Genomic DNA, 187602 nt, shown 5'->3' with positions numbered 1-187602 from the left:
AGAAGCTTGACGCCAGCAGCTTCGAGCTGGAGGGGCACGAATTTCGTGTGATCGATACCGGCCACACGGACACCGACGACACCACGGCCGTCTACGTACCGTCGCTTGGGCTCGTCATTGCCGGGGACGCAATCTACAACCAGACGCATCCGTTTCTCGCTGAGGCTGGTCAAACTGGTCGGCAGGCATGGCTCGCGGGGATCGACAAGATCGCTGCGGTAAATCCGACCGCCGTCGTCGTGGGCCACGGTCCGCTTGATCCCGACAACAACCCGAGCCACATCGACGCAACGCGCCAGTACATTCGCGACTTCGATCAACTCAACAATGAGAGCGAGACGGCGCAGCAGCTTTATGACCGCATGCTTGCCGTCTACCCCGATCGGATCAACCCTGGATCTCTTTGGGCCAGCGCTCACGCTGCCAAAGGACTGGCGAAGTAGAACCGGCCGAACTAGAAACAACACAAGAGGTCGACGCCAAATCAAATGTCGCTCTTCGTCGCGTTCTTGTTCGGAATCTGGGGCGCCCGTAGGCGCTAGGAGAGCCGCAAGCCGGCACGTTTCATAGCCAGGAAGCTCAAGACATTTCAGACCTCGCTGGGCTTCTACGATCTTGCGATCGCGGCGCCGTCGATGAAGGCGGCGCTCGAAGCTTGGGGCGCAGGCAGCAATCTCTTCCATCAGGGCGTCGCGAAAGAAACGGACGATCCGGACGTGGTCGCCGCGACCATGTCCAGGCCCGGCGTAGTGCTCAAGCGGCCCGCGGAATCGAGCGGGCGCTTCGCCGAGCACTCGGATCTGCCGTCCGACCTGGGAAACGGCGAGGACAGGGCTCGGCGGGAAAATCGTCGCGCGAAGCCGGCAAAGCGCCCCCCCTTCCAAGATCAGCGAACGGGAGGCGCGAAAGGCCGGCGCCGATTTCGAGAAGCAGCAGAAGCGCCGTGAGGCCGAGCGCCGGCGCGAGGAGGCCGCAAGGCAAAGGGACCTCGAACGTCGCGAGAAGGCGATTGCGAAGGCGGAGGCTGCTCTTCAGAAGGCCGAACGAGAGCACGACGAGACGATCCCCCGACTGGAAGCCGAGCGCGACGCACTAGAGAACAGTTGCAGGTCGAAGCTACGCGATGGGAACGGGAGAGAGAAAGGCTGAAAACCTCCTTGCGCCACGCCCGGGAGTAGCGGGTCAATCCGGAAGATGTGTGCACGGCTCGCCTTGAGATTGGCCAAAATGGCCGGCCGCTCGCGATCACTGCCGCCGATCAACCTACGCCTTGGTGCGGACTCGGCCCCAAGGTTGCCGATTAACGCCAGTGCACCCACGGGCATTGAAAATCTCGGCCTGCCATGGCAGGTTAGAGCTACCCTCGGGGCTACACCCTGGGGCTACACCAGAGACCTCTGGCGTCCAGTAAGACCTGATTTTACGGGGCTTTCTCGAAGCCGTTTTATTATGGCGGAGAGGGAGGGATTCCCGCTAGGGTTGCAATATTATTGTCTGAAATCAAAGACATAGACCGACAGCCCTCTCACCCCCGAGCCCCCCTTATCACCGCGGCTTTCCGGTCACCTTGATTGTACCGTTTTCCCTCGCGAAACCGCCGGAAAACAGGGGTCCGTAGAAAGCTCGCCGAATTTTCGCGCTTGCGACCTCGCGGGGAGCGCCAACCGCCTTGAGATAGCGGGCGATGAGCGGCAGGGGAGCCAACCCCCAGTGGCACAAGGTTGCCGAGCGCCTCGGCGAATGGGTGCGCCGACTCGTTGAAGGTGATCAAAGCGCAACCGGTGCACCCGAGCAGAAATCAGGGCGGACAGGATCGCACGTCGTGCATAGCCACGGAGTGCAGCCTAAGGGCTTTGTCTAGGCATACGGCGGCCAAAGTAGACCATTGGACATCTTCTTTGCGTCATCGGCCGGCCTTCCGTCTTCGCGAATTCAACGACAGTTGCCAGAGCCGCGACGTTTTTTCCTACCAATGGGCCCACGCGGCGAATTGCGCCTGCCTCTTAAATATCGGCTGCGAGGGGCAGAGCGTAAACATCGCTCACCCTGCCTTCAGTCCGATCGACTTGATCACCGGCCCCAGGCTTGCAGACGTCGCTTCAACGACACGCTCGAACTTGTCGGGACTGGAGTCGCGGTCCGGCTCCAGGCCTTGCGAACGATAAGCTGCCTGCAAGGCCTGATCGGCCATTGCCGCGCGTGTCGATTGCGCAATCCGGTCGACGATCGCATCCGGGGTCAGGCTGGGTACAAACAAACCGAACCATCCTTCATATCGGAGATCCGGCATGCCGGATTCGACTGCGGTCGGTACTTCTGGCGTCCCACTGAGCCGCGCGTCGGTGGTAACAGCGAGAAGCCTGATCTTGCCGGCGCGGCCGAGTTGCTGGAGTTGCATCGACATGACAGCGATGAGCAGCGGGATCTGACCGCTGACGAGATCGTTCGTTGCCGGCGCCACGCCGCGATAGGGAATGTGGACGATATCGAGCCCACCCGACTGCCGCTTGAACATTTCGCCAACGAGGTGATTGCCGGTGCCGACACCCGGCGTGCCGTAGGACAGCTTGCCGGGATTAGCTCTGGCGTAGCTGATCAGTCCTTGCAGATCCTGCGCGGGGACTGATGGATGAATCGCGAAGACGAGTGCGCTCGAGACCAGCCGATAGACGGCTCGAAAGTCCCGGGCGCTATAGGCGGGACTTTCCGCCAAGGGAATGATGACCTGGGTGCTGCCATTGCCGAGCAGAAGCGAATAGCCGTCGGGCTTTTCGCGCGCGACCACGGCCGTGCCGATCGCTCCGCCAGCACCGCCGATGTTCTCGACAAAGACCGGACCGAGCTGTGACGTCATCTTTTCGACCCAGGGGCGACCGATCTGATCACCCGATCCGCCCGCGGCATATGGAATGACCAATCGAATGGGGCGCGTCGGATAGTCGGCAGCCCTTCCCTTGCTTGCGATGGCCGCAAGCGCGCCGGCTCCGGCAGCGCTGATGAATTGTCGGCGTGAAGGGAGCGACATTGTTCTATTCCGGGAGACGACAACGACAGGTCGGCGACGAGACCTTTCCAACAATTCCCAGCAAATTCGAAGCCATCGATCGCACCGCGTCAGCCGTATCAGTGAGAGCAAGCCTTTCTCACAATCAAATCCAATTGCCTGCGAATTGGGCCCACTCCTACGTCACCGGCCTAAGTCATTCGTTGGACACGACATTTACGTGACATCAGCCACAACCGAACAACCAGATGGGGCACCGGATCTCGCCTGCTGCTTCCGGCTAGTGTACTCCACGCATCGATCTGGTAAATCAATACCAGATAATTTCGACTCCCTGCCGAGGGGGCAATGGCGCGTGCCAGACAAGAACAATCAGGACTCGGCCGTTTCTTTTGGGCCATTTCGTCTATTCCCCAAGTCCAGGCTCTTGGAGAGGGACGGCGTGCCGCTTCATATCGGCGGCCGCGCGCTCGACATCCTCATTGTCCTGGCCGAACGGCCTGGCGAGGTGATCGACAAGCGAGAGCTCGTCAAGCGCATCTGGGCCGACGTGCATGTCGATGAAGGCAGTCTTCGCTTCCACATCGCCGCCTTGCGCAAGGCGCTCGGCGACACCGGCAAATCAACCCGCTATGTCGTGAACGTCGCCGGGCGTGGCTATTGCTTTGCTGCGCCCCTCGCGCAACCGGCGCCGCCCCTCGCGATCGAAACCGCATCGCCGCGCTCGCTATTGCCTCCTCCGATCGCAAAGATGATCGGGCGGGATGACGTCATTGAAAAGATATCGAGCGGGCTTTCACTTTACCGCTTCGTCACCGTGGTCGGACCGGGCGGCATCGGCAAAACGGCGGTTGCCATAACCGTCGCGCATCGCCGCTCGGCAGATTTTCGCGGACAAGTTTTCTACGTCGATTTTGGACCGGTGAGAGACCCGAACCTTGCCGCAACCACCATTGCCTCCGCACTCGGGCTGACCACCAACGCGGACGACCCGATACCGGCGCTGCTGACGCATCTGCAGGCGAGATCGACCCTCCTGATCTTCGACAGCTGCGAACATGTGCTCGAGACCCTCGCGTCCCTCGCCGAGCGCCTCGTTCGCGACGTGCCACAACTGCACGTTCTTGCAACCAGCCGCGAGTCCTTTCGCAGCGAAGGCGAACGCATCTTTCGTCTATATCCACTCGACTGCCCGCCGCAGCGCGACGACCTCAGCGTCGCCGAAGTTCTTGCCTTTCCTGCGGCGCAACTCTTCGTCGAACGCATCGCCCAGGGTTCCGGTTCTTTCGAGCTCAGCGCGGAAGAGGCGCCGTTCGTCGCCGACATTTGCCGGCGCCTTGACGGCATCGCGCTGGCGATCGAACTGGCGGCGGGCCGCGTCAATGCGTACGGCATCGCTGGGACGGCATCGCTTCTCGACAGTCGTTTTTCGTTGCAATGGCGCGGCAGGCGCACGGCGATACCGCGGCACCAGACACTAAGCGCCGCGCTCGATTGGAGCTACGACCTTCTGCCGGAATCCGAGAGCGCCATCCTGCGACGGCTGTCCGTGTTCGTGGGACCCTTTACGGCGGAGGCTGCGGTTGCCATCGCATCCGGTGACGGACTGAACCCCGCAGAGACAAGCGAGGCGATCGACAATCTGGTCACGAAATCGCTGATCTCAACGTCCAGCGGACGGACCCTGCGCTATCGCCTGCTCGATACGACACGCACCTACGCGTTCGGAAAACTCGCCGCGTCGGGAGACGCACGACGCGTTGCACAGCTTCATGCAGAGCATTTTCGTGACTTGCTTCACCGTGCAGAGACCGAGACATCGACGCCCCTGCACGCGTGGCTCAACCTTTACGGCGGTGAGCTCGACAATCTGCGTGCAGCTATGGACTGGGCCTTCTCGCCCGAAGGCGACGCCCCGCTCGGCATCGCGCTCACGGCGGCCACCGTTACATTATGGGTACGCCTATCGCTATTTGCCGAATGCCGCGAGCGCACACGCGCTGCGCTTGCGGCGCTCGAAGACAAGGCCAGCGGCACTGATCGGCTTCGCATGCAGCTCCTTGCGGCCCTGGGCTGGTCGTTGATGTATGGCGAAGGCCGCGCGCGCGAAGCCCGGCCAATCCTTGAAGCGACCCTCGAACTGGCGGAGCGGCTCGACGACAAGGACTTTCGGCTGAGGGCCCTGTGGGGGCTGTGCATCGACCAGTTCAACAATGGCGAGTTCGGCAGGGCGCGCGCACTCGCCGAGCGTTTTACGACGACGGCCACAAGCTCATCCGACAAGACCGATCTCATGCTGGCAGACCGACTCATGGCCGTCGCCCTGCACTATCTCGGAGACCAGACCGAAGCGCGAGTTCGTATCGACCGCGTGAACGTCGCGCTTCATATGCTGGCTGAGAAGCCAAAGATCTTCCCGCTCGACCTCAGGGTATCGACGCAATATTTCCGGGCACGGATCCTCTGGCTGCAGGGGCTGGCCGACCAAGCTCTCGAACTTGCCGCTGACAATATCGAGGAAGGACGGGCGAACGGCCACGCCCTGACCTTCTGCAGCGTGCTCGGGCAAAGCGCCTGCCTGCTCGCCTTCTTCGCCGGCGATTACGATGCCGCCCAACGCTACGGCACCGAGCTGCTTGTGCATGCCGAGCGCCATAGCATCAGACTCTGGGCTCTCTGGGCCCGCGCCTTCAACGCGATGATCATCGTCAAGCGTGGGGACGTCGAGACCGGCATGCCGCTGCTGCGCGACGAGCTCAATCGCGCGGGCGATGCCCGCTTCCTGCCTCGATTTCTTCCGCTGCTTGGCGAACTGTCAGCACGTTTTGGAGAGGCCGGTCAGGCCGATCGCGGCCTTGCCGGGATCGAGGATATCTTGAAGCGCTGCAATGACCGGCAGGAAAGATGGTATCTGCCGGAGCTGATCCGCATCAAGGGTGAGCTGCTGCTCAAGGACGCGCAAAACCCATCCACCGTGGAAGCCTGCTTTCGTGAAGCGATGGAGATCGCATCGCAACAAGGTGCACGCTTCTGGGAGCTTAGATGCGCGATCAGCATCGCGCGATTCGGAATGGCCCAGGGCCGCAATGCGGAGGCGGCAGAGGTTCTGGAAGACGTGTGCAGGCCGTTGACTGAAGGCGCCGGGATTGCTGATATACGTGTCGCGCGCGGTCTCATCGAACAACTTCGTCACTGACAGTCGATGCCAGCAAAGATCGTTGGCCAAAATACCCGCACATTTCCAACCCGAAGGGACTCCAATCACGGAGCACCACACTCTCTGCGCCCAGAGACCGCTCGGCTATCCGATTCATTGCGCGCGAGGGATGAATCCGGGCACGCCCGTCTCGACAACAGTGTTGAACCTGACATTTGTCGTGATCTCTTCCCGCATCTGACGCATCGCATCTTCCGGCAGCGTCGAGATATCGATGTTCTCGTGGATGCGCCGGGGATTGGTCGAGGTCGTCAGGAATGCGGTCCCTCGCTGAACAGCCCAGGCCAAGGTGATCTGGGCGGGCGTCTTTTGAAGACGTTCTGCTATGGCGGTGATCACAGGGTCATCGAGGAGGTTCGGCTTCATCGCATGTCCCAGCGCAGCAAACGCCTGGAGTACAATTCCATGCTCGCGGCAGAAGTCGAGCAGCTCCCATTCGGGAAGATACGGATGCGATTCCACCTGCACCATGGCCGGCCTGATCCGGGCGACCGCTACGATCTCGCGCAGCTTTTCTAGAGTAATGTCTGACAAACCGATCGATTTGCAGTGCCCTTCATCGACCAGGCGCTCCAGTGCACCCCATGTTTCCGCCAACGTCACGCCTGAATCATAGATGACCTGACCGCGCTCATCTCGTGGGTCCTGCTCGTCGCCGGGCTGAAAGGCAAAGGGGGTATGTATGATGTAGCAATCGATATCATCGACTTGCAGTCGCCGCCGACTGGCGTCGAAGGCAGGCCTCACTCGCTCCGGCCGGTGATTGGTGTTCCATAGCTTCGTCGTCAGGAACAGGTCCCGACGATGAAGTGCCCCTGCCTTGAACGCCTCTTGCAGAGCTTCGCCGACGGCGTCTTCGTTGCGGTAGCGCTCCGCACAATCGAGATGTCGAAATCCCGCCTCCAATGCGGCCTTGGTGGCCCGCCTGGTCACGAGCGGGTCTGGAATGAGCGTACCAAATCCCACAGCGGGAATCGTCCCGGACCCAAATGTCGGAATCCTCGTATTGCGAAGCGAATCTGACGTCGTCATGCTGTTATTCCTTTGTTTATCCCCGGCTCCTGGACGAGCGGAGGACGAAATGATCGAAATTGACGATGCGATGTCATTTCATCGCACCAGGGCGTCAACCGGCGAGACGCGGCTTGCGGAGAAAGAACACGAGCGGGATCACGACCAGCATGGCGAACATCAGGATCTCGAACTGGTCGATGACTGCGACCGTGGCCGCCTGGCGCGTCACCAATCCATTGAGAACTGCAAGGTCCGGCTTCCCGAGAGAGCCCGCTGAATTCGCTGCGACACGGTACGGCGTGAGGTTCTTGGCGAGTGCTATGTGCATCGCCTGAGTGTTGGCATAGAAAAAGAGCTGGACCACCGCGATGCCGATCGTGCTGCCATAGAGCCGCGACAGGTTGATCAGCGCGCTGCCTTCCGGGCGGAGCTTCGGATCAAGCGTGCCAAAGGCGGCCCTGGCAAGCGCAGGCAACAGCATGCCGATGCCCGCCCCCTGAAGCAGGCCGGCCTCGACCACCGGCCGCCAATCCATTGCCGGCGAATAGCCGAGCATCAGCCAATTCGCATAGACGACCAGCGTCATTCCCCCTATCAGGAACGGCCGATAGTCGACCTGCGTCGGGACCAGGCTGGTCAGCACCAGCGCACCAACGAGCGCCACACCGCGCGGAATCGTCATATAGCCCGTGGTATCGACCGGGTAGTTGAGCAATTCCTCGAGCATCGGAGACGTCAACGCCAGGGTCGGCAGCAGGACGAAGCCAAGTGCAAATGAGATGACCGTCGAGAGGACGAGATTACGATCCCTGAACAGCGCCGTGCGGAGAAAATGCTCCTTGGTCGTCATGACGTGGACGATGAACAGATAGAAGCCCAGGACCGAGGCGATCGCTTCGACCCAGATCTCCGTCGACGCAAACCATTCGAGGCGTTCGCCACGATCGAGCAACGCTTGCAGCCCGATCATGCCGATGGAGAACGTCGCCAAGCCGAAGAAGTCGAAAGGCTGGCTCCGCTCCGCCCGCTTCTCGCTCAACAGCCGGGCCATCGTCAGGAAGATGAAGCCTGCCATCGGCAGGCTGAAATGGAAAATCGATGGCCAGCCATAATATTCACTAAGCCAGCCGCCAATGGCGGGGCCGGTGCTGATGCCGAGCAAGGAGCACACGGTCCATGCCAGGCTCATGCGCGCATGTCGCGCCGGCGGCGTCACCTCGAGAAGGATCGCCAGCGAAAGCGGCGCAAGCGGACCGCTCGCCGCGCCCTGGAGGATCCTTGCCAACACGAACTGGATAGACGTTGTCGCCAGCGTGTCGAGAACAAGACCGAGCGCGAAGATGGTGACGGCGGCTTGATAGACAGCCTTCCGGCCATAGCGTCCCGCGAGCCACTGCGTGATCGACATGGTTACGGCGCTGGCGGCGATATACGACGAAAAGACCCAGCCGACCTCGTCATTGGCCATCGAGAGCGTCGCTTGAAGGTGCGGTAGCGCGGCGTTCGGTACAGAAATATTGACGGCCTGCATATAGGTCGCCATGAGGGTCGCCGCGGATATCGCGTGACGGCCGCCAGCCGATGGAACGGACGTGCTCATTTGCCCTCCGTCGCGAGCGCGGGCTGAAGCAGATGCGGCCAGCTGCGGCGATAGCCGGTATCGACCCGTGCCGTCACACTGATGCCCGAGAACAGCGGCCGGCTCGTATCGAGATCGTCGAGCTCAAGGCGCACAGGCAGACGCTGAACGACCTTGACCCAGTTTCCGGTCGCATTTTCCGGAGGCAGGACCGAGAAGTCCGACCCGGTCCCGGGACTCATGCTGACGATGTGCGCTTTGAACTTGCGATCCGGATAGGCGTCGACGTCGATCGTCGCCTCCTGGCCCGGACGCATGTGGGTCAGGCCGGTTTCTCTGAAATTCGCCTCGATCCAGACGTGTCGGCTCGACAACAGCGAGAAGGTAGATGCCCCGGCATTGACGAAAGCGCCGACCTGCAGATCGTCCACTCGGGTGACGATACCGTGGTCAGGCGCCGTCACCGTGGCATAGGAGAGATCGAGACGCGCACGCTCGAGCTGCGCTCCGGCCGCACGAACTGTCGGGTGGCGATTGACATCGATATCGGGGTCGCCGTTGAGCGCGATCACGGTGTTGGCGACCTGCTGTTCGATCGACGCCATGCGGTGGCGGGCGACCTTGAAATCCGTCTCGGCCCGTTCGTAGACCGCGCGCGGCGTGAAGTCGGAGGCGACCAGCGTCTTCTTGCGATCGAACTCGCGTTCGTCGAACGCAGCCGATTCCCTTGCCGATTGCAGCTCCGCCTGTTGCTGACGGTAGGTCGCCTTCAGAGCGTCAATCTGGAGCCTCGCGCTGCCAAGCCGCGCCTCCGCCTGATCGACGGCAATCTGATAGGGCTCCGGATCAATGCGGAACAGGACCTGACCTTGTCGAACGCGCTCGTTATCCCGCACGGCGATTTCAACCACCTGACCGGAAACGCGGGCATTGATGGTCACCTTTGCTGCGCGAACGAAAGCGTCATCGGTGGAGACGTACTGCTCCTGAGCCAGATACAGAGCAGCGCCAAATACCGCCACGACGGCCGGCACCACAAGCATCAACGGCCGGCGCAATCGCTTTGCGAGCTCCGAACCTAATGGCGCAGTACTCCCGGTTTCACGGAAGATTCCGCGATCGCCAAACCAGCCGGCGATTGGCGCAAAATTGAAACGCATCGAAAGCCCTCATCTTCAATTCGTTTTTTAACGTTCGTTACAAATATTGTAGCCTAGCGCGGCGATCAAGACGGAAGCCCATTGATTTTTGTAACGATATATACAAATATACGTGTGCAGTCAGGACCTGAGGTTTTCACGCTATGGCACGACAAAACCGCCAAACCGGCCCCGTGCGTCGCGGACGGCCACCGGCCTACGACGCAGACACAGCCCTCAAGCGGGCAACGGAAACGTTCTGGAAGACCGGTTACTCCGGAACCTCCCTGGACAAGGTGGCAGCGGCCACCGGGATGAGCCCGCCGAGCCTCTATGCGGTATTCGGGAACAAGCACGCGCTCTATCTCGAGGCGCTCGCGCGCTATTGGGAGAGGAGCCTGGCCGCGACGCGCGAGGCCCTCGCAGGGGATCATCCCCTGGAGGAAGCGCTGATGCTTGCCTATGACGCTGCTCTGTCGATCTATTTCTCGGGAAAAGGACCCGGGCGCGGCTGCTTTGTGATCGGAACCGCGGTAACCGAGGTCGCGGAAGATTCAGCGATCCGGGACAGTGTTGCGGCGGGACTACGCATGATCGACGCGGATTTCGAAGCGCGCTTCCGCCGTGCACAAGACAAGTGCGAGCTAAGCCGCGATGCAGACCCGGCGGCGCTCGCGGTTCTCGCGTCAGCCACGATGCATACCATCGCCATCCGCGCCCGCGCCGGCGCCCGCCGACCCGAACTGCGGGAACTTGCCCGGAAGGCGGTGAAAGTAATCTGCGGATGCCGGGCGGGGGCGGGCTGAGCGGCGCGGTCCGTTGCTTCGTCGTCATGGCTCCGTCTCCGCTTCCAGGTGGTCTTCAGCCAAGTCCTTCGACAATACGGACATCGCGTTCGCAGGCACTGCCCAACGCCTTGAGCGCCTCCTGATAGGCAGCACTCTCATGCGCCGCGATAGCCTGTTCGAGGCTGTCGAACTCCGTAACGGTTGCGCGCTGCGCGATGCCTTGCTCATAAGCCTTTGCAGCAGTGCCGCGAGCAAGGAAGCGACCACCATTCGCTGTGATCGCGGGCCCGGCGAGCTTGGCATAGGCAGCCAGCGCCCCCGGATCAGAGATCGAGCGATAGAAGGTGATCCAATAGCCCTTGGCCATGTCTAACCTCGCGCTGCTTCTGACCGCCGCGGCAATTTCCAGCCAGGCCGGATGAAGTGGCAGGTGTAGCCGTCCGGATAACGTTCGAGATAATCCTGATGCTCGGGCTCGGCCTCCCAGAAATCGCTGGCGGGCATCACCTCGGTCACCACCTTGCCGGGCCATAAATGTGATGCCTCGACATCGGCGATCGTGTCTTCGGCGACTCTCTTTTGTTCGTCCGACGTGTAGAAGATCGCGGACCGGTAGCTGGTGCCCCAGTCATTGCCCTGACGATTGAGCGTCGTCGGATCGTGGATCTGGAAGAAGAATTCCAGCATTGTGCGGTAGCTGGTCTTCGCGGGATCGAAGATGATCTCGATTGCCTCGGCATGCCCTTCGTGGTTGCGATAGGTCGCGTTCCTGACATGTCCACCCGTGTAGCCGACGCGGGTCGAGATCACACCGGGCTGCTTGCGGATGAGATCCTGCATGCCCCAGAAGCATCCTCCGGCAAGAACCGCGCGTTCCGTCGTCATGTCACGTCCTCCAACTTATCCGGATCATAGCCAGTCACTGCGATAGCCGATATTTCCGGATGACATCCGGATCAGGATCGATTCCGAGGCCCGGACCTTGCGGCACGGCAATCCGACCGCCCTTCGGCCTGAGGGCTTCACCATAGGTCGTCGCTTCCAGATCGAACCAACGCCACTCGATCATGGAATCGGCCGTACCAAGTGCCGCCGTGGCGTGGATCGCCGCGAGCAGGCCGGGCCCATCATAGAAGGAGTGCGGCATCACCGTGATGTTGTGGACAGCGGCCAGCGGGAAGACTTTGCGTAACTCCGTGACGCCGCCCATTTTGGCGGGACTGGGCTGCACGAAGTCGACGGCCTTGGCTGCCAGCAGGCGTTCAAAGTCCATCGACGTCGAGACGTTCTCGCCGGCGGCAATCGGGATACCCGTCGCCTGCCTCAATTTCGCAAGGCCGTCAAAATTCTCCGGTGGCCAAAGCGGCTCCTCGAGCCATTTGAGTTGGATCGCCCTGAGGTCGTCCGCAACGGCGCGCGCCTCGATGAGCGTCCAGGGGCAATTGACATCGAGCGTCAGCGCAACACCGGGTCCCGCCGCCTCGCGCGCGGCACGGATGGCAGGCAGTTCGATCTCATGGAGCTTGACCGTGCCGAAGCCAGCCTCAATCACTTGCCTTACGCTGCTCCGGACGAGATCAGGATCGGTGTAACGGACCAGGCTCGCATAGCAGGGAAGATCGGACGCGCCGCCGCCGAGCAACCGGCACAGCGGCATGTTCGCGGCCTTTCCCGCAATATCCCAAAGCGCGATGTCGACTGCCGAGATGGCGAAGAGAAGAGCCCCGCCGCGCCCGAAAACATGCAGCTTCTTCTGCACGTCCAGCATGATGTCCCCGATCCGGGTCGCATCCTTGCCGATGCACATCGGCGCAATCAACTTATCGATCGCAAGCTTGGCGGAGGCAACCGCGCGAAAGCCGAATGCCTCGCCCCATCCCGTCAATCCCTGGTCGGTGGTGACCTTAACGAGTAAGGAATCCGCTGCAGGAAGATTGCCGTCGCCCCAGGCCGACGCCTCGGACTTCGTTCCCGCTATAAACGGAATCCGCAGCGGGATCGCTTCGATACCCGTGATAAGCATGTGACACCTACCTCAAGCTATCCGCCCGACCACGCCGGTTCAGGCGCTCTGGTGACGGGGATCATCATGCAGATCATGATATTCGAGACCGAGCGGGCCGATCGCCGAAACCTGCGTGATATATTCGCCCGACTTCGCCCAATGAAAATGCCAGGTCTCGCCGGGCAGAACGATGACGCTGCCCGGCGGATAGGCCTTCATCGTGTCGGCATCGAAGACTTCGCCAAGCCCAATATAGAACACGCCCGACATCACCGTGTAGATGCGATCCTCAGGATGCTTGTGCGGCATCAGTTTGGTATCGTCAGGCACCTTCACCCGCACCACGTAAGGACCGGGCTCCGCGGGGTGGCCGACCATGACGGCCAGCCGCGCTCCGGCCGGAAACGCCGGAAACGGCTTCCATGCGATGTCCTCGGGGAGGATTGCCCGGAACCGGTCCTCGTCGGGCTGATGTTGGCGGGTCATGGCACCGCTCCTTCTGATATCTGGCTAGATCAGCTTGGCGTCGAGCGTGATCACAGCATTGAGCACTTTCGATACCGGACAATTCTTCTCGGCCTCGCCGGCGATACGGGCAAAGCCGACATCGTCGAGATTCGCCACCTTGGCGCGCAGGGTCAGCGCCGATTTGCTGATCTTGAAGCCCTTGCCATCCGGATCGAGCGTGACGGCGGCTTCAGTGGACAGTTCTGTCGGCGTGAAGCCCGCGAGTTGCAGGCCGAAGGCCAGTGCCATCGTGAAGCAGCCGGCATGCGCTGCTGCGATCAGTTCTTCCGGATTGGTGCCCTTCTCATTCTCGAAGCGGGTCTTGAAGGAATAGGGCGTCTCGGCGAGCACGCCTGACTCGCTCGACAGGTGCCCGCTGCCATCCCGGCCGGTGCCGCGCCAAAATGCCTTTGCCTTGCGGATCATGATGTCTCCTTGCTATCTTTGCTTCTGCTCATGCCTTGAGCGAGTTGGGGTCGATCGGCATCTTTCGCAACCGCTTGCCTGAGGCTGCGAATACGGCGTTGGCGATGGCGGGAACGATGCCCGATGTGCCGGCCTCGCCCATTCCGCCCGGCGGCTCCGCACTCTTTACGAGATGGACCTCGACCACGGGCGCCTCGTTGATGCGCAGCATCTGGTAGGTGTCGAAATTCCCTTGTTCGACGCGGCCGTTCTTGAGCGTGATCTCACCATAGAGCGCGGCGGTCACGCCGAACATCACGCCGCTCTGGATCTGCGCCTGCACCGTATTTGGATTGACTACGGTGCCGCAATCCATCGCGCACACGACGCGATGGACACGGACGGAGCCATCCTTCGCGATCTCGACCTCGGCAACCTGCGCCAGCAGGCTGCCGAAGACGTTTTGCAAGGCGACGCCGCGACCCCAGCCCTTCGGCAATGGCGCACCCCACCCGGCCTTTTCGGCAGCGAGATCGAGCACAGCCTTTGCCCGCGGATTGTGATCGAGCAAGGCACGGCGATAGGCCACTGGATCCTGCTTCGCTGCCGCCGCGAGCTCGTCGATAAAGCTTTCGGTGACGAAAACGTTGTGCGAGGGACCGACGCTGCGCCAGAACGCGGTCTGGATGCCCGGCGGCTCGACCCTGACGTATTCGATGTGAAAGTTCGGCAGCGCATAGACCAGGTCGATTGCGCCTTCCGTGGTATCCGGATCGAGCCCGTTGTTGAACGCGGGCGGCAACCAACGTGCGATGACAGAGGAGCCAGCGAAACGGTTGCTCCAGGCGACCGGCTTACCGTCCCTGTCGAGCCCCGCTTCGATGCGGTCGATCCAGTACGGCCGATACATGTCGTGCTGGATATCTTCCTCGCGCGTCCACACCACCTTCACGGGACCGTCGACCTGCTTTGCGATCTGCAGGGCCCGGACAGCGCCGTCGGCTTCGAGACGGCGGCCAAAACCACCGCCGATGAGGTGATTGTGGACGGTCACCTTGTCGACCGGCAGCCCGGCGGCCTTGGCCGCCATGGCCTGCACCCGCGCGATGGCCTGGGTGCCGACCCAGATCTCGCATTCGCTGCCGCGGAAGTGCACCGTGCAGTTCATCGGCTCCATTGTGGCGTGCGCCAGGAATGGCAGGTGGTAGCTCGCCCCGACACGAGTTGCCGCGCCCGCTATCGCCTTGTCGGCATCGCCGATGTTTTGCGCGACCGGGCCGGGCTTCAGGACGGCCTGCTCGAGTTCGCGGGCGACGTCATCGGTACTCACGGCCGCATTGGCGCCATCGTCCCATTCGATCTTGAGCGCTTCGAGGCCCTTCTTCGCGGCCCACATGTGATCGGCGACGACTGCGACGGCATCATCGAGCCGAACGATCTGCCGCACGCCTTTGACCTGTTTCGCTGCGCTGTCATCCAGGCGCTTCACCCGGCCCCCAAGAACGGGCGACTGGGCAAGCGTCGCGATCTTCAGCCCTGCTGGCCGGGCGTCGATGCCATAGACCACAGAGCCGTTGACCTTGCCCGACGCATCGAGCCGTTTGGCTGACGTTCCGATCAGCTTGAACTGGTCGGGACTCTTCAGCGCAACATTCGTCGGGACCGGTAACCGCGCCGCATCCGCTGCGAGATCGCCATACGACAGGCGCCTCCCGCTGGAATGAATGACTTCGCCCGCTTCCGCGCGACAGGACTTTGCATCGACGCCCCACCTCTTCGCGGCAGCTTCGGTCAGCATCAGACGCGCGGCCGCGCCGGCTTCGCGCAATGGCTTCCAGGCGCCCCGAATGGCATTCGAATTGCCGGTCGCCTGAACACCCAGCAATGGATTGGCGTAGAGCTTCTCGTTCGGCGGCGCATGTTCGAGCCGAACCTGCTTCAGGTCGACTTCGAGCTCCTCGGCGATCAACATCGGGATCGAGGTGTAGGTGCCCTGCCCCATCTCGACATAAGGCATGGTCAGCACGACCTGACCGTCACTGCCAATGCGAATGAACGCATTGGGCATGAACGCCTCGGCGCCCGCAGCCTTGTTTTCACCAAATGGAAGGCTCACGCTGAGAAGGAGGCCGCTCCCCGCGATGGCGCTATTGATGAGAAAGTTGCGACGGGAGAGCTTTGCGTGGGATGCGTTGCGATCGACAGACATGGTCAACCCTCCTTCGTCCGGCCTTGCGCGGCGCTCTTGATCGCCTCACGGATGCGGACATAGGTGCCGCAGCGGCAGATGTTGCCGCCCATGGCATCGTCGATGTCCGCATCGGTCGGACGCGGCTTGTCAGCAAGGAGCGCCGTGGCCGACATGATCTGGCCGGATTGGCAGTAGCCGCACTGGGCGACCTCATGGTCGAGCCAGGCTTTCTGGATCCGTGCGCCCGCCGGCGTCGCGCCGATCGCCTCGATCGTCGTCACCTTGGAGTCGCCGATGCTGTCGATGGTTGTGATGCAGGAACGAATGGCGGAACCGTCGACGTGGATCGTGCACGCACCGCACAGTGCCATGCCGCATCCGAACTTTGTCCCGGTCATGCCGAGCACGTCGCGCAGCACCCAAAGCAACGGCGTATCGCCGTCGACATCGACACTGCGTGGCGTGCCGTTGATATTGATCGTAAAGCCCATTTTCAGCTCCCATTGTTCCGAACTGGACCGGCACGATTTACGGTCGCGCCGGATCGGTCATTGCTGCAGCGATTCCGTCAGCCGCCGATCTGCCCGACGTGGAAGCCGAGCCGGTTTTCGACATCGCCCGCACGGTGAAAACCGCGCGCCATCAGCGCCTTGATCCTGCTCTGGCTCGCCGGACGGCCAAGGGAGGCCATGAACGCGTCCCACTCCGGCTTGATCTCCATATCGGGCGGCAGGCTCGCAACATCGACGAGGTGCTTGGTCTCGGCAATGGCATCCTTGTCGAACGACGCGATCCGCATGGCGAGCGCCTCGACAAAGCCGTTGAGCTCGGCGTCCGGCAGCGACCGATTGACGTAGCCGTAGCGTTCGGCGAGATCGCCTCGGATATCGTCGGCGCTAAGCAGCACCTCCAGCGCACGACCACGCCCCATCAGGCGCGGCAAGCGCGCCATCGGTCCACCGCCTGGCACCAGGCCCGCACCGACCTCCCATTGCGACAGGATCGCCTTTTCGCGGCTGGCGAAGCGCATGTCGCTTGCGAGTGCAAGCTCACTGCCGACCCCGGTCGCACGTCCGCGGATCGAGGCGATCGACACCACCGGTGCGCGGCTGAGACGGACCAGCATGTCCGGCAGCGCCTGGAGGCCGGTCGGTCCGGGCGGAATGCTCATGGAGTCCTCGAGCGGCGCCAGAAAATCGTAGTGAGTGATGAAGAAGCCTTCGACTGCGCTGTCGAACACGACCACCTTGAGCTGCGGATCGGCCTCGATGGCGGTGATGATGTCGTTGAGAAGCGGAAGATGCTGCGGACCAAAGATATTCACCGGCGGCATGTCGAAGGTGACACGCATATAGGACGGCAAGGGTCGCTCAACCCGGATCTGCTCAGCCGTGAAGGTTCGTTCGGGGCGGTTCATAATGTGCACTCCTGTGCGCGGTTTAAAGGGAGGGTCGCGCGCCTGCGCGCGTGCCCCGTTGTTTTCAAGTCGACTGGCGCAGCGGGCGGAACGCGGTGCGCATTTCCGCAGAGAACAGCGCGGGCTGTTCCCAGGCGGCGAAGTGTCCGCCCTTGTCGAGCCGGTTGTAGTGGATCAGCTTTGGATAGGCCTTTTCGGCCCAGCTCCGCGGCGCAGCGTAGATCTCGTCCGGGAAGACGCTGACGGCGACCGGGATCTTGATGTGCTTGGGCTCGAAGAAGACCAGCTTGTTCTCCCAGTACAGGCGCGCCGACGACACCGCGGTGTTGGTGAGCCAATAAAGCGTGATGTTGTCGACGATATCGTCGCGTGACAGGCCTTCCGTCTTTCCGTCGAAGACTCGGGCGATCATCGCAGCGCTGCGCGCATCGTGATCGAGCATCCAGGACGCAAGACCAGCCGGCGAGTCCACGAGTCCGTAGAGCGTCTGCGGACGGTTCGACATCTCGATCGCGTAACCGAGACCGTGCTTGTAGAAGTCGCCGAGCTGATCGTAGGCGTATTGCTCGTCGCCTGAGAGGCCGGACGGAGGCGAGCCGCCGGGCTGCAACGCCTTGGCGATGTCATCCGGCACGGTTGCAGGCATATTGGTGTGGATGCCCAGCAACTCCGGCGGCGCCAGCAGCGCCATCTGCTCCGTGACGGCGTTGCCCCAATCACCGCCCTGGGCCACATAACGGGTGTATCCGAGGCGCTTCATCAGCACGACCCAGGCACGCGCAATGCGCTGCGGGTCCCATCCAAGCGACGTTGGCTTGCCCGAGAAGCCATGACCCGGGAGCGACGGAATCACCAGATCAAAGGCATCGGACGCCATTGCGCCATGCGCCGTCGGATCGGTGAGCGGGCCGACGATCTTCATCTGCTCGATGATCGAGCCGGGCCAGCCGTGCGTGACGATCATCGGCAGCGCGTTTTCGTGCTTCGAGCGCACGTGAATGAAATGGATGTCGACGCCGTCGATCTCGGTCACGAACTGGGGCAGCGCATTCAGCCGTGCTTCCATCTTGCGCCAGTCATAATCGGTCTGCCAGTAGCGCACGAGCTGCTGCACCGTCGTCAACTGCACGCCTTGCGACTGATCGGCGACGATCTCGCGATCCGGCCACCGGGTCGCGGAGAGACGGTGGCGCAGATCAAGCAAATCCTGTTCAGGCACGTCGATGCGGAAGGGGCGGATGGCGCCGCTCGGCGCGGCCTCGGTGCGATCCAGCGGCAGCAGGCTCGCGACGCTGGCGGCAACTGCGGCCATCGCAGCTTGGCTGAGCAACTGGCGGCGATCAGGATTGAGGATGTCGGCGCGTGCTGGTGTCATTGTAAATCTCCCTTGCTTTGTTCGGCGACGTTGACCGACATCGAGATCGATCGGTTCGGGAACTACCTTGGCTCAGGCGCCGGCAATTTGCTCGTTATGGATTGTTAGACCGCGTTAGCCGTTGCGAGTCGCCGACATAGCAGCGCGGACATGCGCGATGCGGTCAGCGAGGGACAGTGACTGCGATGCAAATGAATACGGCGCACGATGAGCACCATCGCGCGCCGTATCACGTCGAGACACTGCTGACTGCAATGCGTCAGGACGGCGGAGGTTCACCGGACTGTTCGCGCACGATGTAATCGGCGTACCAGTCCGGCCAATTCTCGTCATGGCCGCCGGTGCGCTTCTCGTGCTCACCATGAGCGGCCGCCGCACGGCGCAATGCGCCGGCAAGATCATTCTGCGAATTGAACGCCGTCGCCGCTCCCTCGATGCGGCCGGGCAACCGAACCGTGATCTCCTGGAACAGCCATCCATTGCCATCGGGATCGCTGAACGACGCAAAGGAACGGTAGCTGCCGCGCTGCGGGTCAACACCGCTGACCCGCGTGCGGCCGAAGAGATATGGCACGTCCGATCCGGCGTGCACGTCTCCAGCACCATGGAAAGGCTTGCTGACCTCGATGCCACGATCGAGCAGGTCCTTCCGCGCCGCTTCCAGATCGGAAACGATCAGGTACAAGCCCTGCGCGGAACCGGGCGCAGCGGCCGTGACATTCTTGCCGAAGATCACCGAACAGGCCGAACCCGGCGGCGTGAACTGGATCACGCGCCAGCCATCGCCCGATGCGAAGTCCGCGTCCAGTCTCCAACCCAGCCGCATGTAGAAGGCCTTGGCGCGGGAATCACGACGACCTCGACCTTGGCGTCGACTCCACGCGTTGAAGGCTTGGCGGCGGCTTCGCGGATCATCTCGGTCGTGGTCATGGCGAGCTCCCTGGTTTAATGATCGGGCTTCAAACATCAGAAGCCTCAATCGACACGCTCACCTTCGCGCGGTCGGGGGAATATTGCTCGTTATGGGTTGTTAGAGCCCGTTAGCCGTTGCAAGCCGCTGAGACGCCCAATTGGGCCGCCGCCCGATTGGATCTGGCGCCGCCGCCGGTTCCGCCTTAAAATCCAAACCAATTCAAAGCGCTAAGAAAGACGACGCAACGATGCCGCCGCCAGCGCAAAACCACGAAACGATCTCGTTCGGTCCCTTTGAGCTGATCGTCAACGAGAGACAGGTGACAAGGAACACTGTCCACGTGGAGCTCGGAGCTCGAGCTTACGAGATTCTCGTGACGCTGCTGTCCCGTCCGAACGAAATCATCGACAAGAGCGAACTGATCGCAACAGTCTGGCCCGGCATTGCCGTCGAAGAGGGCAGCCTGCGCTTCCACGTCGCGGCCTTGCGCAAGGCGCTCGGCGATGGACGGGACGGAGCGCGATACATTTCGACGGCCCCCGGTCGCGGTTACAGTTTTGTCGCGCCGATTTCACGAAGGTCTCTCCCGGCCCGAAGACAGTCCCAACCCCTCGCTGACAGCTCCGCAGGCTTCCAGCACTACAATTTGCCGAGCCGGATGGGCGTCATGATCGACCGCGAGGACGACCTGGAAAGGCTGTCGAACCAACTCCACACGAGGCGGTTCGTCACTATCGTAGGCTCAGGAGGCGTCGGCAAGACCACTGTCGCAGTGGCAATGGCCCATCAGTTGCGCGCAGCTTTCAACGGCGCGGTCCTCTTCGTCGACCTGAGCATGCTGAGCGACCCCGGTCTCGTCGCCACCGGTGTCGCATCCACGCTCGGCCTGTCCGTGCAAAGCCAGGATGTTACGTCCAGCCTGATTGCCTATCTCAGGGACAAGTACCTTTTGCTCGTTCTCGATACCTGCGAACATCTGATTGCCGCCGTCGCGACCCTCGCGGCGGCAATCTTCGAGAGCGCGCCGCAGGTCCATATTCTCGCCACCAGTCGTGAGACGCTTCAGGTCGACGGGGAGTACGTCTACCGGCTGGACCCCCTCGCCTATCCCCGCGACGACGGCGAACTCTCGGCCGATCTCGTCCGAACATTTCCGGCGACCCAGCTGTTCGTCGAACGCGCGATGGCCAGCGGCGCGACTCTGGCCTTCGACGATTCCGACGCCGCGGCCGTCGCGCGGATTTGCCAAAAGCTCGACGGGGTCGCGCTTGCGATCGAGCTGGCGGCCCGCCGCGTCGATGTTTACGGCCTGCACCAGACCGAGGCGCTTCTCGACCAGCGGCTTGCGCAGCTATGGACGGGGCCGCGCACGGCGCCCGCCCGTCAGCGGACCCTGCAGGCGACGCTGGACTGGAGCTACGGGCTGCTGTCGGAAACCGAGCGCATGGTCCTGCTCAGGCTTGCGATCTTTGTCGGCAATTTCCCGCTGGATGCGGCGCTGGCCGTTGTCGCCGGCGACGGGCTCGATCAAGCCGATGTTTTTGCGGCCATCGACAGCCTCGTCGCCAAATCGATGGTCGCAACGCGTTCGCTCGGGACCGCCATGCGGTACCGCCTGCTCGACACGACGCGGGCCTATGCGCGCGATATGGAGGCGGACGCGCAGGAAACTACTGCTCTTGCCGTTCGCCATGCCCGCTACTACCGGGAATGGCTCGTGCAGGCCGGTTCCGAATGGTCAAACCTGATGTCGGGGGCAGAACGGGCACCCTATTTTGCCGCCGTCAGCAACGTTCGGGCCGCGCTGGAATGGTGCTTTGGCCCGAACGGCGATTTGCGAACCGGCGTCGAACTCGCGACGGCTGCAGCGCCGGTCTTTCTCGCCATGTCGCTGCTGCCCGAATGCCATCACTGGTCGGAACGGGCCTTGGCCGCCGGCGAATCCATGAGCAAGTCCGAGGAGATGCACCTGCGCGCCGGTCTCGGAATTGCGTCGATGCACCTTTACGGGGAGAACGAGCACGCGCGTGCCGCGCTGAACGGCAGCCTGACGATCGCACAGGAGGAGCGCGACACGTCGAATGAAGCCGGCCTTCTCGGCATGCTGCACATGTTCCACTTTCGGGGCGGCGACTTCAGCGCCGCGCTGTCCTTCGCGCGGCGCTGCCGCACCCTTGCCGACGACGTCGACGATCCCGCGGCGCTGGCGCTCGCACGCTCGATCCTGGGCCGCTCGCTGCTTATGATGGGAGATCTTAACGGCGCGCGCATCGAGCTCGAAGAGCTTTTCAAGACCTGGTCGCCAACCCAGCAAAGCAGCACGATCTATCTCGTCCATGACAGGCATTATCGGGCGGGCATTGCGCTCGCACGCACGCTCTGGCTCCAGGGCTACCCGGCACAGGCAGTCCAACGCGTCCAGGAATTCGTCGATGGCGCAAGGCAGATGGATCACCCGGCTTCGGTGACCGTGCTGCTCGCATGGTCCGCATCGATCTTCCTGTGGACCGGAGATCTGGACAATGCAGAGAGGCATATCGACGCCTCGATTGCGATGGCCGAAACCAATTCGCTAGGTCCGCTCGCCGCTGTCGGACGTGCGCGAAAAGCCCAACTCGCGATTCGTCGCGGCGATGCCGTCGACGGCGTTGCGAGCCTCCGTGCCTCCCTGACCGCGATCCACGCCGTCCGCTACGAACTCATCACCACCGAGTTCGACATTTCGCTGGCACAAGGTTTGGCCGCCACGGGCCGAACCGATCGAGCAAGCGCTTACCTGGATGACACGATCCGACGCGTCGGCAGCAATGGCGATACCTGCTACATGCCGGAACTGTTGCGGGTGAAGGCAGGATTTCTGCAATCAGAGGCGCAGCCCCGCGTCGCGGATGCTCAGGCCTGTCTCGAACAATCGCTCGCGTTGAGTCGTGACCAGGGCGCGCGAGGCTGGGAGCTGCGCGCAGCGCACGATCTTGCGCAGCTGCTGGCTGGTAGCGGCCAGCGCAAAGCCGCTCGCGAAATCCTCCGGCCTGCGTTCGACCGGTTCACCGAGGGTTTTGAGACAGCCGATCTCGTCGCTGCAGAGCGGCTGCTGGCAGATTTGTCCTGACCTCATGCCGCAAGAGCTCACATCGCAATGGTGACGCGCGTACCACCTTGCCCTGTCTCGCCATACATCTGGGCACGAATACTGCGCGCAAGGCCTTCCAGAATACGACTGCCGGTGCCTTGAAGGGGGGCAGTCGCACCGATCCCGTTGTCTGCTACCGTGCATAGCCAGCGGCCGTCGCGGCAGACCACATCGACCCGGATCAGCGCGTCCTTCTTATTTGGAAAGGCATGCTTTGCCGCGTTTGTGACCAATTCGGTCAACATCAGAGCAAGCCGATGGCATTGTGAGGCTGGCAAAGTTCCGCTTTCCACCGCAGCCTCGCAACGGATGCCCGCCGGCTCAAGCAGCGCCTCGGACAGCGCTCCGCAGAGGTTTTCGAGGAATTCCTCGACAATGATCGTCGAACCATCATCGTCATTAGACAAAAGTTGATAGAGCCTGCCGAAGGCGACAAGGCGTCGCTCGAACTGGTCCACGGCAGCGGAAATATCGCCGGAACGTGCCCGCGTGAAATCGCGACGAACCGACGCGCCCAGCAACGTCAGCGTATTCTTCATCCGATGATGGGATTCGCGCAGCACGAGGTCCCAATCCGCCTGATCCTCGAGCGTGGCAACCCGAGGCGATTGAATCATGTTGTCTTTTGCACGCGTTCCGATACCGGGCATCGTAGCCTCCCCGCTGAAAATCAGTCACGACGTGCAGTCATACTGGAGGAGACCTGCGATTTTCGCTCGTTAGACGTTGCAAGATTTTGTTATGTTCCTCTTGGCCGTGCGGCTACGCCATCAGCTCTAACCGACCACGCGCTGCCAGTTTTTCCCGTGCTCCGGAAGTCGTAGACGAATCTCGACGGATAATGGTGCGTGCCAGAAACTAAAATCCAGGACTCGGCCATATCTTTCGGGCCTTTTCGACTGCTGCCGAAGTCACGGCTGCTGGAGAAAGATGGCACGTCGCTCCATGTCGGCGGCCGCGCGCTCGACATCCTGATCGTTCTCGTCGAGCGTGCAGGCGAAGTCGTGGACAATCGCGAGCTGGTCAAGCGGGTCTGGGCTGATGTGAATGTGGACGAAGGCAGTCTGCGCTTCCACATCACGGCACTGCGCAAGGCTCTCGGTGAGAGCGGCGAGGGGTCCCGCTATGTCGTCAACGTGCCCGGCCGCGGCTATTGTTTCGCCGCTCCACTGTCACGGTCCGCGCCGACTGAAGCTCGGTCGGCCGAGATCACCTCTCCCACGCGCTCCCTTCCCGCGCCCCTCGCCAGGATGATCGGGCGAGACGACGCGGTGGAAAGGATTTCGTCCGAGCTCTCCCTGCACCGGTTCGTCACGATCGTCGGCCCCGGCGGTATCGGGAAGACGTCAGTGGCGATTACCGTGGCACATCGCGAGCTTCCGGCGTTTGAAGGTCGCGTGACCTTTGTCGATTTCGGCGCGCTGACGGATGCCAGGCTCGTCGCGGGCAGCGTTGCGAACGCGCTCGGCCTGACCGTCAACTCCGAGGACGCGATACCGGGGTTGCTGACGTTCCTGCGCAACCAGCAGATGCTGCTGATCTTCGATAGCTGCGAGCACATCGTCGACGAGCTCGCACCATTGGCCGAACGCCTCGTTCGGGAGGCGCCGCAATTGCACGTTCTGGCAACGAGCCGCGAGTCCCTTCGCACCGAGGGCGAACGCGTCTATCGGCTGTTCCCGCTGGACTGCCCGCCGCAACGCGAGGGGCTCGGGATCGCCGATGTTCTGGCCTATCCCGCAAGCCAGCTTTTTGTCGAACGAATCGCCGAGAGCCTGAGCGAATTCGAGCTGACCGAGGACGATGCCCCGCTCGTCGCCGACATTTGTCGACGGCTTGACGGCATCGCCTTGGCGATCGAGCTCGCCGCAGGCCGCGTCAATGCCTACGGAATTGCCGGCACCGCCTCGCTGCTCGATAGCCGTTTCTCGCTGCTGTGGCGCGGGCGGCGCACCGCGATCCCCCGGCACCAGACGCTGAGTGCTGCGCTCGCCTGGAGCTACGATCTGCTGCCGGCAACCGAGAGCACGACGTTGCGTGCCTTGTCGGTGTTCGTCGGGCCGTTCACGCTCGACGCCGCCCTGGCCGTCGCATCGTGCCAGAGCATCAGCGAGCCCGACGCGGTCGAGGCGATCTCGAATTTGCTCTCCAAATCCCTCATAGCGACCTCTGCCGCGGAGCGGCGGCTGAGATATCGCCTGCTCGATACGACTCGCGCTTTCGCGGTAGACAAGCTGGTCGAAAGTGGAGAAGCCGTTCGGGTCGCGCGCGCCCACGCAGAATATTTCCGCGACTTTCTCCAGGACATTTCGCTCACGTCGACAGGAATGCAGAGTGCGGGCGGTTTCCTTCCGCACGCCGATCACCTGCCCAACGTGCGGGCCGCGTTGACCTGGAGCTTCTCCGAGGGGGGTGACCGCGCCATCGCGGTAGACTTGGCAGCTTCGGCGGCGCAGTTCTTTCTCGAACTTACCCTGCTGACGGAATGCTACCGTTGGACACAGCAGGCGCTGGCCTTCCTCGAAACGGCCTCCGCGGACCCCCGGCAGGAGATGACCCTGCAGGCCGCGCTCGGCGTCTCCGTGATGTTCACGCAAGGAAATACCGACGCGGTCCGGTCGGCCTTCACACGGAGCCTGCAGCTCGCCCAGGAGCTCGACGATTTGCATTGGCAACTGTGGCTGCTGCGCGGACTGCACATCTACCTGACCCGCGTCGGGGATTTTCACGGCGCGCTCGGGACCGGCGAACAGGGCGAGATCGTTGCGAAAAGACTCAATGACCCGACCAGCACGCTAAACGTCGAATGGATGCTGGGCGTGGCGCACCACCTGATCGGCAATCAGGACAAGGCCGTTCAATTCTGCGAGAGCGCCATGGTGCACAACCCGAGCTCGCAGCGGTTGAACATCGGGCATCTCGGCTATGACGACCGCATCGTTGCGCTGGTTGCGCTGGTACGCGGGCTCTGGCTCACCGGCCGGCCTGATCGGGCCGTCGAAGCGGCCAGATACACCGTTCGCGAGGCCGAGCAGCTCGAACAACCCCTGACGCTCGGCATCGCCCTGATCTGGTCAATCTATGTGTTTTTGTGGATCGGCGACTGGGTCAGCGCCGAAAGCATGATCGAGCGCTTGATCGACCATGCGGCGCGGCACTTCCTCGGCCCTTACCACGCCGTCGGTATCGGCCAGAAGGGCGCGCTGCTCCTGCTTCGTGGCGAGACCGCCGACGGCATGGACCACCTCCGCCGCAGCCAGGCCACGCTCTACGCAACGCGGCATCGGATCATGACGACCGTCTTCGCGACGGCGCTCGCCGAAGGTCTGGCGTCGCAAGACCAGCCCGAAGAAGCCTTGCGCACCATCGACGAGGCGATCGCCCAGATCGGAGATCACGGAGAATCCTTCGACATGCCGGAGATGCTGCGTGTCAAAGGCGATATCCTCGCGCAATTGAAAAACGACGCGGAAGCCGAGACTTACCTGCAGAAATCGCTGGCCTTGTCACGCCGGCAGGGTGCACTCGGCTGGGAGTTGCGCGCAGCCCTCAGCCTCGCCCGCATCTGGCAACGGAACGGACGCAAGGACGAGGCGCGGGCCATGCTCGCGCGGCTCCTGGCGCAATACCAGGAAGGTCTCTCGAGCCAGGATCTGGTTCGCGCAAAGGGGCTTCTGAGCGAGTTAAATTGACAGTATCTTCAATAAGATACTGTCTCGCCAACCCCTTGCAACTCCTAACAACTTCTAACACGCCAATCCGCTCACGCCCCGCCATTGTGGCGTCAATTTATGGCGGATGCGGCGAGACATGGCTCTTCTTGATGATGTGATTGATGCGACCGGCGGCATGAGCCGCTGGAACAGCCTGAGCCGGTTCACACTGCATCTCTCCGTTGGCGGCACGCTGTTCTCGAGCGCCGGACACCCCCGCGAATTCAAGGACGTCATCGCGGAGGGGTCGACCCGTACGCAATCGGTGCGCTTTACCGGCATCACCGGCGGCGAGCAGTCGGGTTCGTTCCAGCCGGACGCGATTACGATCGAGAGCGTAGATGGTGAGGTCTTGCAGACCTGGAGCAACCCGAACCTCGCATTCTCCGACACAGACTCGCATGTTCTCGCCGACGAACTACACCTCATCTTTTTCTGCGGCGTCGCGATCTGGAACTATCTCACAACGCCATTTCTTCTCGCTCGTCCGGATGTTGCCGTCGAGGAACTGTCTCCCTTGCAGGAAGGTAGCGAAACCTGGCGGCGGCTGCGAGCACAGTTTCCGCCAAACCTCGTCACGTTTGCGGGCGAGCAGATCTTCTACTTCGACGATAAAGCCCTGCAGCGGCGGAGCGATCACGATCTTTTCGGCATGAAGGTCGCGCATTACTCGTGGGCTCATGAGATCTTCGGCGGCATTGTCGTGCCGACCCTTCGGCGATCGCAACTCCGTCAGCCTGACGGGACCGTGAACGCAAAACCGATCCTGATCGATGTCGAAATCTTCGACGCGTCCTTTGACTAGCGGCCGTAACAACCGCTTTCAAATCCTAACAATACATAACGAGCTAATAGCCGTCCCTGGGTGCAGATTGACCTGCGAGCCTCGAGCGACGTTGCGGGCTCGGAAGAGACTCAACACAGACGCACATCCGCCGAGACGGCGGGTCATTCAAGGCAAGCACGGGAGACAACAATGAAAGTACTGATGGTCATTACCTCGCACGACCAGTTGGGCAACACCGGCCGCAAGACGGGCTTCTGGCTCGAAGAGCTTGCCGCGCCCTATTTCGTCTTCAAGGATTCCGGCGCGGAGATCACGCTCGCCTCCCCGAAGGGCGGCCGCCCGCCGCTCGACCCGAAGAGCAACGAACCCGAGTTCCGTACGGACCTGACGGTGCGCTTCGAGAATGACGCTACCGCGGAAGCTCAGCTCGACAAGACGCTTCGACTCGACAGCGTCAAGCAGGAAGACTTCGACACCGTCTTCTATCCCGGCGGCCACGGTCCGATGTGGGATCTCGCCGACGACAAGAATTCGGTGAAGCTGATCGAATCCTTCATCGCTGCCGGCAAGCCGATCGGCATCGTCTGCCATTCGACCGGAGCACTCCGCCACGTCAAGGCGCCTAACGGCAAGCTGCTCGTCGAGGGCAAGGAAGTGACCGGCTTCACCAATGGCGAGGAAGAAGAGGTCGGCCTCACCAAGATCGTGCCGTTCCTTGTGGAAGACGAGATGCTCAAGCTCGGCGCGACGTTCTCGAAGACGGCGAACTGGACCCCCCATGTCGTCAAGGACGGCCTTCTGATCACCGGCCAGAACCCGCACTCCTCCGGCCCGGCCGCGAAGGCTCTGCTGGCTGCGCTGAGCCAGAAAGCGAAGTCAGCCGCGTAGGCAGATTCGTCCATCCAGGAGAGGCGCCGGTCCACCAGCGCCTCTACGCCACAAAGAATCGAAGATCGGTCCAACGCGATCGCCCGGCGGCGCTCGGAGAACGATGACGCGCGACAAAGAAATCGGCCACCGCGAAGGACCAGAGTTGGAGGCTCCTATGGACGCGATAACAAAGACGACAGCACAGATCCGAGTCACCCGTACCAGCGCTGCCTACTGGCGGATCACGTTCGACAATCCGCCGCTGAACGTGATGGGCCCCGAATTCGTCCGCGAGTTTCGCGACATCATTACGGTGATCGAGGCCGACAAAGACGTCAGGGTCGTCGTGTTCGATAGCGCCGTCGAAGGGTTCTTCCTAAACCACAGCGACTTCTTCGCCAACTTCAAGGATCTCACCGACATGCCTCAAGGACCTACCGGCCTGGAGGCATGGCCGGATGTCCTAGTCCGCATCACCCGTATGCCCGTCGTGTCGATCGCCAAGATCCGGGGACGTGCAACGGGTAACGGAAGCGAGCTCGCACTTGCCTGCGACATGAGCTTTGCAAGCCGGGAAACGACGCGTCTGTCACAATGGGAGGTCGGCGTTGGGCTCGTTGCCGGCGGCGGTCCGATGGCGCGCTTGCCCGGAGTGATGGGACGGCAGCGAGCGCTGGAAGTGCTCCTGAGTTCCGACGACATCGGGGGCGACCTCGCGGCGGCCTATGGTTACGTGAACAGAGCGCTGCCGGATGGCGAGTTGGATGCCTTTGTCGATGCGCTCGCGACGCGCATTTCTTCCTTCGACAAATGGGCAATCGCCAACACCAAGCGCCTCGTGAATGCCGCGAGCCTGCCGCCGGACGTCGAGATCGCGGCCGGCTGGGACGCCTGCATGGCTTCGATCAACAGGCCTGCAGCCCAGAACAGGCTCAAGGCATTTTTCGAACAGGGCTTCCACCGTCCGGGCGACGCGGAAGATCACCTAGGATCCTATCTGGAGCGGCTCGGTAAGTGAGACCAGGCTGCTCCTTGTACGCAACATCAATCAGAGAGGACACGACGATGGATTTGTTTGCTTACGCGAAAGAGATCGCCGAGCGCATTGAGGCGGCGTCAACTAAAGCAAAAGTGCCGATGGCAGTTTGTGTCATCGACATCCATGGTAACGTCATTCTCAAGCATCGTATGAGCGGAGCACCGACGTTCTCGCTCGAGCTGTCGGAGCGGAAAGCCTATACGTCCGCGCTTGTGGGGCTCCGAACGGCAGACCTCTCGCCGCTGGTTCAGCCGGGGCAGGCACTGTTTCCCCTGATGGGAGTCGCGGGCGGACGCTTTTGCTCGATGGGCGGCGGAGCACCGCTGCGCATCGATGGAGAGCTGGTCGCCGGTGTAGGCATCAGCGGCGGGACCGTCGAGCAGGACGTGGAGATCCTCGAAGCAGGCCTGCGCGAGCCGACGGTCAGGATCGACATGAAGCTCGAGGTCGTCGTGCTTCCCGTTTCGGATGCCGATCGCGCAAAGCGATTCTATGGTGATCTCGGCTGGCGCCTCGATATCGACTACGCGGCCGACGCTTATCGGGTGATCCAGTTCACGCCGCCCGGCTCCGATTGCTCGATCATCTTCGGCGAGAATGTGACCACAGCAACACCGGGTTCCGTTCAGGGACTTCACCTGATCGTTTCCAATATCGAAGCCACTCGCGAAGAGTTGCATCGCCGAGGGATTGCGGTCAGCGGCGCGTTCCATGACACCGGCGGCATTTTCCACCACGCCGACACGAAGGAGCTGGTCTCCGGGCCCAACCCGCAACGGAAGAGCTACGCGTCATACGCGTCCTTCAGCGATCCCGACGGCAATGGCTGGGTATTCCAGGAAATCACCGCGCGATTGACCGGGCACATCGAAGACGGTGACGAGAGCTTTACTCCGGAGCTGACGAGTATCGTCCGCGGGGCCGAGTTCGACCGGCGGCGCCGAATTGAAATCAACGCGGCCGCTGGCTGAAGCTAAGAGATTCTTTCGCAAAAGGCCTGACATCATGAATGTGCCAACGATGCTTGCCATTTCGATCGCCGCCTGCATGTCGCTCCCGGCATCCGCACAGGATCTACATTCCAGCCGGCGCTCGATCAGCTATCACACGGTCGAGATCCAGGGCCTCAACATTTTCTACCGTGAAGCAGGGCCGGCCGACGCTCCGACTCTGCTCCTGCTTCACGGCTTCCCGTCCTCCTCGCGGATGTGGGAACCGTTGCTGCCGTTGCTCGCCGACAAATACCACCTCATCGCCCCGGACTATCCCGGCTTTGGCAACAGCAGTGCTCCGCCGCCGTCCGGGTTCAATTACACATTCGACAATCTTGCCGGCGTGATCGAAGGCCTTACGACTAAGCTCGGCCTCACCGACTACGTCCTGGTCATGCAGGACTACGGCGGCCCCGTCGGATTCCGCATGGCGCTTTCGTATCCTGAACGCGTCCGCGCCATCGTCATCCAAAATGCCGTTTCGCATGAGCAAGGCTTGAGCGTGCTATGGAACGCGCGGAAGAAGTACTGGGCCGATCCGGCCGCCGAAATTGATGCGCTCAAGGCGAACTTCACGTCGCTCGATGCGACGCGGCTCCGCCACATCGGGACCAGTCCACATCCGGAGCGCTACGATCCCGATAGCTGGACTGATGAGTTCGCGTTCCTCTCGCGCCCGGACCAGGCGGATATTCAGACCACGCTATTCCTGGATTATCGAACGAACGTTGCATCCTATCCCAAATGGCAGAAATGGCTGCGCGAGACGCAGCCGCCGATGCTGGTTCTATGGGGTCAATACGACCCTTCTTTCACCGTCGCCGGCGCCAACGCCTACCGTAACGATGTTCCCGGCGCAGAAATTCACATTCTCGACGCCGGTCACTTTGCGCTTGATGAAGCGACCGACGAGATCGCTGCGCACATCCGGGAATTTCTTGGTCGACTGGACGGACACAAGGGGTGACGTCCGGGCCTCACGCATTACGTGAAACAACGATGACAGGAGAGAATCATGTCCGATGAAATCAACCGTGGTCGACGCCGCTTCTTCAGCAGTGCAGTCATGACGCTGGCGGCAGCGCAGCTCTCGCTCAGCGCCACGGCCGCTGCGGAGACCGGCAAGCCCATCAAGTCCGGCGCGGCCGTCAAGCCGGGAAGCAACACGTCCTTCGCATCGCTAAAGCAGATGGACGCCGGTCTCCTCAATGTCGGCTACGCCGAGGCTGGTCCCGCGGGCGGACCTCCGGTGATCCTCCTGCACGGCTGGCCCTACGACATCTACAGCTTTGTCGATGTCGCGCCGATGCTGGCCTCGGCCGGCTATCGCGTGATCGTCCCATATTTGCGTGGCTGCGGATCCACGCAATTCCTGTCGGACGCAACTATCCGGAACGGACAGCCATCGGCGATCGCAAGCGACATCATCGCCCTGATGGACGCGCTCAAGATCGAGAAAGCGACGATCGCCGGCTTCGACTGGGGCGCACGCACCGCCAACATCATGGCGGCGCTTTGGCCGGAGCGCTGCAAGGCAATGGTCTCGGTCAGTGGCTATCTCATCGGCAGCCAGCAAGCCGGTAAGATGCCGCTTCCTCCGAAAGCGGAACTCCAATGGTGGTATCAATTCTATTTCGCGACCGAGCGTGGCCGCGACGGTTACGACAAGTACCGGCAAGAGTTCTCAAAATTGATCTGGCACCTCGCTTCACCACAATGGCACTTCGACGACGCCACTTTCGAGCGCAGCGCAAAAGCGTTTGATAATCCGGATCACGTCGCGATCGTGATTCACAACTACCGCTGGCGCCTTGGCCTCGCCGAGGGCGAACCGAAATATGACGACCTTGAGAAGCGACTTGCGCAAGCCCCGGTCATCGGCGTGCCGACTATCACCATGGAGGGCGATGCCAACGGCGCCCCACATCCCGAGCCGTCCGCCTATGCAAAGAAGTTTTCCGGCAAGTATTCGCACCGGACGATCAAGGGCGGCATCGGCCACAATTTGCCGCAGGAGGCTCCCAAGGCGTTCGCCGAAGCGATTATCGACGTCGCCGCCGAGGTGTGACCGACAGGAAATGAGCACACCAGGAGAATAGGAAATGCGTAGAGCAGTCATCATTTCGGCACTCGTTGTTGTGATCCTCGTAGGATTGATCCAGTTCGTTCCACCCTTGTTGTTTGAATGACCAGGACGGTCGTCGCAGGAGCAAAGTCATGGGACGCTTGCTTTCGGTGAACGTCGGCTTGCCGTGTGACATCTCCTGGCAAGGCCAAACGGTGCATACCGGCATCTGGAAAGCGCCGGTGATTGGACGGCGCATGGTGCGCCGACTCAACATCGACGGCGATGGACAAGGAGACCTGGCGGGCCATGGCGGCGAAAACCGGGCCGTGCTGGTCTATCAGCTGGACTCCTATCAATACTGGCAGGACCAACTGGGGCGAACCGACCTGACCTACGGACAATTCGGAGAGAACTTCACCGTCGACGGATTGCCTGACGCAGAGGTGTGCATCGGCGATCGCTATCGGATCGGGAGCGCCTTGTTCGAGGTGACGCAGCCCCGCGTTACCTGTTACCGGGCTGGCATCCGCATGAACCAAGCGGACATGGCCGCGCTACTCGTGAAGCATCGCAGGCCCGGCTTCTATTTCCGAGTTCTCGAGGAGGGGCACGTGGAGGCCGGTGACGAGATCACTCTGGTCGCTGCCGGCCCCGAGCGCATGAGTGTGTCCGAGATCGATGCCTTGCTTTATCTGCCCGGCCACCCACGCGACAATCTCGAGCGCGCGCTACGCATCCCGGCGCTGAGCAGAGGCTGGCGTCGCTCCTTTGAGGCACTGCTGACTCAGGAGCGCGAAGGCGCTGGGGCGACGGGAAATGCGGGGCTCTCTGCGGCGTCTGGTCCCGCGCCGGCATGGTCCGGATTCCGGCCGTTCCGTGTCGCGCGCAAGGTGCGCGAAAGCAGCAACGTGACTTCGCTCATGCTCGAGCCGGCCGACGGGCAACCCGTCACCGGCGGCCTGCCGGGGCAGTTCGTGGTCTTGCGACTCGGGGCGTCATCTGAGCATGCATTAATGCGCAGTTATTCGCTGTCGGCACTGCCCAACAACGCGTCCTATCGCATCAGCGTGAAGCGCGAGCCGCACGGCGCAGCCGGCACCTATATCGAGGAGCAACTCAAGACTGGCGACATCGTGCAGGCCAGTGCGGCCCGTGGCAACTTCACACTGCGCCCGGGCAATACGCCCGTTATTCTCCTAAGCGCGGGTATCGGCGTGACGCCAGTCCTCGCGATGCTCCATGCATTAGCGGGCGAAACCTCCACGCGGAAAATCTGGTGGCTGCACGGAAGCCGGAACGGCCACGAGCACACCTTTGCCGCGGAGGCGCGCGAGCTTCTCGCATCCCTGCCCAATCGTCACAGCTACATCTGCTACAGCGCACCCGGGCCAGGTGATCGTCCCGGTGTGGATTTCGACGCCGCCGGACGCCTGGACATGCAGGCTCTCGCGAAGCTCGGCATTCCCCACGACGGCGATTTCTACATCTGCGGGCCGTCGACTTTCATGGGCGACCTGACGACAGGCCTCAAAAACCTCAGTATCGCTTCGGACCGCATTCACACCGAACTCTTCGGCACCGCCCCATCCATTGCGCCGGGCATCGCGGCCTCCCCACGCAAGCCGCCCCACCTGCCGACAGGCGATGCGGGCACTGGGCCGATGGTTTCGTTCGCGCGCAGTGGACTCAATGCGCCCTGGGATTCGTCTTACAAGACATTGCTGGAGTTCGCCGAAGCCTGTGACGTACCGGTGCGGTGGTCGTGCCGGGCCGGCGTCTGCCACACCTGCGAGACGGGACTTGTGGCGGGAGCGGTCGGCTATCAACCGGACCCGGTGGATGCGCCGGCGGAAGGCAACGTACTGATCTGCTGCGCCCGGCCCCAGGGCGACATCGTGATCGATTTGTGAGCCATGGAGGAATTCAAATGCGGTCCGATATGATCCAAGGAGCCGTCTTTCCGGACTACGAGCTCAGTGACCATACGGGGAAACGGCGAAAGCTCTCTGATCTGCAGGGAATGGATCCGATGATCGTCGTGCTCGGCCGTGGCGGCTTCTGTCCGAAGGACCGCCGGCAGGCCGAGGGGCTGGTGGAACTCCATCGCGAGATGGAGGTGGGCTATTGCCGGCTGGTGACGATCACGACCGATACGATCATCGAGACGAACGAATATCGTAGCGGAGTTGGCGCGCACTGGCCATTTCTCTCCGATCCGCGTCGGGTGGTGCAGAAGGATCTCGACATCGCCGAGTACACCGACCCCACGCACAATCCGATGATCCCACACGTGGTCGTGCTGGAGCCGGGCCTCATCATTCACAATATCTACAACGGCTACTGGTTCTTTGGACGCCCCACCGTCGAGGAACTTCGCCAGGACCTACGTGCCGTCAGCAAAAAATGCAGGCCGGACTGGGACATCACCACGCCGGAGCTGAGGGCTGCATGGCAGGAGGGACACAAGGACTTGTTCTATCCATACGGCAAGACTCGCGCCCAGACCGCCAGCGGAGAGGACTAAATGCTCCGAAAGACCGGCAGCTCATCCGGGTTTCTGCGGGATTTGCGAGCAATTTCAACGGTATTTAACAACGCTTAACGGGCGACCGTTGGCATTTGGAGCTACCTCCATGGGGCAACATCCCATGCGAAAGGTGGTGCCAGATGATCCCGCTGCTGGCGAATGCGATCGAGGCTCATGGCGGCCTGGACCGATGGAACGCTCATGAACGCCTGAGTGCAGTGATCGCGAAGGGCGGCGACCTTTGCGCGTTGAAGGGCGTCGAACAGGAACAGTCGCTGCGAAATTTGCGGATCGATCTGCATCGTCAGCGGGCGTCCCTCGATCCATTCGGCAAACCCGGCCAGCGTTGCGAATTCAGTCCTGAACGCGTCGCCATTGTTGCCGCGAGCCTGCGTATCCTGGCGGAACGCAAAAGCCCGCGCGCGTCATTCGAGCGGCACGACATGCGAACGCATTGGGATCCGCTGCACCGCGCCTATTTCAACGGCTACGCGCAGTGGACCGCAATGACCATGCCCTTCCTGCTGTCCATGGGCAGCTTCGAGTTCCGCGAGATCGCGCCCTGGCACGAAGGCGCCGAGGTCTGGCGCGGATTGCGCGCGACCTTCCCGCTCGAGATCGCGAGCCACAGCACCGAGCAGGATTTCTACTTCGGTCCCGACATGGTGATGCGCCGGCACGACTATCGCGTCGAGATCGCCGGCAATTTCGCAGTCGCCGAATATGTGTCCGATCCCGCCACTGTCGATGGCATCAAGGTCCCGACGAAGCGGCGCGCCTACCTTCGCGACGAGAGCCTGATGCCGATGCTCGACGCGCTCATGGTGTCGACAGATGTTTCGGACATCCGGTTCGAATGATCAGGCCGGCGTCTCATCCAGCATGAGCCTTGCCGCCTTCAGATCCACGGTCTCGAATCCTTCAGAGAACCTCGCATAGGTCGCGGCAAGATCGCCGAGGGGATGCCGGCTGCCTTGCCGACGCCGCAGCCGGACGAGCGACATCTCCGTCCGCAGCCTCCAGGAGAGCGCGCCTTGCTGTTCGGCAAGCGCAGCCGACGACACCAGGCTTGCTTCTGCGGCGTCGAGATCGCCGCCGCTCGCCTCGAGCTCGGCACGCACGCGCAACAATTCCGGCAGGTCGAAGGCCCCACCTTCGGACTCGATGCGGCCGATTGTTTCGCGCAAGGTCGCACGTCCCTCGGACAATTGCCCAAGCTCGGCCAACCCACGCGATAGGTCCGCAACAAACGCTGATGCATAGAGCTCGTAGCGATCTGCGCGCAGGCGCGGAAGCGCGGAGCGTAGCAGCTCGATGCCATTTTTTACGTCGCCACGGGCGATCATGGTCTGTGAGCGAAAGCCGGCCGCAACCGCTTCATAGGGCGACAATCCGTGCATGCCTGCATGTGTCGCGAGGCGGCCGGTCATGCTCTCAACTGCGCTCCAGTCGCCGACCCATCCATAGAGCGATGCCGACCAGCACAGTGCGATACAGTGCATCACGACGTCGCGCGGCGCGCCGGCGCCGGTCAGCGGGCGAACACATTCCACCGCCCTGTCGGGAAATCCGCGCAGCCACAGGACGCGCGCGAGCGGTATTTGCGGCGTTCTCGAATAGGCAAAGTGGCCCGGCTGGGTGCTACGCAGTGCCGCGTCGTTGCGTACACCCTCGTCGAGGTGGAGCTGCGCCTCAGTCTGGTTGCCGGCGAGATGATAGGACACGCCGACGAGCGCCTTTGCACCTGCAAGACCTGCCGTGTCACCGATCAGGCGAGCAACCCGTTCAGCTTCGAGGGCGACCGGCAGCAGATGCCGATAGTCGCCGGTCCGGCGATAAAACATGTTCAGCCGCGACAGCAGCCTGAACGTATTGGCGTTGTCGCCAAGCGCCTCCGATATCTCCAGTCCACGCCGCAGCGCTTCCTCGGCCTGCACGCTATTCCGTTCCGTAAACATGAAAGCGTGGCCGAGCGTTGCCTGAAGCTCCAGCTCCCAGCGGCTGCCGCGGCTCGTGTCGTCGAGCATTGCAAGCGCGCGCTGCGACCAGATACGCGCCTCGTTGAGCAGGTTGAGCTCGACGAATAGCCTTGCGCAACTGCCTGCGAGCGCCACGCGCAGGTGCGCGCCGGCGTCATTCGCGTAGCTCCATTCGAGCGCGGCGCGAGCATCTGCCAACAGGCTTGCGCGGCCTTGCGAGCGCGAGGCCTGATCAGCCCCGCTTTGCGCGCCCATGCCGGCTTCAAGAACGCGTTGAACGTATCCGGCATGTCGGCGCGCAACCGCCTGGGCCTGACCGCTCTCGGTGAGCTTGTGCAGCGCATAGGCGCGCGTCGCATCGAGCAGGCGATAGCGTCGCGACGCGCCATCGGGCTGCGTCGACAGCAGCGACTTGGCTACGAGCTGTTCCAGCGCATCGACGACCTCGTCAACCTGTCCGCCCTCCTTGGCCGCGACAGCCATCGCATCCTGAAGCGTGAAGGGGCCGGCGAAGACGGCAAGGCGCTGGAGGACGAGCCTTTCGGTCTCGCCGATCAGCCCAAAACTCCAGTCCAGCGTCGCACCGAGCGTCTGCTGGCGCGGCGGCGCCGTGCGCCGTCCACGCCACTCGAGTTTGAGGCGACTGTCGAGCAGCGCCGCCATCTCGCGCAATCCGTACACGCCGACACGCGCGGCCGCGAGCTCGATCGCCAATGCAATGCCGTCCAGCTTGCCGCAAATCTCGGCGAGAACCTCCGCATCCTCGTCCGTGATGTCGGCGCGATGGCCGGCAGCCGCAGCGCGGTCCACAAACAGGCGCGCGGCTGGAAAGTTCAGCACCTCGCCGGCGCTGAGGCGGGCGCCTTGCGGCGGACTCGGCAGCGGGACGAGTTCGAAGATGTGCTCGCCCTCCACCAGCAGCGACTCGCGACTGGTCGCTAGAATCGACACCTCTGACGCCTCGCGATGAATGCTCTCGGCCAGGCGGGCAACATCGTCGATCACGTGCTCGCAACTATCGAGAACGATAAGCAGGCGGCGATTACGCAGAAAACTGATTATGTTGTCGGTCGGATCCGCATGATGCACGACGAGACCCAAGGCTGCGGCGATCGTGCTGGCGACGAGCGTCGCGTCCTTCAACGGGGCGAGATCGAGAAAATGGACCTTGCTCTCGAACGTGTCCCACATCTCGTGTGCGACCGCGATCGCGACGGTTGTCTTGCCTATGCCGCCCGGGCCTCTGAGCGTGACGAAACGCTGGTCAAGAAGACGAGCCGACAAATCAGGCAGGATATCCTCGCGCCCGATCATCCGGTCCAGGCGATAAGGCAAGGCTGGGGGTGGCGCTACAGCCTCCGTCGGCGCCGCTGCCGGCATAGGCTCACCACGTTGCACGGGCGCGACGAAGCAATAGCCCCGGCTCGGAATGTTCGTGATGTAGCGTGCCCCGTCCTTCCCGTCGCCAAGAGCCTTCCGGAGTTCGGCAACATGGACCCGAAGGCTGATCTCTTCGACCGCGAGGCCGGACCAAGCATAAGCGAGAATTTCGTTCTTGGGCACCACCTCGCCGGCCCGGCTGACAAGCAGGCGCAGGATGTCCATCGCACGGCTGCCGAGCTTGACCGGCGCGCCGTCCCTTTCAAGTAGTCGCGATCGAAGGGAGAACGGCCCGAAGGAGATGGCGTCGAACTCGAGCCCCGCCCCGGCGCCGTTGCCGGCGGAGCCGCTGCCAGATGTCAGTGCGGTCACTTCAGTCTTGCCCGCGAGCCCTGAGTGAAACCCTCCGACAGACCACCTACGGCGGGCGCTCTATTGCGGGACGTGCAGCAAACTCGCAGCACCGGCGTCACCTCGACTGTCATTTCCAAAGCACCGGCAAATATAAGGAGCGTCGGCGCAAATGACAACGAATGCACCATGGCGGTCCCGTGCCAGATCGGCCCTCCATGGATTCAGGCTAGCGTCGTTCGGTCACATTTGAGCTACCTCAAGGCGAAATCCGCATGCCCTCCTAAGGTGCAAATAGGGCTGAGCGTCCTTCTCAGGCGTTGGCGGCCCCGGCTTCCATGGAGGCGGCAATGAAGGTCCTGGCGGATGCCGAAGCCGCGCTGAGGGAGGTCGAGCGCGATAGCGACAAGCTACGATCGAAAGAGCTTCGCGAGGCGATCCAACGGCACATCCACGAGCAAAGAGAAGCGATCAAGGCCCTGCGTCGGCTCTACAACTAGCGGCGCCCGAGGTGACCGTTCTCCCTCGTTCTTCCTGACCCAAGGTCACATCATCTCCTCGGCGCGACCTCCGCTACTGCGTGACCGAGCCGCAACTCGACCTCGGAGCGCCTCTGCAGTCCGCGCTCCAGGAGTGACGCCGACCGCGCACGTGTGCCCGGATGAGCGACTGAAGAGAAGAAAGCAGAAAGCGCCGGAGGAAACACTGAATTTGCGGGCAACGAGACCTCATTCATCAACGCCTTGGCGCCGACGAGCGCGTGCTTTTCGAACGACGCCATGCGACGAGCGAAAGTGTCGACGAAATCTTCAATCTCCGCATCGGGTATCGCGCGGTTGACGTAGCCGTAGCGTTCGGCGAGCTCGGCCGAAAAATCGTCAGGGCCCAGAATCACCCCCAACCTCCGTCCGCGGCCCATCCGGAATATTCAGCGATCTTCATTCGCGACTCGGCATTTTGCCGGCCGCGCGCGGAAAGCGAACGATAGAAACGGCAAAGGCAAGAGAGTGTTGTCGGGCACGTTAGTTTCCATTCTCAGTATCGAGTAGAGGTCTCTGCTTGCAGATACGAATCCAGTTCAGCTCGAGTTGGAACTATTACTTAAACTTGGTGAGCGCCATGCCGACGTCGATTACCAGTGCAAGCACCACGGCACCGCCGCCGAGTCCGAACAATACTAGATAGTCGTTGCCGGTCTGGGCGTAAATCCAGGAGAAGCCGTAAGCGGCCGCTGCCTGGAACAGCGCAAAGCTGGTGGTGGTGTGGCTCCATGTCGCGCGCTGCTGCTCCGCCGAATGCGGCACTAGCTCGTGGATGCGCCCGAGCACCAGCGGCACGATCCCCGGCGTGAAGCCGCCGACCACGGCACTCGATACGATCAGCGAGAGCGGCGCGGTGCTGACGGTCGGGAGCAGCACGGCCGCCGCCTCGATCAGGAACGCCGTGCGCAGGGCCGGGCCGAAGCCGGAGCGGTCGCCGAGATGGCCGGTGACCAGCGGGCCGACGATCGCGCCCAGGCCGTACAGCACCCAGTAGCGCGATCCCGCGGCGATGCCCTGGCCGAGGCCTCGGGCGACGAAGTCGACGATGAAGATCATGTGCGGCACCAGCGCCACCGCATTGAGGCCGTATTGGACCAGCAAGGCGCGGGCGGCCGGCGACCGCCGATGGTGCTTGGCTTGAAGCGAAGGCACAGCGTCCGCCTTGGCACCGGCAGGCCAGTTCCACCAACTCGCAAGCGTGAGCACGGCCGAGAGCACGCCGAGGCCGTACCAGCTCTGCTGCAAGCCCTGTTGCAGCAGCAGCGGCACCAGCGTGCCGGAAGCCGAGACGCCGAGGCCAACGCCTGCAAAGATCACGCCGCCGAAGATGCCGCGCCGCGCCGACGAGATATGCGGCAGGATGACCGACGCTGCCAGCACCATGATGATGCCGCCTGCGAGCCCCGACAGGAGGCGCCAGACGAAGAACCAGGCGAACGAGATCGGTGCCGAGCTGGCGAAGAAGGAGAGGGTCGCGAGCAGCATCATCGCGCGCAGGGCCCGGACCGCGCCGATGCGTGTGGCGAGAGCCCTTGCCGCCAGCGCGCCGGCGAGATAGCCGGCCAGGTTCGCAGCGCCGAGATAGACGACGTCGGATGTGTTGAACCACTTTGCTGCGATCAGGGCGGGGATCAGTGGTGTGTAGGAAAAGCGGGCGAGACCAAGTCCCACCAGCGATGCGGACAGGCCTGCCGCGGCGTATCGCCAAGTCGCCTGCAACGCCAATTCCCGCTGCGGATGCAGCCGGGTCTCCATGTGTTGCTTCATGTTCGCGTTGCTCATCTTATCCTGCTGCGCGTCAGCGCCGCCTCAATCATCCGGTTTGGCTCGCGCGGCGGCGCCGGAATTCCTGGACGGGCAGACCGCCCCAGCCCCAGTTGTCGGTGTCGACTTCCTCGATCACGACGAAGGTCGATTCTACCGGCTTGCCGAGGACGTCGAGCAGGAGCTGGCTAGAGCCCTTGATTAGCGCGGCCTTTTCCTCCGCCGTGAGCGACGCCGCTTCCGGCGTCGTTCCCTCACGGGTCACTTGAATGGTGACGATCGGCATCGTGGTTCTCCTCGCTTCAGTGACCGGCGCTCTGGCCGCCGTCGACATGCAGGATCTCGCCGGTGACGAAGGGGGCAGCTTCGAGGTAGAGCACGGCATCGACGATGTCGGACATCTCGCCCATGTGGCCCACAGGGTGCAGCGCGCCGAGCTGGGCGTGCGTCGCGACGGGATGCATCGGCGACTTGATGATGCCGGGCGAGACCGCGTTCACGCGAATGCCACGCCTCGCATATTCGATCGCGAGCGACCTGGTCGCGGCGTTCAGTCCGCCCTTGCTCAGCGAGGCCAGCACCGATGGCACGTTCGAGTTGGCATGATCGACCAGAGTGGTCGTGATCTGGACGACATGGCCGGCCCCCTGCTTCTCCATCTCGGCGATGGCGAGCTGTGTGATGTTGAAGAATCCTGCGACGTTGGTGCCGATCACCGCGGCAAAGTCTTCGGCGGTGTACTGCGTGAACGGCTTGGCGACGAAGATGCCGGCATTGTTGACCAGCGTGTCGACCCGGCCGAAGCGGGCCACGGCCTGCGCGACCACGCGCTCCGCGGTGGACCGGTCGGCGATGTCGCCGGCAACGGCCAGGACGTCGTCGTCGCTCGACGGCCTGATTGTCCGCGCCGTTGCGACGACCCGATAGTTGCGATCGCGAAAACCCTGGACCAGGGCGGCGCCGATGCCCTGCGATGCTCCGGTGATGATGGCGACCTTCTGCTCGATACCCATGACGGGCTCCTGTTGTTGGCTTGAAGACCAGCGCCAGCAGCGGCTGGCTTACCCGCTGAGGTACGCCGCGGCATGTTGCTTGCGAATATCCGTTGCGCGGCAGACACTCTTTCGCGGCGCGAACGAATGCCGGTCGGCGTCCGGCGGTGGTTGTCGCGACCGCGGCGGACGCCTAGTTTACGGCCGAAAACCTGGGGCGGCGGGACGCGAATGGATCGTCTGGATGCGATGAAGGTGTTCGTTCTCGCGGTGGACGAGGGCAGCTTGGCTGCCGCGGGTCGTAAGCTCGGCCGCTCGCCGGCGGCAGTGAGCCGAGCGATCAGCTTCCTTGAGCAGCGCGTCGGCGCAGAACTGCTGCACCGGACCACGCGGTCGATCAAGCTGAGCGAGGAGGGCGAGCGCTATGTCGCTATCTGCCGCCGCGTGCTCACCGAGTTGGAGGAGGCCGACGACATTTCGGCCGGACCGCGCACGGCTCCGCGGGGCCTGCTCACGATCACAGCTCCCGTCGTCTCGGGCGAAATGATGCTCCGGCCTATCCTCGATGCCTTTCTCGATGCCTATCCGGCCGTGTCGGCAAAGCTTCTGCTGTTCGACCAGGCGGTCAATCTGATCGAGGAGGGCGTCGACGTTGCACTTCGCATCGGCCCGCTCGCGGATTCGTCGATGATCGCAATGCGGGTCGGCGAGATCAGCCGCGTCGTGGTGGCCGCGCCGCGCTATCTGAGGCAGCATCCGCGCATCACCGAACCGGGCGATCTCGCCAAGCACCAGATCGTGGCGATGACGCATCTGCCCAATTCCTTGACCTTTGCACCGCAGGCTGACTCATCGGCGCCGCGTACTGTGCAGTTCACTCCGCGCCTCGCCGTCAACAGCACCTACGCGGCGGTGGCTTCCGCGGTCGCCGGGCGCGGCGTGGCGCGGATGTATTCTTACCAAGTGGCCGAGCAGGTCGCGCGCGGCGAACTCGAGATTGTGCTGGCCGGCGGTGAGGACCCTGAGATGCCCGCGCATCTGATCTGCCCGCAGGGTCGAATCTCGGTGCCCAAGGTTCGAGCCTTCATAGACTTTGCCGTGCCGCGGCTCAAAAAGCAGTTTGCAGGCCTTAGGAAGAGTGTCACCGCGCGCCACACATGATAACCTGGGAGGGTTGGGCCGGCCGACAAGCGACCAATCTGTAGGTCCGTCGTGCACCCCATGAGGCAACCAGGCTGCTTGTATATTTCGGCTGAGGACAGCAATCGCGGCCCTAATCGCGTGAAACGCTCCGCTCAAAATTAAAATGCCGACGATCGGCAGAACGCGCCTTTGAAGCTCGTGTTGCCAACGTTGAAAATTTCAGCGCGCCATGGCAGGTTGGATTAGCCTTGGGGCTACACCCCGGGGCTACACCAGAGACCTCTGGCGTGCAGTAAGGCCTGATTTTACGGGGCTTTCTTGAAGCCGTTTTATTATGGCGGAGAGGGAGGGATTCGAACCCCCGTTATCCCGGCGCGCTTCCGCAAACTGTCATCCCGCACGCCTTCTGACCGCACTGATGCTGACCCGTTGATCGCGATCGTTCATGCGCGAATTGATCCGCGACCATTCCAGATGTATCAATGAGACATCCCTCGTGTCGGAAACACCGATCGGCCAAATCTGAGGAAATCAATGGGTTACGCTGGATATGGTAGCGGAGGAGCGCTACCCACGTTCCCCCCGACAGTTTTCCGCTGAGTTTATGGTGTCTGTGGCCTAGCCCTGCGCGAGAGCCACCTTCTCCCCTTGTGGGATGCTTTATGACGGGAAAAATCCAATAATATCAATGTCTTGCCCCGTTAGTATCCGCACAGTGTCAGAAGTAACCCTTTCTAATGCGGAAAAGCGTTCGCGGGGCATTTCTATCAGCCCGATCCTGAATGGTCGGGTCTTTTTTCCTTTGAAATGACGCTGAAATACACCATTTGGCCGCTGGCGCATTTATGCAAAAGCCCAACGGATGTCCGTCTGCGTTAGCGTGCTGCGCGCGCGGCTCGGCTGCCGGATTGATCTAACGAAGCGTGATGTTGCCGAAATCGGGGCCGAGGCTACGGCAAAGCCGGGAACCCCGAATGTCCCTAGAAGATTTCATTGCGCGTAAACGTCGCGAGCAGCATCAAGAGCAGGAAAGGATGCGCGAGTTCATCGAAGCCTTTCGTGCGGGCGACATTGATCAGTTCTTTGATGCGATGATCGCGCTCGACGAGAACTGCCCTTGGCGTTGGGCTGACGCTATGCGTGCCGTGGGCGAAGTCCTCCATCCCGCTGGATCAGTTTCGCCGTTCCCTGTTACATATCTGGCGGCATCACGGTGAACACATCCGTCAAGAGGTGGGGAACGATCTGCTATTGGCCGATGCTCTGCGGGTGATGCTGCCGCCGTACACCGGGCAAACAATCAGGCTGTATCGGGGCGAAGGTTTTCGTAATCGCAAATACCATACTTATGGCCTGTCATGGTCGAGCGACGAAGAGACCGCCCGCGCATTTGCAGAAACCGGCCTGTGGCGGACCACTCTCGGCGGTAGTATGTTGCTCGAAGCGACGGCACCACCCGAAGCGATCATTTGTCAGGTGCTCGAAGCCGATGACAGCTACCTTGAGAGAAAGGTCATAGTTGATCGCCGGCGGCTGCGCGGAGTGAAGGTGGTGGAGCGGTTCAATCAGCTTGGTTTCGCCGAATTTGGGCAGTTTCAGGAGAGCGCAAAGAAATGACGGCCATGTCGCCGCAACGCACTGCGCCCACTGATCTCGCCGCCGCGCTTACCGCCTCGCACCGAGATCGGGGCGCCCGCTAAGTTTTCAACAGCCACGACCAACAGTAGGCTCACGCCGCTGCCACCCGCGAGGGCTTGATGATTTGCCAGCCGTCGAAACGCGACGCTTTTATGGTGCCATGCCACGGCGTCCATATATTTGTGTCCCAATCCGCTGCGGACCTGGCATCTGATAATTTTGCACTCGTTGGCCGCTTCCGCTCCCGTGGCCCCAGCATCCGACCTGATGCAAATCCCGGCGCCGAAATCGCACTGTCAGTACGATTGCCGCTTCTAATCCCGCCTGCGTATGAGGACCGCGGCAGCCCGGCCGCCCGGAGAAAAGGACCTTGCTGATTTACCGACCGTCCTCGCGCTTATACCGCCAGATGCTCTTGAATAATCGAGGCGACGTCGGTCGCCGGAGCCGGACGACCGAAGAAGAAGCCCTGCACCTGATCGGCGTTGGCGTCGTACAGGAAATCGACCTGCTTGGCAGTCTCGACGCCCTCGACGGTCACGCGCTTGTGCAGTTCGCGCCCGAGCGCGATGATCGCCCTCACCACCGTCTCGACATCGCCGGCTGAGCCTTCGTAGCCCTGCATGAAGCTGCGGTCGATCTTGATCTTGTCGAACGGGAACTGCCACAGGTAGCTCAAGCTCGAATAGCCGGTCCCGAAATCGTCCATGACGATGGCAACGCCCATCTCCTTCAACTTGCCAAGCTCTTCCGTGGTGTGGTCGTTGTTGCGGAGGAGTAGCGATTCAGTGATCTCGAGTTCGAGGCGATGTGGTTCGAGTCCGGTTTCGGTCAGCACAGTCTCAACCATGTGGCTGATACTTTTCATTTCGAACTGGGATGACGACAGATTGACCGCCACGGTCAAGCTTCGCGGCCAGGTCATCGCCGCGCGGCACGCCTCGCGCAACGCCCAGATGCCGACCTTGTCGATAAGCCGCATCTCTTCGATCATCGGGATGAACGTCGCTGGCGGCATCATGCTGCCGTCCGGCCGCGGAAGCCGCAGCAGTGCCTCGAAACCGACCAGGCGTCCGTCTCTTATCTCAAAGACCGGCTGATAGTACAGCACGAAGCGCTCGTTGGCGATCGCATCGCGAATGACGCTCTCGAGCTCCAGGCGTTGCTTGAATGCCTCGTCCATTTCCGGCGAAAAGAAACGAATACAATTGCGTCCCTCGGTTTTGCCGTTGTAGAGCGCGAGATCGGCGGATTTGAGCAGCTGGTCCCGCGTAACACCATCGCTCGGCGTGCGCGCGATACCGATGGTGAACCCGACCGTGATTTCCTGTTGCTTGTACCAGATCGGCGGTATCAGCGCGCTCATGAGACGCTCCGCAAACGCTTCCGCTTGCTGCTTGCTGCGGAGCTCCGTCTGCACAACAACGAATTCGTCGCCGCCCAGACGCGCGATCGTGTCTTCCGCGCGAACGACTTCTCGCAGGCGCTGAGCCACCGTGCGCAGCAGGAAATCACCGCCGTCATGACCGAACCAATCATTGACCTGCTTGAAGCGATCGAGGTCGATGAAATGCAAGGCAAGCTGCGCGCCGGTGGAAGGTAGGAGGGCCAGTGCATCGTCCAGGCGCTCGATGAGACGCGCGCGATTGGCGAGGCCGGTCAATTCATCATGATGCGCAAGATAGCGGATGCGGCGGTCGGCGTGCTGCTTTTCCTTCGTGCGGCGATACCAGGCGATTGTCGGCACGCCGAACGCAAATCCGACCAGGGCGCAAAGCACCGGCACGGAAGCGAGGACCCCGTATTGGAGGCGGTTGCGTACGTCGGTCTCGTCCACATAGGCCCCGACCACCGCGACGGTCTCGCCTCGGACGACTGCCGGGATGAACGCCTCTGCGAAATAGCCAGGCCGATCAGGTGAGCTCGTCGTGTTCATGGCCACCACGACTTGCCCCGTCGTCGCCGCGCGGCCCGCCTCGGCGCTTCGTTCCGAAAGGTCTACCAGCACGATCCTGTCGCGGCTCGAAACGAGCTGCGAGTAACCGTCGCGATTGAAAATGATATAGCGGTACACCGCCTCCGATTTGCGTGCGGTCTGAAGGAATCTCATGCTGGCTGCCGACGGCTGCTCTCCCGCAGCGATCTGCTCCAAGTCGGCCACATTGGCCCCAACGAACTGCGCCCAGTCACGCGCAGTTGCTAGGGCGTGCGCGTTCATCAGCCGGTCCGCCGCCACCTGGATCATTGCCCAGATGCCGCCGAACAGGACGACAAGGATCATGACAAGCAGAATGACGCCGAGGCGTAGCGAGAGGTTTGTCATCTGGGCACGAGGGATCTCATTGCGACGGGCGGACCTTGGCTCGATTGAGCCTGAGCGGCTCTGCCAAGGCCGCGGTTGACAGCAGCAGCTCCGCGATAGCGGCCAAATACACACGTGTACCTAACAAGTGCGTTCCCTATTGCCTGGCGCGAGACCCGTCGGGGTCTGAGCGCCCCTGCTCCTGCCGCAGCTTGACAAGCTCGGCCTTGACCGTTCGCAAGAGTTCGCGGTTGCGCTCGCTTGAGCTTGCCCAGTCATCGATAACCAGGTCGAAGATATGCTGCGCCTTCTCACGATCGGCGACCGATGGAAAGACCAGGGTCCGCTTGGGATCGGACTTGAGCTGCCGCATCACCGCCTCGTCGCCGGCGTCATAGGTCGCGATAAAGCGTTCGGCCGGCCATTCCTCGCTATAGGCGCGGATGATATCTTGCGTCTGGTTCGGCAGCGCCTCGAACCGCTTACGGTTCATGAGCGTGAGCAGAGGCGCTCCGCTCGTTCGGAGAAAGTAGTGATACGGCGTGACCCGCTTGATGCCGTAATCCGACAACGGTGTGGGATTGACCATGGCGGCATCGAGTTTGCCGCTGCTGATCGCCTCCGTAATTTTTGTGATCGGCATTAGTACCGGAATGGCCCCAAGCTTCTCGAGAACGGCCCCCTCGCGCGGATTGTTGATGCGGATTCGCTTGCCGGACAGGTCGGCAAGAGACTTGATCGGCACGTGACTATGGATGGTCTCCGGTTCGGTGACACAGGCGGCAATCACATAAAAATCATCGTAGCCGCGCAGCATATTTTGCGCGATCAACCGAGTGTAAACGAGCGTGGCTTCGCGGCTGTCACGGAACAGGCCAGGCAGTTCAAGCACGGCATTGTCAGGGAATAGATCGGGCGAGACACCGGGAACGGCAAAGGCGATGTCGGCGGCGCCGTCGCGAACGATTTGCGGCTGCATGGTAACGTCTTTGCCGAGCGCACCGCTGAAGAAGAACTCGAACTGGATCGCGCCATTGGCCGCGGAACCAACGGCGTCAGTAAACGGCTTGACCGCCCCCAGAAAGCTCATGGACTGGTCGGACGAGTAGAAAGCGACCTTCAGCTTGATCGGTTCGGCAATCAGCGATGACGGCAGCAGGCTCAGACTAATGATAGCCAGGAAGGCAAGCAGCTTTTGCATCGTACCTCCTCGGGGGCTAGATCTCGAACGTCCCTATTTCTTCGTGATAAGCATGCGGCGGATTCCCGACGGCCCCGGCTTCCTGCGACACGACGGTATGCGAACGTTGGCCTGGCTGTTCGTGTGCGATCCGGCTATCACAACGTCCGGCGATAAAATCATATAGCCTCAACCCCTACTCTAACCATAGCAGTCATAGCGATCAACTCGGCTGAACGATCTAGGACACCGCTTCAGCCAGCCGGCCAAGGCTAGATTCGATGGAACTCGTCGGATGCAGGCTTCGAACCCCGGCAAGATGTGCCAAATCGTCGGTCCGCGGTCGAGGTGGAATGACCAGGCTCTCCGCCGGCAGACGCTCAGCCGGCGCGGATTGCGCGCCCTTTGTGACCGCGTGCGGCAACTGTGCGTTCATGGACCAGATCTTCTTGAACATCGCCCTGTTCACCGAGCATGAGACAGCATTGTTCCCCCTCAGAAGGGCACCGGTAAACAGCTTGCGGATCAGCAGGTCCCGCTCCAGCGAGCGCGCCAAATTGAACTTCACCCCAACGAGCTGGCCTCTGTGCTGCACAACCGTCGCGTCGATCCAGCCGACCTGCATGATGTGCACGCGCAGCGGTGCTGCGCGCCCAAAGAGACCGCTGGCGCCGGAATCGGTGAGAAGGCCGGCGCCGGCGAGCGAGATATCCTTGATTCGGCCCGACAGCAGCTCGCCGCCTGCTGTACTGATCAAGATCGGCTCGTCGATCTCGAAACGTTCTTCGGTCCGCGGCATGCGTGCCTGGAGCGAAGTCATGCAGACGAAGAAAAGTACGACGATGTTGATCACCGACCAAAAGGCGACCATCGGAAAAGCGGCCGGGTGATCGATCATCCGCCATTCCGGGATCGTGTTCAGGACCAGGCCGATGATCGTCAGCGCCATGAGCGCCGCCGCCGGCCAGAATATCTCGCTGGCGTAACTTGCGCCGCGCGCGGCAGCCCCCTTTGGCGTCACCTTGAACGCATGTCCTTTTGGCTTGACCAGGGTCGCGAGCACCGTCGGCAGAAGCTTGAAGCTCTGGATGGTCGCCGACACCTGAGCGGCGAGCGGAAAATGCTCGTGCGGCGCAAACCAGGAAATACCGCCGTTGAGCGCCAGGATCGCGGGGAACAAGTAGTAGAAGACCGACTCAGGGGTGACGTCGACCACAGGCGCGAGGCCGGTCCACATGAACACGATCGGAACCACCACGACCATGAGCGCGCGCAAGCCCAGTGAGAGCCAATGCGTCGGAAAGAAGAGGAGCCGATGCATCAAGCTCAGTCCGGGGCCGAGCGGGCCGGCGGCAAGATACAGGGTCTGGATCGCGCCACGCGCCCAGCGTTGCCGTTGCACAAAAAAGGCAGCAAGGCTTTCTGGCGCCAATCCAATTGCCAGCGGTTCGCAAAGATAACGGGTGACGTATCCTTTGCGCAGCAGGACCAGCGTCAGCAGGATGTCTTCCGTAATGGACTGGGTCGGCAAGGAATCGCCTACCGCGCGGAGTGCTGCCCGACGCGTGACGGAGTTGGATCCACAACAAAACGCACCATCCCAGCCGTCGCGCGCGGGCATGATGGAATCGAAGAAGAACCGTTGTTCGTCCGGCAGTCCCCTGTGCAGGCCGAGATTCGCCTGCATCGGGTCGTCATTGTAGAAGGCGTGCGGGATCTGAACGATTCCGATCTTGGGATCGGCGAAGAAGCCCATTGTGCGCATCAGGAAATTGCGCTGCGGCACGAAGTCCGCGTCAAAGATCGCGAAGAACTCGCCATGCGTCATCGTCAGCGCATGATTGATATTGCCGGCTTTCGCATCCACATTGTCGGAACGGGTGAGATACCCGGCCCCCTTGCGCTCGCAGAGTTCCTTGAGCCAGGGCCTGCGACCATCATCCAGGACCCAGACCTGGGAGTTTGGATAGTCCAGACATAGTGCGCCCGTGATCGTCTTTTCCAGCACCTCGAACGGCTCGTCATAGGTTGGAATGAAGACGTCGACCGAGGCCAGCTCATCATCCGGCAGGCCGCGAAGCCGACGTTCATGCTGATCTGCCTCGCTGCGGCGATCGGTCCTGCGAAGGAAGGTCAGATAGAGAATGAACTGATCCGTGAAGGTCAGGAGCTCAACGAAGAGACAGAACCAGATCCAGCCGACCTGATACCAGGTCCTGCTTGCCGGCAGCACTGTGGTGAAGATACGCCATTCGAGATAGCGGGCAACGACAAGCCAAACCGCGACAAAAATCGCGACACGCACCCAGAGGCGCGCGACTGCAAAGGTCGGCGCCAACAGGTACATCGCCGCAAAGACGCCCAGCATCGGCGCGAACAGCTGAGCGAAAGACAGAGTCATGACCTGCACGGAATTTCTCGCTCACAGGGATGACTGGTCGAGGTCCAGCCGAGCGGTCAGCCATTTCAGCTTCGAGCTGACCAATCGAAGCAGGCCGTCGGAGCTGCGCTCGAAGCGCACTTCGGCCAGCCGCCCGATGTCGCAGGAGCCGTTGTGGTCGGCCGCCGTCTCGTTAGGCGGCAACGAGATCTCAACAGTAATATTGCCCGGATCGGGTCGCGGCACCCGAGCGGCGAGCAGTCGATCATCGGCGTACGCTGCCGAGCCGCGAACTTGCCGGATCTGGCCGGTCTTCCACTCTCGGCTCCCGATCAGGCGGACGGTCGCCGCATCTCCGGGCTTGATCTTCTCGAAATCGCGCTCGGGCAGTTCAACGACGATGAATCGGCGTTCGCAATCTGCAAAGTCGAAGACCGATTGCCCTTCCGTGACCATCGAGCCCGGGCTGGCCGCGACCGACCAGACCACATGGGCTGCAGGCAACGATAGATCGTAGTGTTGAAGGCGATCAAGCCGAGCGCGCTCCTCTGCGATTTCCGCGGCCAGCTGCGCGGCACGTGAGCTGTTCTGCAACAGGTCCGTCTCGAGCTCCTGGCGACGGAGAACAAGCCGCTCGCGCTGTTGCTGAGAATAGGGCACGTCATTGGCATCGCCACGAAGATAAATGCCCTTCTCGGCCGCCGCCAACTCGGTCTTGAAGCGCTGCAGTCGTTCATCGGCCATCTGGCACCGCGTTGCGGTTGCCTCCTGGGAGGCTTGGGCTTCGGAAGAACGGATCTGTGAACTGATGCCGAGCTTGACGAGCTTCTCCATCCGGCCCGCGACATCGTTCCGCTGCCGCGCCTCGGCGAGACAGCCACCTCTTTCGGCCTCCGTTTCTCCGATCTCGTGGCTCAGGCGTGCGACCGCTCCCAAACGATAGTCCTCGCTGCGCTCGCGGAGCTTGCGATCGAGCTCGGCGATTTCCTCAAGTTGCCGACCTGCGAGCTCTGCGCGCTTGCTGGACACGGCAAGCTGCTGATCGAGGTCCATGAGGTGCCGGCGATCCGCCGAACGCGCCTCGACCAGCGACACGACCCGAGCGCGCTGGAAATATTCACCTTTGCGCGGAAGATCAGGCGCGAGCTGACCCGCGATCGGCGCAGTCACGCGCATGAGCTCGGCGTTGACAAAGGCGGACGGAGCGATTCTGTAAGTCACATACGGCAACAGGGCCCATCCGCTCAGAGCGATGATGCCGAGCGCCAGGGATCGTCGGACAATCCGGCTGCGAATGAAACGTTCGATCTGCAAGCGAACCACGACTGGATCTCCGATGGGCTTTGATCGCTGAAGTCTGACCAAGCAAAACGCTCACAGGCGTTCGCCGCAGGCCCTCGCGTTGGTGCGTATCTGCGCTCTCGAGGCACGGGTAAACCCGATAGCCTTTCCAAATCAGGGGTCGCCGCAACGGCAAACTGGTTCGCAACCGAAAGACGCTTGAGCGTGCTTTCACCACATTGGATTGCGCCTTGTCAAAACCGGAAGACTACGGTCGGGGAATTGGGATCAAGATGCAAACTCGTTCCGGCTTGAAGTCGGTGCGCCGTTTGCGCTGATCTCCTCCGCCTCTACCAGAACCTCGAAAGTCGAGCCGCCCAAAGTACAAGGCACCACCCATGCGCGGCTTGAACTCGGCGTCTTCGCTTTGCGCCAGTGCTTCTCACTCGCCTACCGATCCCTTCAGCGTGAGCGCTTGGGCAGTTTCGGGAAGTTTGCTCGGATCGAACCTCGGTGCGGGCTCGTTCTTTGGCGCAGCGGACTGCTGTTCGCCGAGAATAAGCGTGCCTTCAAGGAGCACTCCCGGAAACTGCTCAGCCGTGTCGACATACCTGGCTATCTTGCCGGTGCAAGTTCCGACGAGCTTCAACTGTAGTTCATCGTCGCTGCCGAAAACCGTGGGCTGACCTTCGGTGTGCCTTTTGGTCGTGACGGTCGCGGTGAACGGATCGCCGTCGATTTCGCACGAGCCGCTATAAGTCATGACGCTATCACGACCCCAGATTTTTCCGTCTGCGACATGGGCGATGCCGGTGCCTTGGCCCAGCGGGGTCTTGAACCACGCCGCGTAAGTGTCATTCGGCCTGCAATATTGGGTCTGACTCAGATCTGATGATGTTTTCTGCCGAGCTTGCGATTCTCCAACGGGGGAATCAGGACCATGCGAGCCGGCATTCGAACTTCGTCGCTTGTGCCGAGTGGATTGGTTATCGAGAGCGTAAGTGATTCATCTGACTCGATTATTATAGCCGTCCGGGCGGAAAGCGGCGTCGCCGCGTGCCCATTGTGCGGGGCGAGATCAAGCCGAATCCATAGCCGATACGACAGACAGGCTGCGGATTTGCCCTGTGCAGGCAAGGAAATACGCCTCCGCGTAGTCACACGGAGGTTCGTTTGCGAGGTCCCTCATTGTCGGCGACGGATTTTCGCTGAACGGTTCGGGGACGATGTTCTCCCATCCCGATCGCGCCGAACCGCACGGCTGGATTGCATCGTCCACCATCTGGGGCTGGCACTCGGCGGCAGGCCGGCAGCGAGTTTCGCCAAACGGCTGATGCTGCCGGTCAGCAACGATACATTGCTCCGGGTTGTGCGACGGAGAGCGGCGTCACGAGCCGATCCTCTGACCGTTGTCGGCATCGACGATTGGGCCTTTCGACGCAATCGTCGATACGGAACGATTGTCTGCGATCTCGAGCGACGACGGATTGTGACGTTGTTGCCAGATCGCGAGGTCGCGACAGTTCGAGCTTGGCTCGCCGAACATCCTGGGATCAAGATCGTGTCGCGCGATCGCGGTGGCGGTTATGGTGAGGCGGTTGCCAAGGCGCTACCAGATACGGTTCAAGTCGCCGATCGTTGGCACCTGATGGAGAACGCCAGCGCGGCCTTCCTCAACGCGGTACGCAAGTCCATGCGCGCAATCCGCAACGCGATCGGTGCGCCGACAATCACCCCAGAGCTGCTCACCTCGGTAGAAAAGCTGCGGTACGAGAGCTATCTGCGGCGGGAGGATACAAATGCGGCAATCGCGAAGCTCGCCCGCGACGGCTTGTCGATCAAGCAGATTGTCCGCCGCTTGGGTCATAGTCGCAATCTCGTTCGACAGACGCTGCGTGGCGGACGAACCGATGTGTTCCACACGCGGCAACAGTCGCTCGATGCGTACTATCTGTTCCTTGAGGGCCAGTGGAGCGGCGGCTGCCGCAATGGCGCCGAACTCTGGCGTCGCTTGCAGTCGCAAGGGTTCGGGGGATCCTTGCGCGCTGTTGGTGAGTGGGCAACGCGCCGACGTCGATCGGAGGCGGTCAGCAAACAACAGCTGCAAAGGATTCCCTCGGCCAGAACTATTGCCCGTCTCATGACGATTAAACGACATTGCATGACTAAGGCTGATGCCGCCATCGAGGCCGGTGTGCCGCCCCTCGTTGAGGCCCGCGCGCTCGTCGACCAGTTCCAAGACATGATCCGAAAGAAGGACGAGGCCAAACTCGACGCCTGGATCGCAAACGCAAAGACAAGCCTGGTCTCATCCCTCGCCATGGGAGTCCTCAAGGACAGAGCCGCAGTGCGTGCTGCGATTACCCAGCCTTGGTCAAACGGCCAAGTTGAAGCACAGATTACGAAACTCAAACTAGTCAAACGACAAATGTATGGCCGAGCGAAAATCGACCTTCTCGAAGCACGATTGCTCGGGACTGCGTGATCCGCGACGCTGTCATCAAAAGTGCGTCAGAGCCCAATATTGACCCCCCGTATTGCCGCAGCTACGAATGTCACCCTGATGGCGCCATTGCCGATGACGATCCGATGTCGATTAATCGGTCGCGCCAGATGGCTTTCCCGGCTTGCTCGACGAGAGGGGCTGTGGGCGGGTCGGGCCCTACATAGCCCGAGCCGTCCACAACCCGGGGCAATGGGGCAGCGGTCGTGGCGTCGTCGAGCGGGCCTTGGGCGACCAACCGTTCGGCAGCCCTCCGTCTGAGCGCCCTCAGCAGACGTTGCACAATCGAATGCTGTCTCTTTCCGAACTCCTCGGGGTATTTCTCGCGCAGCCGACCGACAATTGCGCGCGCCGTCAGCTGCGGCTGCTCTGCGAGCCACGCTTCGATCGCGGCAATATGCGGGTCGAGCTTGGACGGCATGCGAACTCTGGTCTTATAGGGCCGACGAGTTCGCCGGTGCGTGGCACGCGGCTCGCCGACCGTCGCGGTCTTGCCGAGCGTCTTCGCGAACGTCGCCGCGGTCGCTGGCAGGATGCTAGTGTGAGCGGGTTGCAGGCCGCGCGCCTGTCCGGCACGACGATCGACGCGATTGCCTAGTTCCTCTTGGGTTGTGCGAATCTCCGCCAACAGCGCGACCGGATCGAGCGAGCGATACTGATCGCGTAGCCGTTTCTTCACGGCCGCGGTCACCTTGGGATGCGCCAAGGCACGCTCATAGGGCGTCGATGGGAGATGATATCGCTTGATCACTTTAGCCCCTTCGCGACGCTTCTCCTTCAGCTTGAACGACGGCTGGAAGAAGTTGACGTAGAGCCGTGCCGCCGCATAGAGGCGGCCCATCATACGCGCCGTCTCGACGCCATCGAAGCGGCCATAGCCCATGAGGCGGCGGACGACGGCACCATTCTTCTGCTCGACAAACGCCTGGTCGTTCTTCTTATAGGCACGCGAGCGAGTGACTTCGAGCTTCTGTTCGCGACACCATGGCACGACGACATCGTTCATGAAGGCGCTGTCGTTGTCGAAGTCCACGCCGCGCAACAGCCAGGGGAACAGGCTCTGTGCGCGGTTGATCGCCTCGACGACGAGCGAACCTTCCCGCGTCAGCAACGGCAGGCACTCCGTCCAGCCGGTGGCGACATCGACCATCGTCAGGGTTTGGATGAACGAGCCAGCCACCGACGTGTCGCCATGGGCGACCATGTCGACCTCGCAGAAGCCGGGCACCGGGCTGTTCCAGTCATTGAACGCGCGGATCGGGACCTCGCGCCGGATTGCCGAATAGAATCCGGCACGGCGCCGCCTGCCGCCGCTCGCCGCGATCCTCACATCGACGAGCAGGCGATCGATGGTGGCGGCGCTGATAACCAGAACACGATCACGGTCCGACTGGCCAAGCTGCAGTCGGCCATGTTGCTCAAGGGCAGGCAGCAAGGTCGGGATCATCACCTTGAGCCGCTTGCCGCACACACGATCCGACGCCTCCCACAGCGCCGTCAGCGCGTCCTTGATCGTCGCGCCATATCTGCGTCTTCGCTTTCTTGTTGCCTCGACCTCGCCCGGTCCAACCGTCTCGCGTCGCCGGAGCGCGCGCACCGCATGCTTGCGATGCCAGCCCGTCGTCGCGCACAGCTCGTCGAGGATCCGTCCCTTCTCCGCTCGTTTGGCCGACCGGTAACGCTCCGTTACCGCCGACACCACCTCGCGCCGCGCGCCCATGCTGATCTTTCCCGCCATAGACGCCACCGAACCAATTCGATGGCACCGACCCAATCATCGGCGAGAAGTTGTCCAGTAACATTCGGGGTGAGGCAATGCGCCCCCTAAGCCGGGGGATCGGCGTCCAAAATTGCAGGCCGAATGACAGACAGTGATGCCCAGCGCCTTCGCGGCCTTGAGATTGCAGTGGAGAAGGTGCGACGCTTGCGCGCGATGGGTTCGCTGTGCCGTCAACAGGCCGCGTACAACGGCATGAACAAATGGAAGCTCCTCGCGGAAGCGGAATACTGGGAGCACTTAGCTGAGATTGAGCTGTCGGCCTACTTCCAGGAATGCAACGTCGATAGCTCGACCAGTTCGCATGATCTGGCCGTGGTGAGAAAACTCCTGCAATCCGGGGATGAAGTCACTCTAAAGCCCAAAGTTGGGCCAACTCGTCAAACATCAGGGGCCCTGCAATGAGCAACCGTAATCGGGCGTACAACCGCGTTGTCCTGTGCCAGCGCGCTCAGGCGCTTCTTTCTCAGCTTGCCGAACTGGAGATCCTTCGAGGCCGAGTGCAAGAGGCCGAGGAGAATGCACGTCTCCGTCAATCGGCAGATCCGGTGAAGTCAACCATTCACTAGTCATCCTGCCGGGCTTACTCAACAGGCGACCTTGTGTGATCGTCCGGGACACGGAAGTCGTCGAGGTTCTTTCCCGAGGCCAATTGTGCACTGAGCCAACGGGGTTGCTTGCCTCGCCCTGCCCAAGTCTCGGTCGGTCGTTCAGGGTTTCTGTACTTTGGAAGTACCCGTGGATACCGTCGCCGGACACTAGTGGTGCTCGTAGTAGTAGCTGCCGTCCCAAGCTGCCGCAGTCGCGCGTCGAGCTGCGCCTGTTCGGCTGCTATTTTGCGAGCAAGTATTTCTGACACCTGCTCGTAAAGCGACCAAAGCTGGTCGATGGTCATCGATTTCAGATCAGACGGGTTCATCTTCGGCTTTAATGCTGACGGTCGCGCTTACAGCCGCCCGCAACACCGCCAAACACGATAAAATGGTGATGGAAGCGCACTACGCGGGGCCAATAAGGCACTCCGGTTACGTCGTCGCCCAAACTCGACTTAGTCATTTCTTCTTTGATTTCAAGAGGCAGTGCGCGGGCGGGCTGACACTGGCCTCGGCGACGCTGGTGGCGATGAGCGGCATATTAGCGATGTGTCTGCAGTTGGATAAGCATCGCGTTGCGTGCTTCTCGGCCTGCGTGAACGTACCGCCGATCTTGGTCGCGCCTCTGCTCACATAGAGCGGCCTGCCGTCGCGCTCCAGGCGGAGGCGATAGCCGTCGTACTTCACCTCGTGGACCCAGTCGGAAGCAGTTGGAAACGTTGGTTGAGTTGGTCGGCAGGCAGAACTCAAAGGCGCTACGCATGCGGCGCAGATAAGCATCCCGCCTGCGCAATTCCATCACCCAAGCTCAGTCGTCATCTCGGTCGTGGTGATGATGACGATGATGATGGTGGTCTTCGTGTCCGCCGGAGCTTTGCCCGCCGGACCTAGCAATTGCGGTTGATTCAGGGAGGTCGCGAGGAGCAGTGTCATGGCCGGAGGCGTCACCGCGGCGAACCTTCCGCAGGTCTTCAAGAATTCACGCCGGTCGCCGTCCTCATCCATCTAAACATGGCACATCCCTCACCAATCATTTAATCCATAATTAAATAAGCCGACGTTTCAAGCGGGCTTACGTAAACAGTCCAAACGGGTTCACACAAGCGCGGGAGCACTGGCGCCGAGCAAACACGGATGCAGCCACGAAGCCCTGGACTGGGGCCGCTTCATGGGCGTCCGCTAGATTAAATAAATTTAATGGCGGCAAGTATTTAATTTATGGCCTAGCATGGGCCGCTAGGCGCCTACCGCTGGCGCCAAGCCTCGAAACGGCTCCAGGATCTTATTCCAGCCCCCGACCCCAAGATGCCGGACCGTTTCGTGCCACCGGGCCATAAGTAATTGCAGCGCACCAGACGCGAGTGTCGCGCCACGCTTAATCATCCTGAGCAGGCGTAGAGGTTATCCGTTGGCAGGGACGGCGCCTGTAGATCTGCACGGCTCTGCGGTCCTCAATTGGAGGCAATTCTCTGAGGTGCGTCATCTCGCGCTCGCACGTCCCGCAGGCGGGAGGTCGCTGAGTATTGCTGTTGGCTCGCATGACAAGGAGCGCTAACCGATCCGCGACCGCTCGACACTTGGGGATTACGGGAGTGACCGAGACCAAAGTTGTAGCCTCACCGAACCAGCACCCTTTCGCCGCGCGCCCATACTTCCGCGCCTTTGACCCGGACCAGACATCACCAACCTTTCAATACCATCATTTCAGCGGCTATGATGGCAAGTCGCGCGCTGCCGAAATCGGAAATGACATGATCGGAGCGATCATGATTGGGCGCCGGTGTTTTATAAGTTTGATCGGAGCGGCCATCGTCGTCGCGCCGCTCTCGACACGCGCGCAGCAGCCGGCCACACCGGTCATTGGATTCCTCAACAACTTGTCGCCTGGTGCGATCGCCCGCCCCGTAGCCGCGTTCCGCGAGGGCCTGAAGGAAGCGGGCTTTATCGAAGGCCACAACCTCGTGATCGAATATCGCTGGGCCGAGAATCACAATGATCGCTTGCCCGCGCTGGCTGCCGATCTGGTCCGGCGCCAGGTTGCGGTGATTGTTGCGACCGGCGGTGGCGCCTCGGCGCTCGCCGCCAAGGCTGCGATCACCACGATTCCGACCGTGTTTTCCTCAGCCACTGATCCTGTCAAGCTGGGCCTCGTTGTCAGCCTAAACCGACCCGGCGGAAACGCCACCGGCGTTCATGTGATGACCAACTCTTTGGAAGCCAAGCGGCTGGACCTGCTGCACGAACTGGTGCCAAACGCCGCCACCATCGCCATGCTGGTCAATCCGGGCACCCCCGGCGCCGACAGCCAGTTGACGGAAGCGAAGACGGCTGCGCAAACCCTCGCGCGGAAGATTCACGTTCTAAGGGCACACAACGAGCCGGAACTTGACAGGGCCTTCGCGATCCTGGCCGAGCACCATGCCGACGCTCTCCTTGTCGCGGCTGATCCGTTCTTCAACGCTCACCGCCAGCAGATCGTCACACTGGCAACGCGCTACGCCGTTCCCGCAATCTACGAGTTCCGAGAGTTTGCCGTGGCCGGCGGCCTGATGAGCTACGGGATCAGCCTGGCCGACGCGTACCGGCAGGTTGGACTTGATGACCAACTCGAATTTGGTCGGCTGCACAACCGGCAAGTCGGCGGCCTTGACGCCCTGAAGAATCTTGCCGGCATAAATCAAGTGACCGCTTTGGGCCTGACTGCGAAGTCTCTGATCGCAGCGGTTTAGTCCGCTGCTCATTCGGCAGCCGACGTGCCCATTGTCACGGCTGCTTAGCTCAGGGCCAGAGTCGAAGTCGGATTCCTGGAAATCGTCTTGCGTTCGCTACTTGGGTCGGCGCCGGGTCGCGGTTGAGGATCGTTTCGCGCTACCGGAACGGCCGTTAACCCGCAGTTCCGGTTTCCCGGTGCCGTCAGCCGGCAGGAGACCAGCCGCTCGATAGCCATCGATTAGTGCATCGAAGAGAGAGATGTCCGAGCGACTCCGTGCCATGAGTTGGGCACCCGCAACGGCGGCGTAGATCGAGCGGGCTCGGGCTTCGCTCTCCTCGCGTCGGACCAAACCGGCCGCGACAAGAGTTCTGCTCAGCCACGCCACGTTGACATCGGCGAAGGCCTGGACCTCCTTCTTCACTGCTTCCGGCAGGTCGTCGTATTCGGCGGACATGAAGCTGCCGAGACAGAGGCGGTTATCGCTCTCGAGCGACTTGCGGAAAATATTCGGATATTCGTGCAGGGAGTGCACCGGATCCGAGGTCTCGGCCGAGATTGCTTCGAGATTGGCCGCCGTGTCCTCCCAATAGCGCCTTGCCACCGCTGCGCCGAGATCGGCTTTGCTCGGGAAGTGATGGTAGATGCTCGGAGCTCTTATCCCCACTTCGGTCGCGAGATCGCGAAAATTCAGGCCGTTGTAGCCGTGAGCCTGCGCCGCTCGCTTGGCCGCGGCCAGGATCACTTCCTTCGAATTCGTATTCATGTGCGGTCTCGAGTTCCCCGAAAAAGAAAACCTACCATGTGGTAGATAGCCATTGACAGTGAAAAAGGAAAGTCTTAAGTCCAGCCTACCAAGTGGACGGTAGGAGAATAGCTAATGAAACCTGAAATCATCTACTCCGACGCGACCAAGCTGGCCGAACTGATCCGCACCAAGGAGGTGTCGCCGGTCGAGGTCGTGCAGGCGCATCTCAATCGCATCGAAGCCGTGGACCCGAAGGTCAACGCGATCGTCACGGCCGCCGACGGCGCGCTCGAAGCCGCGAAGGCGGCGGAGGCGGCCGTGCTGGCGGGCGAAGAACTCGGCCCGTTGCACGGCGTCCCCTTCACGGTGAAGGACTCCATCGACACCGCAGGGGTGTTGACCCAGCGTGGTTCGCCGATCTTCAAGGGTCGCGTTCCCGACGCCGACGCGACGAGCGTGGCGCGCATGAAGAAGGCGGGCGGTATCCTGCTCGGCAAGACCAACCTTCCCGAATTCTCCTACTGGATCGAGAGCGACAACCTGCTCTCCGGCCGGTCGAACAACCCCTGGGACCTTGAGCGCACGCCGGGCGGGTCGAGCGGCGGTGAATCGGCCGCGATCGCGGCGGGCATGTCGCCGATCGGTCTCGGCACCGATCTCGCGATCTCTGTGCGTGGCCCGGCTGCGCAAACCGGCATCACATCGATGAAGGCAACTCATGGCCGCGTGCCCATGACCGGCATCTGGCCGCACGCGCCGCGTCGCTTCTGGCATGTCGGGCCGATGGCCCGCTCCGTTCGAGACGTCGCACTCGCCTTCTCGCAACTCGTCGGGCCTGACGGCCAGGACGCGTTCGCCACCAGCACGGTCCAGTTCGATGCGGGAATCGGCCGCCAGCCCTACCGCCAGCTCCGCGTGGGCTGGATGATCGGACCCGGCTTCGGACCGGTCGACCCCGAGGTTGCGGCGACCGTCAAGGCGGCGGCCGAGGCGCTGAAGGACATCGGCGTCTTTGTCGAGCAGGTGAGCATTCCGGCGCTGGAGCGCGACTTCGCTCTCGACGTGTTTAACCGCCTCCATGTCATGGAGATGAAGCCCGCATTTGCGGAGGCCACCGCCGGCCGCAGCCAGGATGAACTCTACAAGATGGCGAAGACCATGCTCTCGCTGCCCGACACGTCGATGAAGGACTATATCGACGCCGAGCAGGCGGCCGAGCGGCTGTGCGATGGCTATGCCGATTACTTCTCGCGCTACGACGCGCTGATCACCCATGTGCTGCCGATCCCGGCCCACAAGCATGGCGTCGAGGAGTTCACCATCGACGGCCAGACCGTGGACGCCACCTACCTTCAGGGCGCGACCGTCCCGCTCAACGTCACCGGGTTGCCCGGCGTGGCGATGCGGTTCGGCACGAGCGAGGAAGGGCTGCCGATCAACGTGCAGATCGTCGGCAAGTGGCAGGCGGAGTCAACCATCCTTCACGTCGCCTCGCTGCTCGAAGGCGTCAGCCCGGTTCGCGGCCTCCACCCGGCTCTCTGATGTCGGAGGACACCCGGAAGCGGTGCGCTTCCGGGTGCCGCCCATGGTGAACCGCAAAATTCCGAAAGAAGCGAGAAATACTTCCAAAGATCAGCGGAAGAAGATCGCTGATTCACTGGCCCAATCCCTTGCCGAGGGATTCGGTCTGCCAGTGGAAGACCCGTTCGTCGTCGTGAGCGAGCACGGCGACGGTTGGATGTTCATCCATCCAACGTACATGGACATCCAGCGATCACCCGACGCCATGATCATGCCGCCGTGGCTGCCGGAGTCGACAATCCTGCACCTGGCTTCGTTGCTGGAAAGGGTGAGTCCGGTCCGAGATCTCCATCCAGAGTTATCTCGGCCATGATTCCGACTCCTTATCTCTACGTCGCCGCCGGCGGCGCCATCGGTAGTGTCGGCCGCTACTGGGTCGGGCTGGTCGCAGCCCGCGCCGGGGGCGAGGCATTCCCTTGGGGCACGATCCTGATCAACATCGTCGGCAGCTTCATTATTGGCTTCTTCTCCACGCTCACTTTGCCCAGCGGCCCGTTACCTGCGAGCGCCGACCTACGCACCTTCGTCATCGTCGGCGTGTGCGGCGGCTTCACCACATTCTCCTCGTTCAGCCTGCAAACCCTGGCGCTGCTGCGCGCAGGGGACTGGGTTGGGGCCATGGGCAACGTGCTGATGTCGGTCGTGCTGTGCATCGCCGCGGTGACGCTGGGCCATGCACTCGCCACGCGCATCGGCGCAGGAGGATTGGTGAGTCCGTGAGCGCGCCGCGCATCCTGGCCAGGCTGGCGCAGTGAAAGCGTTCATCGACCGACCGCAAACTTGGGATCGAGAATTTGATATCGACAGGAGATTACGATGAGTATCGCGATACGTTTCACGCAAACCGGAGGCCCGGACGTTCTACAGGTCGGGCCGATCGTGGAGACACAACCCGGCGCAGGCGGGGTATGGATCGAACAGGAAGCGATCGGCGTCAATTATCTCGACGTAACCCAACGCAACGGGGCCGTCCCGATTCCGCTTCCAAGCGGCGTGGGTGTCGAAGCCGCCGGCCGTGTGGCGGCGATCGGGCGCGACGTCGCGAACGTCACGGTGGGCGAACGCGTCGCTTATATTCTCGGACCCATCGGCGGTTACGCCAGCGGTCGTCTCTACCCGGCCCCGAACGCCTCGTCCGACTGCCCGACGAACTGAGCGCCGAAGATGCCGCGGCAGTGCTGTTCAAGGGCATTACCACTCACTACCTGCTGCACAGCACTTACGCCGTCGGTCCCGGTACCGTGGTGCTGCTCTACGGGGCGGCGGGTGCCCTCGGCCAAATCATGGTCTCCTGGGCCAAGTCGCTGGGCGCCTTCGTCATCGGCGTTGTTTCGAAGGAGGCAAGCGTAGCGCGGGCGCAAGCGGCCGGCTGCGATGTCGCGCTCGTCTGGAACGCCTGCGATCTTCCGGCCGATTGGCTAAGGCATCAGGCGGCCAAAAAGCGAATGTGGTATACGATGGGATCGGCAAATCGACCTTCGCGACTTCGCTCGAATGCCTACGCTCGCGCGTCGGTGCGTCCAGCGGAGCGCCCGATCCCGTCGCGGTCGGCACGCTGAACGCCGAGGGCTCGCTATTCCTGACGCGGCCGGGCTTGGCTCATCATGCGACCGACGCAGACGAATATCGAGAGCGGGCGCTCTGCGTATTCGACGCCGCCAAAAAGGGAATCATCAAGCCCGCGATCTGGAAGACGTTCCCACTCGCCGAGGCGGCGGAGGCGCATGCGGCGCTCGAGGGCCGCAAGTCGGCCGGCGCGATCGTTCTGAAGCCGTAACATGGAAGCCACGATCGAAATCGTGCTCCACGCCGGCCGCAGCGCGGTCGATGTGGCGCTCTACACCTTGCTGCCAATCATCGTGCTCATGACGATAGCGATGCGCTTTCTCGAAGTCAGCGGCGTTCTGACTGGATCAGGGAGCTCGTCCGCCAACAAGGAGCGTGGGCAAACATTCCACCGAAACGAAATCGCAAAGACCCAATCTGCTTTAGCCCGTATCTGTATCGTGCACGTAACTTGATCGAGCGGTTCTTCAACAAGATCAAGCAATGTCGGCGCGTCGCGACCCGATATGGCAAACTCGCCACCAACTATCTATCTGGCTTTCGTCAAACTCGCATCAATCCGAATTTGGCTACCTGCTAATGAGACCACACCTAGTCGAAGGTCAGGTCATCAAGGCTCGTGACCGAGTCGTCCTGCTTGCATCTCAAGGCAGGACGGTACGCACCGGCGCCGCTCTGAACGGATCATCGTAACTGCCATCGGCATGGGCGTCCTCGACGGCAAGCGAGATGGCGCCGTCGTGCCTGAAGCGCGTCAAGCATTCGCGCTTGAATTCGCCGAGCTTCAAGCGGTCGGGTGCCCTGACTACCTCCGTACAGAAAAGCAGCCGGTCCAGGATCGGACCCGTTCGGCACAACTTCGGAATGCGCCCCCACGCTCCGACCGCTTCCTCGACCTCGGCGAGCGCGGTCCGTCGATCGTCCTTGAAATCGACGCGACCGACGACCCCCTCGGCCGTCAGGCCTTCTACGTCGACGAGAAGCCCGAGTCGGAATTCTTCACTGACGATCTCACGGATGAACTCGACATATTGGGTAACGATCTCGAAACGCATCCGGGCGATCGCGGTCTCGTCGGCGGCCGGCTTGTGCTTTATTAGGGCCTGCTGAAATTCGGCGCTCCAACCCCAGGCGTCGAAATTCTTAAACTTCAACAGCGTTTCCGTTTCGCCCTTCATTGCTCACCTTTCGCCTCAGGATCCGAAGCCGCCGTCAACTCTTCCGAGATTTCGCGCAATTGATAGTCGCAGCACGGCGAATTTGCTCATTGCGGGAGTGAGACCTACGTCCGAAGGCCCACATCTCCCAGAACAACGTTGCGCACGCCGACGGTTAAGGACGCGTAATGCTGCGGGTACTCGACCTCGAACACGGTGTAGATTTCGTGTTTGCGCCCATCGTGGGCCTCGAATCTCCAGCGGTATTCTTCTTCGCGACCGAAGAACCTGATGACGCAGGCAAGCGCTTCGACGACATTGTGCTCCCGCTCGATCCGGAGAAGCGCCTCGCTGTGCACGAAGTGCTGTCCCTGCCTGCGGCGGCGGCGCGTCGAATCCAATCATCCGCGCCGCGTCCCGGCCCTGCCCCGCGTAGCTGATGTAGCCGCCGCGGCCGATGGCCGCCGCCGAAATCGCGATCGAGGCCGCGCGCGGATGCCCCGTCGAAGTCATCACCGACACGATGATTGCGCCTCTTAGGGAAGCTAACTCGCCTTAGCTTCCCATCGCTTGCAGCGCACGAACTGGAGCTGGCGGATGTCTTCACGGAGGCGAGCAAAGGAGCCTGCGAGGGCGCCGGGTGCCGAAGCCGAAGGTGTGAAATCATGTTCACTGCGGTGGGAAATCGTTCACGGCCGAGGCGCCTGGTGGAAAATCACTTACGTCGGTGCAAAATTGCTTATCCAGACTGCGTCGGGTGCAAGATCGCTAACGCAGAAAATCCTGTACTTGCGCAGAAAAAGCCTGATTCCGGCGTTGGTGAATCCTAACGAATGGTGAAGGCGCACCAAGGACTGGTGGCAAGCTTATCACGGCGTGGCGTTTTCCTAGGCGCCAGTCGAAACTGCCTCGATCTGAGGAGTTGCGACTGCCAGGAATCGCAGATGGTTTGTACGGATTTTGTACGGGCCGATTTTTGGGTCGATTTTCCTGGGGTTTGAAATCGCGAAAACATCAACGATTTCAAATGGTAGCGGGGGAGGGACTCGAACCCCCGACCCCAGGATTATGATTCCCGTGCTCTAACCAGCTGAGCTACCCCGCCACAGAGCTCGCGGTGGCCGAAACGGCCGATCTCGCGAACGCGCGGCATATAAGGAGGGGGGCGGCGGGAAGTCAAGCAAAGCCCGGTCGATTAGCTGAGTGAATTCAGCGACGGACCGGCCCATTCCGACACCAGACCTGTGGAGAGTCCCCCTCACCCGTAATCCGCGCTTTTCCGCGGATTCCGGACTCTCCCCGCATCCGCCTTCGCCAAGGCTTCGGCGGGACAAGCGCGGGGAGAGGCGAAGGAAGGGGCGAAGAATCAGCCTATTTCGGCCGCACGTTCGGATCGCCGCCGGGGCTGCCCGGGGGTGGGATCACCGGGGTGTTGGCGCCGGTGTCGGGCGCGGGCGCGTGCATCTCGGGGTCGATGCCGGCGGGCGGGCAGAGCACGCCCTCGGATTTGGCCAGCTTGTCGCCTAGCGGTTCCCGGGCCTGGCCGGTGGTGGTGCCGTCAGGCTGGCGGTTCAGACGGTCCTGGGCTGTGCAATTGGTCGGATGTTGCGGAGATGGCGGCGCGGTCTGTTGCGGCGGCGTCGCCGGGGCGGGCGGGGCCTGCGCGATCGCGCTGCCGGAGGCGGCGATCAGGAGGCCCGCTAGGATGATGTTTGATGTCGTGCGCATGGGAAGGAAACGCGCTGGGCCAGCGGCTCGTTCCCGGGCCAAGCGCGATGTGATCGCGCGGTCCCCTGAGGTATTCCCCCGTCATTGCAATGACGGGGTGGTGAAAGCTTTATCCGCGCGAGAGATGTCGCTGGTGGAGAGAGCCCTCTCCCCTACCCTCTCCCGCAAGCGGGAGAGGGGGCGCACTGCTGGCTTGGCTCGGCTGCGCGCCAGTCCAATCACCATCACGATTTGCGGTAGCGGATCAGCGAAAAATGCCCCATCGGCGGCATCGGCCGGCGCTCGGCAAGCGTGACGCCGCCGTGCTTGGCGGCCCAATTGACGAGGCGCTCCCACGGGAATTCCGGGCGCCAGCCGAGGCGGCGGGCTACGGGTGCGAAGGCGAGCTCGAACAGTTTTCGCGGGCCCGTCTCGGCGCCGATATGATTGACGAGGATCAGTTCGCCGCCGTGCTTGAGCACGCGCACGAACTCGTCGAGCGTGCCTTCGGGATCGGGCACGGCGGTGATGACGTATTGCGCGACCACCGCATCGAAGAAGTTTTCGGGGAAGGCGAGGTTTTTCGCGTCCATCACCGAGAGCACTTCGACATTGGAAAGCCGCAGCGCGCGCACGCGCGCCTGTGCCTTGCGCAGCATCGGCTCGGAGATGTCGACGCCGCAGATTTTCGTGGTGCGCGCATAGTCCGACAGCGACAGGCCGGTGCCGACGCCGACGTCGAGGATGCGGCCGCCGATGCGATCAGCCTCCGCGATGGTCGACTGCCGTCCGGCGTCGAACACCTTGCCGAACACGAGATCATAGACCGGCGCCCAGCGGCCATAGGCCTTCTCGACCCCGGCCCGCGAGATGTCTGCTGCCATGCCCCCTGCCCTTGCGCGCTTCTAATGTGTGATGCGTGTTGGTGAGATCGGTGCCAGCGCCGATCTCGCTGCACCTCCCCCGCTCTTGTCCGCCGAAGCCTTGGCGAAGGCGGATGCGGGAGAGGTCGGCGCGTAGCGCCGGGTGAGGGTTCTATCCGCTCGCGAGATATCGCGTGTGGAGAGAGCCCTCTCCCCAACCCTCTCCCGCAAGCGGGAGAGGGGGCGCACTTCCGGTGCCGCGGCAGTGCGATCCAATTTCGTCATGATTAGCCGCGCACGGCTTCCGCGAGCGGCCTTGCCGTGCTCGTACCGACCTTCGCAGCGGCGCTCTGAATGAAGCCGCCGCCGAGCACGCGCGCCTGACCGCCAGGCGCATCGTAGAACACGCAAGCCTGGCCCGGTGAGACGCCCTCCTCGCCGGCGACGAGCTCGACCTCGTAATGACCATTGCCGCCGCGCAGCCACGCAGGCTGGGGGCTGCGGGTCGAGCGCACACGCACGAACATTTCGAGACCGCCGCCGATGGCGCGGTCGATGTCACCGTCGCCGATCCAGTTGACGTCGCGCAGCACGATGCGGTGCATCTTCAGGGCATCGCGCGGACCGACCACGACGCGGCGATTGGCGGCTTCAAGGCGCACCACGAACAGCGGCGCGGTCGCCGCAATGCCGAGGCCGCGGCGCTGGCCGACGGTGAAATTGGCGATGCCGTTGTGCTGGCCGAGCACGCGTCCGTCGAGATCGATGATGTCGCCGGGGTCCATCGCGTTCGGTCGCAGACGGGTGATGATGTCGGTATAGCGCCCGGTCGGCACGAAGCAGATGTCCTGGCTGTCGTGCTTGTCGGCGACCGCGAGCCCAAAGCGGCGCGCGAGCTCGCGCGTCTGCGGCTTGGTCATGTCGCCCAGGGGAAAGCGCAGAAAGTCGAGCTGCTCGCGCGTGGTCGCGAACAGGAAATAGCTCTGGTCGCGATCGGCGTCGGCGGCGCACACCAGCGCGCGCGAGCCGTCATTCAGGCGGCGCGAGGCGACGTAATGGCCGGTGGCAAGCGCGGTGGCGCCGAGCTCGCGTGCGGTCTTCAGGAGATCGCGGAACTTGACCGAACGGTTGCACTCGATGCACGGCACCGGCGTCTCGCCGAGCGCGTAAGAGTCGGCAAAGTTGTCGATGACGGACTCGCGAAAACGGTCCTCATAGTCGAGCACGTAATGGGGGATGCCGAGCTTGGCCGCGACGTCGCGCGCGTCGTGGATATCCTGGCCGGCGCAGCAGGCGCCCTTGCGATGGGTCGCCGCACCATGATCGTAGAGCTGGAGCGTGATGCCGACGACGTCGTAGCCCTCAGCCTTGAGCAGCGCAGCCGTCGTCGAAGAATCGACGCCGCCCGACATGGCAACGACGACCCTGGTGTCCTCAGGACGGCCTTCGAGATCCAGACTGTTGAGCATGGGCCTTAAAGCGTTGTGACGGCGGCGTGGCGTGATCCGCGTTTCCTGTGCTTCCGGCGGGATATCGGGCGATCCCCGGGAACCCTGGTTCCCCCGGGGGGCACGACTGCCCGGTCGAAAGCGGCTGAGAGTGACCCCTTTAATATAGGCGGCATTCCGGTGAAGCAATCACGCGGGCGGCCAGCTTAGGGCAATTCTTGCCGGGGCGGCAGAAATGACGGGGTCGCGGCAGGCCTCGCGCGGCCGCACCGATTTCGCAAGACTTTGATTTTGCTGTTGAAATAGACATGAAGGGGCGCTGGCCCGCTCCTTGCTCCCCTCCATGCCGAAGATGTTTCCAAGGGGTCGCCTGTGGTCGGTCGGACGTCAGATGTTGTGGCAAGCGTGCAAGTCCAAAGCGCGCAGCAAAAGCCTGCCCGGTCGCAGGCGACGAAGGATCCGGCCGCGACCGACTCCTTCGGCTCGCTGGTCGACAGCAACACCCAGGCGATCAGCAACGCAGCGTCACAGGCGCAGGACAGCGCGCCGCGCCGGAGCGATGCTTCGTCTTCGTCGTCCTCCTCGGACAGAGCTGCGCGCGACACGTCGTCCACGGATCAGGCCCCGCAGAGCAAGGCGAGCGACGACACCGACGCGTCCGCGCCCGCCAAGGACGATAGCAAGGTCGACGACACGACGACCGATCCGGCCAAGGACGCCGGCAAGACCAAGGACAAGGTCGAGACCTCCGACGCCAAATCGGCGGACAAATCCGACGAGACCAAGGGTGACAAGACCGACGGCACCGACCCCCTCGCGCCCGCCGTCGATGCGGCGGCTGCCGTGGCGACCGATGCGACGCAAGTCGCCGTGCCCGATCCGAACGCGATCGTCGTTGCCGCACCGGTCGTGCCGGTCGATCCGAATGCGGCTGCGAACCAGGCCACCGGCTCCGCCTCACCGCTGACGATCGCCGCCGCCGGCCTCGCCTCCAGCGCCTCCACCGCGGCGCAGATCCAGGGCGCCAAGACCGATACTGCCACCGCGGGCGACAAGAGCGCCAAGACCGCGACCGCCGAGGTCGATGCGGACACCACGACCACGCTCGGCGAGACCGCGACCGGCACGCCAGCGGCAAGCGCGACCGATGCGAAAGCCAATGGCGGCCTGATCGCCGCCGTGGACCAGGTCACGCCGAAGACCTCATTCAAGGCCGCGGCCACGGCGCAGGCCCAGACCGACATCTCCAATATTGGCCAGGACAGCGGCAAGGCGAACGCCGCCACGCCGCAAGCAGCGGGCGCAGCGCCCCTCAACGGCGCCGCGCATCCGCAGGCCGCCAAGCCGCAAGGCGATAGCGGAACGACTGACGCGAAGGCGGCTGGCACCGAGCGCACCGCCGATGCGGCCCCTGGCGCATCCGCCACACACGTTCATGCGGGACCGCAGGCGGCTGTCGCCGCGACGGATACCAGCGCACAAGCCGCCTCCGCCGTGCAGGCGCCGCTGACCAATACCACCTCGACCGCCACCGCATCGACCGCGACGCTCACCGCGACCGCGGCAAGCAACACGGCCGTGCCGATCAGCGGCGTCCCGATCGAGATCGCGGCCGCCGTGCGCGCCGGCAAGTCCCGCTTCGACATCAGCCTCGATCCGGTCGAGCTCGGCCGCATCGACGTCCGCATCAATGTCGACCGCAACGGCCAGGTCACCTCGCATCTCACCGTGGAGAAGCCGGAGACGCTGCAGATGCTGCGTCAGGACGCGCCGCAATTGCAGCGCGCGCTCGACGATGCCGGCTTCAAGACCGGCAGCAACGGGTTGTCCTTCAGCCTGCGCGACCAGAATTCATCGGGCCAGAACTCCGGCCAGAACCACGACAATGGCGGCAACGCCCGCCGGCTGATCATCAGCGAGGACGAAACCGTTGCAGCGACGCCCGTCGGGCGTGGCTACGGCCGCATGTATGGGCCGAGCAGCGGCGTCGACATCAGAGTGTAAGGAGTATTCGACATGGCCACCACGAATGCCGCCACCGCACCTTCCGTTGTCTCCGGCACGACCGACATCCCGAAATCCTCCTCGTCGAACTCGCTGAGCTCGACCACGGGATCGACGCTCGCCGGCAATTTCCAGACCTTCCTGACGCTGCTGACGACGCAGCTGCAGAACCAGAATCCGCTGGATCCGCTCGATACCAACCAGTTCACCCAGCAGCTGGTGCAGTTCGCCGGCGTCGAGCAGCAGCTCAAGACCAATGATTCGTTGTCCCAGCTCGTCACCCTGCAGCAGACCACGCAGGCGACCCAGGCGCTGGGCTTCGTCGGCAAGACCGCTCTGGTCGACGGCTCGACCGCGACGATGACGAAATCGTCGGCGACCTGGCATCTCAACGTGCCGACCGACTCGACCGTCGACATCACCGTCGCCAACGCCAGCGGCCAGACTGTGTTCACCGGCAAATATACCGCCGCCGCCGGCACCGACATCCCCTTCACCTGGAACGGAATGGGCAATGACGGCACACAATGGCCTGACGGCAAGTACACGATCTCGGCCACGGGCAAGGATGTGGCGAACAACACCGTCGGCATCGCCGCGCAGGTGCAGGGCACGGTGTCATCGGTCGACCTGACCCAGTCGCCGCCGCTGCTCACAATCGACGGCGCCAGCTACACCCTGAGCCAGGTCAAGAGCATCATCGCAACCGGCAGCAATTGAGATAGGTGCGGCTACACATTCAGTGTCGTCCTGGCGAAAGCCAGGACCCATAGCCACCGAAAGTCGCTTTTGAAGCGAGGACGTAACCCCGAGTCTTCGTGAGAACTACTCCCCGGGGTAATGGGTCCTGGCTTTCGCCAGGACGACAATTAGGGCCATGCAGCACCCCGCGCAGCCCTCGTTCGTTAGTAAAGTATTTACGAAGTCCCCCTCGACCGGCCTGGACGCACCCGTCCGGCCGGCCGAGACGAGCGCGTTCCAGCCAGTTTCAACGAGAATTGTATTGAAGCCTTAGGCTTAGCGGATTTTTAAGCCGCGGGGCGTAGGGTTACGGCGTGAGTTCAGTGGTTGAGAGTTTGTGAGTACGCCATGACAGAACCCCATCGCCCGAGGGTAAAATACGTCATCGGGCCGGACGGCAGTCCGTTGACGATCGCGGATCTGCCCGCACCCGGCACCAAACGCTGGGTCATCCGCCGCAAGGCCGAAGTCGTCGCCGCTGTGCGTGGCGGACTTCTCTCCCTTGAGGAGGCCTGCAGTCGTTATACCCTGACGGTCGACGAATTCCTCTCCTGGCAGTTTTCCATCGACCAGCACGGTCTGGCGGGTCTTCGCACCACCCGCATCCAGCAATATCGCCAGTAAGCGATCCGGAAATCTGCAGCTTTTGACGAAAATCGGCCTCGCCCTGCGAGGCCGATTTTTCATGATGTTAACTTTTGTCCGACCTCTTAACCGTCGTTAACCATATCGAAACCATCACCTAGGCAATAATTGCCCACTCGGCCTTTCCAGTGAAAGCGGCCGAAGCTGTTGGGGCGGTTGCTTGCAAGGTCTGGTCGACTTCCTGAAAGGTATCGGGGCCGCCCGATTCGGGGCGATGATCGCGGTCACCGCCGCGCTCATCGGCTTCTTCGCGTTCGTCATCATGCGCGTCACCACGCCGCAGATGACGACGCTGTTCACGGACCTCAGCGTCGAGGATTCCTCGGGCATCATCAAGGACCTGGAACGCCAGGGCATCCAGTTCGAGATCCGTAACGAGGGCTCCATCATCATGGTGCCCAAGGACAAGGTCACGCGCCTGCGGATGAAGCTTGCCGAGGGCGGCCTGCCCAAGGGCGGCGGCGTCGGCTACGAGGTGTTCGACAAGTCGGACGCGCTCGGCACCACCTCCTTCGTCCAGAACATCAATCACCTGCGCGCGCTCGAAGGCGAGCTCGCCCGCACCATCCGCGCCATCGACCGCATCCAGGCCGCCCGCGTCCACCTGGTGCTGCCCGAGCGCCCGCTGTTCGCGCGCGAGGCGCCGGAGCCGTCGGCCTCGATCGTGGTCCGCGTCCGCGGCTCGCTGGAAGCCCAGCAGATCCGCGCCATCCGCCACCTCGTCGCCTCCGCCGTCAACGGGCTGAAGCCGCAGCGGGTCTCGATCGTCGACGAAGCCGGCCAGCTGCTGGCCGACGGCGCCGCGACCGATCCGGAGCAGGCGGTCGGCGACGAGCGCCGCATCGCCTTCGAGAAGCGGATGCGCAAGCAGGTCGAGGACATCGTCTCCTCCGTGGTCGGCTCGGGCCGCGCCCGCGTGCAGCTCTCCGCCGATTTCGACTTCAACAAGGTCACCCAGACCTCGGACAAGTTCGATCCCGAAGGCCGCGTGCTGCGCTCGAGCCAGACCCGCGAAGAGCAGAGCATGACCGCCGACAGCAACGGCCAGGTCACAGTCAATAACGAGCTGCCCGGCAACCAGCAGAACAACGGCGTCGCGGCCAAGGACCAGAGCAAGAAGACCGAAGAGACCAACAATTACGAGATCTCCCGCACCACCAAGACCGAAGTGACCGAGGCCGGCCGGGTCAACCGCATCTCGGTCGCGGTGCTGGTCGACGGCATCTATTCCAAGAACGACAAGGGCGAGCTGGCCTATCAGGACCGCACCAAGGAGCAGCTCGACCGCATCGCCGCGCTGGTGCGCTCGGCGATCGGCTTCGACCAGAAGCGCGGCGACCAGGTCGAGGTCGTCAACCTCCGCTTTGCCGATGCGCCCTCCACCGCTCCGATCGGCGAACCCAGCGGCTTCCTCGGCATGCTCCAGTTCACCAAGGACGACGTCATGTACTTCGTCGAGCTCGGCGTGATGATGCTGCTCGGCCTGGTCGTGCTGTTCCTGGTGATCCGCCCGCTGGTCAAGCGCATCCTCGCCTCCGACGAAGTCGCCGCCGCCATCTCCGGCGTGCTGACGGGCCCCTCCGCTTCGGAAGAGGCCGCACCCGCCACCGGCCAGCCGCTGCTGCCGGGCGGCGCCGCCAGCGCCATCGACGTCGCCACCATCCAGGGCCAGGTCCACGCCCAGTCCGTTCATCGCGTCGGCGAGCTCGCCGAGCGCAACCCCAACGAAACCGTCGCCATTATCCGCCAGTGGCTGACCGAACCCGCGAAATAACGCAAGCCAAGTAACTTTGCCAAGTGAATCAAGAAGTGATCTGACATGGCCGCCAATCTGCAAAACGCCAACTCCAACGACATCACCAGCGTGATCTCCACGCTCGGTCAGCGCGCTGGCAACCGCGCGGGCGGTGCCAAGACCGCAGCGCTGGGCGGGCCGAAGCGTGCCGCGATCCTGATGCTGGCGCTGGGCGAGCAATATGGCGGCAAGATCTGGTCGCTGCTCGACGACGACGAGGTGCGCCAGCTCTCGCTGGAGATGTCGACGCTCGGTACCGTCGAGGTCGACACCGTCGAGGACATGCTGCTCGAATTCGTCTCGCGCATGTCGGCCTCGGGCGCGCTGATGGGCAATTTCGACGCCACCGAGCGGCTGCTCCAGCAATACCTGCCGCCGGAGCGCGTCAACGGCATCATGGACGAGATCCGCGGCCCCGCCGGCCGCAACATGTGGGAGAAGCTCTCCAACGTGCAGGAAGAGGTGCTCGCGAACTATCTCAAGAACGAGTATCCGCAAACCATCGCGGTGGTGCTGTCGAAGCTGAAGCCGGAGCACGCCGCGCGCGTGCTCGGCATCTTCCCGGAAGAGCTCGCGCTCGACGTCGTCAACCGCATGCTGAAGATGGAAGCCGTGCAGAAGGAGGTGATCGAGAGCGTGGAGAAGACGCTGCGCACCGAATTCATGTCCAACCTGTCGCAGACCCGCCGTCGCGACGCCCACGAGGTGATGGCGGAAATCTTCAACAATTTCGACCGCCAGACCGAGACCCGCTTCATCACCTCGCTGGAAGAGGAGAACCGGGAATCGGCCGAGCGCATCAAGGCGCTGATGTTCACCTTCGACGACCTCGTCAAGCTGGACTCCGGCTCGGCCCAGACCCTGATGCGCAACGTCGACAAGGACAAGCTCGGTGTCGCGCTCAAGAGCGCCAACGAGGACGTCCGCAACTTCTTCTTCGGCAACATGTCCTCGCGCGCGGCCAAGATGCTGCAGGACGACATGGCGGCGATGGGCCCGGTGCGCCTGCGCGACGTCGACGAGGCCCAGGCGCTGCTCGTCAACCTCGCCAAGGACCTCGCCGCCAAGGGCGAGATCATGCTGACCAAGAACCGCGCCGACGACGAGCTGGTGTACTGATGGGCGCTCCGGCAAAATTCCTGTTCGATACCGACTTCGCCACACCCGAGCGCTCGACGCGCGAGAGGGCCGCGACGGCGGCCGAGATCGCCCAGAAGGTCGCGGAAGCCGAGGCACGCGCCTATCAGGACGGCTTTGCCGCCGGCCAGCGCGAGGCCAAGGCCGAGAGCGACCGCCGCGTCGCGCTCGCCATGGAGGAGATCAACATCGCGATCCGGGGCATCGCCTCCGGCATCGGCAACATCGAGTCCAAGATGGAGACCGAGGCAGTCGACGTCGCGGTCGCGGTGGCGCGCAAGCTGTGCGCCGATCTGGTCGCCGCCGAGCCGCTCGGCGAGATCGTCGCGCTGGTCAAGGACTGCTTCTCGCATCTGGTGGCGACGCCGCATCTCGTCGTTCGCGTCAACGACGCGCTCTACGATGCTGCGCGCGACAAGATCGAGCGGCTCGCCAAGCAGAGCGGCTTCGAAGGCCGGCTGGTGATCCTGGCCGAGCCGGAGATTGCCACCGGCGACTGCCGGATCGAATGGGCCGATGGCGGCGTCGTGCTGGAGCGCGGCGCCATCGCAGCCAAGATCGACGACATGGTCGGACGCTACATCGCGTCCCGCAGGGGGAATTAAGCCATGAGCGACACCGACGGACAGGTCCCGCTGCCCGATCTCAACGGCCCGATGCCGCCTGCCGGCACCGACGTCGGCTACAACGAGGATGAATATGCGGCGCGCGTCGCTGCTGACCTCGAAGCCGTGTTCGATGTTCCGGTGCAGGTCTCGGCCGTGCTCGGCCGCTCCAAGATGGATGTCGGTGAGCTGTTGAAGCTCGGGCCCGGCACCGTGCTCGAGCTCGACCGTCGCGTCGGCGAGGCCATCGACATCTACGTCAACAACCGTCTCGTCGCCCGCGGCGAGGTGGTGCTGGTCGAGGACAAGCTTGGCGTGACCATGACCGAAATCATCAAGACCGAGCGCGGTTAGCACAAAAGGGAATGACGCGCGGCAGCGCGACCAGACGGACAGGAGACTGACATGCGGCTTCTCATCGTTGGCACATTGAAGGGCCAGCTCACCACCGCCACCAAGATCGCGATGGAGAACGGCGCCACCGTGACCCATGCCGAGGATCACGAGCAGGCGATGCGCGTCTTGCGCGGCGGCAAGGGTGCCGACCTCCTGCTGGTCGACGTCGCGCTCGACATCCGCGACCTCGTGATGCGGCTGGAGGCCGAGCACATTCACGCCCCGATCGTCGCCTGCGGCATCACCAACGATGCCCGCGCCGCGGTCGCCGCGATCCATGCCGGCGCCAAGGAATACATCCCGCTGCCGCCGGATCCGGAGCTGATCGCCGCGGTGCTGGCTGCCGTTGCCAATGATTCCCGCGAGCTGGTCTATCGCGACGAGGCGATGGCCAAGGTGATCAAGCTCGCCCAACAGATCGCGAGCTCCGACGCCTCGGTGATGATCACCGGCGAATCCGGCACCGGCAAGGAAGTGCTGGCCCGCTACGTCCACACCCGATCGGCACGCGCCAAGCGTCCGTTCATCTCGATCAACTGCGCCGCGATCCCCGAGCATCTGCTGGAATCCGAGCTGTTCGGCCACGAGAAGGGCGCCTTCACCGGTGCGATCGCCCGCCGCATCGGCAAGTTCGAAGAGGCGACCGGCGGCACGCTGCTGCTCGACGAAATCTCGGAGATGGACGTCCGCCTGCAATCGAAGCTGCTCCGCGCCATCCAGGAGCGCGTGATCGACCGCGTCGGCGGCACCAAGCCTGTCGCCGTCGACATCCGCATCATTGCGACCTCGAACCGCAACCTCGCTGAAGCTGTGCGCGAAGGCAGGTTCCGCGAGGATCTGCTGTTCCGCCTCAACGTCGTGAATTTGAAGATCCCGCCGCTGCGCGAGCGTCCCGCCGACATCCTCGAGCTCGCCCAGCACTTCGTGAAGAAATATGCCGAGGCCAACGGCGTGCCGCTGCGCCCGATCTCGGCGGAAGCGCGCCGCGTGCTCTCCAGCAACCGCTGGCAGGGCAACGTTCGCGAGCTCGAAAACACCATGCATCGCGCCGTGCTGATGGCGCAGGGCGACGAGATCGGCGCCGACGCGATCATCACGCCCGACGGCGACCGCCTCGACCTCGCCAAGACTGCACCGGCGGTGGCGCATGCCACCATGGCCGCCGAGCAGGTGACGCGCGCGCTTGTGGGGCGCACGGTCGCCGATGTCGAGCGCGACCTGATCCTGGAGACGCTGAAGCACTGCCTCGGCAACCGCACCCATGCCGCCAACATCTTAGGGATCTCGATCCGCACGCTGCGCAACAAGCTCAACGAATACGCCGACGGCGGCATCCCGATCCCGCCCGCGGGCACGCCAGGTGAATATCCGCGCGTGCCGATCGGGGCGTGAGGCGGCCACGCTGATTGAGAATGCAGATGCCCGGGCTTGGCCTGGGCATTTTGTTTGGTGGTGATTGCCACACCCTCAGTGTCGTCCCGGCGAAGGCCGGGACCCATAACCCCAGGGAGAGGTTTGGCGAAGATTAGTCGTCCGGTACGGCTACCCCACGCTCTCGATGGATTCCGCGGTATAGGTCCCGGCCTTCGCCGGGACGACATTGAGGGTTTGCGCTCTGAACATCGGCATGGCCGCACCGCATCCGGCGACTAGGTCGCGCCAGCGCGAGGCTCTATAACCCCCGTGAGAACCACACGGGGATAAACATGTCTGAAGCTCAAATCACGGACTGGCTGGCGGCGCAGCGGCAGGCGATGATCGATCTGCTCCGCGATGTCGTGAACATCGATTCCGGATCCTACGACAAGGAAGGCGTCGATGCGGTCGGGGCGCGGTTCGAGCGGCATTTTGCCGAGCACGGCATTCCGTTCCGGCGCGAAAGCCATGGCACGTTTGGCGACGCCATCCATGCCGAGGTCGCAAAGCCCGGCAGCAACGAGAAGCCGGTGCTGTTGATGGGACATCGCGACACCGTGTTCGGCAAGGGCGAGGCCGGACGGCGTCCACTCACGATTCGAGATGGCCGCGCCTATGGACCCGGCGTTGCCGACATGAAGTCCGGGCTCGTCATGAACGTGTTCGTGGCGACCGCCTTCCACAAATTCGGCGGCAATCCGCATCCAATCAAGCTGCTGATCACCTCGGACGAGGAGATCGGCTCGCCCTCCTCAAGGCCGGTGATCGAGCGCGAAGGAGGCGCCGCGCGCGCCGTGTTCAATTCGGAGCCGGGCCGCCCCACCGGGAACGTCGTCACTGGGCGCAAGGGCGGCATCTTCATGCATCTTGCCATCACAGGTAAAGCCGCGCATTCCGGCGCCAATTTCGCCGCCGGCGTCAGCGCGATCGGCGAGCTCGCGCACAAGATCGTGCAGATCCACGCGCTGACCAATCTCGACAAGGGCATCACGCTCAATGTCGGCCTGGTCTCGGGCGGGCAATCCGTCAACACCACGGCGCCTTACGCGGAAGGCCAGATCGACCTGCGCTATGTCGATCCCGCAGACCGCGCGACGGTGATGGCCGCGATCGAGCAGATCGTCGCGACGCCCTACGTGTCGGGCACCAGCGCGACGCTGACGATCAAGGGCGAGTTCGTACCGGTGGTGCAGAGCGCGGAGTCGAAGGCGCTGTTTGAAGGCTATCAGGCCGCCGCAAGAAAGGTCGGCCTTACCACGCTCCAGGGCGAGTTCTCGGGCGGCTGCGCCGATTCCGGCTTCACCGCCGCCGTGGGCACGCCCACTATCTGCGGCCTCGGACCAGTCGGCGGGCTCGCGCACACGCCGGAGGAATATCTCGAGCTCGACAGCATCGTGCCGCGCGCACAGGCGCTGGCGTTGGCGATTTTAAGGGGGTGAACGCAGGTGCCGTAGGATGGGCAAAGGCGCACTTGCACCGTGCCCACCATTTGTCTTCGCTGGATAGAAGTGGTGGGCACGCTTCGCTTTGCCCACCCTACGAGACCTAAGAGGTCCTACGAATAACTCGGCGCGTCGGGCTTGCGGAAGATGTGGATGGGGTCGCCGGGCACGATCGGCTGGCCGCTGAACATCGCATAGGCGTAGAGCGCGAGATAGGCGATCGCGAGCGCGCCGATAGCGTAGAAGGCCCAGGTCGCGACGCGCTTCATCCATCGGCTCCATTGCCGTTCCGGCGGGAAGGCTGAGGGCGCTTCTAGAGCGATGACGGGAAAAAGGCCAGCCTGCGTGCCGCCGGCCAGCGGCGATCAAATGCCGCGCCGAGCGCGCGCGGGAACGCTGACGTCGGCGAGCCTGGCCGCGTCTTCGTCCTGGTCGACTGCCACATATTGCCCATGCCAATAGGCCAGCGCGGCGGTGCGGGTCGAGCTCCTGATATCCCTGACACGGCCGATGACGATGCCGTGCGAGTGACGCTCGATGATCTCCTCGACCTCGCAGTCGAACGCCGAGAGCGCGCCCACCAGCAGCGGAACACCCGAGACGGATGTCACCCATTGGGCGCCTGCAAAGCGGTCGGCGCCCTTCAGTCCGCCCTTGCCGGCAAAACGTTCGGCGACATCGAGCTGGTCGGCATTGAGGATGTTCACGCCGAAGGCACTGTGGCGGCGAATCAATGGAAAGGACGAGGCGTCCCTGTTGACGCTGACCAGTAGCGTCGGCGGCTCGACTGACAGCGAGGTCACCGAGGTCACCGTCATGCCGGTGATGTCCCTGCCCCGCCCGGCGGTGATGACGCTGACGCCGCCGGTGAGGTGGCGCATGGCGCCGCGGAAATCGGCGGACGAGACGGGGATTTCGGTCATGAGATCGCGGGGCACTACATTCATGGCGTTGCTCCCCGAAATGGGGGTTCCCTGTATTTAGGTACGATCGTCCGCCGATAACAGGTGGCTCAGGATCGAGCCTTCGAGGCCCGCAAGCTCGGCCGAACCACGTTGCCGCGGCCGGGCCGCGTTAACCGTGACGTCATGGGCGATCCGGCCGTCCTCGATCACCAGCACGCGGTCTGCCAGCGCGACCGCTTCGGCGACATCGTGGGTCACCAGGATCGCGGTAAAGCCCTGGTCGCGCCAGACGCGCTCCAAGAGACGTTGCATCGAGATTCGGGTCAAAGCGTCCAGCGCGCCGAGCGGCTCGTCGAAGGCCAGCACGCGCGGGCGGGAGACCAGCGCGCGGCCAAGCGCGACGCGCTGCTTCTGGCCACCTGACAGCACCGAGGGCCACTGATCGCGCTTGTCGGCAAGGCCAACTTCGGTCAGCGCCTTCTCGGCGCGCGCATGCGCATCGCCGGAGGCGCGATCGCGACCAAGGCCGACCTCGACATTGGCGAGCACGCGCGCCCAGGGCAGCAGCCGCGGCTCCTGGAACATGACGCGGATGTCCTCGGGCTGGATATCCTGGCCGAAGCTGATGCTGCCGGCGTCGATTTTTTCCAGACCGGCGATGAGGCGCAGCAGCGTGCTCTTGCCGCAACCGCTCTTGCCGACGATGGCGACGAACTGGCCGGCGGGAATGTGCAAATCGATGCCGCGCAGCACCTCGTTGTCGCCGAAGGATTTGCGCAAGCCACGGATGCTGAGCGGCAGGCCGGCGGTAGTCGTCGGGCGCTCCTCGCGCACCACACGGGCATGCGGCGCGAAATTGGCGCGGCTGGCGAGCTCGGTTTCCGGAAGGGAGGTACGAAGCGCTGTCTGCATGTGATTCCCAGTATTTCTGCTCAACGTTTCTGGAAGGCGGGGTGCCAGGAGAGCGTCGCCCGCTCCAGCACGCGGGAGGCGCTGTCGGCGAGCTTGCCGAGTAGGGCATAGATCAGGATCGAGAGCACGACGACGTCGATCAGCATGAACTCGCGCGCCTGCATCGCCATGTAGCCGAGGCCCGACGAGGCCGCGATGGTCTCGGCGACGATCAGCGTCAGCCACATGATTCCGAGCGCGAAGCGGATGCCGACGAAGATCGAGGGCAGCGCGCCCGGGAAGATCACCCGGCGAAACAATTCGCCATCGGTCATGCCGTAGATGCGGCCCATCTCGATCAGCTGCGGATCGACGGTGCGGATGCCGTGCAGCGTGTTGAGATAGATCGGGAAGAACGCGCCCAGAGCCACCAGGAACAGCTTTGCACTCTCGTCGATGCCAAACCAGAGGATGACCAGCGGGATCAGCGCCAGATGCGGCACGTTGCGCGCCATCTGGAGCGTGGTGTCGGTGAGCTTTGCCGAGAGCTGCGACAGGCCGTTGGCGAGCCCGAACGCGAAACCGATGCTGCCACCGATCAGGAAGCCGATCGAGGCACGCCAGAATGAGACCCAGATGTTGCGAACGAGCTCGCCGGAGAGCAGCAGCTTCCAGCCTGCGAGCACGACGTCGCTCGGCGCCGGCAGCACCCGCGTCGGCACGAAGCCGGTGACGCTCGCGACCTGCCAGATCGCGATGATGGCGAGCGGCACGATCCACTGGATCAGGCCATCGACCCGCGGCAAACGTATGCTGCGCGGGAGCGGAATGCTGTCGATCAGGCTCATGACTGCGACACCCGGTGCTGCGGACGGAAATCGCTGCCGACCGTTTCGCCGAAGGGACCGCCGTTGAAGTGCAGCTTCGTCACGTTCGAGGGTTGCTCCAACGCGAGCAGCGGGAACACCAGCTCGGCGAAGCGATAGGCTTCTTCTAGATGCGGATAGCCCGACATGATGAAGGTATCGATGCCGAGATCCTGATACTCCCTGATGCGCGCCGCGACGGTCTGGGCGTCGCCGACGAGCGCGGTGCCAGCGCCGCCGCGCACGAGGCCGACACCAGCCCACAGGTTCGGCGCGATTTCGAGCTGGTCGCGTTTGCCACCATGAAGCTGCGCCATGCGCTGCTGGCCGACGGAGTCCATGCGGGCAAAATTCTTCTGCGCCAGCGCGATGGTGTCGTCGCTGACATGCTTGATCAGCTGGTTCGCGGCGCGCCAGGCGGCTTCATTGGTTTCGCGGACGATCACGTGAAGGCGGATGCCGAAGGAGAGTTTTCGCCCGCGCGCAGCGGCGACGTCCCTCACCTTCGCGATCTTCTCGGCCACCAGCGCCGGCGGCTCGCCCCAGGTCAGATATTTGTCGACCGCGTCGACGGCGACGTCGATGCCGGCATCGGAGGAGCCGCCGAAATAGAGCGGTGGGCGCGGCGACTGCACCGGAGGAAACAGCAGCTTGCCGCCCTCGATGTGGATATGCTTGCCCTCGACATTGACGGTCTTGCCGGCGAGCAGGTCGCTGTAGACGTTGAGGAACTCGCGGGTGACCTCGTAGCGCTCGTCATGGCCGAGGAAGATGCCGTCGCCCTTGTTCTCGACGGGATCACCGCCGGTGACGACATTGACGAGAAGCCGCCCGTTCGAGATGCGATCGAGCGTCGCCGTCATGCGCGCCGCCACACTCGGCGATTGCAGGCCGGGCCGGACGGCGACGAGATAGCGCAGCCGCTCGGTGAATGGCGCGACGCTGGAGGCGACGATCCAGGAATCTTCGCAAGACCGCCCGGTCGGCAGCAGCACGCCGAAATAGCCGAGCTGATCGGCAGCTTGCGCAATCTGGCGCAGATAGTTGAAGTTGACCTCGCGGCCGCCGATGCCGGTGCCGAGATAACGGCCGTCGCCGTGGGTCGGCAGGACCCAGAGGATGTTGGCGTTCGCTTGCTTACTCATCGTGCTGCTCATGTTCCTGGTTTGCGCGCCACGTCGGAAATCTTGATTGCCTTGGGGATCAGACCTAACGCGAAGAACGCGTCGGCGACCTGCTGCTGGTCGGCGATGACGGCGTCGGTGATCGGCTTGATGCCGTAGGCCTGCCGCTTCAACGCGACCTCGACCACGGGGACCGACAGACCGATCGATGGCGCCAGCTGCTCGGCCACCGCATGGATGTCGCCCTTGGCCCAATCGTCGACTGCGCTCAGTTCAGCGAGCACGGCGTCGACGATCTTCGGATTGGCTTCGAGAAATTTCTTGGAGGAGAAATAGAACTGGTAGTTGGCGACGATGCCGGTGCCGTCGGCGAGCGTGCGCGCGCCCGTGGCCGCCTCCGCCGCGGCCTGGAACGGATCCCAGATCACCCAGGCATCGACCGCGCCGCGCTCGAAGGCGGCCCGCGCGTCGGCCGGCGCCAGGAACACCGGCTCGATCTCGGAATACCTCACGCCCGCCTTCTCCAGCGCCTTGACCAGGAGGTAGTGGACGTTGGAGCCCTTGTTGAGCGCGACCTTCTTGCCCTTGAGGTCGGTGACCGATTTCAGCGCGCTGTCCTTCGGCACCAGGATCGCCTCGCCCTTCGGCGCCGGCGGCTCATAGGCGATATACTGGATCGGCGCGCCGGCGGCCTGCGCAAAGATCGGCGGGGCTTCGCCGGTGTTGCCGAAGTCGATCGCGCCGACATTGAGCGCTTCGAGCAGCGGCGGACCCGACGGGAATTCGATCCACACCACCTTGTAGCCGTCGGCGGCGAGCTTCGGCTCCAACGTGCCCTTGCTCTTGAGCAGCACCAGCTTGCCGTATTTCTGGTAGCCGATGCGGACCACTTTATCCTGTCCGTAGGAGGTGCCGACCGCGGCGGCGACGATGCCGATCGACAGCACGATGGCTGCGATCAGGCGCTGAATGATACGCCTCATGTTCAAACCCTTTTGGATGGGAAGGCTGGTCGGCACGATCAGGCTGCCGGGTTGCGCCAGACGATGTCGCGGATGACGATCGGCTTCGGGATCAGGCCGAGCTTGTAGAAGCGGTCGGCAACGCCCTGCTGGGTCGCAACGATGTCGTCGGTGACGGGGCCGACCACGAAATTCGCGCGATTGGCCGCGACGGTCTGAATGTCCAACGGGACGCCGGTGATCGCGGCGAGCGATTTGGCGACCTCGTCGCGGTGCTGTTCGGCCCATTTGCCCGCCGCGGTCGTCACATCGACGATCTGTTGCAGGAGCGCCCCGTGGTTCTTCGCGAATTCGCGATTGGCGATGTAGAAGGAATTGGTCCTGGTGACGTCACGCGAATTGATCAGGATGCGGCCACCCTGCTTGGTCTCGCCGATCGCAAAGTAAGGATCCCAGATCGCCCAGGCCTCGATGCTGCCATTGGCAAAGGCAGGCCCGGCATCCGGCGGCGTCAGATAGACCGGCGTGATGTCGGCATAGGTGAGGCCCGCCTTCTCCAGGGTCTGCACCACGATGTTGTGCGCGCTGGAGCCCTTGGTGAAGCCGATACGCTTGCCCTTGAGATCAGCGATGGAGCGGATCGGCGAATCCTTCGGCACCAGGATGCCTTGGCCGTTGGTGATGGGCTGGCCCGCAGCATAGACGATCGCGGCGCCCGCGGCCTGGGCGAACACCGGCGGGGAATCGCCGACCGCGCCGAAATCGACGCTGCCGACATTCATGGCTTCCATCATCGGCGGGCCCGAAGAGAACTCGATCCATTTCACGTCGATACCTTGCGGCGTGAAATGTTTTTCCAGCGCGGCCTGCTGGCGCGCGATCACCAGCACGCCGGTCTTCTGGTAGCCGATACGAATTTCCTTCACCGCGCCTTGCGCGTTGGACGCGAACGCCGCTGCGGCCGCAGTTCCAACGGAAAGCTTCAGAAAGTCCCGACGCTGCATTCAACACTCCCGGCCGCACGCGGCCGTCCTTCATTCGCGTTTCTCGAATGATGGTGCGACTTATCGGAGGTGTCGAGACGTGCGGAGAAATAGCGATACGAGCACTGCGCGCGAGGCGGCGCGCATGATCAATCTTTCAATCGGGGAAGCGAATGCAGCGCGAATTTTTTCTGCACGCGAATGTGACAATCGCACGCACCCGGTAAGAAAGTGCGAAAACAACCCCATGCACAGTAGCCAAGGTCTTGCTTCAACACGGATTTCTTATTTTACGAAATTCGTTTGACGCGTCGGGCAAAACAGTGGCATTATGTCATCGTCGCGGACTAGGAGCCGTGTGGCGCGAAGCTCCATGCACCACCTCCGCTGTCATTCCCCGCGAAGGCGGGGAATCCAGTATTCCAGAGGCGTCAATGCTTCACACAACCGCCGCGGCGTACTGGATCGCCCGCCTTCGCGGGCGATGACACCGAACGTACGAGGGACGCGTGTCACAATCCCGCTGACGCGTACGCAGGCACCAGCGGCTTAATGCCGCCATCTCAACGGCAGATTGAGCAGCCCGCGGAAGGCCCAGCCGCCGAACCGCGCCGGCTCGTCATCGGCGATCTCGAGCTGCTTGACGCGCGCGAACACGGTCGGCAGCGCGACGTCGGCGATCATGGCGCGGGAAGCCCAGGCGCCGGCGCAGAAATGCGGGCCGGCGCCGAAGGCAACGCTCTTGGACGTGTCTCGTCTCACGTCAAACTGGTCGGCACGCTCAAAATGCTTCTCGTCGCGATTGGCCGAGCCGAACATCAGGAACACGCGCTCATCGAGCTCGAATGACACGTCGCGGATGCTCCAAGGTCTTGCGATGCGGCGCGGCGACATGCCGATCGGCGAGATCCAGCGGGCGTATTCCTCGAAGGCTTGGAGCCAGGACACCTCGCCCCTGCGCACGAGATCGAACTGGTCGGGACGCCCAGACCGTGCCGGCGATGGCCTTGCGCGGCTCGTTCTGGCCGCCCGATATCGCAAGCTTGACGTTGGCGCGCACGCTTTCCATGGGCATGCCGGAGGCAAGGAGGACGCCGAGGATGCTCTGGTCGGGATTTTTGCGCATCACCGGCAGGATATCGTCGATCGCAGCATCAATGCCTGACGTCGCGGCGTGGCAGCGCGCCTCGACCGCGGGATCGCCGGCATAGTTGGCGATGCCCTCGATCATACCCTGGGACCACGCGTCCATATCCCAAAAGCCGATATTGGTGAGGCCGGTGATCGACTTCAGGCATTCGCCGGAGACGGCAAGGCGAAGTCGCGCATGAAATCGATGCGCCCGGGTTCGATCGCGTCGAGGATGCGGTCGGCATGGGCCTGGAACTGCGCGGTCCAATGCGCCTTCACCGTCTTCGGCGACACCGTTGGAAACATCGCGCGGCGCTCGACCTGATGCGCCTCGCCGTCCTTGCGCATCATGTTGTGGCCCATCAGCCGGTTCATCAGGCCCGCGGGCTGGTGCGAGGAGAACACGTCGATCTGCTTCTCGGAAATCGAGATGTCGTCGCGGCTCGCCAGCAGCGTCGAGCCGAGCTGCGGCACGAAGGCGATCGGCGCCTCCTTGCGCATTTTCGCGAGCATCGGATAGGGGTCGGCCCAGAATGTATCAGGGTCGATGTCGATGCGCGGCGCGGTGCTCAAGACGGCCCCCTGATCTCGTGTGCTTGAGGCCAGACTAGCGAACTCCGCGGCCGGCGTCTGTCCCTAGCGATAGGGACGGACTGAGTTACTGGCCTCGGCGATCCTCGGTCCAGATGACGGCATCTGCGCATTGGCTGCCAAGGGCCGGTTCGGCGGCGATGCCCGGTCCGGCGATCGGAAAGCGGCGTCTAGCGGCGCTCCCTGGGATGGTCGGCGGGCAGCGGTCGCCGGAAGCACGATCACTTTCGCCCCGACCTTCACCCGCTCATAGAGGTCCACGACGTCCTCATTGGTCAGCCGGATGCAGCCGGACGAAACCCGCTTCCCGATCGTATCGGGCTTGTTGGTGCCGTGAATTCGATATTCGGTCTCGCCCAGATACATCGCCCGAGCGCCGAGCGGGTTGCCGGGACCGCCTGCCATGAACCGTGGCAGATAAGGCTGACGCGAGACCATCTCCGCAGGCGGATGCCAATCCGGCCATTCTGCTTTACGGGCCACAGTCTGTTCACCGGACCATGTGAAACCTTCGCGGCCGACACCGATGCCGTAGCGCATCGCTTGCCTGTCGTTCAGAACGAAATAAAGGAAAGTGTTTCCGGTATCGATGATCACGGTGCCCGGCGTCTGATGGCTGGCGTAGTCAACCACCTGCCGAACAAGGGCTCCGGGACCGTCAGCAGCTTTTGGTGGTTCGACCAGAGGCGCCGGGGCCGGAATCGGAGCCGGAGCCGGCGCTGATGCACGAACTGGAGTTGACACGTAAACCGGAGTTGACGACGCCTGGGCTTGTTGCGCGGCCGGTTTTCGTATCGGTTGCACGCTCGTCGGGCGAGACAGCAAACTGTACCCCACTACGGCGACGGCCACGGCGCCAATCGCGACTCTCGCGACCATTGGTATCGCGAGCGTCTCTGCCTTTCCACGTTTCGCCCGCTTACCCATATCTTTCCCCAGGTCACTGTGCCTGGAAGAGGTACCCAGCAAAATTTAAGAAACTTCGAAGCGATGTCGCTCAGATCGGAACCGTCAGCGATGGTTAACGCCGAATCGTTGTTCGGCGTATCCGCTTTGGAAATGGATATCTCGGACTTAGAGTCCCCTCAGTTCAGGCCATGAGGCCCCGCGAGCAGGCGCAGCACAATTCCGAACAATTCATTCTGCGAGGAGATGCCGAGCCGCTCATAGGCGCGCTTGCGATAGGTCAGGGTCGAATGCAGGCTGATGCCGAGTCCTTTCGAGATCGCCTCGGAGCTGTAGCCTGCGAGGATGTGCCTGCAGACCTCCTGCTCGCGCGGGGTGAGAGCGGCGAGCGGAGCGCAGCTCGCGAATAACGCGGCCAGTGTCTGATCGGGCGTTGCGGTCTGCTGAAAATGGCGCGCGACGCTTGCGGCAATCGCCGGCGCAATCGCCTCAAGCCGTTGGTGCTGCTCGGCACTGAAGCGGCCCTGCGCGGCGATGCGGTAGAAATTGACGTAGAAGCAAGTGTCATCGACCCAGATCGCGATCGCGCATTTGTCGACGATGCCGGAATCCTGGAAGAAGATTTTCCGGTAGCGCGCCCCATACATGCGCGGCGCAAACGCGGGCAGCATGATCGGCGCGCTGCTCTCGCGTTCGAACAGCGCGTCGCGGTTGGGATCGGATTCGTGGAACTGTCCGGCATAGGCGGCACCGAGATCGCCGCCGATCGGGATGTTGCCGGCATCGAGCAGGCAGCGCGCAGCGCCGGCGCGGCTCAGCGCGAACACCATGCAATGGCCGACATCGGCCTGCCGCCGCAGAGTGTCGATCAGGACATTTGGAAAATCGGAGCGGCCGATGGCGAGCACCGCCGACGTGACATCGCCAGCCGCTGGATGTGCAGGCACCGCCTGAGACCGCATCGTTCTCTCCCTAGCGCTTTGTGCCGATTTTACCAGCAACCGCGACAGGTCGAAAGGCTGCAACGGGGTCAAAACCTGCCGTGGACCAAGGCCGATGTTGTGTCCGCGATGGGCGCAGAAGCGTAAGCGGTAACGGCCGGCAATCTAGGCGGTGGTTGCAGCGAGCTCACCAGTTCCGCCGCGAGGAACGATCGCATCAGCCCGGCTTTATTCGTCAGCATCATCAGAGTTTGAAGCGGTTTGCGGTATCTGGGCCGCCAACCGAAGGACCCGGTAATGCGCATCCTTCTCGTTGGGGGTACGGGGCTTATCGGATCGGCAATCCACGCCAGGCTGTCCGCCGAAGGGCATGAATGCGTGTTGGTGTCGCGTCATGCGGCGGCACCCGATACGCGCCACATCAGCCTCGATGTTGCTCGGACCACCGATGCTTCGACATGGAAGAGCCTGCTTGCGGGCGTCGATGCCGTCATCAACGCGGCGGGTGCCCTGCAGGGGCAGGACATGCAAGGCGTTCATGTCGCCGGCAGTGCGGCGCTTTATGCCGCCTGTGAAAGCGCGGGCGTCCGCCGTGTCATCCTGTTCTCGGCGATCGGCAGCGATCGCGATGCCCGGACCGATTTTTCTCGCACCAAGCGGGACGGCGAAGCCGCCTTGATGGCGCGGGACCTCGATTGGGTCGTACTGCGGCCTTCCGTCGTGGTGGGCCGGCCCGCCTATGGTGGCAGCGCGCTATTGCGAGGGCTGGCGTCACTACCGGTTCTACCGGTCATGCCGGACACGGCGGCGATCCAACCGGTGCATCTCGACGACGTCGTCGACACGGCTGTGTTCTTCCTGCAACCTGGCGCGCCTTCCCGCCTCGCGCTTGATCTGGCCGGTCCACGGCGGATGGCCTTTAGCGACGCTGTCGCGCTGTTTCGCTCTTGGCTGCGCTGGAGGCCGGCTTACCGCCTGCACCTGCCTTCCTGGGCGGCTTCGGCAGCCTACCGCGCCGGTGACGTTGCGCAGATGCTGGGCTGGGCAACGCCGGTCAACGCGACGGCACAGGGCGAGATGCGGCGCGGCGCGACCGGTGATCCCGAGCCCTGGCGTCAGGTCACCGGGGTGAGGCCGCGCGATCTCGAACTCGCGCTCGCACGCGAGCCCGCCTCGGTGCAGGAACGCTGGTTCGCACGGCTCTATGTGCTCAAGCCGCTGGTATTCTGCGTCTTCGGCCTGTTCTGGATCGCCACAGGCATCATCTCGCTCGGCCCGGGCTGGGAAATTGGAATGTCGTTGCTCCGGGAAGGCAGGCTGCAAGAACAGTTCGCGGCCCTCACCGTCATCGCCGGCGCACTCGCCGACATCGTCATTGGCCTTGCAATTCTTTACCGGCCTCTGAGCCGCTATGGGCTGTGGGCAGCACTGATCATCTCGCTCACCTATGTCGTGATCGGTACGACACTGGTGCCGCGGCTGTGGGCCGATCCACTCGGGCCGATGCTGAAGATCTGGCCGGTGCTGATGCTCAATCTGGTCGCCATGGCGATCCGAGAGGACCGCTGATGCTCTATTTCCTTGTGAAGATGCTGCACATCATCGGTGCTGCGGTCCTGCTCGGCACCGGTGCCGGCATCGCTTTCTTCATGCTGGTGGCGCATCTACGCGGTGACCCGCGCGAGATCGCGGGGGTCGGGCGGACGGTCGTGCTCGCCGATGTCCTGTTCACGGCGAGTGCCGTGATCCTGCAGCCGATCACCGGCACATGGCTCGCCTGGTCGAGCGGGTATTCCCTTGGCGATGGCTGGATTGCGGCATCCATCGCACTCTATGTGGTGACCGGCGCCTTCTGGCTGCCTGTCGTGTGGATGCAGATGCAAATGCGCGATCTTGCCGTCCGTGCGGTCGAGACCGACGCCAAGCTGCCCGCCGAGTATGACCGTCTCTTCCGGTGGTGGTTCGCCTTCGGATTTCCGGCGTTCGCAGCGGTGCTGGCTATCTTCTGGCTGATGATCGCCCGCCCAGCCATTCCATACTGGGACTAGATTGACGCGCCTCTTCAGAGCCTCGCTGTCCGGGACGTGCACTGCCGCTTCCACGTCGGATTTTCAGCCCACTGGTCCCAGTGTCCAATCGTCCCCCGAAAGCGGGCTGACCCTCACGTCCTTAATGACTCCGCGCTCCAGGCTCGGATCGAAATGGCGCATCGTGCGCTCGTTGAAGTCAATGATGCGGCCGGGCCTGAGTGGTCCGACGTCATTGATCTTGACGATGACCTTCTTGCCTGCGGCTTCGACGAGGGCATATTTCGGCCTCACACCAAATTGGACCCCACCAAATTTCCGGCGCAAGCTTGTCTTGATGGCAGCCGTCCAGGCAGAGGGATCATAACGCTCGCCGGATGCTGTGCGCGGACCGCCCTCCTCCTTGCCGGGCTTGAATGGATTGTACATGGATGCGGCGCCTACGACCGCATTCCCAGAGACGGCATCGACATCGACGATGGCATTTGAGTGACCTCCACGCGTTTCACTTCGAGCAACGGTAACAGAAACGGCAAGCGCAAGCAGGGCGCCGCAAATTGCGGCGCTCGAGCGGAACAGCATCATAACTCCTGTGATTTTTTCGTCGTCCGGTTCCCGACACCGCAAACAGGCGCAAGCGAACGCGGAAGCGTTCACGATACTTGCGCCGATGTTTTGCGGATTCGCGCCAACCCCTTGGCTATGGAACCGTTGTGTGAACCAGGGCGGTTCCCACGCAGTGTTTTAAGTTGTCACCGACTAAGACAGAGATTGCGTCAGCAACATGACTTAACGAACGGCCTATCCCGCGGCCGCCTTCACCGGGGCGACGTTGATCGCGAGCTTGCCGTAGCGATCCGTAAAAGCCTGGGTATCGATCTCTTCCAGCTTGATCTCGCCGCTCATCACACCCTGTTTCCACGCCGCCTGGGCCGGATCGTTCTGGAACTCGGGCATCACCTCGCGGCCGAACAGCTCCAGCGATTCGCAGATGTGCTCGTGGCTGTTCTTGCCGGCCTGGTTGAGCAGGATGACTTGGTCGATATGCGAAGACTGGAATCGCTTCAGCTTCCTGCGGATGGTCTCGGGCGAGCCGATCAGGCCGCCGCGCAAGGCCGCCTCCTGCGCTTGCGGATTGTCGCGCTTCCACTTGTTGTACTCGTCCCACATGTTGACGGTGCCGGGCGCGGGCCGCTGGCGGTTCTGCGAGGCACCGTAGAAGCGCAGCGCGAACTGGAAGAAGGTGGCTCCGTCGGCGCGGGCACGCGCCTCTTCGTCGGTCTTGGCGCACATGAAGAACGAGACCAGCGCCATGTTCGGATTGATCTCGTAATCGGCGAGCTTGGTGAGCCGCTTGGTCATCGCGTTGTAATATGCGTGCACCCAGGCATGCGCGGCATCGGCGCTGACGAACTGGAAGCCGAGCGCACCGAAGCCGTGGCGGCCGGCGCGCTCGATGGTCGGCAGTTGCGAGCACGCCATCCACAGCGGCGGATGCGGCTTCTGCACCGGCTTCGGCACGACGTTGCGCAAGGGGATGTCGAAATACTTGCCGTGATGCTCGCTGCCGCCGTCTTTGAACATCGGGAAGATCGCGCGCACGGCCTCCTCGAACACCTCCTTCTTGGTCTCCATGTCGCGGCTGAACGGGGTGAGCTCCGTGATGGACGCGCTCTCGCCCATGCCGAATTCGCAGCGGCCGTTACTGAGCAGATCGAGCACCGCGACGCGTTCGGCGACGCGCGCCGGATGGTTGGTCGTGAGCTGGAGGATGCCGTGGCCGAGCCTGATCTTCTGCGTGCGCTGGCTGGCCGCCGCCAGGAAGGATTCCGGGGAAGGCGAGTGCGAATATTCTTCGAGGAAATGATGCTCGACCACCCAGGCGTGGTCGTAGCCGAGCTTGTCGGCTAACTCCATCTGCGAGAGCGCGTTCTGGTAGAGCCTGAGTTCGTCGCCGGCCACCCAAGGCCGTGGCAGTTGCAGCTCGTAGAAGATGCCGAACTTCATGGCGTCGCTCTCCCGCATTGTTCTTGTTAAGCGCATCTTAATGCGCGAGGTGGCGCTGTCCATCGACTAGCAATTCCGTCATACGGACATCGCTCGGCATGACGCGGGATCAACGCAACGCTAACGCTTGCTGTGTGCGACGCGCCCTCGCCCTGAGCCGTTGATCCAAATCAAGGTAACTGGACCTCATCCTCCTAAGGTGCCGGCAGGTAACGGCCCGGATGCCGTCTCGCTTCCCATATCCCTATCAGAGAGTCCGAATATGTCGGCCCCTGACGACACGACAGACCGCGTGCGCCGTAAGCGCATGGAGATCTTCGCCTTCCTGTTTCTGACCGCAATCGTGATGCCCGTCCTCGCGGTTGGGACCGTCGGCTCTTACGGCCTCGGCGTCTGGATCTACCAGATGTTCGCCGGCCCTCCCGGCCCGCCACCCTCCCCGCATTGATCCCTAAGAAGCGAAAGGCAGGCATCATGGCCCAAGCCTCACTGAACAAAGCCTCACTCAACAAAGCCTCATTCAACAAGGCCACACTCAACCGCCGTGCCCTAGTCACCGGCCGGGTGCTCAGCAATGAACGCATCATCCCGCCGCCGGGATGCGAGATCGCCAGCATCCTGGTGCAGGCGCGGCCCGAGCGGCTCGCTGAGGTCGAAGCCGAAATCACTGGGTTGGCCGGCTGCGAGATCCATGGCCGCGACGCGCGCGGCAAACTCGTCGTCGTGACCGAAGCGCCTGATGCAGGCAGCCTCGGCACCCTGCTCAACACCATCCAGTCGCTGCCAAACGTTTATTCCGCGGCGCTGGTCTTTCACGCCATCGAAACCGCCTAAAGGCCGGGAGAGCCATCATGACATCGCCCAAGCTCGACCGCCGCCAGATGCTGAAGTTGGAGGCGGCCGCCATCGCGGCCGCTGCCGCCGGGCTGCCGGCTCCGGCGCTCGCCGCCAATCTCGTCACCGAGCGCAACAACAGCGAAATGAAGTGGGACAAGGCCGCCTGCCGCTTCTGCGGCACCGGCTGCTCGGTGATGGTCGCGACCAAGGACAATCGCATCGTCGCCACCCATGGCGACATCAAGGCCGAGGTCAATCGCGGCCTCAACTGCGTCAAGGGCTACTTCCTCTCCAAGATCATGTACGGCCATGACCGCCTGACGCAGCCGATGCTGCGCAAGACGGGTGGCAAATACGACAAGAACGGCGAGTTCACGCCTGTTACCTGGACCGAAGCCTTCGACATCATGGAGCTGAAGTGGAAGGAGGCGATTAAGAAGCGCGGGCCGAACGGCGTCGCCATGTTCGGCTCCGGCCAGTGGACGATCTGGGAAGGTTATGCCGCCTCAAAGCTGTTCAAGGCCGGCTTCCGCACCAACAACATCGATCCCAATGCGCGTCACTGCATGGCTTCCGCGGTGGCCGGCATGATGCGCACCTTCGGCATCGACGAGCCGCCCGGCTGCTATGACGACATCGAGGCGACCGACGCCTTCGTGCTGTGGGGCTCCAACATGGCGGAGATGCACCCGATCCTGTGGACGCGTCTGGCCGACCGCCGTCTCTCCGCGCCGCATGTCCGCGTCGCCGTGCTCTCGACCTTCGAGCATCGCTCGTTCGACCTCGCCGATATCGGCATGGTGTTCAAGCCGCAGACCGACCTCTACATCCTCAACGCCATCGCCAACCACATTATCAAGACCGGCCGCGTCAACAAGGATTTTGTTGCCGCACATACGGTATTCAAGCGCGGCCAGACCGACATCGGTTATGGATTGCGGCCTGAGCATCCGTTGCAGAAGAAGGCGACCGGCGCGGCGAAACCCAACGATGCCACCGACATGAGCTATGACGAGTTCGTCAAGTTCGTCTCGGAATATACGCTGGAGAAGGCGGCGCAGATGTCCGGCGTGCCGCTGAACCGCCTCGAGGCGCTCGCCGAGCTCTACGCCGATCCAAAAACAAAAGTGGTCTCGTTCTGGACCATGGGCTTCAACCAGCACACCCGCGGCGTCTGGTGCAACAACCTCGTCTACAACATCCATCTTTTGACCGGAAAGATCTCCGCGCCCGGCAACAGCCCGTTCTCGCTGACCGGCCAGCCGTCGGCCTGCGGCACCGCGCGCGAGGTCGGCACCTTCTCGCACCGCCTGCCGGCCGACATGGTCGTGACCAACAAGGCGCACCGCGATCACGCCGAGCACATCTGGCAGCTGCCCGAGGGCACGATTCCCGACAAGAACGGCGCGCACGCCGTGCTGCAAAGCCGGATGCTGAAGGACGGCCTGATCAACGCCTATTGGGTGCAGGTCAACAACAACCTGCAAGCCGGGCCCAACGCCAACGAGGAGACCTATCCCGGCTTCCGCAACCCCGACAATTTCATCGTGGTCTCGGACGCCTATCCGTCGGTGACCGCGCTTGCCGCCGATTTGATCCTGCCGACCGCGATGTGGGTGGAGAAAGAAGGCGCCTATGGCAATGCCGAGCGGCGCACGCAGTTCTGGCATCAGCTCGTCTCCGCGCCCGGCGAGGCGAAATCCGATCTCTGGCAGCTGATGGAATTTTCAAAACGCTTCAAGATCGAGGAGGTCTGGCCCGAGGAGCTGATCGCCAAGAAGCCGGAGGTTCGCGGCAAGACGCTGTTCGACGTGCTCTACCGGAACGGCCAGGTCGACAAATTTCCGGTCTCCGACATCGAGCCCGGCTATCTCAACGACGAGTCCAAGGCGTTCGGCTTCTACGTCCACAAGGGCCTGTTCGAGGAGTACGCCACCTTCGGCCGCGGCCATGGCCACGACCTCGCGCCGTTCGACGCCTATCACCGTGAGCGCGGGCTGCGCTGGCCCGTCGTTAACGGCCAGGAGACGAAATGGCGCTTCCGCGAGGGCAGCGACCCCTACGTCAAGCAGGGCACGGACGTGCAGTTCTACGGCTATCCCGACGGCAAGGCGCGCATCTTCGCGCTGCCCTACGAACCGCCGGCGGAATCGCCCGACAACGACTATCCGTTCTGGCTGTCCACCGGCCGCGTGCTGGAGCACTGGCATTCCGGCACCATGACGCGCCGCGTGCCCGAGCTCTACAAGGCGTTCCCCGAAGCCGTCTGCTTCATGCATCCTGACGACGCGCAGGAGGCGAAGCTCCGCCGCGGGGATGAAGTGAAGGTGGTCTCCCGCCGCGGCTTCATCCGCGCCCGCGTCGAGACGCGCGGCCGCGACCGGCCGCCGCGCGGCCTCGTGTTCGTGCCGTGGTTCGACGAATCCAAGCTGATCAACAAGGTGACGCTGGACGCCACCGATCCGATCTCGCTGCAAACCGACTTCAAGAAATGCGCCGTGCGCATCGAGCGGGTGAGCATGTCATGATGAAACGATCCGCAATCGTCCTGCTCGCCTTCGCGATCGCAGCTGGCGCGAGCTCCCTGACCGCGCAGACGGTGACATCGGGCCTGCGCGGCCCGACCCCGCTCAACGACGAGGGCCCGGCGCCGCCGATGCTGCCGAACCGCAATACTTCCGAGAGGGAGGTGCGCAATTATCCGGAGCAACCGCCGGTGATCCCCCACACGATCGATGGCTACCAGGTCGATCTCAACGGCAACAAGTGCCTGTCCTGCCACGCGCGGGCGCGCACCGCGGAATCGCAGGCGCCGATGGTCTCGATCACGCACTTCATGGACCGTGACGGCCAGTTGCTGGGCTCGGTCTCACCGCGGCGCTTCTTCTGCACGGAATGCCACGTGCCGCAGAATACCGCCAATCCGCCCGTCAGCAACGATTTCACCGACATCGACACGCTGCTGTCGCGCGCCAGCCCCGGTGGCCGGCGATGACGACGACCGCTGATGAATCCAAGCGCAAGACGACGCGCGGCCTTCTCGCGCGCAGCTGGGATTTTGCGCTCGAACTCTGGCAGGTGCTGATCCGGCCGAGCTCGGTGTTCGGGCTCGGCGTGCTGGTGCTGGCGGGCTTTGCGGCCGGCGTGATCTTCTGGGGCGGCTTCAACACCGCGCTGGAAATCACCAACACCGAGAAGTTCTGCACCGGCTGCCACGAGATGAAGGACAACGTTTTTGCCGAGCTGAAATCGACCATCCATTTCAGCAACCGCTCCGGTGTGCGTGCCACCTGCCCGGACTGCCACGTGCCGCACAACTGGACCGACAAGATCGCGCGCAAGATGCAGGCCTCCAAGGAGGTCTGGGGCAAGATCTTTGGCACGATCGACACAAGAGAGAAATTCCTCGACCACCGGCTCGAACTCGCGGCGCATGAATGGGAGCGTTTCAAGGCCAACGATTCCCTGGAATGCCGCAACTGCCACAGCGCCGATTCCATGGACATCACGAAACAGTCGCCGCGGGCCTCGGTGGCGCACCAGCGCTTCCTGTTCACCAAGGAAAAGACCTGCATCGACTGCCACAAGGGCATCGCCCATCAATTGCCCGACATGCGCGGCGTTCCCGGCTGGCAGTAGGGTGGTCGGCCCGGCTTGAACGGGCGCTGCGAATGGTTAGTTTTGGGGGATGGCGAATCGGTCGATTTCGCCCTTCTTCAAGACAGACATGGCGACATTCACCCCGCATCAGGACGCCGCGCTCAAGGCCGTTGGCGATTGGCTCAAAGCAAAGCCCGGCCGGGGTGGCACGCCGCCGGTGTTCCGCCTGTTCGGCTTTGCCGGCACGGGCAAGACCACGCTGGCGCGGCACATCGCTGAGGGCGTTGACGGCGAGGTGAAGTTCGCCGCCTTCACCGGCAAGGCGGCGCTGGTCATGCGCAACAAGGGTTGCGACGATGCCTCCACCATCCACTCCCTGATCTACCGCGCCCGCGAATCAGGTGAGGAGCAGCCGAGTTTTGAGCTGTGGGACGACGCGCCGGCCTCAAAAGCCAAGCTGATCGTGATCGACGAATGCTCCATGGTCGACGCCGAATTGGGCCGAGACCTGATGTCGTTCGACTGCCCGCTGCTGGTGTTAGGGGACCCCGCGCAGCTGCCACCGATCCAGGGCGGCGGCTTCTTCACCAATTCGGAGCCGGATGCGATGCTGACCGAGGTGCATCGCCAGGCCCAGGACGATCCGATCGTGCGGATGTCGATGGACGTTCGCGAGGGCCGCGAGCTCGACATCGGCCGTTACGGCGAGAGCGAGGTGGTCTCGCGCAAGGAGCTCGACCCTGACCGCGTCATGGGCGCCGACCAGGTCCTGGTCGGGCGCAACAATACCCGACGCGCCTACAACATGCGGGTGCGCCAGCGCCAGAACATCGAGGATCAATTCCCGGTCGCCGGCGACAAGCTGGTATGCCTGCGCAACAACCGCAAGAAGGGCCTGTTCAACGGCGGCTTGTGGCGCGTGAAGTCGCGCAACACCTCACGCTCGAAATCGCGCATCCTCAGCATGCGGCTGTCGCCCGACGAGGATTTCGGCCACAAGGTGACGAAGGTCTCGGTACGTGCCGACTGCTTCGAGGGCGGCATCGAGCAGATCGCCTGGGAGCAGCGCAAGCCCTATGACGAGTTCGACTATGGCTACGTGCTCACCGTGCACAAATCGCAAGGCTCGCAATGGGACGACGTCGTGCTGTTCGACGAAAGCTTTGCGTTTCAGGACTCGAGGGCGCGGTGGCTGTACACGGGCATCACGCGGGCGGCGAAGCGATTGAGCGTGGTGGTGTGACGCTGCCGTAGGGTGGGCAAAGGCGCGAAGGGCCGTGCCCACCACTTATCCAAGCACACGTTAAAAATGGTGGGCACGCTTCCGCCTTCGCTCTTCGAGCTATGGCGGACAAGTCGCTTTGCCCACCCTACGGCACATCGTGAATGTGGCGCCGGTGTCGTGTCACACGTCACTTCCCCGCAACAAAATAAAAATTTTCGCGCCCCGGCGCGCCTGGATGACGCCGCGGTTGTTGTAGGGAACGCCGTAGGCCGGCCGCTTCTGGAGCGCGAGATTGTAGTCGGCCATCGCGAGGTCGTCCTCGCCCCTGCGCTCATGGGCGAGACCGCGCAGATTGAGCGCCACGACATAATCGGGATCGAGGTCGAGGGCCGTGGACAGGACTTCGATGGCGTGGACGTAGTCGCGCTTGTTGATCAGCGTGTTGCCGCGCACGGACAGCGCGATCGCCTTGTCCTTGCCGGCGACACGGTCGGCGTTGAGCAGATTGTCGCAGGCCGTCGCGCGGGCCTGAAGCTCAGCCTGGCGGTCACGGCAAATGGCGAGATCGTCGCCGACTTGCGGATCGGCCAAGGCGAGCGAGGCGGAGGCGGCCAGGACGACGAGGATCAGGGAAATGACGCGCAGCATGTTGTCAGGTCCGCTCCAGCCACCATTTTCCAGATCGATCATCGATCGTGCGGGTTCATCTAGCGCGGAGTTCCGCATCCCGCCAAGTCGCGCGCTCCGAAGCCACTTCTCACGGACTCGTGTCCATCCCGGCGTAACGATCGCCCCCCGTGCCCGTATCTCGGATGATCGAAAACGCCGCCGCGCAGGCTGTTCGCCCGACGCCGGCCGCCCTAGACTGTCAGACCTTCGGAAAGAGGATCGCCATGCGCCGACCTGCCGTCCTGTCCCTGTTCGCCGCAACCGCCGCCCTGACGCTGGCCTTTGCCATGCCGTCCCGGGCCGCGGAGGATGCGGTCGTGATCCCGGCCCCCGCCATGGATGCAGCGCCCGCGAGCGGAATCCAGACCGCCGTCGTCGCCGGCGGCTGCTTCTGGGGCGTTCAGGGCGTCTTCCAGCACACCGCAGGCGTCATCAATGCCGTCTCCGGCTATGCCGGCGGCACCAAGGCGACCGCCGACTACCAGACTGTCTCGAGCGGCCGCACCGGTCACGCCGAGTCGGTCGAGATCAAGTACGACCCGAAGAAGATCTCCTATGGAAAGATCCTCCAGATCTACTTCTCGGTGGTGCACGACCCGACCCAGCTCAACCGCCAGGGCCCTGACGTGGGCTCGCAATACCGCTCGGCGATCTTCACCACCTCCGACGAGCAGAAGAAGGTGGCGGAGGCCTATATCGCCCAGCTCAATGGCGCCCGCGTCTTCAACAAGCCGATCGTGACCAAGGTCGGTGCGCTGGAGGCATTCTATCCGGCGGAGGCCTATCATCAGGACTATCTGACGCTGCACCCGAACCAGCCCTACATCGCCTATAACGACCTCCCCAAGGTCGAGAACCTGAAAAAGCTGTTCGCGGATAATTACATTCAGAAGCCGACGCTGGTGAATGCCAGCAAGGCAACCAACTGATCGCGAGATCACGAGAGAAACGGGAGACCCATGCCCGACGCCAAGACGAAAATAACGGACGACAAGGTCATCAAGAGCGAAGAGCAGTGGCGGCGCGAGCTGACGCCGATGCAGTACGCGGTGCTGCGCGAGAAGGCGACCGAGCGTCCCTTCTCCGGCGAATATGAGCACGACGAGCGCGCCGGCACTTACGTCTGCGCCGGCTGCGGCAACGTGTTGTTTGAGTCCGACGCCAAGTTCGATTCCGGCTGCGGCTGGCCGAGCTTCACCGAGCCCGCGGTCGAGAGCCATATCGACGAGGAGCGGGACACCAGCCACGGCATGATCCGCACCGAGGTGCTGTGCGCCAAGTGCAGCGGCCATCTCGGCCATGTCTTTCCCGACGGCCCCGGGCCGACCGGCCTGCGTTACTGCATCAACTCCGCAGCGCTGAAGCTCGAGCCGAAATAAGCTCGCGCGCGCCGGGTTCCAGCATGGAACCCGGCGGCTTGATGTGCTTTTCTCCTCTGGCGGTGCGGCCGATCAGCGCATTTTGGCGGCCGCCAGGGAGGGATGCCATGTCACTCGGGACCATCCTGATCATCCTGGTGATCATCTATCTCGTGGGCGGCCTGTCCGGCCGCTTCGGCGGTTATGGCTATGGCCTTGGCCATTCCGGCATGGGGATCGGCGGCGTCGTACTGGTAGTGCTGGTCGTGCTGTTGCTTCTTGGCAAATTGTAAACCATACAACACATTGAAATTGCTTGATTTATTTCGCGCGCGGGGCTGCCATGCGCGGATTCATGTTCTCCCATCGCAGGGGTCGCATTTCTGTCAAAACGGCCTATATTAGGGGGCGAAAATGACATGTGCGGCGGGCCCGCTCGATTGCGGCCTCTGCCCTCCCCAACCCCACGCGCTTAAAGCCCCAGAGAAGATCACGAGGTCTTTGACCATGCGTCCACTGCGTCCGTTCAACTTCAACACCTCCGCCGAACTTTTCCCCGCCGCGATCCGCAAGAAGAAGCGCGCGGGCTTTACCTATCGTCGGTTCGGCACCGCGGCCGAAGCCGTGCAGTTCGCGATGGAGCAGTTGCCGACGGATTCGCTGAACGGCGCCTATCTCCAGGTCGAGGAAGCGCGCTTCGACCAGAACGGCATCCGCTCGCTCTATGAGAGCGAAGCCTTCCCGCTGCCCCGTCGCCGCAAGGCTGATGCCAGCACCGACGCCGACGCGGCGTAAGCTTTTTCGCAAGCCTCCGATGTGCGCAGAAAGCGCGATGGCCGAAGGGCCGTCGCGCTTTTTGCATTGTTAGTTCTCCTCTCCCGCTTGCGGGAGAGGGCTGGGGTGAGGGTATCTCCGCGATCGAGAACCCCCAAGAGGCGAAAACCCTCACCCGGCGCTACGCGCCGACCTCTCCCGCAAGCGGGAGGGGTGTAGCGAGCCTGACACTCGAATGGCTCATCAAAATTCCTAGGACTTCAGATCCGCGGCTGCTTCTCCAGCCAGCGGCGGAGCAGGCGCACGTTGCGCATGTTGGCGCGGAACATGACGTCGAAGGCGTCGCCCGCGAACGGCACCATGCCGACCACGCCGTCGACCGCGACATTGCCGAGCATGCGCGCCGTGATGTACCAGGGCGCGCCCAGCGCCCTCGCCTCGCGCACCAGCCACAACGAGATCGCGGTGGTGATGATGTCACCGACGACCGGGATCAGTCCGATCAGCCCGTCGATGCCGTAGCGGATGTTGGTGCCGGGCAGGATGAAGGCGACGTCGAGCAACTTTGCGATCGCCTCGAGCCGCGCGATCCGCTGCTCGCGCGTCAGATTGCCGAACGGATTGCCTTGGCCGAACTCGAAGCGAAACTCGCGAAACCCCTGCTCCAGCGTCTCGGGACGGATCTCGTGCCCCTCCTGGTCGATGATCGGCCCGCGCGCCTCCTTGCCTGAAAAGGTCGCCCGCGAGCCGCTTCCCGAACGGGATCGGCGCGGAGCAAGGATATCGTCGTCGGACATGGTCATGGCCTCCAAAGAACGCGCTGCCGCGGCAGAGGTTGCGGCGCCGCGCCCGATGGTCGCGCGCTCAGGTCGGTGCCGCCACGGCTTGCGGCTCCTCGACATATCGATGCACGAGCCAGGACGAAATCACCGCGGGCACGAACCCGACGAGGCCGTACAGGATGAACTGCACCGCGCCCGAATCCGGCCCGCGCGAGCTGTAGATCAGCGAGGCCAGGACGAAGGCGAGCAGGCCGACCAGCAGCATCCGCAAGCCCGGGCCGATCCGCCTGATGTGGACCAGGATGTCGTCGACCGCGCCAAGCATCACCGAGGGCAGGATGCCGAACAGATAGCTGTATTGCAGGGACTTGAAGAACACAGCGAACAGCTTGCCAACCTCGCCGAGGCTGGTCTGGGCCCAATAGCCGGACTGATAGGTCGTCGTCAGCAGCAGTAGGAACCCGCCGACGAACGGGCCGACCAGCGCAAACACCAGATAGCGTTTCATCGAGCATCCCCTCAACTTCGCCAGCCTTATAGCAGCGCCACGGGAACCTTGAATAGCGGGGCGCAGGCCTCCTTGAGGGGAACAAGTGGCAGGGCGATGAGTTCATGCAGGACCTGAATTTAACCCTGGCAGATTGGAGCCGCCGATGGCCCGTCAACTCGTTCTGGCGACAATCGCGCTGGCAGCCCTGACCGGTCTGTCGAACGCACCTGCTCTTGCCCAAGGCCAAGGCCACATGGGCACGCCGCAGGAGCAGAAGGCCTGCTCGCGGGATGCATCGCGCCTGTGCCGCAAGGACCTCGGCAACGACAGCGCGGTTCAGAGCTGCCTGCAGGCCAACCGGGCCAAGCTGTCGAAGTCTTGCAGCAAGGTGTTTCAGAGCCACGGCATGTGAGGACCGGAACCCGCGAACGGAGTGTGAGGCCATGCTGCGCGACGAACAACTCTCGATCCTGCGGGACATCAGCCAGTCGGTTGCCTTCGCCGACGACCGCCACGGCAAGATCGGCGAACTGATCGCCGATGGCTATGTGATGAAGGACGGCGATCTGTTCGAGCTCACGCCCAAGGGTGTCACCGCCGTGGAGGAACACGCCGCCGCTCTCGGCGCGAGCGATGCAGAACAAGCGAGCGCATCCTCCGATCGGCTGATCTGATCGCGCGCGACGTGACTCGCGTGCAACAATTGCGAATTCCTTTGCGCTGACCATTGCAGCCGCGTGACAATGGCGCATACTTCGCTTCGGGCGGCGCAGCACTTTTCGATTCGAACATCAGGAAATCGAGCGACCACATGCGGGATTGAGTTCCCGACGTGAAGGCTGTGACATGCGGCAGATCAAGCCGCGTGCGGCGCCCCAAAAACCAAGTGGCTCAAGCCCACGGAACTCGGGGACCCATTCAGCATGACACGCTCTCAGACGATCGCAGCTCTCTTCGCCGTCGCCACCACCGCCGTCGCATTCCAGTCATCACCTGGTCTCGCCTTCTCGTCCGAAGCGCAGCAGATGTGCTCGGGCGATGCGATGCGGCTGTGCTCCAGTGAAATCCCTGATATCCCCAGAATCACCGCCTGCATGGTGCGGAACAAGGCGCGGGTCAGCCCTGCCTGCCGCGCTGTCATGGACCGCGAGCACGCAGCCGCCGCAGCATCGCGCAAGCGGGAAGCGGCGGCGCAGTAACAATCATTTCGTCCATCCAGGATGTCATTCCGGGGCGACGCGACGGGACCCGCAAAGCGCGGCCCGGAAACGTCGAACCCGGAATCCATTTGTCGACGTCACCCGCCGCGCGATGGATTCCGGGTTCGCGCCTTCGCTCTTCGAGCTTCGGCGGACAAGCTGCGCGTCCCGGAATGACGAAGGTCGTATCTGCTTGGCCCTAATCGCCCCATTGCGCGAACGCGTCGTTGAAGGCCCGCTCGCCGGGGGCGCCCTTCTCGATCGCGATGATGGCGCGGCGCTGGTTGGCGTAGACCAGCGGCACGTCGAACCATGAGCGCTCCTTCAGGAGCTGGACGTTGCGGGAGCGGTCGGCGTCGACATTGGACAGGCCGACCAGGAAGAAGCCGTCGGTGACCTTGACCGCGAGGCCGGCGAGCGGCGTACCGCGCGCCTGCTCGTTCGACTTCATCAGGATGCCCGGTACGTTGGAGACGCTGCCGCCCGGAAAATCCTGCGGCAGGATGAAGGTCAGTTCCGCGGTGTGGCTCGCCGGCAGCGAGGAGTCGGTATTGCGGCGGAACGACATCGTCATCTTGAACTTGCGGTCGGGAATCTCGATGTCGGCGCGCACGGCGAGGTCGGCCTTCTGGTTGCCGGACGCCTTGATCGGCTCCAGCCGCCACACCACCGAGCCGACATATTGCTTGCCCTTCGGATCGGACGGATCCTCGTCATAGAGCACGACCTTCTGCGCCACCGGCGCAACCGGCTGGTCGCTCGCCGAAGGCTGGCCGACGCGATCCGGGATCTTCGGCTTGCTCTGCGGCTGGGCCGGACTCGGCGCCTCCACCACCTGGGTCGCGGACGGCTTGAGAAAGCCGTTGACGACCTGGACCAGCTGCTTGCCCCAGAGGATGCCGGCACCGACTAGGATCAGCACGATGCCGACGGCGATCGCGCTCTTGAACGGGAAGGCGGAGCCGGTGCGGACGCGCTTCTTGGCGTCGCGCTCGGCGGCGATGCGCGGACGCGGCGACTGCGGCGTGTAGCGCTCGGCCTCCTCGATCGACTCGTCGTAGGAATAGGGCGCCTCTGCCTCGCCGCTACGGTTTTCCAGGCTCGGCTCAAGCCGGTCGAACTCCGGTGAGGGCGAGGGCACATTGGCGTAGGTGCGGCGCGCGGCACGGCTCGCCTGCGCGGCAGCACCGCCGAGATCGTTGGCATCGGCCGTGATGTCGCGGAAGCCGCGCACGCCCGGTGCGGGTGGCAGCGGTGGCGGCGGGCCCATGTCCGGCGGACGGCGCGCACCCGCGCGATCGCGTCCGGCCGGTGGAGGCGCCGGCGGCTCCGGCGGCGGCGCGGACGGGCCGGGCTGGCGCGGGGCGTCGAAACGCGGCGCGCGCGGCGGCCGCGGCGCCTCGTCCTGGTCATCGACGTTGAAGGACGGGCGGTCGGCACGCGGCGGGGTCGGGGCCGGACGCGTGCGCGGTGCGGCCGGCTGAGATGCGGGAGCGTTGCCTTCGGCGGCGCGGGCGCTGGCCCGGCGGAAGGCATCGCCGCTGCCGCTGCTGCGCGTGCCCCCACCGGGGCGCGAGGCCTCGCGGGCGCGCTGGGCGGCCTCCGATTCGACCTTGCGGACGGCCTCTTCCAGCGACAGCCGTTCGCGGGTGATCTCGGATTCGGAGAGCGGCGGCTGCACGCTGCGGAGCTGCGCGATCAGCGCCGTGCGCGCCCGCTCATAGAGCGCGCGACGGCTTTCGCCGGGAGCGTTGGGATCCAGGGCGGCAATTGCGCGGGCGATCAGCGGATAGTAATCAGCCATTTCAACTCAACTATACGCGCGTCCCGGTAAGATATCGTTAAGCCTCAAACGGATTTTGCACCAGGATAGTATCCTCGCGTTCGGGGCTGGTGGAAAGCAGTGCGACCGGGCAGCCGACCAATTCCTCGATCCGGCGGACATATTTGATGGCCTGAGCCGGCAGGTCGGCCCAGGACCGCGCGCTGGCGGTCGGCTCCTTCCAGCCCTCGATGGTCTCGTAGATCGGCTCGACTCGGCTTTGCGCGCCCTCGCCGGCCGGGAAATGGTCGATCTCCTTGCCGTCGAGCTTGTAGCCGGTGCAGACCTCGATCGTGTCGAAGCCGTCGAGAATGTCCAGCTTGGTCAGCGCCAGGCCGTTGATGCCGCAGGTCCGGACCGCCTGGCGGACCAGCACGGCGTCGAACCAGCCGCAACGGCGGGGCCGCCCGGTATTGGTGCCGAACTCGCGGCCGCGCTCGCCGATCTTGCGGCCGGTCTCGTTGTCCTGCTCAGTCGGGAACGGGCCCTGGCCGACGCGGGTCGTATAGGCCTTGCACAGGCCAAGCACGTAGCCGACCGCGCCCGGCCCGAGGCCGGCTCCGGTCGCGGCCTGCGCCGCCACCGTGTTGGACGAGGTGACGTAGGGATAAGTGCCGTGATCGACGTCGAGCAGCGCGCCTTGCGCGCCCTCGAATAGCATGCGTTTGCCGGCGCGCCGCTCGATGTCGAGCAGCCGCCACACCGTCTCGGCATAGGGCAGCAGCTGCGGCGCCATCGCCATCAGCTCTTTCAGGATCACCGCGCTGTCGAATTCCGGCAGGTTGAGGCCGCGGCGCAGCGCGTTGTGATGCGCCAGCAGGCGGTCGATCTTGTGCGGCAGCGTCTGATGATCGGCAAGATCCATCAGGCGGATGGCGCGGCGGCCGACCTTGTCCTCATAGGCAGGACCAATGCCGCGGCGCGTCGTGCCGATCGCGGTCGCCGCACTGGCGGATTCGCGGTGCGCATCGAGCTCACGGTGCAGCGGCAGGATCAGCGTGACGTTTTCCGCGATGCGCAGATTGTCTGGGCTGACTTCGACCCCCTGCGCCCTGAGCTTGGCGACCTCGTCGAGGAAGGCGGCCGGATCGAACACCACGCCATTGCCGATCACCGACAGCTTGCCCTCGCGCAGCACGCCGGAGGGCAGCAGCGCGAGCTTGTAGGTCTTGCCGTTGATCACCAGCGTGTGGCCGGCGTTATGGCCGCCCTGGAAGCGGACGACGATGTCCGCCTGCTCCGACAACCAGTCGACGATCTTGCCCTTCCCTTCGTCGCCCCACTGGGCGCCGACGACGACAACGTTGGCCATTCGCGGGTAATCCCTATTCAATCTGTCTCTAGGAGGCATGATCCTCGCGGAAAACCGGTGCCCACTCTTCCGGGATCATGCCTGCGCCCAGCCCAATCGGCGGCCGGAGCCGCCCGCACGCAAGGCAGCCAACCGGATAAAGGAAGCAGCCCCTCTAGGCAAGCAAGAACGGGGCTTTTTCGAGGTCCAAAGCCCGACCCAAGCCTTTGATATCCCCTGAAAATCCAGAAGCCTCTGGAACGGCGGAACGGGCTTCGACCAAAGCGTAAGGCGCCATGTCGGTCCCTGCATAGTCGCGATGCATCCGCCCCCCGTTGATGCGATCTCGATTTCCGTGTCTTTGAGCAGAGCCGGGCGATGAGCCGGCCCGGACCTTTCCGGACCGGGGCGCTCGGCGCTATCCGCGGGGCCATGACGATCACAATGTCCGCAACCGCCCAGACCACCGGCACCGATACATCCGGTCACAGCTGGATCGCCAACCAGCCCTACCTGCTGCTCAGCATCACCGCGCTGTGCTGGGCCGGCAACGCCATCGTCGGTCGGCTCGCCGCCGGCCACATCCCGCCGGTGACGCTGTCGTTCCTGCGCTGGTTCTTTGCGTTCCTTTTGGTGCTGCCATTCGCCTGGAAGCATCTTGCTCAGGACTGGGCCGCGATCCGCGGGCGGCTCGGCCTGATGGTCACGCTCTCGGTCACCGGCATCGGCGCCTTCAACACGCTGCAATATTGGGCGCTGGAGCATACCCAGGCGCTGAACACGCTGCTGCTCCAGTCGGCCGCGCCGCTGATCGTGGCATTGTGGTCGCTGGCCATTCTCGGCGTCCGACTCACCGCGGCGCAGGCTTTCGGCGTGCTGCTGTCGATGTGCGGCGTGCTCACGATCCTGCTGCATGGCGATTTCACCACGCTGTCGAACATCGAGTTCAACAAGGGCGACCTCATCTTCATCGTCGCGCTCGTCATTTTCGCGCTCTATTCGGTGCTGACCTTGAAGCGTCCACCGATGCACGGCCTCTCGTTCCTCGCCTTCACCTTCGGCTGCGGCGCCGCCTGCCTCATTCCGCTGGAGATCTGGGAATTGTTCGCGCGCCCCGTGATGAAGCTCGACGGGCCGAACCTGCTGACCCTGTTCTATGTCGCGGTGTTCCCCTCGACGCTCGCTTATCTCTGCTTCAACCGCGGCGTCCGGCTGATCGGCGCCAACCGCGCCGCGCCGTTCTTCCACGTCGTGCCGGTGTTCGGCTCGATCATGGCGATGGTCTTTTTGGGCGAGCGCCCGCAGGCGTTCCACTTCATCGGTTTTGCATTGGTGCTGTCGGGCGTGTTCGTGGCGTCGCGGAAGCAGGCGAGCTAGGCATCCTTCAGATGTAGCGCGGTGCGCCCATGCAGAGCGCGGCGATGCCGAGCAGGCCCGCCGCCACGCGTTGAGCCCCGGCGATACGTGAACGCAGATCCTCCGGATTGCCGACGCCACGACGCAAGGACGCGAGCGCACGGGGACCGATTGCCGCCTGAACACCGGCCGCGATCAGTGCGCAGACCGCACCGACCGCGAGCACCTGCTCTGTCGTGCCGAAGCTGCCGGCATGAATGAGATGTCCGAGATAGCCGCCGGTCAGGATCGCAATCGTTGCCGCGCCGAGTTGTGGAAAGACCAGTTGCTCGCCGCCCACTCCGCCGATGCGGGCCAACGCGAAGCTTGATCCCGCCCAGAACACGGATGACAACACGTGAAGCGACAGGGCGATCACAAGGGCGGTGTGCATGGCAAGCTCCGAACCAGCTTCTAAATTTGATATACATTATGTATAGTCAATACGTCAACAGAATGGCAAGGCCATGCCGAAGCGCAACTATGTGAGCTCCGCGCGGGCTTCCGCGGCGGCGGAGACGCGCGAACGTATCATCGCGGCCGGTGCGCGCCTGTTGCGCAAGGACGCGAGCATTGCGAACTTCTCACTCGATGTGGTGGCGAAGGCGGCCGGCGTCACGCGGCTGACCGTCTACAACCAGTTCGGATCGCGGCGCGGATTGCTGGAGGCCGTGTTCGACAACATCGCACGCCAGGGCGGGCTGTTCGAACTGGCCGAGGTGATGGCGATGGCGGATCCCCGCGCCGCGCTCGACCGCGTGGTCGAAATATTCTGTACGTTCTGGGGGCACGACGCCGCGGTCGGCGGACTCAACCAGGCCATCGCAACCGATCCCGAATTCGGCGAAGCGCTGCTTGAACGCAACGAGCGACGGCGCGAATTGCTAGCTGCGCTGCTGTCGCGCATCGTCGGCAAACACGCGGCAAAGCGCGCCGTGCGGGACTCGGTCGATCTGATCTTCGTGCTGACGAGCTATCCGACGTTTGCAGCGCTGCGCCCGCAGCGGTCGACGGAGGAGGTCTGCCGCCTGTTACAGACGGCATGCCACGCGGCCGTGGATGCGTTGACGCCGGACCAGCGTGGAAGCGCGGAACGGAAGAAGTAAATGTCGTCGCGATGACCCTTCTTCCTTCTCCCCTTGTGGGAGAAGGTGGCGCGAAGCGCCGGATGAGGGGTCTTTATCTGCGCACTCAAATGAGAGTTGGACGCGCGGAGAGAGACCCCTCACCCGTCTCGCCGCTATCGCGGCGAGCCACCCTCTCCCACAAGGGGGAGGGAAAGAGCAGCGCGCGCTACTTTGCCGTAAGCTTGCTGTACGCCTCGCTGGTGGCAATGATGACGTGCTCGGCGCAGCCGTTGACGCGATGCGGGTCGGCCTGTGTCTCGTAGGCCTCCGATGTCATCATGTCGAGGAAGGCTGTGACCGACGGATAGAAGACCAGCGCGACGAAATCCCAGTCGTTCCCCTCCTGCGGTCCGAGTGCGACAGCCCTGGCTTCGCCGGTCCAGAGCAAGGTGCCGCCGCGCGCCTTGATCATCGGCACGGTGATGGCGCTGTAGCGCAGATAAGCGTCCCAGCCGGAGCCGTTGCCGTCGCGCGAACGCGCGTGGAAGCGCATCAGGTTCAGCATAACCACCGGCGCGTTTGGATCGAGCCGTTCCAGGCCCTCGATGTTCAACATATTAACCGCCAAAGGCGCCTCCCCGGTTCATGCCTGCATTGTAGCATTGCGGCCGCGTGACTTGTGCCACGACGCCGATCCGGCGCAAGCTCCCATCAACGCCAATGACGATCGCTTCGCCCGCGCCAAAGGCCGCCAATCCGGCCAGTTGGCTCAACAACCAGCCTTATCTGCTGCTCAGCCTGAGCTCGCTGTTCTGGGCCGGCAACATCGTGCTCGCGCGCCATGTCGGCGCGCATGTGCCGCCGCTGACGGTGACCACGATCCGCTGGTTCGGCGTGTTCCTGATCCTGTTGCCATTCGCATGGCCGCATCTGAAGCGCGACTGGCCCGCCTTGCGCAACAGCCTTCCCCTGATGCTGTTCCTGTCGCTGGTGGGCTTTGCCTTCAACAACGCGATCTCGTACTGGGCGATGCAATACACGGAAGCGCTGAACGCGCTGCTGATCCAGTCGGCAGGTCCGCTGTTCGTGGCGCTGTGGTCGCTGGCGCTGTTCGGGGTGCGGCTGACCGGCGCGCAGTTCGCGGGCATCGCGATCTCGCTTGCCGGCGTGCTGATCATCATCCTGCGCGGCGATCTCGCCGCGCTCGCGAGCATCAGCTTCAACAGGGGCGACATCATGTTCGCCTCTTCGCTGGTGGCGTTCGGTCTCTACTCGGCCTTCATCCCGCGGCGGCCGAAGATCCATCAGCTCTCATTTCTCTCCTTCACCACCTGCTGCGGCGCGACCATGCTGCTGCCGACCGCGATCTGGGAGGCGGCAAGCGGCCGCGTGCTGCAATTCGACGGGACGACGCTGGCGACTCTCGGCTACATCCTGATTTTCCCCTCGACGCTGGCCTATCTCTTCTTCAACCGCGGCGTCGCGCTGATCGGTCCGAACCGCGCAGCGCCATTCTTCCATCTGGTGCCGGTGTTCGGCTCGGCGCTGGCGATCCTGCTGCTCGGCGAAAAGCTCCAGCCGTTCCATCTGATCGGCTACGCGCTGGTGCTCGCCGGCGTCGTGATCGCCTCGCGCCAGGGTTCTGCGGTGAAGTAATTCCGCGGCGCGGACGCGTTCACTACCTACGGCCATCTTTCGAATCCGGTTTTGACAAGCTACGTTCCCGGCCAACGAAAAAGAGGGAACGTCCAGACATGATTTCAGCGTTGATTCGAAACCTGCGTGCCATCGGCGCGGCCGCGCTGTGCCTCGCCGCCGCATCCACGGCCCAGGCCGACAATTATCCGAGCCGCAACATCACGCTGGTGCTGCCGTTCGCGGCCGGCAGCGGTACCGACACCACGACGCGGCTGATCTCGCAGCATCTGTCGCAGGCGCTCGGCGTCGGCATCGTGATCGAGAACAAGGCGGGTGCCAACGGCATGCTCGCCGCGACCTATGTCGCGCGCGCCGCGCCCGACGGCTACACGCTGCTGGTGACGACCAACACCACGCATTCGGCCAATCCCTTCCTGCTCAAGAGCCTCACTTACGATCCGGTCAAGGATTTCACGCCGATCGCGCGCACCGGCGATTTGCCCTTCATGCTGGTCATCAATCCGGAAGTGCCGGCCAAGACCGTCGGCGAGCTGGTCGCCTATGGCAAGGCGAATCCGGGCAAGCTGAGTTATGCCTCGGGCTCGTCCTCGGCGATCGTGTCGGGCGCGACCTTTGCGCACAATGCCGGGCTCGACCTGTTGCACGTGCCCTACAAGAGCTCGCCGCCGGCGCTCAACGACGTCATGGGCGGCCGCGTCTCGATGATGTTCGTCGACATCCTGACCGGCCTGCCGCATGTCAACGGCAACGCGCTGCGCGCGCTCGCGGTCACCACCAAGGAGCGCTCACCGCTGGTGCCGCATCTGCCCTCGATGCAGGAGGCCGGCGTGCCGGACTTCGACATCTCGTCATGGCAGGGCTATTTCGGCCCGGCCGGCATGCCGAAGGAGATCGTGACGCGGCTCAACGCCGAGATCAGGAAGATCGTCGAGAATCCGGAGATCAAGGCCAAGCTCGCCACCCTCGGCATGGACGCCTTCTCCGGCACGCCGGAGCAGCTTGGCAGCTTCGTGAACGAGCAGCTCGTGCTGTGGGAAAAGCTGATCACGAACGCGAAGATCGAGAAGCAGTAGGCAGTCTCGTAGGGTGGGCAAAGCGTAGCGTGTGCCCACCATTAGGTCGTCGCAAAAAAGAAGAAGGTGGGCACGACGCTTCGCGTCTTTGCCCACCCTACGCATTTCGCACCTATGACTACGCCGCGCGGACCTTGGCGAGGAACCCGTCGACGGCGCTGCGCAGCGCGCCGGACTGGTTGTCCAGCTCGCGGGCGTTGGTGAGCACGTCGGTGGCCGCACTGCCGGTCGCTTCCGCGGCCGAGGTGACGCTGCCGATATGGGCGTTGATCTCGCTCGAGCCGGCCGCGACCGACTGGATGTTGCGGGCGATCTCGCGGGTCGCTTCGCCCTGCTGCTCGATCGATGCGGAAATGCCGGCGGTGATCTCGCTCATCTCGGCGATGGTCTGGGTGATGCCGGAGATGGCCGTGACCGCGTCGCTGGTCGAGGTCTGCATCGCCGCGACCTGCGCGGAGATCTCCTCGGTCGCCTTCGCGGTCTGGTTGGCGAGCGCCTTGACCTCGGAGGCGACGACCGCGAAACCGCGGCCGGATTCACCGGCGCGTGCCGCCTCGATGGTGGCGTTGAGCGCGAGCAGGTTGGTCTGCGCGGCGATCGAATGGATCAGCTTGACGACCTCGCCGATCTTCTCGGCGCCGGTCGAGAGCACCTGCACGGTGGCGTTGGTCCGCTCGGCATCGCTGACGGCGCGGCTCGCGACTTCGGTCGAGCGGGTGACCTGGCGGGAGATTTCCGCAACCGAGCTCGACAGCTCTTCGGCGGCCGCGGCAACCGTGCCGACATTGCCGGAGGCCTTTTGCGAGGCAGCGCCGACCGTTGCGGCACGCGAGGAGGCGTCGCTCGCGGTCGCGGTCATCGACTGCGCCGTGCTCTGCATGCCGGCCGCGGCCGAGGAGACCGAGCGGACGATGCCATTGACGCTGCGTTCGAAGTCGTTGGCGATGTCTTCCATCGCGTTGCGACGTTCCGCCGCGGCACGCTCCTTGGCATCGGCCTCGGTCTTTTCGAGGTCGCGGATGCGAACCGCGTTGTCCTTGAAGATCTGCACGGTCGAAGCCATCGCGCCGACCTCGTCACCACGGCCGACACCCGGGATGTCGCCCTCGAGCTTGCCGTCGGCCAGCTCCTTCATGCGGGTCCCGAGCAGCGCCAGCGGGCGGCTGATGCTACGGCCGATCAGCCAGGCGACGCTGCCGGCGACGATGACGATGCCGAGCATGGCGAAGCCGAGCAGCCAATAGACCGGGCCCATCTTCTCGTCGATGTCCTCGAGATAGGCGCCGGTGCCGAGATACATCTCGAAGCCGGGCACTGCGACGGCGTAGCCGAGCTTGCGGATCGGCTTGGCCTGACCGGGCTTCACATATTCGTAGAACAGCAGGATCTCGCCGTTCGCCTTGACCCCATCCATGATCTCGCGGGACAGCTTCCGACCGTTGGTCTCCACATCCATGCGGTTGGCGCCGATCTGCTTCGGATCGGGCGCGAGCTGCGTGATGCCATCATAGGTGGTGCCGAACAGATAGCCGGAGCCCTTGTCGTAGGTCATCGCATTGCCGTAGCGGCGCAGCTCGGCGAGCGCGGCGTCCTTGGTCAGCTCGCCGGCATTGATCCGCTTCACCAGCGTGGCCGCGTAGTTGCGGGCCAGCTCGACGATCGCCTTGGTCTGGTCGATGCGCGCGTTCACCATCTCGCGCTTCATCAGGTAGCCGGCGAGGACACCGGAGATGCACAGGCCGAACAAGGTGACGCCGACGAGAATGCCGAGCTTGGGGGCGATCTTCAGATTGCTCAATTTCACGGGATAGCTCCGGCAATAATGGGATACGGGCACGCGACCAGATCGATCAAAATCGAATCAACTTTTATGTGTGAGGCCTTATCAAGTTACTTACGGGCCTCCGTAGAAGCCCGTACGCAGCCGCAAAGACCGGCAATTTATCTCCACACCGGCAACCGGGAATTGTACGCGACCGCATCGATTTCGCGTAAAAGACGCAAAGGCCAGCCACGAAGGCGGGTCACAACAAGAAACCACATCGGGAGCAGAAAATGCCGAAATACAGGGTGGTGACGCCGAAGGGCGCGAGCTTCACGGTCGCGGGCAGCGATTATTCCTATGAGCGCGAGGCGCTCGATCCGATCGATGCCGAGATCGTCGAAGCCCCGGCCGACGAGGCCGGCTTCATCGCCGCCGCGAAGAACGCCGACGCCATCTATGCCAAGGGCATTCCGATCACCAAGACCATCATCGACGCGTTGGAGAGCTGCAAGGTCATCACGCTCGGCTCGGTCGGCGTCGACAGCGTCGACGTCAAGGCCGCCACCGCCCGCGGCATTCCCGTCACCAACATCCCCGACACCTTCATCGAGGAGGTCGCCGACCACGCCATGATGCTGCTGCTCGCCGGCTTCCGCCGCCTGGTCGAGCAGGACCGCATGGTGCGCGACGGCCGCTGGGCCGAGGGCCGGCCGGCGCTGCTCAAGATCCCGAGGCTAATGGGCCAGACGCTCGGCTTCATCTCGTTCGGCCGCGTCGCGCGTGCGGTTGCGAAACGCGCAGCCCCGTTCGGCCTGCGCATGATGGCCTATGATCCCTTCATTCAGGAAACGCTGATGTACGACCACGGCGTGATCCCGGCAACGCTGAACGAGGTGCTGTCGCAATCCGACTTCGTCTCGATGCATGCCCCCGCCCGGCCTGAGGTGCATCATATGCTGACCGAGAAGCATTTCCGGCAGATGAAGAAGGGCTCGATCTTCATCAACACCGGCCGCGGTGCCACGGTAGACGAGGAGAGCCTGATCAAGGCGCTGCAAGAAGGCTGGATCGCGCATGCCGCCCTCGACGTGCTGGAGAAGGAACCGCCCTCGCACAACAATCCGCTGCTCGGCATGGAGAACGTAACCCTGACCGCCCACGTCGCGTCGGCCTCGGCACGGTTCGACGAGGCGCGCAAGCGCCGTGTGGGCTACGAATTGTCACTGGTGCTTCAGGGCATGTGGCCGGTAAGCTGCGTCAATCCGTCGGTGCTGCAAAGCACCGCGCTCCGCCGCTGGCAGCCTGTCAGCATGGATCGCGGACCGAACAGCTAGGCGGACGGCGCAAAAGGCGCCGGTAACCGGAACGACCCTTCACCGGCGATCAACGCCGGGAAGGGAGACATTTAGGGAGGAACTGATGAGGAACGACATCACGCGTCGTGATGCCTTGGCGCTGGGCCTGTCCGCTGCAACGCTCGCGGCCACTGGTGCTGCAGCGCAAACAACGCAATCCAACATCAAGGCTGCCGATGTGGCGGCGCCCAAGCGCGACATCGAGAAAGGCGCATCCTTGCGCATGCTGCGCCCGGTGCGTTTCGTCCAGGCCGACGAGGACGTGTTCCGCGCCAATGCGGCAAAATTCACCAAGGAGACCGGGGTCGAGGTCAAGGTCGACTTCGTCGGCTGGGAAGACATCAACCAGCAGACCGCGGTGACCTCGAATTCCGGCGCCGGCCCCGACATCATCATCGGCTTCTCCGATGCTCCGCACATCTATATCGACAAGCTGATCGAGCTGACTGATGTCGCCGATTATCTCGGCAAGCGTTATGGCGGCTGGCTGCCGCTGGCGCAGCGCTACGGCAAGAAGAACAAGAGCGACGCCTGGATCGGGCTGCCGTTCGGCGCCACCGCCGGTCCCCTGATCTACCGCAAGTCGATTCTGCAATCGGTCGGCTTCGACAAGGTGCCGGAAGACCATGCCGGAATCGTCGACCTGTGCCAGAAGCTGCACAAGGCCGGCAAGCCGGCCGGCTTCGCGCTCGGCAACGCCAAGGGCGACGGCAACGGTTTTGCGAACTGGGCGCTGTGGTCGCACAACGGCTCCCTGCTCGACGAGGACGGCAACGTCGTCATCAACAGCAAGGAGACGATTGCCGCGCTGAACTGGGTCAAGCAGCTCTACCCGACCTTCATCGCCGGCACGACATCGTGGAACGACGTCAGCAACAACCGCGCCTACTCCTCGCAGGAGATTTCCCTGACCGCCAACGGCGTCTCGCTGTACTTCTCGTTGAAGAACGACCCGGCGACCAAGGCGATCGCCGAGGACAGTGAACATCAGTTGCTGCCGAAGGGCCTCGCCAAGGTCTCGCCGATGGCGGGCCTGACGCTGAACGCCATGGTGTTCAAGCACAGCCAGTACCCCAACGCGGCAAAGGCATTCCTGCAATACATGCTTGAAAAAGACCAGTACGAGCCGTGGCTCAATGCCAACTCCGGCTATTGGTCACAGCCGCTGGCCGCCTATGCCGAGGCCGCCGTGTGGTCGCAGGATCCCAAGGTGAAGCTGTTCAAGGACACCATGAACAGCACCTACTATGACGGCTACAAGGGCCCGATCTCGACCGCGACGGGTGCCGTCAGCGCAGACTACGTGCTGATCCAGATGTTCTCGTCCGTAGCCACCGGCGCTGCCACGCCGGAGGCCGCTGCCGCAGAAGCCGAGCAACGCTGCAAGCGGTACTTCCGGCGGCAGAGCCGGTAACGGGCGACGACAAAGCGGCCGTCATTGCGAGGAGCACTTGCGACGAAGCAATCCAGACTATCTCCGCGGAGACAGACTGGATTGCTTCGCTTCGCTCGCAATGACGGTGGAGTGACTTTCACAGACGGGACAACAAACTGATGTCCGTGACCACCCTCTCCTCCCCCGCCCTGGCGCAGCGGCAGCCGAACTGGCTGGTACGCCTGTTCGACTATAAGCCGTTCCTGATCGCGATGTGTCTGGCGCCTGCGATCGGGCTGCTCGCGGTCTTCCTGACCTATCCGCTCGGCCTCGGCGTCTGGCTCGCCTTCACCGACACCACGATCGGCCGGCGTGGCATCTACGTCGGCTTCGAAAATTTCCAGTATCTGCTCACCGATTCGCTGTGGTGGAACGCGGTGTTCTACAGCGTGGTCTACACGGGCATCGCGACGTTCGGGAAATTCGCACTCGGCTTCTGGCTCGCGCTGCTGCTCAACAACCATTTTCCTTTCAAGAGCGTGCTGCGTGCGATCATCCTGCTGCCCTGGATCGTGCCGACCGTGCTGTCGGCGCTGGCGTTCTGGTGGATCTACGATCCCCAATTCTCGATCATCTCCTACCTGCTGGTCGACGTGCTGCATTGGCGCAGCGACAACATCGACTTCCTCGGCTCGCCCTGGCCGGCGCGCTTCTCGCTGATCGCCGCCAATATCTGGCGCGGCATTCCCTTCGTCGCGATCTCGCTGCTGGCGGGGCTTCAGACCATCTCGCCGTCGCTCTACGAGGCTGCGATGCTCGACGGCGCCAGCGCCTGGCAGCGCTTCCGCTACATCACCTTCCCGATGATGATGCCGATCCTCGCCATCGTCATGACCTTCTCGATCATCTTCACCTTCACCGACTTCCAGTTGGTCTACGCCATCACCCGTGGCGGGCCCGGCAACTCGACCCATCTGCTGGCGACGCTGGCCTTCCAGCGCGGCATCGCCGGCGGCGAGCTCGGCGAAGGTGCCGCGATCGCGGTGTCGATGATCCCGTTCCTGGTGTTCGCGACGCTGTTCTCCTATTTCGGCCTGGCGCGCCGCAAATGGCAGCAGGGAGAGAGCAATGACTGATACTGTCGCCCAACCGGCTGTCGCCGACGCGAAGGCAGCGCCCGACACGATGGCCTGGGATTCCGGGCTGCGGCGGCTGATGATGATCTATCTGCCGCTCGGCTGCTTCGTGCTCATCCTGCTGTTCCCGTTCTACTGGATGGCGATCACCTCGTTCAAGCCGAACGCGGAGCTGATGAATTACAAGGAGCACAATCCGTTCTGGATCTCCTCGCCGACGCTGGCGCATATCAAGCACCTCTTGTTCAACACCGCCTATCCGCATTGGCTGTGGACGACGATGTTGGTGGCAATCGGCTCGACCACGCTGTCGCTGATCGCGAGCACGCTGGCCGCCTACGCCATCGAACGCCTGCGCTTCCGCGGCAGCCCCTATGTCGGCCTCGGCATCTATCTGGCGTATCTGGTGCCGCCGTCGATCCTGTTCATTCCGCTCGCCACCGTCGTCGTGCAGTTCGGCCTGTTCGACTCACCGTTGGCACTGATCCTGGTCTATCCGACCTTCCTGGTGCCGTTCTGCACCTGGCTCCTGATCGGCTATTTCAAGTCGATCCCCTACGAGCTCGAGGAATGTGCGCTGGTCGACGGCGCCACGCGGCTCCAGATCCTGCGGCGGATCACGCTGCCGCTCGCCGTGCCCGGCCTGATCTCGGCCGGCATCTTCTCCTTCACGCTGTCCTGGAACGAGTTCATCTATGCGCTCGCCTTCATCCAGAGCGGCGCCAACAAGACCGTGCCGGTCGCGATCCTGACCGAGCTCGTCACCGGCGACGTCTATCAGTGGGGTGCGCTGATGGCGGGCTCGCTGCTCGGCTCGCTGCCGGTTGCGATCTTCTACTCGCTGTTCGTGGATTATTACGTGTCGTCGCTGACGGGCGCGGTCAAGGAGTAGACGGCCGCTGCGGCCTTTGGCCCGGCTTCACAAAACTGCAACGTGCTGTCCGCATAAGGCGTGCGTCCGCCAACAGGAGACGCACATGCGCGCGACTTTTCTCAGCACCGTCGCAACGATCATCCTCACCGCGAGCGCAGCGCTCGCGCAGAGCGAAGGTGAATTCCCGGCCAAGCTCGCCGGCCACGTGGTGATGCCGGCCGCCACGTTCATCGACGCGCCGGCCGATGCCCCCGCCGATCTCAAGACCTCGGGCAAATACACCACAGGCAAGCGCGTCGACGCGATCGGCACCGTGATGGGCAAGTCCTATGAGCGGGCGACCGGCGTGTCGCTGCCGTTCAAGGGCCAGCCGCTCCAGGGGCATTCCGGCATCAAGACCATGCCCGACGGCACGTTCTGGGTGATCACCGACAACGGCATGGGCGCGCGCGCGAACTCGCCGGATTCGATGCTGTATCTGAACCGCTACAAGATGGATTGGGCGGGCGGCAAGATCGAGCGGCTCGAGACCATCTTCCTGCACGATCCCGACAAGAAGGTGCCCTTCCGCATCGTGCACGAGGACACGCAGAAGCGTTACCTCACCGGCTCGGACTTCGACACCGAGGGTTTCCAGATCATCGGCGACATCTTCTGGATCGGCGACGAGTTCGGCCCCTACATCCTGAAGGCCGACAAGACCGGCAAGATCCTCGGCGTGTTCGAGACGGTCGCCGACGGCAAGCCGGTGCGCTCGCCCGACAACTGGGCGGTGGGAACGCCGGGCGCGCCGGGCGCGACCTACACCAACGTCAACCTCCGCCGCTCCAAGGGCTTTGAAGGCTTTGCGTCATCGAAGGACGGCAAATTCCTCTACGGGCTGCTCGAAGGACCGCTGTGGGACGCCGACAAGAAGGATTGGGAGAAGGTCGACGGCAAGGAAGCCTCCCGCATCCTCGAGTTCGACGTCGCCGCCGAGAAGTTCACCGGCCGCTACTGGCAGTATGTCTTCGAGCAGAACGGCAACGCCATCGGCGACTTCAACATGATCGATCAGGCCTCCGGCCTCGTCATCGAGCGCGACAACGGCGAAGGCACCGCCGACAAGGCCTGCCCGCAGGGCACCCGCGGCGAGAACTGCTTTCCGGACCTCGCCAAGTTCAAGCGCATCTACAAGATCGAGCTCACCGACGCCAATGTCGGCAAGCCCGTGCGCAAGATCGGCTATATCGATCTCATGAAGATCAGGGACCCCGACAAAAAGGCGAGGAAGCCGCTCAATGACGGCGTCTACACCTTCCCGTTCTTCACCATCGAGAACGTCGATCGCGTCGACGACACCCACATCATTGTCGGGAACGACAACAATCTGCCGTTCTCGTCCAGCCGCGATCCCAACAAGGCCGACGACGATGAGTTCATGCTGCTCGAGGTCGCGGATTTCCTGAAGGCGAAGTAAGGCCCTGCTCTCTCAACACGGTCATCGCCCGGCTTGACCGGGCGATCCAGTACGCCAGCGATTGGATCGTTAGGCCTCGGCGTACTGGATGCCCCGCCCCCGTGCGCAATTGCGCACTAGGCGGGGCATGACAACGGAGGATTTATCGCACCGTGAACTCCCTACCCCGCCGGCACGATCACCATGCCCTTGTCCTTCGGCCAGCGGATGCGCCAGGCGAAGCTGATGTCGCGGGCCTCGCCGGGCTTGGCGTCGAATGTCCATTCCAGCACGCCGCGCTTGTCGCGGATATTGCTCGCGGTGGGCGGCGTGGTCGCGGGCAGCATCTCGACCACGATGTCCTCGTTCTCGCTGACCGGCAATTGATCCTCGATCGCAACCTTGATCGGGAAATCGTGACCATTGCGGATCGTCGTCTTGAATGAACGCTCGTCGGTCTTCGACGTCGTGACCAGCAGACCCGCCGAACCTTCGTTGCGCTTGAGCACTGCGCGCTCGATCTTGATCTTGTCGTCGGCGCCGAAGCCGAGCCGCACGATGTCGTCCTTGGTCGACGCCGTGATCTTGCCGCGGCCGACGAAGACGCCGTCGCGGTAGATCGCGACCTTGCCAGGCAGCAATGTCGTATCGTCGGTCTGCTTGAAGCTGGCCTCGAGGAAGGCGGTCGGGTCCAGCACCGGCGCGGCGCGAACCGCGAGATCGGCAGGCACGGTCATCGCGGCGATGCGCAGGCTCTTGGCGCCCTCGGCAGCGCCGAGGCTGACACGTCCGGGAATCCTGAACGTGGCCTGGAAGTCGCCGATTTCGGCAACCGCCTGCTGTTCGTCGGCGCGTTCACGCGGCTCGGCCGTTTCGGCCATCTTCGAAAGATGGGGTTGCATCTGACGCGCGACCGGGGCGGGCCGCGCCAGATCGGAGGCCGTGCCAAGCGCCAGCGGCTTCGGCACCTGCGGATATTGCGCCACCAGCGAATTCAGCTCCGGGGCGCTGCCGCCGCGGCCGATGCGCACCGTGGAGACGCCGAGTGTGACGTTGGACCAGTCTTCGCCGGTCGATTGCGTGATCTCGGCACGGCGGACCAGCTCGAGCTGCGGCTTGCGGTCCTTGGCGCCGGTGTCGAGCCGGGCGTCGTAGAGCGGCAGCCAGCGGGCGTTGCGCACGGCATAGGTCACCCGCAGCGTCGCCTTGGTCGCGGCGGCCGAGGCGACGTCGATCCGCACCTCCAGCTTGCTCGGCGGCTTGGCCGAACGCTCGGCTTCCAATTGTGCGATCTGGCGATCGATCTCGCGCTGTTTTCGCGTGGCCTCGCGGATCGCATTGTCCGCCGTCGCGGTCTCTTCAGCCACCGCCGCAAAGGCCGCGCGCCATTCGGTGATCGGCCGCGCTTCGCCCTTGTCGCCGAGGCCGGCGGGCGAAGCTTCGGCGAAGTGCTGCGCGAACTGACGCCGTGCGGTGGCCGAGTCGATCGCACCTTGCAGGTCCGCCCGCTGATCCCTGAGCGCCTCGATGCGCTTGTCGAGCTCGGGCAGATTCACGGGCGGCGCCGCACGCGGCGGCCGCGCGTCGATCGTGCCGATGGTCAGCTTGGCGCCAGCCTCGCCTTCGACGCGGAGGGAGGACGGATCGAGCGAGAGCGGAAAATCCTTGGCGACCAGCGTCGAGTCACCCGAGGCGAGATCCAACGAAATGACGCGGGTCACGGTGGCGCCATCGGGATAGACGGTGACCGTGTCGATCGCGGATTTGGCGTCCACGTCGGCTGCCCATGACGGCACCGCGACGGCCGAGGTCACCAGGACCAGGCTCGTGGTTGCCAAATATTTCGCGATGATGCGCATAAATCCCTCCTGCCGGTATCGCCGCGCCGCCAGCCGGACGCGTGCGATCAGATGCCTCGCCATCGTGATGAGACGCGGCAGGGAAGGAACTGGTTCGATTGGGGTTTCCGTGGGGCGCTGCGACGGCGGCACCGTGGCCGCGGAACGCCTTATGGCCCGCCAGGCCTCAGATCTGGATTGGCGAGCCCTGGCCGAAGATGCGGCGGAGCAGATCGGTCACGTTGCGGGCGCCAGCCTTCTTCAGGATGCTGGCGCGGTAGCCCTCGACCGTCCGCGCGCTCAGATGCATGCGCCGGGCGATTTCCTTGTTGGTCAGGCCCGCAGTGAGATGCTCGAGCACGGCGCCTTCGCGCGCGGTCAGCGGTTCGCGGCCGGGCAGCCAGCGCTGCGAGCCGGGCTGCGCGAACTCGTCGATCGCAGCATCGATCCGATCGACGATGTCACGGCTGCGGAACGGCTTTTCGATGAAGTCGGCCGCGCCGCTCTTGATGGCGTCGACCGCCATGGAAATGCTGCCGTTTGCCGAGGTCACCAGCACCGGCGCCATGCAGTTTTCCTCGCGCAGCCGCTTGAGCACGTCGAGGCCGGAGCGGTCCGGCGGCATCTCCAGCAGCACGCAGGCCGGCATCCGCGCTCTCGCCTCCGACAGCAGCGAGGCGCCATCGGCGAAGCAGATCACGTCATAGGCGCTCTGTTGAAGCGCGGTCGAAAGCTGCTCGCGGGAGACCGCGTCAGTTTCAATGACGAACACCTCACCCTTGGAAACCATGTTTCCCGGCATCATCCCGATCCAGCAATGTCTTGGTCAAATGGCCCGAGACGGCAGCGGGCCCCGTCGCCACCGCGCCGTCGTGAGCACGGCATTCACGCCAGTGCTTCGGTTTCCCCCTTTGTATGTTCCAACCCGGTCTCGGATTTGACGGATGGGGACATAAACTTTACATTTCGGGACATCCCTCGGGAATGGCGGAACGGGTCGCATGACCGACCTCATTCGCAGCGCGGGCTTGAGCTATTATCCGGAGGTCGCCCGGTCGGTCGGACTCGACCCCAGGCAAATGATGCGCAAGGTCCGACTGCCGCTGGCCTGCCTCGACAAGCCCGACACGCCGATCGCCGTCGCCGGCCTGCGCCGCCTGCTCGAATTGTCGGCCGAGGCATCCGGCGCCGAAGATTTCGGCTTGCGCCTTGCCGAGCGGGGCGGCCTGACCAATTTCGGCGCGGTCGGTTTGATCGTGCGCGAACAGGCGACAGTCGGCGAGGCCATCGCAGCATTCTCACGCTTCATTCATGTCCATCACGAGGGCATGCGGCTCGATGTTGCGCGCGACAAGCACACCGTGACCGTCACGCTGCATCTGCGCGGCCGGCAGCCGAGCGCGCCGCGCCAGGCCATCGACATGGCGCTCGGCAGCGTCCACCGCATCATCCAGTCGCTGTTCAGCAGCGATTGGCGGCCACTGGAGGTGCAACTGCATTATCCGCCGCCGCACGACCGCAAGCGCTATCGCGAGTTCTTCGGCTGCCGCGTCACCTTCAATGCGGATGACGATGCGATCCTGTTGTCGGCGCACGACATGGAGCGCTGGATCCCGAGCGCGCATCCGCTGATCGCGAATTATCTGCGCAAGCGAATCGAGGGGATCGAGACGCGCCCCGCAAGCTGGGAGGCAAAGGTCGACGAGGTCGTGCGTAGCCTGCTCGCCAGCGGCGATTGCACCGTCGAGCGCGTGGCCGAGCATCTCGCCTGCACCCGGCGCACCATCCACCGGCGCCTTGCTGCATCAGGCACCAGCTTCTCGGCCATCCTCGATGCACAGCGCGCCTATCTCGTGATCCAACTGATCGACAACACGCGCCGGCCGCTGGCTGACGTCGCCGTGCAGCTCGGCTTCTCCGCGCAGAGCGCCATGGCGCGCTGGTTCCGCGGCCGTTTCGGCTGTACCGTCACCGAATGGCGCAAGGGCATGCGGGGCGAGGTGCCCTCGGAGACGGCGGCGTAAGCTCAGCGTGCCGGGACCGGCACGCCCATGATGGCAAGCGCGCGCCGGCGGCTGCCGGCGAGCAGCGGGCCGAACGCAATGGCAAATCCGAGGAATGCGACGACCCAGCCGCAGGCGGCAATGTGCAGTAGCGCGTCACTGTGCGCAGGCAGTACCACCGCGGCGACCCGCGCCAGCGCCGCGACGATGATCGCGACGTAGATCCCCTGTGTCGCGGGCGAAGCCGTCAGCGCCTGCCCGGTGTGACCGAGGCTCGCGCGCGTCATCACCGCGAGCGTCATGGTTCCGGCCGCCCCGGCCATCCAGGCGTGAATGCCCGCACTCGGCGGCAGCGCGCCGAAGGCAGCCAGCGCATGCAGGATGAAGCCGAGCGGCACGAAAAAATAGCCGACGTGGAGGATCAAGAGCAGCCGTTCGCGGAACGTGCGGTCGCCGGCCCAGCGCGCGAGCCGCACCAGGTGCAGCACGCCGACGAGCGCCATCGCGACGCCGGTGACGGCATTCAATGGCGCCACGATCCACGAGATGAGCGCGAGTGCGCTGCATCCGATCACCGCGCCGTCGAAGCGTCCGAACGGCACCGGCAGGCGGCCGGGATTGAACTTGACCAGCCAGTTGCGGGTGAAGCTCGGAATGATGCGGCCGCCAATCAGCGTGATCAGCAGCACGACCACGCCGATGCCGACGCGGACGCCGATATCGGCCGTGCCTTCGAAGTGCGTTTCGAGATGAAAGGCGATGTTGCCGGCAAGCAGCACCAGCACGAGCGCCACCACCGGCAGGTTGCGCCAGTTACCGCCTGCCATGATCTCGCGCGCCGCGGCTGCGACGACCAGCGCCAGGAAGGCGGCATCGATGAGCAGCGCGAACACCCAGCCCGTGTCGGCCGACAGCATCACCGCAATGCGACCGGCGAACCAGACCACCAGCAGTGCCCCCAGCGAGGTACCCTGGATCGGCAGCCGCCCGGTCCAGTTCGGGATCGCCGTGAACAGGAATCCGGTGATCACCGCAGGCAGGAAGCCGTAGAGCATCTCGTGGACATGCCAGTCACGCGGGGCGAAGGCTGATGTCACCGACAGCTCGCCATAGAACATCGGCAGCCAGACCAGGATCGACACGGCGGCCTGGATCGCGGCGAACAGGAAAAAGGGCCGAAAGCTGTTCGCAAACAGCGGCCAGCCCTCAAAGTTGCGGGATCGGGCGCCAGCCATGGGGTCAACTCCTGGAAATTCAAACCGGTGTCTGGAAAAATACTGCCGCCCGGCCGGCCCGTTTTGCGCTATCGCAAACTGTTGGACGATTGCAGGTGCCATCACACTCCCCAGCGCCAAGGAGACAGAATGGCCAAGGTCGACACATCGCTGGTTGCGCATTTGCCGCTGTTTGGGGGCGTCAAGCCGGAGGACCTCGAGGAAATCCTGCGCGAGGCCCGCTCGGCGCGTTACCCCAAGAACAGCACCATCTTCGAGCAGGGGGCGGACGCGCAGTCCTTCTTCCTGCTGCTGCACGGCCACGTCCGGGCCGCCAAGACCACGCCGACCGGCGAGCAGATCGTGGTGCGCTATGTCGCGCCCGGCGAAACGTTCGGCCTCGCGATGGCGATCGGAGCCGCGCACTATCCGGCGACGGCGATGGCGGTCGACGACAGCGTGGTGCTAATCTGGCCGACGTCGGCCTGGCCGCGGCTGATCGAGCGGTTTCCCTCGCTCGCCGCCAACACGCTCCAGACGGTCGGCACGCGCCTCCAGGAGAGCCACACCCGCATCCTGGAAATGTCGACCCAACAGGTCGAGCAGCGCGTCGCGCATGTGCTGCTGCGCCTCGCCAAGCAATCCGGCAAGAAGCTCGATCATGGCATCGAGATCGACTTCCCGATCAGCCGCCAGGACATCGCGCAAATGACCGGCACCACGCTGCACACCGTCAGCCGCATCTTGAGTGGCTGGGAGAGTCAGGGTCTCGTCGAGAGCGGCCGCCAGCGCATAATCCTGCGCGAACCGCACAGGATCGTCGTGCTGGCGGAGCGGAGCCCCGACAGCGGCGCGGCGTGAGAGCCGCGCCAGGGCGTTTTTCCTGGCTGCTCCTCTGCCTGAGATAGGAGCGAGGGGCGATTCCGCTTACGGCGAAAGCGCGCCCTCACCCGGGAATCCGCACGCGGCCCGCGCGAATTCCGGACCACCTCACGCCGGCACGCAGTCGCAGAGCGCGGCGAGGAATTTCTCGCGGTCGATGCCATGCTCGCGGCAGGCGTCATCCACCGTGTGGAAGGTCGCGATCGGGCAGCCGACGCAGGCCATCCTGAAGGCGAGAAACACACGGATCGTGTGCGGCGCCGTGCGCATGATGTCATCGACCAGATCGTCGGATCGGAAAGACATGGACAACTCCGTTCCGAAACGACGATAGCGGAGCGGGGCGGAGTTTCTTTGTTGAAGCGCAAGCTGTTGCCAGTTCACCAGCTTGTCATTCCGGGGCGCGCGCAGCACGAGCCCGGAATCCATTGTGCAGCGCGTGATGTGGAACAATGGATTCCGGGCTCGCGCCAAAGAGGAGCGCCCCGGAATGACGGAGAGAGCATCTAAACCGCCCGGCTGTGCAGCTGCTTTCCCGGATCCAGATGCGCGTCGAACGCCGCCGCGACGCTGCGGACCAGGAAGCGCGAATCCCTTGCGACCGCGAGCTTGTCGCCGTCCAGCCTCACGACACCGTCAGAGATCAGCGGCTTCAGACGCGACGCCGACTTCAGCATCGCCTCGGGCTCTGCGCCATGACGCGCGCAGATGTCGCCGAGATCGGCGCCGAATTCGCACATGATGCGCTCGATGATGTCGGCGCGCAGCCGGTCGTCATCGGTGAGCCCATAACCCTTCGCGGTGGCGAGACGGCCAGCGCCGATGCATTGCGCGTAGGCGCCGATCTGCACCTCGTTCTGGACGTAACCTTGCGGCAGGTGTCCGATCGCGCTCGCGCCGAAACCGAGCAGCACCTCGGCCTTGTCGGTGGTGTAGCCCTGGAAATTGCGCCGCAGCGTCCGCTCCTCGAAGGCCACGGCCATGGAATCGTCGGGTCGCGCGAAATGGTCGAGCCCGATCTGCACGTAGCCAGCCTCCTTCAGCGCATTCGCGATTGCGCAAGCCTGGTCGTGACGCGCAGGGCCATCGGGCAGGACGGCCTCGTTGATCATGCGCTGATGCTTCTTGAAATCAGGCACATGGGCATAGCCGAACACCGAGAAACGGTCGGGCGCGAGCGCGAGCGCGCGCCGGACCGTGTCCAGGCACGAGGCGACGGTCTGGTGCGGCAGCCCGTAGATCAGGTCGAAATTGACTCCCGCGATATCGGCGCGCCTGAGCATGTCGACGACGCAGGCCGTCTGCTCGAAACTCTGCACGCGGTTGATCGCGCGTTGCACGACGGGATCGAAACTCTGAACCCCGAGGCTCGCGCGGTTGACGCCGGAGAGCCGCATCGCCTCCACCATGTCGGCGGTCAGCGTCCGAGGATCGATCTCGACCGCGATCTCGGCCGTGGGCAGCACGAAGAATGCCTGGCGCATCGTTGCCATCAACTCGGCGAAAGCTTCCGGCGCCATGATCGTCGGCGTGCCGCCGCCGAAATGAATATGCTCGACCTTGATGCGGCGGCCGATGGTGTCGGCCACTTGCACGATCTCGCTGCGCAATGTCCGCTGATAGGCCGCGATCAACTCGTCGCGGCGGACGATCTGGGTATGGCAGCCGCAATACCAGCACATCTCGCGGCAAAACGGCACGTGCAGATAGAGCGACGCGCTGGCGCCCGCCGGGAGCTCGGCAAGCCACCCGGCGTAGGTGTCTCCGCCGATCGCAGGCGAGAAGTGCGGTGCGGTCGGGTAGCTCGTGTAGCGCGGCAACCGTTCGTCGCCGTAGCTCACCGCGAGATCAGCTCTCATATCTTACCCATTCGTAAATTCGGCCGCTTGCTGACGCCGCGGCGAGTCACGGAACGCATTCAGTTAGCCCGGATTGGCGACGGCGACCTTGCGCTCGCGCAAAGTCCGGACGGAGCGGCGAAGGCAAACATTGCGCTCGCGCAAAGCGCAATGACCGGTTCCGCGCCATGCTTATGGTCGATCGCACGGCCATCCGGAGCGTTTGCCATGAGGCTTCTCGCACTCGAATTGATCCTCTCCCTGCTCGATGTCCGCGGCCATATCCCGCGCTTCGACGACTTCCGCCCCGTCCCGGCAGCTCCAGCGACGGGCCCTGTCGGCATCGCGCGCGCTCTGGCCGCCGCAATCGCGGTCTTCATCGTGCTGTCGCTGGCGATCTGGGCAACGGTCTGGCTCGCCATACAGCTGCTCTAGTCGCATCTTCGCGAAGGCCTCGATCATGATCTCATCCAGACGCATCCTCGCCGGCGCGGTCGCCTTGTCGTGCCTTGCCGGGCCGCCCGCCTTCGCCGCCGACACGACCCGTGGCGATCTCGTCATCACCGCAGCATGGAGCCGGGCAACGCCTGGTGGCGCCAGAGTCGCCGGCGGCTATCTCACGATCGAGAACAGAGGCCTCGCACCGGAGCGGTTGAAGACCGCATCGACCGCGCATGCGCTGAGAACCGAAATCCACGAGGTGGCCGTCAACGACGGCGTCATGACCATGCGTCCCTTGGACAATGGACTCGTCATCGCGCCCGGCCAATCCCTCTCGCTCGCACCCGGCGGTGGACACCTGATGTTCATCGGGCTCGACGCACCGCTGCGCGTGGGCGACGAGGTGCCGGTGACGCTGTCGTTCGAACATGCCGGCGACGTGACGGTGATGCTCGACGTGCAGGCCATCGGCGCACAGGCGCCGGACAAAGCCGGCAGCAAGCAGGCCGCCGAGCCCGCGCCGCAGCCGAAACAAACGATGTCGGCGCCGCCCGCGGCAACGTCCGAGGCGGACGAGAGCTTCTTCGCCCATCTTCACGCAGAGAAGGCCATGGCGAACGTCACCGTCTCGCCCGGTCGCGCCGGGCCGGTCGAGATCGCGATCCAGCTCGAAGATGCGAACGAGTTGCCGCTGGGCGCCGACGCAGTGGCGGTCACGCTCGGCAATCCCGAGCATGGCGTGGCGCCGGTGACGGCAAACGCCGAACGTGTCGGCCACGATCAGTGGCGCGTCACAATGTCGGCGCCGTTGTCGGGCCGCTGGTCGCTCGGCCTCGACATCCGCATCACGTCCTCGGACGCGGTCAACGTCGTGTCGCCAATACTACTCCGGTAAGCGACCTAAGTACTGTCGCGGAGGCAAATCCGGCTGAAGGTTGTTGCAGCGCAAATCATCTTGCTGTGATCGGCGCACACTGCATCCGTCATCAAAACCATTTCAGATGAAGGATGCTTCCGATGTTCACCCGCAGAGCTGCACTGATCGGCGCCGCCGCGACTGCGCTGATGTTGGCGACCCCCGCTTTGGCCGCTGACGATCTCAAACTGCCCCGGCAGAAGGTCGAGCTGGTCGCTCCGCCTTTCGTGCATGCGCACGAGCAAGCGACCAAGCAGGGCCCCAAGATCATCGAGTTCAAGCTCACCATCGAGGAGAAGAAGGTCGTCATCGACGAGAAAGGCACCACCTTCCAGGCGATGACCTTCAACGGCTCGATGCCGGGACCGCTGATGGTCGTGCATGAGGGCGACTACGTCGAGACGACGCTGGTCAATCCCGCCACCAACACCATGCCGCACAACATCGACTTCCATTCCGCGACCGGTGCGCTCGGCGGCGGTGCGCTCACACTGGTCAATCCCGGCGAGCAGGTCGTGCTGCGCTGGAAGGCGACCAAGACCGGCGTATTCGTCTATCACTGCGCGCCGGGCGGCCCGATGATCCCCTGGCATGTCGTCTCCGGCATGAACGGCGCCGTGATGGTGCTGCCGCGCGACGGACTGAACGACGGCAAGGGCCACGCGCTGAAATACGACAAGGTCTACTATATCGGCGAGCAGGACATGTACGTGCCGCGCGACGAGAAGGGCAATTTCAAGTCCTACGATTCGCCCGGTGAAGCCTTCACCGAGACCGAAGAGGTGATGAAGAAGCTGACGCCGACCCATGTCGTGTTCAACGGCAAGGCCGGCGCGCTGACCGGCAAGAACGCGCTGACCGCCAATGTCGGCGAAAACGTGCTGATCGTGCATTCGCAGGCCAACCGCGACAGCCGTCCGCACCTGATCGGCGGCCATGGCGACTATGTCTGGGAGACCGGCAAATTCGGCAATGCCCCCGAAGTCGGGCTCGAGACCTGGTTCATCCGCGGCGGTTCTGCGGGCGCAGCGCTGTACAAATTCCAGCAGCCCGGCATCTACGCCTATGTCACGCATAACCTGATCGAGGCCGCAGATCTCGGCGCCACAGCGCACTTCAAGGTCGAAGGCAAATGGAACGATGATCTGATGACGCAGGTGAAAGCGCCGGCCGAAATTCCGGCGCAGACGCAGGGCGCGCTGGAGACCGGCCGCAAGACCAACTGACAAACAGAGGGGCCGGCAAGTCGCCGGCCCCTTTTTCTTTGCGGGGATCACCATGCTGATCGCATTCAAGCTGAAGTTGGCGCTGGCCTGCGCGGCCGGACTCGCGGGACCGCTGGCGGTCGCGCCTCTGGTCTCCGAGATGGCGACGCCGCGCGCGGGCGGCGAGCCGGCGATCGTCGAGATCGCCGCCGGCAGCTTGGTCTATCGCGAGGCCGGTGATTTCACGCGCGCCGGGCAGCAGGCCGAAGCGCCGCTGCGAAAGCTGCGGTTCAACAGACCGCTTCACATCATGCGCGAACAGGTCTCCTCCGCCGACTTTCAGCTCTGCGTGCAGGATGGCGCATGCCGCGCGCTGGGCCGCGACGTCGTCGTCGCGCCCGATCGCCCTGCGGTCCAGGTGAGCTGGTACGACGCCGAAGCCTATGCGGGCTGGCTGTCGCGCAAGACCGGCAGGCATTATCGCCTGCCGAGCGACGAAGAATGGGCATTTGCCGCCGGCAGCCGTTTTAAGGATGACGGCGTGCCGGTCGACGCAAGCGATCCTTCGAGGCGCTGGATCAGCCGCTACGAGCGTGAGTCCGAGCGCGACCTCGCCGACACCACCGCCTATCCGTTCGGCAAGTTCGGCCTCAACGAGCACGGTCTCGAAGACATCTCCGGCAACGTCTGGGAATGGACCTCGACCTGCTTCGTGCGCTCGCGGGTCGACGAGACCGGCAATGCCATCCGCCCGACCGTGAATTGCGGCGTGCGCGTCGCGGAGGGCGCGCACCGCGCCTATGTCACCGATTTCATCCGCGACGCCCGCGCCGGCGGCTGCGCGCAAGGCGTGCCGCCCGCCAATCTCGGCTTCCGCCTGGTGCGGGAGCAGACGTCGTGGGTCGCGAGCGTGTCGGCGCGCTGGGGCAAGGTGTGGTCGGCGAGGTCGTAGCGCCCCTCCTGCTGTCATTGCCCGCGAAGGCGGGCAATCCAGTATTCCAGAGACGACAGCGATAGAATCGAAAGGCGACGGCGTACTGGATGCCCCGCCTTCGCGGGGCATGACAGTTCAAAATGCCAACACAGGGCCGATCAAATCGCCCGAGCAAACATGCGAAAGCCCGGCGCGCCGATGATCGCCTCGAACGTGGGATCGCGCTTCTCTTCCGCAAAGGCAAAACCCGCCTTGGCATAGGCGCGTTCGGCAGGTTCGTTGCCGATCAAAAACGAAATTGTCGCCCGGCCAAATCCAGCCGCCCGCCCTTTATCCAGTGCGTGCCCGATCAGCGCCTGCACCAGGCCGCGACCGCGATAGCCGGGATCGGTTGCGATATACTCTATCATCCAGTCGCCCTCCCCGCCCTGAACCCAGCAGGCGCGCGTATAGGCGCCACGTTGACGGATAGCTTCCAGCTCCGGCGCGGCGAGCCCGGTCGCGACCGCGACTTCCTCGATCGCGCGCCAGGCCGCAGGTCCGGTGCCGGCCGCCGGCAGCGCGCACAACGCGGCGGCAGGCTTGCCATCGACCTCGGCGACCAGGAATTGCGAGACGTGCCACATCGACACGGCACGTGCGACCGCGATGCGCGCGATGAAATCGCGGCACTGCGCTTCGGGCCAGCCCAGCGCGACGTCGAACCAGCCGCGCGGCCGATAGCCGCGCTGCGCCGCAAGGATGGTTTGGACGATGAAATCGGCGTCTTCGGGACGCGCAGACCGCATCGTCATGCGCGCCCCATTGCGAAGCCTCAGCTATTCTTCAGCGCGACGCGGAATTCGGCTTCGGTCTTGGCCTTGACTTCGTCGAGCGAGACGCCGTCGGCGAGTTCGATCAGGGCCATGCCGCCGTCGCCGTGCTTGTCGATGGTGAAGACGGCAAGATCGGTGACCACCATGTCGACCACGCGCTCGCCGGTGAGCGGCAGATTGCACTGCTTCAGGAGCTTCGGACCGTCCTTGGCGGAATGCTCCATCACCACGACGACGCGCTTGACGCCGGCGACGAGGTCCATCGCGCCGCCCATGCCCTTGACCATCTTGCCGGGGATCATCCAGTTGGCGAGATCGCCGTTCTGGGCCACCTGCATCGCGCCGAGGATCGAAAGATCCATGTGGCCGCCGCGAATCATGCCGAAGGAATCGGCGCTCGAGAAATAGGACGTCGAGGGCAGCTCGCTCACGGTCTGCTTGCCGGCGTTGATCAGGTCCGCATCCACCTCGTCTTCATAGGGGAACGGGCCCATGCCGAGCATGCCGTTCTCGCTCTGGAGGCTGACGTCCATGCCGTGGGGGATGTAGTTCGAGACCAGCGTCGGAATGCCGATGCCGAGATTGACGTAATAGCCGTCGCGCAGTTCCTTCGCGGCGCGCGCGGCCATCTGTTCACGGGTCCAGGCCATCGTTGTGCTCCTGTCGATTCTTTAGTGGCGCATGATCTGATCGGAAAACCGGCTTCCACTTTTCCGGATCATGCGCTGGTGCGCGGGCGGGTGTTGCGGAATTCGATGCGCTTCTTGGCCGTGCCGACCTCGACGATGCGCTTCACGAAAATGCCGGGCGTGTGAATGTGGTCGGGATTGAGTTCACCGGCCGGAACCAGATGCTCGACCTCGGCCACCGTGATCTTGGCGGCGGTCGCCATCATCGGGTTAAAGTTGCGCGCGGTCTTGCGGTAGATGAGGTTGCCGGCGGTGTCGCCCTTCCAGGCATGCACGATGGCGAGGTCGGCGAACAGGCCGCGCTCCATCAGATACTTCTCGCCGTCGAACTCCTTCACTTCCTTGCCTTCGGCGATCAGCGTGCCGACGCCGGTCTTGGTGTAGAAGGCCGGGATGCCTGCGCCGCCGGCGCGAATGCGCTCGGCCAGCGTGCCCTGCGGATTGAATTCGAGTTCCAGCTCGCCGGCGAGGAATTGCTGGGCGAACAGCTTGTTCTCGCCGACATAGGACGAGATCATCTTCTTGATCTGCCGGGTTTCCAACAGGCGGCTGAGCCCGATGCCGTCGACGCCGGCATTGTTGGAGACCACCGTCAGGCCCTTGACGCCGGACTCCCGGATCGCGTCCGACAGCTCCTCGGCGATGCCGCAGAGGCCGAAGCCGCCCGACATGATCATCATGTTGTCTTTGAGAATGCCGTCGAGAGCCGACTTGGCGTCGGGATAGACCTTGTTCATGCAAATGACCTTCGACTGAACCTTCGGCTTGCGGGCGTCGCGCCTTATTAGCGGCGATTATTAGGCGAAATTCTCCGAGGCCGTCAATGATACGGGGTTCTCCGTTCCGCCCCTGGGTGGTAGAAGCTGCCCACGCCGTGGGCAGAATCGCCCGCGGCCTTGAAAGCGACAAGAAAACCCATCAAGTTGCGGGGGTTGGGCGTGGGCACGCAGGTTTCCCGACCCGCCCTTCTGGCTCCAACGACCAACCCGATCAGGACATGCCATTGACCATGGCCCAAGGAATGAAGCGCCTCGGGACGCCGATCGCGGCGCTGCTCGGCGTGGCGCTGATAGCCCTGATCGCGACCTCCTGGCTCATCAACCGCGACGCGCTGCGCAAGGCGGTGGAGGCGCAGATCCGCGACGTGACCGGGCTCGAGCTCAGTGTCGCGGGCAACATCGACATTTCGGTCCTGCCGGCGAGCTACATCTCCTTCCGCGACGTCGGTCTCAAGGGCGGCGGTGCCAACGATCCCGCGCTCCATGTCGACGTGCTCACCGCCAATTTGCGGCTGCTGCCGCTGCTGCTGCAACGATTCGAGATCGCCGACCTGGCGCTGCTGCGGCCGCGCATCCATGTCAGCCTGAAGCCCGACGGCGAGAGCAACTGGACCCCCTTCATCCAGACCATTGCACGCACCATGAAGCCAGGCGCCGACAACCAGGTGTCGTTCTCCGAGATCAGAATCCAGGACGGCGTACTCAATTACGAGGACGCCGCCACGCACGCCACCGAGAAGCTCGAGGACATCGACCTGTCGCTGGCCTGGCCCTCGATCTCGCGCTCCTTTGCCGCGACAGGACAGTTCGACTGGCGCGGCGAGCGCGTCGACGGCTCGATCAGCTTTTCCGATTTCGTCGCCGCCCTCTCCGGCGAGCGGTCGGGGTTGAAGGCGCGGATCGCGAGCGCGCCGCTCAAGCTCGCCTTCGACGGCAGCGTCGCCAACCGCACCAGCCCGATGATGGAAGGCACCCTCACCATCGACAGCCCGTCCTTGCGCAACGCCCTGCGCTGGACCGGACAGCCGCAGCCGGGCAGCGGCGGCTTCGGCCGTTTCGCGCTGAAGGCGCGTGCCAACGTCGTGGGTGCCTCGATCGCGCTCACCAACGTCAATGTCGAGCTCGACGGCAATACCGCCGAGGGCGTCATGACCTACGCCAATAACGGCCGGCAGACGCTGCAGGCGACGCTCGCCGCCGACGCGCTCGACTTCACGCCTTATATCTCGACCTTCCGCCTGCTCGCGAGCGGAGCGCGCGACTGGAACAGACAGTTGTTCGATCTCAACGGATTATCGACCACCGACCTCGACATGCGCCTGTCGGCGGCAAAGCTGACGGTCGGCCCGTCGAAGCTCGGCCGCACCGCAATCGGCGCCAATTTGCGCAACGGCACGCTGGCGCTCTCGGTGGGCGAGGCCCAGATCTTTGGCGGTATCGCCAGAGGCTCGTTCGGCATCGCGCGCGCCGACAGCGTCGCCGACATCAAGGCGCAATTCCAGTTCACCGATGTCGATCTGCAGGCCTGCGCCACCGAGCTGTTCGGCATCAGCAAGCTCTCGGGGCGCGGCAACATCAACGTCTCTCTGCTCGCCTCCGGCTCGAGTCCGTTCGGTCTCGTGCAGTCGCTCGACGGGACAGCTACCGTGACCGGGCATGACGGCGCGATCGCGGGCTTCAACGCCGAGCAACTGCTGAAGCGTCTGGAGCGGCGGCCGCTGTCCGGCGGCGGCAATTTCCGCAACGGCTCGACCCCATATAACAATCTCACCATCGCGGTGAAATTCGCCGACGGGATCGCGACCGCCGAGGACATCCGCATCGAAGGGCCCGCGGCGAAGATCACGATGACCGGCACCGCCTCGGTGCCGACGCGCGAATACGACATGAAGGGCGTGGCGAGCCTCAACACGACGTCCGGCTTTCAATTGCCCTTCATGGTGCAGGGGCCCTGGGACGATCCCCTGATTTTCCCCGACCCCGAAAGCTTGATCCGCCAGTCGCCAGCGGCGTCTCCCTTCCTCGATCTCCTGAAGCAGCGCATCACCGGGGGCGGAAAGCGCCCCGCGCAGGATGGATCGCCGACGGCGGAGAATGCGAAGGACAGCGCCAAATCCAACTAGAGTGATCAACGTCGCTCTCTTAGGGGTCGGCAGCCTGCGGGCCACGGGCTCGATTTGCCAAGCTGAATACTGCGACCGATTTCATGCAAACGCTGCGTCATGCGGCGGATTGCGTCGTCGAAATCCAGCTCTTGTCCTCCCGCACCAGTGCCGCCTCCCCGATCTTCGTCCCGGGCGCGGCCGTGACAGTGCCACTCTGCCCCAGTTCACGGGCCAGCACCTCGCGGTCACAGGCGTCCTCCCACAGCGAAACGGTGATGGACGCGACACAGTTGCTGATCATGCTGGTCAGCGCCCGCGCCTCCGACATGAAGCGGTCGATGCCGACAAGCAGCGCCACGCCGGTCACGGGCAAATCCGGCATGACCGAGAGGGTCGCGACAAGCGCGACGAAGCCGCTGCCGGTGACGCCGGCCGCCCCCTTGGACGTCAGCAGCATCAGTCCGAGCATCGCCGCGATCTGACCCCATGACAGGTGAATGTCACAGGCCTGCGCAATGAAGATGGAGGCCAAGGTGAGATAAATGGCGCTGCCGTCCAGATTGAAAGAGTAGCCCATCGGCAACACGAGCCCTGACACGCCTTTCCGGCATCCGAGCTGCTCCAGCTTGCGCAGCGCGCCGGGCAACGCGGGCTCCGACGACGACGTGCCGAGCACGATCAGCAATTCTTCCCTGAAGTAGCGGACGGTCTTCCACAGGCTGAAGCCGTTCAGCCGCGCCAGCGTACCAAGCACGACGACCACGAAGACGGAGCAGGCGATATAGAATGTCAGGATCAGCAGTCCGAGCGAACCAATCGAGCGGATGCCGTAGCGGCCCACTGTGAACGCCATGGCGCCAAAGGCGCCGAGCGGCGCGAGCTTCATGATGAAGCCGAAGGATACAAACAGCACGTGTGAGAACGAGGCGACTGCCTTTGTCACCACGACACCCCCATCGCCGGCACGGCTTAGACCGAAGGCGATCAGGATGGAGATCAGCAGGACCGGCAGCACTTCGCCATCGGCAAACGCTCCAAAGAACGAATGCGGGATGATGTGCAGCATGAAGTCCGCAAATCCGGTCGCACCTGCCTGCTTGGTGAATTTCGCAGCCACCGACGGGTCCAGCGTATTGACGGAAACATGCATGCCCGCGCCCGGCTGGATCAGCGATACGGCGATCAGCCCGGCCAGCAGCGCGAGCACGGTCAGCAGGTAGAACAGCGCCATGGATTTCACCAGCGTGCGGCCGACCTCGCGGGAATCGCTGATGCTGTTGATGCCGCTGACGATGGTGCAGAACACGATCGGCGCGATCATCATCTTGACCAGCTTGACGAAGCCATCTCCGAAGGGCTTCAGCGCCGCACCAAATTCAGGCCAGAAATGGCCCGTGAGGACGCCCAGCAGGAGACCGATCAGCACCTGGACGTAGAGAATCCGGTAGAATGGCTTCCGCGCCTCGGTGTTCGGGTGTCCAACCAGCGCTTGCTTGTGCATTCTCGTTTCTCCCATGGCTCTGATTTTCTTGATGGCTGCGGAGGCGGCGGGCTTCAGGCCGCCAAGACCGAATGAGGCACATGCGACCGGCGGGCGAAGACGTGGCCCTCGAAGATCCGCCGGGCTGTCCGCTGCACCCGGGCGACCGGACCGGGCTCCAGCCGAACCACGAGCTGGCCGGAGGGATGGGCGAGCGTGATCGGCACCGGCGGCGCCAGAGGTCCCACCATCTCTGCGGCGATCGTTCCGGGCGTGAGGCACGCAGTCGCGATCGCGACAGCGCCGGTCACGGCCAGCGCGCCATGGCAGTCATGCGGCATGAAGTATCGGGTGTTCAACGTCGCCTCGCCCGCAGACGCAATCAGAACCGGCTTCGGGATCACCATTGTCGCGGAATTTGGAAAACCCATCCGGCGGCCGGCCTCGATGCGCAAGTTCTCGAGACGCGCGCGGAAGCCGCTGTCGGCGAACTCCGAAGGTGTCTCACGGCCGGTCCATCCCAGATCCGACGCGCGGACCAGCATGACCGGCATCGCCGCGTCGATGCAGGTCACATCGATTCCTTCGATGCGGTCGATCGGACGTCCCGTCGGCAGCAGGCGACCGGTGCGTGCGCCGGCCGCGTTAGGGAATGACAGTTCGATGGGCGCGGCCGTTCCCGGTACGCCGTCGATCCGCGCCTCGCCCTCGTAAGTCACCCGCCCTCCGGGGGTGGCAACGGTCGCATCAATCAGCTTGCCGGTGTTGACATTGTGGATGCGGACATGGGTGCGATCTGCGGTCGCGGCGACCAGGCCGGCCTCGATTGCGAACGGTCCCACCGCCGCCAGCATGTTTCCGCAGTTCGGCGAGGTATCGACGATCCCTTCACGAACACGTACCTGGGCAAACAGGTAGTCAACGTCGGCGCCGGGCACCGTTGCCGGTCCGATGATCGCGACCTTGTTGATAACGGCATTACCGCCGCCGATTCCATCGATTCCAAGATCGTGCCCACCTCCCATCACAGACAACAGGACCGCGTCGCGCGACCTGGGGTCGGCCGGAAGATCGCGGGCCAGGAAAAACGGCCCGCGCGAGGTGCCGCCGCGCATGACCACACAGGGAATGGCAATCTGATCGTTCATGGAGTTCTTCCGTTCGGCGTCATCTTCGCCCGAACCGGAGCATCCTCCCTCTGAACTCTTTTGTGAAATGCAAATATCTGAGGTATTATTTCGTTTACAGAAATAATGGAGTCCTGCCATGAACGCAGAACTGCTCGACCTCAGGGCGTTCATCACCGTCGCGGAGACGGGAAGCTTTGTCCGGACCGCCAAGGCGCTGAACCTGTCTCAACCAGCGCTCAGCCGACGCATTCAGAAGCTGGAAGAAAGCCTCGGCGCGCCGTTGCTCGAGCGGTCGACACGTCACGTCAATCTCACCATGACCGGCCGCGACTTCCTGCCGAAGGTGCGCCGCCTCATCGACGAGTTTGAGACGTCGGTGCTCGCCATCCAGGATATCGGCGCGCGAAGTTCAGGCTTGGTCTCGGTGGCTGCGGTGCCGACAGCAGTGTTCTATTTCCTGCCGCGAGCGATCGGCCGGTTTGCCGAAGCGTATCCGCGCATTCGCATCCGGATTCTGGACATCGGTGCCAATGAGGGATTGGAAGCGGTGGCGCGCGGCGAAGCCGACTTCGGCATCAATTTCATTGGTGCATCACATGCCGAAATTGAATTTGAGAAACTGGTTGAGGATCCTTTCGTCCTGGCCTGCCGTCATGACCATCCGTTGGCATCGCGCAAACAGGTAAGCTGGTCGGAGATCGTGCCGCACCGGGTCATCACCGTCGGTCGCAACAGCGGCAATCGCGCGTTGATCGACAATGCGCTGGCGCGACACGGCCTGCAGCTGAACTGGTCCTATGAAGTCGCGCATCTCTCCGGTTCGCTTGGCCTGGTCGAAGCGGGACTCGGAATCGCCGTGCTACCGAAGCTCGCGACGCCAGCCGCCGGCCATCCGATCATTCACACCATTCGGTTGATCGAGCCGGAAGTGTCGCGGACGATCGGAATCGTGCGCAGGCGCGGGGCGACACTATCCCCTCATGCCAGCCAATTTCTCAAGATGCTGCTCGAGGCATGGCGCTCTCCTTTCCGGACAAGCGGGCAAGGCAAGCCGCGGTCCCGATCCGCCGAGGCAAGTTCGAACACAGCAGCGACGGGTCTGAAGCGGAAACGCTGATAGCTCGCCGGCAGAGAGGGGCAAGACGTTCCCTGTCGAACCGGAGTTCCTCGGATCAATCCGCCCGTTTCACAGAGACATTTTTGGCCCTGCAGCCAGAGCACCGCTGCCTTGCGAGCGGGTTGCGTTGCGTTCAGTCCTCATACTGCTTAAAACGCCTTTCGCTGGCGGCGAGCAGCTGCGCATTGTCAGGCCGAGCCAGAACGCACAAGGCGAATTGATTGCCGCGAATTGATGCGGCGATTGGATCGATGCGCGCATTAAGCATCTCCGCGAGGCTCCATCCCCACGACATTGGTCTGACAAGATGGCGCTAGATCAGACTTCCGCCATGCGCTAGTGTTTTATACGACCGGTTAAAAACACCGGCCGTTTGAGGGAGAAAAACGTGAGATCCAAGGTTATTGGCGCAGTATCATTGGCGGTCGCTGCGGTTGGGCTGTTTGCGGCCACTGCACCCGCCTTTGCGCAGCAGAAGACGATTACGGTCTGGTGGGGCAAGGGCTTCTATCGCTCCGAAGACGACGCGTTGATCGACACGATCAAGAAGTTCGAAGCCAAGACCGGCATCAAGGTCGAATTGTCGCAGTACGCGATCCAGGACATGATTCCGAAGACGGTCGCCGCGCTCGATGCCGGCACCGTGCCCGATGTCGCCTATTCCGACTCTTATGACGTGCAAGCACAGGGCAAGTGGGCTTACGAGGGCAAGCTCGAGGACCTCACGGATGTCATGGAGCCGATCAAGGGCCGGTTCGTGCAGAACACGCTGGACGCGTCGATCCTCTACAACGACGTGACCAAGAAGAAGGCTTATTACGGCTTCCCGCTGAAGCAGCAGAGCATGCACGTCCAGATCTGGAACGACATGCTGGAGAAGGCCGGCTTCAAGCAGAGCGACATTCCGACCGACTGGACGGGCTATTGGACGTTCTGGTGCGACAAGGTGCAGCCGGCGATCCGCAAGGCGACCGGCCAGCGCATCTATGCCGTCGGCCAGCCGATGGGCGTGGAATCCACTGACGCCTTCCAGTCGTTCTACACCTTCATGGACGCCTACCACGTCAAGCTGGTTGACGACGACGGCAAGCTGCTGGTCGATGATCCCAAGGTCCGCGAGAACCTGATCAAGGCGATGAAGGACTACACCGACACCTACATCAAGGGTTGCACGCCGCCCTCCTCGACGACCTGGAAGGATCCTGACAACAACGTCGCCTTCCACAACAAGACCATCGTGATGACCCACAACTTCACGATCTCGATCGCGGCGAAATGGTTCGAGGACTCGCAGAACCAGGCCCTTACCCAGGAGCAGCGCGACGCCGGCAAGAAGGCCTATGAACAGGACATCATCACGGCGTCCTTCCCCAAGGCGCCCGATGGTTCGACCATCCGCTACCGCTCCGACGTCAAGACCGGGCTGGTCTTCACCGCGGCCAAGAACAAGGCCGAGGCGAAGCAGTTCATCAGCTTCCTGCTCCAGGAAGAGAACGTCCGTCCCTATATCGAGGGCGCACTCGGCCGCTGGTTCCCGGTGACGAAGGAAAGCCAGGAAAGCCCGTTCTGGCAGGCTGACAAGCACCGCAAGGCGGTCTACACGCAGTTCAAGGGCGGCACCGCCGCGTTCGACTTCACCAAGAACTGGAAGTTCACGATCCTCAACAACGAGAACGTGTGGGCGAAGGCGATGAACCGGGTGGTGAGCGAGAAGGTTCCGGTCGACAAGGCCGTCGACGAACTGATCGCCCGCATCAAGCAGGTCGCAGGTTAAGTCATCCGCCCCTCTCCCCGCGTTGCGGGGAAAGGTATAAGAACAACACCGGCCGCGTTTCGCGGCCGGCTTCTCTTTGAAGAGACCGAAAAGAATGGCGATCACGCTCTCTGGCGATCAGGCAATCCCCGGCCCGCCCCTGTCGTCGCGGCTGACCCCGGCGCAGGTCTGGGGCATCGTACTGCTAGCGCCCTATTTGCTCGTTTTCCTCGCCTTCGTCGTCTATCCCGTCGGCTACGGGCTTTGGCTGGCGCGCGCCCCGACGAACTATGTCGCGCTGTACAACGACCCGATCTTCGCGCGCGCCGCGGTCAACACGCTGATCTTCCTGGTCATCGGCATCAACATCAAGATGCTGATCGCGCTGTTCCTGTCCGGCTTCTTCGCCCAGCAGCGCACCTGGATCAAATGGCTCTCGGTGATCTTCATCCTGCCCTGGGCGGTGCCGTCGATCCCGACCATTTTGTCGGTGCGCTTCATGCTCAATCCCGAATGGGGCATGATCAACCACTTCATCTTCACCCTCACCGGCGACGACGGCCCGAACTGGCTGAACGATCCGACCGTGGCGCTGACCATGGCGATCGCCGTGCACATCTGGAAGTCGCTGCCGTTCTGGACGCTGATCCTGATCACCGGCCGTCTTGCGATCTCCCACGATCTGTTCGAGGCCGCCGAGGTCGACGGCGCGAGCTGGTGGCAGAAATTCCGCTACATCACCTGGCCGTCGATGCAGACGCTCTACGTCACCTGCACGCTGCTCTCGATGATCTGGACGCTCGGCGACTTCAACAGCGTCTATCTGCTCACCGGCGGTGGTCCGGCCGACCTCACGCATGTGCTGTCGACGCTCGGCATCCGCTATCTCCGGCTCGACCAGCTCTCGCTGGCCATGGCGTCGATCGTCTGCGCGATGCCGTTCGTCCTGCCGCTCGTGTACTTCATGATGAAACGGTTGTCGCGATGAAGCTCCCCTCCTTGCGCGAAGTCGCGATCGAAGCGCGGCTGCTGCTGATCGGTATCCCCGTCTTCCTGTGGACGATGATCCCGATCTATCACATGTTCCTGTTCGCGATCTCCCCGAAGGAGGACGCGTTCTCGGGCAAGCTGTGGCCGGATCATCCAACGCTGCACAACTTCGAGATCGTGTTCAAGCAGCAGCATTATTTCCTGCGCGACTTCTACGTCCAGTTCTGGAATTCGACGCTGATCGCGGCGTCCGTCGGCGTGCTGACCCTGTTCATTGCGACCGCGGCGGCGTTCTCGATCTCGCGGCTGAAAGTGCCGGGCGGACGCATGGTGTTGAACCTCGCGCTCTTCACCTATTTCATCCCCGCGGCGTTCCTCGCCGTGCCGATGTATCGCACCATGGGCAATTACGGCCTGCTCAACAATCACTGGTCGCTGATCCTGGCCATGGTGACGATCGCCAGTCCCTACGCGATCTGGGTGCTCAAGCAGGCCTCCGACAAACTGCCGGTCGAGCTGGACGAAGCCGCCGTCATGGACGGCGCGACGACGCTCCAGATCTTCCGCCTGGTCTATCTGCCGTTGATGATGCCTTCGCTGGTCGCGATCGGCACCTATGCGGTGCTGCTGGCCTGGAACGAATATCTCTACGCGTTCCTGCTGCTCTCGAACGATCGCGAGATCACCCTCCCCGTCGCACTCGGCAACTTCCTTGCCGCCGACGATTCGCCCTGGGAGCTGCTGATGACCACCGGCTTCATCTATGCGCTGCCGCCGGCCGCGGTCTACTACGCCTTCCGTCGTTACATGGTGGGCGGGCTCACGGCAGGTGCGGTGAAGTCGTAACAGCCCTTCGTCGTTGCGAGGAGCGTAGCGACGAAGCAATCCAGAGTGCTTCCGCGGGGGCATTTCTGGATTGCTTCGCTTCGCTCGCAGTGACGATCGGCTCACAGCGGCGCCGCGCTCTCGCCCTGCGAGCTCGACAGCTTCGAGGCGAGCGAGGCGATGACGATCACCACCGCGATCAGGGCGATCACCAGCGTGCAGATCGCGTTGATCTCCGGCTTCACCCCCAACCGCACCTCCGAGTAGATCCGGATCGGCAGGGTGGCCGAGCCAGGGCCGGTGGTGAAGCTCGCGATCACGAGATCGTCCAGCGACAGCGTGAAAGCCAGCATCCAGCCGGCGACGATTGCCGGCGCAATCAGCGGCAGCGTGACGGCCACGAAGGCGCGGACAGGATCGCAGCCGAGATCCATCGCGGCCTCCTCCAGCGAACGATCGAGCGAGCCGAGACGGGACTGCACGACCACGGCGACGAAGCACATCGTCAGCGTTGTGTGGGCGATCGTCACCGTCCAGAAGCCGCGCTCGGCATTGAGCGCGACGAACAGCAGCAGCAGCGACAATCCGGTGATCACCTCCGGCATCACCAGCGGCGCATAGAGCATGCCGGAGAACAGCGTCCGGCCGCCGAAGCGTTCACCACGCGACAGTGCGACCGCGGCGAGCGTGCCGAGCAGCGTGGCAATGGTCGCGGATGAGACCGCAACCCGCAGGCTCATCCAGGCCGCCTCGATCATGGCGCGGTCGTTGAAGAACTCGTGATACCAGCGCAGCGACCAGCCACCCCACACCGTCACCAGGCGCGAGGCGTTGAAGGAGTAGATGACGAGGATGAGGATCGGCAGATAAAGGAACGCCAGCCCCAGCGCGAGCGAGGCGATGTTGAAGCGGGAGAGACGGGAGAGCTTGCGCATCGTCTCAGCGCCCCTGTTCCAGCTGCCGCTTCTGAAGCCGCTCGTACAGCAGCAGCGGCACCAGCAGGACCACCAGCAGCACGATGGCCGCCGCGGACGCGACCGGCCAGTCCTTGTTGGTGAAGAATTCGAGCCAGAGGGTCTGGCCGATCATCAGCGCGTTGGAGCCCGCGAGAAGGTCCGGAATGACGAACTCGCCGACGATGGGAATGAAGCACAAGAGCACGCCGGCGCCGACGCCGGGCAGCGACAGCGGGAAGGTGACGAGCCAGAACACCTGCCAGGGCGGCGCGCCGAGATCGCCGGCCGCCTCCTCCAGCGCCGGCTCCATCTTGGCGAGCGTGGCGTAGAGCGGCAGGATCATGAACGGCAGATAGGAATAGACGATGCCGATATACATTGCGCTGTCGGTGGAGAGCCACACGACGGGCTGGCTGACCAGATGCAGTGCCAGCAGGATCTGGTTGAGCAAGCCGTCGTGCTGGAGGATGTTGATCCAGGCATAGATGCGGATCAGGAAAGAGGTCCAGAACGGCACGATCACCAGCACCATCGCCACCGCCTGCCAGCGCTTGGGCAGCCGCGCCATGCCATAGGCGATGGGGTAGCCGATCAGGAGCAGGAGCACGGTCGCTGTGACGGCGACGGTGAGGCTGCGCACATAAGCGAATACATAAATGTCGTCGGAGATCAGCAGCCTGAAATTATCGATCGACAACGCAGCAAGGGCCGTCTTCAGTGCTTCCCATCCCGCCGTCAGGTCGAACACAGGCTCGTAAGGCGGCTGCGCAATCGCAGTCTGCGATAGGCTGATCTTCAGCACGAAGGCGAACGGCACCAGGAAGAACAGCACCATCCAGACGTAAGGCGCGATGGCAGCAAAACGCGCCGGCCGCGCGAAGATGCGGCGTCCGCTCATGACGGCAACACCACGCAGTCGTCGGGCGTGAACCAGGCGACGACGTTCTGGTTCACGCTGTAGGCGTCGACGTCGAGACGCGCGCTGTTGACGACTGAAGCTTGCACCATTCCGCCCTCGTCGAGCTTCACCTTATAGGTGGTGATGCCGCCGAGATAGCAGATGTCGGCGATCACACCGTCCAGACTGTTGATCGCCGTTTCACGACCGGCCTCAAACACCGGGCCGCGGCGCGAGAGCTTGACCTTCTCGGGCCGGATCGCGACCGACAATTTCGCCTCGCTCACCCGCTCGCGCGGCTCGGCCGCAACCAAAGTCCCGGCCTCGCGCGTGGCAATGACGAGGCGATGACCGTCGCGCAATTTGAACTCGCCCTCGAACAAATTGACGTCGCCGACGAATTCCGCGATCCAGCGCGAGCGCGGCGCCTCGTAAAGTTCGCGCGGGCTCGCGACCTGCGCCAGCTTGCCGGCATTCATCACGCCGATCCGGCTCGCCATCGTCATCGCCTCCTCCTGGTCGTGGGTGACGATGATGAAGGTCATGCCGAGCCGGCGCTGCAGCTCCATCAGCTCGGCTTGCGTGCTCTCGCGCAGCTTCTTGTCCAGCGCTGCGAGCGGCTCATCGAGCAGCAAGAGCTGCGGTCGGCGGGCCAGCGCACGGGCCAGCGCCACGCGCTGGCGCTGGCCGCCGGAGAGCTGGTCGGGCTTGCGCTTCTCAAGTCCCTCGAGCTTCACCAGTGCGACCATCTCCGCCACGCGCGAGGCGATGTCGGCGCGCGCCATGCCGGCACGCTTCAGGCCGAAGGCGATGTTGTCGCGCACCGACAGATGCGGAAACAGCGCGTAGCTCTGGAACATCATGTTGATCGGACGCTCGTGCGGCAAGGCCTGCGCGATATCCTGACCCCCGAGCAGGATGCGCCCCTCGTCCGGCGCCTCGAAGCCGGCGAGCATGCGCAAAAGCGTGGTCTTGCCGCAGCCGCTCGGACCAAGCAGCGCGAAAAACTCGCCGGCCCTGATGTCGAGCGACACGCCGTCCACGGCACGGAACGTCCCGAACGTCTTGGCGACGCCCTCGATGCGCAGCAACGGCTGCCCGGCCGCCGGATGTTGATCTCCGCTGGTCGCATTGGCCGCGGCGTTTGTTCTGGGCAACTCGTCCGTCATGTTCCCTGCCAACCCCAATTCCGCCGCACGCTAGCGGCCGATCGTCCCTAGCTCAACCGGTTCGGGACTGATCGTTCACATCCGACATGAACGAGGCCAGCGCGTCGCGATCCGCCGCGGGCATGGTCAGGCCGAGCTTGGAACGGCGCCACAGGATGTCGTCGGAGAAGCGCGCCCATTCATGGTTCATCAGGTAACGTACTTCGGCGCCGGTCAGTTCGGGACCGAAGGCGGGGCCAAGTTCTTCACGGGTCTTCGCCTCGCCGAGCACCGCCGGCAGGCGCGAGCCATAGGCCGCGACCAGGCGCTGGGCCTGCGGCTCCGAAAGAAAGCGCCAGCGGTCTCGCGCGAGGTCGACCTCGGTGTCGAAACGATCCCAGGCAAAGTCCCCGCCCGGTAGCGCCGCGCCGGCGGTCCAACGCGGCGACATCGGATAGAACGGCGTCAGCTTCGTTATCGCTCGCTCCGCGCGCAGGCGCGACGTCGTGACATCGCCGCCGAACATGGTGATCAGCGGCGCCTTGCGCCGGCGCGCGTGGAACAGGGTCGTGCCATCGCGTTGCCGCACGGACGCCAGCGTCAGATTGACACCGGAGACCGTCCGGACCACGTCGCTCGGGGTCACGCGCTCGCGGAAATAGCGGCTGGCCGCCTCGCAGAGATAGCTGATGTCGGCTCCCGGCATCGCCACGATCGCGGGATCGCCGGTGAAGTCGTGCGTCACCGTGCCGATCAGGGTGAAGTCGCGCTCGAAGGGCTGGGCAAAGATCAGTCGTCCATCGTTGTTCTGGAAAACGTAGACGTTATCGGAATAGAACAGCCGCGGCACGATGATCTGGCTCATCTGCGTGGCGGCCATGGCGGGCTGCGGCTGCCGCAGCACGGTCTCCGCCACCATAGGCGTCCAGGCGCCGGTGGCGTTGGCCAAGGCCCGTGCCGTGATCGTGCGGCGGTGGCCACGATCGACCACCGCAAGCCGCCAGGTGTCGGTTCGGTCGGCGCGGACACAGCGCGCCCCGGTCCGGATCACCGCACCACGTTCGGCGGCATCGAGCGCCGTGAGCACCACCAGGCGGGAATCATCGACGACGCAGTCCGAATATTCGAACGCCGTGCCGAACGGACGCTTCAGCGCGTTGCCGACCGGATGATGCGTGATGTCGAGGGTCGTCGCGACAGGCAGCCCACTCCCGCTGGAGAGGCTGTCATAAAGCAACAGGCCGGCACGCAGCAGCCATGGCGGGCGTTCCTCGGAATGGGCGGGGATGACGAAGTGCATCGGCCGGACCAGATGCGGCGCGATCCTGAGCCAAGTCCGGCGCTCCGCCAGCGCCCGCCGCACCCGCCAGAACCCGCGCCGTTCCAGAACCGACAGATCGCCATGAACGAGCCGCGGCGTCGCCGACGACGCGCCGGCGCCGAGATCGCCCTGCTCGAACAGAATGACCCGCAGGCCACGGCCAGCCGCATCGCGCGCGAGGCTGACACCGTTCAAGCCGCCGCCGATGATCGCAAGGTCGTAATCCGCCATGAGGCCGTCGAGAAGGAGCGAAGCGCCCCATCATTAGCCCGTCTTGAGCGCAAGCTCCATGACCTCAGCGCGGCCGACGAGGCCTGCATATTTCCCGATCGGCAGAGGCTTGCCGAGCAGGTAGCCCTGCACGCCGTCGCAGCCCTCCTTGGCAAGGAAGGCGAGCTGGTCGAGGGTCTCGACGCCCTCGGCGATGATCGACATTTCGAGGCCGTGGCCGAGATCGATCACCGCGCGCACGATCGCCGCCGATTGCGGGTTGCGGCCGAGATTGATGATGAAGGCACGGTCGATCTTGATCTTGTCGAACGGGAACGCCTGGAGATAGCTCAGCGAGGAATAGCCGCTGCCGAAATCGTCCATGGAGATCCGCACGCCGAGTGCCTTCAGCCGGCGCAGCAGCGCAAGGCCGCGGTCAAAGTCCTCGATCAGCACACCCTCGGTGATCTCGAGCTCGAGCCGGCCGGGCGCGAGGCCCGTCTCGATCAGGATCGAATGGACCAGCCCGACCACGTCACCATGCATGAACTGCGCCGGCGACAGATTGACCGCGACCTGGAGCGGTTTTGGCCAGGACGCCGCCTCGCGGCAGGCCTCACGCAGAATCCACTCGCCCATCTCGACGATCAGGCCGCTCTCTTCCGCGATCGGGATGAAATCGGCCGGCGAGACCTGGCCACGCACCGGATGCTGCCAGCGCGCCAATGCTTCGAAGCCGATGATCTCGCTCTCGGCGACGCTGTGGCCGGCGGCGCCCTGCGGCTGGAAGGCGAGCGAGAGCTCGCCATTCTTGATCGCCATCGAGAGGTCCTGGTGCAGCACGCGGCGGTCGCGGATCTGCTGGTCCATCTCCGGCTGGTAGAGGCTGATCGTGCCGCGCGACTTCTGCTTGGCGCGGAACAGCGCCGCGCCGGCATTGGCAAGCAGCGAGGCGCCATCAGCGCCATTGTGGGGGAAGATCGACATGCCGGTGGTGGCGCCAGCACGGACCGGTCGGCCGTCGATCTGGAATTCCCGGGCGACGGCCTCACCGAGCTGCTGCGCCAGCGCCAGACCCGCCTCCGGCTGCTTGCCATCGATGATGAGGCCGAACTCGTCGCCGGACAGGCGCGCCACCACGCCGCCGCGTGCCGAATCCTGGAGCCGCTGCGCCACCTCGATCAGGAGCTTGTCGCCGAGCGCATGACCGAAGACGTCGTTGACCTCCTTGAGGCCGTCGAGATCGACGCACAGGACGGCGAACTCCTCGCCGGTGCCTTCGCAGGCCTCGATCATCTGGGTCAGCGCCTGGAGGAAGGCGGCGCGGTTCGGCAGGTCGGTGAGGCCGTCGTGATAGGCCATATGCGCCATGCGCGACTCGGTCTGCCGGCGATCGGTGACGTCCTCGTGGGTCTTGATCAGATATTGCGGCTCGCCGGCATCGCTGAGCACGGTGGCACGGCGGGTCAGGAACAGCCGCAGGCCGTCCTTGGTGGAGATCGGATGCTCCTCGGTGATCATCCCGCGCTTCTTGATCGCGGCCTCGTCGCGCGCGATGATCAGCTTGGCTTCCTTGGGATTGAAGATATCGGCGGCGGTCAGGCCCGTGGCCTCCTCGCGCCTGCGGTTGAGAATCGTCTCGGCGCTGCGGTTGGCGAGCAGATAGCGGCCATCCTTGACCTGCTCGACGATCAGCGCCACCGGGATGTTGTCGACCACGAGCTCGAGGAACTTCTTGGTGCTCTCCAGCTCCTGCGACAGTGAGCGGCGGTCGGTGATGTCCTCGAACACCAGCAGCAGGAATCCGGGCCGATTGCTTTCATTGCGGACCGCGATCCGGATCGAGGCGACCATGCGCCGCTCCCCGCTACGCTCGACCTCGAATTCGTTGCGGAACTGGCCGTCCAGCGAATTGAGCGCGGCCTGGTCGGCCGCCTCGATGCTGGCCGCCGAGGCGGGCGCAAACAGCTCGCGCGCATTCTTGCCGACGACGTGATCCCGCGAGAAGCCCCAGAAGCGCTCATAGGCGGTGTTCGCGAAGATGTAGCAGCCGTCCTCGATGTTCTTTGCGGCAACACAGGCCGGCACGTTGTCCAGCACCGTTTCCAGGAACTGCTTGGTGGAGGCGAGCTGCTGCGACAGCCTGCGCTGTTCGCTGACGTCGAGATGCGTCGCCACCGAGCCGCCGTTCGGCAGCACGTGAAATTTCACCAGGATGGCCCGTCCATCCGGCAATTCGGTGATCAAACCGTTGCTGCTTGCCGCCTTCTCGTAGAACTCGTCGTCGGAGGCGCCGCCGAGCACCCCGCGCTTGCGTCGCAGCGCGAGGAGTTCGTAGCCGTTCATGTTGGCCCGGACATCCGACCGCGTCAGGCCATAGATATCGAGATAGCGGTCGTTGCAGAAGATGACGCGCCGCTGCGCGTCCGTCATCACCACGCCCTGGTTGAGATTGTTCATGGCGGAGGAGACGAAGGCATTGCGCCGCAGCTGCAAGCGCCTGGTCCGGCGCAGCGAGGAATGGATCCACAGCGCGATCGCGGCGAGGAACGAGCAGACGACGATGCCCGCGATCAGGACTTCCCAGATCACGCTGGGATCGAGCTTGGCGAGATCACCTGGAGCGGTGAAGCTGTCCGACAGCGCAAAGGCGCGTGCGGGCGCGACCGCGCCGGCCAGGCACAGGACGGCCTGCACAGCGATCGGAAGCGTGCTGCCCACGTGCCAGTTCTTCTCAGCCATCAGCCACCCGCGATTTCAACGTCGGATTGTCTGGCTTCACGGGTTTGGATCGGGTAAACGCCTGTATGTGCAACGGAAAAATTTGACGCGAAATACGGCAATTGCCCTGACATGATAAATGCTTCCTTAACGGAGAACGGCCGCGCGCCCTCGATTCCAGAGCCGCGGCCACCGGCTCTTCCAGCGGACGTCCTGCACGACCATGGATAAAGTCGATTGCGTCGTCATCGGAGCCGGCGTGGTCGGGCTCGCGGTGGCTCGGCGGCTCGCGCAGGCCGGACGCGAGGTCATCGTGCTCGAGGAAGCCGAGGCCATCGGCACCATCACCTCCTCACGCAACAGCGAGGTGATCCATGCCGGCATCTACTACCGCGCCGGCAGCTGGATGGCGCGCATGTGCGTCGGCGGCAAGCACGCGCTCTACCGCTACTGCGCCGAGCGCGGCATCCCGCACAAAAATTGCGGCAAGCTGATCGTCGCGACCAGCGCGAAAGAGACGGAGAAGCTGCAATCGATCAAGGCACATGCCGAGGCCAACGGCGTACTCGACATGCAGCTGCTTTCGGGCGAGGCCGCACGCGCGCTGGAGCCGGCGCTCGCCTGTGACGCCGCGCTGCTGTCGCCGTCGACCGGCATCATCGACAGCCACGCCTACATGCTCTCGCTGCGCGGCGAAGCCGAGGAGGCCGGCGCGGCCTTCGCGTTCCACACGCCACTGATCCGTGCCAAGGCAGCCGCCGGCGGTATCGAGATCGAGGCTGGCGGCGAGGCGCCGATGACGCTGCAATGCGACCTGCTCGTCAATGCTGCGGGGCTCTCGGCAACGACGGTGGCGCGCAACATCGACGGCATGCCGCTGGACCGGATTCCGCCGGCCTATCTTGCCAAGGGAAATTACTTCAGCTGCAATGCAAGGGCGCCGTTCTCGCACCTGATCTACCCGGTGCCCGAGCCCGGCGGGTTAGGGGTGCACCTGACGCTGGACATGGCAGGGCAGGCCCGCTTCGGCCCTGACGTCGAGTGGATCGAGACGATCAATTACGAGGTCGATCCGTCACGCGCGGAGCGCTTCTATCCCGCGATCCGCAAATACTGGCCGACGCTGCCCGACGGGGCGTTGATGCCGAGCTATTCAGGCATTCGCCCGAAGATCGTGCCGCCGGCGGTGGCCACGCAGGATTTTCTGATGCAGGGCCCGCGCGATCACGGCGTCGCAGGCTTGATCAACCTGTTCGGCATCGAATCGCCGGGACTGACGTCGTCGCTTGCGATCGCCGATCACGTCTCCGAACTCGCAGACATCTAGGCGCCGCGCAAATTTTGCACGACGCACATTGCAGCAGGGGTGAGCGCAAACGCACTCATCCCCGCTTGAAAGGGTATGATCAACTCTACGCTGTTACGGGGGTCACTAGTGGAGCGTGTCGACTTGCTTCAGACGCTCGATCTGGTCCTTGACCATCAACTTCCGGCGCTTCAACTCAACAATTTGCAGGTCGTCTGTTGAAAGGTGCACGAGAGCTTCGTGCAATTCGTTTTCGAGAAGTTTGTGCTTCCGTTCCAATTCAACAAGATGTGCCTGAATTGTCATTCGAAACCTCCTCGGTAGGGTTGAACCTCAGGATTCGATCCGGACGAGAGACTGTACATCACCGATTCGTTCTGTCGATGGGTATCCGTCGTCGCGGCGTCATTTTTGAAAATTCATATGTAACGAAGCGTGAGTAAGGAACCACGCGAGAAAAATCCATGATATCAATGCGCCTGCGCAGCGGCGCAGCGACTCGCAGAAATATGTTGCGGGAGATCGGCGGGCAACGGCCGCAGATCGCTTGCGGTCACGCCGCGCAAGGACGATAATTTCCACAGGGCATCCACAGCCCAGATCTCACGCCAATCGGTTTTCGGCCACCGCAGACATGACCAATGAAAACGAGCGTGAGCTCGAAGTCGAGCTCACCCGGTTGCAGCAGGAACACCGAGATCTCGATGCGGCGATCGATGCACTGCATCAATCGCCCGCCCCCGACCTGTTGCGGTTACAGCGGTTGAAGAAGCGTAAGCTCTTGTTGCGCGATCGCATCGCGTTCATCGAAGACCAGATCACGCCCGACATCATCGCCTGAGCCCTCCGCCGATCTTTCGCGGTGGCTCGCCGTATCTGAATCCGCTTGACTCAAAAAGAACAAAATAGGAACATTCAGGACGTCCCGGCTCTAGACAGGCCAGGGAAAACGCCAAGGAAAGGCAGAAGGACAACGCAGATGTCGGCAACCGCCCTTCTCGACAACAGCCATTATGAACAAGCCTGCGATCAGGCGATCGCGATGTGCGACGGCAATCTGCGCAGCACCATCAAGGCGCTGATCATGGCCAATGAATATCTGGAAGCCGAGCTGGCGGAATTGCAGGCGGCGATTTCCGCCGGCTGCATTCCGGAGACCTCGCCCAGCAAGATGCGGAGCAAGAGCAGCGCCGCCTGAGTTCAACATCGGAGCAACGCCATGTCGGATGTGACCTACTACGTTGCAATGCCCTTCCTGATCGATGCTGACGGATCGCCCGTCGCGGGCGCCGCAGAGGAGTGCCAGAGTTCGGCGGCCGCGTTGCGGCGCGCCGAAATCTTGTCGCGCGGTGCCGGTCACATCGGCGCGATCGCGTTCAGCCGCAGCGGCGATCCCATGACCGGCGAATTCGGCGACGCCACACTGCTGCGCAAGTTCGGCAATGTACCGCAAGATCTCACCACGCTGTAGGATCAGCTGCTGACGGGCCTGATCTGCCGCTCGTGGCGCCGGTGCGCCTTGCGCACATACATGGCGGCATCGGCTTCCTCGAGGGCGCGGCCCGCGTCGGACTGCGGTCCCAGCAGCGCCACGCCAGCGGAAGCGCCCGCAGCCACGTGCCGGCCCTGAAACGTGAAAGACAGTTCGTCGATCGCGTGCTCGAGGATGGCGGCCTTCGCCTTGGCGTCGGTCTCGCTGAGATTCCACAGCAACAGCGCGAACTCGTCGCCGCCAAGACGACCGACCATATCCGAGGCGCGGACCTGCCGCGTCAGCGTCGCGGCAATCGCCTTCAGCACCTCGTCGCCGGCGGCGTGTCCGAAGGAATCGTTGATCGGCTTCAGCCGATCGACGTCGAGCACGATCAGCGCCCCGCTGGCGCGGTAGCGCTTCATGTAGGCAATGGCACGGTTGAGCTCGCGCTCGAAACCGCGCCGGTTCGGAATCTCGAGCAGGAAATCGGTGTCGGCGGCCGCCTCGAGCTCCGCGACGCGCCGCTCCGCCGCCTTGAGCTTGCTCCGCAAGCCGCGGATGGTCGCCTTGATGGTTTCCGTGGCGCCATCGGCCGGCGTTTGGCGCCGCGCCGGCCTGGCCGGACGCTTGGCAGCGGCTTTGGAGTGGCTGGCGCTGGTCTTTCGGCCCGTTTTGGCCTTCGCAGCACTCGCCCTTTTTGGTTTCTTCATGGGCATCCTGCTCAATGAAGGCTTGCGGGGATTCACCAAGACAGGATAGTGCATTCCCTTCTCCTTGCCACCGCCTTGCGAGCCGCCGGCCGGAACCTTTAATCTGGCCTATCTTTCTGTTTTCCGGGCACATTTGACGTCATGACCGCGCCGATCGCCATCATCATGGGAAGCCAGTCGGACTGGGACACGATGCGGCATGCCGCCGATACGCTTGCCGCGCTCGGCGTCGCCGCCGACACCCGCATCGTTTCGGCGCACCGCACCCCCGACCGGCTGTTCGCTTTCGCCAAGGGCGCCAAGGCGGCGGGTTACAAGGTCATCATCGCCGGCGCCGGCGGCGCCGCGCACCTGCCGGGCATGGCGGCGTCGCTGACGGAACTGCCGGTGTTCGGTGTGCCCATCGAATCGAAGACGCTCAAGGGCCTCGATTCGCTGTATTCGATCGTTCAGATGCCCGCCGGCATCCCGGTCGGCACCCTCGCCATCGGCAAGGCCGGCGCGATCAATGCGGCGCTGCTGGCGGCTTCCGTGCTGGCGCTGTCCGACCCCGCCCTGTCCGGTCGCCTGGCCGCCTGGCGCAAGGCGCAGACCGAGGCGGTTGCCGAGCGTCCGGAGGACAAGGCGTGACCGACGCCAGGCAGGTGAAGCTGAAGCCCGGTGACACCATCGGAATCCTCGGCGGCGGACAACTGGGCCGGATGCTGGCCATGGCTGCGGCGCGGCTCGGGCTGCGCTGCCAGATGTTCTCGCCCGATCCGGATTCGCCGGCCTTCGACGTGGTCCTGAATGCGACCTGCGCCGAATATGCCGATGTCGAGGCGCTCGAGCTGTTCGCCAACGACGTCGACGTCATCACCTACGAATTCGAGAACGTGCCGGCGGCCGCGGCGATGGTGCTGGATGCGCGCCGCCCGGTGCTGCCCAACCGGAAGATCCTCGAGACCACCCAGGACCGGCTGGCCGAGAAGGATTTCGTGACGCGGCTCGGCATCGGCACCGCCGCCTATGCCGACGTCACCTCGGTCTCTTCGCTGCGCGAGGCGATCGTGCGAATCGGTCTTCCGGCCGTCCTGAAGACCCGCCGCTTCGGTTATGACGGCAAGGGCCAGGCCATCATCCGCGAGGGCGACGACATCGCCAAGGTGTGGACCAGTCTCGCCACCAAATCGGCGATCCTGGAGGCCTTCGTGCCGTTCGAGCGCGAGATCTCCGTGATCGCCGCGCGCTCGGCCGCGGGTCAGGTCGAATGTTTCGACGTCACCGAAAACGAGCACCGCGACCACATTCTGAAGATATCGCGCGCGCCCGCGCCGATCCCGGATTCTCTCGCCGAGGAAGCGCGCAGCGTCGCCGGCAAGATCGCGACCGCGCTCGACTATGTCGGCGTGCTCGCCGTCGAGATGTTCGTGCTCGCCAACGGCACCGGACCGAAGGTGCTGGTCAACGAGATCGCGCCGCGCGTGCACAATTCCGGACACTGGACGCTGGACGGCGCATCCATCTCGCAGTTCGAGCAGCACATCCGCGCCATCGCCGGCTGGCCGCTCGGCAAGCCCGTGCGCCACGGCGAAGTCGTCACCATGACCAATCTGATCGGCGACGAGATCAAGGACTACGACAAGTGGCTGACCGTTCCCGGCGCCACGGTGCACATCTACGGCAAGGGCACGCCGCGCCCCGGCCGCAAGATGGGACACATCACCGAAGTCAGGCCGACGAAAGGCACCTGAGGGGACCGCAGCAATCGCTGCGATCCCCCTAAAGCGCGATGAGATCAGGATGAATCGTCATCGCGCTTTAGGTTATTGGTTGAGCATGATCTTTCCGGAAAACCGCTGCACACTTTTCCGGATTATGCTCTAGCGATTACGCGGTCTTCACGCCTGCGACGATGCCTGTGGGCTCCTCGCTGAGCCAGCGGTAAATCACCCCGCCCAGCGCGCCGCCGATCAATGGCGCGACCCAGAACAGCCAGAGCTGCGACAGTGCCCAGCCGCCGACGAACAGCGCGGGACCGGTGCTGCGCGCCGGGTTCACTGAGGTGTTGGTGACGGGGATGCTGACGAGATGGATCATCACCAGCGCGAGCCCGATCGCGAGCGGCGCGAAGCCCGCGGGCGCGCGGCCATGGGTGGTGCCCATGATGATGAACAGGAACATCATGGTCATCACCACCTCGGTGAGGAAGCACACGATCATGCTGTACTGGCCGGGCGAATGCGCGTCATAGCCGTTGGACGCGAAGCCCTTGGTGACGTCGAATCCGGGCGCCCCGCTCGCGATGACATAGAGCAGCCACGCGGCCACGATCGCGCCCGCCACCTGGGCGATCACATAGGGCAGGATCTGGCCGGCCGGAAAACGCCCGCCGGCGGCAAGGCCGACCGTGACGGCCGGATTGAGATGGCAACCCGAGATGTGGCCGATCGCATAGGCCATGGTGACGACGCTCAACCCGAACTCCAGGGACACACCGACGAGACCGATGCCGACCTGGGGAAAGCCGGCGGCAATGACGGCGCTGCCGCAGCCTGCGAATGTGAGCCAGAAGGTGCCGATGGCTTCCGCGGCGTATTTTTTCATATCCATGTGTGGTCCCCTGATTTCAAGTTTCCGGAGCAAAGCTCCGGAAACGGCCCCGTCATTGGCACCGAATCGCCCAAATCGGGGCCGCACAGAGGTATTTTCGCCGCATTTAATGGCCGAACTTGGCCCAAAATCCTCCTTGGCCGGTGGACATCTGCAGTTTTGTCTGATACATCCGCGCGCTCAAGGTTAAGGGCCTGCGCGTTTCGCCATCCCCTTTGACTTATCAGAATTCAAATCCGACCCACCTGAAGAGGATGCCGCGTGCAGGTTCTCGTTCGCGATAACAATGTCGATCAAGCCCTCAAGGCGCTGAAGAAGAAGATGCAGCGCGAGGGAATTTTCCGCGAGATGAAGCTCCGCGGCCATTACGAGAAGCCCTCCGAGAAGAAGGCCCGCGAAAAGGCCGAAGCCGTGCGCCGCGCGCGCAAGCTGGCCCGCAAGAAGCTGCAGCGCGAAGGCCTGCTGCCGATGAAGCCGAAGCCGGTGTTCGGCGCAGGTCCCGGCGGTGATCGCGGTGGTCGTGGCGGCCCCGGTGCAGGTCCGCGCGGACCGCGCTGATCTACCGGATCTTGCAAGACTTCAGTTTTCGATGACGCGGGCCCCTGGCCCGCGTTATTGTTTTGAGAGCGGCGCCTTCGCTGGGACGGGGGCACTACCGATGCGGCACCAGCGCGAGCGAACCGTAGATGGCCTCCCCTTTCCCCGAGCGCAGCTTGGCGCGGCTGCGCCAGATCTGGCAGCGGCCGTTCGTGCTGGCTTTGATGGGGATTGCGCTGTGCAGCTGCTCCTTCGATCTGGGATCGCTGATGCCGGAGAAGGAGAAGCCTCAGGAGGCGCCGAAGGCGACCGCGGCCGCCGAAAGCGCGGTGAGCGCCGTCAATGTCAGCGAAGCCCAGGCCCACACGGCAAAGGCCCAATCCCTGGCGAAGTCAGGCGAGAGCGCAGCGGCGCTCGACGAGTTCAATCGTGCGGTCGGGCTCGATCCCTACAATGCGCAGGCGCTCTATGGCCGTGCCTTGATCTATCAGAGCACTAACCAACACGATTTCGCCATCGCCGATTTCAGTGCTGCGAGCGGGCTCAACCCGCAGAAGGCCGAGCCGCTACTCGGCCGCGCCACCAGCTATCTCGCGCTCGGCAAGGTCAAGGAGGCCGCAGCCGATCTGGACGAGGCTTCCGAGGCCGATCCGCACAACGCCCAGGTCTGGACCACCCGCGGACAGGCCTATGAGCGGCTGGGTGACAGGGCCAAGGCAGCGGCGTCCTACACCAAGGCGGTCTCGCTTCGCCCACGCGACGATGCCGCCCGCAGCGGCCTCGCCCGCGTCGGCGGCTGACAGCGCGGCTCAGATGCCGTCCTAATCGGGGGTGGCGGGCTTCGGCAGAACAGCGTGGAACATCGACTTCATGCCGGACAGCATTTCATCGGCGACATTGGTTTTCGGCCGCTGCATGGTCGTGGTCGCGCCGGCGTCGGCACGCAGATCGAGCGGGGGTGCGATCACCGGCACGGGAATATCAGCCGGCGGCGTCACCCGATTCGGGTCGTCATTGCCGACCGAGGCCGTATAAGGCGGGTTGACCGGCGACGAGCCGCCATTGCCATAGGCCTCGGATGACGGCGTCGACACTGTGATCGGCGGCGGCAGCGGACGGACCGTGGACGGCTCCGCAGTGATCACACGCGGGGCCTCCGGGATGCGGGCGGCTTCTCTCAACCCAGGCTCCGCCGGCCTTTCAGCGGACTTGGTTTCCGAAGACTTGGTCTCGGCCGATTTGGCCTCAGCGGCTTTGCCCTCAGGCGATTTGCGCAGACGCTCGATCGCGGCGCGCACGAGGTCGTTGGCGTCGGGGCTCGCGGCTGGGGAAGCCGCAGCCGGCGCCGAATTGGCCTCCACCACCGGGGCGGTGGCGGGAGCCGCGGCAGCCGGAGCGGTGGCCGCAGGGGCGGACTTGGCGACCGCCTTCTCGCGCGCGGGGGTGCGGCCGCGCGGGCTGGTCTCGGCGGGAGCCACGTCTGCGGCCTTGGTCTCGGCAGCCGGCTGATGATGATCGGCAGCCTTGTCCGTCACGTTCTTCTCGGAAACGCTCTTCTCGGAGACCCCCTTGGCCTTGACGCCGGGTGCGGGAAGGTTGGCGGTGTCCGCCGGCTTGCGCTCACTGCCAGTCTGGGCAGGCGCCACCACGGTCGCAGGAGCATCAGGCGCGGGCTTGGCATTGATGTAGTGATTAACGATGTAGGCCCCGATGATCGTCGCGAGCACCGAGGGGAAGATATCCATCGAGATTTTAGCGAGGTATTTCAGCATTTCTCGGCCACTCCCCGCGCGATCTGATGCGGGAACTTTGGGGCATTGTGAGGGATCAACTGCGACGGATCGATGGCAAACAGTAACGCCAACTTACGGTTTTAGCTCGATTTCAAGGAACACGATCTCGGTTGAGGTTTCGTTAAGTACGTCATGCTGGACGCCGGCTTTGCGGAAATAGGATTTGCCGGCCGCAAGCTGCGCCTTGGACCTCTCGCCGCCGGGCGCCACGATGGTCATTTCCCCCGCCACTACGGGAACAATCACATAGTCCATGCCGTGGGTGTGATGCCCGGTGGCACTCCCCGGCGCAAGCCGCCACTCGGTCACACGAACCTGCTCGTTGTCGACCTGAATCTCGGACTTAGCGGCAAGCATCGGGAACTCTCCTTATCGCGCCTCAGGGCACGAAGACCATGAACACGTAGACGGCAAATACCACCATATGGACCAGTCCGAACAGGACGTTGGTCCTGCCCGTGCCGAAGGTCAGCATGCTCAGGAAGAAGGTCAGGAGCAAAAGCACGCTGCCCTGGGCGTTGAGTCCGAGCTCGAGCTCCTTGTCGAGCGCGTAGGTGGCAACGCCGACGGCCGGGATGGTCAGCCCGATGGTGGCCAGCGACGACCCGAGCGCAAGGTTGATGCTCTTCTGGAGGTCGTTCCTGCGGGCCGCCGAAACGGCCGCGACGCCTTCCGGCATCAGGATCAGGAGGGCGACCAGAAGTCCGGTAAAGGCCGGCGGCGCACCGATCTTGGCCGCGACGGCGTCGACCACCAGCGAAAACTTCTTGGCGAGCAGCACGACCGCCAGCAGCGCAATCAGCAGCAGCACGACGCTGAGCACCAACATCCGGCCCGATAGATGCGCCCCGCCGCTGCCGCCGTCCGCCCGTTCGTGAACGAAGTAGTCCTTGTGCAAGACGGTCTGGGTGTAGAGAAACACCCCGTACAGCGCGAGCGTGACCACGTCGACGAAGCCAAGCTGAATCGACGAATAGACCGGCCCGGGCGTGGTGGTGGTGTAGTTCGGCAGGATCAGCGTGATGGTCGCAAGGGCGAACAGCACGCTGAGATAGACGTTGGCGCCGGAGAGCTGAAACCCCTGCTCGCGATAGCGCAGGCCGCCGATGAAGATGCAGAGCCCGACGAGGCCATTGCAGACGATCATGACCACGGCGAACACGGTGTCGCGCGCCAGTTCCGGCGCGGGCTTGTCGCCCAGCATGATCGTGGTGATCAGCGCCACCTCGATGATGGTCACCGACAGCGTTAGCACCAGCGTGCCATAGGGTTCGCCGACCCGCTCCGCGATCACCTCGGCATGATGAACCGCGGCGAATACCGTGCCGAACAGGATGACCAGAAGGACGATGGCGAAGACGAGCCCGCCCAGCGACAGCGTGAACACGTAGTCCGTCGCGCTGACGGCCGCGAACAACAACACCGCCAGCGCCGGGAAGATCCAGGCCGACCGGGGCATCGGACTATGCGCGCTCATCCACCGCTTCCATTTGCTCGAATGAGCAGTAGCAAATCAGGCGCGAGATTCAATGCCAGTGCAGGATCGGCGCGACCGGCAGCAGTGTCAGCAGCAGGAACAGCGGGATCAGCACGGCGCCGGCGCGCAAGAGATAGCCGAAGAAGCTCGGCATCTCGACGCCGTTCTCGCTGGCGATGCTGCTCACCATGAAGTTCGGCGCGTTGCCGATATAGGTGAGCGCGCCCATGTAGACCGCGCCCATGGAGATCGAGGCGAGCGTGCCCGAGAGCTCATGCATCAGCGCTTGCGGGTCGCCGCCGGCGAGCTCGAAGAACAACAGATAGGTCGGCGCATTGTCGAGGAACGCGGACATCAGGCCGGTGAACCAGAAATAGGCGACCTCGCGCGGCACACCGTCCGGCGCCGTCACAGCCGACAACAGCCAGGCGAAGGCGCCGTGATGGCCAGCATTGAGCATGGCAATGACCGGGATGATCGCGACAAAGATTCCCGCGAACAGTTTTGCGACCTCGCGGATCGGCTCCCAGGTGAAGCCGTTGGCCAGCCTGTGCTCGTCCGGCGTCAGCCACACCGACAGCGCCGCAATGGCCAGCAGCACCGAATTGCGGACGACGTCCTCCAGGTCCAGCTTGGTGCCGAGAATGTCGAACGCCACGCCGGGCTTCCACATCGCCGACGCCAGCAGGCTCACGACGATGGCCGCGATCAGCACCAAATTGACGAGACCGCGGATGCGCGGCGGCTCCCCGCGGCCGGCTTCGCCGAGCGGCGGCTCGCTACGAAAGCGCCAGACATCAATGACGACGAAGATCGCGAGCAGCAGTCCGGCGACGATTGCGGTCTGCAACCAGATGGTCCGCGTGGTCCAGAAGAAGTCGACGCCGTGCAGGAAACCGACGAAGAGCGGGGGATCACCGAGTGGGCTCAACGCGCCGCCGACATTGGCGACCAGGATGATGAAGAAGATGATGACATGGGCGTTGTGACGCCGCAGCCGATTGGCGCGGATCAAGGGACGGATCAGGATCATCGCGGCACCCGTGGTGCCGACAATGCTCGCACCCAACGTGCCGAGCGCGAGGATGCCGACATTGGTCGCCGGCGTCGCCTTGATGTCGCCTGTGATGAGGATGCCGCCGGCCACGACATAGAGCGAGAAAAGGAGCACGATGAAGCCGAGATATTCGGCGAGCATGGCGTGGACGAGCGCCGCCAGTGTTGCCATGCTGCCGGCAAACACGACAAGCGCGGCGAGTGCCAGCAGCGACCAGGCCGCGGCGATCTTGCCGTAGTGATGATGCCAGAATTTTGGAAACAGCAGCGGCCCCAATGCGATCGACAGCAACAGGCCGGCAAAGGGCAGCGCATAGGGCCAGCGCATCGCAGCACCATCGAGCCCGGTCGCGGCCCATGCGTGTTGCGGCGACAGCGTGAGGATCGCGGCGAAGGCCAGGCTCCAGGGCCACGTGACGAGCCGTTTAGGATTCAATGAAGCGCCTTGCCGTTTCGATCGCACCAAAAGCATCGAGATTGTCGTGTCCGCCGCCCGCGAAGCGAACGAACTGCTTCGGTTCATGTGCGAGCGCGAACAGACGCTCTCCGAACACGATCGAAATGGCAAGGTCATTGGTGCCATGCATCACCAGGAGCGGCACCGTGACGCGCGTGATGCGCTGGTCCGAATGGAACGGATCGCGCATCAGCAGGCGCACCGGAACGAACCAGAATGACGACGCTGCGACGTCGACCGTCGACGTATAGGGGGCTTCCAGGATGAGTTTTCCGACACGATGTTCCGAGGCGAGCGCAACCGCCGCGCCCGTCCCGAGCGAAAAGCCCCAGGCGATGATTCGTTCCGCCGCGTAGCGCGCGATCGTGAAGGCGTAGGCGGCTGCGGCATCGCGCAGCAGGCCTTCTTCGCTCGGCGCACCGCTCGAGCCGGCATAGCCGCGATAGGACAGCGCGACGAGGCCGGTGCCGTCAGCCGTCATCGCCCTGAAGCGGCTGACGCGGCCGGCGAGAAAATCGCCATTGCCTGGAAAATACAGGATCACGGGACGGCCGGGCTTCGCCGGCACGTGCCAGACGATGACCTTCTCACCGTCCGACGTGGTCAGAATGTGCTCTTCCGCCTCGGGAAGGCCCGCGGCATCGGGGGCGGTGCGACCGACGGGCGGGATCGGAAACAGCATCTCGCGCTGCCGGACATACAGCACGAGGAGACCGACGCAATAGACGGTCGCGAGCAGGATGGCGATCCACTTGACGATGGTCATGATGCGCGGCCGGCCTTTCGGCTCAGGGCTTGCGACGGCTCCGCAGCAATTTCATGACATCGGGCCGGAGGCTGGCCGGAACATCGCGGCAGCCGCACGCCGCCTTGTGGGCGGCATGCCAGGCAACGCGCTGCGCGCGCGTCGCTTTGGGCGGCATGCGATGGGACCGGTGCCATTCCTTGTTGATGGCCACGGTCCGTTTACTTCCGCACTACATCGCCTTGACGATGTTCTCGGTGACCTTCTTGGCGTCGCCGAGCAGCATCATGGTGTTGTCGCGATAGAACAGCGGATTGTCGATGCCGGCATAGCCGGAGGCGAGCGAGCGCTTGATGAACATCACGGTGCCGGCCTTCCAGACCTGGAGCACCGGCATGCCGTAGATCGGCGAGGTCTTGTCCTCTTCCGCCGCCGGATTGGTGACGTCGTTGGCGCCGATCACGAAGGCGATGTCGGCCTGCGCGAATTCGGAGTTGATGTCCTCGAGCTCGAACACCTCGTCATAGGGCACGTTGGCTTCGGCGAGGAGCACGTTCATGTGGCCGGGCATGCGGCCGGCGACCGGGTGAATGGCGTATTTCACCTCGACGCCTTCCTTCTTCAGCATGTCCGCCATCTCGCGCAGCGCGTGCTGGGCCTGCGCCACCGCCATGCCGTAACCGGGCACGATGATGACTTTGGAGGCGTTCTTCATGATGAAGGCAGCATCGTCGGCCGAGCCGAGCTTGGCGGGCTTCTGTTCGCCTGTAGCCCCGCCGGCGGCCGCGGTCTCGCCGCCGAAGCCGCCGAGGATGACCGAGATGAACGACCGGTTCATCGCGTGGCACATGATGTAGGACAGGATCGCGCCCGACGAGCCGACCAGCGCGCCGGTGATGATCAGCGCGGAGTTGCCGAGCGTGAAGCCGATGCCGGCCGCGGCCCAGCCGGAGTAGGAGTTCAGCATCGAGATCACGACCGGCATGTCGGCGCCGCCGATCGGGATGATCATGAGCACGCCGAGCAAGAGTGCCAGGATGACGTTCAGCCAGAAGAACACCGGGCTGCCGGTCATCACGAGGCCGACGATGCACACGACGAGCGCAATCGCGAGCGCGATGTTGATGAGGTGCCGCGCCGGCAGGATGATCGGCGCGCCGCTCATGCGGGCCGACAGCTTCAGGAACGCGATCACCGAGCCGGTGAAGGTCAGCGCGCCGATGGCGACGCCGAGCGACATCTCGACCAGGCTCTGGGTGTGGATGTGACCGGGCGTGCCGATATCGAAGGCTTCGGGCGCATAATATGCTCCCGCCGCGACCAGCACCGCGGCCATGCCGACCAGCGAATGGAAGGCGGCGACCAGCTCCGGCATCGAGGTCATCGGCACGCGACGGGCGATCACCGCGCCGATGCCGCCGCCGATCGCGACGGCGAGGATCACGAGCACCCAGGCCACGCCGTCGGCTGGCGGATGGCTCGCGAGCGTGGTGCCGACCGCGATCGCCATGCCGATCATGCCGAACAGATTGCCCTGGCGCGACGATGCCGGGCTCGACAGCCCGCGCAGCGACAGGATGAACAGCACCCCCGCCACGAGATACAAGAATGCAGAGAGATTGGCGCTCATCTCAGGTCCCCATTAATCCCTTCAGCCCGAGGTGGCCGCTTACTTCGACTTCTTCTTGTACATCGCCAGCATGCGCTGGGTGACAAGGAAGCCGCCAAAGATGTTCACGCAGGCGAAGATGAGCGCGACGAAGCCGAAGCCGCGCGCCCAGCCCGAGCCGCTCGAAACCATGCCGACGCCGACCGCGAGCAGCGCGCCGACCACGATCACCGAGGAGATCGCGTTGGTCACGCTCATCAGCGGCGTGTGCAGCGCCGGCGTCACCGACCACACCACGAAATAGCCGACGAAGACAGCGAGAACGAAGATCGACAGCCGAAAGATGAAGGGGTCGACGACCTGTGCAACATGCTCCATGGCGGCTCTCCTTAAACCTTCGGCTGGAAGTTCGGATGGATCACCGCGCCGTCCTTGGTGAGCGCGGTGGCCTTGACGAGTTCGTCGTCCCAGTTGACGGCGAGCTTCTGCTCCTTCTTGTCGACCATGGTCTCGATGAAGGAGAACAGATTGCGTGCGTAGAGGCTGGAGGCCGAGGCCGCGACGCGCCCGGCGACGTTGGTGTAGCCGACGATCTTGATGCCATCGAGGTCGACGACCTCGCCGGCCTTGGCACCCTCGACATTGCCGCCGCGCTCGACGGCGAGGTCGACCAGCACCGAGCCCGGCTTCATCGACTTGACCATGTCAGCGCTGACGAGCTTCGGCGCCGGCCGGCCCGGGATCAGCGCGGTGGTGATCACGATGTCCTGCTTCTTGATGTGCTCGGCGGTGAGCGCGGCCTGCTTGGCCTGATATTCCTTGGACATCTCCTTGGCGTAGCCGCCGGCGGTCTGCGCGTTCTTGAACTCCTCGTCCTCGACGGCGAGGAATTTCGCACCGAGCGACTCGACCTGCTCCTTGGTGGCGGGCCGCACGTCGGTCGCGGTCACGACGGCGCCGAGACGGCGCGCGGTCGCGATCGCCTGGAGGCCGGCGACGCCGACGCCCATCACGAACACCTTCGCCGCGGGCACGGTGCCGGCCGCCGTCATCATCATCGGGAAGGCGCGGCCGAAGGCCTCGGCGCCCTCGATCACGGCGCGATAGCCGGCAAGGTTGGCCTGCGAGGACAGCACGTCCATCACCTGCGCGCGCGTGATGCGCGGCATCAATTCCATCGCGAAGGCGGAGACGCCGGCATCGGCCATCGTCTTCAGCGAGGCCTCGTTGCCGTAGGGATCCATGATGGCGATGACGAGCGCACCGCGCTTGTATTGTGAAAGCTCCGACGCCTCGGGACGCTTCACCTTGATGATGATATCGGCGTCCTTGAGCGCATCGGCGCTGACAGTGGCGCCCACGGCGGTGAATTCGGAATCCGGCAGGCCTGACTTGATGCCGGCGCCCGGCTCGACGGCGATCTCGGCACCGAGCGCCTTAAACTTCTTCACCGTATCAGGCGAAGCGGCGACCCGCGGCTCTGACGGATCGATTTCCTTGGCAACGGCGATCTTCATAGGTCCTCCGGCGGCGCGGGACAGCGCACGCGCAAACTAAGCGTAACTCCCGCAGCGTTCGATACCGGTTCTGGGACCGGTTTGTATGCAAGTATTCTGGGCAGCTGCTGCCGCTGGCGTGTGCAGCTACCGAAGACGGATCAGGTGAGGAAAATCGCCATCAGGATCACGATGAGCGCGACCGAGGCCGTGCCGTACTTCACCAGCTTGATGAAGCCCTCATAGGTCTGCTCGTGCGCAACGTAGTCGTTGCCGTCGGCGGTGGTGTACGCCACTTCGCTATGGTCAGCCATGGATTGTCCCCAGTCGAAAGTCGAATTCTGGGGCTGGGATACCGCAAAGTTTCGGGCAGGGCAACGGCACGCGGGCGCGGTTTTTCCGCAAATCAGGTCATTTGGAATTCCAATTGTCGCGGATCCAGCGCGTGAGGCCCTGCTCGCTGACTTCGCCCGCAGCGAGCGAGAGGATAATCGCGGCCGCTTCCGCCTCGGGCACGATGAAGTCGATGCTGTTCACGCCGAGAAATGTGTACAGCGCAAGGAGTGACATGCGCTTGTTGCCGTCAACGAAGGGACGGTTGCGTGCGATGCCGAAAGCGTAAGCGGCCGCCAACTCAGCGAGATCGGCGTTCTCAGAAGACCATTTGTTCCTCGGCCGATCGAGCGCAGGGTCCAGCATACCCTCATCTCGCAAGCCACTTGCGCCGCCATGGATCACGAGCTGCTCGTCGTGGATCGCAATGATCATTCGACGCGTCAGCCAGAACGGCTCGCTCATTTGGCCAGCTCGGCGAGGGCGTTGTGATAACGCTTGATGCCTCGCCGCGCGACTTCCATCGCTTTTTCAAAATCAGGATCATGAGGCGTCAGCAAGACGCCACCGTCCGGTTGCTCGACCGGGAACAGTTTGTCGCCCTCTCTGAGATTCAGACGAGCAGCAAGCTCCTTCGGCAGGATAACGCCGATCGAATTTCCGATCTTGCGCACCTGAAGCACGGTGGAGGCGCTCTTCAAATCCTTCGGATCCGCGTTCTCGCCCATAGCCGCACCTCATTACTCGTTATACGTTTGTATAACGTCTTTGCGACCCACCGTTCAACAAATGTTTTATGCCTTCCTTGCCTACAAATGAGGCAGGCTCGCCCCTTCAGCCCATCGCCTCCAGCTCGTCGATCATCCCGGCGATGACGCTGAGCCCGCCGTCCCAGAACTTCGGGTCCTTCGCGTCGAGCCCGAATGGCCGCAGCAGCTCGGAATAGTGCTTGGTGCCGCCCGCGGCGAGCATGTCGAGATAGCGCTCGGCAAAGCCCTCGGCCGCATGCTCGTAGACCGCATAAAGCGAGTTCACGAGACAATCGCCGAACGCATAGGCGTAGACATAGAACGGCGAGTGGATGAAGTGCGGGATGTACATCCAGTAGTTCTCGTAGCCTGCCTTGATCTCGATCGCGGGCCCGAGGCTCTCGCCCTGCACCGACAGCCAGATCTCGCCGAGCCGCGTTGCGGTGAGCTCGCCGTTCTTGCGCTCGGTGTGGACCGCGCGTTCGAACGAATAGAACGCGATCTGCCGCACCACGGTATTGATCATGTCCTCGACCTTGCCGGCGAGCAGCGCCTGGCGCTGCTTTGCGTTCTTGGTCTGGGCAAGGAGCCGCTTGAACGTGAGCATCTCGCCGAACACGCTCGCGGTCTCCGCCAGCGTCAGCGGCGTCGGCGCCATCAGCGCTCCGTTCTTCGCGGCGAGCACCTGATGCACGCCATGGCCGAGCTCATGGGCAAGCGTCATCACGTCGCGCGGCTTGCCCTGATAGTTCATCAGCACGTAAGGATGCGCCGACGGCGTGGTCGGATGCGAGAACGCGCCGGGCACCTTGCCCGGACGCACCGGCGCGTCGATCCAGCGGTCGGTGAAGAAGCGCTCCGCGATGTCGGCCATCTTAGGCGAGAAGCCGCGATAGGCCGTCAGCACCATGTTCCGTGCATCGGGCCAGCCAATGACGTCGGTCGCGGCAAAGGGCAGCGGCGCGTTGCGGTCCCAATAAGCCAGCCGCTTCTTGCCGAACCACTTCGCCTTCAGCGCGTAGTAGCGATGCGACAGCTTTGGATAAGCCGCGTGCACGGAAGCGACCAGGGCGTCCACCACCTCGCGCTCGACGCGGTTGTTGAGGTGGCGGGAATCCGCAACGTCCTGAAAACCTCGCCAGCGGTCGGAGATATCCTTGTCCTTCGCGAGCGTGTTGGTGATCAGCGCAAAGGTGCGCTCATTGGCCTTGAAGGTTTTGGCCAGCGCCTCCGCTGCGCTCTTGCGCTTGGCGCCGTCGCGGTCCTGCAGGAGATTCAGCGTCGGCTCGATCGCGAGCTCTTTGGCGCCGACCTTGAAGCGCAGGCCCGAGATGGTCTGGTCGAACAGCCTGTTGAAGGCGGAATAGCCGGTCTGCGCCTTCTCCAGGAAGAGCTGCTCGAGCTTGTCGTCGAGCTGGTACGGCTTCTCCTTGCGCAAATCCTCGATCCAGGGACGATAGTGCGCGAGCTCGGCGGCCTGCATCGCGCGGTTCAAAATATCGTCATCGATCCGGTTGAGCTCGAGCGCGAAGAACAGAAGATGCGTCGACGCCGCCGTCAGGCGCTCGGACACGTCGCCGTAAAACTTTGAAATCGCAGGGTCCACGCTGTCGCCGGCATGGACCAGGCCGGCATAGGAGCCGAGGCGGCCGGCGAGATCATCGATTGCCTCATAGCGTCGCACGGCTTCCGCGAGCCATTTTCCGCCATCTTCGTTTGCTGTCCCTGTCGCGAGCTTGCCCTTGTAGTCGGTCTCGAACGCGACGCAATCGGCATCCATCTTTTCGAGATCGCGCGCCACTTCCGGCGCATCGATCCCGGAATAGAGATCGGCCAGGTTCCACTCGGGAAGCTTGCCGGTCTTGCTCGCAGGCTTTGCAGGTGAAGGCTTTGCGGGTGAAGATTTGGCGAGTGAAGGCCTGGAGGACTTTGCCTTGACGGCGGATTTCCTGGTGCTCGGCTTGCGAGGAGCGGGCTTGCTGGAAGCGGCCTTCTTGAGAGCAGACTTTTTGAGAGCGGGCTTGGAGCGCGAATTCATTGTGTGGGAAACCTGTGTTCAACAGTCGCGACGGCGGGCGTGGGCATCAAGGTTTAAGAGTGCGTTAATCGGCTTCGGCCAGAGTGCCCCGATTCGAGACAGATAGTTGTAGCGTGCAGGGAACACCATGGCTGCCAGTATTTTGATCGCCGACGACGACGCTGTAGCCCGCCGGCTGGTCGAAAACATGGTGCAGAAATGCGGCTATGAGACGATCGTCGTGGAGTCCGGCGACGCTGCGATCGCCGCGCTCACCGCACCCGACGCCCCGGCCATCGACGGCGTCATCCTCGATCTCGTGATGCCCGGCCTCGACGGCATGGGTGTGCTGGCGAAAATCCGCGAAGCCGGCCTCAGCATCCCCGTCATCGTGCAGACCGCGCATGGCGGCATCGACAACGTGATCTCGGCGATGCGCGCCGGCGCGGCCGATTTCGTCGTCAAGCCGGTCGGCCTCGAGCGACTTCAGGTTTCGCTGCGCAACGCGCTCAACGCCTCCGCGCTCAAGGGCGAATTGCAGCGCATCCGTCACAGCCGCGAGGGCCGGCTGACCTTCTCCGACATCATCACCCGCTCCGAGGCAATGGCGGGCGTGATGCGCGCCGCGCAGAAGGCGGCGAACTCCTCGATTCCCGTGCTGATCGAGGGCGAGTCCGGCGTCGGCAAGGAGATGTTCGCGCGCGCCATCCATGGCAGCGGCGAGCGCAAGGCAAAACCTTTTGTCGCCGTGAATTGCGGCGCGATTCCCGACAACCTCGTCGAGTCCATCCTGTTCGGCCACGAGAAAGGCGCCTTCACCGGCGCCACCGAGCGGCACATGGGCAAGTTCGTCGAGGCTCATGGCGGCACGCTGTTCCTGGACGAGGTCAGCGAGTTGCCGCTGACCGCGCAGGTCAAGTTGTTGCGCGCGCTTCAGGAAGGCGCGGTCGAGGCGGTCGGCGGCCGCAAGCCCGTCAAGGTCGACGTGCGCATCATCTCCGCGACCAACCGCAAGCTCCTGGAGCGGGTGAAACAGGGACACTTCCGGGAAGATCTGTTCTATCGCCTGCACGTGCTGCCGCTGACGATCCCGTCGCTGCGCACCCGGCGCGAGGACATTCCGCATCTGCTGCGGCATTTCCTCGCGCGCTTTGCCGCCGAGGAGAACCGCCCCATCACCGGCATCAGCGGCGAGGCGGTGGCGCACCTCGCCCAGCTCGACTGGCCCGGCAACATCCGCCAGCTCGAAAACGCGGTCTACCGCGCGGTGGTGATGAGCGACGGCGACCAGCTTGGCCTCGGCGATTTCCCCCTGCTCGCCTCGCAGCCGCATCCCGCAGCCGACATTCCGACTGCGCCATTGCTGCTCGAGCCGATCGCGGCGCCTTCCTTGGTATCAGGTAACGAAATACCGATCGCTCCCTTCCCGTCAGCGGGAACTCTCTCCATGCTGACCGCGAGCGGCGATGTCCGCCCGCTGGAGGACATGGAGAACGAAATCATCCGCTTCGCGATCTCGCATTATCGCGGGCAGATGTCCGAAGTCGCCCGCCGCCTCAAAATCGGTCGGTCCACGCTCTACCGCAAACTCGACGAAGCAGGCGTGCCTGGCCATGGCGGAAAAAGCGACGAGGAGACGCACTGAGCCGTATCTGAACAGCGGCTTGGCCGATGTTGCGACGAAGCCGCAAGCCCTTCGCATCACGGCGAAATTTGGCCGCGACGTGAACCGTGACCTGGAAGTGACAGACACAGGGAAAAGCGCGTGGGGCAAGCGCATAATCCGTTGCCAAAGAGGCTGCCTTGACGTCAGTTTGTCGTGAGTTGTCCCGGGTAGCGCTGGCCGCAAAAGCGGGGCCTGTATATCGTCTGCGTATGAATCGTTGCGTGCAGGCGTGCGACATTCGAGAGGCCGGCGCGGTTTAGCCGAAGATTTAGAGACGATAACGAAGCTGTTCCACGAGGGACAGTTCACCCGAGGGGTGTGACACAATGCGTGACTGTTTGAACCACCGTGCAGGCTTTGACCGTGTCTTGATGACGGTCGCGGCGACCTTCCTCACGGTGTCGGCCAGCTCAGCCCTGGCGCAGGATCAGACGCGCAGCAGCGCCGCCGAGCTCGCGATCGAAGCCGCGATCCCGCGCCCCGAGCCGGCCAACGTCCCGCCTCCGACCGCTTCCGACATCAAGCTCGACACCACCGCCACCATCCCGGACTCTGCGAAAGAGCCCGTGAAGGCCGAAGTCGCACCGGCGCCCGACAAGGTCGAGACCAAGCCTTCCGACGTTGCCACCTCGCCCGCCACCGAGGCGCCGAAGAACGAGACGGCCAAGACCGAACCCGCGAAGACCGAACCCGCGAACACAGAACCCGCCAAGGCCGACACTGCGACGGCACCTGCTGCGACTCCGGCCGCCGAGCCGGTGAAGGCCGCGAGCAACGTTCCCGCTGCCGACCAGCCGGTCGCCGACAAGCTCAGGGACATCATCGGCGCCAAGACCTCGCGCAATTTCGACCGCAAGAACGAGCGCGCCGCGATCGAGAAGTTTTACGCTGCGCGCGATTTCGCGCCGGTCTGGACACAAGGCGGCAGCCTGACCGCTGCGGCCAAGGGCGTCATCGCGCGGCTGAAGGATGCAGCCTCCGACGGCCTCAACCCCGCCGACTATCCGGTGCCGGATTTCGCCACCGCCACCACGCCCGATGCGCTCGCCGATGCCGAGCTGAAGCTCACCGCCAGCATGTTTGACTATGCGCGGCAGGCCCAGAGTGGCCGCATGCACTGGTCGCAGGTCAGCGGCGACATCCTCTATCCCGAACATCCGGTCGACCCGAACGAGGTGCTCGCCAAGGTCACGACCGCGACGGACGCCTCCGCGGCGCTCGACAGCTACAATCCGCCGCACAAGCTCTACAAGGAGCTGAAGGCCAAGCTCGCGGAACTGCGCGGCCAGGGCAACGGACCCGTGATCGAGATCGCCGACGGTCCGGCGCTGAAATACACGCCGGCCGGCAAGAAGCAGGCCGAGATCGTCGTGGAAGATCCGCGCGTGCCACAGCTGCGCGCCAAGCTCGGCATCACCGAGAACGCGAATGACCCCCGCTATGATGCGGCGGTCGCCGATGCCGTGCGCAAATTCCAGAGCGGCGTCGAGATGAAGGCGACCGGCATCCTCGACGACAAGACCGTCAAGGCGCTCAACACGCCCAAGCGCGACAAGCAGATCGACGTGGTGCTGGTGAACATGGAGCGCTGGCGCTGGCTGCCGCGCGACCTCGGCGCGCCCGCGCTGCGCGATGCCTATGTCATCCTCAACATTCCCGACTACACGCTGAAGGTGATGCAGCGCGGCCAGCAGGTCTGGACCACCCGCGTCGTCACCGGCAAGCCTGGCACGCATGCCACCCCGCTGCTCAGCGAGACGATGAAGTACATCACGGTCAATCCGACCTGGAACGTGCCGCCGTCGATCGTCTACAACGAATATCTGCCGGCGCTTCAGCAGGACCCGACCGTGCTTCAGCGCATGGGCCTCAAGCTCGAGCAGAACCGCGACGGCTCGGTGCACATCTCGCAGCCGCCGGGTGAAGCCAACGCGCTCGGCCGCATCCGCTTCAATTTCCCGAACAAGTTCCTGGTCTATCAGCACGACACGCCGGACAAGCATCTGTTCGCCAAGGAAGATCGCGCCTTCAGCCATGGCTGCATGCGCGTGCAGAACCCGGATCAGTACGCGTCCGTGCTGCTCAACATCACCATGCCAAGCGACAAGTACACGCCGGAGCGCGTGCGCAGCATGTACGGCAAGAGCGAGATCGACCTGAAATTCCCGACCCCGATCCCGGTCAACATCACCTATCAGACCGCGTTCGTGGATGACGCCGGCAAGCTGCAATTCCGCAAGGACGTCTATGGCCGCGACGCAACCATGATCAACATCCTGAAGAACAATCGCGGCAAGGACCTCGAGGCTATCGTGGCGCATTCCCAGCCGAGCTATTCGCGCCCGGCGACGACGCTCCCCTCCGGCGTGGCGGTGGCCAACAATGGCGGCGGCTTCGGCTCGTCTGGGCCAAACTTCTTCGAGCGGCTGTTCGGAGCGCCGGCCCCGACCCAGCCGCCTGCGCCAGTCGGCCGTCGTCTGCAGCGGGTGTTTACCCGCTGAGCCCGGCTGAGCGCCTAGTCCACAAGAATTCTGCAATGAAATCAGCGGCCCCGTCCTCTGGATGGGGACGCTTGACGTTAACCGTTCTCCAGCCGGGCCCCAGAGAGCGGGCGTTTTTTTGCCACAGTCAACCGTTTAGGATCATATTCTGACTTGGTTTGGGGGCGGGAAGGTCAACCTCGAATTAACCTTCTCGCTTTAAGAAAGCGTTCACCCTCTTTCGCGCTGCTAACGGGGTTGGCGGGAGAGTCCATTTTGAACGCTCGTCGACTGGGTGGGCTCATACGTGCTGACTGGTCTCGCACGCCAATTCGCTGTGCTGTCGTTGTCCCATGCGGGAGTGAAGGCCGGATCCCGGATCGGCCTCGCTTCCGTATTGCTGCTTGCCGCCGCAGGTTCGGTTCATGACGCCGCCGCGCTGAACGAAACCAAGACGCTCTCCTTCCATCACACCCATTCCGGCGAAGACCTCACCGTCACCTTCAAGCGCGACGGCCGCTATGACGAAGCCGCGCTGAAGCAGCTCAACCACTTCCTGCGCGACTGGCGCACCCAGGACGAGACGGTGATGGACCGTCGCCTGTTCGACATCCTCTGGGAAGTCTATCGCGACGTCGACGGCAAGCAGCCGATCCAGATCATCTCCTCCTACCGCTCCCCCGCCACCAACGCCATGCTCCGCCGCCGTTCCTCCGGTGTGGCGCGCTTCAGCCAACACATGCTGGGCCATGCGATGGACTTCTATATCCCCGGCGTGCCGCTGGAGCAGATCCGCTTCGCCGGCCTGCGCCTCCAGCGCGGCGGCGTCGGCTTCTATCCGACCTCCGGCTCGCCCTTCGTGCACCTCGACACCGGCAGCATCCGGCACTGGCCGCGCATGACGCATGACCAGCTCGCCCGTGTCTTCCCCGACGGAAAAACGGTGCATCTGCCGACCGATGGCGTTCCGCTGAAGGGCTACGAGCTCGCCAGGGCCGAGATCGAGCGGCGCGGTAGCGGCGACGATTCCGGCAGCAAGACGAATTTCTTCGCCGCCTTGTTCAAGGGCAAGTCGGCGGCTCCGGCCGCCAGCAGCGACGAGGATGACGAGGGCGCACCGGCCGCGGCCGCGAAACCGTCCGCGCCGACCGTGGTCGCCGCCGCGGCCAAACCCGCCGAGCCGGTGCCGACGCCGCGCGCCAAGCCGCAAATCGCCGCCACGCTCCAGCTTGCCTCGGCCGATGCGCAGATCGTTGCGCCGCCCAAGCCGAAGCCCGCGCCCGTGGCTGACAAGCCGGCGGCCGGCAAGCCCGAGACCCCCGCCGACATCATCAATGCCCGCGGCTTCTGGGATGATATCCCGGCTGCGCCGCAGCAGGCGACACCGGCGCAGGTCGCCGCGTTGAAGGCGCGCCAGGCGCTCGCCGCCGCCACCGATCCGCAAGCCACCGCGAGCATCTCCAGCGCGGCCTATCAGGCGCTGGCCTTTGCGCCGGCATCCGCCTCGCCGGTCGATCGGGCCAACGTCGTCGCCGCCTCCGCGCCGATCCCGCGCTCCGCTCGTCCCGCTTCCGCGACGCGCAGCCTCGCTCAGGCGACGGAGATCAACACGGTGGTCGGCAAGAGTATCGACGGTAGGATCGCAACCGCGACCCGACTCTCCGCGGCCAAGGGCGACAGCATCTGGCTCAAGATCGTGATGCTGTCACCGAGCGCCAGTCGTGCGATGTCGGTGACGCTGATGGGCGAGCTCGATACGGCGGCGCTGCGCCGCTTTTTCGTCAAGCCGCAGGCCGTGATCGCGATGGGTTTTGTCGAGGACCCGATGCAGGGCCTGTCCTGCGACAGCTTCTCGGGCAGCGCGACCGCAAAGCTCCAGACGACGTCCTTCGTCGTGCGTACCGCCGCGCTGCGCTGAGAGCCGCGGCCCGGCAAAGCTCTCCCCTGCCCCGTTCTTCCTCGCGCGCATCGATCATGCCGGCAGGCCAGCCCTGACGAGGCCGGATTCGTGACGCTCGCGATCGATCTCGCGCTTGTAGTGCAGGGTTGCAAGATAGGTTGCCACCGAGAACCCGGGTTCGCGCTTCAGGACCTCCGCGGCGTGAGCGCCAGCCGCGACGGCATTGTTCATCTGCGCGAATATCGCTGCAAGGAATGCGTGATGGGTATAGTCGGGCCGCGTGATCCTTGAAAACGCCTCGGCGGCCTCGGCGTATTTCTCCGCACAATAATACGCCCGACCGAGATGGCTCCAAAATCGCTCGGGATGATGAGGGTTGAGGCGCATCGCTTTCCTGATCCAGTCGATGCCCTCCTCAGGCAAGCCCAGCCAGGTCAGGAGCTCTCCCTGCTGCACGACGATCAGATCGTAGTTCGGGTTGAGGGCCAGCGCACGCTCCTGATGATAGGTGGCCTTTTCATAGTCGTGGCGCGTCAGATTGAGCGCGGCGAGGATCCGGTGCACGTCCGCATCGTTGTCGTCGAGCGCCAATGCGATCTCGAGTTCAGAAGCCACCTGCTCGAAGGTCGCGTCGCGGTCAGCGCACCAGCCATAGATCCAGCACTGGCCGAGCACACACGCCTTCCAGGCGTGAGCGTGGGCGTAATTCGGATCCATTGCCAGCGCCCGGTTGAGCAGGGTCTGCGCCTGCGCGTTGTCCTCGCGTGTTGAACGGTGATGCAGCAGCTTTGCAGCCAGCACGCATTCGTAAGCGCGCATGTTCTCGGTCGGCTTCCGCTTGGTGCGGTCATGCGCTGCCGCTTCCACGCGACCAGGCAACGTCGCGACGATTGCGCGGGTCATCTCGTCCTGGATGGCGAAAATATCCTCGAGCTCGCGATCGTAACGTTCGGCCCAGATATGGCGGTCGGTTTCCGCGTCGATCAGCTGCACGGTGACGCGGACGCGCCCCCCGGCCTTCCGCACGCTGCCCTCGATGACATAGTCGACGCCGAACTCGCGGCCGATGTCCTGGACCTTTACAGCCTTGCCCTTGTAAACGAAGGTTGAGTTTCGCGAGATGACGAGCAAGTCGTGGAAGCGCGAGAGCTCGGTGATGATGTCTTCCGTGAGACCGTCGGCGAAGAACTCCTGTTCCGGATCGCCGCTCATATTGGCGAACGGCAGCACGGCGATGGACGGCTTCTTTGAGACAACCGGTGACGTAACAGCCTTGGTCGCGTCGGGCAGGCTTGCAGGCCCCTCCGCCAGCCGAATGCGGAAGACTCGGATCGGACGCGTGATGTTCTTGACGCTCTGCTCGCCGAGATCGTCGAATTGAACTCCGTCGAGCCGGTCGCCAACCTGATCGCGCACCGCGCCTGAAACGCAGATCCCTCCAGGCTCGGCCAGCGTTTCCAGTCGCGCCGCGACGTTGACCCCGTCACCGAAAATGTCGTCTTGATCGACGATGACATCGCCGAGATTGATGCCGATGCGGAATTGTATCCATCGCGGCGGCGGGACGTCGGCATTGCGCCGCGCCATGCGGCGCTGAACCTCGGCGGCGCACAGCACGGCATCGACGACGCTGTGGAATTCGGCGAGCATGCCGTCGCCAGTCGTCTTGATGATGATGCCGCGATTTTTGGCAATGGCCGGATCGATGAGCTCGACCCGGTGGGTCTTGAGGCGCGCAAGGGTACCCGCCTCGTCGACTTCCATGAGCCGGCTAAAGCCGACCATGTCGGCGGCGAGGACCGCGGCAAGCCTGCGCTCTGGTCCCGGCACATCCATCGCTCGGTCCCTTCACCGAGCACTCTAGCAGATGAAGGGACTTCGCCCAAGCTTGGTGCGCTGCAACGCCTACCAGGCGAAACGCCTCAGAGCATTCCCAGCGCCTGCATGTAGGTCTCGAGAATGGTCTCGGCCTCGGCGCGCTCGTTGGGGTCCTGCTTGCGCAGGCGCACGATGGTGCGCAGCGCCTTGACGTCGTAGCCGTTGCCCTTGCTCTCGGCGTAGACGTCGCGGATGTCGTCGGAGATCGCCTTCTTCTCTTCCTCCAGCCGCTCGATGCGCTCGATGATGGATTTGAGCTGGTCCTTGGCAAATTTCGTCGCGGGCTCGTCGTCGCGGACGGCGGCGGAGGTGGCCATCTTGGTACTCCCAATGGAACTGGCAAAACGAGGTGACGCCGGCATCCTCACCGCGCGTGCTGGGTAGACCCTTAGGGTTGGCGCCCTCCGCGTTCAAGGCAGCATCGCGCTCGTCCACAGCGCGCCCACACCTTCCTGCAGCGAGGCGAAGAAAGCTGTTGTGTGGCGCGACTCAGCAGGCCGCAGGCTGCCGTTCAGTGCCCGTGGGGATGGACCTTCTTCATCGCCTCGATCTGCTCGGGCGTGGCCGTGCCCTGGTATTTCGACTTCCAGGTCTCGTAGGGCATGCCGTAGACGGCTTCACGGCTCTCGTCCTTGCTTAAAGCGGCGCCTTGGGCGTCGGCGGCGTCCTTGAGCCAGTTGGACAGGCAGTTGCGGCAGAAGCCGGCCAGATTCATCAGGTCGATATTCTGGACGTCCGTCCGCGTCCTCAAATGATCGACCAGGCGGCGGAAAGCGGCCGCCTCGAGCTCCGTTCTGGTTTTGTCGTCGATTGCCATAACTGGATTCCTTAAGACCTGCCCCGATGGCGGTCACCCTTACGGGATCAGGTGGGTCCTGTCACAGATTTTGCCATATCACAGCGCAAACGGGCCGAAACCCCGGCCTTGGGTCAGTTCCCGGCCCCTACGCCAAATCGTCAATGATCTGATATAGCTTCTCGCGACTATGATCGCCGAATCTCCCCGCTCCCTCCTTCGCATGCTCGCCCGGTTGGTCCCGGTGCTGGCGGTCGCGCTGCTGTGCCTCTGGACCAGCCCGGCGTCCGCCGATTTCCGCCTCTGCAACAACACGTCGAGCCGGGTCGGGATTGCGCTGGGCTACAAGGACGCCGAGGGCTGGACCACCGAGGGCTGGTGGAACATCTCGTCCCGCTCCTGCGAGACTTTGCTGCGGGGAACGTTGGTCGCCCGTTACTATTACATCTACGCCATCGACTACGACCGTGGCGGTGAATGGTCGGGTCAGGCCTTCATGTGCTCGCGCGACAAGGAGTTCACCATCCGCGGCACCGAGGATTGCCTGGCGCGCGGCTACGACCGGACCGGCTATTTCGAGGTCGATACCGGCGAGCAGCGGGCCTGGACGGTCCAGCTCACCGACGCCAACGAACAGCCGGCGCAGCAGCGCGTGCCCGGCCTGCCCGGCCCGGTCGGTCCGGGCGGGGTGCCGGGTTTGCCCAATAGCCCGCCCGGTGGTACGCCCCCCGCGCCTGGCCTCCCGCCAGGCGCTGCCCCGCCCCCGTCTGGAAGTAAGCCATGAGGCGTCTTCGCCGTATCAAGATTCTCGCGACCCTGGGACCCGCCTCTTCAGACCTCGCGATGATCCGCCGCCTGTTCGAGGCCGGCGCCGACCTGTTCCGCATCAACATGAGCCACACCCCGCACGACAAGATGCGGGAGCTGGTGGCGACGATCCGCAACGTCGAAAGCAGCTATGGCCGGCCGATCGGCATCCTGGTCGACCTCCAGGGCCCGAAGCTCAGGCTCGGCGCCTTCACTGACGGCGCGGTCCAGCTCCAGAACGGCCAGACCTTCACCCTCGATTCCGACAAGGCGCCGGGCGATGCCACGCGCGTCCACCTGCCGCATCCGGAGATCCTGGCCGCGCTCCGGCCGGGGCATGCGCTGCTGCTCGACGACGGCAAGGTGCGGCTGATCGCGGAGGAGACCTCGAAGGAGCACGCGGTGACGCGTGTCGTGGTCGGCGGCAAGATGAGCGACCGCAAGGGCGTCAGCCTGCCCGACACCGACCTGCCGGTCTCGGCCATGACGCCGAAGGACCGCGCCGACCTCGAGGCGGCGCTCGTCACCGGCGTCGACTGGATCGCGTTGTCCTTCGTGCAGCGCGCCGACGACGTGCTCGAAGCCAAGAAGATGATCCGCGGCCGCGCCGCCGTCATGGCCAAGATCGAGAAACCGCAGGCGATCGACCGCCTCGCCGACATCATCGAGGCCTCCGATGCCCTGATGGTGGCGCGCGGTGATCTCGGCGTCGAGCTGCCGCTGGAGCGGGTGCCGAGCCTGCAGAAGCAGATGACGCGGATGGCGCGCCGCGCCGGCAAGCCGGTGGTGATCGCGACCCAGATGCTGGAATCGATGATCCAGTCGCCGGTGCCGACCCGCGCCGAAGTCTCCGACGTCGCCACCGCCGTCTATGAGGGCGCCGACGCCATCATGCTGTCGGCGGAATCGGCGGCTGGCAAATTCCCGGTCGAGGCGGTCTCGACCATGAACCGCATCGGCGAGGAGGTCGAGCGCGACCCGACCTATCGCTCGGTGATCATGGCGCAGCGCCCCGCGCCGGAATCCACCGCGGGCGATGCCATCGCCGACGCCGCGCGTCAGATCGCCGAGACGCTCGACCTGCCCGCCTTGATCTGCTGGACCAGTTCGGGCTCGACCGCCGTGCGCGTCGCGCGTGAGCGGCCGAAGCCGCCGATCGTGGCGATCACGCCGAACATCTCGGCCGGCCGCCGCCTCGCCGTGGTCTGGGGCGTGCATTGCGTTGTGGCCGAGGATGCGCGCGACCAGGACGACATGGTCGGCCGCGCCGGCCAGATCGCGTTCCGGGACGGCTTCGTCCGCGCCGGCCAGCGCGTCATCATCGTCGCCGGCGTGCCGCTCGGCATCCCCGGCACCACCAACATGGTGCGCATCGCCTCGGTTGGCCCCGAGGGGGACGCCCATATCTGATGTCCGGCCGCTCAAACAAAAACTGCGAAAACAACCCCATTCACAGTAGACGGCGCATTCGGCGCCCGTGCTGCGGTTTTTCGAAAAGCCCTGTGCGACCAACGGCCTGAGCGCAATGAGGCCCCGCCCCGGGCCGCACGGCGACTTCTACGCCCCCACCAGCGCCTTCGCGGTCGGTAGCAGCGTCTGCTGCACCACCAGACCCCTGGCGCGGGCGTCCATGACGCCGACGGCGCGCAGCGCCAGCAGCGTCACGGTCTGCACCGCATCGCGCATCTTGACGGGATCTTCGAGATTGTCGGGCGCGAGCGGCCCGACCAGGGCCTCATGAAGCGCGCCGAGCAGCGCCGTGGCGGCGAGCGCGGTATCCTGCGCCGGCAGATGGCCGGCGCGCACGGCGGCATCGATCCGCGAGGCGATCTCGCCCGCGATCTCGCGCCGGCTGGCAAGACGCGAGGCGCTGACATCGACATCGACGGGCTCGGCCAGGATGCCCCAGGCCAGCCTGCGCTGCGACAGCGTATGGACCGCCACGGTGGTCACGGCAGCCGCCAGCGCCGAGGACGGCCCCGGCGCAGCGTCGGCCGCCCGCCGGATCGCCGCGAGCTCGTCGCGGGAGACCTCGGCGATCAATTCGGAGATCAGCTCGGCCTTGGAGGGGAAGTAGCGGTAGACCGTGCCGGCCGCGACATTGGCGCGGACCGCGACCGGCGCAATCTGCACCGCCGCCATCCCGCCCTCCGCCGCAGCCTCCCGCGCCGCGGCCAATATCGCACTGCGCCGGGCCGCAAGGCGCTTCACCACTTGATGCGTCCGCCGATAAACCATGGCGCGCTTCCTGTCCCACACGCCAGCCACACGCCCTGCGGCCGAACGCTTCGTCACTGCAAAGATACAAATCGCCCCGCAAAGACTGAACAACTATTCAGGGTGGATGACAAGATGCAAATGCGTGGAGCGTCACAGCGAACGGGCTGGAGCGCCAGCCGGGCCACGAAGGCGACAGCGCGATGAGATCAGGCTTGATGGCCTGCCGCACAACAACAATAGGTGCGCTGGGGTGGGTGTCCCGGCAATCAATAGCCCAAGACCCAAGAGGAGAGAGCCCTCACCCGGCGCTTCGCGCCGACCTCTCCCGCAAGCGGGAGAGGTTAAAGGAGCTTGCGGCGACCCAAGCGATTCCGCCTGAAGCCCCCGCTGTAACGCCGCGAGAAGCGACACCCAAAAGAAAAGAGCCCCGTCCAGGACGGGGCTCTCGAAATTCCTAAGTCGTCCAGTTTTACTTCAGGCTGCTCGAGATCGAGCCGAACTTGGTGTTCAGCGAGCTGCCGAGGTTGTTGACGACGGTGATGATCGCGAGCGCGATGCCGGCGGCAATCAGGCCGTATTCGATGGCGGTGGCGCCGGATTCGTCTTTCACGAAACGCGAAACGAGGTTCTTCATAGACTGCTCCAAAGATTAAACGGGGCTACAAACTGGTCTGGTCTTTTCGGCTTCCCAGCGCCGCCCGACCATGAAACCGAACCTAGAGGCAAAGAATTTCGCCGCAGTTAATTCGACTGCGGAAACACGGAGCGGTTTGCGTGTATTCGTCGATGGTAAATCGAAATTGAAAACAATCGGTTAAATTGTCGGGACATGAAATCGGCCCGGCGCCGCCGATTTACCCGAAGTTATGACCGCGCATGGTCCAATGCCGTCCGCTCGGCCTGAAGCGCGATGAGATGAATCGTTCATCGCGCTTCAGGTTATTGTTTGAGCATGACCTTCCCGGAAAACCGCGACACACTTTTCCGGATCATGCTTGGACCGACACAGGACCACGAGGCGGCATGTCCCTTTCCTTTGCCAACAGCATTGCGGTGCAGAGCCGCGCGCGCGCCCTGGTGCCGTTGTGCGTCGGTGCAGGCACCTATCTGTTCTTCCTCTTTGTCAGCGACACGCTGCTTCAGGACTCCGACTCGTTCTGGCAGATCAAGATCGGGCAATGGATCCTCGACCACGGCGCAATGCCGTACACGGACTTCTATTCCTTCACGCGGACCGGTGCGCCCTGGATTTCGACGTCGTGGCTGTCGCAGGTGATGTTTGCGTTCTCCTACACGCAATGGGGCTGGGCCGGGCCAGTGATCCTCACCGCGATCGGGATCGCGCTCTCGACCGCGATCTTCGTCTATTTGTTAGATGCGCAGATCCAGGCACCGCGCGCGGTGCTGTTTGCGATGCTGGCGCTGCTGTTGTCGCTGCATCACGTGCTGGCGCGTCCGCATATCCTGGCGCTGCCCGTCATGGTGGCGTGGGTCGGCCTCTTGATGGCGGCGGCCGACCGCAGGAGCGCGCCGTCCTGGACCTGGCTGCCGCTGATGGCGCTCTGGGCGAATTTGCACGGCGGCTTCGTGCTGGGCCTTGCGCTGATCGGTCCGATCTCGCTCGAGGCGGTCGAGCATGCCGAGAAGGGACGACGGCTCCAACTGTTCCTGCGCTGGGTGCTGTTTGGCGTCGGCGCATTGATCGCGAGCTGCTGCACGCCTTATGGCTGGCGGACGCTGATGGGCGCAACCAACATCCTCAGCCTCGGCGAGCTGCTGTCGCTCATCTTCGAATGGATGCCGGCGAACTTCGCCACGTTCACATCATTCGAGGGCGCGCTGCTCGGCCTCATCGCGCTCGGTTACTATCGCGGCGTCGTGCTCTCGGCGCCCAGGATCTTCCTGATCCTGTTCCTGACCTGGAGCGCGCTGACCCATGTCCGGAGCATCGAGGCCTTTGCCTTCCTGGTGCCGCTGGTGCTGGCCAAGCCGCTCGGCGAGATGTTTTCGCGGCCGCCGGCTGACGCCACTGGCGCCGACCACGGGCCGGCTCGCTACGTCACCGCGCTCGGCGCACTGATGATTGTCGCCGCGAGCTGGACCTCGACCTCGCTCTATATGGGGCATCACCGCTTCGGCTTCACGATGACGCAGACGCCGGTTGCAGCGGTCGACCTGCTCGAGCAGCGCAAGGTGCAACGCATCTTCAACGCCTATCAGTTCGGCGGCTATCTGATCTCGCGCGACATCCCCGTCTTCGTCGACGGCCGCGCCGAGCTCTATGGCGAGAAATTCGTTATGGACTTCTTCAAGGCGACGGAGGGCAAGAAGCCCGAGCTGCTGCCGCGCCTGCTCGACGAATACAAGATCGACGCGACGCTATTGGTCGCCGATGCGCCGGGCCCGCAGATCCTCGACCAGCTCAAGGGCTGGAAGCGGATCTATGCGGATGACATCGCAGTGATCCATGTGCGGGAGAATGACGAGCGTGGGGCCGCGACGCTGTCGAAATGAGGATGTAAGTCCAAGCCGCGCTTCCAAATGAGAGCTCCGCTTCCAGGTGTGGAGCGGACTACTGCAGGCACGGCGGCCATTTCGCCGTTTGACCCAACTCGGACGTTAAGCGGCTAGTCTGCGGCTGACTGGGGCGAATCCGCCCCTTCCGTTCCGATGGCCAAGACAGATAAGATGCCCGCTCTCGACCCAGGGGCCGGAAATGACGCGCGTGGTAAAGACGGGCAACAAGGCAGCCAAGGCGAGAGCCCGCAGGAGAAGTGCGCCAAAAGGTCGCAAATCGGCCAAGACCAAGTGCGGGATAGCCCCATCTGTCACTCGTCGCGAGGCAGTTTCGGTTGCCGATCTACAGGCGCAGCTTGAACGTCGGACTGTAGAGCTGGATCAAGCGCTGGAGCAGCAGACCGCAACTTCGGAAGTGCTGCAAGTCATATCCAGTTCGCCTGGTGAGCTTGGGCCGGTGTTCGAGGCCATGCTGGAAAATGCCGTGCGCATCTGCAGCGCCAGTTTTGGGACGCTGCTCCTATACGAAGGCGACAGGTTGCGGCGGGTGGCGCGAATGGCCGCGCAAAACGTGCCGCAATCGTATGCGCCCGACCAGGAAACGCCGCCACACTTCATCGTGCCGTTTGATGGGGCGCCTTCGCTGGGGCGCCTCGTCGAGACCAAGGCGCTGGTTCACATTGCCGATATTGCCACCGAGTATCCCGACGATCTGATCTACAAGGTCGCCGCAGCCCGCACCGTTCTGATTGTGCCGATGCTCAAGGAGAGCGAGCTTGTCGGCGCCTTTGCTGTCTACCGCAAGGAGGTGCAAGAGTTCAGCGACAAGCAGGTCAAGTTGCTAGAAAATTTTGCGGCACAAGCGGTGATCGCCATCGAGAACACGCGGCTGCTCCGCGAGCTGCGCGAGCGCACTGACGATTTGACTCGTTCCCTCGACGACCTGCGCGCCGCGCAGGATCGCCTGGTGCAGACCGAGAAGCTGGCGTCGCTCGGCCAGCTCACCGCCGGCATCGCGCACGAGATCAAGAATCCGCTCAACTTCGTCAACAATTTCTCCGCGCTCTCGGCCGAGCTCACCGACGAGCTGAACGATACGCTGAAAGCCGCCGCTCTGAACGACAAGCTCCGCGAGGAAGTCAACGAACTGACGAAGTTGCTCAAGGAGAATCTGGAAAAGATCGTGCAGCACGGCAAGCGCGCCGACTCCATCGTCAAGAACATGCTGCTGCATTCCCGCGAGGGGCCGGGTGAGCAGCGGCCCGCCGACATCAATTCGCTGGTGGATGAAAGCCTCAATCTTGCCTACCACGGCGCACGCGCCGAAAAGCCCGGCTTCAGCATCACGCTGCAGCGCGACTTCGATGCGAATGCGGGTGCGGCCGAGCTGTTTCCGCAGGAGATCACGCGAGCGTTGCTTAATCTGATCTCGAACGGTTTCTATGCCGCGACTAGGCGAAAGGCCGAAGCAGCCGACGATACCTTTGAGCCTGTCCTTAGCGCTGCCACCAAGAACCTTGGCAAGACAGTCGAAATCCGGATTCGCGACAATGGTGTCGGCATTTCGCCCGAAGTCAGAGAAAAGATTTTCGATCCCTTCTTCACCACCAAACCGGCCGGAGAAGGAACGGGGCTCGGCCTCTCAATGACCCATGACATCATTGTCAAACAACACGGCGGCAGGATCGACGTCGAGACCGAGCCTGGCGCATTTACTGAGTTTATCATTACCCTGCCGCGCGGCGACGGCACCGCATCCGGCCAGCGGCCGGAATGATTGCTTATGGCCCAAAGACGAAGATCGCGATTGCGGCCGGCACGTCAGCAGCCGGGGCCGGACCGGACGTGGTAATCACGTGGCCAAACCGACGCGAATGACCCGCAACGGACGTTAGGTGAGGAATCCCGCTTGAGAGCATTTTGGTCGGCAATGCGTGCCCTTCCAGATAAAGTGATGGATCGTGACCGCTGGAGGGCCCCATGACGCACTGCGGTCGTTCGCCGGACGCCGTGTTTCGCTGAGGTGATGCGTCGAATCGGCTCATTGCGCTCGAGCGCTCGACGTGAGCCCATTACTTCTCGGAGAGCGCACGATGAAGGCCTTGCTGCTGCTCGTGTTTGCCATGGTTGTCGTGGCCCGGGAAGCGACCGCTCAGGACGCACCAAAGGACGCGCAATGCGTCCGCGAGCGCGTCGCCATGGTCGAAACCATCCGGGCATACGCCCGATCCGCCGCCAGTGCCTTGGGACAGCAAGGCCTGTCGGAGAGTGTCCTTGAGGCCATGGAGCAAACGAAACGCCATCTATTCATCCCCGAGCAGTCTTGCTCCACCGCATACGCGGACAGACCGATGCCGATCGGTCTCGGGCAGACCATATCGCAGCCGTACATCGTGGCCTTGATGACCCAATTGGTCGAGGTCGCGCCGGATCACGTTGTGCTGGAAGTGGGGACGGGTTCGGGCTATCAGGCCGCCGTCCTTGCGCACCTGGCGCGAAAGGTCTGCACCATCGAGATCATCCCGCAATTGGCCGAGACCGCCGCGAAAACATTAAGAGACCTCGCGTATGACAACGTGAGCGTCAAGCTTGGCGACGGATACGATGGCTGGCCCGAATGCGGTCCTTTTGACGCCATCGTCGTGACTGCCGCGCTCGGGCAGCCACCGCCGCCCCTGATTGAACAGCTTAAAGTAGGTGGCCGGCTCGTTATGCCGGTGGGACCCGGTTACACCACTCAGCAGCTCACGGTCGTCGAAAAAATCGCCCCCGACAAGACGACGACGCGCGCCGTCGCCCTCGTGCGCTTTGTCCCCTTTACGCGTTCACAAAACTAGGCTCGCAAACGTCCCGTTCTTGCTGAGCCGGAATTTGTCGAGGCGGCTGGCGCCTCGCGCGAATGTCCGCCTCGGACCTCTGGTGAGGTCGGCTATCGCGCCGCTATCAGGGGTATAGCGGACCTCACCGCATACGCCCATGTTGTCGACCGCCGTGCGCAGATGTTTGACGCGCTTCTCTGGCTCGCTGAAGACGTACCGAATTTGAAGACGAATCAATTCCTCAACGTCGCCAAGGCACGCTGAAAGCGAAGTCCATCGACCATTGCGAACCGGTTTGTTGCCGGTGGGACCTAGGGCGCGCGGAACTTTGCATGGTCTATTCGATTGTCGAACAGGGACCCTCATGGCCGAAGCCGATGAGCTTCGAGTGAACTATTATGGCCAAGGAGACCACTGGATCGATAGAGACGATCGCTGCGGCCGCCGAGCCGACCGTGCCATCGGCCCGCGCCGAGGTGTTTTACACTCAGGCCTTGCGCGAGCTCGCGAAGCTGGATCTGCCGTTTCTTTTGGCCGGCACGTATGCTGTCAGCGCCTATACCGGCGTGGTGCGCGCTACCAAAGATCTCGATATCGTGTGCAAGCCGACTGACTATCCACGTGTTCTCAACCACTTCCGCAACCTCGGGTACACCGTCGCAATCGAGGACGAACGCTGGCTCGGCAAGGTCTTCCAGGACGAGCACTTTTTCGATGTGATCTTCGCTTTCTGGCATGGCATGGCTCCCGTGACCGACCAATGGTTCGAATCCGCGCCGCGCATCGAAGTGTTCGGTACGCCGATGCGCATCATCGCCCCGACGGAGTTGATCTGGTCCAAGGCCTTCGTCCAGCTGCGGCACCGTTACGATGGCCCGGATATCGCGCATCTCATTCTCAAGCAGCACGATCAGATCGACTGGCGGCGTCTGCTTGCCTACATGGAGCTGCATTGGGAGGTGCTTCTGGCACATCTACTCAACTTCCGCTGGGCCTATCCGAGCGAGCGCGATTGCCTGCCGCGCTGGCTGATGGACGAACTGGTCGCCCGCCTGAAGACCCAGTTCGAACTTCCTCCTCCGCGCGTGAAGATATGTCGGGGGCGCCTGTTTTCGCAGGTCGATTATGCCCCGGCCGTTGAGGAATGGGGCTTTGCCGACGCAGACCAGGATAGCGAGTAGCGCGATGTCCGAAAAACCCGACACGCTCACCTTCGCTGCCATTGGCGATCTCCACGTTAAGGAGGACCGCACGTTGTCCTTCCGGGAACTCTTTGCCGAGCTCTCGACCAAGGCCCGGGTGCTGGTCCTTTGCGGCGACCTCACGGACCTCGGCAAGCCGTCCGAAGCGGAACTTCTGGCGGAGGATTTGCGCGCCTGCTCCATTCCCGTTGTCGGCGTGCTCGGAAACCACGACTACGAGTCCGGGCAGACTGAAGACGTAAAGAGCATTTTGAAGGGCGCCGGAATGCACCTGCTCAACGGGCAGTCGTACGAAATCGATGGCGTCGCCTTCGTCGGCGTGAAGGGCTTCATCGGTGGGTTCGGCCGCCGCATGCTCGCTTCGTTCGGCGAGGCCGTCGTCAAGAGCCTGGTCGCCGAAGCCGTCAACGAAGCGACGCGCCTCGAAAATGCGATGCGCGCGGTGGCGAGCAAGCAGGCTGTTGTCGTCCTTCACTATGCGCCGATTCTCGATACGGTTGAAGGCGAGCCGCTGGAGATTCTTCCGTTCCTCGGCTCGTCACGCCTCGGCGAAACGATCGATCGATTTACGGTGAGTGCGGTCGTTCACGGCCATGCTCATCAGGGTCGCTATGAAGGCCGCACGCCCGGAGGCGCGCGGGTTTACAACGTGGCGCGGTCAATCGAGAAGCCCAGCGGTCGACCCTACGCCTTGATTCAGGTTTGAGGCGGGCTGCCACGGCGAAGCCCGGGGGCTCCGAGCTCTTTGACGCTATGGACCTCGATATTGGGCGTTTCGTTAATGCGCAGTGTCGAAGTTGGCCTGCTCGACGCGACCATTCTTGACCGTGATCTCGCCATAGAGCGCCGCGGTCGCGCCGAAAATGATTCCGCTCTCGGCGATAAACGCGCGCGCGGGAGCAGCAGTTTTTTGCAGGGGCGCGTGCGCAGTCATGAGTGTAAGCGAAGCGGATTGTTTCGAGGTGCTGTCCTCAAAGGGACTCACGTAGAAACAACGGCTCGGTGAGTTCGCGGCGATCATTGCGTACATTGGAGGGTCTCATGCGATTCGTTCTCCGTGTTCTCGCCGCATCCGTGGTTCTCGTCTTCTATCTTCCCGTAATCTCGGGAGTCACGCTTGCGATTGCTGATGCGACTGGCGGGTTGCCGGGCACTCTCACCGGCTGGTGGAAGTATATCGGCGATGTGATCGCCGAAGGCGCTGGCTTTTCTGCAAGCTACAAAGAGAACATGTTCACTATATGGGGCATCGCGGCGCTCCTCAGCGTCATCGGTCACACACTGCTTTCGATTTCCAGGGCGTGGATGCATCGATGAGGAATTTCGGGAAACCCCGCTGCTTGCCTGAACGCATCCGAAGGGAATGACTGCGCGGTCGTGTACCAGATCGCTCGCGGCCTGCGAGGCTGTCCGCTTCTGGCCCAGGCTGTGTGAAAAGGCTCTGTTTGCTGTGATTCGGGCGATAAGATTCCCTGCGATTTTGCGGGGCATCTGATGAAGCGCTTTGTTGAAGGGTTGGATCGGGGGCAGAGCACGCTGTTTCCGTCGTCGCTCGATGACTATGTGAGCGGGGATAATCCGGTCCGAGCGGTCGACATATTCGTCGACGGTCTCGATCTGGATAAGCTCGGCTTCGTTGGCGTCCAGCCACTCGACACGGGGCGACCCGGCTACCATCCCGGCATGATGCTCAAGATCTACATCTACGGCTACCTCAATCGCGTGCCGTCGAGCCGACGGCTGGAGCGGGAATGCCAGCGCAATATCGAGATGATCTGGTTGACCGGGCAGCTG

The 187602-nt window shown here is 63.5% G+C and carries 175 protein-coding genes, 1 tRNA gene and 8 pseudogenes; 93 read left to right on the top strand and 91 right to left on the bottom strand.

Annotation, left to right across the window (positions count from 1 at the left end):
• On the top strand, nt 1-443 hold a 443-nt coding region (locus tag BLV07_RS47650; protein ID WP_502690108.1), incomplete at its 5' end, for an MBL fold metallo-hydrolase.
• A gap of 192 nt (nt 444-635) precedes the next feature.
• Complete coding sequence (locus BLV07_RS50110) at nt 636-947, top strand: hypothetical protein (protein WP_349525140.1); 312 nt, start codon at nt 636-638, stop codon at nt 945-947.
• Between the two features lie 1094 nt (nt 948-2041).
• Here the strand turns inward: BLV07_RS50110 and BLV07_RS19395 are convergent.
• Complete coding sequence (locus BLV07_RS19395) at nt 2042-3025, bottom strand: Bug family tripartite tricarboxylate transporter substrate binding protein (RefSeq protein WP_091888475.1); 984 nt, start codon at nt 3023-3025, stop codon at nt 2042-2044.
• On the opposite strand from BLV07_RS19395, the gene BLV07_RS19390 reads away from it, so the two are divergent.
• Nucleotides 2964-6200 (top strand): ATP-binding protein, encoded by a 3237-nt coding sequence (locus BLV07_RS19390; protein ID WP_502690110.1) that lies wholly within the window; start codon nt 2964-2966, stop codon nt 6198-6200. The two genes, BLV07_RS19395 and BLV07_RS19390, sit on opposite strands and share 62 nt — an antisense overlap.
• A gap of 114 nt (nt 6201-6314) precedes the next feature.
• Here BLV07_RS19390 and BLV07_RS19385 read toward each other — a convergent pair whose 3' ends face one another.
• The 3 genes from BLV07_RS19385 to BLV07_RS19375 all read right to left on the bottom strand — a co-directional run bounded on the left by BLV07_RS19385 (nt 6315) and on the right by BLV07_RS19375 (nt 9974).
• Complete coding sequence (locus tag BLV07_RS19385; protein WP_091888471.1) at nt 6315-7253, bottom strand: aldo/keto reductase; 939 nt, start codon at nt 7251-7253, stop codon at nt 6315-6317.
• A gap of 94 nt (nt 7254-7347) precedes the next feature.
• On the bottom strand, nt 7348-8835 hold the full coding sequence (locus BLV07_RS19380) for an MDR family MFS transporter (RefSeq protein WP_091888469.1): 1488 nt from the start codon (nt 8833-8835) through the stop codon (nt 7348-7350).
• Nucleotides 8832-9974, bottom strand: coding sequence for an HlyD family secretion protein (locus BLV07_RS19375; RefSeq protein WP_091888467.1), 1143 nt, complete (start codon nt 9972-9974; stop codon nt 8832-8834). The genes BLV07_RS19380 and BLV07_RS19375 overlap by 4 nt, the downstream gene beginning before the upstream one ends.
• A 143-nt stretch (nt 9975-10117) precedes the next feature.
• Between BLV07_RS19375 and BLV07_RS19370 the strand changes: the two genes are divergently transcribed.
• Nucleotides 10118-10759 (top strand): TetR/AcrR family transcriptional regulator, encoded by a 642-nt coding sequence (locus BLV07_RS19370; protein ID WP_091888465.1) that lies wholly within the window; start codon nt 10118-10120, stop codon nt 10757-10759.
• Between the two features lie 55 nt (nt 10760-10814).
• Here BLV07_RS19370 and BLV07_RS19365 read toward each other — a convergent pair whose 3' ends face one another.
• The 10 genes and pseudogenes from BLV07_RS19365 to BLV07_RS19320 form a co-directional block, all read right to left on the bottom strand.
• Nucleotides 10815-11108 carry a DUF1330 domain-containing protein gene (locus tag BLV07_RS19365; RefSeq protein WP_091888464.1) on the bottom strand — a complete coding sequence of 98 codons (294 nt, stop codon included), beginning with the start codon at nt 11106-11108 and terminating at the stop codon, nt 10815-10817.
• A 2-nt stretch (nt 11109-11110) separates the two neighbouring features.
• Nucleotides 11111-11626 carry a peptide-methionine (S)-S-oxide reductase MsrA gene (msrA, locus tag BLV07_RS19360; protein WP_091888462.1) on the bottom strand — a complete coding sequence of 172 codons (516 nt, stop codon included), beginning with the start codon at nt 11624-11626 and terminating at the stop codon, nt 11111-11113.
• 34 nt (nt 11627-11660) lie between these two features.
• Complete coding sequence (locus BLV07_RS19355; RefSeq protein WP_091888460.1) at nt 11661-12764, bottom strand: mandelate racemase/muconate lactonizing enzyme family protein; 1104 nt, start codon at nt 12762-12764, stop codon at nt 11661-11663.
• A 39-nt stretch (nt 12765-12803) separates the two neighbouring features.
• Complete coding sequence (locus BLV07_RS19350) at nt 12804-13232, bottom strand: cupin domain-containing protein (protein WP_091888458.1); 429 nt, start codon at nt 13230-13232, stop codon at nt 12804-12806.
• A gap of 24 nt (nt 13233-13256) precedes the next feature.
• A complete protein-coding gene (locus BLV07_RS19345; RefSeq protein WP_091888456.1) occupies nt 13257-13679 on the bottom strand; it encodes an OsmC family protein in 423 nt (140 codons plus the stop codon).
• A 28-nt stretch (nt 13680-13707) separates the two neighbouring features.
• Entirely contained in the window at nt 13708-15867 is a 2160-nt protein-coding gene (locus BLV07_RS19340) for a xanthine dehydrogenase family protein molybdopterin-binding subunit (RefSeq protein ID WP_091888492.1), read from the bottom strand.
• A 2-nt stretch (nt 15868-15869) separates the two neighbouring features.
• Nucleotides 15870-16340, bottom strand: a complete 471-nt coding sequence (locus tag BLV07_RS19335) for a (2Fe-2S)-binding protein (protein ID WP_091888454.1) — start codon at nt 16338-16340, stop codon at nt 15870-15872.
• Between the two features lie 77 nt (nt 16341-16417).
• Nucleotides 16418-17266, bottom strand: a complete 849-nt coding sequence (locus BLV07_RS19330; RefSeq protein ID WP_091888452.1) for an enoyl-CoA hydratase/isomerase family protein — start codon at nt 17264-17266, stop codon at nt 16418-16420.
• 64 nt (nt 17267-17330) lie between these two features.
• A complete protein-coding gene (locus tag BLV07_RS19325; protein ID WP_091888450.1) occupies nt 17331-18641 on the bottom strand; it encodes an epoxide hydrolase family protein in 1311 nt (436 codons plus the stop codon).
• 259 nt (nt 18642-18900) lie between these two features.
• Nucleotides 18901-19571 (bottom strand): annotated as a pseudogene (locus BLV07_RS19320) (VOC family protein).
• A 230-nt stretch (nt 19572-19801) separates the two neighbouring features.
• Between BLV07_RS19320 and BLV07_RS19315 the strand changes: the two are divergent.
• Nucleotides 19802-22663: an ATP-binding protein gene (locus BLV07_RS19315; RefSeq protein ID WP_091888448.1), complete on the top strand. Its 2862-nt coding sequence runs from the start codon at nt 19802-19804 to the stop codon at nt 22661-22663.
• 17 nt (nt 22664-22680) lie between these two features.
• On the opposite strand, the gene BLV07_RS19310 is transcribed toward BLV07_RS19315, so the two are convergent.
• The gene (locus tag BLV07_RS19310) at nt 22681-23334 is read right to left on the bottom strand and encodes a sensor histidine kinase (RefSeq protein ID WP_091888446.1); all 654 of its coding nucleotides are present in this window, start codon (nt 23332-23334) and stop codon (nt 22681-22683) included.
• A 198-nt stretch (nt 23335-23532) separates the two neighbouring features.
• On the opposite strand from BLV07_RS19310, the gene BLV07_RS19305 reads away from it, so the two are divergent.
• The 10 genes from BLV07_RS19305 (at nt 23533) to BLV07_RS19260 (ending at nt 35540) form a co-directional block, all read left to right on the top strand.
• Entirely contained in the window at nt 23533-26376 is a 2844-nt protein-coding gene (locus BLV07_RS19305) for an ATP-binding protein (protein WP_091888445.1), read from the top strand.
• A gap of 118 nt (nt 26377-26494) precedes the next feature.
• Nucleotides 26495-27202 (top strand): hypothetical protein, encoded by a 708-nt coding sequence (locus BLV07_RS19300; protein WP_091888443.1) that lies wholly within the window; start codon nt 26495-26497, stop codon nt 27200-27202.
• Nucleotides 27203-27373: 171 nt separating this feature from the next.
• Entirely contained in the window at nt 27374-28072 is a 699-nt protein-coding gene (locus BLV07_RS19295; protein WP_091888441.1) for a type 1 glutamine amidotransferase domain-containing protein, read from the top strand.
• 157 nt (nt 28073-28229) lie between these two features.
• On the top strand, nt 28230-29072 hold the full coding sequence (locus BLV07_RS19290) for an enoyl-CoA hydratase/isomerase family protein (RefSeq protein ID WP_091888439.1): 843 nt from the start codon (nt 28230-28232) through the stop codon (nt 29070-29072).
• 47 nt (nt 29073-29119) lie between these two features.
• Nucleotides 29120-30064 (top strand): heme-binding protein, encoded by a 945-nt coding sequence (locus BLV07_RS50105; RefSeq protein WP_091888437.1) that lies wholly within the window; start codon nt 29120-29122, stop codon nt 30062-30064.
• Between the two features lie 34 nt (nt 30065-30098).
• Nucleotides 30099-31052, top strand: coding sequence for an alpha/beta fold hydrolase (locus BLV07_RS19280; protein ID WP_091888435.1), 954 nt, complete (start codon nt 30099-30101; stop codon nt 31050-31052).
• A 48-nt stretch (nt 31053-31100) separates the two neighbouring features.
• Complete coding sequence (locus BLV07_RS19275; protein ID WP_091888432.1) at nt 31101-32153, top strand: alpha/beta fold hydrolase; 1053 nt, start codon at nt 31101-31103, stop codon at nt 32151-32153.
• Between the two features lie 149 nt (nt 32154-32302).
• Nucleotides 32303-34063, top strand: a complete 1761-nt coding sequence (locus tag BLV07_RS19270; RefSeq protein WP_091888430.1) for an MOSC and FAD-binding oxidoreductase domain-containing protein — start codon at nt 32303-32305, stop codon at nt 34061-34063.
• Between the two features lie 17 nt (nt 34064-34080).
• Nucleotides 34081-34677 carry a redoxin domain-containing protein gene (locus BLV07_RS19265; protein ID WP_176945632.1) on the top strand — a complete coding sequence of 199 codons (597 nt, stop codon included), beginning with the start codon at nt 34081-34083 and terminating at the stop codon, nt 34675-34677.
• 143 nt (nt 34678-34820) lie between these two features.
• Nucleotides 34821-35540 (top strand): hypothetical protein, encoded by a 720-nt coding sequence (locus BLV07_RS19260; RefSeq protein ID WP_091888428.1) that lies wholly within the window; start codon nt 34821-34823, stop codon nt 35538-35540.
• Here the strand turns inward: BLV07_RS19260 and BLV07_RS19255 are convergent, their stop codons facing one another.
• A complete protein-coding gene (locus BLV07_RS19255; protein ID WP_091888426.1) occupies nt 35541-38411 on the bottom strand; it encodes an ATP-binding protein in 2871 nt (956 codons plus the stop codon).
• Between the two features lie 329 nt (nt 38412-38740).
• Between BLV07_RS19255 and BLV07_RS47645 the strand changes: the two genes are divergently transcribed.
• Nucleotides 38741-38890, top strand: a complete 150-nt coding sequence (locus tag BLV07_RS47645) for a hypothetical protein (RefSeq protein ID WP_176945631.1) — start codon at nt 38741-38743, stop codon at nt 38888-38890.
• A gap of 50 nt (nt 38891-38940) precedes the next feature.
• Here the strand turns inward: BLV07_RS47645 and BLV07_RS19250 are convergent, their stop codons facing one another.
• The 4 genes from BLV07_RS19250 to BLV07_RS19235 form a co-directional block, all read right to left on the bottom strand.
• Nucleotides 38941-39309 (bottom strand): Clp protease/crotonase-like domain-containing protein, encoded by a 369-nt coding sequence (locus tag BLV07_RS19250; RefSeq protein ID WP_091888424.1) that lies wholly within the window; start codon nt 39307-39309, stop codon nt 38941-38943.
• Nucleotides 39310-39487: 178 nt separating this feature from the next.
• A complete protein-coding gene (locus tag BLV07_RS19245) occupies nt 39488-40714 on the bottom strand; it encodes a YbfB/YjiJ family MFS transporter (RefSeq protein WP_091888421.1) in 1227 nt (408 codons plus the stop codon).
• 31 nt (nt 40715-40745) lie between these two features.
• Nucleotides 40746-40982: a tautomerase family protein gene (locus BLV07_RS19240; RefSeq protein ID WP_176945630.1), complete on the bottom strand. Its 237-nt coding sequence runs from the start codon at nt 40980-40982 to the stop codon at nt 40746-40748.
• Nucleotides 40983-40998: 16 nt separating this feature from the next.
• Nucleotides 40999-41709 (bottom strand): SDR family NAD(P)-dependent oxidoreductase, encoded by a 711-nt coding sequence (locus BLV07_RS19235; RefSeq protein WP_091888417.1) that lies wholly within the window; start codon nt 41707-41709, stop codon nt 40999-41001.
• Between the two features lie 210 nt (nt 41710-41919).
• On the opposite strand from BLV07_RS19235, the gene BLV07_RS19230 reads away from it, so the two are divergent.
• The 3 genes from BLV07_RS19230 to BLV07_RS19220 all read left to right on the top strand — a co-directional run bounded on the left by BLV07_RS19230 (nt 41920) and on the right by BLV07_RS19220 (nt 44448).
• Nucleotides 41920-42849, top strand: coding sequence for a LysR family transcriptional regulator (locus BLV07_RS19230; RefSeq protein ID WP_091888415.1), 930 nt, complete (start codon nt 41920-41922; stop codon nt 42847-42849).
• 956 nt (nt 42850-43805) lie between these two features.
• On the top strand, nt 43806-44048 hold the full coding sequence (locus BLV07_RS46340) for a hypothetical protein (protein ID WP_143035456.1): 243 nt from the start codon (nt 43806-43808) through the stop codon (nt 44046-44048).
• A 34-nt stretch (nt 44049-44082) separates the two neighbouring features.
• Nucleotides 44083-44448 carry a hypothetical protein gene (locus BLV07_RS19220; RefSeq protein ID WP_143035455.1) on the top strand — a complete coding sequence of 122 codons (366 nt, stop codon included), beginning with the start codon at nt 44083-44085 and terminating at the stop codon, nt 44446-44448.
• Between the two features lie 418 nt (nt 44449-44866).
• Here the strand turns inward: BLV07_RS19220 and BLV07_RS19215 are convergent, their stop codons facing one another.
• The 5 genes and pseudogenes from BLV07_RS19215 to BLV07_RS19195 form a co-directional block, all read right to left on the bottom strand.
• A complete protein-coding gene (locus BLV07_RS19215; RefSeq protein ID WP_091888409.1) occupies nt 44867-46792 on the bottom strand; it encodes a putative bifunctional diguanylate cyclase/phosphodiesterase in 1926 nt (641 codons plus the stop codon).
• 136 nt (nt 46793-46928) lie between these two features.
• Nucleotides 46929-47972: a TRAP transporter substrate-binding protein DctP gene (dctP, locus tag BLV07_RS19210; RefSeq protein WP_091888407.1), complete on the bottom strand. Its 1044-nt coding sequence runs from the start codon at nt 47970-47972 to the stop codon at nt 46929-46931.
• Between the two features lie 220 nt (nt 47973-48192).
• Nucleotides 48193-50319 (bottom strand): glycosyltransferase, encoded by a 2127-nt coding sequence (locus BLV07_RS19205; protein WP_283806525.1) that lies wholly within the window; start codon nt 50317-50319, stop codon nt 48193-48195.
• Nucleotides 50320-50373: 54 nt separating this feature from the next.
• Nucleotides 50374-51426: an HlyD family secretion protein gene (locus BLV07_RS19200; protein ID WP_244551143.1), complete on the bottom strand. Its 1053-nt coding sequence runs from the start codon at nt 51424-51426 to the stop codon at nt 50374-50376.
• Between the two features lie 648 nt (nt 51427-52074).
• Nucleotides 52075-52498 (bottom strand): annotated as a pseudogene (locus tag BLV07_RS19195) (hypothetical protein).
• Between the two features lie 54 nt (nt 52499-52552).
• Here BLV07_RS19195 and BLV07_RS19190 point away from each other — a divergent pair.
• A complete protein-coding gene (locus BLV07_RS19190; protein WP_091888402.1) occupies nt 52553-54097 on the top strand; it encodes an ISL3 family transposase in 1545 nt (514 codons plus the stop codon).
• Between the two features lie 70 nt (nt 54098-54167).
• On the opposite strand, the gene BLV07_RS47640 is transcribed toward BLV07_RS19190, so the two are convergent.
• The gene (locus BLV07_RS47640; protein WP_091888400.1) at nt 54168-55853 is read right to left on the bottom strand and encodes an integrase catalytic domain-containing protein; all 1686 of its coding nucleotides are present in this window, start codon (nt 55851-55853) and stop codon (nt 54168-54170) included.
• A gap of 123 nt (nt 55854-55976) precedes the next feature.
• On the opposite strand from BLV07_RS47640, the gene BLV07_RS46330 reads away from it, so the two are divergent.
• The gene (locus BLV07_RS46330) at nt 55977-56297 is read left to right on the top strand and encodes a hypothetical protein (protein ID WP_143035453.1); all 321 of its coding nucleotides are present in this window, start codon (nt 55977-55979) and stop codon (nt 56295-56297) included.
• Between the two features lie 178 nt (nt 56298-56475).
• Here the strand turns inward: BLV07_RS46330 and BLV07_RS19175 are convergent, their stop codons facing one another.
• Nucleotides 56476-56787: an H-NS histone family protein gene (locus tag BLV07_RS19175; protein ID WP_349525142.1), complete on the bottom strand. Its 312-nt coding sequence runs from the start codon at nt 56785-56787 to the stop codon at nt 56476-56478.
• A 35-nt stretch (nt 56788-56822) separates the two neighbouring features.
• Here BLV07_RS19175 and BLV07_RS19170 point away from each other — a divergent pair, with 35 nt between their 5' ends.
• Nucleotides 56823-57122: a hypothetical protein gene (locus BLV07_RS19170; protein WP_091888395.1), complete on the top strand. Its 300-nt coding sequence runs from the start codon at nt 56823-56825 to the stop codon at nt 57120-57122.
• Between the two features lie 171 nt (nt 57123-57293).
• Here BLV07_RS19170 and BLV07_RS19165 read toward each other — a convergent pair.
• Nucleotides 57294-57490, bottom strand: a pseudogene (locus BLV07_RS19165) (hypothetical protein).
• Between the two features lie 587 nt (nt 57491-58077).
• On the opposite strand from BLV07_RS19165, the gene BLV07_RS19160 reads away from it, so the two are divergent.
• Nucleotides 58078-59214 (top strand): ABC transporter substrate-binding protein, encoded by a 1137-nt coding sequence (locus tag BLV07_RS19160; protein WP_176945629.1) that lies wholly within the window; start codon nt 58078-58080, stop codon nt 59212-59214.
• A gap of 186 nt (nt 59215-59400) precedes the next feature.
• Here the strand turns inward: BLV07_RS19160 and BLV07_RS19155 are convergent.
• Nucleotides 59401-59961: pseudogene (locus tag BLV07_RS19155) on the bottom strand (TetR/AcrR family transcriptional regulator); the annotation flags it as partial.
• Nucleotides 59962-60075: 114 nt separating this feature from the next.
• Here BLV07_RS19155 and BLV07_RS19150 point away from each other — a divergent pair.
• The 6 genes and pseudogenes from BLV07_RS19150 to BLV07_RS50360 form a co-directional block, all read left to right on the top strand.
• A complete protein-coding gene (locus BLV07_RS19150; RefSeq protein ID WP_091888389.1) occupies nt 60076-61485 on the top strand; it encodes an amidase in 1410 nt (469 codons plus the stop codon).
• A gap of 43 nt (nt 61486-61528) precedes the next feature.
• On the top strand, nt 61529-61837 hold the full coding sequence (locus BLV07_RS19145; protein ID WP_091888387.1) for a tautomerase family protein: 309 nt from the start codon (nt 61529-61531) through the stop codon (nt 61835-61837).
• On the top strand, nt 61834-62244 hold the full coding sequence (gene crcB / locus BLV07_RS19140; protein ID WP_091888385.1) for a fluoride efflux transporter CrcB: 411 nt from the start codon (nt 61834-61836) through the stop codon (nt 62242-62244). Before BLV07_RS19145 ends, crcB begins: the two co-directional genes overlap by 4 nt.
• Nucleotides 62245-62340: 96 nt before the next feature.
• Nucleotides 62341-62679, top strand: coding sequence for an alcohol dehydrogenase catalytic domain-containing protein (locus tag BLV07_RS48340; protein WP_210187808.1), 339 nt, complete (start codon nt 62341-62343; stop codon nt 62677-62679).
• Nucleotides 62680-62971: 292 nt separating this feature from the next.
• Complete coding sequence (locus BLV07_RS48335; protein ID WP_210187807.1) at nt 62972-63301, top strand: zinc-binding dehydrogenase; 330 nt, start codon at nt 62972-62974, stop codon at nt 63299-63301.
• A 9-nt stretch (nt 63302-63310) separates the two neighbouring features.
• A pseudogene (locus BLV07_RS50360) lies at nt 63311-63713 on the top strand (hypothetical protein); the annotation flags it as partial.
• Nucleotides 63714-63734: 21 nt separating this feature from the next.
• Here the strand turns inward: BLV07_RS50360 and BLV07_RS19125 are convergent.
• From BLV07_RS19125 to mnmA, 6 genes are all read right to left on the bottom strand, one after another.
• A complete protein-coding gene (locus BLV07_RS19125; RefSeq protein ID WP_091888383.1) occupies nt 63735-64268 on the bottom strand; it encodes a hypothetical protein in 534 nt (177 codons plus the stop codon).
• A 104-nt stretch (nt 64269-64372) separates the two neighbouring features.
• Nucleotides 64373-64648: a hypothetical protein gene (locus tag BLV07_RS19120; RefSeq protein ID WP_091888381.1), complete on the bottom strand. Its 276-nt coding sequence runs from the start codon at nt 64646-64648 to the stop codon at nt 64373-64375.
• Nucleotides 64649-65275: 627 nt separating this feature from the next.
• Nucleotides 65276-65352, bottom strand: a tRNA-Met gene (locus BLV07_RS19115).
• 266 nt (nt 65353-65618) lie between these two features.
• Nucleotides 65619-65975 (bottom strand): hypothetical protein, encoded by a 357-nt coding sequence (locus tag BLV07_RS19110; protein WP_091888379.1) that lies wholly within the window; start codon nt 65973-65975, stop codon nt 65619-65621.
• A 224-nt stretch (nt 65976-66199) separates the two neighbouring features.
• Nucleotides 66200-66838 (bottom strand): class I SAM-dependent methyltransferase, encoded by a 639-nt coding sequence (locus tag BLV07_RS19105; RefSeq protein WP_091888377.1) that lies wholly within the window; start codon nt 66836-66838, stop codon nt 66200-66202.
• Between the two features lie 266 nt (nt 66839-67104).
• On the bottom strand, nt 67105-68286 hold the full coding sequence (gene mnmA / locus BLV07_RS19100) for a tRNA 2-thiouridine(34) synthase MnmA (protein ID WP_091888375.1): 1182 nt from the start codon (nt 68284-68286) through the stop codon (nt 67105-67107).
• 351 nt (nt 68287-68637) lie between these two features.
• Between mnmA and BLV07_RS19095 the strand changes: the two genes are divergently transcribed.
• The 9 genes from BLV07_RS19095 to BLV07_RS19055 all read left to right on the top strand — a co-directional run bounded on the left by BLV07_RS19095 (nt 68638) and on the right by BLV07_RS19055 (nt 78443).
• Complete coding sequence (locus BLV07_RS19095) at nt 68638-70269, top strand: flagellar hook-length control protein FliK (protein ID WP_091888373.1); 1632 nt, start codon at nt 68638-68640, stop codon at nt 70267-70269.
• Nucleotides 70270-70281: 12 nt separating this feature from the next.
• Nucleotides 70282-70989, top strand: coding sequence for a flagellar hook assembly protein FlgD (locus tag BLV07_RS19090; protein WP_091888371.1), 708 nt, complete (start codon nt 70282-70284; stop codon nt 70987-70989).
• Nucleotides 70990-71358: 369 nt separating this feature from the next.
• On the top strand, nt 71359-71634 hold the full coding sequence (gene sciP, locus BLV07_RS19085) for a CtrA inhibitor SciP (protein ID WP_002714638.1): 276 nt from the start codon (nt 71359-71361) through the stop codon (nt 71632-71634).
• 181 nt (nt 71635-71815) lie between these two features.
• A complete protein-coding gene (fliF, locus tag BLV07_RS19080) occupies nt 71816-73429 on the top strand; it encodes a flagellar basal-body MS-ring/collar protein FliF (protein ID WP_091888369.1) in 1614 nt (537 codons plus the stop codon).
• A gap of 45 nt (nt 73430-73474) precedes the next feature.
• A complete protein-coding gene (fliG, locus tag BLV07_RS19075; protein ID WP_091888367.1) occupies nt 73475-74569 on the top strand; it encodes a flagellar motor switch protein FliG in 1095 nt (364 codons plus the stop codon).
• Nucleotides 74569-75192: a FliH/SctL family protein gene (locus BLV07_RS19070; RefSeq protein ID WP_091888364.1), complete on the top strand. Its 624-nt coding sequence runs from the start codon at nt 74569-74571 to the stop codon at nt 75190-75192. The genes fliG and BLV07_RS19070 overlap by 1 nt, the downstream gene beginning before the upstream one ends.
• Nucleotides 75193-75195: 3 nt before the next feature.
• Nucleotides 75196-75546, top strand: a complete 351-nt coding sequence (gene fliN / locus BLV07_RS19065) for a flagellar motor switch protein FliN (RefSeq protein ID WP_091888362.1) — start codon at nt 75196-75198, stop codon at nt 75544-75546.
• Nucleotides 75547-75597: 51 nt separating this feature from the next.
• Nucleotides 75598-76980, top strand: coding sequence for a sigma-54-dependent transcriptional regulator FlbD (gene flbD / locus BLV07_RS19060; RefSeq protein WP_091888361.1), 1383 nt, complete (start codon nt 75598-75600; stop codon nt 76978-76980).
• A 314-nt stretch (nt 76981-77294) separates the two neighbouring features.
• Nucleotides 77295-78443 (top strand): M20 family metallopeptidase, encoded by a 1149-nt coding sequence (locus BLV07_RS19055; RefSeq protein WP_091888359.1) that lies wholly within the window; start codon nt 77295-77297, stop codon nt 78441-78443.
• A gap of 116 nt (nt 78444-78559) precedes the next feature.
• Here BLV07_RS19055 and BLV07_RS47635 read toward each other — a convergent pair whose 3' ends face one another.
• The 10 genes and pseudogenes from BLV07_RS47635 to BLV07_RS19010 form a co-directional block, all read right to left on the bottom strand.
• Nucleotides 78560-78715 carry a hypothetical protein gene (locus BLV07_RS47635; RefSeq protein ID WP_008131268.1) on the bottom strand — a complete coding sequence of 52 codons (156 nt, stop codon included), beginning with the start codon at nt 78713-78715 and terminating at the stop codon, nt 78560-78562.
• A gap of 96 nt (nt 78716-78811) precedes the next feature.
• Nucleotides 78812-79393, bottom strand: coding sequence for a flavin reductase family protein (locus BLV07_RS19050; RefSeq protein ID WP_091888357.1), 582 nt, complete (start codon nt 79391-79393; stop codon nt 78812-78814).
• Between the two features lie 33 nt (nt 79394-79426).
• Nucleotides 79427-80263, bottom strand: coding sequence for an ATP-binding cassette domain-containing protein (locus tag BLV07_RS19045; protein ID WP_091888356.1), 837 nt, complete (start codon nt 80261-80263; stop codon nt 79427-79429).
• Between the two features lie 20 nt (nt 80264-80283).
• Nucleotides 80284-81090, bottom strand: a complete 807-nt coding sequence (gene ssuC, locus BLV07_RS19040; RefSeq protein ID WP_091888354.1) for an aliphatic sulfonate ABC transporter permease SsuC — start codon at nt 81088-81090, stop codon at nt 80284-80286.
• On the bottom strand, nt 81087-82265 hold the full coding sequence (gene ssuD, locus BLV07_RS19035; RefSeq protein WP_091888352.1) for an FMNH2-dependent alkanesulfonate monooxygenase: 1179 nt from the start codon (nt 82263-82265) through the stop codon (nt 81087-81089). The genes ssuC and ssuD overlap by 4 nt, the downstream gene beginning before the upstream one ends.
• Entirely contained in the window at nt 82262-83215 is a 954-nt protein-coding gene (locus BLV07_RS19030; RefSeq protein ID WP_091888488.1) for a sulfonate ABC transporter substrate-binding protein, read from the bottom strand. Before BLV07_RS19030 ends, ssuD begins: the two co-directional genes overlap by 4 nt.
• A 38-nt stretch (nt 83216-83253) precedes the next feature.
• Nucleotides 83254-84198 carry a sulfonate ABC transporter substrate-binding protein gene (locus BLV07_RS19025; protein ID WP_091888350.1) on the bottom strand — a complete coding sequence of 315 codons (945 nt, stop codon included), beginning with the start codon at nt 84196-84198 and terminating at the stop codon, nt 83254-83256.
• Between the two features lie 528 nt (nt 84199-84726).
• A pseudogene (locus BLV07_RS19020) lies at nt 84727-85881 on the bottom strand (cytochrome P450).
• A 63-nt stretch (nt 85882-85944) separates the two neighbouring features.
• Nucleotides 85945-86826, bottom strand: coding sequence for a L,D-transpeptidase (locus BLV07_RS19015; protein WP_176945628.1), 882 nt, complete (start codon nt 86824-86826; stop codon nt 85945-85947).
• A gap of 158 nt (nt 86827-86984) precedes the next feature.
• Nucleotides 86985-87767: a helix-turn-helix transcriptional regulator gene (locus BLV07_RS19010; RefSeq protein ID WP_091888346.1), complete on the bottom strand. Its 783-nt coding sequence runs from the start codon at nt 87765-87767 to the stop codon at nt 86985-86987.
• 276 nt (nt 87768-88043) lie between these two features.
• On the opposite strand from BLV07_RS19010, the gene BLV07_RS19005 reads away from it, so the two are divergent.
• Both BLV07_RS19005 and BLV07_RS19000 read left to right on the top strand, forming a co-directional pair.
• Nucleotides 88044-89315: an SDR family oxidoreductase gene (locus tag BLV07_RS19005; RefSeq protein ID WP_091888344.1), complete on the top strand. Its 1272-nt coding sequence runs from the start codon at nt 88044-88046 to the stop codon at nt 89313-89315.
• The gene (locus tag BLV07_RS19000) at nt 89315-89794 is read left to right on the top strand and encodes a DUF2269 family protein (protein ID WP_091888342.1); all 480 of its coding nucleotides are present in this window, start codon (nt 89315-89317) and stop codon (nt 89792-89794) included. The genes BLV07_RS19005 and BLV07_RS19000 overlap by 1 nt, the downstream gene beginning before the upstream one ends.
• A gap of 63 nt (nt 89795-89857) precedes the next feature.
• Here the strand turns inward: BLV07_RS19000 and BLV07_RS18995 are convergent, their stop codons facing one another.
• Together BLV07_RS18995 and BLV07_RS18990 are read right to left on the bottom strand one after the other, a co-directional pair.
• Nucleotides 89858-90358, bottom strand: a complete 501-nt coding sequence (locus BLV07_RS18995; protein ID WP_176945627.1) for a septal ring lytic transglycosylase RlpA family protein — start codon at nt 90356-90358, stop codon at nt 89858-89860.
• 216 nt (nt 90359-90574) lie between these two features.
• Nucleotides 90575-91780 carry an LLM class flavin-dependent oxidoreductase gene (locus BLV07_RS18990; protein ID WP_176945626.1) on the bottom strand — a complete coding sequence of 402 codons (1206 nt, stop codon included), beginning with the start codon at nt 91778-91780 and terminating at the stop codon, nt 90575-90577.
• 262 nt (nt 91781-92042) lie between these two features.
• Between BLV07_RS18990 and napE the strand changes: the two genes are divergently transcribed.
• The 6 genes from napE to BLV07_RS18960 all read left to right on the top strand — a co-directional run bounded on the left by napE (nt 92043) and on the right by BLV07_RS18960 (nt 97460).
• Complete coding sequence (gene napE / locus BLV07_RS18985) at nt 92043-92228, top strand: periplasmic nitrate reductase, NapE protein (protein ID WP_091888338.1); 186 nt, start codon at nt 92043-92045, stop codon at nt 92226-92228.
• A gap of 26 nt (nt 92229-92254) precedes the next feature.
• Nucleotides 92255-92614 (top strand): chaperone NapD, encoded by a 360-nt coding sequence (locus BLV07_RS18980; RefSeq protein ID WP_091888336.1) that lies wholly within the window; start codon nt 92255-92257, stop codon nt 92612-92614.
• Nucleotides 92615-92631: 17 nt separating this feature from the next.
• Nucleotides 92632-95145 (top strand): nitrate reductase catalytic subunit NapA, encoded by a 2514-nt coding sequence (gene napA, locus BLV07_RS18975; protein ID WP_091888334.1) that lies wholly within the window; start codon nt 92632-92634, stop codon nt 95143-95145.
• Nucleotides 95142-95612 carry a nitrate reductase cytochrome c-type subunit gene (locus tag BLV07_RS18970; RefSeq protein ID WP_176945625.1) on the top strand — a complete coding sequence of 157 codons (471 nt, stop codon included), beginning with the start codon at nt 95142-95144 and terminating at the stop codon, nt 95610-95612. Before napA ends, BLV07_RS18970 begins: the two co-directional genes overlap by 4 nt.
• The gene (locus tag BLV07_RS18965; RefSeq protein WP_091888330.1) at nt 95609-96256 is read left to right on the top strand and encodes a NapC/NirT family cytochrome c; all 648 of its coding nucleotides are present in this window, start codon (nt 95609-95611) and stop codon (nt 96254-96256) included. The genes BLV07_RS18970 and BLV07_RS18965 overlap by 4 nt, the downstream gene beginning before the upstream one ends.
• An 88-nt stretch (nt 96257-96344) precedes the next feature.
• Nucleotides 96345-97460, top strand: a complete 1116-nt coding sequence (locus BLV07_RS18960; RefSeq protein ID WP_176945624.1) for an ATP-dependent DNA helicase — start codon at nt 96345-96347, stop codon at nt 97458-97460.
• A gap of 198 nt (nt 97461-97658) precedes the next feature.
• Here the strand turns inward: BLV07_RS18960 and BLV07_RS18955 are convergent.
• A pseudogene (locus tag BLV07_RS18955) lies at nt 97659-98090 on the bottom strand (tetratricopeptide repeat protein); the annotation flags it as partial.
• Between the two features lie 245 nt (nt 98091-98335).
• Between BLV07_RS18955 and msrA (BLV07_RS18950) the strand changes: the two are divergent.
• The 4 genes from msrA (BLV07_RS18950) to BLV07_RS18935 all read left to right on the top strand — a co-directional run bounded on the left by msrA (BLV07_RS18950) (nt 98336) and on the right by BLV07_RS18935 (nt 100264).
• Nucleotides 98336-99040, top strand: a complete 705-nt coding sequence (gene msrA / locus BLV07_RS18950; protein WP_091888485.1) for a peptide-methionine (S)-S-oxide reductase MsrA — start codon at nt 98336-98338, stop codon at nt 99038-99040.
• Between the two features lie 30 nt (nt 99041-99070).
• Nucleotides 99071-99490, top strand: a complete 420-nt coding sequence (gene msrB, locus BLV07_RS18945) for a peptide-methionine (R)-S-oxide reductase MsrB (protein WP_091888326.1) — start codon at nt 99071-99073, stop codon at nt 99488-99490.
• A gap of 107 nt (nt 99491-99597) precedes the next feature.
• The gene (locus tag BLV07_RS18940) at nt 99598-99762 is read left to right on the top strand and encodes a DUF3309 family protein (protein ID WP_091888324.1); all 165 of its coding nucleotides are present in this window, start codon (nt 99598-99600) and stop codon (nt 99760-99762) included.
• A 214-nt stretch (nt 99763-99976) separates the two neighbouring features.
• The gene (locus BLV07_RS18935; RefSeq protein ID WP_091888322.1) at nt 99977-100264 is read left to right on the top strand and encodes a hypothetical protein; all 288 of its coding nucleotides are present in this window, start codon (nt 99977-99979) and stop codon (nt 100262-100264) included.
• Between the two features lie 239 nt (nt 100265-100503).
• Here BLV07_RS18935 and BLV07_RS18925 read toward each other — a convergent pair whose 3' ends face one another.
• Together BLV07_RS18925 and BLV07_RS18920 are read right to left on the bottom strand one after the other, a co-directional pair.
• Nucleotides 100504-101046 carry a DUF4112 domain-containing protein gene (locus tag BLV07_RS18925; protein ID WP_091888320.1) on the bottom strand — a complete coding sequence of 181 codons (543 nt, stop codon included), beginning with the start codon at nt 101044-101046 and terminating at the stop codon, nt 100504-100506.
• Between the two features lie 61 nt (nt 101047-101107).
• Nucleotides 101108-101533: a DUF5413 family protein gene (locus BLV07_RS18920; RefSeq protein ID WP_091888318.1), complete on the bottom strand. Its 426-nt coding sequence runs from the start codon at nt 101531-101533 to the stop codon at nt 101108-101110.
• 145 nt (nt 101534-101678) lie between these two features.
• On the opposite strand from BLV07_RS18920, the gene BLV07_RS18915 reads away from it, so the two are divergent.
• From BLV07_RS18915 to BLV07_RS18905, 3 genes are all read left to right on the top strand, one after another.
• A complete protein-coding gene (locus BLV07_RS18915) occupies nt 101679-101927 on the top strand; it encodes a hypothetical protein (RefSeq protein WP_091888316.1) in 249 nt (82 codons plus the stop codon).
• Between the two features lie 31 nt (nt 101928-101958).
• The gene (locus tag BLV07_RS18910; protein ID WP_091888314.1) at nt 101959-102189 is read left to right on the top strand and encodes a hypothetical protein; all 231 of its coding nucleotides are present in this window, start codon (nt 101959-101961) and stop codon (nt 102187-102189) included.
• A gap of 249 nt (nt 102190-102438) precedes the next feature.
• Entirely contained in the window at nt 102439-102714 is a 276-nt protein-coding gene (locus BLV07_RS18905; protein WP_244551141.1) for a hypothetical protein, read from the top strand.
• Nucleotides 102715-102913: 199 nt separating this feature from the next.
• On the opposite strand, the gene BLV07_RS18900 is transcribed toward BLV07_RS18905, so the two are convergent.
• On the bottom strand, nt 102914-104518 hold the full coding sequence (locus BLV07_RS18900) for a hypothetical protein (protein ID WP_091888312.1): 1605 nt from the start codon (nt 104516-104518) through the stop codon (nt 102914-102916).
• A 37-nt stretch (nt 104519-104555) separates the two neighbouring features.
• Nucleotides 104556-105848: an adenylosuccinate synthase gene (locus BLV07_RS18895; RefSeq protein ID WP_091888310.1), complete on the bottom strand. Its 1293-nt coding sequence runs from the start codon at nt 105846-105848 to the stop codon at nt 104556-104558.
• Between the two features lie 423 nt (nt 105849-106271).
• Between BLV07_RS18895 and BLV07_RS18890 the strand changes: the two genes are divergently transcribed.
• Nucleotides 106272-107204, top strand: coding sequence for a DMT family transporter (locus tag BLV07_RS18890; RefSeq protein ID WP_091888308.1), 933 nt, complete (start codon nt 106272-106274; stop codon nt 107202-107204).
• A 7-nt stretch (nt 107205-107211) separates the two neighbouring features.
• On the opposite strand, the gene BLV07_RS18885 is transcribed toward BLV07_RS18890, so the two are convergent.
• Complete coding sequence (locus BLV07_RS18885) at nt 107212-107616, bottom strand: hypothetical protein (protein WP_091888306.1); 405 nt, start codon at nt 107614-107616, stop codon at nt 107212-107214.
• A 73-nt stretch (nt 107617-107689) separates the two neighbouring features.
• On the opposite strand from BLV07_RS18885, the gene BLV07_RS18880 reads away from it, so the two are divergent.
• Complete coding sequence (locus BLV07_RS18880) at nt 107690-108328, top strand: TetR/AcrR family transcriptional regulator (protein ID WP_091888304.1); 639 nt, start codon at nt 107690-107692, stop codon at nt 108326-108328.
• A gap of 187 nt (nt 108329-108515) precedes the next feature.
• Here the strand turns inward: BLV07_RS18880 and BLV07_RS18875 are convergent, their stop codons facing one another.
• Nucleotides 108516-108905, bottom strand: coding sequence for a DUF1330 domain-containing protein (locus BLV07_RS18875; RefSeq protein WP_091888302.1), 390 nt, complete (start codon nt 108903-108905; stop codon nt 108516-108518).
• Nucleotides 108906-109009: 104 nt separating this feature from the next.
• Here BLV07_RS18875 and BLV07_RS18870 point away from each other — a divergent pair, with 104 nt between their 5' ends.
• Both BLV07_RS18870 and BLV07_RS18865 read left to right on the top strand, forming a co-directional pair.
• Complete coding sequence (locus tag BLV07_RS18870; RefSeq protein WP_091888300.1) at nt 109010-109945, top strand: DMT family transporter; 936 nt, start codon at nt 109010-109012, stop codon at nt 109943-109945.
• 98 nt (nt 109946-110043) lie between these two features.
• On the top strand, nt 110044-111021 hold the full coding sequence (locus BLV07_RS18865; protein ID WP_091888298.1) for a Bug family tripartite tricarboxylate transporter substrate binding protein: 978 nt from the start codon (nt 110044-110046) through the stop codon (nt 111019-111021).
• Between the two features lie 118 nt (nt 111022-111139).
• Here BLV07_RS18865 and BLV07_RS18860 read toward each other — a convergent pair whose 3' ends face one another.
• Nucleotides 111140-112825, bottom strand: a complete 1686-nt coding sequence (locus BLV07_RS18860) for a methyl-accepting chemotaxis protein (protein ID WP_091888296.1) — start codon at nt 112823-112825, stop codon at nt 111140-111142.
• Between the two features lie 251 nt (nt 112826-113076).
• On the opposite strand from BLV07_RS18860, the gene BLV07_RS18855 reads away from it, so the two are divergent.
• From BLV07_RS18855 to BLV07_RS18835, 5 genes are all read left to right on the top strand, one after another.
• A complete protein-coding gene (locus BLV07_RS18855) occupies nt 113077-114120 on the top strand; it encodes a C-terminal binding protein (RefSeq protein WP_091888294.1) in 1044 nt (347 codons plus the stop codon).
• A gap of 85 nt (nt 114121-114205) precedes the next feature.
• Nucleotides 114206-115555, top strand: a complete 1350-nt coding sequence (locus BLV07_RS18850; protein ID WP_091888292.1) for an ABC transporter substrate-binding protein — start codon at nt 114206-114208, stop codon at nt 115553-115555.
• Between the two features lie 140 nt (nt 115556-115695).
• Nucleotides 115696-116652: a carbohydrate ABC transporter permease gene (locus BLV07_RS18845; RefSeq protein ID WP_091888290.1), complete on the top strand. Its 957-nt coding sequence runs from the start codon at nt 115696-115698 to the stop codon at nt 116650-116652.
• A complete protein-coding gene (locus BLV07_RS18840; RefSeq protein ID WP_091888289.1) occupies nt 116645-117544 on the top strand; it encodes a carbohydrate ABC transporter permease in 900 nt (299 codons plus the stop codon). The genes BLV07_RS18845 and BLV07_RS18840 overlap by 8 nt, the downstream gene beginning before the upstream one ends.
• An 85-nt stretch (nt 117545-117629) precedes the next feature.
• The gene (locus tag BLV07_RS18835; RefSeq protein ID WP_091888287.1) at nt 117630-118985 is read left to right on the top strand and encodes an esterase-like activity of phytase family protein; all 1356 of its coding nucleotides are present in this window, start codon (nt 117630-117632) and stop codon (nt 118983-118985) included.
• A gap of 161 nt (nt 118986-119146) precedes the next feature.
• Here the strand turns inward: BLV07_RS18835 and BLV07_RS18830 are convergent, their stop codons facing one another.
• Complete coding sequence (locus BLV07_RS18830; protein ID WP_091888483.1) at nt 119147-120823, bottom strand: mucoidy inhibitor MuiA family protein; 1677 nt, start codon at nt 120821-120823, stop codon at nt 119147-119149.
• Nucleotides 120824-120989: 166 nt separating this feature from the next.
• The gene (locus BLV07_RS18825) at nt 120990-121604 is read right to left on the bottom strand and encodes a response regulator transcription factor (RefSeq protein WP_091888481.1); all 615 of its coding nucleotides are present in this window, start codon (nt 121602-121604) and stop codon (nt 120990-120992) included.
• Between the two features lie 199 nt (nt 121605-121803).
• Between BLV07_RS18825 and BLV07_RS18820 the strand changes: the two genes are divergently transcribed.
• Nucleotides 121804-122826 carry an AraC family transcriptional regulator gene (locus tag BLV07_RS18820; RefSeq protein ID WP_091888285.1) on the top strand — a complete coding sequence of 341 codons (1023 nt, stop codon included), beginning with the start codon at nt 121804-121806 and terminating at the stop codon, nt 122824-122826.
• A gap of 2 nt (nt 122827-122828) precedes the next feature.
• Here BLV07_RS18820 and BLV07_RS18815 read toward each other — a convergent pair whose 3' ends face one another.
• Nucleotides 122829-124040, bottom strand: a complete 1212-nt coding sequence (locus tag BLV07_RS18815) for an NnrS family protein (RefSeq protein ID WP_091888283.1) — start codon at nt 124038-124040, stop codon at nt 122829-122831.
• A 129-nt stretch (nt 124041-124169) separates the two neighbouring features.
• Here BLV07_RS18815 and BLV07_RS18810 point away from each other — a divergent pair, with 129 nt between their 5' ends.
• Nucleotides 124170-124880 (top strand): Crp/Fnr family transcriptional regulator, encoded by a 711-nt coding sequence (locus BLV07_RS18810; protein WP_091888281.1) that lies wholly within the window; start codon nt 124170-124172, stop codon nt 124878-124880.
• A gap of 129 nt (nt 124881-125009) precedes the next feature.
• Here BLV07_RS18810 and BLV07_RS18805 read toward each other — a convergent pair whose 3' ends face one another.
• Together BLV07_RS18805 and hemN are read right to left on the bottom strand one after the other, a co-directional pair.
• Entirely contained in the window at nt 125010-125207 is a 198-nt protein-coding gene (locus BLV07_RS18805; RefSeq protein ID WP_091888479.1) for a DUF1858 domain-containing protein, read from the bottom strand.
• Nucleotides 125208-125407: 200 nt separating this feature from the next.
• Nucleotides 125408-126760 (bottom strand): oxygen-independent coproporphyrinogen III oxidase, encoded by a 1353-nt coding sequence (gene hemN, locus BLV07_RS18800; RefSeq protein ID WP_091888279.1) that lies wholly within the window; start codon nt 126758-126760, stop codon nt 125408-125410.
• 207 nt (nt 126761-126967) lie between these two features.
• Here hemN and BLV07_RS18795 point away from each other — a divergent pair, with 207 nt between their 5' ends.
• The 4 genes and pseudogenes from BLV07_RS18795 (at nt 126968) to BLV07_RS18780 (ending at nt 130253) form a co-directional block, all read left to right on the top strand.
• Nucleotides 126968-127174 carry a hypothetical protein gene (locus BLV07_RS18795; protein ID WP_091888477.1) on the top strand — a complete coding sequence of 69 codons (207 nt, stop codon included), beginning with the start codon at nt 126968-126970 and terminating at the stop codon, nt 127172-127174.
• A gap of 25 nt (nt 127175-127199) precedes the next feature.
• A pseudogene (locus BLV07_RS50355) lies at nt 127200-127676 on the top strand (copper chaperone PCu(A)C); the annotation flags it as partial.
• Between the two features lie 521 nt (nt 127677-128197).
• Nucleotides 128198-129322, top strand: coding sequence for a copper-containing nitrite reductase (nirK, locus tag BLV07_RS18785; protein ID WP_164934739.1), 1125 nt, complete (start codon nt 128198-128200; stop codon nt 129320-129322).
• A gap of 52 nt (nt 129323-129374) precedes the next feature.
• Nucleotides 129375-130253: an SUMF1/EgtB/PvdO family nonheme iron enzyme gene (locus tag BLV07_RS18780; RefSeq protein WP_091888273.1), complete on the top strand. Its 879-nt coding sequence runs from the start codon at nt 129375-129377 to the stop codon at nt 130251-130253.
• A 140-nt stretch (nt 130254-130393) separates the two neighbouring features.
• On the opposite strand, the gene BLV07_RS18775 is transcribed toward BLV07_RS18780, so the two are convergent.
• From BLV07_RS18775 to BLV07_RS18765, 3 genes are all read right to left on the bottom strand, one after another.
• Nucleotides 130394-131029, bottom strand: a complete 636-nt coding sequence (locus tag BLV07_RS18775) for a GNAT family N-acetyltransferase (RefSeq protein ID WP_091888271.1) — start codon at nt 131027-131029, stop codon at nt 130394-130396.
• Between the two features lie 20 nt (nt 131030-131049).
• Nucleotides 131050-131700, bottom strand: coding sequence for a 3-oxoacid CoA-transferase subunit B (locus BLV07_RS18770; protein ID WP_091888269.1), 651 nt, complete (start codon nt 131698-131700; stop codon nt 131050-131052).
• Nucleotides 131701-131768: 68 nt separating this feature from the next.
• The gene (locus BLV07_RS18765) at nt 131769-132476 is read right to left on the bottom strand and encodes a CoA transferase subunit A (RefSeq protein ID WP_027573157.1); all 708 of its coding nucleotides are present in this window, start codon (nt 132474-132476) and stop codon (nt 131769-131771) included.
• A 272-nt stretch (nt 132477-132748) separates the two neighbouring features.
• Between BLV07_RS18765 and BLV07_RS18760 the strand changes: the two genes are divergently transcribed.
• Entirely contained in the window at nt 132749-134641 is a 1893-nt protein-coding gene (locus tag BLV07_RS18760) for an AsmA family protein (RefSeq protein ID WP_176945633.1), read from the top strand.
• A 97-nt stretch (nt 134642-134738) separates the two neighbouring features.
• Here the strand turns inward: BLV07_RS18760 and dctA are convergent, their stop codons facing one another.
• Nucleotides 134739-136124: a C4-dicarboxylate transporter DctA gene (gene dctA / locus BLV07_RS18755; RefSeq protein WP_091888265.1), complete on the bottom strand. Its 1386-nt coding sequence runs from the start codon at nt 136122-136124 to the stop codon at nt 134739-134741.
• Between the two features lie 53 nt (nt 136125-136177).
• On the bottom strand, nt 136178-137251 hold the full coding sequence (locus tag BLV07_RS18750; RefSeq protein ID WP_091888263.1) for a 4-oxalomesaconate tautomerase: 1074 nt from the start codon (nt 137249-137251) through the stop codon (nt 136178-136180).
• Nucleotides 137252-137369: 118 nt separating this feature from the next.
• Between BLV07_RS18750 and BLV07_RS18745 the strand changes: the two genes are divergently transcribed.
• The 4 genes from BLV07_RS18745 to BLV07_RS18730 all read left to right on the top strand — a co-directional run bounded on the left by BLV07_RS18745 (nt 137370) and on the right by BLV07_RS18730 (nt 141939).
• Nucleotides 137370-138350, top strand: a complete 981-nt coding sequence (locus BLV07_RS18745; RefSeq protein ID WP_091888261.1) for a LysR family transcriptional regulator — start codon at nt 137370-137372, stop codon at nt 138348-138350.
• 388 nt (nt 138351-138738) lie between these two features.
• Nucleotides 138739-140124, top strand: a complete 1386-nt coding sequence (locus BLV07_RS18740) for an ABC transporter substrate-binding protein (RefSeq protein ID WP_091888259.1) — start codon at nt 138739-138741, stop codon at nt 140122-140124.
• A 94-nt stretch (nt 140125-140218) separates the two neighbouring features.
• On the top strand, nt 140219-141091 hold the full coding sequence (locus BLV07_RS18735; RefSeq protein WP_091888257.1) for a carbohydrate ABC transporter permease: 873 nt from the start codon (nt 140219-140221) through the stop codon (nt 141089-141091).
• Nucleotides 141088-141939 carry a carbohydrate ABC transporter permease gene (locus BLV07_RS18730; RefSeq protein ID WP_091888255.1) on the top strand — a complete coding sequence of 284 codons (852 nt, stop codon included), beginning with the start codon at nt 141088-141090 and terminating at the stop codon, nt 141937-141939. Before BLV07_RS18735 ends, BLV07_RS18730 begins: the two co-directional genes overlap by 4 nt.
• 101 nt (nt 141940-142040) lie before the next feature.
• Here the strand turns inward: BLV07_RS18730 and BLV07_RS18725 are convergent, their stop codons facing one another.
• Genes BLV07_RS18725 through BLV07_RS18705 form a run of 5 tightly spaced genes read right to left on the bottom strand, consistent with a single transcriptional unit; the run spans nt 142041 to nt 149193 of the window.
• The gene (locus BLV07_RS18725) at nt 142041-142853 is read right to left on the bottom strand and encodes an ABC transporter permease (RefSeq protein ID WP_091888253.1); all 813 of its coding nucleotides are present in this window, start codon (nt 142851-142853) and stop codon (nt 142041-142043) included.
• 4 nt (nt 142854-142857) lie between these two features.
• Nucleotides 142858-143772 carry an ABC transporter permease gene (locus BLV07_RS18720; RefSeq protein WP_091888251.1) on the bottom strand — a complete coding sequence of 305 codons (915 nt, stop codon included), beginning with the start codon at nt 143770-143772 and terminating at the stop codon, nt 142858-142860.
• The gene (locus tag BLV07_RS18715) at nt 143769-144941 is read right to left on the bottom strand and encodes an ABC transporter ATP-binding protein (RefSeq protein ID WP_091888249.1); all 1173 of its coding nucleotides are present in this window, start codon (nt 144939-144941) and stop codon (nt 143769-143771) included. Before BLV07_RS18715 ends, BLV07_RS18720 begins: the two co-directional genes overlap by 4 nt.
• A gap of 52 nt (nt 144942-144993) precedes the next feature.
• Nucleotides 144994-146472 carry a glycerol-3-phosphate dehydrogenase gene (locus BLV07_RS18710; RefSeq protein WP_091888247.1) on the bottom strand — a complete coding sequence of 493 codons (1479 nt, stop codon included), beginning with the start codon at nt 146470-146472 and terminating at the stop codon, nt 144994-144996.
• Nucleotides 146473-146505: 33 nt separating this feature from the next.
• The gene (locus tag BLV07_RS18705; protein WP_091888245.1) at nt 146506-149193 is read right to left on the bottom strand and encodes a sensor domain-containing protein; all 2688 of its coding nucleotides are present in this window, start codon (nt 149191-149193) and stop codon (nt 146506-146508) included.
• 202 nt (nt 149194-149395) lie between these two features.
• On the opposite strand from BLV07_RS18705, the gene BLV07_RS18700 reads away from it, so the two are divergent.
• Entirely contained in the window at nt 149396-150499 is a 1104-nt protein-coding gene (locus BLV07_RS18700) for an NAD(P)/FAD-dependent oxidoreductase (protein WP_091888243.1), read from the top strand.
• Nucleotides 150500-150604: 105 nt separating this feature from the next.
• Here BLV07_RS18700 and BLV07_RS18695 read toward each other — a convergent pair whose 3' ends face one another.
• Nucleotides 150605-150784 (bottom strand): YdcH family protein, encoded by a 180-nt coding sequence (locus BLV07_RS18695; protein WP_091888241.1) that lies wholly within the window; start codon nt 150782-150784, stop codon nt 150605-150607.
• A 328-nt stretch (nt 150785-151112) separates the two neighbouring features.
• On the opposite strand from BLV07_RS18695, the gene BLV07_RS18690 reads away from it, so the two are divergent.
• The 3 genes from BLV07_RS18690 (at nt 151113) to BLV07_RS18680 (ending at nt 151949) form a co-directional block, all read left to right on the top strand.
• On the top strand, nt 151113-151319 hold the full coding sequence (locus BLV07_RS18690; RefSeq protein WP_091888239.1) for a YdcH family protein: 207 nt from the start codon (nt 151113-151115) through the stop codon (nt 151317-151319).
• A 138-nt stretch (nt 151320-151457) separates the two neighbouring features.
• Entirely contained in the window at nt 151458-151676 is a 219-nt protein-coding gene (locus tag BLV07_RS18685) for a hypothetical protein (RefSeq protein WP_091888237.1), read from the top strand.
• A gap of 21 nt (nt 151677-151697) precedes the next feature.
• On the top strand, nt 151698-151949 hold the full coding sequence (locus BLV07_RS18680; protein WP_091888235.1) for a hypothetical protein: 252 nt from the start codon (nt 151698-151700) through the stop codon (nt 151947-151949).
• Between the two features lie 2 nt (nt 151950-151951).
• Here the strand turns inward: BLV07_RS18680 and BLV07_RS18675 are convergent, their stop codons facing one another.
• A complete protein-coding gene (locus BLV07_RS18675; RefSeq protein ID WP_176945623.1) occupies nt 151952-152662 on the bottom strand; it encodes a GGDEF domain-containing protein in 711 nt (236 codons plus the stop codon).
• Between the two features lie 141 nt (nt 152663-152803).
• Here BLV07_RS18675 and purE point away from each other — a divergent pair, with 141 nt between their 5' ends.
• Both purE and BLV07_RS18665 read left to right on the top strand, forming a co-directional pair.
• Complete coding sequence (gene purE, locus BLV07_RS18670) at nt 152804-153292, top strand: 5-(carboxyamino)imidazole ribonucleotide mutase (protein WP_091888231.1); 489 nt, start codon at nt 152804-152806, stop codon at nt 153290-153292.
• Complete coding sequence (locus BLV07_RS18665) at nt 153289-154395, top strand: 5-(carboxyamino)imidazole ribonucleotide synthase (protein ID WP_091888229.1); 1107 nt, start codon at nt 153289-153291, stop codon at nt 154393-154395. The genes purE and BLV07_RS18665 overlap by 4 nt, the downstream gene beginning before the upstream one ends.
• Before the next feature lie 136 nt (nt 154396-154531).
• Here BLV07_RS18665 and aqpZ read toward each other — a convergent pair whose 3' ends face one another.
• The gene (gene aqpZ, locus BLV07_RS18660) at nt 154532-155254 is read right to left on the bottom strand and encodes an aquaporin Z (RefSeq protein WP_091888227.1); all 723 of its coding nucleotides are present in this window, start codon (nt 155252-155254) and stop codon (nt 154532-154534) included.
• Nucleotides 155255-155515: 261 nt separating this feature from the next.
• Between aqpZ and rpsU the strand changes: the two genes are divergently transcribed.
• Together rpsU and BLV07_RS18650 are read left to right on the top strand one after the other, a co-directional pair.
• The gene (gene rpsU, locus BLV07_RS18655; RefSeq protein ID WP_008546194.1) at nt 155516-155812 is read left to right on the top strand and encodes a 30S ribosomal protein S21; all 297 of its coding nucleotides are present in this window, start codon (nt 155516-155518) and stop codon (nt 155810-155812) included.
• A 128-nt stretch (nt 155813-155940) separates the two neighbouring features.
• Nucleotides 155941-156591 (top strand): tetratricopeptide repeat protein, encoded by a 651-nt coding sequence (locus tag BLV07_RS18650; protein ID WP_091888225.1) that lies wholly within the window; start codon nt 155941-155943, stop codon nt 156589-156591.
• 21 nt (nt 156592-156612) lie between these two features.
• Here the strand turns inward: BLV07_RS18650 and BLV07_RS18645 are convergent, their stop codons facing one another.
• The 12 genes from BLV07_RS18645 to BLV07_RS18590 all read right to left on the bottom strand — a co-directional run bounded on the left by BLV07_RS18645 (nt 156613) and on the right by BLV07_RS18590 (nt 167544).
• Nucleotides 156613-157563: a hypothetical protein gene (locus BLV07_RS18645; RefSeq protein ID WP_091888223.1), complete on the bottom strand. Its 951-nt coding sequence runs from the start codon at nt 157561-157563 to the stop codon at nt 156613-156615.
• A gap of 93 nt (nt 157564-157656) precedes the next feature.
• The gene (locus BLV07_RS18640) at nt 157657-157941 is read right to left on the bottom strand and encodes a cupin domain-containing protein (protein ID WP_091888221.1); all 285 of its coding nucleotides are present in this window, start codon (nt 157939-157941) and stop codon (nt 157657-157659) included.
• 22 nt (nt 157942-157963) lie between these two features.
• Nucleotides 157964-159061, bottom strand: coding sequence for a calcium:cation antiporter (locus BLV07_RS18635; protein ID WP_091888219.1), 1098 nt, complete (start codon nt 159059-159061; stop codon nt 157964-157966).
• A 49-nt stretch (nt 159062-159110) separates the two neighbouring features.
• Nucleotides 159111-160589, bottom strand: coding sequence for a sodium:proton antiporter (locus tag BLV07_RS18630; protein WP_091888217.1), 1479 nt, complete (start codon nt 160587-160589; stop codon nt 159111-159113).
• On the bottom strand, nt 160543-161340 hold the full coding sequence (locus tag BLV07_RS18625) for an alpha/beta hydrolase (RefSeq protein WP_091888216.1): 798 nt from the start codon (nt 161338-161340) through the stop codon (nt 160543-160545). Before BLV07_RS18625 ends, BLV07_RS18630 begins: the two co-directional genes overlap by 47 nt.
• Before the next feature lie 211 nt (nt 161341-161551).
• The gene (locus BLV07_RS18620) at nt 161552-162949 is read right to left on the bottom strand and encodes an NAD(P)(+) transhydrogenase (Re/Si-specific) subunit beta (RefSeq protein ID WP_091888214.1); all 1398 of its coding nucleotides are present in this window, start codon (nt 162947-162949) and stop codon (nt 161552-161554) included.
• Between the two features lie 39 nt (nt 162950-162988).
• Nucleotides 162989-163306, bottom strand: coding sequence for a proton-translocating transhydrogenase family protein (locus tag BLV07_RS18615; protein ID WP_091888212.1), 318 nt, complete (start codon nt 163304-163306; stop codon nt 162989-162991).
• An 11-nt stretch (nt 163307-163317) separates the two neighbouring features.
• Nucleotides 163318-164445, bottom strand: a complete 1128-nt coding sequence (locus BLV07_RS18610) for a Re/Si-specific NAD(P)(+) transhydrogenase subunit alpha (RefSeq protein WP_091888211.1) — start codon at nt 164443-164445, stop codon at nt 163318-163320.
• A gap of 140 nt (nt 164446-164585) precedes the next feature.
• A complete protein-coding gene (locus BLV07_RS18605) occupies nt 164586-164738 on the bottom strand; it encodes an aa3-type cytochrome c oxidase subunit IV (RefSeq protein WP_008136857.1) in 153 nt (50 codons plus the stop codon).
• 97 nt (nt 164739-164835) lie between these two features.
• On the bottom strand, nt 164836-165222 hold the full coding sequence (locus BLV07_RS18600; RefSeq protein ID WP_091888209.1) for a type II toxin-antitoxin system death-on-curing family toxin: 387 nt from the start codon (nt 165220-165222) through the stop codon (nt 164836-164838).
• On the bottom strand, nt 165219-165485 hold the full coding sequence (locus BLV07_RS18595; RefSeq protein WP_091888207.1) for an AbrB/MazE/SpoVT family DNA-binding domain-containing protein: 267 nt from the start codon (nt 165483-165485) through the stop codon (nt 165219-165221). The genes BLV07_RS18600 and BLV07_RS18595 overlap by 4 nt, the downstream gene beginning before the upstream one ends.
• A gap of 106 nt (nt 165486-165591) precedes the next feature.
• Complete coding sequence (locus BLV07_RS18590; RefSeq protein WP_091888205.1) at nt 165592-167544, bottom strand: M3 family oligoendopeptidase; 1953 nt, start codon at nt 167542-167544, stop codon at nt 165592-165594.
• Between the two features lie 127 nt (nt 167545-167671).
• On the opposite strand from BLV07_RS18590, the gene BLV07_RS18585 reads away from it, so the two are divergent.
• The 3 genes from BLV07_RS18585 to BLV07_RS18575 all read left to right on the top strand — a co-directional run bounded on the left by BLV07_RS18585 (nt 167672) and on the right by BLV07_RS18575 (nt 173587).
• Entirely contained in the window at nt 167672-169168 is a 1497-nt protein-coding gene (locus tag BLV07_RS18585) for a sigma-54-dependent transcriptional regulator (protein WP_091888203.1), read from the top strand.
• A 347-nt stretch (nt 169169-169515) separates the two neighbouring features.
• Nucleotides 169516-171690, top strand: a complete 2175-nt coding sequence (locus BLV07_RS18580; RefSeq protein ID WP_091888201.1) for a L,D-transpeptidase scaffold domain-containing protein — start codon at nt 169516-169518, stop codon at nt 171688-171690.
• 286 nt (nt 171691-171976) lie between these two features.
• Nucleotides 171977-173587 (top strand): peptidoglycan L,D-endopeptidase MepK, encoded by a 1611-nt coding sequence (locus BLV07_RS18575; protein ID WP_244551140.1) that lies wholly within the window; start codon nt 171977-171979, stop codon nt 173585-173587.
• A 54-nt stretch (nt 173588-173641) separates the two neighbouring features.
• Here BLV07_RS18575 and BLV07_RS18570 read toward each other — a convergent pair whose 3' ends face one another.
• From BLV07_RS18570 to BLV07_RS18560, 3 genes are all read right to left on the bottom strand, one after another.
• On the bottom strand, nt 173642-175405 hold the full coding sequence (locus BLV07_RS18570) for an adenylate/guanylate cyclase domain-containing protein (protein ID WP_091888197.1): 1764 nt from the start codon (nt 175403-175405) through the stop codon (nt 173642-173644).
• An 86-nt stretch (nt 175406-175491) separates the two neighbouring features.
• Nucleotides 175492-175764 (bottom strand): DUF2312 domain-containing protein, encoded by a 273-nt coding sequence (locus tag BLV07_RS18565; RefSeq protein WP_018641571.1) that lies wholly within the window; start codon nt 175762-175764, stop codon nt 175492-175494.
• Between the two features lie 194 nt (nt 175765-175958).
• The gene (locus BLV07_RS18560; RefSeq protein WP_091888195.1) at nt 175959-176264 is read right to left on the bottom strand and encodes a DUF1244 domain-containing protein; all 306 of its coding nucleotides are present in this window, start codon (nt 176262-176264) and stop codon (nt 175959-175961) included.
• 169 nt (nt 176265-176433) lie between these two features.
• Here BLV07_RS18560 and BLV07_RS18555 point away from each other — a divergent pair, with 169 nt between their 5' ends.
• On the top strand, nt 176434-177027 hold the full coding sequence (locus BLV07_RS18555) for a DUF1036 domain-containing protein (protein WP_091888194.1): 594 nt from the start codon (nt 176434-176436) through the stop codon (nt 177025-177027).
• Nucleotides 177024-178460, top strand: a complete 1437-nt coding sequence (gene pyk / locus BLV07_RS18550) for a pyruvate kinase (protein WP_091888192.1) — start codon at nt 177024-177026, stop codon at nt 178458-178460. The genes BLV07_RS18555 and pyk overlap by 4 nt, the downstream gene beginning before the upstream one ends.
• Nucleotides 178461-178607: 147 nt before the next feature.
• Here pyk and BLV07_RS18545 read toward each other — a convergent pair whose 3' ends face one another.
• Both BLV07_RS18545 and BLV07_RS18540 read right to left on the bottom strand, forming a co-directional pair.
• Nucleotides 178608-179288, bottom strand: coding sequence for a TetR/AcrR family transcriptional regulator (locus tag BLV07_RS18545; protein WP_091888190.1), 681 nt, complete (start codon nt 179286-179288; stop codon nt 178608-178610).
• A gap of 451 nt (nt 179289-179739) precedes the next feature.
• Nucleotides 179740-179904 (bottom strand): Flp family type IVb pilin, encoded by a 165-nt coding sequence (locus BLV07_RS18540; RefSeq protein ID WP_014492421.1) that lies wholly within the window; start codon nt 179902-179904, stop codon nt 179740-179742.
• A 389-nt stretch (nt 179905-180293) separates the two neighbouring features.
• On the opposite strand from BLV07_RS18540, the gene BLV07_RS18535 reads away from it, so the two are divergent.
• The 5 genes from BLV07_RS18535 (at nt 180294) to BLV07_RS18515 (ending at nt 186514) form a co-directional block, all read left to right on the top strand.
• Nucleotides 180294-181784 carry a hypothetical protein gene (locus tag BLV07_RS18535; RefSeq protein WP_091888188.1) on the top strand — a complete coding sequence of 497 codons (1491 nt, stop codon included), beginning with the start codon at nt 180294-180296 and terminating at the stop codon, nt 181782-181784.
• A gap of 202 nt (nt 181785-181986) precedes the next feature.
• A complete protein-coding gene (locus BLV07_RS18530) occupies nt 181987-183564 on the top strand; it encodes a sensor histidine kinase (protein WP_091888186.1) in 1578 nt (525 codons plus the stop codon).
• Nucleotides 183565-183880: 316 nt separating this feature from the next.
• A complete protein-coding gene (locus BLV07_RS18525; RefSeq protein WP_176945622.1) occupies nt 183881-184624 on the top strand; it encodes a protein-L-isoaspartate(D-aspartate) O-methyltransferase in 744 nt (247 codons plus the stop codon).
• 380 nt (nt 184625-185004) lie between these two features.
• Nucleotides 185005-185787: a nucleotidyltransferase family protein gene (locus tag BLV07_RS18520; protein ID WP_091888182.1), complete on the top strand. Its 783-nt coding sequence runs from the start codon at nt 185005-185007 to the stop codon at nt 185785-185787.
• A gap of 4 nt (nt 185788-185791) precedes the next feature.
• On the top strand, nt 185792-186514 hold the full coding sequence (locus BLV07_RS18515; RefSeq protein WP_091888180.1) for a metallophosphoesterase family protein: 723 nt from the start codon (nt 185792-185794) through the stop codon (nt 186512-186514).
• A gap of 72 nt (nt 186515-186586) precedes the next feature.
• On the opposite strand, the gene BLV07_RS47630 is transcribed toward BLV07_RS18515, so the two are convergent.
• Nucleotides 186587-186838, bottom strand: coding sequence for a hypothetical protein (locus BLV07_RS47630; RefSeq protein ID WP_176945621.1), 252 nt, complete (start codon nt 186836-186838; stop codon nt 186587-186589).
• 11 nt (nt 186839-186849) lie between these two features.
• Here BLV07_RS47630 and BLV07_RS18510 point away from each other — a divergent pair, with 11 nt between their 5' ends.
• Together BLV07_RS18510 and BLV07_RS18505 are read left to right on the top strand one after the other, a co-directional pair.
• Nucleotides 186850-187125, top strand: coding sequence for a hypothetical protein (locus BLV07_RS18510; protein WP_143035449.1), 276 nt, complete (start codon nt 186850-186852; stop codon nt 187123-187125).
• A 177-nt stretch (nt 187126-187302) separates the two neighbouring features.
• Nucleotides 187303-187602: transposase (locus BLV07_RS18505; RefSeq protein ID WP_143035448.1), on the top strand; the 300-nt coding region annotated here is incomplete at its 3' end.

This window comes from Bradyrhizobium sp. Rc2d, from assembly GCF_900099855.1.
In the GTDB taxonomy this organism is placed as follows: domain Bacteria; phylum Pseudomonadota; class Alphaproteobacteria; order Rhizobiales; family Xanthobacteraceae; genus Bradyrhizobium.
Note: the sequence above shows the minus strand (reverse complement) of the source record. Positions and strands in the feature narration are given on the sequence as shown.

Excerpts from the sequence above, each read along its gene's own strand:
- BLV07_RS50110 (WP_349525140.1), top strand. The coding sequence starts at position 636 with ATGAAGGCGGCGCTCGAAGCTTGGGGCGCAGGCAGCAATCTCTTCCAT.
- BLV07_RS19390 (WP_502690110.1), top strand. The coding sequence starts at position 2,964 with ATGGCCGCAAGCGCGCCGGCTCCGGCAGCGCTGATGAATTGTCGGCGT.
- BLV07_RS19395 (WP_091888475.1), bottom strand. The coding sequence starts at position 3,025 with ATGTCGCTCCCTTCACGCCGACAATTCATCAGCGCTGCCGGAGCCGGC.
- BLV07_RS19385 (WP_091888471.1), bottom strand. The coding sequence starts at position 7,253 with ATGACGACGTCAGATTCGCTTCGCAATACGAGGATTCCGACATTTGGG.
- BLV07_RS19380 (WP_091888469.1), bottom strand. The coding sequence starts at position 8,835 with ATGAGCACGTCCGTTCCATCGGCTGGCGGCCGTCACGCGATATCCGCG.
- BLV07_RS19375 (WP_091888467.1), bottom strand. The coding sequence starts at position 9,974 with ATGCGTTTCAATTTTGCGCCAATCGCCGGCTGGTTTGGCGATCGCGGA.
- BLV07_RS19370 (WP_091888465.1), top strand. The coding sequence starts at position 10,118 with ATGGCACGACAAAACCGCCAAACCGGCCCCGTGCGTCGCGGACGGCCA.
- BLV07_RS19365 (WP_091888464.1), bottom strand. The coding sequence starts at position 11,108 with ATGGCCAAGGGCTATTGGATCACCTTCTATCGCTCGATCTCTGATCCG.
- msrA (WP_091888462.1), bottom strand. The coding sequence starts at position 11,626 with ATGACGACGGAACGCGCGGTTCTTGCCGGAGGATGCTTCTGGGGCATG.
- BLV07_RS19355 (WP_091888460.1), bottom strand. The coding sequence starts at position 12,764 with ATGCTTATCACGGGTATCGAAGCGATCCCGCTGCGGATTCCGTTTATA.
- BLV07_RS19350 (WP_091888458.1), bottom strand. The coding sequence starts at position 13,232 with ATGACCCGCCAACATCAGCCCGACGAGGACCGGTTCCGGGCAATCCTC.
- BLV07_RS19345 (WP_091888456.1), bottom strand. The coding sequence starts at position 13,679 with ATGATCCGCAAGGCAAAGGCATTTTGGCGCGGCACCGGCCGGGATGGC.
- BLV07_RS19340 (WP_091888492.1), bottom strand. The coding sequence starts at position 15,867 with ATGTCTGTCGATCGCAACGCATCCCACGCAAAGCTCTCCCGTCGCAAC.
- BLV07_RS19335 (WP_091888454.1), bottom strand. The coding sequence starts at position 16,340 with ATGGGCTTTACGATCAATATCAACGGCACGCCACGCAGTGTCGATGTC.
- BLV07_RS19330 (WP_091888452.1), bottom strand. The coding sequence starts at position 17,266 with ATGAACCGCCCCGAACGAACCTTCACGGCTGAGCAGATCCGGGTTGAG.
- BLV07_RS19325 (WP_091888450.1), bottom strand. The coding sequence starts at position 18,641 with ATGACACCAGCACGCGCCGACATCCTCAATCCTGATCGCCGCCAGTTG.
- BLV07_RS19315 (WP_091888448.1), top strand. The coding sequence starts at position 19,802 with ATGCCGCCGCCAGCGCAAAACCACGAAACGATCTCGTTCGGTCCCTTT.
- BLV07_RS19310 (WP_091888446.1), bottom strand. The coding sequence starts at position 23,334 with ATGCCCGGTATCGGAACGCGTGCAAAAGACAACATGATTCAATCGCCT.
- BLV07_RS19300 (WP_091888443.1), top strand. The coding sequence starts at position 26,495 with ATGGCTCTTCTTGATGATGTGATTGATGCGACCGGCGGCATGAGCCGC.
- BLV07_RS19295 (WP_091888441.1), top strand. The coding sequence starts at position 27,374 with ATGAAAGTACTGATGGTCATTACCTCGCACGACCAGTTGGGCAACACC.
- BLV07_RS19290 (WP_091888439.1), top strand. The coding sequence starts at position 28,230 with ATGGACGCGATAACAAAGACGACAGCACAGATCCGAGTCACCCGTACC.
- BLV07_RS50105 (WP_091888437.1), top strand. The coding sequence starts at position 29,120 with ATGGATTTGTTTGCTTACGCGAAAGAGATCGCCGAGCGCATTGAGGCG.
- BLV07_RS19280 (WP_091888435.1), top strand. The coding sequence starts at position 30,099 with ATGAATGTGCCAACGATGCTTGCCATTTCGATCGCCGCCTGCATGTCG.
- BLV07_RS19275 (WP_091888432.1), top strand. The coding sequence starts at position 31,101 with ATGTCCGATGAAATCAACCGTGGTCGACGCCGCTTCTTCAGCAGTGCA.
- BLV07_RS19270 (WP_091888430.1), top strand. The coding sequence starts at position 32,303 with ATGGGACGCTTGCTTTCGGTGAACGTCGGCTTGCCGTGTGACATCTCC.
- BLV07_RS19265 (WP_176945632.1), top strand. The coding sequence starts at position 34,081 with ATGCGGTCCGATATGATCCAAGGAGCCGTCTTTCCGGACTACGAGCTC.
- BLV07_RS19260 (WP_091888428.1), top strand. The coding sequence starts at position 34,821 with ATGATCCCGCTGCTGGCGAATGCGATCGAGGCTCATGGCGGCCTGGAC.
- BLV07_RS47645 (WP_176945631.1), top strand. The coding sequence starts at position 38,741 with ATGAAGGTCCTGGCGGATGCCGAAGCCGCGCTGAGGGAGGTCGAGCGC.
- BLV07_RS19250 (WP_091888424.1), bottom strand. The coding sequence starts at position 39,309 with ATGGGCCGCGGACGGAGGTTGGGGGTGATTCTGGGCCCTGACGATTTT.
- BLV07_RS19245 (WP_091888421.1), bottom strand. The coding sequence starts at position 40,714 with ATGAGCAACGCGAACATGAAGCAACACATGGAGACCCGGCTGCATCCG.
- BLV07_RS19240 (WP_176945630.1), bottom strand. The coding sequence starts at position 40,982 with ATGCCGATCGTCACCATTCAAGTGACCCGTGAGGGAACGACGCCGGAA.
- BLV07_RS19235 (WP_091888417.1), bottom strand. The coding sequence starts at position 41,709 with ATGGGTATCGAGCAGAAGGTCGCCATCATCACCGGAGCATCGCAGGGC.
- BLV07_RS19230 (WP_091888415.1), top strand. The coding sequence starts at position 41,920 with ATGGATCGTCTGGATGCGATGAAGGTGTTCGTTCTCGCGGTGGACGAG.
- BLV07_RS46340 (WP_143035456.1), top strand. The coding sequence starts at position 43,806 with ATGTCCCTAGAAGATTTCATTGCGCGTAAACGTCGCGAGCAGCATCAA.
- BLV07_RS19215 (WP_091888409.1), bottom strand. The coding sequence starts at position 46,792 with ATGACAAACCTCTCGCTACGCCTCGGCGTCATTCTGCTTGTCATGATC.
- dctP (WP_091888407.1), bottom strand. The coding sequence starts at position 47,972 with ATGCAAAAGCTGCTTGCCTTCCTGGCTATCATTAGTCTGAGCCTGCTG.
- BLV07_RS19205 (WP_283806525.1), bottom strand. The coding sequence starts at position 50,319 with ATGCTGGGCGTCTTTGCGGCGATGTACCTGTTGGCGCCGACCTTTGCA.
- BLV07_RS19190 (WP_091888402.1), top strand. The coding sequence starts at position 52,553 with ATGCGAGCCGGCATTCGAACTTCGTCGCTTGTGCCGAGTGGATTGGTT.
- BLV07_RS47640 (WP_091888400.1), bottom strand. The coding sequence starts at position 55,853 with ATGGCGGGAAAGATCAGCATGGGCGCGCGGCGCGAGGTGGTGTCGGCG.
- BLV07_RS46330 (WP_143035453.1), top strand. The coding sequence starts at position 55,977 with ATGACAGACAGTGATGCCCAGCGCCTTCGCGGCCTTGAGATTGCAGTG.
- BLV07_RS19175 (WP_349525142.1), bottom strand. The coding sequence starts at position 56,787 with ATGACCATCGACCAGCTTTGGTCGCTTTACGAGCAGGTGTCAGAAATA.
- BLV07_RS19170 (WP_091888395.1), top strand. The coding sequence starts at position 56,823 with ATGCTGACGGTCGCGCTTACAGCCGCCCGCAACACCGCCAAACACGAT.
- BLV07_RS19150 (WP_091888389.1), top strand. The coding sequence starts at position 60,076 with ATGAAACCTGAAATCATCTACTCCGACGCGACCAAGCTGGCCGAACTG.
- BLV07_RS19145 (WP_091888387.1), top strand. The coding sequence starts at position 61,529 with ATGGTGAACCGCAAAATTCCGAAAGAAGCGAGAAATACTTCCAAAGAT.
- crcB (WP_091888385.1), top strand. The coding sequence starts at position 61,834 with ATGATTCCGACTCCTTATCTCTACGTCGCCGCCGGCGGCGCCATCGGT.
- BLV07_RS48340 (WP_210187808.1), top strand. The coding sequence starts at position 62,341 with ATGAGTATCGCGATACGTTTCACGCAAACCGGAGGCCCGGACGTTCTA.
- BLV07_RS19125 (WP_091888383.1), bottom strand. The coding sequence starts at position 64,268 with ATGAAGGGCGAAACGGAAACGCTGTTGAAGTTTAAGAATTTCGACGCC.
- BLV07_RS19110 (WP_091888379.1), bottom strand. The coding sequence starts at position 65,975 with ATGCGCACGACATCAAACATCATCCTAGCGGGCCTCCTGATCGCCGCC.
- BLV07_RS19105 (WP_091888377.1), bottom strand. The coding sequence starts at position 66,838 with ATGGCAGCAGACATCTCGCGGGCCGGGGTCGAGAAGGCCTATGGCCGC.
- mnmA (WP_091888375.1), bottom strand. The coding sequence starts at position 68,286 with ATGCTCAACAGTCTGGATCTCGAAGGCCGTCCTGAGGACACCAGGGTC.
- BLV07_RS19090 (WP_091888371.1), top strand. The coding sequence starts at position 70,282 with ATGGCCACCACGAATGCCGCCACCGCACCTTCCGTTGTCTCCGGCACG.
- sciP (WP_002714638.1), top strand. The coding sequence starts at position 71,359 with ATGACAGAACCCCATCGCCCGAGGGTAAAATACGTCATCGGGCCGGAC.
- fliG (WP_091888367.1), top strand. The coding sequence starts at position 73,475 with ATGGCCGCCAATCTGCAAAACGCCAACTCCAACGACATCACCAGCGTG.
- BLV07_RS19070 (WP_091888364.1), top strand. The coding sequence starts at position 74,569 with ATGGGCGCTCCGGCAAAATTCCTGTTCGATACCGACTTCGCCACACCC.
- fliN (WP_091888362.1), top strand. The coding sequence starts at position 75,196 with ATGAGCGACACCGACGGACAGGTCCCGCTGCCCGATCTCAACGGCCCG.
- flbD (WP_091888361.1), top strand. The coding sequence starts at position 75,598 with ATGCGGCTTCTCATCGTTGGCACATTGAAGGGCCAGCTCACCACCGCC.
- BLV07_RS19055 (WP_091888359.1), top strand. The coding sequence starts at position 77,295 with ATGTCTGAAGCTCAAATCACGGACTGGCTGGCGGCGCAGCGGCAGGCG.
- BLV07_RS47635 (WP_008131268.1), bottom strand. The coding sequence starts at position 78,715 with ATGAAGCGCGTCGCGACCTGGGCCTTCTACGCTATCGGCGCGCTCGCG.
- BLV07_RS19050 (WP_091888357.1), bottom strand. The coding sequence starts at position 79,393 with ATGAATGTAGTGCCCCGCGATCTCATGACCGAAATCCCCGTCTCGTCC.
- BLV07_RS19045 (WP_091888356.1), bottom strand. The coding sequence starts at position 80,263 with ATGCAGACAGCGCTTCGTACCTCCCTTCCGGAAACCGAGCTCGCCAGC.
- ssuC (WP_091888354.1), bottom strand. The coding sequence starts at position 81,090 with ATGAGCCTGATCGACAGCATTCCGCTCCCGCGCAGCATACGTTTGCCG.
- ssuD (WP_091888352.1), bottom strand. The coding sequence starts at position 82,265 with ATGAGCAGCACGATGAGTAAGCAAGCGAACGCCAACATCCTCTGGGTC.
- BLV07_RS19030 (WP_091888488.1), bottom strand. The coding sequence starts at position 83,215 with ATGAGGCGTATCATTCAGCGCCTGATCGCAGCCATCGTGCTGTCGATC.
- BLV07_RS19025 (WP_091888350.1), bottom strand. The coding sequence starts at position 84,198 with ATGCAGCGTCGGGACTTTCTGAAGCTTTCCGTTGGAACTGCGGCCGCA.
- BLV07_RS19015 (WP_176945628.1), bottom strand. The coding sequence starts at position 86,826 with ATGGGTAAGCGGGCGAAACGTGGAAAGGCAGAGACGCTCGCGATACCA.
- BLV07_RS19010 (WP_091888346.1), bottom strand. The coding sequence starts at position 87,767 with ATGCGGTCTCAGGCGGTGCCTGCACATCCAGCGGCTGGCGATGTCACG.
- BLV07_RS19005 (WP_091888344.1), top strand. The coding sequence starts at position 88,044 with ATGCGCATCCTTCTCGTTGGGGGTACGGGGCTTATCGGATCGGCAATC.
- BLV07_RS19000 (WP_091888342.1), top strand. The coding sequence starts at position 89,315 with ATGCTCTATTTCCTTGTGAAGATGCTGCACATCATCGGTGCTGCGGTC.
- BLV07_RS18995 (WP_176945627.1), bottom strand. The coding sequence starts at position 90,358 with ATGATGCTGTTCCGCTCGAGCGCCGCAATTTGCGGCGCCCTGCTTGCG.
- BLV07_RS18990 (WP_176945626.1), bottom strand. The coding sequence starts at position 91,780 with ATGAAGTTCGGCATCTTCTACGAGCTGCAACTGCCACGGCCTTGGGTG.
- napE (WP_091888338.1), top strand. The coding sequence starts at position 92,043 with ATGTCGGCCCCTGACGACACGACAGACCGCGTGCGCCGTAAGCGCATG.
- BLV07_RS18980 (WP_091888336.1), top strand. The coding sequence starts at position 92,255 with ATGGCCCAAGCCTCACTGAACAAAGCCTCACTCAACAAAGCCTCATTC.
- napA (WP_091888334.1), top strand. The coding sequence starts at position 92,632 with ATGACATCGCCCAAGCTCGACCGCCGCCAGATGCTGAAGTTGGAGGCG.
- BLV07_RS18970 (WP_176945625.1), top strand. The coding sequence starts at position 95,142 with ATGATGAAACGATCCGCAATCGTCCTGCTCGCCTTCGCGATCGCAGCT.
- BLV07_RS18965 (WP_091888330.1), top strand. The coding sequence starts at position 95,609 with ATGACGACGACCGCTGATGAATCCAAGCGCAAGACGACGCGCGGCCTT.
- BLV07_RS18960 (WP_176945624.1), top strand. The coding sequence starts at position 96,345 with ATGGCGACATTCACCCCGCATCAGGACGCCGCGCTCAAGGCCGTTGGC.
- msrA (WP_091888485.1), top strand. The coding sequence starts at position 98,336 with ATGCGCCGACCTGCCGTCCTGTCCCTGTTCGCCGCAACCGCCGCCCTG.
- msrB (WP_091888326.1), top strand. The coding sequence starts at position 99,071 with ATGCCCGACGCCAAGACGAAAATAACGGACGACAAGGTCATCAAGAGC.
- BLV07_RS18940 (WP_091888324.1), top strand. The coding sequence starts at position 99,598 with ATGTCACTCGGGACCATCCTGATCATCCTGGTGATCATCTATCTCGTG.
- BLV07_RS18935 (WP_091888322.1), top strand. The coding sequence starts at position 99,977 with ATGCGTCCACTGCGTCCGTTCAACTTCAACACCTCCGCCGAACTTTTC.
- BLV07_RS18925 (WP_091888320.1), bottom strand. The coding sequence starts at position 101,046 with ATGACCATGTCCGACGACGATATCCTTGCTCCGCGCCGATCCCGTTCG.
- BLV07_RS18920 (WP_091888318.1), bottom strand. The coding sequence starts at position 101,533 with ATGAAACGCTATCTGGTGTTTGCGCTGGTCGGCCCGTTCGTCGGCGGG.
- BLV07_RS18915 (WP_091888316.1), top strand. The coding sequence starts at position 101,679 with ATGGCCCGTCAACTCGTTCTGGCGACAATCGCGCTGGCAGCCCTGACC.
- BLV07_RS18910 (WP_091888314.1), top strand. The coding sequence starts at position 101,959 with ATGCTGCGCGACGAACAACTCTCGATCCTGCGGGACATCAGCCAGTCG.
- BLV07_RS18905 (WP_244551141.1), top strand. The coding sequence starts at position 102,439 with ATGACACGCTCTCAGACGATCGCAGCTCTCTTCGCCGTCGCCACCACC.
- BLV07_RS18900 (WP_091888312.1), bottom strand. The coding sequence starts at position 104,518 with ATGGCTGATTACTATCCGCTGATCGCCCGCGCAATTGCCGCCCTGGAT.
- BLV07_RS18895 (WP_091888310.1), bottom strand. The coding sequence starts at position 105,848 with ATGGCCAACGTTGTCGTCGTCGGCGCCCAGTGGGGCGACGAAGGGAAG.
- BLV07_RS18890 (WP_091888308.1), top strand. The coding sequence starts at position 106,272 with ATGTCCGCAACCGCCCAGACCACCGGCACCGATACATCCGGTCACAGC.
- BLV07_RS18885 (WP_091888306.1), bottom strand. The coding sequence starts at position 107,616 with ATGCACACCGCCCTTGTGATCGCCCTGTCGCTTCACGTGTTGTCATCC.
- BLV07_RS18880 (WP_091888304.1), top strand. The coding sequence starts at position 107,690 with ATGCCGAAGCGCAACTATGTGAGCTCCGCGCGGGCTTCCGCGGCGGCG.
- BLV07_RS18875 (WP_091888302.1), bottom strand. The coding sequence starts at position 108,905 with ATGTTGAACATCGAGGGCCTGGAACGGCTCGATCCAAACGCGCCGGTG.
- BLV07_RS18870 (WP_091888300.1), top strand. The coding sequence starts at position 109,010 with ATGACGATCGCTTCGCCCGCGCCAAAGGCCGCCAATCCGGCCAGTTGG.
- BLV07_RS18865 (WP_091888298.1), top strand. The coding sequence starts at position 110,044 with ATGATTTCAGCGTTGATTCGAAACCTGCGTGCCATCGGCGCGGCCGCG.
- BLV07_RS18855 (WP_091888294.1), top strand. The coding sequence starts at position 113,077 with ATGCCGAAATACAGGGTGGTGACGCCGAAGGGCGCGAGCTTCACGGTC.
- BLV07_RS18850 (WP_091888292.1), top strand. The coding sequence starts at position 114,206 with ATGAGGAACGACATCACGCGTCGTGATGCCTTGGCGCTGGGCCTGTCC.
- BLV07_RS18845 (WP_091888290.1), top strand. The coding sequence starts at position 115,696 with ATGTCCGTGACCACCCTCTCCTCCCCCGCCCTGGCGCAGCGGCAGCCG.
- BLV07_RS18840 (WP_091888289.1), top strand. The coding sequence starts at position 116,645 with ATGACTGATACTGTCGCCCAACCGGCTGTCGCCGACGCGAAGGCAGCG.
- BLV07_RS18835 (WP_091888287.1), top strand. The coding sequence starts at position 117,630 with ATGCGCGCGACTTTTCTCAGCACCGTCGCAACGATCATCCTCACCGCG.
- BLV07_RS18830 (WP_091888483.1), bottom strand. The coding sequence starts at position 120,823 with ATGCGCATCATCGCGAAATATTTGGCAACCACGAGCCTGGTCCTGGTG.
- BLV07_RS18825 (WP_091888481.1), bottom strand. The coding sequence starts at position 121,604 with ATGCCGGGAAACATGGTTTCCAAGGGTGAGGTGTTCGTCATTGAAACT.
- BLV07_RS18820 (WP_091888285.1), top strand. The coding sequence starts at position 121,804 with ATGACCGACCTCATTCGCAGCGCGGGCTTGAGCTATTATCCGGAGGTC.
- BLV07_RS18815 (WP_091888283.1), bottom strand. The coding sequence starts at position 124,040 with ATGGCTGGCGCCCGATCCCGCAACTTTGAGGGCTGGCCGCTGTTTGCG.
- BLV07_RS18810 (WP_091888281.1), top strand. The coding sequence starts at position 124,170 with ATGGCCAAGGTCGACACATCGCTGGTTGCGCATTTGCCGCTGTTTGGG.
- BLV07_RS18805 (WP_091888479.1), bottom strand. The coding sequence starts at position 125,207 with ATGTCTTTCCGATCCGACGATCTGGTCGATGACATCATGCGCACGGCG.
- hemN (WP_091888279.1), bottom strand. The coding sequence starts at position 126,760 with ATGAGAGCTGATCTCGCGGTGAGCTACGGCGACGAACGGTTGCCGCGC.
- BLV07_RS18795 (WP_091888477.1), top strand. The coding sequence starts at position 126,968 with ATGAGGCTTCTCGCACTCGAATTGATCCTCTCCCTGCTCGATGTCCGC.
- nirK (WP_164934739.1), top strand. The coding sequence starts at position 128,198 with ATGTTCACCCGCAGAGCTGCACTGATCGGCGCCGCCGCGACTGCGCTG.
- BLV07_RS18780 (WP_091888273.1), top strand. The coding sequence starts at position 129,375 with ATGCTGATCGCATTCAAGCTGAAGTTGGCGCTGGCCTGCGCGGCCGGA.
- BLV07_RS18775 (WP_091888271.1), bottom strand. The coding sequence starts at position 131,029 with ATGACGATGCGGTCTGCGCGTCCCGAAGACGCCGATTTCATCGTCCAA.
- BLV07_RS18770 (WP_091888269.1), bottom strand. The coding sequence starts at position 131,700 with ATGGCCTGGACCCGTGAACAGATGGCCGCGCGCGCCGCGAAGGAACTG.
- BLV07_RS18765 (WP_027573157.1), bottom strand. The coding sequence starts at position 132,476 with ATGAACAAGGTCTATCCCGACGCCAAGTCGGCTCTCGACGGCATTCTC.
- BLV07_RS18760 (WP_176945633.1), top strand. The coding sequence starts at position 132,749 with ATGGCCCAAGGAATGAAGCGCCTCGGGACGCCGATCGCGGCGCTGCTC.
- dctA (WP_091888265.1), bottom strand. The coding sequence starts at position 136,124 with ATGCACAAGCAAGCGCTGGTTGGACACCCGAACACCGAGGCGCGGAAG.
- BLV07_RS18750 (WP_091888263.1), bottom strand. The coding sequence starts at position 137,251 with ATGAACGATCAGATTGCCATTCCCTGTGTGGTCATGCGCGGCGGCACC.
- BLV07_RS18745 (WP_091888261.1), top strand. The coding sequence starts at position 137,370 with ATGAACGCAGAACTGCTCGACCTCAGGGCGTTCATCACCGTCGCGGAG.
- BLV07_RS18735 (WP_091888257.1), top strand. The coding sequence starts at position 140,219 with ATGGCGATCACGCTCTCTGGCGATCAGGCAATCCCCGGCCCGCCCCTG.
- BLV07_RS18730 (WP_091888255.1), top strand. The coding sequence starts at position 141,088 with ATGAAGCTCCCCTCCTTGCGCGAAGTCGCGATCGAAGCGCGGCTGCTG.
- BLV07_RS18725 (WP_091888253.1), bottom strand. The coding sequence starts at position 142,853 with ATGCGCAAGCTCTCCCGTCTCTCCCGCTTCAACATCGCCTCGCTCGCG.
- BLV07_RS18720 (WP_091888251.1), bottom strand. The coding sequence starts at position 143,772 with ATGAGCGGACGCCGCATCTTCGCGCGGCCGGCGCGTTTTGCTGCCATC.
- BLV07_RS18715 (WP_091888249.1), bottom strand. The coding sequence starts at position 144,941 with ATGACGGACGAGTTGCCCAGAACAAACGCCGCGGCCAATGCGACCAGC.
- BLV07_RS18710 (WP_091888247.1), bottom strand. The coding sequence starts at position 146,472 with ATGGCGGATTACGACCTTGCGATCATCGGCGGCGGCTTGAACGGTGTC.
- BLV07_RS18705 (WP_091888245.1), bottom strand. The coding sequence starts at position 149,193 with ATGGCTGAGAAGAACTGGCACGTGGGCAGCACGCTTCCGATCGCTGTG.
- BLV07_RS18700 (WP_091888243.1), top strand. The coding sequence starts at position 149,396 with ATGGATAAAGTCGATTGCGTCGTCATCGGAGCCGGCGTGGTCGGGCTC.
- BLV07_RS18695 (WP_091888241.1), bottom strand. The coding sequence starts at position 150,784 with ATGACAATTCAGGCACATCTTGTTGAATTGGAACGGAAGCACAAACTT.
- BLV07_RS18690 (WP_091888239.1), top strand. The coding sequence starts at position 151,113 with ATGACCAATGAAAACGAGCGTGAGCTCGAAGTCGAGCTCACCCGGTTG.
- BLV07_RS18685 (WP_091888237.1), top strand. The coding sequence starts at position 151,458 with ATGTCGGCAACCGCCCTTCTCGACAACAGCCATTATGAACAAGCCTGC.
- BLV07_RS18680 (WP_091888235.1), top strand. The coding sequence starts at position 151,698 with ATGTCGGATGTGACCTACTACGTTGCAATGCCCTTCCTGATCGATGCT.
- BLV07_RS18675 (WP_176945623.1), bottom strand. The coding sequence starts at position 152,662 with ATGAAGAAACCAAAAAGGGCGAGTGCTGCGAAGGCCAAAACGGGCCGA.
- purE (WP_091888231.1), top strand. The coding sequence starts at position 152,804 with ATGACCGCGCCGATCGCCATCATCATGGGAAGCCAGTCGGACTGGGAC.
- aqpZ (WP_091888227.1), bottom strand. The coding sequence starts at position 155,254 with ATGGATATGAAAAAATACGCCGCGGAAGCCATCGGCACCTTCTGGCTC.
- BLV07_RS18650 (WP_091888225.1), top strand. The coding sequence starts at position 155,941 with ATGGCCTCCCCTTTCCCCGAGCGCAGCTTGGCGCGGCTGCGCCAGATC.
- BLV07_RS18645 (WP_091888223.1), bottom strand. The coding sequence starts at position 157,563 with ATGCTGAAATACCTCGCTAAAATCTCGATGGATATCTTCCCCTCGGTG.
- BLV07_RS18640 (WP_091888221.1), bottom strand. The coding sequence starts at position 157,941 with ATGCTTGCCGCTAAGTCCGAGATTCAGGTCGACAACGAGCAGGTTCGT.
- BLV07_RS18635 (WP_091888219.1), bottom strand. The coding sequence starts at position 159,061 with ATGAGCGCGCATAGTCCGATGCCCCGGTCGGCCTGGATCTTCCCGGCG.
- BLV07_RS18630 (WP_091888217.1), bottom strand. The coding sequence starts at position 160,589 with ATGCTTTTGGTGCGATCGAAACGGCAAGGCGCTTCATTGAATCCTAAA.
- BLV07_RS18625 (WP_091888216.1), bottom strand. The coding sequence starts at position 161,340 with ATGACCATCGTCAAGTGGATCGCCATCCTGCTCGCGACCGTCTATTGC.
- BLV07_RS18620 (WP_091888214.1), bottom strand. The coding sequence starts at position 162,949 with ATGAGCGCCAATCTCTCTGCATTCTTGTATCTCGTGGCGGGGGTGCTG.
- BLV07_RS18615 (WP_091888212.1), bottom strand. The coding sequence starts at position 163,306 with ATGGAGCATGTTGCACAGGTCGTCGACCCCTTCATCTTTCGGCTGTCG.
- BLV07_RS18610 (WP_091888211.1), bottom strand. The coding sequence starts at position 164,445 with ATGAAGATCGCCGTTGCCAAGGAAATCGATCCGTCAGAGCCGCGGGTC.
- BLV07_RS18605 (WP_008136857.1), bottom strand. The coding sequence starts at position 164,738 with ATGGCTGACCATAGCGAAGTGGCGTACACCACCGCCGACGGCAACGAC.
- BLV07_RS18600 (WP_091888209.1), bottom strand. The coding sequence starts at position 165,222 with ATGAGCGAGCCGTTCTGGCTGACGCGTCGAATGATCATTGCGATCCAC.
- BLV07_RS18595 (WP_091888207.1), bottom strand. The coding sequence starts at position 165,485 with ATGGGCGAGAACGCGGATCCGAAGGATTTGAAGAGCGCCTCCACCGTG.
- BLV07_RS18590 (WP_091888205.1), bottom strand. The coding sequence starts at position 167,544 with ATGAATTCGCGCTCCAAGCCCGCTCTCAAAAAGTCTGCTCTCAAGAAG.
- BLV07_RS18585 (WP_091888203.1), top strand. The coding sequence starts at position 167,672 with ATGGCTGCCAGTATTTTGATCGCCGACGACGACGCTGTAGCCCGCCGG.
- BLV07_RS18580 (WP_091888201.1), top strand. The coding sequence starts at position 169,516 with ATGCGTGACTGTTTGAACCACCGTGCAGGCTTTGACCGTGTCTTGATG.
- BLV07_RS18570 (WP_091888197.1), bottom strand. The coding sequence starts at position 175,405 with ATGGATGTGCCGGGACCAGAGCGCAGGCTTGCCGCGGTCCTCGCCGCC.
- BLV07_RS18565 (WP_018641571.1), bottom strand. The coding sequence starts at position 175,764 with ATGGCCACCTCCGCCGCCGTCCGCGACGACGAGCCCGCGACGAAATTT.
- BLV07_RS18560 (WP_091888195.1), bottom strand. The coding sequence starts at position 176,264 with ATGGCAATCGACGACAAAACCAGAACGGAGCTCGAGGCGGCCGCTTTC.
- BLV07_RS18555 (WP_091888194.1), top strand. The coding sequence starts at position 176,434 with ATGATCGCCGAATCTCCCCGCTCCCTCCTTCGCATGCTCGCCCGGTTG.
- pyk (WP_091888192.1), top strand. The coding sequence starts at position 177,024 with ATGAGGCGTCTTCGCCGTATCAAGATTCTCGCGACCCTGGGACCCGCC.
- BLV07_RS18545 (WP_091888190.1), bottom strand. The coding sequence starts at position 179,288 with ATGGTTTATCGGCGGACGCATCAAGTGGTGAAGCGCCTTGCGGCCCGG.
- BLV07_RS18540 (WP_014492421.1), bottom strand. The coding sequence starts at position 179,904 with ATGAAGAACCTCGTTTCGCGTTTCGTGAAAGACGAATCCGGCGCCACC.
- BLV07_RS18535 (WP_091888188.1), top strand. The coding sequence starts at position 180,294 with ATGTCCCTTTCCTTTGCCAACAGCATTGCGGTGCAGAGCCGCGCGCGC.
- BLV07_RS18530 (WP_091888186.1), top strand. The coding sequence starts at position 181,987 with ATGACGCGCGTGGTAAAGACGGGCAACAAGGCAGCCAAGGCGAGAGCC.
- BLV07_RS18525 (WP_176945622.1), top strand. The coding sequence starts at position 183,881 with ATGAAGGCCTTGCTGCTGCTCGTGTTTGCCATGGTTGTCGTGGCCCGG.
- BLV07_RS18520 (WP_091888182.1), top strand. The coding sequence starts at position 185,005 with ATGGCCAAGGAGACCACTGGATCGATAGAGACGATCGCTGCGGCCGCC.
- BLV07_RS18515 (WP_091888180.1), top strand. The coding sequence starts at position 185,792 with ATGTCCGAAAAACCCGACACGCTCACCTTCGCTGCCATTGGCGATCTC.
- BLV07_RS47630 (WP_176945621.1), bottom strand. The coding sequence starts at position 186,838 with ATGTACGCAATGATCGCCGCGAACTCACCGAGCCGTTGTTTCTACGTG.
- BLV07_RS18510 (WP_143035449.1), top strand. The coding sequence starts at position 186,850 with ATGCGATTCGTTCTCCGTGTTCTCGCCGCATCCGTGGTTCTCGTCTTC.